The organism is Streptomyces sp. NPDC044704 (assembly GCF_056433525.1).
In genome coordinates, this window is record NZ_JBWKGY010000012.1 from 1 (window position 1) to 225,602 (window position 225,602).

Sequence of the window (225,602 nt, forward strand, 5' to 3'; positions counted from 1 at the left end):
GACCAGGTACGACAAGACCGCCCAGTCCTACCAAGCAGCCGTCACCCTCGCGTCGCTCCTGATGTGGGCGTGACACTTTGACGACAACTCCTAGGCCCGAGGCCGCGTCCAGGCCCGAGGCCGGAGCCGGGCCGGGCCCCGGCGGGGGGGCGGGTTCCGCGCAGGGCTCCTCGCCCCCCGGCCCGCCCCAGGGCCGGAGCGGGGACGCGCCCGAGGCCGAGGCCCGAAGCCGAGGCCGGGCCCGAGGCCCGAGGGCACAGCCCCCGCAGTGGGTCGGGCTCTGGCGGAATATCGCCCGCCCCGGCGGAGGTGGGGTGTCGGTTACGCCTCGTTCTCCTCCGGGTGTTCGTCCTCGTAGGGGCGCTTGCGGAGCAGGAGGACGACCAGGCCGCCCAGGACCACCAGGCCCACGGCCAGGGAGGCGATGACCGGCGTCGCGGCCGAGCTGCCGCTGGAGGCCAGCCGTTCCTCCTCCGGGGATTCGGAGGTCGCCGGGTCCGGCTCCCCGGCGACGGCGAGCTCGGTGGCTCCGGCCAGCGTGCCCACCGTGCCCGTCGGGGCCTGTGCCGGCTCGGGCCACACCGCGGTGGCCCCGGCCGAGGCCGCGGACTCGCTGGAGCCGGCCACGATCTGTGCCTCGGCCGGGATCCCGCTGGTGAAGACCCGCCCGACGGGCACCTTCGTGGAGCCCTGCACGATGACGGAGGCCGTGCCGTCGGGGGTGCCCGCAGGCACCTCGAAGTACAGCCGGCTGCCGTCGGCCGCGGTGTCGAGGGGTTTCCCCTCGGCGTCCACGACCCTTACGCCCATGGCGGCCGCGGCCGCGTCGGGGGTGACGGTCACGCTCTGGGCGCGGGTCCGGACCGTGACCGGGCCGATGCGGCTGCCGACCGGCCCGGCGACGGGTCCGGTCACCCGGCCGGGGTCGAGCCCCAGCGAGGCCGGCGGCTCCGGCAGCCGGCCCGCCTCCCGCTGGAGGTAGTCGGCGAGCTGTTCCGCCGCCGGGTCCGCGGCCTCCACCTGCGCCCCGTCGGCGAGCCTCCAGATCGCCACCTGGGTGCCGGCGGCGGCGCTCTCCGCGGTCAGCGCACCGGCTCCGGCGGCCTTCGCGAGCCCGGCCAGGTCGTTGAGCTGCGGGTAGGAGTGCTCCAGCACCCAGCGGATGCGTCCGGCCTCGGCGTTCCCGGCGAGGGGGCTGCCGCCCCAGCCGGTCTCGGTGAAGCGGGCCTGGGGCTGCGCGTATCCCGCGACGCCCACTCCGTACGTCTGGAGCATGCCGCCGCCGTCGACCCGCATCTCATGGAGCCCGGCCGGGATCTCCCGGACCGAGCCGTCCCCGGAGCGCAGGACGGCCTGCCCGTACGTCTTGAGCCCGTCGAGGACGGCGCTGGCTCCCTCGGACGCCCGGCCTGCGGCCGGACCGGAATCCGCCGAGGCCCGGGCCCCCGGCGCGGCGGAGAGGGCGGCTGCCGCCAGGAGGGCCACCGCGAGGGGTCTGCGTACGGAGCCGCGCCCCCCGGACCCCGGAGCCACCGGAGCCACAACCGGAGCCGGAGTCGGAGCCAGGACCGGCTCAGCGGGGGCGCCGGCCGCGGGAACAGCGGCCGGGCCGGGAACAGCGGCCGGGCTGGGAAGCGGAACCGCGGCGGCGGCTCCGGAGGACGGTCCGGCGGCGGCCGGAGCCACCCGCGCGGACGCGGTTGAGGACGCGGGTTCGGGCGAGGGCGCGGACGCCGGTCTGCCCGTGGAGGCGGAGGAAACGCGGTACGTGAAGGATTCGGAGGATGCGGAGGACGCGGGAACAGCAATCGACACAGTCTTCCCCTTCGGGCCAAAAGCCCAGGTGCCCGTGAGTACCGGGGAATCCTAGCCGTCTCGAACACTCAGACCACCGCCGCCTTCTGAGGGCCCATCAGTGGGGTGTCCGTCTTGACGACCCTGCGGAAGGCCGCGGTCCCGCGGTTGAGGTCGTGTCCGATGGCGATCGCGTCGATGTCGGCGGAGAACCAGCGGACGCCCTCGCCGTCGGGCGGGTCCTCCCGGACCCGGAGCCTCCCGTGCACCACGAGCGGTTCCCCGACGGACACGGAACTGGCCAGGTTCAGTGCCAGGACCCGCCGCGCCCACACGGTGTAGAAGCTGGTGGCCGAGTCCGTCCAGGTGTCCGTACGCCGGTCGAAGTACCTCGGCGTCACGGCGAAGCGGAACCTCGCCGACTGGCCGGTCGGCGTCTCCTTGAAGTCGATCTGCGTCGCCACGTACCCGACCAGCGTCACCAGGGTGTCGTTCATCCCGGTCGCCCTCCCCACGGTGCCGTACCCGCGCGGACCGTCCGCGCGGAGTGCCCCTGCGGACCAGCCGCACGAGGTACGACCATGCTGGGCCCGGCCCCCCGGATCCCGCTCCGCCCTGTGGACTACTGGCGGGTTGTGGACAACTTGCTCCCCCCTGCGGCGACGGTCGCGTACTGCTCCCGCACCTCCCGGTAGCGCAGCAGCTCGGCCGCCACCGGTTCGAGCACGCGGGCCCGCCCGCAGCCCGCGGCGGCCTGCCGCAGCCGGCGTTCCGCGTCCTGCCCGTAGCGCCGGGCCGGGCCGCGAGCCGCGATGGAGCAGGCCCACTCCACGAGCGGTCCGCCGATGATGCCGGCCACCATGAACAGCACCGGGGTCAGGAGCCGCGGCTCCAGGACGCCCACGATCTGTCCCACGAGCCAGAGCCCGCCGAAGATCTGAACCAGCGTCATGGCCGCCTGCGCCAGGACGGCGGCGGGCCACCAGGTGGGCCGCGGCGGTTTGGCGCCGGGCACGGCGACCGCCGCGCCCAGGGTGACGGCCAGCTCGTCCAGCGCCTCGGGCAGCTGTTCGCCGCCGCGCACGGCGGTTTCCCGTACGGCCTGTGCCCAGGGGTCGGGCAGCCCGATGACCGCCTCGTCCGCGACCGTCCGTACGGCCTGCTCCACCCGCTGCCGGGCGGTCACCTCCTCCTCGGCAGGTGCCTGCGCGGTGGGCGCGGTGGAGCGCCCGATCGCCGCCAGGGCGGCCAGCCCGGCCAGGGAACGCGGGGCGCGCCGGTTCTCGTACCACCGCCACAGCCGCAGCCAGGGCGTCCCGCAGGCCTTGCCGGCGTTGCGCCGCCAGGCCCGTTCGGCGGCGAGGCCGGCGGCGTACGCGCCGACCGCTTCCGCGAGCCGGTCCTCGAACTCGGCGCGCGCCGCCTCCCCGATCTCGGGCCCGGCGTGCCCGTCGGCGACGTACAGCGGGCGCAGGCGCGTCGCGGCCCGGTCGACATCGGCGGAGATCCGGCGGGTCGCGGCGCCCTTCTCCTGGGTGAACGTGCCGAGGAGTTCGCGCAGTTCCCCGACGCCTTCGCCCGTGAGGGCGGACAGTCCGAGGACGGTGGCTCCGGGTTCGCCGTGCTCGCCGAGCGCGATCCCGTCGTCGTCGAGGAGCCTGCGCAGGTCGTCGAGGACGAGGTCGGCGGATTCGCCGGGGAGCCGGTCCACCTGGTTGAGGACGACGAAGGTCACCTCGGCGTGCCCGGCCAGCGGTCTCAGGTACCGCTCGTGCAGGACGGCGTCGGCGTACTTCTCCGGGTCCACCACCCACACGACCGCGTCGACCAGCGCCAGCACCCGGTCCACGTGGTCGCGGTGCACGCCGAGCGCCGAGTCCAGGTCGGGCAGGTCGACGAGGACCATCCCGCGCAGCGCCTCGGCCTCCGAGGTCTCGCGGGGACGGCGGCGCAGCCGTCCGGGGATCTCCAGCCGGTCGAGGAGCCCGGCGGCTCCGTCCGACCAGCTGCACGCGATGGGCGCGGCCGTGGTCGGGCGGCGCAGTCCGGTCTCGGAGATCTGCACTCCGGCGAGTGAATTGAAGAGCGTGGACTTGCCGCTTCCGGTGGCTCCCGCGATGGCTACGACGGTGTGCTGCGGGGACAGTCCGCGGCGCGCCGCGGCTTCGTCGAGGACCCGGCCGGCTTCGGCGAGGGTCTTGCCGTCGAGCCGGGTCCGGGACAGTCCGACGAGCTGGCGCAGGGCGTCGAGGCGCGTCCGCAGGGCCTGGGCCTCGGGGCTGAGCGGCGGGGCGGTGACCTTGCCGCCGTCGCTGCCGGCCCCGGACACGGCCCGTACGAGGGCTTCGTCGCCCGCTTCCCGTTCCTCGTCGAGCTCCTCGTCGTGCTCGCCGTCGCACAGGCCCTCGTCGCAGAGGCCTTCGCCGCACAGGTCGCCGTCGCCCAGGGCGCCGAGGCCCCTGCGGCCGGCGGGCCGGGGGCGCGAGCGTGCGATGAGTCCGTCGTCCCAGCGGTCGTCGGTGCGGTCGCGGTCGGTCAGGGCGGTCACCGCGTCACCTCTCCTTCTGCAGTACGGACAGCGCGGCGATCAGCTCGGCCTGGGGTTCCGGGGTCACTTCGAGCGCTTCGATGGGGGCGAGGCGGCGGTCGCGTTCGGCGCGCAGCACCTCGTCGAGGTGGTCGCCGACCAGTTCGCCGCCGCGGTCGCGCAGCCGGACGGCGGCCTGTACGCCGATCCGTTCGGCGAGCTTCTCCCCCGCCGGGCGGGCCCGCTTGCCGCCGAGGAGGGCGGCGACGAGGAGGGCCGCGACGCCGTCGGGGTCGGGCGAGGGCTGCCGGTCGAGCCGGGCGACCTCTTCCTCGGCGAGTTCCTCCAGCACGCGGCGCCAGCGCCGTACGGCCATGCCGATACGTTCCGCCGCCTCCCGGTCGGGGGCGGGCAGGGACACCGCGCCGGCGGCCGGTTCGCGCCGCCAGGCTTCGGCGATCCGCTCGTCGGCGGCGGCGACGGCGCACTGGAGCAGTGCGGCGAGGGATTCGGCGAGGGAGTCCAGCAGTTCGTCGGCGCTGGTGTCGAGGGGGTAGCCGCGCCACCGGGTGAGGGCGTCCCCGGCGAGGACGGCGCCCCGGTCGAGGCGGGTGCGGACCCGCTTGCCCTCCCGCTTGTACGCGTCTTCGACGGCCGATGTCAGCCGTACGGCGGCGGCGTGCTGGGCGGCGACGGCCGAGGCGAGCTCCGGCATCCGCCGCCCGAGGGAGTCGAGCGCGCCCAGCGCGGTGCGTCCGACGGCGTACTGGCGGGCGGCCGGGTCCTGGGCGTGGTGGCTGAGCCACGCGAGGAGCGGCGCTACGGCGCTGGCCGGCAGCAGCCCGCCCCCGCCGGCCGACTCGGGCAGTTCGGGCACCGTGAACCGCGGTACGTCGCCCAGCCCGGCCCGGGTGAGCAGTGCCCCGTACTGGCGCGAGACCTCGGCGAGGACCTGGTGCGGGACCCGGTCGAGGACGGTGACGAGGGTGGCCTTGTACTGCTTGGCGGTGCGCAGGAGGTGCCAGGGCACGGCGTCGGCGTACCGCGAGGCGGTGGTGACCATGACCCAGACGTCGGCGGCGCAGATGAGCTCGGCGGCGAGGGTCCGGTTCTCGACGACGAGGGAGTCGATGTCGGGGGCGTCGAGGATGGCGAGTCCGCGCGGGAGGGTGGTGACGGTCTCGATCCGCAGCTCGCGGGCGGAGACGCGGCGGTTCGGGGCGCGGAGGGCGTTGCGCTTCGGGGGCGGGGCGAGGTCGTCGTCCTCCTCCGGCGCCCACACGCGCATGAGGTCGGGGAGGATCCGCATCCCGGCGAACCAGTGATGATCATCCGGATGGCAGACGAGCACGGGTGTGCGCGTCGTGGGGCGCAGTACGCCGGCTTCGCTGACCTGCCGGCCGACGAGGGAGTTGACGAGGGTGGACTTGCCGGCCCCGGTCGACCCGCCGATGACGGCGAGCATGGGCGCCTCGGGCGCCTTCAGCCGGGGGACGAGGTAGTCGTCGAGCTGCGCGAGCAGCTCGGCTCTGGTCTGGCGGGCGCGCGGGGCGCCGGGCAGGGGCAGCGGCAGACGCACGGACGCGACCCGGTCGCGCAGGGCGGACAGGGCATCGAGCAGCTGAGGCCGTACATCCAAGGTCACCACATGCGAAGAATGCCCAATTTAGGACCATTTTTGAAGCTTATACGCCCTCTGCGCGCCGACCGCGACTCCAGCGGGACATCATGGACACCGCGGACGAGTGGGACGCAGGCATAACGAGTGCACAACACCCAGGCCGACGCGGCGCAAAAGCGATGCGAGAATCGCGCCTGCCTGCGAGTATCGGGACCGCTTCACCGAACCTCCACATCGTGGCACGCGAGTGAAGCAACCGGGACAAGGCAACCGGAGCCCTATCCTTGACCCGGCACGGCCCGCAGTCCCACCCCCACCACGGGGCTCCAGGCCACCACGGCCACCTACCGGCCCCCGTAGCTCAGTGGATAGAGCAGGTGCCTTCTAAGCACTTGGCCGCAGGTTCGAGTCCTGCCGGGGGCACTCACCTGAAGACCCTCCTGCGGGAGGGTCTTTCTGCTGGTCAGGGATGTTTTCCGGCGGCGGGGCGATCTCAGGATTCACCCTCTCGGCGGACCGAGAGGGTCCGGCGGTGTCCGGCTGACACCGAGTTCCTGCGGGGCGCTGCGGAGAATACGCGGTGAAAAATCAAGCCCCTGGCACAGCCGGACCCGGCAGCTCCCCCGCGCTTTCGATCCGCTGCTTGAGCTCGTCCATCTGCCCGTTGCTGCCTCGTGCGTACGTGGCCAGGAGCACGGGAACGCTGTTGCCCGCCCACTCGGCCACGTCCGCACCAGGCAGCCGTACGTCCGCGACCTTGAGCGCCGCGACCTTGAGCGCCGCGATCTCCTCCGGCCGAGCTCCGGCGGAGTACATCGTGGCGAAGAAGGCGTGCAGCCGCCGGCGCCGCCCGCGACCGCGCGTAAGTCCAGGCGAGCAGCCTTCATGTGGGGCCGGTCTCCGCACGCCGAGTTGGTGCAGGCTCGGCGGTTCCCGAAGGGGAACTTGCCCTCGCGTAGGGGCAGGACGGGCAGCCCGATTCCGGCGAGCCAGAGTGCGGTCTGAAGGTTCGGCGGTGAAGCCGCGCGGCGGGAGCCTCGCGGGTAGTCAGTGGTGTGGGTCATGATTGGGGTCTCCAGTCCGCTTTCTCCGGGCTGGATGTGGGCGGTCCCGGCTTGTCCCCGGGGCCGCCCTTTTGTTGGCGGGTGGGGTCAGAGGCCGTTGTGGGCGGCGGGGCCGGGGCACTCGGGATTCCGGATCCGACCGCATCCGCTGATGCGCGTCGCAGCCCGCCGATGAAGACGATCATCAGGTTGGGGTGGGCGTCGCCCCCCCAGGGCCCGGTACGGCGCCTCGGGGCGGGGCGGATGATCTGCGCCACCGGCCCTTCGGGGCAGGGGCGTTGCTTCCGTGCGGTCGCCGGGGGCCGGGCGGCCCGGGGGCGTTTTCCCGGACGGCCGGGCGGAGTTCGACGGCCTCGGGTGTCAGACCGGCGTGGCCGTGTCAGCGGATACGGTACCGATCGTGACCATCCGCATACTTCTCGCCGACGACCAGGAATCCGTTCGCGCGGGATTCCGCCTGATCCTGGATTCCCAGCCGGACATGGAGGTCGTCGGCGAAGCCCCGGACGGTGTGAAGGCCCTCGAACTCGCCGCGAGGCTGAGGCCGGACGTCGTGCTCGCCGACATCCGCATGCCGCGCCTGGACGGTCTGGAAGTCACCCGCAGACTCGCCGGGCCCGAGGTCGCCGATCCGCTGCGGGTGGTCGTGGTGACCACCTTCGACCTCGACGAGTACGTGCACACCGCGCTCCGCAACGGGGCCTGCGGCTTCCTGCTGAAGCGTTCGGGCCCGGCCCTGCTCGTCGAGGCGGTACGCGCCGCCGTTGCGGGTGAGGCCATGATCAGCCCCTCGGTCACCGTCCGGCTGCTGAAGCACCTGCGCGGTCCGGCGGGGCCCGACCCGGCTTCCGTGACGGTGCCGTTGACGGACCGCGAGACGGAGATCGCGCGCCTGGTGGCGAAGGGCCTGACGAACGCGGAGATCGGCACCGAACTCTTCATCTCCGCCGGCACCGCCAAGACCCACATCGCCAACATCCAGCGCAAGCTGGACGTGCGCAACCGGGTCGGGATCGCGGCCTGGGTGTGGGACAACGGCCTGGCGGCCTGAAGACGCGGCGGGATGCGGCCGGCGCCTGCGGGACTCGGGGTCCGCTACCTCGCCTCGGGGACCCCGAAGGCCCTGACCGCCTGGTAGTAGGTCCAGGCCGTGCCTTCGCAGGAGGCCTTCCGCGCGGACGCGTAGGGGGCGCAGACCCGCTTCATGTCCGCGTGGAAGGCGTCGTCGAGCCGGCGCTTCACCGTGGGGAAGCTGCCCGCCGCCTTGTGGTTGCGATAGCCGAAGTCGTGGCGGGCGCACGCCGTCGCGAAGGGGAAGCCGAACGGGTTGTCGGGGGAGCTCGTGCACTGGTCCGTCGACCAGTCGAAGCCGTACGCCTCCCAGGCCGACCGGTGGGCGCGCGCGGTGACCCAGGCGTCCTGGCTCGCCGCGCTGGTCCGCGTCCAGTTGTCCAGGACCAGCGGTTTGTCCGCCGGGACGGTGGCGGCCCGGGCGGGGGCTCCCGCGGCCAGCAGGCAAGCGGCCAGCGCGCACGCGAGACGGGCGGTGGGGCGATGACGACGCACGGCGGTCCTCCGGACGGGCAGCGGGGTACGGCCCTGTAACGCGGAACGACGGGCCGGGGTCGCGGGGAACCGGGGAACCGGGGAACCGGGGAGGGGCACGGCTGATCTGCGGGGACCGGCGGGCCGTTCGACCAGCGGGGCCGGCGGGCCGGGTGGGACTCGGGTACTGGTGGGGCTCGGCGCGCCCCTCTTGGGTATGACCGCGTGTACGACTTGCGGCAGAGCCGGAGTTCGTACCGTGGAGGGACGCGCGAAACGCCTCCGACCCGAACACTGGTGGGTATGAACCGCCGCCCGCTCGTGATCGCCGTCGCTGCCGTGGGAGTCCTGGCCACGGCCGCCTTCGCCCTGCCGAACCTGCCGCCCAACCCGCTCACCAACGCCCTCGACGACCAGGTCTTCCACGAGAAGGGCCGACGCTTCGCCACCGCCGCCGACGCGCCCGCGGGCGGCGACCGCGCGTTCGCCCTGCCCGCCTGGATACCGGCGGACGCCAAGGACATACGCATACGGGCCCGTACGACCGGGGAGGCCCGCCTGATCCGGTTCACCCTCGGCCGGACCCCGCTCGACGGACCCCAGTGCACCGCCGGCGGCGCGAAGCCGGCGGGTGGGCCCCGGCTGGACGCCCGGTGGTGGCCGGGTGACACCAGGGCGGAGGAGCGGCCCGAATGCCGGGGCCGTCACCAGTACCAGGTGGCCGTGCGCGGCAAGCGGGTCTACGCCTGGACCGACGGCACCCCGTCCCCGGGCATACGGACCGAGGGCGCCGCCGGCGGCGTCAACGCCACGCCCGCCGTGCGGCGGTAGCCGGGAAGCCTCAGGCGGTGTCGCCCCGCAGGACGGCGGCCGTGGCGTGGGCGAAGCCGTCGGGGTTGTCCAGCATGATGTTGTGCCCGCAGTCCGGTACGGCCGTGACCGTGACTCCCGCGGCCTCCAGGGCCTCCGTCCCGGCGGGGGAGCCGTCCGCCTCCGGGTGGAGGAAACCGCGCGGGACCTTCAGCTCCAGCAGCAGCTCACGCATGGTGGGGGTCGTGCCGGTCACGAGGTGTACGGCGCTGCGGTGCAGGGCGGTCCGGCCCGCCAGCCGCATGGTCGACCACCAGTGGGCACCGGCCCGGTCGCGCACCTCGGCCCAGCCTCCGGACAGGAACTCCTCCTCCGTGTAGGAGGCGATGCCGCTGCTTCCCGCGGCGCCCGGCACCCGGGGCAGCGGGTCCAGGTTGGCGTCGACCAGGACGAGGCGGGAGACCAGGTGGGGATGACGGGCGGCCAGCACGATGGCCACCGATCCGCCCATGCTGTGCGCGATCACCTCGGCCTTGCCGGCGCGGGCTTCGGTGAGTGCCTCCGCCAGCGCGTCGGCGTGGGCCTCCAGCGAGTAGGAGAACGTCTCGGGCCGGTCGCTGTGCCCGTGCCCCAGGAGGTCGACCAGCAGCGACCGCCGGCCCGCGAGCAGCGGATGGGCGGCGGTGGCGGCGAAGTAGGCGGGCGAGGTGGCGCCCAGTCCGTGCACGAAGACGCGGACCGGCTCCTCCCCGGGCAGTTCGGCCCAACGGATCCGGTCGCCTTCCGGCGTCACGACGGCACTGCGCACGGTGTGTCCCCCTGGAGTCGGTCACGGTGAAACCGGGACGAGGGTAACCGGGCCGCCGATCGGCGATCTCCTCGTCTACCCTGCTCAGATGACCGAGTACGTGAACCAGCTCGGCGACGGCATACCGCGGACCGGCACGCTGCCCGCGGGGCCGGACGCCGTCGTGTGGTCCCTGGACACCACGCGTGCGGTGATCGGCGGCCACCGGACCGACGAGGCCGCCGCGCTGCTGGACGCGGCCGAACGGGACCGGCTGGCCCGGCTGCTGCGGCCGCACGACCGGCGCAGCTACCTCGCCTCCCACATCGGGCTGCGGGTGCTGCTCGGCGGCTACCTGGGCCTGGCGCCCGAGAAGGTCACGCTGGTCCGTGAGGACTGCCCGTGCTGCGGGGGGCCGCACGGCCGGCCCGCCGTGGCGGGGGGCGCGGTGCACTTCTCGCTGTCGCACAGCGCGGACATGGCCTACCTCGCCTTCGCCGGCGTGCCGGTCGGCGTCGATGTGGAGGGTCTGCCGAGCGCCGGCGCGGTCGGTGACGTGATGGGCACCGTGCATCCGGCGGAGACGGCCGAACTGACGGCGCTCCCGGCGGCGGACCGGCAGGTGGCGCTGGCCCGGCTGTGGTCCCGCAAGGAGGCCTACCTCAAGGCCACCGGTACGGGCCTCGCCCTCGGACTGGCCGAACCGTACGTGGGCACCGCGCTCACCCCCGCCCCCGTCCCGGGCTGGTCCCTCCGCGACCTCCCGGCCCCGCCCGCGTACGCGGCAGCCCTGGCCGTCCGCACTCCCTGACGCACCCGCCGGGCCGCCCCGAACTCCCCGCCCGTGTCCGTCATGTCCGCAGGGTCACACGGGTCCCCGCCCGTATCGTGACCGGCATGGACATCCGCCCCGCCACCACCGCCGCCGAACTGCGAGCCGCCGAGGGGCTCTTCGACGGGCCCGCCCGCGAGGAGTGGTCCGAGGACTTCCTGCGCTCCCCCGGGCACCTGATGCTGATCGCGTACGTGGACGGGGTGCCCGCCGGCATGGTGTCCGGCGTCGAGATGACCCACCCGGACAAGGGCACCGAGATGTGCCTGTACGAGCTCTCCGTCGACGAGGGCTACCGGCGGCGCGGCATCGGCCGCGCCCTCACCGAGGCCCTCGCGGCGGAAGCCAGGAGGCGCGGCTGCTACGGCATGTGGGTGGGGGTCGACACGGACAACGAGCCCGCGCTGGCCACCTACGCCGCGGCCGGCTCCGAGGACGAGGGCACCTTCACCATGCGCGGCTGGCCCCTCGCCCAGCAGGGCTGACACCCCGCCCGACCCGGCCCATACCGCCCCGACCGACCCTTCCTGACCCAACCGGACCCCTCCCGCCCCGAGCCGACCCGCCCCGCCCCGACCCGCCCCGCCCCGGGCCCGCGAGGGCCGGCCGCGGGCCCGGCGAGGGCGACCCCCGGACCCTTGCGGCGGCGTGTCGTGCGGCCACTCGGCGCACCCTCCGCGCGCCGCGCCCCCACCGGCGGGAGCGTCGGAGGCATGACCGCACTGACCGCGCTCCTCCCGGCCGCCGCCCTCCTCGCGGCGGCCGCCGCGCTCCCGCCGCCCGCCGCCTCCGATGCCGAAGCCCCCACCGCCTCCTACGTGGTGCTCCTCAAGGACGCCACCCGCCGCGCCCCGACCCGCGCCCTGGCCGCCGAGGCGGCCGAGGCCGGCGACCGGGTGGGGTCCGTCTACGACACCGCCCTCAACGGCTTCGCCGTCCGTACGACGGCCGCCCGCGCGGCCGCCCTCGCCGCCGACCCCCGGGTGGCCTCCGTGGAACCGGACGCGGACTTCCGCATCACCGACACCCCCACCGACACCCCCGCCGACACGCCAGCCGACACCCCGGCCGACACGCCAGGCGGCGCCCCGGCCGGGCCCCCCGCCGGCCTCCCGGCGACCGGCGCCGCGACCGCCGTCACCGCCCAGGCCTCCGCCCCCTGGCCCCTCGACCGGATCGACCAGCGCGAGCTCCCGCTCGACGGTTCGTACGCGTACGCCGGCAAGGCGGAGGGCGTCACGGTGTACGTCGTCGACACCGGGATCAACACCGCCCACCAGGAGTTCGGGGGCCGTGCCCGGGCCGGTTACAACGCGGTGTTCTTCGGCGGCGCCGGCGACTGCAACGGACACGGCACGCACGTCGCGGCGACCGTGGGCGGGGCGACGTACGGGGTCGCGAAGGGGGTCTCCCTCGTGGGCGTGAAGGTCGCCGACTGCCAGGGCGACGGCAAGCTGTCGGGGATCCTGCGCGGTCTCGACTGGCTGCTCAAGGACGCCGCCCGGAACGCCGCCAAGGGCCCCTCCGTCGCCAACATGAGCATGGGCGGCAGCCGCAGCCGCGCCATGGACGCGGCGGTCGTCCGGGCCGTGGCCTCCGGGATCACCTTCACCGTGGCGGCCGGCAACTCCGGCAAGGACGCCTGCTCCGGCTCGCCCGCCGGCGTGGCCCAGGCCCTCACCGTCGGTGCCACGGACTCCGCCGACCGGCGGCCCGCGTTCTCCAACCACGGCCGCTGCGTGGACCTCTCGGCGCCCGGCGTGTCCGTCACCTCGGCGTGGAAGGGCTCCCCGACGGCCCTCGCGCGGGCCTCCGGCACCTCCATGGCCGCCCCGCACGTGGCGGGCGCGGCCGCGCTGCTCCTGGCGGGCGGCACGGCCCGCACCCCCGAGCAGGTGGGACGGGCCCTGCTGGCCGACGCCGTCCCGGACCGGATCACGGGTCTCCCCGCCGGGACCGCGAACCTGCTCCTGCACACCCCGACGAGCCGCTGACGCCGCTCGGACCCGCCACCGACCAGTCGGTATCCGATGTCCCATCAGACCGGGTCTGATGGGACATCAATGTGTGGGTGCTTCGGGCGAAAGCAATGCATTGACTTCTCATCACCGCGACGCGTCAATGACGGCCTCCGCACCGGCTCAACCTCCCCCACACAGCGGGTGGGGGGAGGGGTTCGTCTGACGAAGGAGTCGCGACCCAGTGAGTACAACGTTCCGACGAAGAGTTCTGGCCGGGGCGGGCGCCCTTTCCCTCGCCCTGACGGGCGGCGTCGTGGCCCTGACGGGGACGGCGCAGGCCGCGACCAAGACCACTCCCGTTCCCGTGAAGTGCGTCGCCCCCGCCCCCCAGCCGGGCGCCAACGGCACCCAGGACTTCACGGTCACGGTGCCCGACACCGCCAAGGCCGGTCAGTCCGTGCCGATCACGATCGATCCGGGCGAGACCCCCGTCGTCCCGATGTTCACCATCGACACGGTCAACACCATCAAGATGAAGCTGCTCGTCGGCGGGGTCCCCCAGACGGTGACCAGCCCGGCCGTCCCGAGCCACCAGGAAGCCGGCAAGAAGGCGGACCCGCCGGCGTTCAGCGGGAACATCACCGTCCCCGAGGGCACCGAGGGCTCGACGCTCCAGATCACCATCGACCAGGTGATCACGGACGCCGATCTGGGCGGCACGATCTACACGACGACGTGTACGCCGGACCCGCGCCCCAGCGCTTCGGTCGGTTCGGTCGCCGTCGAGGCCCTGCCCAAGGACCCGGTCACGACGAAGGTGACACCCAACAGCGGACCGGCGGGCACCGCCGTGACCGTCACCGGCGCCAACTTCCCGGCCGGAGCGGTCGCCTGTTCCGCGCTGCTGGGCGGCGCGGTGACCGGTGACACCGGTTCCGGGACGGCGGACGCGTCCGGTGCCGCCACCTGCAACCTCACGGTCACCAAGAAGGCCGACGCGATCAGGATCGACGGTGCGGTGACCCCGTACAAGCCGTTCGTGTTCGTCGAGGAGCAGGCGGGCGTGAAGAACCCGGTGGACGTCGAGGTACTGCCCGGGCCGCTGGCCCTCGGCCCGAAGGACGGCCAGCCGGCCGTCAGCTTCGGCGCGGTGACCATCAACGGAAAGTCCCAGTCGGTGTTCGGCGCGTTCAACGCCGCGACCGTCCAGGACTTCCGCGGCGGCAGCCTCGGCTGGGACGTGACGGCGACCCGTACGCCGTTCCTGAACCAGACGACCGGCCACTCGATGGCGAAGGCGCAGCTCGGCATCCAGCCGTCCTGCACCGTCACCAACCCGGACAGCCCGAGCACCTGCACCGCGGGCGCCCCGGGCGCGATCACCGACACCCCGATGAAGGTCGCCTCGCAGGCGGCCGGCGGTGACGAGCTGACCGGCGGCGAGTTCGCCGTGGGCGGCGCGGCGATGCTCCAGCTGCCGCCGTTCATGTTCGCCGACACCTACCAGTCGGTCGTGACGTTCTCGATCGCCTGACCGGGCCCCGGCCCCGGGGTGGTGCGGTGCTCCGGCGCCGCACCACCCCTTTCCCGCTCTCCGCTCTCCGCCGTGACTGGAGAAATCCGCCCATGCGCATCCGCACCCCCCGCAGCCCCTGGCTGCCCCTCCTGCTCACCGGCCTGTGCGCGCTGCTGCTCCCCGGGGCGACCGCGACGGCCGCGGACAACGGCACCTGGGGCGTCTTCCCCACGCCCGCGGCCGGTGCGGCGATGACCGACCGCGCCTACTTCTTCCACCAGGGCGCCGCGGGGACCACCGTCAGCGACAGTGCGACGATCCTGAACTCCTCCGACAAGGAGCTGACCTTCCAGGTCTTCGCCACCGACGCGATGAACACCCCGTCGGGCGGCGCCTTCGCGCTGCTGCCCGTCGACGCGAAGCCGAAGGACGTGGGCGCGTGGACCGTACTGGCTCCCGAGGCGGCGACGACCGTCACCGTCCCGCCGAAGGGCCGCAAGGACGTCCCGTTCACCGTGAAGGTGCCGGCGGACGCGACGCCGGGCGACCACGTCGGCGGGATCGTCGCCCTGAACACGGCCGTCGAGGGCGTGCAGCGGGAGGGCAAGGTCCAGGTCGGGGTGAAGCGGTCGGTGGGCGCGCGCCTGTACTTCCGGGTGCCGGGGCCGGTGGCCGCGGGCCTGAGCGTGGAGGACGTACGGGTCAGCCGCAGCGCCCCGGTGCTGCCCTGGTTCGACGACGCCCGCGCCACCGTGACGTACACGCTGGTCAACCGGGGCAACGTGGTGGTCGAGCCGCGGGTGACGGTGTCGGCGCGGGGCCTGTTCGGGCGGGAGGTGCTGGACCGGCCGGCGCGGGACACCCGGCTGGTCCTGCTGCCCGGCCGGCGGGTGGAGCTGACCGAGGTGTGGAAGGACGCACCGCAGCTGGACTGGGTGGACGTGAAGGTCTCGGCGGACGCGGCCGCGCATCCGGACCTGCGGTCCGAGGCCGGTACGGACTTCCTGGCCGTCCCCTGGTCGGCGGCGGGCGGGGTCCTGGTGCTGGCGGGGGCGGGCGCCGCCTTCTGGCTGCTGCGCCGTCGGCGCCGCGACGAGGAGGACCCGGGACAGCCGAGCCCCGCCCCCGACCTGGCGACGGCCGGCTGACCGGTACGCGGACGGGTCCGGGCGGGCCCGGGACAGCAGGACCCCCCGGCCGGTGAGGGTTGGCCGGGGGGCTGCGGTACGGGTGGGGCTGCGGTACGGGGTGGAACTGCGGTACGGGCCGGCCAGGGGTACGGGCCGGCCAGGGCTCAGTGGTTGCGGGGGAAGCCGAGGTCGACGCCGGCCGGGGCGTCGGCCGGGTCGGGCCAGCGGGTCGTGACGACCTTGCCGCGGGTGTAGAAGTGGATGCCGTCGTTGCCGTAGATGTGGTGGTCCCCGAAGAGGGAGTCCTTCCAGCCGCCGAAGGAGTGGTAGCCCACCGGCACCGGGATCGGCACGTTCACGCCGACCATGCCCGCCTGGATCTCCAGCTGGAAGCGGCGGGCGGCGCCGCCGTCGCGGGTGAAGATCGCGGTGCCGTTGCCGAACGGCGAGGCGTTGATGAGGGCGACGCCCTCCTCGTAGGTCTCGGTGCGCAGGACGCACAGCACCGGGCCGAAGATCTCGTCGCGGTAGGCGTCGGAGTCGGTCTTGACGTTGTCGAGGAGGGAGAGGCCGATCCAGTGGCCGTTCTCGTTGCCCTCGACGGTGTAGCCGGTGCCGTCCAGGACCACGTCCGCGCCCTGGGCGGCGGCGCCCTTCACGTACGAGGCGACCTTGTCGCGGTGGGCGGCGGTGATCAGCGGACCCATCTCGGAGGTCGGGTCGTTGCCGGGGCCGACCTTGATCTTCTCGGCGCGCTCGCGGATCTTCTCGACGAGCTCGTCGGCGATGGCCCCGACGGCGACGACGGCGGAGATCGCCATGCAGCGCTCGCCGGCCGAGCCGTACGCGGCGGAGACGGCCGCGTCGGCGGCGGCGTCCAGGTCGGCGTCGGGGAGCACCAGCATGTGGTTCTTGGCGCCGCCCAGGGCCTGGACGCGCTTGCCGTTGGCGGAGGCGGTGGTGTGGATGTGGCGGGCGATCGGGGTCGAGCCGACGAAGGAGACCGCCGCGACGTCGGGGTGCGCGAGCAGCGCGTCGACGGCGGTCTTGTCGCCGTGGACGACGTTCAGGACGCCCGCGGGCAGACCGGCCTCGGTCATCAGCTCGGCGAGCTTGTTGGAGGCCGAGGGGTCCTTCTCGCTCGGCTTGAGGATGAAGGTGTTTCCGCAGGCCACGGCCAGCGGGAACATCCACATCGGCACCATCGCCGGGAAGTTGAAGGGGGTGATGCCCGCGACGACGCCGACGGGCTGGCGGATCGAGGAGACGTCCACCCGGTTGGAGACGGAGGTGGAGAGCTCGCCCTTGAGCTGCGTGGTGATCCCGCAGGCCAGTTCGACGATCTCCAGGCCGCGGGCGACCTCGCCCAGCGCGTCCGAGTGGACCTTGCCGTGCTCGGCGGTGATCAGTTCGGCGATGGCGTCGCGGTTGGCGTCCAGCAGGGCGCGGTACGCGAACAGCACCTTGGTGCGGGCGGCCAGCGAGGACTGGCCCCAGCTGAGGAAGGCCTCCTTGGCGACCTGTACGGCCGCGTCGACCTCGTCGGCCGAGGCGAGGGCGACCTGCGTGGTGACCTCGCCCGTCGCCGGGTCGGTGACCGGGCCGTAGTTGCCCGACGCGCCCTCGACGGTCTTGCCACCGATCCAGTGGTTGACGGTCTTCATGCCTTGCTCCTTCACAGATGGCGACGTCGCTGCGCGGCTTGCCGGTCGTACTCTTCACGGGCCAGGGCCGCCGGCGTACGGGTCGCGGTCTCGGCCACAGGAACATCCCACCACGCCTGTGCCGGGGGTGGGCCCGACACAGTGTCGGGTGTTCGGGTCTGTGCGTAGACACATGTGGGACGGTCCGCTTCCCGTGCCTCGGCCAGGGCTTTTCGCAGGTCACCGATGGTGTGGGTGCGGATGACGGCCATCCCGAGGGAGGCGGCGTTCGCCGCGAGGTCCACCGGGAGGGGGGCGCCGTCGTACGCGCCGTCGGGCCCGCGGAAGCGGTACGCGGTACCGAAGCCCTCGCCGCCCACGGCCCCGGACAGGCCGCCGATGGAGGCGTAGCCGTGGTTGTCGAGGATCACCAGCCGCAGCGGGATCCGTTCCTGGACGGCGGTGACGATCTCGGTGGGGTTCATCAGGTACGTCCCGTCCCCGACGAGCGCCCACACCGGGCGGCCGGGCGCGGCCAGCGCCACGCCGATCGCGGCGGGGATCTCGTAGCCCATGCAGGAGTAGCCGTACTCGACGTGGTACTGGTCCCCGGAGCGGGTCCGCCACAGCTTGTGGAGGTCTCCGGGGAGCGATCCGGCGGCGTTGACGAGGATGTCGGTGCCGTCCACGAGGGCGTCGAGGAGGCCGAGTACCTGGGTCTGGGTGGGCGGCCGGTCCTCGTCGGCGGCGGGCACGGCGTAGGCGGCGTCGACGCGGGCCTCCCAGTCCGCCTTCGCGGCGGTGTACGCCGCCTCGTACGCGGGGTCCACGCGGTGGCCGTGGAGGCCCTCGGCGAGCGCCCGCAGTCCGGCCCGGGCGTCGGCGAGCAACGGCGAGCCGGCCATCTTGTGCGCGTCGAACCCGGCGACGTTCAGGTTCAGGAACCGGACCTCGGGGTTCTGGAACAGGGTGGCCGAGGCGGTGGTGAAGTCGGTGTACCGGGTGCCGACGCCGAGGACGAGGTCGGCGGTGCGGGCGAGGCCGTTGGCGGTGGCGGTGCCGGTGTGTCCGACGCCGCCGACGTCCGCCGGGTGGTCGAAGGGCAGGGAGCCCTTGCCCGCCTGGGTGGAGGCGACGGGGATGCCCGTCGCCCCGGCGAGGGCCCGCAGGGCGTCCCGGGCTCCGCTGTGGCGCACGCCGCCCCCGGCGATGATCAGCGGCCGCCGGGCCGCGCGCACGGCGGCCCGGGCCTCGTCCAGTTCCGCGGGGTCCGGGTGGGGCGCCCCGATCCGCCACACCCGCTCGGCGAAGAACTCCTCGGGCCAGTCGTGGGCCTCCGCCTGTACGTCCTGCGGCAGCGCGAGGGTGACGGCGCCGGTCTGCGCGGGGTCGGTGAGCACCCGCATCGCCTGGAGGGCGGCGGGGACCAGCGCCTCGGGGCGGGTGATCCGGTCGAAGTAGCGGGAGACGGGCCGCAGGGTGTCGTTCACGGAGACGTCGCCCGCGTAGGGGACTTCGAGCTGCTGGAGCACCGGATCGGCGGGCCGGGTCGCGAAGGCGTCCCCGGGGAGCAGGAGGACCGGGAGGTGGTTGACCGTGGCGAGGGCGGCGCCGGTGACGAGGTTGGTGGCGCCGGGCCCGATGGAGGTGGTCACGGCGTGCGCGGACAGCCGCCCGCTCTGGCGGGCGTACCCGACGGCGGCGTGCACCATGGCCTGCTCGTTGCGGCCCTGGAGGAACGGCATGGCCCGCGGACCGCTCTCCAGCAGGGCCTGGCCGATCCCGGCGACGTTGCCGTGCCCGAAGATCCCCCAGGTGGCGGCGATCAACCGTCGGCGCCGGCCGTCGCGTTCGGTGTACTGGCGGCCCAGGAAGCGTACGAGTGCCTGGGCGACGGTGAGCCTCATGCGTCCTCCGCGCGGTAGAAGGGCAGCCGGGGGTCGGTCTCCTGCCCGGCCCAGGTGTCCCGGATCCAGCCGTGGTCGGGGTGGTCCCGGATCAGCCACGCGCGGGGTCCGGGCGGGCCCGCCATGACGTTCAGGTAGTACATGTCGTGCCCGGGCGCGGCGATGGAGGGACCGTGCCAGCCGTCCGGGATGAGGACGGTGTCGCCCGTCCGCACCTCCGTGAGGATGTCGGTCTTCCCCGCCGGGGAGGGGCTGACACGCTGGTAGCCGAGCCCGGGGACGCCCTCGTGGGGGGCGATCTCGAACCAGTAGATCTCCTCCAGCCGGGATTCCTCGCCGGGGTGGTGCTCGTCGTGCTTGTGGGGCGGGTACGAGGACCAGTTCCCGCCGGGGGTGAGCACCTCGACGGCGATGAGCCGGTCGCAGGGGAAGACGTCGGCGGCGGCGAAGTTGTTGACCTGCCGGGAGCACGTCCCGGCGCCGCGCAGCTCGACGGGAACCCCGGCGGCCGGCCCGTAGCGCGCGGGGAGGCGTCGTTCGCACCGCGCCCCGGCGAGCGCGAAGCGTCCGCCGGCGGCCGACCGTACTTCCGCGTGCGCGTCGCGGGGCAGGTACGCGAAGTCGGTGGCCGCGGCGAACACCCCCGGCCGCCCGCGCAGTTCGAAGACCTCCGGCTCCGCTTCGGGGCCGCCGCCCCGGCCCTGGGGTTCGCCCGCCGGCCGGGGCGCGGATCCCGGCAGGGACCGGCAGCGGACCTCGCACGCGCCCGCGAGCGGCAGCACGATCCACTCGGACTCCCCGCAGTCGTGCGCGTACACCTCCCCCGGCGCCAGGTCGAGGACGGTCAGCCTCGTCCAGGACATCTCCCGCTCAGACACCACCGGCACGTCCCAGCACCTCCTCCACCTCGTGCGGGAACGGCATCGCCGTCGAACACGCCAGCCGCGAGGCGACGATCGCCCCGGCCGCGTTGGCGTAGCGCAGGATCCGTTCCAGGTCCCAGCCCGCCAGCAGCCCGTGGACCAGGGCGCCTCCGAAGGCGTCCCCGGCGCCCAGCCCGTTCACCACCTCCACCGGGACGGGCGGCACTTCCACCACCGCGCCGCTCCGGTCGGCGGCCAGCACGCCGAGCGGCCCCCGCTTGACGACCGCGAGCTCGACCCCGGCGGCGAGCAGGGCGCGGGCTGCCGCGTACGGGTCGCTCTCCCCGGTGGCGATCTCGCACTCCTCCGCGTTGCCGACGGCCACGGTCGCCAGCGCGAGCGCCCGCCCGTACCAGGGCTGCGGCGGCCCCTCCCAGAGCATCGGCCGCCAGTCCAGGTCGAAGACCGTGATCCGGCCGGGGGCGCGCTCCGAGCGGGCCTCCAGCGCGGCGAGGGTGGCGCTGCGGCTCGGCTCCGCGCTGAGGCCCGTACCCGTCATCCAGAAGACCCGCGCGGCCCGCACCGCGTCCCGGTCCACCTCGTCGGGCCCGATCTCCAGGTCGGGGGCCTTCGGGAGCCGGTAGAAGTACAGCGGGAAGTGGTCCGGCGGGAAGATCTCGCAGAAGGTGACGGGCGTCGGGTACCGGTCCACCTCTCCCGCCCACCGGTCGTCGACGCCGAAGCCGCGCAGCTCGGACCGCAGGTAGGCCCCGAAGGGGTCCGCCCCGGTCCGGGTGATCAGTGCCGTGCGCCTGCCCAGCCGGGAGGCGGCGACGGTGACGTTCGCCGGGGAGCCGCCGAGGAACTTGCCGAAGGTGTCCGCCTCGGCGAGCGGTACACCGGTCTTCAGCGGGTAGAGATCCACCCCGATCCGCCCCATCGCGATCAGGTCGTACGCCCCGTCGTCCGCCCCGCGGGTCCCGTCGTCCGCGCCGTCGTCCGCGCGGCCTCGCGCCGTGGTCACAGCAGGCCCTCCTCCCACTCGTCTTCCCCGTCCCCTCGAGCCTCGCACCCTAAGGTGGCCGTCATGACGTCCTCCCCGCCCGCGTTGACCCGTATCCGCATCGGTTCGGCTCCGGACTCCTGGGGTGTCTGGTTCCCGGACGACCCCCTCCAGACCCCCTGGGACCGCTTCCTCGACGAGGTCGCGGACGCCGGGTACGAGTGGATCGAGCTCGGCCCCTACGGCTATCTGCCCACCGATCCGGCCCGGCTCCGCGACGAGACGGCCCGGCGGGGCCTGCGGGTGTCCGCCGGCACCGTCTTCACCGGACTCCATCACGGGCCCGCGGTGTGGGAGGAGACCTGGGAGCACGTGTCGCGGATCGCGGAGCTCACCGCGGCCACGGGTGCCGACCGGCTCGTCGTCATCCCCTCCTTCTGGCGTGACGACAAGACCGGGAAGGTGCTGGAGGACCGGGTGCTGACCGCGGGTCAATGGCGTGATCTGGCGGGGCAGACGGAGCGCCTGGGCCGGGAGGTCCTGGACCGGTACGGGCTGCGGATCGTCGTCCACCCGCACGCCGACACCCACGTCGACACCCCGGAGAACGTGGCCCGTTTCCTGGACGCCACGGATCCCGCGCTGGTCTCCCTGTGCCTGGACACCGGGCACTACGCGTACTGCGGCGGGGACAGCGTCGAGGCGGTGGAGACCTTCGGGGAGCGGATCGGCTACCTCCACCTCAAGCAGGTCGACCCGCGGATCCTCGCCGAAGTGGTGGCGGAGCAGCTCCCGTTCGGGCCGGCCGTGGCGCGCGGGGTGATGTGCGAGCCGCCGTCGGGGGTGCCCGCGCTGGAGCCCGTACTGGCGGCGGCGCAGCGGCTCGGGGTGGACCTGTTCGCGATCGTGGAGCAGGACATGTACCCGTGTCCGCCGGACCGGCCGCTCCCGATCGCCCGGCGCACCCGCGCCTACCTGCGCTCCTGCGGCGCCCGCTGACCGGCCGACTTCGAAGGGACATCCGTACATGAGCACGCTCGGCATCGCCGTCATCGGCACGGGCAAGATGGGCGCCGATCACGTCCGGCGGATCGGCGGCACGGTCGGCGGGGCGCGGGTCGTGTCGCTGGCCGATCCGGACGGGGACCGGGTCAAGGAGGTCGCGGCCGGCCTGGACGGCGCGGCCGCGTTCACGGACCCGGCGGCCGCGATGGCCGCGCCGGGGGTGGACGCCGTACTGATCGCCTCGCCCGGGCCCGCCCATGAGGAAGCGATTCTGCTGGCCCTGGAGCGGGAGTTGCCGGTGCTCTGCGAGAAGCCGCTGACCCCGGATCCGGAGGGCGCCCTGCGGGTGATGGAGGCGGAGGCCCGCCTCGGCCGGCGGCTGGTGCAGGTGGGGTTCATGCGGCGGTACGACGCCGAGTACGAGCGCCTCAAGGAGCTGCTCGACGCGGGCGGGATCGGGCGGCCGCTCTTCCTGCACTGCCGCCACCGCAACGCCTCCTCGCCGTCCTTCTTCACCAGCGACATGCTGATCACCGATTCCGTGGTGCACGAGGTGGACGCGGCCCGCTGGCTGCTGGACCAGGAGGTCACGGCCGTGACGGTGCTGTCCCCGACGCCGTCCTCGGCCGCTCCCGAGGGGCTGCGCGATCCGCGCCTGGTGCTGCTGGAGACCTCGGGCGGGGTGATCGTGGACGTCGAGATCTTCGTCAACTGCGGTTTCGGCTACCAGGTCCGGTGCGAGGCGGTCGGGGAGTCGGGCAGCGCCCGGATCGGCGACGGCCACGCGATGGTCGTCCAGTCGGGCGGCCGCTGGGGCGGGGAGATCACCCAGGACTTCACCACCCGGTTCGCCGACGCCTACGACCGCCAGGTGCGGCGGTGGGTGGCCGCGGCCGCCCGGGGCCGGGTGGAGGGGCCGGACGCCTGGGACGGCTACGCGGCCGCCGCGGTCTCCGAGGCGGGGCTCGCGGCGTCGCGCAGCGGCATACGGACGGAGGTCCGGCTGGCGGAGCGGCCGGAGCTGTACCGGCGCTGACGGGCGGTGACGGGGGCCGGCCCGGGGCGAGGGGCTGGCGGGCGGTCATACGAGCATTCCGCACGGCTCTTCCGGCGGGCATTTCACACGAGGATTCCTGTGCCGCATCCGTCACAGGAGTCGCCTCCATGTCACACATATCCGCATTACGCGGGTCTTACGTCACAGGCGGTCGACAGCCGCTCCCCTGCCTTCACCCAGCGTCGTTCTCCGGGCACAACCTGAGTGATCGTCTGTGTCCACACCCCGGCTCCCCCGACGGCCTCCCGGCCGGCCCCGCGGCGTGGACAAGGAGGTGTCGTGCATGAGCGACCGACAGCTGTGGTCGTACAAGGAGATCGCCGCCCACATCCGGGTGCAGCCGGACACGGTCCGCTCCTACCGCAAGCACGGGCTGCTTCCCCAGCCCGACCACGTGGAGGGCGGCAAGCCCTACTGGTACGCCGACACCATCCGGACCTGGGTGGCCCGCCGCCCGGGCAACCGGGGCCGCCGCGAGGACTGACTCCCGCCGCCCGCCCGTCCGGCGCGGGGCCCTGGGGCCCCGCGCTTCCCGTCCGACCCGCCGAACAGTCGCCGTAATACCCCCTAGGGGTATAATCTACGAGAAAGACCCCCCGAAAGAGGAGAACGAGATGACCTCCGAGACGGACACCCCGCAGTCGAGCGGATCCTGCTGCTCCCCCGCCGGCTCCTGCCACGACGGCACCGTCGAGGTCCAGAGCGGCGCCGTCACCGCCGTGTACAAGGTCACCGGCATGACCTGCGGGCACTGCGAGGGCGCCGTGACCGCCGAGCTCACCGCCCTGCCGGGCGTGACCTCCGTCAAGGCCGTCGCCGCGACGGGCGAGGTCACCGTGATCTCCGCCGCCCCGCTCACCGAGGAGGACGTGCGCGCCGCCGTGGACGAGGCCGGGTACGAGCTCGCCGGCCGGGCCTGAGGCCCGAAGCGATCCCGACGCGGTACTCCGCCGGGTCGTACCGGCCGGCTCATACTGGTTCCGTACGACCCGGCCCTCCCCCCTGGAGCCGGACATGAGCAGCAGCACCGTGCACGACGGGCCCATAGCGGTGACCGACGCGGCCGAGGTCGAGCTGACGATCGGCGGGATGACCTGCGCCTCCTGCGCGGCCCGCATCGAGAAGAAGCTGAACCGGATGGACGGGGTCACCGCCACGGTGAACTACGCCACCGAGAAGGCCCGGGTCTCGTACGCGGGTGACGTACGGGTCGCCGACCTGATCGCCACCGTCGTGAAGACCGGGTACACCGCCGAGGAGCCCCCGCCGCCGGCGCCCGAGCCCGAAGCACCGGTGCCCGGCGCCGCGCCCGCCGTACGCGACCCCGAACTGGCCGCGCTGCGCGAGCGGCTGCTGGTGTCCGCCGTCCTGGCCCTGCCCGTCGTCCTGCTCTCCATGGTCCCGGCCCTCCAGTTCGACAACTGGCAGTGGCTCTCGCTCACCCTCGCCTCCCCCGTGGTCGTCTGGGGCGGCCTCCCCTTCCACCGGGCCGCCTGGACCAACGCCCGGCACGGCGCCGCCACCATGGACACCCTGGTCTCGGTCGGCACCCTCGCCGCCTACGCCTGGTCGCTGTGGGCCCTGTTCTTCGGACACGCGGGCATGCCCGGCATGCGGCACGGATTCGACTTCACCGTCAGCCGCTCCGACGGCTCCTCCGCCCTCTACCTGGAGGTCGCGGCGGGCGTCGTCACCTTCATCCTGCTCGGCCGCTACCTGGAGGCCCGCTCCAAGCGCAAGGCGGGCGCGGCCCTGAAGGCGCTGCTGGAGCTGGGCGCCAAGGAGGTCAGCGTGCTGCGCGGGGGCCGGGAGGTCCTGGTCCCGGTGGGCTCGCTCGCCGCCGGCGACCGGTTCGTGGTCCGCCCCGGCGAGAAGATCGCCACCGACGGCACGGTCGTCGAGGGCGGCTCCGCCGTGGACGCCTCGATGCTGACCGGCGAGTCCGTGCCCGTCGAGGTCTCCGTCGGCGACCCCGTCACCGGCGCCACCGTCAACGCCTCCGGCCGCATCGTCGTGGAGGCCACCCGGGTCGGCGCCGACACCCAGCTCGCCCGGATGGCCAAGATGGTCGAGGACGCGCAGAACGGCAAGGCCGAGGTACAGCGCCTCGCCGACCGGATCTCCGCCGTCTTCGTGCCCGTCGTCCTGGTCCTCGCGCTGGGCACGTGGGTGGCCTGGCTGCTCGTCACCGACGACGCCACGGCCGCCTTCACCGCCGCCGTCGCCGTACTGATCATCGCCTGCCCCTGCGCCCTGGGCCTGGCCACGCCGACCGCCCTGATGGTCGGCACCGGCCGGGGCGCGCAGCTCGGCATCCTGATCAAGGGCCCGGAGGTGCTGGAATCCACCCGCCGGGTCGACACGGTCGTCCTGGACAAGACCGGAACCGTCACCACCGGCCGGATGACCCTCACCGGCGTCCACCCCGCCGAGGGCGTCGACGTGCGCGAACTGCTGCGCCTGGCGGGCTCCCTGGAGCACGCCTCCGAGCACCCGGTCGCCCGGGCCGTCGCGGCGGGCGCCGCGGAACGCGCCGGGGGCCTGACGGACCCGGAGGGCTTCCGCAACCACGGCGGCCTCGGCGTGGAGGGCACCGTCGAGGGGCACGCCGTCCTCGTGGGGCGCGAACGGCTGCTGGCCGACCGGTCGGTCACCCTGCCCGGCGCGCTCGCCGACGCGCGGGCGGCCGCCGAGGCCGCGGGCGGCACGGCCGTGCTGGTGGCCTGGGACGGGCGGGCCCGCGGGGTGCTGACCGTGACCGACGCGGTCAAGGACGGCAGCGCCGAGGCCGTGACCCGGCTGCGGGCCCTCGGCCTCAACCCGGTACTGCTGACGGGCGACAACCGGGCCGTCGCGGAGTCCGTCGCGGCGGAGGTAGGCATCGACGAGGTGATCGCCGAGGTGCTCCCGCAGGACAAGGTGGACGTCGTGCGCCGCCTCCAGGAGGAGGGCCGTACGGTCGCCATGGTCGGCGACGGGGTCAACGACGCGGCCGCGCTGGCCCGGGCGGACCTGGGCCTGGCCATGGGCACGGGCACCGACGCGGCCATCGAGGCCGCGGACCTGACCCTCGTACGGGGTGACCTGCGGGTGGCCGCGGACGCGATCCGGCTCTCCCGCCGGACCCTGGCCACCATCAAGGGCAACCTGTTCTGGGCCTTCGGCTACAACGTGGCGGCACTGCCGCTGGCGGCAGCGGGCCTGCTCAACCCCATGATCGCGGGGGCGGCCATGGCCTTCTCCTCGGTCTTCGTGGTGACCAACAGCCTGCGGCTGCGGTCCTTCCGCTAGTGGATCTCCTACCCCGGTCCTCCACATCTCCTTCACTGGAGACGCAGATCACAGTGATGACAACGTAACCATCCGGGGTCGGCGCGGGTCTAATGGGGCGATGCCGAAACGTCTTGGGGGACGTTTGACGGAGGTCTTGGGGGACGTCCGGGCATCAGCCGGCCGGGGCCACGTGCCCGCGGGAGCCTTGAGCGGCCCTCCCGACCCGAACGGGTCCCGGCACACCGACGCCCCGGCGCGGGTCCCGTGGGGGGAGTCCGCAGCCGGGGAAAGGGAAGCGCCCCGACCGTCGACCCGTGGGGGGATCGACGGCGGGGCGCTTTTCGCAGAGCGCGCGGCCGGAGGACCGCTGTCAGCGGGCCTCGACCGGGACGAAGTCGCGCAGGACCTCGCCGGTGTAGATCTGGCGCGGGCGGCCGATGCGGGAACCCGGCTCCTTGATCATCTCGTGCCACTGGGCGATCCAGCCGGGGAGCCGGCCGAGCGCGAAGAGCACGGTGAACATCTCGGTCGGGAAGCCCATGGCCCGGTAGATGAGACCGGTGTAGAAGTCCACGTTCGGGTAGAGGTTGCGCTCGACGAAGTACTCGTCGGCCAGCGCGTGCTCTTCCAGCTTGAGCGCGATGTCCAGCAGCTCGTCGCTCTTGCCGAGCGCCGACAGGACGTCGTGGGCCGCCGCCTTGATGATCTTCGCCCGGGGGTCGAAGCTCTTGTAGACGCGGTGTCCGAAGCCCATGAGGCGGACGCCGTCTTCCTTGTTCTTCACCTTGCGGATGAAGGCGTCGACGTCGCCGCCGTCGTTCTTGATGCCTTCCAGCATCTCGAGGACGGACTGGTTGGCGCCGCCGTGCAGCGGGCCCCACAGGGCGGAGATGCCGGCGGAGATCGAGGCGAACATGTTCGCCTGCGAGGAGCCGACCAGACGCACGGTGGAGGTCGAGCAGTTCTGCTCGTGGTCCGCGTGCAGGATCAGCAGCTTGTCGAGCGCCGAGACCACGACCGGGTCCAGGTCGTACTCCTGGGCCGGTACGGAGAAGGTCATGCGCAGGAAGTTCTCGACGTAGCCGAGGTCGTTGCGCGGGTAGACCACCGGGTGGCCGACCGACTTCTTGTACGCGTAGGCCGCGATCGTCGGGAGCTTGGCCAGCAGCCGGATCGTCGAGAGGTGGCGCTGCTTCTCGTCGAAGGGGTTGTGGCTGTCCTGGTAGAACGTGGACAGCGCGCTGACCACGGAGGACAGCATCGCCATCGGGTGCGCGTCCCGCGGGAAGCCGTCGTAGAAGCGCTTCACGTCCTCGTGCAGCAGCGTGTGCTGGGTGATCTCGTTGCGGAACGACGCGAGCTGGTCGACGGTCGGCAGCTCCCCGTTGATCAGCAGGTAGGCGACCTCGATGAAGGTCGACCGCTCGGCCAGCTGCTCGATCGGGTAGCCGCGGTAACGCAGGATCCCCTGCTCACCGTCGAGGTAGGTAATCGCGGACTTGTACGCCGCGGTGTTGCCGTAGCCGCTGTCCAGAGTGACGAGCCCGGTCTGGGCCCTCAGCTTCGAGATGTCGAAGCCCTGGTCACCGACGGTGCTCTCGACCACCGGGTAGGTGTATTCACCGTCCGCGTACCGGAGTACTACAGAGTTGTCGCTCACGTCATCCCTCACCGACGTAGTGCCTCTTCTTCGAGGTGCCCTGACTGCCTCTACCTTCCCCCATTTGGCGCAGGAGAGTGCACTCGGGGTCGGCCTTTGGTGCTTTTGACGGCACTGAGTGCCGCCAAGCTGCTCATCCTGCCCCCTCCACACCGGTCGGGGAACCCCAAATGATCGATCATTTAGGTGATGTTTCCCACCGGTATCCGGCCGGACAGTCTGGATGCCACCGCCGTGTACCTCCTGCCTGCGGAAACGGTACGCACCGCCTGGGCGAGGGCCTTGCGGGACCCGACCAGGACGACCAGTTTCTTCGCCCTGGTCACCGCCGTGTAGAGCAGGTTGCGCTGGAGCATCATCCAGGCCCCGGTGGTGACGGGGATCACGACGGCCGGATATTCACTCCCCTGGGAACGGTGGATGGTGACGGCGTAGGCGTGGGCGAGCTCGTCGAGTTCGGCGAACTCGTATACGACCTCCTCGTCCTCTTCCGTGCGCACCGTCAGGCGCTGTTCGTCCAGGTCGAGCCCGGTGACCACGCCGACGGTGCCGTTGAAGACGCCGTTGGCGCCCTTCTCGTAGTTGTTCCGGATCTGGGTCACCTTGTCGCCCACCCGGAAGACCCGGCCGCCGAACCGCTTCTCGGGCAGGTTCGGCCGGGCCGGGGTGATGGCCTGCTGGAGCAGGCCGTTGAGGTTCCCGGCTCCGGCGGGGCCGCGGTGCATGGGGGCGAGGACCTGGATGTCCCGGCGCGGGTCCAGCCCGAATCTGGCCGGAATTCGACGGGCGGCCACGTCCACCGTGAGGATTCCGGCCGCCTCGGTGTCCTCCTCCGGGAAGAGGAAGAAGTCCGGGAGGCCGTCCGTGAGGGGCGGCACCCCCGTGTTGATGCGGTGCGCGTTGGTGACCACCCCGGACTGCTGGGCCTGCCGGAAGATCCGGGTCAGCCGGACGGCCGGCACCGGTCCGCCCTCGGCCAGCAGGTCCCGCAGCACCTCGCCGGCGCCGACCGAGGGGAGCTGGTCCACGTCGCCGACCAGCAGCAGGTGCGCACCCGGGGCCACGGCCTTGACCAGTTTGTTGGCCAGCAGGAGATCGAGCATCGAGGCTTCGTCGACCACGACGAGATCGGCTTCCAAGGGCCGGTCCCGGTCGTAGGCGGCGTCACCCCCGGGCTTCAGCTCCAGCAGCCGGTGCACGGTGGAGGCCTCGGCCCCGGTGAGCTCGGACAGCCGCTTCGCCGCCCGGCCGGTGGGGGCGGCGAGCACCACCTTGGCCTTCTTGGCCCGGGCCAGCTCGACGATGGAGCGCACCGTGAAGGACTTGCCGCAGCCGGGCCCGCCGGTGAGGACGGCGACCCGGCGGGTGAGGGCGAGGCGGACCGCGTCCCGTTGTTCGGGGGCGAGGGCCGCCCCCGTGCGGCCGGCCAGCCAGCCGAGGGCCTTCTCCCAGTCCACGTCCTGGAAGGCCGGCATCCGGTCGTCCTCGGCGTTCAGGAGCCGGCGGAGCTGGCCGACCAGGGAGAGTTCGGCCCGGTGGAAGGGGACCAGGTACACCGCGGTCAGCGGCGGCCCGCCCTGCGGGTCGGGCACGGCCTCCCGTACGACCCCTTCGGGATCGGCGGCCAGTTCGGCGAGGCACTCGATGACCAGGCCGGTGTCGACCTGGAGGAGCTTGACGCCGTCGGCGATGAGGCGTTCCTCGGGCAGGAAGCAGTGGCCCTGGTCGGTGGACTGGGACAGGGCGTACTGGAGTCCGGCCTTGACCCGTTCGGGGCTGTCGTGCGGGATGCCGACGGCCTGGGCGATGCGGTCGGCGGTGAGGAAGCCGATGCCCCACACGTCGGCGGCGAGCCGGTAGGGCTGGTTCCTCACGACGGAGATGGAGGCGTCGCCGTACTTCTTGTAGATGCGGACGGCGATGGAGGTGGAGACCCCGACTCCCTGGAGGAAGACCATGACCTCCTTGATGGCCTTCTGCTCCTCCCAGGCGGCGCCGATCAGCTTCGTCCGCTTCGGGCCGAGGCCGGGTACCTCGATCAGGCGCTTGGGCTCCTCCTCGATGACGTCGAGGGTGTCGGTGCCGAAGTGCTCCACGATCCGGTCGGCGATCTTCGGGCCGATGCCCTTGATGAGGCCGGACCCGAGGTAGCGGCGGATGCCCTGGATGGTGGCGGGCAGGACCGTCGTGTAGTTCTCGACGGTGAACTGCTTGCCGTACTGGGGGTGCGAGCCCCAGCGGCCCTCCATGCGCAGGGATTCGCCGGGCTGCGCCCCGAGGAGGGAGCCGACGACGGTCAGCAGGTCTCCGGAGCCGCGGCCGGTGTCCACCCGGGCGACCGTGTACCCGCTCTCCTCGTTGGCGTAGGTGATGCGCTCCAACACCCCCTCCAGCACCGCCAACTGCACCGCCGCATTGGTTGTCATGGCACGAAGCTACCGTCCGGCGCCGACAGCCCGCCGGGGGGTGTGGACGAGCCGGCGCGGGGGGAAACGGAAGGGGGTCCGGCCTCGCGGCCGGACCCCCTCACGGTTACCCCTCCCTCGTCGGACTTCCCGATCCCCCCAGATCCCCTCCCGGAAGTGCCGACGTACCGTACGACCCGCCATCCGCGCGGAGGGTTGCACCCGGAAGCGGAGCTTTACCTTTCTGTTACTTCCCGCCCTCCCCCGACTGCTCCGAGGTGCCACCAAATCGGCACGCAAGTAGCGTTTCCGGCATGAGCGAATCTTCATTCCAGGACGACGTGCTGGTCGAGCTCGGCGACGACAAGCTGACGGAGATCGCCGGGCTGCTCGGCACCGACGTCGGCGGCGCGCGCGAGACCGTCGCCGAGACCGTCGGCGCCATGACGGGCGACCTCCGGCAGAAGGCAGCGGCGGACGACGACGACGGGGTGGAGGTGCGCCAGGCCTTCGCGGAGGTGGCCGAACCTCCGCTCCAGGGCGTGTCCACGCTCGGCGGCGGGCTGGGCGGGCTGCTGAGCGGCGGCATGATGGCCGGGGTGCTCGCCAAGGTGAGCAAGCCCGTGGCCAACGCCGTGTCGAAGAAGACCGGCATCCCCGCGCCCACCATCAGCCGGGTCATCGAAATGCTGATCCCGGTCCTGCTGGCCGTCCTCGCCAAGCGCGCGACCGCCGGCAAGGGAGCGGGCCCGGCGACGGCCGGCGGTGCTCCGGCCGGCGGCGCCCCGGCCCCTGGTGCGGCGCCCGCGGGAGCCCCCGCCGAGGGCGGCGGCCTCGGCGACCTGCTGGGCCAGATCCTGGGCGGCGGCAAGAAGTAACCCGTGCGGAGCAGTGGTGCCCGGCCTCGCGGGGCCGGGCGCCGCCGCGTCGCGGGCCGTCCGCCCGCCCGGCCCCCGCGCTATCCTCGGGCGCCATGGAGACCTCCGGCGCACAAGTACGGCTCAGGGATCCGGAGCCCGGGGAACTGGGCTGGATCGTGCAGCGGCACGGCGCGCTCTACGCGGCCGAGTACGGCTGGAACCAGGAGTTCGAGGGCCTGGTGGCCCGGATCGTCGCGGACTTCGCCGAGGACCACGACCCCTACGTGGAGCGGGTCTGGATCGCGGAGCACGAGGGCCGGCCGGTCGGCTCGGTGATGTGCGTGCGCGAGGAGGGCTCGCCCGGCACCGCCCGGCTGCGGCTGCTCCTGGTGGAGCCCGCCGGGCGCGGGCTCGGCATCGGCGGGCTGCTGGTGGACACCGTCGTCGCCTTCGCCCGTTCGGTCGGCTACCGCGAGCTGGTGCTGTGGACCAACGACGTCCTGCGCGAGGCCCGCACCCTGTACGAGCGGGCGGGCTTCAGCCTCGTCTCCGAGCACCCGCACCGCTCGTACGGCGTCACCCTCACCGGGCAGGACTGGCGGCTGCCGTTGCGGGAGGGCTGACCTCGCTGACGCCCGAACCGACCCCCGTACGGTCCGGGCGCCGCGCGGGGGCCAGCGAGGTGAGGCCCACGCCGCCGACGAGCAGCACCGCGGCGGCCCAGCGGGTCCCCGAGATGCCCTCGCCGAGGACCAGGGCCGCCGAGGACATCCCGAACACCGGGACCAGCAGCGAGAACGGCGCCACGGACGAGGCCGGGTAGCGGCGCAGCAGGTATCCCCAGGCGCCGAAGCCGAACACCGTGGACACCCAGGCGACGTAGACGATGACGCCGGCCCCCGACCAGTCGAGGGCGCGCAGGGCGGCGAGGTCCCGTTCGGGCCCCTCCAGCAGCAGCGAGAGGGCGATCAGCGGCAGGACGGGGACGGTGCACACCCACACCATGAAGTTCAGGGCGTCGGTCGGGGCGGCCTTGCGGGTGAGCACGTTGGACACGCCCCAGCAGGCGGCGGCCGCGACGACCAGCACGAAACCGAGGACGGGCCCGGACAGGCCCCGGTCCACGGCGGCGACGGCGATCCCGGCCAGCGCCACGGCCATGCCCAGCAGCCGTACCCGGCCGGGCCGTTCGCGCAGGAGGAGGGCGGCGAGGGCGGCGGTGAAGACGGCCTGGACCTGGAGCACGAGGGAGGACAGTCCGGCGGGCATCCCGGCGTCCATGCCCGTGAACAGCAGGCCGAACTTGGCGATCCCGAGGGTGGCGCCGACGCCGATGATCCACTTCCAGGCGACCTTGGGCCGGCCGACGAAGAACACGGCGGGCAGCGCCGCCACCAGGAAGCGCAGGGCGGACAGGAGCAGGGGCGGGAAGTGGCCGAGGCCGATCTCGATGACGACGAAGTTGAACCCCCAGACGGCGGCGACGATCACGGCGAGTGCGGTGTGTACGGGACGCATGCTCCGAGCATCGGCGACCCGACCGTGTAGCACCAGCGCGGATCTCTTCCGGGATGGATGAAGCAATGCTTACGATTGGGGCATGCTCGACCTGTCCCGGCTGCGCGCCCTGCACGCCGTCTCCGTCCACGGTTCGGTCGCGGGCGCGGCGGCCGCACTCGGCTACACCCCGTCCGCGGTCTCGCAGCAGATCGCCAAACTGGAGCGGGAGACCCGGACGACGCTGCTGGAGCGGCGCGGGCGCGGGATCGCGCTCACCGAGGAGGCCCGGCACCTCGCGGACACGGCGCGGGAGTTGCTGTCGATCGTGGAGCGGGCCGAGACCACGCTGGAGGAGCGGCGCGGGCAGCCGAGCGGGCTGCTGACGGTGGCCGCCTTCGCCTCGGCGGCGCGCGGGCTGATGCCGGGGGTACTGGCCGATCTGGCCCGCCGGCATCCGGCGCTGGACGTCCGCCTGACGGAGGTCGACCCCCACCTGTCGGTGGACCTGGTGGCGCGGGGCGTCACCGATCTGGCGGTGGCGCACGACTGGGACATCGCCCCGCTGCCCGCGCCCGAGGGCGTGGAGCACGCGGTGATCGGGGACGACCACTGCGACCTGGTGGTCCCGGCCGGGCATCCCTTCACCACCCGGGACGTGGTGCGGCGCACGGACCTCGGCGGGCTGCGCTGGGTGTGCCAGCCGCCGGGGCGGGTGTGCCACGACTGGCTGGTACGGACCCTGCGCACCGCCGGGCTGGAGCCGGAGATCGCCCACGTGGCGGAGGAGAACCACACCATCGTCGCCCTGGTCGCGGCGGGCCTCGGGGTGGCGGTGGTGCCCCGGCTCGGTACGGGCGCGCTGCCCCCGGGCGCGGTGGCCGTCCCGCTGCGGCCGGGCCCCGTACGCAGGCTGTACGCCCTGTGGCGGACGGGGGCGGCCCGCCGGCCCGCGATCACCGAGGCGGTCCGCACCCTCCGGGAGCACTGGCCGGCCGTGGGCGAGTCCTAGGGCCTGTCGTCAAACTCCCGTCTGCCCCGCGACGCCTGGCACGCGCTCTCGCCGCACCGGGCGAAAGCCAAGTACGTCCAGTACGCGGGCTTCCGCCCGGCGCACCGAGAGCACGCACCAGACGCCGCAGGGCCGCCCTCCGGGCGACGACGGGAGTTTGACGACAGGCCCTAGGCCGGCCGGGGTCGGGCGGCTCCCGGGACGTGCCGGGCGCCGCACGGGCGGCCCCACTTCCGGGGGACCCCCCGAGTGTCCCCCGGGCCGGGGGCGCGGCCCGGCAGTAGGGTCCGGCGCGTGCCCTACCACGCCTCCCGCCGGGCCCTGCTCGCCGCCGCCCTGGCCGCCGTCACCACCGGCGGGGCCGTCTCCGCCTCCGCCGGGGGGTCCCACGCCGTCCCCGACGACTCCCGCTCCCCCGAGGGGCCGCCCGGCCGCCACCCCGACCGGGCGCGGCTGCGGACCCTGGTGGCCGGGATGAGCCTGGCCGAGCAGGTCGGGCAGCTGTTCGTGTCCCGGGTGTACGGGCACTCGGCGACCGATCCCGATCCGGCGGACGCCGAGAAGAACCTGGCGCAGTTCGGGGTGCGCAGCGCCGCGGAACTGGTGGCGCGGTACCACCTGGGCGGGGTGATCTACTTCGCGTGGGCCGCGAACACCCGTTCCCCGCAGCAGATCTCCGAGCTGTCCGCCGGCCTCCAGCGGGCGGCGGCCGGCTCGGGTGCCGGGATCCCGCTGCTGCTCTCCGTGGACCAGGAGCACGGGGCGGTGGCCCGGATCGGCAAGCCGGCGACGCTGTTCCCGGGGGCGATGGCGCTGGGCGCGGGAGGCTCCGCGGCGGACGCCCGCCGGGCCGCGCGGATCGCGGGCGCCGAGCTGGCCGCGCTGGGGATCCGGCAGGACTACGCGCCGGTGGCCGACGTGAACGTGAACCCGGCCAATCCGGTGATCGGCGTACGGTCCTTCGGTTCCGATCCGCTCGTGGTGGCGGAGCTGGCCGCGGCCCAGGTCCGGGGCTACCAGAGCGCGGGGGTGGCGGCCACGGCGAAGCACTTCCCGGGCCACGGCGACACCGAGACCGACAGTCACGTCGGGCTGCCGGTGATGCGGCACTCCCGCGCCGAGTGGGAGGAGCTGGACGAGCCGCCGTTCCGGGCGGTGGTGGAGGCGGGCGTGGACGCGGTGATGACGGCGCACATCGTCTTCCCCGCGCTGGATCCCTCGGGGGACCCGGCGACCCTCTCGCGGCCCATCGTGACCGGCATCCTGCGCGAACGCCTGGGCTTCCGGGGGGTGGTGGTCACCGACGCGCTCGACATGGCCGGGGTCCGGCAGAAGTACGGGGAGGACCGGGTCCCGGTGCTGGCCCTCAAGGCGGGCTGCGACCAGCTGCTGAACGCACCGGACCTCGGGCTCGCCCAGCGGAGCGTGCTGGCGGCGGTGGAGTCGGGGGAGCTGTCGCGGGAGCGGATCGCGGAGTCGGTGCTGCGGATCCTGGAACTGAAGGCCCGCCGGGGCCTGTTCCCGGATCCGGCGGATCCGGCGCCGCCGCCGCTGGACGAGGTGGTGGGCACGGCCGCGAACCTGGCGGCGGCCGACGAGATCGCGGCCGCGACCACGACCCTGCTGGCGAACCCGCGGGGGCTGCTGCCGCTGGCCGCGGCCGCCGGGCCCCGGCTGCTGGTGACCGGGACCGACCCGGTCTCCCCCAGCGGTACCACGGGACCCCCCACGACGGTCCTGGCACGGGAGCTCGCCGCCCTGGGGTGCCGGGCGACGGCGGTGCCCCCGGCCCGCGCGGTGGCGGCGGCCAAGGGGCACGCGGCGGTGCTGGTGTGCACGTACAACGTCCCGGAGGGGGAGAGTCCGCAGCGGACGCTGGTGACGGACCTGATCGCCACGGGGGTTCCGGTGGTGCTGGTGGCGATCCGCAACCCCTACGACGCGGCGCGGCTGCCGGCCTGCGCGGCGGAGTTGGCGACGTACTCCTGGACGGACGTGGAGCTGCGGGCGGCGGCCCGGGTGATCACCGGGGAACGGCGGCCGGCCGGCCGCCTCCCGGTCCCGGTGCCGGGCCGCTACCCGCTGGGCCACGGACTGTCCTACCCGCCCGTGGCCCCCTGAGCCCGCGTTACGGCCGCAGCTGCGGCTCGCGCTCCAGGTCGCGCCGGTCGAGCTCCGCGTCCGGTGCGGCCAGCGGGGCCGCCTTCGCGGAGTCGGTGAGCGCGGCGGCGGGTGCCACCCCGGCCCACTGGAGGATCTTCGCCGTGGCGAGGGCCTTCTCGCCCTCCTGGAGCTGGGCCACGTTGGCCCCGTGGTTGGCGCCCGGCGCGGTCATGACGTGGCTGTCGCGCGCCTTGTAACCGAGGTGGAAGGGCTCGGCTCCCCACGGGTCGTTCTGCCCGTACACGAACAGCATCTGGTGGGCGTTGTCGCGCACCCAGCCGTCCACGTCGGCCATGGCGCCCGGCTGGAACGTCATGGGGATGTCACGCGGGACGAAGTTGCGCGGCGGCTGGTAGCCGTAGCGGCTCAGTCCCTTGAGGTGGGGCTGCTTGATGTCGGGCGAGCCGAGCTGCGTGCCCGCCTGGTAGTAGTACGGCGTGTACGTCTCCAGTCCCTGGTCGGCGTAGGCCGAGAAGCCGGAGATCGCGTCGATGGTGTCCCAGATCTCCTGGTCGCTGGCGGTGGCCGCGGTGGGGATGGCGGAGCAGTCGGCGAGCAGGCTGTACTGCCAGAACGCCCACACGTAGTCGAGGACGACGGCCTCGTAGGCCTTGTCGAGGTTGCCGACGGTGTGGAAGGTCCAGCCGTTCTCGGCGGCGGCGGTGGCGTACTTGGCCTCCAGCGGGACGCGGCGGACGAGGGCCTCGCGCTGGACGGCGTTCAGCCGGTCGCGGCACTCCTTGGTGCCGACCTTGGCGAAGAACCGGTCGTAGGCCGAGTCCTCCTTGTTGACCACGTCGTTGGGGGCCACGTAGGCGACGACGCCGTCCATGTCACGCGGGTAGAAGCGCTCGTAGTACGTCGCCGTCATGCCGCCCTTGCTGCCGCCGGTGGACAGCCAGTTCTTGCCGTAGATCTTCTTCAGGGCGGTGAAGACGCGGTGCTGGTCGCTGGCGGCCTGCCAGATGTCCAGCTTCGCCCAGTTGGCCGGGTCGGGCCGGGACGGCGTGAAGAATCGATACTCCAGGGAGACCTGGTTGCCGTCGACGATCGTCGTCGGCTCGCTCCGGCGCGGGTTGGTGTTGACGTTGTAGCCCGAGGTGAAGAACACCGTCGGGCGGGAGACGTCCTTGTGCAGAAGGGTCAGGCGCTGCTTGAAGGTGCCCTTCCACGGCTGCCGGTGGTCGACCGGCTGCTCGTAGTTCAGTACGAAGAAGCGGTACCCGGGGTACGGCTTCTCCTCGATCAGGCTCATCCCCGGAATCCCGAGGATCCGGTCCTTGATGTCCGTGGCGGCAGCAGGCCCCGCGGCGGTGGCCGCTTGAGCCGTGGCCCCGGCCGCACCCATGGTGCCGATGAGCACCACGAGCGACAGCAGCCATCCGAGCGTCTTGCGCATTCACCCTCCCCTTGAGTTCACACTGGTCGCCGTGAACCTAGCGGGGTCAACACGCCCGTGAACAGTACCGGTTGGGCCTGAGCCTCAGCACAGGATCCAGCCGGAGGAAACGGATCCGGCCGCCACGCCGCCCTTCACATAGACACACCGCTTGACCGCTCCGACGACGACGGGGCCCGCGAACCGGGTGAATTGCCCCGCATCGCGGACGGGGACGCCGCCACGTGGCTGAACGTCCACGACCATCCGGCGGCGCTCGCCGGGCTTCGCGGCGACCGTCATCGCACAGGCCTGGGTCCGGCTCTTGTACACGCGCACCTCCCCCGTGGAGAACGGCAGCGTCTTGACCAGCCGGCCGGGACAGCCGCCGGTCGCGGCCTGCGCGGGAGGCGCCGCGAACAGGCCCCCGGCGCCGAGCCAGAGCGCCGCCCCGAACACCCCGGCCGACACGACCCGCCGCCCGCCCCGCCCCTTCCACCGCTGCAACACCCTGGCCCCCCGATCGGTCGTACGTAACACGTACGCACGTACGACGCCTGGGCCCCGGAGATGGTTGCACGGCACAAGTGAGTCCCGGCCGGGCCGCCGGAGCCCCTCGGGACCCGCCGGGTCCTGCGCTACCTCGTAAGAGTGCATCCACAACTTCCCAGGGGGAGAGCGGGAGTTCACGATCAGCGAGGACACTACGCTAGGCGACCGAGCGACCGCCCACCGTAGCCGTGAAAGGCATCCGACATGACGAACGACCTGCTCGACCGCAAGCTGGAGCGCGCCTTCGCGCACTTCGACGACAACGGCAACGGTGTGATCGACGCGGAGGACGTGATCGCGCTCGGGACCCGGCTGATGGCCGCTATGGAAGAGCCCGCCGACTCCCCGAAGGCCGCGGAGGTGTTCCGCGGGCTCACCGACTTCTGGGTGGACCTGTTCGCGGAGCTCGACCTCGACCGGGACGGAAAGCTCACCCCCCAGGAGTACGCGGAGGGCATGACCCGCCTCTACAAGAACGGCGGGCCCGCCTACGACAAGTCCTTCCGCCCGCTGGCCCGGGCGATCCTCGCGGTCGTCGACACCAACGGCGACGGGCACATCAGCCCCGAGGAGTTCCACAAGGCGCAGCTGGCCTTCGACACGAAGCTGGAGATCGCCGACGCCGACGCGCTCTTCGCGAAGATCGACAAGAACCACGACGGGTACCTGTCCGTGGACGAGCTCCTCGACGCCGTACGCGAGTACTACACCGGTGACGACGAGGACGCCCCGGGGAACCTGCTCTTCGGCGAGCTCTGATCCCCGGGGCGCCCTGAAGGGCCAGGACGGCTACGCGGCCGCCGCCGGCTCGTCCTCTCCGACGAAGGTCCGCCACAGCTCGGCGTACCGGCCGCCGCGGGCCAGCAGTTCGCCGTGGCTGCCGTCCTCGACGACCCTGCCGCGGTCCATGACCACGACCCGGTCGGCGCGGGCGGCGGTCGTCAGCCGGTGGGCGACGACCAGGGTGGTGCGCTTGCCCGCGAGCCGGTCGGTGGCCTGGTTGACCTGGGCCTCGGTGGCCAGGTCGAGGGCCGCGGTGGCCTCGTCGAGCAGCAGCACGTCCGGGTCGACGAGTTCCGCCCGGGCCAGGGCGATCAGCTGGCGCTGGCCCGCCGACAGGTTGCGGCCGCGTTCGGAGACGGTGTGCAGGTAGCCGCCGTCGAGGGTGGCGATCATCTCGTGGGCGCCGACCGCGCGGGCCGCCGCCTCCACCTCGGCGTCGGAGGCCTCGGGCCGCCCGTAGGCGATGGCGTCACGGACCGTCCCCGGGAAGAGGTAGGACTCCTGGGGGACGACCCCGAGCCGGTGGCGGTACTCCGTCAGGTCCAGCTCCTTCAGGTCCGCGCCGTCGGCGGTGACCCGGCCGGAGGTCGGGTCGTAGAACCGGGCCACCATCTTGACCAGGGTGGACTTCCCGGCGCCGGTCTCGCCGACGAAGGCGACGGTCTGCCCCGCGGGTATCCGCAGGGTGATGCCGGCCAGCGCCTCGCCCTTCTCCCCGCGCTCCTCGGCGGTGCCGTACTGGAAGCGCACGTCCTCGAAGGCGATGTCCCCGCGCAGCCGGCGCACCTCGCGCGGGTCCGCGGGGCGGGGGGTGGTGGTGGGCTCGCGCAGCAGGTCCTGGATCCGGCCGAGGGAGACGGTGGCCTGCTGGTAGCCGTCGAAGACCTGGGAGAGCTGCTGGACCGGGGCGAAGAACAGGTCGATGTAGAGCAGGTAGGCGACGAGCGCGCCGGTGGTGAGCGTGGCCGCCTCGACCCGGCCCGCGCCGACGATCAGGACGGCCGCCGCCGCGCCCGAGGACAGCAGCTGCACGAACGGGAAGTACACGGAGATCAGCCACTGGCCGCGCACCCGCGCCTCGCGGTACGCGTTGCTGCGCTCGGCGAAGCGGGCGGCGCCGGCCCCCTCCCGGCGGAACGCCTGGAGCAGGCGCAGCCCGGCGACGGACTCCTGGAGGTCGGCGTTGACCGTGCTGACCCGGTCCCGGGCGAGCTCGTAGGCGGCGACCGACTTCCGGCGGAACACGATCGTGCCGATGACCAGCAGGGGCAGCGTCGCGAAGACGATCAGCGCGAGCCCGACGTCGAGGACGAGCAGGGCGACGAGGATCCCGAAGAAGGTCAGGACGGAGACCACCGCGGTGACGAGGCCGGTCTGCAGGAAGGTCGACAGGGCGTCCACGTCGGTGGTCATCCGCGTCATGATCTTGCCGGTCAGCTCGCGCTCGTAGTAGTCGAGGCCGAGCCGCTGGAGCTGCGCGAAGATCTTGACGCGCAGCGCGTACAGCACGCGCTCGCCGGTGCGCCCGGTCATCCGGGTCTCGGCGAACTGGGCCGCCCACTGGCCGATGACCAGGGCGAGGGCGAGCCCGGAGGCCACCCAGACGGCCCCGAGGGCGGCCTGTTCGACGCCCTGGTCGATGCCGTGCCGGATCAGGATGGGCAGCAGCAGCCCGGAGCCGGCGTCGAGGGCGACGAGGCCGAGGCTGATGGCGAGCGGCGCCCAGAAGCCGCGCAGCAGACGGCGCAGGCCGTAGCCGTCCTCGGCGGCCGAGGCACGGGCCTCGTCCACGTCGGGCCGGTCGTCGACGGGCGGCAGCGCGGCCACCTGCGCGAGGAGCTCGGGGGTGGCGGGCATGCCGGCGACGGCGCCGGCCAGGGAGTGCCCGGCGCCGGGGGCGGCGCCGGCGGGGGCCGCCGTACCGGGGGCGGCGGTGGACCGGTCCTCGTCCTGGCGCCGCCACAGTTCGGGGGTGACGCCGTCGCTGACCCGGCGCTTGGCGCTGACCGGTTCGGAGTCGATCTCGGCTTCGAGTTCGAGGTCCCGCTCCAGGTCCCGTCCGGCGGGCCGCCCGTACGCGGCCGCCTGCGGTGCGCCGGGGGTGCGCGGCGAGCCGGCCCCGAGGGCGTCGGGGTCGGTCAGGAGCCTGCGGTACAGGGCCGAGCGCAGTTCCAGTTCCTCGTGGGTGCCGATGTCGGCGAGCCGGCCTCGGTCCAGGACCGCGATCCGGTCGGCGAGGGCGAGGGTGGAGCGGCGGTGGGCGATCAGCAGGGTGGTCCGGCCGGCCATGACGGACCGCAGCGCCTCGTGGATCTCGTGCTCGACGCGGGCGTCGACGGCGGAGGTGGCGTCGTCGAGGAGCAGCAGCCGGGGGTCGGTGAGGATGGCGCGGGCGAGGGCGATGCGCTGGCGCTGGCCGCCGGAGAGGGTGAGGCCCTGTTCTCCGACCTTGGTGTCGTAGCCGGCGGGGAGGGCCTCGACGAAGCCTTCGGCCTGGGCGGCGCGGGCGGCGGCGCGGACGTCCTCCTCGCTCGCGTCGGGGCGGCCGTAGGCGATGTTCGCGCGGATGGTGTCGGAGAAGAGGAAGGAGTCCTCGGGGACGAGGCCGATGGCGGCGCGCAGGGAGTCGTACGTCAGCTCGCGGACGTCGTGGCCGCCGACGCGGACGGTGCCCCGGTCGGCGTCGTAGAAGCGCGGCAGGAGCAGGGAGACGGTGGACTTGCCGCTGCCGGAGGCGCCGACGACGGCGACGGTCTCGCCCTCCGCGATCGTGAGGGAGAAGCCGTCGAGGACGGGCCGCTCGGGGTCGTACCCGAAGCGGACGTCGTCGAACTCGACGGTGGCGGGGGCGTCGGCGGGCAGCTCGCGCTCGCCCTCGGGGATGACGGGCTCGGTGTCGATGAGCTCGAAGACGCGCTCGGCGCCGGCGCGGGCCTGCTGGGCGACGGTGAGGACCATCGCGAGCATGCGGACGGGGCCGACGAGCTGGGCGAGGTAGGTCGAGAAGGCGACGAAGGTGCCGAGGGTGACCTGGCCGCGGGTGGCCATCCAGCCGCCGAGGGCCAGGATGGCGACCTGTCCGAGTGCGGGTACGGCCTGGAGGGCGGGGGTGTAGCGGGAGTTGAGGCGGATGGCGCGCATCCGGCCGCCGAAGAGGCGGCGTCCGGCGGTGCGCAGCTTCCCGGTCTCCTGCTCCTCCTGCCCGAAGCCCTTGACGACGCGGACGCCGGTCACGGCCCCGTCGACCACGGTGGCGACGGCGGCGGCCTGGCCCTGGGCGTACCAGGTGGCGGGGAAGAGCTTCTTGCGGCTGCGCTTGGCGATGAACCAGAGGGCGGGGGCCATGAGCAGCGCGACGAGGGTCAGCAGCGGCGAGAGCCACAGCATGATCCCGAGGGATATCCCGAAGAGGAGGAAGTTCCCGATGGTCATCGGGAGCATGAAGAGCAGGCCCTGGATCAGCTGGAGGTCGCTGGTGGCGCGGCCGACGACCTGGCCGGTGGACAGTTCGTCCTGGCGGCGCCCGTCGAGGCGGGCGATGGTGTCGTACATGTCGGTGCGCAGGTCGTGCTGCACGTCGAGGGCGAGGCGGCCGCCGTAGTACCTGCGTATGTAGGTGAGTACGTACACGAGGACGGCGGCGGCTATGAACATGCCGGCCCAGGGGGCCATCTCGCGGCTCTTGTCGCCGACGACGTCGTCGATGATGACCTTGGTGACCAGTGGTACGAGCGCCATGACGGCCATGCCGGCCAGCGAGGACCCGAGGGCGAGCAGCACGTTGGTCTTGTACCGCCACGTGTAGGCGGCCAGCCGCCTTCCCCAGCCCTGTTTCTCCCCTGCCTCCGTCTGTCCCGCCGTCACGTGGTTCCTCCCCGTCGCTGCTGTCCTGCCGCCTCCCCCAACGCCCCGACCGGCGGATTTCATCCCGCCGCAACAATCGCACTGGGGTCCGGGCGGTGCGAGCGGGGCGGGGCCGGGAGGATGAGGGCGGCGGCGGGACCGGCAGGCCGTCTCAGAGGTGGGTCGGGGCGAACATCTTCAAGGTGGTGGGGAGGACCAGGACGGAGGGGCCCGGGGTGGCGAGGGCCCCGGCGAGGTCCGCGCGCAGGGATTCCGGGGTGGTGGTCGCGGCCGGGACGTCGAAGGAGGCGGCGAGGGCGACGAAGTCGGGGCGGGTGAGTTCCGTCGCGACGGGGCGTCCGAAGGAGTCCGTCATGTACTCGCGGAGGATGCCGTAGCCCCCGTCGTCCACGATCAGCCAGGTGACGTCGAGGTCGTGCTGGCGGGCGGTGGCGAGTTCGGCGATCGAGTACATCGCGCCGCCGTCGCCGGAGACGGCCAGCACGGGGGTGTCCGGCTCGGCCACGGCCGCGCCGAGGGCCGCCGGGAAGGCGTAGCCGAGGCCGCCGGCGCCCTGGGCGGAGTGCATGGTGTTCGGGTGCTTCGGGTCGAAGGCCGACCAGGCCCAGTAGGACAGGATCGTCATGTCCCAGAAGGAGGGCGAGCGCGCCGGGAGGGCCGCCCGGACGGAGCGCAGCAGGTCCTGTTCCAGGGTGACGTCCTGGGTGGCGAGGCGGGCCCCGACCGCGGCGAGGAGCGCCCGTACGCGCTCCGGGGCGCCCGGGTCCTCGCGTTCGGAGACCGTCTCCAGCAGGGCCTGGAGGGCGAGCCGGGCGTCGGCGTGGATGCCCAGGGCCGGGTGGTTGGACTCCAGCTTGCCGAGGTCGGCCTCGATCTGGACGATCCGGCCCGTCGGGAAGAAGGTGTGGTAGTTCGAGGAGAGTTCGCCGAGGCCGGAGCCGACGACCAGCAGGACGTCCGCGTCCTCCAGGAAGTCCGTCGTGTGGCGGTCCTCCAGCCAGGACCGCAGGGACAGCGGGTGGTTCCAGGGGAAGGCGCCCTTGCCGCCGAAGGTGGTGACCACGGGGGCGTTCAGGCGCTCGGCGAGCTGCTTGAGCTTGCCGGCCGCGTCGGAGCGGATCACCCCGCCGCCCGCGATGATCACCGGGCGGGAGGCGTTCGAGAGCCAGTGCGCGGCGAGCGCGGTCAGCTCGGGGCGCGGGGCCAGTTCGTGCGGGGTCGCGTCCATGCCGGTGACCTGCGGGAGGACCGTTTCCGCGCGCAGTACGTCCTCGGGGATCTCCACCCAGACCGGGCCGTGCGGGGTCGTCAGCGCCGATTCCCAGGCCTCGGCGATCACGGAGGGGATCTGTGAGGGACTGCGGGCGACGTGGACGGACTTCACCACGTCCCGGAAGGACGCGGCCTGGTCGCGCAGCTCGTGGAGGTGGCCGCGGCGGCCGCCGCCCAGGCCCGCCACGGGCACCTGGGAGGAGATCGCGAGGACCGGCGCCGAGGCGGCCGCCGCCTCGGCGAGGGCGGGCAGGGCCGTCAGCGCGCCCGGGCCCGTGGAGAGCAGCAGCGGGGCCGCCTCGCCGGTGAGGCGGCCGTACGCGTCGGCCGCGAAGCCCGCGTTGTTCTCCACCCGCAGGGTGACCAGGCGCAGGTCGGAGCGGCCGACGGCGTCGAACAGGCCGAGCGCGTGCTGGCCGGGCAGGCCGAACACGGTGGTCGCGCCGAGCCCGCGCAGGGTCTCCACGACCAGGTCCCCGCCCGTGCGGCCCGGTGGCGGCGCCAGGGCGGCCGCCGTCTGGGCCTCGGTGGGACGGAGTACCAGGTCGTGGTCGTGCGTCACGGTGTGGGGCTGCCCTTCGCCTTCGCTGCGCCGTCGCCGCGCCGCGTCCTGCGGTGCTGTGCTGTGCTGGTCAGCCCTGCCGGGAAGCGGCGATCTGACGGCTCATGATCGTGGTGAGCTCGTACGCGGTGTGCGAGGCCGCGACCGAGGTGATCTCGGCGTGATCGTACGCCGGGGCGACCTCGACGACGTCGGCGGAAACGAGGTTGCAGGAGGACAGGCCGCGGATGATCTCCAGCAGCTCGCGGGAGGTCATGCCGCCCGCCTCGGGGGTGCCGGTGCCGGGCGCGTGCGCCGGGTCGAGCACGTCGATGTCGATGGAGATGTACAGCGGGCGGTCACCGATGCGCTGGCGCAGCTGGTCGGCGACCTCGTCGGCGCCGCGGCGGTAGACGTCGGCCGAGGTGACGATGCCGAAGCCCATCTTGGCGTCGTCGTCGAGGTCCTGCTTGCCGTACAGCGGGCCGCGGGTGCCGACGTGGGACAGCGCCTCGGTGTCGAGGATGCCCTCCTCGACGGCGCGGCGGAACGGGGTGCCGTGGGTGTACTCGGCGCCGAAGTAGGTGTCCCAGGTGTCGAGGTGCGCGTCGAAGTGGAGGAGCGCGACCGGGCCGTGCTTCTTCGCGACGGAGCGCAGCAGCGGCAGGGCGATGGTGTGGTCGCCGCCGAGGGTCATCAGGCGGGAGCCGTTGCCGATGAGCTCGTCCGCGGCGGCCTCGACCGTCTCGACGGCCTCGTTGATGTTGAACGGGTTGCAGGCGATGTCACCGGCGTCCGCGACCTGCGCGAGGGCGAACGGGGAGGCGTCCTGGGCCGGGTTGTACGGGCGCAGCAGGCGGGAGGCCTCGCGGATGGCGTTGCCGCCGAAGCGGGCGCCGGGGCGGTAGGAGACGCCGGAGTCGAAGGGCACGCCGACGACGGCCACGTCGGCCTTGCCGCCGACCTCGTCGAGGCGGGGCAGCCGGGCGAAGGTCGCGGGGCCCGCGTAGCGCGGGATGCGGGAGGAGTCGACGGGGCCGCGCGGCTGCGTGCTCATGGGGGGTGCCCTTCTGTGGTCCTACGGGTTCCGCGGGTGCGCTGCGGGGTGGCGCAGGGGGGTTCTGCGGGTGCGGTCCTTCGAGCGTAAGCGGACACCCCGGGCGGGCGAAGTGTACGTTTCATCCACTGCTGCCCTTTCACATGTACGGAGTAGCCATGGAGGCTCCCCCCACCCCGCCGGTCCCGCTGGCCGCGCTGACCGCCGACCGGGAGCTCGGGCTGCGGCTCCTCGCGGGGCCCGGCGAGGCGCGGGTGTACGGGGTGCACGCTTCGGAGATGGCCGACCCGTCGCCGTACCTGCTGGGCGGGGAGCTGCTGCTCACCGCCGGGGCCGGGCCCGGCGGGGACCCGGACGGGTACGCGGCCCGGCTGGTCGCGGCCGGGGCCGCCGCCCTCGGCTTCGGTGTGGCCCCGGTCCACGAGGAGGTGCCGCCGGCGCTGGCCGAGGCCTGCGCCCGGCACGGGCTGCCGCTGCTGGAGGTCCCCCCGCACACCCCGTTCACGGCCGTCGCGCGCGCGGTGTGGCGGCTGATGGCGGAGGCCCGGACGCGTGAGCTGCGCCGGGTCGCGGAGGCGCAGCAGACCCTGGCCGCGGCGGCGGCCCGCCCGTCCCCGGTCCCGGCGGTCCTGTCCCGCCTGGCGGCCGCTCTGAACGGCTGGGCGGCGCTGCTGCCGCCGGGCGGGGGTCCGGCCGGGACCGGGGCCCCGAGCGCCGGGGCCCCGCCCGCGGTGGCGGTGCGCGAGGCGCTGGAGGCGCTGGCCGCGCGGGTGGCGCCCGGGGCCGCCGCGACCGCCACCGACACCCTCGGCGGGACGCACCTGGCGGCCTACGCGGTCGGCGGGGGCCGGGTGCTGGGCCTGGCGACCCCGGCCCGGGCCCCCGGGGACCACACCATCGCCTCCGTCGCGGCGGTGCTGCTGACCCTGCTCACGGCGGACCGCCCGGCGGGGGACGAGGCGGCCGCCCTGACCCGCCTCCTGCTGGACGGGGATCCGGCGGCGGCCCTGACCCCCGGCCCCTGGTACGCCGTGCACGCCCGGGGCGGCGCGGGCCCGCAGGCCCTCGCGGCGGCGCTGGGCACCGTACTGGCGGACCCGCGCCCGGACGGCGTACGCCTGCTCACCGACCGGGAGCCCGGCCCGCAGCCCGGCTGGCGGCTCGGGGTGAGCGCTCCGGCGGCGGCCGGGGAGCTGCGCACCGCCGACGCGCAGGCCCGGCGGGCCCTGGAGCGCGCCGAGGCGGCCCGGGCCCCGCTCGCCCGGCACACCGACCCCGGTTTCGCGGGCCTGGTCGGGGAGGCGGAGGCCCGTGCGCACGCCGCCGCCCTGCTCGCGCCGCTCTCCCCCGCGCTGCGGGACACCCTGCGCGGCTGGCTGGCGCACCACGGCGGCTGGGACCGTACGGCCGCCGCCCTGGGGGTGCACCGCAACACCGTCCGCCAGCGCGTGGCCCGCTGCGCGGACCTGCTGGAGCGGGACCTGGACGATCCGGACACCCGGATGGAACTGTGGTTCGCGCTGCGCTGGGACCGCCCCCGGCCGTCCGGGGAGGACCGCCAACCGACGGCCGGGCCCTGAGGGAGCCGCCCCTCGTCCGGGTGGCCGGTGGTGGGGTGGCGGGCCGATCGGGCGGGGGTACGCGCCTACGATGTGCCGCATGTCCGGGATGTCCGTGGTGACGGGGAAGCGTGCGTTCGCCGAGCGAACGGCCCCGGCCGCGCGGCTCGTGGTGTGCGCGGCCGTCCCCTGGTACCTGTGCCTGTGGTGGTTCGGTACGAGCTCGGCGCCCGTGGCGGCCGCGCTGCCGGCCGTGCTGATCCTGCGCGAGGACGTGTTCTCGGCGCCCGGGCCGGCCCTCCAGCGGCTGGTGGGCGTGATCGCGGGCGTGGTGCTGAGCGTGACCGTCCTGCACTGGCTGCCGTCGGGCCCGGCTTCGTTCCTGGTCATGCTGGTGTGCAGCTGCGCCGGGATGTACCTGCTGAGCCACAAGGGCTCCCCCAACCAGCAGGTGCTGATCACCGCCCTGATGATCTACGCCACCCCGACGCCCGGGTACCCGCTGGCCCGGCTGGTCGAGAGCGCGGTCGGCATCGCCGTCGTGCTGCTCCTCGGCCCGCTGCTGTGGCCCCCCGACCCGTACCGGGAGGCGGCGTCCGGACTGGAGGCGTACCGCACCGGCCTGCGCGCCCGGCTGGAGCGGATCGCGGCCGACGCCGCCTCGGGGCGGGCGGGCCCCGCCCCCGACGACCCGTTCGCGCTGTGGCACCGCCCGCACGAACTGCTCGTCGCCCTGGACCGCAGGACGGGCCGCACGGTGCTCCTGCCGCCCCGGCGGCCCCCGGGCGGGCCGGCCGGCACCCTCCGCCCCCGGTTGCGGCTGGCCGCGCGCACGGCTCCGGCCCTGCTGCTGCTCGCGCGCGAACTGGAGACCCGGCAGGGCGGGGCGCCCGCCCCGGAGCGGGCCGACGCGGCGGTGCGCGCCATGGCCCCGCTGATCGCGGCGACGGGCGACGCCTTGGACACGGCCCTGCGCGGCGAGGACTGCGCGGCCGGCCTGTCCCGGGCCCGGGAACTGGAGCGGGCGCACCGGGCCGCCCATCCCGGGCGCCGGAACACCGTCCTGCGGGCCGGACCGGTCCTCACCAACGAGGCGCTGGCCGACCACCTCGCGCACGGTCCGGGACCCGGATCCCCGGCGGCCTGAACCCGCTCCCCCTTGTCCGCCGTCCGGCGTAACCCGGGGGGTGCGGGGACGTCGGTGCGCGGCCCGGAGCACGGGCGGGGGCGAGAGTGATCTCCCCGAGGCGAGGTGAGGAAGCGAATGGACCTGGCTCTGGCCTTCGACACGATGGCCCGGTGGCAGTTCGGCATCACCACCGTGTACCACTTCCTGTTCGTCCCGCTCACGATCTCCCTGTCGGCCCTGGTCGCCGTCCTCCAGACCGCGTGGGTGCGCACGGGCCGGGAGAAGTACCTGGAGGCCACGAAGTTCTGGGGCCGGCTGTTCCTGATCAACATCGCGATGGGTGTCGTCACCGGCATCGTGCAGGAGTTCCAGTTCGGCATGAACTGGTCCGACTACTCGCGCTTCGTCGGCGACGTCTTCGGAGCCCCCCTCGCCTTCGAGGCCCTGATCGCCTTCTTCTTCGAATCGACCTTCATCGGCCTGTGGATCTTCGGCTGGGACAAGCTGCCCAAGAAGATCCACCTCGCCTGCATCTGGATGGTCTCGATCGGCACCGTCCTGTCCGCCTACTTCATCCTCGCCGCCAACTCCTGGATGCAGCACCCCGTCGGCTACCGCATCAACGAGGAACGCGGCCGGGCCGAGCTCACCGACTTCTGGCTGGTCCTGACCCAGGACACCACCCTCGTCGTCGTCTACCACACCCTCACCGCCGCCTTCCTGACCGGCGGCGCCTTCATGGCCGGCATCGCGGCCGTGCACCTGCGGCGCGGCCGGCACGTGCCGGTGATGCGCGCCTCGATGCGCCTCGGCCTGGTGACGATGCTGCTCGCCGGGGTCCTGGTGGCGTTCAGCGGGGACACCCTCGGGAAGGTGATGTTCCGGCAGCAGCCGATGAAGATGGCCGCCGCCGAGGCCCTGTGGGACGGCGAAGCCCCGGCCCCCTTCTCCGTCTTCGCGATCGGCGACGTCGCGCAGGGGCACAACACCGTGGAGTGGTCGGTCCCCGGCCTGCTCTCCTTCCTCGCGGAGGGCAATTTCACCGCGTACGTGCCGGGCATCAACGACACGGACGCGGCCGAGCGGCAGAAGTACGGTCCGGGCGACTACCGGCCCGACATCCCCGTCGCGTTCTGGAGCTTCCGCTGGATGATCGGCTTCGGCATGACCTCGCTCGCCGTCGGCGCGGTGGGACTGTGGCTGACCCGCCGGCGGTTCCTGCTCGACCCCGGCCTGCGGACCGGCGAGGACGAGGTGCCGCACCTGGCCGTGACCCGCGGCCGGACGCTGGGGTCCTGGCTGACGGTCTGGTACTGGCGCCTGGCCGTGTGGACGCTGGCCTTCCCCCTGATCGCCAACTCCTGGGGCTGGATCTTCACCGAGATGGGCCGCCAGCCGTGGGTCGTCTACGGAGTGCTGCGCACCCGGGACGCGGTCTCCCCGACCGTCACCCTGCCCGAGGTCATCACCTCCCTCGCCGTCTACACCCTGCTGTACGCGGCGCTCGCGTTGATCGAGATCCGGCTCATGGTCAAGTACGTCATGGCCGGGCCGCCCGTGCTCACCCCCGCCGACCTGGAAACGCCCCGCCGGATCGGCGGTGACGACGACGGGGACCCCGACCGGCCGATGGCCTTCTCGTACTGACGCGTCCCGCGGTCCGCGACCGGCTCTGGACAGGGCGGACAACTCGCCGGTAACTTAATCTGAGCAAGCGCTTAGGCATGAGCGGCGGACCGCCGCGACCGAAGGGAGCCGGCCCAGTGCGCCGTACCGTTTTCAACGAGGACCACGAGGCGTTCCGCGAGACCATCCGCGCCTTCATCGAGGCCGAGGTCGTTCCCGTCTACGACGAGTGGTTCCAGGCGGGCCAGGCTCCTCGCGACTTCTACTACAAGCTCGGCGAGCTGGGCGTCTTCGGCATCAACGTGCCCGAGGAGTTCGGCGGCGCGGGCCTGGACACCCACAAGTTCGAGGCCGTCCTCTACGAGGAGACCTCGCGCGCGGGCGTGAACTTCGGCGGCTCCGGCGTGCACGTGCTGCTCGCGCTGCCCTACATCAAGATGCTCGCCACCGACGAGCAGAAGAAGCGTTACCTCCCGAAGTTCGTCTCCGGTGAGGAGATGTGGGCCCTCGCGATGACCGAGCCGGGCACCGGTTCCGACGTCGCGGGCATGAAGACCACCGCCAAGCTCTCCGAGGACGGCACCCACTACGTCCTCAACGGCTCCAAGACCTTCATCACCGGCGGCGTGCACGCCGACCGCGTGATCGTCTGCGCCCGCACCTCCGCCCCGCGCGAGGACGACCGCCGCTTCGGCATCTCCCTCTTCGCCGTGGACACCAAGTCCGAGGGCTACTCCATCGGCCGCAAGCTGGACAAGCTCGGCCTGCGCACCTCCGACACCGCCGAGCTGGCGTTCGTCGACGTGAAGGTCCCGGTCGAGGACCTGATGGGCGAGGAGAACAAGGGCTTCTACTACCTCGGCGCCAACCTGCCCTCCGAGCGCTGGGGCATCGCCTTCGGCGCGTACGCGCAGGCCAAGGCCGCCGTCCGGTTCGCCCAGCAGTACGTCCAGGACCGCACCGTCTTCGGCAAGCCCGTCGCGCACTTCCAGAACACCAAGTTCGAACTGGCCTCCTGCCAGGCCGAGGTGGACGCCGCCGAGGCGGTCGCCGACCGCGCCCTGGAGGCCCTGGACGCCGGTGAGCTGACCGCCGCCGAGGCCGCCTCCGCGAAGCTGTTCTGCACCGAGGTCGCGCACCGCGTCATCGACAAGTGCCTCCAGCTGCACGGCGGCTACGGCTACATGAACGAGTACCCGATCGCCCGCCTGTACGCCGACAACCGCGTGAACCGCATCTACGGCGGCACCAGCGAGGTCATGAAGTCCATCATCGCCAAGTCGATGGGTCTGTAAGTCCCCTTGGCCGAGCTCGACGACAACGAGGCGCTCGCCGATCTCCTCGATCTGCTCGACCTGGAGCAGATCGAGGAGAACATCTTCCGCGGCACGAGCCGGCAGTCCCTCGTGCCGCGCGTCTTCGGCGGACAGGTCGCGGCCCAGGCGCTGGTCGCGGCCGGCCGGACCGTGCCCGCGGACCGGTCGGCGCACTCGCTGCACTCGTACTTCCTGCGGGCCGGCGACCCGGGCGCGCCCATCGTGTACTCCGTCGACCGGATCCGCGACGGGCGCTCCTTCACCACCCGCCGGGTGGTCGCCGTCCAGCACGGACAGCCGATCTTCCACCTGTCGGCGTCGTTCCAGACGTACGAGGAGGGGCTCGACCACCAGGCCCCGATGCCGCAGGCGCCGGACCCCGAGTCCCTGCCGACCGCCGCCGAGTCCCTCCCGCTGTACCGGGACGTCTTCCGCGACCCGGGGACCGTCGAACGGCTCCTCGCGGCCCGTTCCGCGGTGGACCTGCGGTACGCGACGACCCCGCCGTGGGGCAGCGTCGGGGAGCCGGTCGAGCCGCGCTCCCAGGTGTGGTTCCGCACCCGGGGCAAGCTCGCGGACGACCCGCTGCTGCACACCTGCCTGGCCACGTACGTCTCCGACATGACCCTGCTGGACTCGGTGCTGCTCGCGCACGGCCGGGGCGGCTGGGCGGTGGGCGACGTCGTCGGCGCCTCGCTGGACCACGCCATGTGGTTCCACCGGCCGTTCCGCGCCGACGAATGGCTCCTGTACGACCAGGAGTCCCCCTCGGCGGCGGCCGGCCGCGGCCTCGGCCAGGCCCGCATCTGGACCCAGGACGGCCGCCTCGCGGTCACCGTCATCCAGGAAGGCGTCGTGCGCGTACCCCGCGCCTGAACCGGCCGGCGGGTGTCGCTGAGCGGTCCGCCCGAGGGGCGGACATACCGTCGCGTCATGACCGAACAGCCCGAAAGCGTCGCCACGGTCGTCGTCGCCACCGTCACCAATCTCGGGATCGCCGCCGCGAAGGCGGCCGCCGGGATCCTCAGCGGGTCGAGCGCGATGCTGGCCGAGGCGGCGCACTCGGTCGCCGACACGGTGACCGAGGTGCTGCTGCTGACCGCCCTCAAGCGCAGCGACCGGCCGGCCGACGAGGCCCACCCGCTGGGGTACGGGCCCGAGCGCTACATCTGGGCACTGCTCGCCTCGGTCGCCACCTTCGTCGGCGGCGCGGTCTTCGCCGTGTACGACGGCGTCCACACCCTGGTCCACGGCGAGGACCCGGGCAGCCCGACGCTCTCGTACGTCGTCCTCGCGGTCGCCGCCGTACTGGAGGGCTACTCGCTGCTGGTGGCGTGGCGCCAGGTCCGCGGCGAGGCGGCGCGGATGCGGGCGCCGCTGGGCCTGTACGTGAAGCACACCCCGGACACGGCCGTGAAGGCGGTACTGCTGGAGAACGCCGCCGCGCTGGTCGGGCTCGCGCTGGCGGCGGGCGGGCTGCTGGGGGCGCAGCTGACCGGTTCGGGCGCGTACGACGGGGTGGCGTCGCTGCTGATCGGGCTGCTGCTGGTGTGGGTGGCGTGGGAGCTGGGCCGCTCGAACGCGCAGTACCTGATCGGGCGGCCGCTGCCGGCCCGGATGCGCGAGGAGGTCCGGGAGGAGCTGCTGTCGGTCCTGCACATCGAGGGCGTCCTGGAGCTGACGACCCTGGTGCAGGGCCCGGACGAGGTCCTGATCGCGGCGAAGATCGACTTTCACGACCTGGCGTCGGCCCGGCAGGTGGAGGCCGCCTGCGAGGTGGCCGAGGCGCAGCTCCGCGAACGCTTCCCGGCCGTCCGCCGGGTCTACCTGGACCCGACCCCCTCCTGACGCGCGCCGCCGCGGCCCCCGCGGCCCCGGCGGCTCCCGGCCGGCCCCGCCCGTCAGACGTCGCCGAGGCCGGCCGTGGACAGGAGGTAGGCCGTCATCGGGTCGTAGAAGCGGGGGTCGCGGACGTGGTCGTCCAGGGGGACGGCGATCTGGAGGGTGCCCTCGGCCTCGGCGAGGAAGAGCGCCGGGTCGTTGCAGTCGGCGTAGCCCGCGGCGTCGAGGCCGCGCTGCGCGGCGCAGCCCGCCCAGCCGTGGTCGGCGACGACGAGGTCCGGCTGGGGGCGGCCCTGCGCCGCGAGGCCGTCGAGGATCGCGGCCATCGGCGCCGGGGAGTGGGTGTGCCACAGCGTCGCCCCGCGTTCCTGCACCGCGACGCCCGCGAACTGCCAGACGGAGCCCTCGTCGGCGGTCAGGCCCTGCGGGATCACCACGATCTCGCAGCCGGCTGCCCGCAGCGCGTCCGCGGTGGCGCGGTGCACGTCGAGGAGGCCGCCCGGGTGACCGGTGGCGAAGAGCACGCTCTGCCGGTCCAGCGCGGCCTTGTGCAGCCGGGCCGCGAGCCGGTCCAGGGCGGCGACGGTCAGCTCGGGGTCGATGGTGTCCTGGCCCTGGCGGTGCGTCGGGTCGTCCACGACCCCGCAGCGCTCGGCCATGACCGCGAGCACGTCCTGCTCGTCGCTCCAGCGGTCCCCGAGCTCCAGGCCGAGCCAGTAGTGGCGGTCTCCGTTGGCGAGCTTGCGGTAGTGGCTGAGGTTGTTCTCGCGCGGGGTCGCCACCTCCCCCGCGATCCGCGTGCGGAGCAGGTGTTCGACGAGTTCGGCACGGCTGGGTACGGGCGTCTCTATCGGCATGGCGCCCATTCTGCCGCCGTCCGGCCGGAGCCGTCTGCTCCGTCCCGGCCGTCGGACACCCCACCTCATGTCCGGCTCACCCCGACAGGGCCCCGAAGGCGCCGTTCGCCAGGCGCCTCAGCAGGGCCTCCGTGGCGTCGCGGCCGAGCGCCGCCAGGTGGGGGGTCGAGTTCAGCAGGCCGAAGACCGCGTGCACGGAGACGCGTACCTCCGCCTCCCCCACCTCGGGGTGCAGCTCGCGCACGACGGTCACCCACAGCTCCACGTACTGGCGCTGGAGCTGGCGCACGAGCTTGCGGTCGGCCTCCCGCAGCCGGTCCAGTTCCCGGTCGTGGAGGGTGATCAGCGCCCGGTCGTCGAGCGCGAAGTCGATGTGGCCCTCGACGAGGGAGGCGAGCACCTCCCGCGGGTCACCGGCCGCCTCCTCGACGCGGCGGCGGCCGCCCGTCAGCAGCCGCTCGCTGATGCCGACGAGCAGTTCGGCGAGCATCGCGTCCTTGCCCGCGAAGTGCCGGTACAGGCCGGGGCCGCTGATGCCGACCGCGGCCCCTATCTCGTCCACGCCGACGCCGTGGAAGCCGCGCTCCGCGAAGAGACGAGCGGCCTCACTGAGGATCTGCTCGCGTCGGGTCGGGGCGGCCGCTCTGGTGCTCATGGGAATCCATTCTAGACAGGGCCGTTAGCGCTCGTTAACCTGATACCCAGAGTGTTAACGCTCACTAACAAGCATGCACCGAGCAAGGGAGCTCGACCGATGCAGCAGGCACCAGTGCTGACGAGCGCCGCGGACCCGGCGTCCGAGGCCTGGCGGACCAATGAGGCCGCCCACCGCGAGCTGACCGAGGGCCTGCGCGCCCGGCTCGACGCGGCCCGGCTCGGCGGCGGCGAGCGGGCCCGCGCCCGCCACACCGCGCGCGGCAAGCTCCTGCCCCGCGACCGCGTGGACGCCCTCCTGGACCCGGGTTCCCCCTTCCTGGAGCTGGCCCCGCTGGCCGCCGAGGGCATGTACGGGGGCGCGGCCCCCGCCGCGGGTGTGATCGCCGGCATCGGGCGGGTCAGCGGCCGCGAGTGCGTCATCGTCGCGAACGACGCCACCGTCAAGGGCGGCACGTACTACCCGATGACCGTCAAGAAGCACCTGCGCGCCCAGGAGGTGGCCCTGGAGAACCGTCTCCCCTGCCTCTACCTGGTCGACTCCGGCGGCGCCTTCCTCCCCATGCAGGACGAGGTCTTCCCCGACCGGGAGCACTTCGGCCGCATCTTCTACAACCAGGCCCGCATGTCAGGGGCGGGGATCCCGCAGATCGCGGCCGTCCTCGGCTCCTGCACGGCCGGCGGGGCGTACGTCCCGGCGATGAGCGACGAGGCCGTCATCGTGCGCGGCCAGGGCACGATCTTCCTCGGCGGCCCGCCGCTGGTGAAGGCCGCGACCGGTGAGGTCGTCACGGCCGAGGAGCTCGGCGGCGGTGAGGTCCACTCGCGGACCTCCGGCGTCACCGACCACCTCGCGGAGGACGACGCCCACGCGCTGCGGATCGTACGGAACATCGTGGCGACCCTGCCCGCGCGCGGGGCCCTGCCCTGGTCGGTGGAGGCTCCCGAGGAGCCCAAGGTGGACCCGTACGGCCTCTACGGCGCGGTCCCGGTCGACTCCCGCACCCCCTACGACGCCCGCGAGATCATCGCGCGGATCGTGGACGGCTCCCGCTTCCAGGAGTTCAAGGCCGAGTTCGGGCAGACGCTGGTGACCGGCTTCGCCCGGATCCACGGGCACCCGGTCGGGATCGTCGCCAACAACGGCATCCTGTTCTCCGAATCCGCCCAGAAGGGCGCCCACTTCATCGAGCTGTGCGACCAGCGCGGCATCCCGCTGCTTTTCCTCCAGAACATCTCCGGGTTCATGGTCGGCCGCGACTACGAGGCGGGCGGCATCGCCAAGCACGGCGCCAAGATGGTGACGGCCGTGGCCTGCACCCGGGTCCCGAAGCTGACCGTGGTCGTCGGCGGCTCGTACGGCGCGGGCAACTACTCGATGTGCGGCCGGGCGTACTCGCCCCGCTTCCTGTGGATGTGGCCCAACGCCAAGATCTCGGTGATGGGCGGGGAGCAGGCCGCCTCGGTCCTCGCCACCGTCAAGCGCGACCAGATCGAGGGCGCGGGCCAGGACTGGCCGGCCGAGGACGAGGAGGCCTTCAAGGCCCCGGTCCGGGCGCAGTACGAGGAGCAGGGCAACGCCTACTACGCCACCGCGCGGCTGTGGGACGACGGGGTCATCGACCCGATGGAGACCCGGCAGGTGCTGGGACTGGCCCTGACCGCGTGCGCGAACGCCCCGCTGGGCGAGTCGCCGTTCGGCATCTTCCGTATGTGACGTGAGGACCTCACTGATGTTCAGCACTGTTCTGGTCGCGAACCGGGGCGAGATCGCGGTACGCGTCATCCGCACGCTGCGGGAGCTCGGCATCCGCTCCGTGGCCGTCTTCAGCGACACGGACGCGGACGCCCGGCACGTGCGGGAGGCCGACACGGCCGTCCGGATCGGCCCGGAAGCGGCCGCCGAGAGCTACCTGTCGGTGGAGCGGCTCCTCGACGCGGCCCGCCGCACGGGCGCCGAGGCCGTCCACCCCGGCTACGGGTTCCTCGCCGAGAACGCGGTCTTCGCCCAGGCCTGCGCCGACGCCGGGCTGGCCTTCATCGGCCCCCCGGCGAGCGCGATCTCCCTGATGGGCGACAAGATCCGCGCGAAGGAGACGGTGAAGGCGGCCGGGGTCCCGGTGGTGCCGGGCTCCTCCGGCAGCGGCCTCACCGACGCCGAACTGGCCGCCGCCGCGGCGGAGATCGGCATGCCGGTGCTGCTCAAGCCCTCGGCGGGCGGCGGCGGCAAGGGCATGCGGCTGGTCCGCGACGAGGCCGTGCTGGCCGAGGAGATCGCGGCGGCCCGGCGCGAGGCGAAGTCCTCGTTCGGCGACGACACCCTGCTCGTGGAGCGGTGGATCGACCGGCCCCGGCACATCGAGATCCAGGTCCTCGCGGACTCCCACGGGAACGTGGTGCACCTGGGCGAGCGCGAGTGCTCCCTCCAGCGGCGCCACCAGAAGGTGATCGAGGAGGCGCCGTCGGTCCTCCTCGACGAGGAGACGCGGGCGGCCATGGGCGCCGCGGCCGTGGAGGCGGCCCGCTCGTGCGGGTACGTCGGCGCGGGCACCGTGGAGTTCATCGTGCCGGGCGGCGACCCGTCCTCCTACTACTTCATGGAGATGAACACCCGCCTCCAGGTCGAGCACCCGGTGACGGAGCTCGTCACCGGCCTGGACCTGGTGGAACAGCAGCTGCGGGTGGCGGCGGGCGCGCCGCTCGGCTTCGCCCAGTCCGGGGTCCGGCTGACCGGCCACGCCATCGAGGCCCGCGTCTGCGCGGAGGACCCGTCGCGGGGGTTCCTGCCCTCCGGCGGTACCGTCCTCGCGCTGTCGGAGCCGTCCGGCGGGGCGGTCCGTACGGACTCCGGGCTGACGGCGGGCGTGCCCGTGGGCTCGGCGTACGACCCGATGCTGTCCAAGGTCATCGCGTACGGCCCGGACCGGGCCGCGGCCCTGCGGGTGCTGCGGGCCGCCCTCGCGGACACCGTGATCCTGGGCGTCCAGACGAACGCCGGTTTCCTGCGGCGGCTCCTGGCCCACCCGGACGTGGTGTCGGGCGACCTGGACACCGGCCTGGTCGAGCGCGACCTCCCGTCCCTGCTCCCGGAAGGCGTTCCGGAGGAGGTGTACGCGGCGGCGGCGCTGCTGGCTCCGGCCGCGGCGGCGGGCACCGGGTGGGTCGACCCCTTCGGGATCCCGAACGGCTGGCGCCTGGGCGGGACTCCGGCCTGGACGGTCCGGCACTTCCGCCTCCCGGGCCAGGACCCGGTCGAGGTCCGCACCCGCCCGGCCGGGTCCGCCACCGAGCTCCTCGTCGGGGCCGCCCACGACCCGGCCCCGCCGGTGCTCGCCGGCCGGGTCGTGGCCCGCACCCCCGAGCGCGTCACCGTGGAACTCGACGGCGTGACGCACACGTTCAGCCACGCCGCCTCCCCGGACGGGGTCTGGCTCGGCCGCGACGGCGACAGCTGGCACGTCCAGTCCCACGACCCGGTGGCGGCCTCCCTCGGCGGCAGCGCCCACGCGGGGGCCGACACCCTGGCCGCCCCCATGCCCGGCACGGTCACGGTCGTGAAGGTGGCCGTGGGCGAGCAGGTCGTGGCCGGTCAGAGCCTGCTGGTCGTGGAGGCGATGAAGATGGAGCACGTCATCTCCGCCCCGCACGCCGGGACCGTCACCGAACTCGACGTCACGCCCGGTTCCACCGTCGCCATGGACCAGGTCCTGGCCGTGGTCACCCCGGACGAGGAGGAGGGCGCGTGAACGCACTGCCCATGACCGTCCCGGCCGCCGGACTGCCGGCGCGCGTACGGATCCACGAGGTCGGCGCCCGCGACGGACTCCAGAACGAGAAGACGGCCGTCCCCACCGAGGTGAAGGCGGAGTTCGTCCACCGGCTCGCGGCGGCCGGCCTCACCACCATCGAGGCGACCAGCTTCGTCCACCCGAAGTGGGTGCCCCAGCTCGCGGACGCCGAACAGCTCTTCCCGCTCCTCGCCGACGTGGACGCGGCGCTGCCCGTCCTGGTCCCGAACGAGCGCGGCCTCGACCGGGCGCTCGCCCTCGGGGCCACCCGCATCGCGGTGTTCGGGTCGGCGACCGAGACCTTCGCCTCCCGGAACCTGAACCGCACCGTCGCCGAGTCCCTGGCCATGTTCGAGCCCGTCGTGGCCCGCGCGAAGCAGGAGGGGGCGCACGTCCGCGGCTACCTGTCAATGTGCTTCGGCGACCCCTGGGAGGGCCCGGTCCCGGTCGAGCAGGTGGTCCGCGTCGCCAGGGCCCTGCTCGACCTCGGCTGCGACGAGCTGAGCCTCGGCGACACCATCGGCGTCGCCACCCCGGGCCACGTCCGGTCGCTGCTGAACGGGCTGAACGGGGACGGCGTGCCGACCGACCGGATCGGCGTGCACTTCCACGACACCTACGGACAGGCCCTGTCCAACACCCTCGCCGCGCTCCAGCACGGCGTGACGACCGTCGACGCCTCCGCGGGCGGCCTCGGCGGATGCCCGTACGCCAAGAGCGCCACCGGCAACCTCGCCACCGAGGACCTGGTGTGGATGCTCGACGGCCTCGGCATCGAGACCGGCGTCGACCTGGCCGCCCTCACCGCCACGAGCGTGTGGATGGCCGAACAGCTGGGACGCCCCAGCCCCTCCCGTACCGTCCGCGCCCTCTCCCACAAGGAGTAAGAGAACCATGCCCCTCGACCACCGGCTCACCCCCGAGCACGAGGAACTCCGCCGTACCGTCGAGGCGTTCGCGCACGACGTGATCGCGCCGAAGATCGGCGACCTGTACGAGCGGCACGAGTTCCCGTACGAGATCGTCGCCGAGATGGGCCGCATGGGCCTGTTCGGCCTGCCCTTCCCCGAGGAGTACGGCGGCATGGGCGGCGACTACCTCGCCCTCGGCATCGCCCTGGAGGAGCTGGCCCGCGTCGACTCCTCGGTCGCGATCACCCTGGAGGCGGGCGTCTCGCTCGGCGCCATGCCCCTGTACCTGTTCGGTACGGAGGAGCAGAAGCGGCAGTGGCTGCCGAAGATGTGCTCGGGCGAGATCCTGGGCGCCTTCGGCCTGACCGAGCCGGGCGCGGGCAGCGACGCGGGCGGCACCCGCACCACCGCCGTCCGCGACGGCGACGAGTGGGTCGTCAACGGGTCGAAGTGCTTCATCACCAACTCCGGTACGGACATCACCGGGCTGGTCACCGTCACCGCCGTGACGGGCCGCAAGGCGGACGGCCGCCCGGAGATCTCCTCGATCATCGTCCCCTCCGGCACCCCGGGGTTCACGGTGGCCGCGCCGTACTCGAAGGTCGGCTGGAACGCCTCCGACACGCGCGAGCTGTCCTTCAGCGACGTGCGCGTCCCGCTGGCCAACCTCGTCGGCGAAGAGGGCCGCGGCTACGCCCAGTTCCTGCGGATCCTCGACGAGGGCCGCATCGCGATCTCCGCGCTCGCGACCGGCCTCGCGCAGGGCTGCGTGGACGAGTCGGTGAAGTACGCGAAGGAGCGGCACGCCTTCGGCAAGGCCATCGGCGACAACCAGGCCATCCAGTTCAAGCTGGCGGACATGGAGACGCGCGCCCACATGGCGCGGATCGGCTGGCGGGACGCGGCCTCCCGGCTGGTGTCGGGCGAGCCCTTCAAGAAGCAGGCGGCGATCGCGAAGCTGTACTCCTCGACGGTGGCCGTGGACAACGCCCGTGACGCCACGCAGATCCACGGCGGCTACGGCTTCATGAACGAGTACCCGGTGGCCCGCATGTGGCGCGACTCCAAGATCCTGGAGATCGGCGAGGGCACCAGCGAGGTGCAGCGCATGCTCATCGCCCGCGAACTGGGCTTCGCCGGCTAGGCCGTGGCGCCGGGGCCCGGGTGCGGGAGGTGCGCCCGGGTCCCGTCCGGATCGGGCCCTCTTACCACTTTCGTGCAAGGTTAGGCTAACCTTCCCTGCGGTCGGCCCCATGGCCGCCTCACACGCACGCACGAAAGCGGACTTCGACATGCCCAAGCCCCGGACCTCCTCCCTCTCCCGTCGCGGCCTCATCGCCGCCGGCGGCGCCCTCGGCCTCGTCGCGGTCCTCTCCGCGTGCGGGAACACCGACGCGGCGAAGGACGGCGCGGGCAGCAAGGACAAGGCCGCCAGCGCCGCCCCCGCGGGCCCCTGGAGCTTCAAGGACGACCTCGACAAGGACGTCACCGCCAAGGCCGTGCCGAAGAACATCGTCGCCTTCACCGGCACGGCCGCCGCGCTCAACGACTACGGCGTCGAGGTGAAGGGCGTCTTCGGTCCCACGAAGACCGCCGACGGCAAGCCCGACGTCCAGGCTGGCTCGCTGGACATATCGAAGGTCGAGATCCTCGGCAACGTCTACGACGAGTTCAACGTCGAGAAGTACGCCGCCCTCCAGCCCGACCTGCTCGTCACCAACACCTGGGACGGCTCGTACTGGTACGTCCCCGAGGCCTCCAAGGACAAGATCCTGAAGCTGGCCCCGGCCGCCGCGATCTCCGTGGGCGGCAACGCCACGCTGGACAAGGCCCTGGAGCGCACCGCGGACCTCGCCAAGTCGCTGGGCGCCGACATGAACACCAAGACCACCATCGACGCCAAGGCCCGCTTCGACGCCGCCGCCTCCAAGGTCCGCGAGGCCACCAAGGCCAACCCGGGCATCAAGGTGCTCGTCGGCTCCGGCGACGCCAACCTGTTCTACGTCTCCACCCCGAAGACCTCCGCCGACCTCAAGTACTTCGAGCAGCTCGGCGTCGAGTTCGTCACCCCGGACAAGGTCGAGGGCGGCTTCTTCGAGAGCCTCAGCTGGGAGAACGCCGGCAAGTACAAGGCCGACCTCGTCCTGCTCGACAACCGCACCGGCACCCTCCAGCCGGAGCAGCTGAAGGCGAAGCCGACCTGGGCCGAGCTCCCCGCCGTCAAGGCCGGCCAGATCACCCCGCGCGTGACCGAGCCGATCTACTCGTACGACCGCTGCGCCCAGATCCTGGAGGACCTCGCCAAGGCGATCCAGAACGCCAAGAAGGTCAGCTGACCCCGCACGTCACCGGCCACCGCCCCGGGACCGGCCCCTTCGGCCGGTTCCCGGGGCACACCCGCATCCGCACCCCTGGGGGACCCTCCGCATGACCGCGTCCGCATCCGGGGCCCCGGCTTCCGCGCACTTCCGTTTCTTCGTCCTCGAAGTCCTGCGCACGCGACGCCTCGGCCACTCCTTCCTGCGGGTCACCTTCGGCGGGGAGTCCCTCGCGGACTTCCGTTCGGGGGGCTTCGACCAGAGCCTGTCCCTCTTCCTGCCGCCGGCCCACCGGGAGCACACGGAACTGCCCTCCACCGACGAGGACTCCTGGTTCGGCGCCTGGCGGGCGATGCCGGACGAGGAGCGTCCGGTGATGCGCTCGTACACGGTGCGCGAGCAGCGGCGCACGGAGGCGGGCGCGGTCGAGGTCGACATCGACTTCGTCCTCCACGGCGCCGCCGGGACGGCAGACCCTTCCGGGCCCGAGGGACCGGCCGCGCAGTGGGCCGGACGGGCCGTCACCGGCCGCCGGATCATGGCCATCGGCCCGGCCGTCGCGGAGAACAAGTCCGTGCGCTTCCAGCCGCCGGCCGACGCCGACGCGATCCTGATGTACGCGGACGAGACGGCGCTGCCCGCCGCCGCCGCGATCCTGGACCGGCTCGCCGCCGGTACCCGGGTACGGGCCTGGTTCGAGGTGCCGCACCCGGGCGACCGCCTCGACCTCACGACCCTCGCCGAGGCGGACATCACCTGGATCGTCCGCGAGGACGCCCCGGGCGCTCAGCGGACCGGGCGCGTGCTGGACGCGCTGCGCTCGGCGCGGCTGCCCGCGGCCGGGGCGCCGTACGCCTGGATCGCGGGCGAGGCGGGCACGGTCCGCGCGGTGCGCCGCCACCTCGTGGGCGAGCGCGGCGTCGACCGGCGCGCGGTCCGCTTCACCGGTTACTGGCGCCTGGGCGCGAGCGAGGAACAGCTCCTCGCCGAGGCGTACGCGGGCCGGGCGCCGAGCGAGGACCCCGCTTCCGAGCTGTAGCGGGAAGCCGGGGCACCCACCCCCTTGTCGCGTAATTTAGGTTAGGCTAACCTAAGCATCACGCCGGTGAGGGACCTGCCTCCGCCGGTGCGGCCGGCCCGGGCGGGCGATCGATACGGTCCCTCGATCGCCCGCCCGCTGTCGTACCCGGGCAGAGCGGCGTACTCGGGCAGAGCGTCGTACCCGTCAGGACCAGGGGACGTCCGGCGCCCGGTGGTAGTTGACGTCCTGGGCGTCCAGCCGGGGCCCCTGCGCCGCCAGGCGCTCGCGGTACGAGCTCCAGCCGAGCGCGCCCGCCGGGGACCAGCCCAGCTCCGCCACCCCCAGCACGCGCGGGAACGCCATCAGCTCCCAGTCACCCCGCCCGGCGATCGTCTCCGTCCACAGCGGGGCCTCCACGCCCAGGACGGCGGACTCCGCGACCCCGGCCAGGTACGTCCCCGGATTCCAGGAGTACGCCCGCTCCACCGGGACGTAGCCGGCCCAGGCCAGCCCCGGCTTCGTCTTCGCGTCGTACTTCATGTCCAGGTACGCCCGGTCCGCCGGGGACAGGATCAGCGGGTGCCCCGCCTTCGCCGCCGCCACCACGGCCGCCTTCTCGGCGGCCGGAGTGCGGTCGTGGCCCCAGTACTGGATCACCGAGCCCGGCGCCGGACGCCCCTGCGCGAGCTGGTGCCAGCCCACCACGGTCTTCCCGTGCCGGGCCACGACCGCCTGGGCCCGGTCCATGAAGGCCGCGTAGTCCGCCGGCGGCGTCGCGTGCGCCTCGTCGCCGCCGATGTGCAGGTACTTGCCCGGCGTCAGTTCCGCCAGCTCGCCCAGCACGTCCTCGACGAACTCGTAGGTGCGCTCCGCGCCCACGCACAGCGAGCTGAAGCCGACCTTGGTCCCCGTGTAGCGCTCCCGCGCCTTCCCGTCGCAGTTGAGCTCCGCGTAGGAGGCCTGCGCCGCGTTCACGTGGCCCGGCATGTCGATCTCCGGGACCACGTCCACGTACCGCCGGGCCGCGTACTCCACCAGGTCCCGGTACTCCTCCTTCGTCCAGTGGCCCCCGGGGCCGCCCCCGACCTCGCTGCCGCCGCCGTACTCGGCGAGCCGCGGCCACGAGTCGATCGCGAGCCGCCAGCCCTGGTCGTCCGTCAGGTGCACGTGCAGGGTGTTGATCTTGTACTGGGCGAGCTGGTCGACGTACCTCTTCACCTGCTCCACCGGGAAGAAGTGACGGGCGACGTCGACCATCGCCCCCCGGTACGCGAACCTCGGCGCGTCCGTGACCGTCCCGCCCGGCACGCTCCCCGCCCCCCGCACCGGCAGCAGCTGCCGCAGCGTCTGGCCCCCGCGGAAGAGCCCCGCCGGGGTCCGGGCGGTCAGCGTGATCCCGGAAGCGGTGGTCCGCAGCCGGTAGCCCTCGGCGCCGAGGTCCCCGGCGCCCCGGTCGAGCAGCAGCCGGATCCCGTCCCCCTCCTGCCCGTCGACCACCGGCAGGGGCAGCCCGCTCGGCCCCCGCAGCTGTTCCGCGAGGAGCTCGCCGACCTGGCGCACCTCCTCGGGCGAGTGCCGGCCCGTACGGATGACCGTGCCGGCGCCGAAGGCGTACCCGGGACCTTCCGCGCGCGCGGAGGCGGGCGCCGGCAGGAGCCGTTCGTAGGGGGCGAGGGCGGCGGGGCGCGGGGCCCCGGGTTTGGCGTCGTCGCCGTGGGCCGCGGTGCAGGAGACGGCCGCACCGAGGACGAGGAGGGTGCCGAGCGTGCGTCGCAGAGCTCTCATGCGCACAGATATAGGCCAAACGGAGCGCCGGCGGCGATGGGAGAATCGCCGGATGGCGGAAATCATCCAGAAGGACGGCACTTGGACCTTCGACGGGGACGCGGTGCGCATCGTGCCGGGTCGCGACAAGGGGGTGTCACTGCTGCGCCAGCACCTCGGCGAGGTGGCCGTTCCCCTGCACGCGATCGCGGGGATCAGTCACGAACCGGGACGCAAGGCGGGCCGGCTGCGGCTGCGGCTGCGTGACGGCGCGGACCCGCTCCTCCAGGTCACCGGCGGGCGGCTGCCGGAGGGCTCGGACCCCTACCGGCTGACGGTGGAGCCGGACCGCACGGGGGTCGCGGAGTACTTCGTCGACGAGGTGCGGAACGCCCTGCTGCTGGACCAGGTGGACCCGGGGCCGTCGGACGCCTACCTGCTGCCCGGGCCGGCCGTGCCGATATCGGTGAGCGCGGGCGACGGGACGGTGTCCTTCGACGGGGACACGGTCACGCTGAAGTGGAGCTGGACCGCGGAGGAGGCCAAGGCCTCCGGCGGGCCGCGCACCTTCCGCGCGGCGGACCTGAAGGCCGTCGAGTGGTTCCCGGCGCGGGGCCTGGAGAACGGCTGGCTGCGGTTCTCCCTGGCGGGCCTGCCCACGGCCGGGCCGGCCAAGTACGACCCGTACGCGGTGGAGATCTTCGGGCTCAGGAAGGACCCGCTGATGGCACTGGCCGCGGCGGCCGTGGCGGTACGGATGCCGCACCCGGCGGCGGCCTGCGCACCCGCCCCGGCCGCCGCCCCCGAACTGCCGGCCGCCGCCGCGCCCCCGGCCGCTGCGGGCGACGACCACGACGCCCTGCTGCGCCGGCTGCGCGAGCTGGGCGAACTGCACCGGACGGGGATCCTGACCGCCGAGGAGTTCACGACGGCGAAAGCGGCGATTTTGGGTCGCTTCTGACCGACCCGGGGCGGAAGCTCCCATTCCTCTGGTCCAGACCAGCGAGATCCTGCCCGATTCCGGGCAGGATCTTTGCGTTCCACCCTTTTGCCGGTCAGTATCTACGAGTGCTCGACCGCCGCCCGTCGCATGACGACCTCGTCGACCACCTGGTGCGCAGCACCGCGCTCCAGCGCGGCGAAGCGGCCCGGGTGGTACTCGACGTGCTCGCCTACTTCGACGAGACGACCGAGGAATTCGTCCGGCGCCGCCACCGCGAGCTGCAGTCCGGCGGCGCGGTCAACGCCGAGATCTTCGAGCGGATCGCGGCCGAACTGCCGCACCGCGCCGTGGCGCCCCCGGAGCTCTCCCTCCGGCAGCTGCGCCGCATCGTCTACGGCTGAAACGGCCGGGCGCCCACGGGGCGTCCGCCGGGCACGGACACCGAACTTCAGGAGGGGCAACACCGTATGTGCGGAATCGTGGGTTACATCGGCAAGCGCGACGTGGCACCGCTGCTGCTGGAAGGACTCCAGCGGCTGGAATACCGCGGCTACGACTCGGCGGGCATCGTCGTCAACAGCCCGAAGTCGGCGGCCCTGAAGGTCGTCAAGGCCAAGGGGCGGGTCCGTGACCTGGAGTCCCGCGTCCCCAAGCGCTTCGCCGGCACCACGGGCATCGCGCACACCCGCTGGGCCACCCACGGCGCGCCGAGCGACATCAACTCGCACCCGCACCTCGACGCCGAGAACAAGGTGGCGGTCGTCCACAACGGCATCGTCGACAACGCCTCCGAGCTGCGCGCCAAGCTGGAGGCCGAGGGCGTCGTCTTCATCTCGGAGACCGACACCGAGGTGCTCGTCCACCTGATCGCCCGCTCCCAGGCCGAGACGCTGGAGGAGAAGGTCCGCGAGGCCCTCAAGGTCGTCGACGGCACCTACGGCATCGCCGTCATGCACGCCGACTTCGCCGACCGCATCGTCGTCGCCCGCAACGGCTCCCCGGTCGTCCTCGGCATCGGCGAGAAGGAGATGTTCGTCGCCTCGGACGTCGCCGCCCTGGTCGCCCACACCCGCCAGGTCGTCACCCTCGGCGACGGCGAGATGGCCACCCTCAAGGCCGACGACTTCCGCACCTACACCACGAGCGGTACGACGACCACCGCCACGCCCGAGACCGTGGAGTGGGAGGCCGCCTCCTACGACATGGGCGGCCACGACACCTACATGCACAAGGAGATCTCCGAGCAGCCCGACGCGGTCGACCGCGTGCTGCGCGGCCGGATCGACGACCGCTTCAACACGGTGCACCTCGGCGGCCTGAACCTGGACCCGCGCGAGGCGCGCGGCATCCGCCGGGTCAAGATCCTCGGCTGCGGCACCTCGTACCACGCGGGCCTCATCGGCGCCGGCCTCATCGAGAGCATGGCCCGGATCCCCGCCGACGCCGAGCCGGCCTCCGAGTTCCGCTACCGCAACCCGGTCGTGGACCCCGACACCCTGTACATCGCCGTCTCCCAGTCCGGTGAGACGTACGACGTGCTCGCGGCCGTCCAGGAGCTCAAGCGCAAGGGCGCCCGCGTCCTCGGCGTGGTCAACGTGGTCGGTTCGGCCATCGCCCGCGAGGCCGACGGCGGCGTGTACGTGCACGCCGGCCCCGAGGTCTGCGTCGTGTCCACCAAGTGCTTCACCAACACGGTCGTCGCCTTCGCGCTGCTCGCCGTGCACCTCGGCCGGATCCGGGACCTGTCCGTCACCGACGGCAAGCGGATCATCGAGGGCCTGCGCAAGCTGCCCGCGCAGATCCAGGAGATCCTGGAGGGCGAGGAGGACATCAAGAAGCTGGCGGCCGAGTACGCCGAGGCCAAGTCGATGATGTTCATCGGCCGCGTCCGCGGTTACCCGGTGGCGCTGGAGGCCTCCCTCAAGCTGAAGGAGATCTCCTACATCCACGCCGAGGCCTACCCGGCCTCCGAGCTCAAGCACGGTCCGCTCGCCCTCATCGAGCCGGCCATGCCGACGGTCGCGATCGTCCCGGACGACGACCTGCTGGAGAAGAACCGCGCGGCGCTGGAGGAGATCAAGGCCCGCAGCGGCCGCATCCTCGCCGTCGCCCACCGCGCGCAGGAGAAGGCCGACCACACCATCCTCGTGCCCAAGAACGAGGACGAGCTGGACCCGATCCTGATGGGCATCCCGCTCCAGCTGCTGGCGTACCACACGGCTCTGGCCCTGGGCCGGGACATCGACAAGCCCCGCAACCTGGCGAAGTCCGTCACCGTCGAGTAGCCGGACCCGCCCCGGCCGCCGCACGGCGGCCCGGAACGTGACGGAGCGGCCCCCGGGGGAAAATTCCTCCGGGGGCCGCTCCGCGTGCGTTCTCCTCAGCCGGCCGCGACCGCGCCGCGGCGGGAGGACCTGCCGAGCGCCGTCGGCCAGTGGGCCAGCGCCGCGGTCGCCCCGTACCAGGCGAGCAGTCCGGCGACCGCCGCCACCCAGCCCGCCGCCTTGGCCAGAGCGCCGCTGTCGGCGAAGGCGCCTATCGCGAGGAGCACCAGGGAGAGGGTGAACAGGGCGTAGACGCCCTGGCCGAAGAGCCCGCCGGCGGCCCCCACCGTGAGGGTCAGCCCGAGGAGGGCGAACAGGACGAGGAACGATCCGGCGGCGTCCGCCGAAACCTTTCCGTCGGCTCCGGCCGCCCAGGTGAACCAGAAGGCGCCGAGGCCCGCGAACGCCGTGCCGTTGAAGCCGTTGCCGCCGCGGAATTCGAGGATCCCGAGGACGAACAGGGCGAGACCGCCGACGTAGGTGGCGAGTGACACGGAGTTGGCCGCGGTCACGCCGTCGATGATCCCGGTGTGGCCGATACCGAACGCGAGAAGGGTGAGACCCAGGGCGATGTGCCCCAGGGTCGAGGTCGAGGCCGTGCTTCCCGCAGAGACACCATTGTCCACGGCGGGCTCCCTTCGATCTGCAGTTGTTTGCTGCGTCCCAGCAGCATTTATCTACCCTTTACATGGGGGTTCACAACCGCACAACCGACGTACAGTGGGTTACGGAATGACAACAACGGGTCGCTGCGCCCGCTTCGCCAGCCGCCCGGCCACCGAGCCGAAGATCCGGCCCACGATCCCGTGCGTCGAGCCGACCACGATGGCGTCCGCCGAGTACTCCCGGCCGACCTCCTCCAGCTCGTGGCAGATGTCCCCGCCCCGCTCCACCAGGATCCACGGGACCTCGGCCAGGTAGTCCGCGCAGGCCAGCTCCAGCCCCAGCACCTCGGTGCGGTGGTCCGGGACGTCCACGAAGACGGGCGGCTCGCAGCCGGCCCACACCGTGGTCGGCAGCCGGTTGGCCACGTGCACGATGATCAGACCGGAACCGGAGCGCCGGGCCATCCCGATGGCGTACGCGAGGGCTCGCTCACTGGACGTGGAGCCGTCGAAGCCCACCACCACCCCGTGCCGGAAGGCAGGGTCGCAGGGGTGGCGTGTCTGTTCCACCGCGCGCAGGTCGGCCGAAACGGAGTCGGCGGCGGGTTTGCGCTTGCGGTCCGCGGGTTCGGAGAATTCGTGACCGGCCATGGATGTCTCGGCGAAGGATCCTCGAGGGAAGCGACAGGGACGTTTGGGGCGAAGCGGATTCTTGACGACGCCGACTTTGGCGACACAGGGTGACGGGGCTCTGTCCGGGAACCATCTTCCCAAGCCCTTACCCACCAGGGTACGGCGACACTCCTGTCCTGCACAGGGCATGCCGCCCTTGGAGAGCGTCCCAGGGAGCATGCCGGAGCCTCGCCGCCTTGGCAATGGCCGCTGTCCCCTACAGGCAGTGACGAAGGACCCTTCTGCCACCCGTGCGCGCAGTGACCGCACGGCGCCGCGGGCCGTTGGACAGGCGTCCGACCGTCCAGGAAGAGCCCGCAGGGAGTACGCCGTGCCCGGCCATCCGGTTCACCCCGTCCAGCCCGCTCCGCCGACGCAGTCCGTCCTGTCCGCCCCTTCTCCCTACACCTCCGCCCCTCCCTCACTTCACCCGTCCGTGCCACCCGGCAGGACGTCACATGACGACCCGGCGGGTGACGTGGTCCGCTGGGCCGCCTTCAGCTGCCTGCTCGTCCCCGTGGTCCTGGTCGTCTACGGGACCTCGTACGGCGGGGCCGCCGTGGCGACCCTGGGGCTGGCCGCCGTCACCGCCGCCTGCCGGGTGCTGCTGCGCCACTCCGAGAAGACGGAACGGGCCGCCGCCCGGGTGCTCGCGGAGGAGCCGCTTCCGTCCGGCCACCGCGGCCGCCACTCGCGCACCGGGGCCGGCTCGCACCGCGGTTGTCACGGTTCCGGAGGCGTCCCCCCTCAGGACTGACCGGTTCGCACGTACACACCCGATGGTTTTCAGCCAACTTCCCGACCGGGTGCCCTCCTTGCCGGAATGTCCCCCCAACCCCCCTACCACCAGCGACTACAGAGCCCGAGGGACGTCGTGACCCTACGGGTACTGGCCATGGCCGGACAGGACGCTTCCCACCCGGGTAGCGGAGTGGAACGCTTCCTGATCGAATGCTTTTCGCCAAGTTGCCAAGTCGACATAGCGCTGCGTGCTGAACTTGTCACGCCGACACCACGGGACGCAGTAGATTCGATCATGTATTTACGGCGGGGGATCCACGTGCAAGGCCGAGGGGAAACGTGCAGGTGCGACCAGACCAAGGAGTCGCGACACCCAAGGGGGGCTTAGCGCCATGAGCCAGGATTCCACCGCCGTCGTCGCGGACGCGGGCCGGAAACTCGCGGGGCGTCGCCGCAGGGAGATCGTCGCGGTGCTGCTGTTCAGCGGCGGACCGATCTTCGAGAGTTCCATTCCGCTGTCCGTGTTCGGCATCGACCGGCAGGACGCGGGCGTTCCACGCTACCGACTGCTCGTGTGCGCCGGGGAGGACGGTCCGCTGCGGACCACCGGCGGACTCGAACTGACCGCGCCGTACGGGCTGGAGGCGATCGCCCGGGCAGGCACGGTCGTCGTTCCGGCCTGGCGGTCCATCACTTCACCGCCACCGCCCGAAGCGCTCGACGCACTGCGTCTGGCGCACGAGGAGGGGGCCCGGATCGTCGGTCTGTGCACGGGAGCCTTCGTGCTCGCCGCCGCCGGACTGCTGGACGGCCGGCCCGCGACGACGCACTGGATGTACGCGCCGACGCTCGCCAAGCGGTACCCGTCCGTCCACGTCGACCCGCGCGAGCTGTTCGTCGACGACGGCGACGTGCTGACGTCCGCGGGCACCGCGGCCGGAATCGACCTGTGCCTGCACATCGTGCGCACCGACCACGGCAGCGAGGCGGCCGGGGCCCTGGCCCGCAGGCTCGTCGTCCCGCCGCGGCGCACGGGTGGCCAGGAACGCTACCTCGACCGGTCGCTGCCCGAGGAGATCGGCGCCGACCCGCTCGCCGAGGTCGTCGCCTGGGCACTGGAACACCTCCACGAGCAGTTCGACGTGGAGACGCTGGCCGCCCGCGCCTACATGAGCAGGCGCACCTTCGACCGGCGGTTCCGCTCGCTCACCGGCAGCGCGCCGCTCCAGTGGCTGATCACCCAGCGGGTGCTCCAGGCACAGCGGCTGCTGGAGACCTCCGACTACTCGGTCGACGAGGTCGCCGGACGCTGCGGGTTCCGTTCGCCCGTCGCGCTGCGCGGTCACTTCCGGCGGCAGCTGGGGTCCTCCCCGGCCGCCTACCGCTCGGCCTACCGGGCACGCCGCCCGCAGACCGACGTCAGCCCGGTGACCCAGATCTCGGACGTCCCGGTGCCGCACCAGCGCACTCCGCAGCCCCAGCGGGCAGCGGCGGCCCTGGCCGCCTCCGGTCCGAGCGTGACGGAGCTGTACGCCCCGGGCAGGGTGCTGCGCGAGCACGCGTAACGCCCTCCGGGCCCCGCCCGAACAAGGTCCCCCGCACCGGTCGAGCACCGGTGCGGGGGACCTTCGGCATAAGGTGGGGCGCATGAACGATCGCATGGTGTGGATCGACTGCGAGATGACCGGGCTCTCGTTGACGGACGACGCACTTATCGAGGTGGCCGCACTGGTCACCGACTCGGAGCTCAACGTGCTCGGCGAAGGCGTGGACATCGTGATCCGCCCGCCGGACGCGGCCCTGGAGACCATGCCGGACGTGGTGCGCGAGATGCACACCGCTTCCGGGCTGCTCGACGAGCTGGCCGCCGGCACCACCCTCGCCGACGCCGAGGCGCAGGTCCTGGCGTACGTACGGAAGCACGTGAAGGAGCCCCGCAAGGCGCCCCTGTGCGGGAACTCGGTCGGCACCGACCGCGGGTTCCTGCTGCGTGACATGGGCGCGCTGGAGAGCTACCTGCACTACCGGATCGTGGACGTGTCCTCGGTCAAGGAGCTGGCGCGCCGCTGGTACCCGCGGGCCTACTTCAACAGCCCGCCGAAGAACGGCAACCACCGGGCGCTCGCGGACATCAAGGAGTCCATCGCCGAGCTGCGCTACTACCGCGAGGCGGTCTTCGTCCCGCAGCCCGGGCCCGACTCGGACACGGCCCGCTCCATCGCCGCCAAGCACGTCGTGCCCGGCGAGTAACACCTCCCGGAGGGGGGCGCGGGGAAAGGGGGGAGCGAGCACCCTCCCGGACCCTGTACCCTTTTCTTCGGCCGGTCGTTCTGCGACCGGACATGGTGGGTGTAGCTCAGTTGGTAGAGCACCTGGTTGTGGTCCAGGTGGCCGCGGGTTCAAGTCCCGTCACTCACCCTGCGGGAAGGCCCCGGTACGCGGAAGCGGACCGGGGCCTTCTGCATGTCCGGCCGACCTGCCGGCGCGTTACGAGGACTCCCGGACGACGAGCTCCGTCGGCAGGACCACCGCCCGCTCCCCCGGCCCCTCACCCGCGCCGTCCCGCGGACCCGCTATGCGCTCCAGCAGCACCCGCGCCATGGTCCGGCCCATCTCCTCGATCGGCTGGCGGACGCTGGTCAGCGGCGGATCCATGTGGCGGGCCACCACCGAGTCGTCGAAGCCGACGAGGGCCACGTCCAGCGGAACCCGGCGGCCGGCCGCGCGCAGCTCCCGCAGGGCGCCCGCCGCCATCACGTCCGAGGCGGCGAAGACGGCGTCCAGGGCGGGGCGGCGCGCCAGCAGTTCGCGCATGGCCCGGCGGCCGCCGTCCTCGGTGAAGTCCCCGACCGACACCAGCAGCTCGTCGACGGGGTGCCCGGCGGCGGCCAGGGCCTGCCGGTAGCCGTCGAGGCGGCACTGGGCCCCGTACACGTCGAGGGGCCCGGTGATGGTGGCGATGGCGCGGCGGCCCCGCCCGAGGAGGTGGCGCACGGCCCCGGCCGCACCCGCCAGGTTGTCGGAGTCCACGCTGGGGAGGGTCTCGGCGGCCGACCGGCGGCCGCTGATCACCGCCGGGATGCCCAGTTCGGCCAGCAGCTCCGGCAGCGGGTCCCCGGCGTGCACGGAGGCCAGCAGGACGCCGTCGACCCGGTGTCCGGACAGGTACTGCGCCAGCCGGCGGCGCTCGCGGTCACTGCCCGCGAGGGTGAGCACCAGCTGTACGTCGGTCTCCGCGAGGGTGGCTCCGACGCCGCGCACCACGTCGGAGAAGTAGGGCTCCGAGAAGAAGCGGGCCTCCGGCTCGGGGATGACGAGCGCGATGGCGTCGGTGCGGTTGGCGGCCAGCGCGCGGGCGGCCCGGTTCGGTACGTACCCCAGCTCGGCGACGGCGGCCTCGACGGCCTCCCGCGTACGGTCGCTGACCTTGGTCGATCCGTTGATCACCCGGGAGACGGTGCCCCGCCCGACCCCGGCCCGGACCGCGACCTCTTCCAAGGTCGGCCGTCCTCCACTGCGCCCGTGCCCGTTCATGGCTTCCTCCCGGCTGTGAATCTACCCCTTGACGACTGTGGGAGCGCTCCCACACTGTGGCACACGACACTCGGCACGTTCCGTCCTTCAGGGAGGACCCAGATGCGAGCCCGAAGAAGACTCCTCACCACGGCCGGCGTGATCGGCGCGACCGCCCTCCTGCTCGCGGGCTGCGCCCAGGACCCGGAACCGGACGCCGAAGGCGGATCCGCCCCGGGCGGCGGCTCGGGGCGGACGACCCTGACGGTGGGCGTCTTCGGCGCCTTCGGGCTGCAGGAGGCGGGGCTGTACGACGAGTACATGGCGCAGAACCCGGGCATCCGGATCGAGCAGACGTCCATCGAGCGGAACGAGAACTACTACCCGCAGCTCCTGACCCACCTGGGCACCGGCAGCGGACTCGCGGACGTCCAGGCCGTCGAGGTCAACAACATCGCGGAGATCACCGCGACCCAGGCGGACAAGCTGGTCGACCTCGGCAAGGCGGCCGGGGTGGACAAGGCCGCGTACCTGCCGTGGAAGTGGGCGCAGGGCACGGCGCCCGCGGCGAAGGGCGGGGCGACGGTCGGCCTCGGCACCGACATAGGCCCGCAGGGCATCTGCTACCGCAAGGACCTCTTCGCGGCGGCCGGGCTGCCCACCGACCGGGCGGCGGTCGGCGCGCTGTGGGCCGGTGACTGGAACAAGTACCTGGAGGCGGGCCGCGCCTACCGGGCGAAGGCAGGCGACGGCAAGGCCTTCGTGGACTCGGCGTCGGGCGTGATGGCGGCCGTCACCGGGAGCAGTGCCCAGCGGTACTACGACGAGCGCGGCGAGGTCGTCTACAAGACCAACCCGGCGGTGCGCGGGGCCTTCGACCTCGCGGCCTCCTTCGCCTCCGGGGGGCTGAGCGCGAAGCTCCAGCAGTTCACGCCCACCTGGGACCAGGGCTTCGCCAACGGCTCCTTCGCGACGGTCTCCTGCCCGGCCTGGATGCTCGGGTACATCCAGGACAAGGCGGGCCCGGCGGGCAAGGACAAGTGGGACGTGGCCCAGGCGCCGAAGCCCAGCAACTGGGGCGGGTCGTTCCTGGTGGTGCCGAAGGCGGGCAAGCACACCGAGGAGGCCGCGAAGCTGGCCGCGTGGCTGACGGCCCCCGCGCAGCAGGCGAAGCTGTTCGAGAAGCGCGGGAGCTTCCCGAGCGCGAGCGCCGCGTACGCGCTGCCCGCGGTGGCGGGCGCGCAGCACGCCTACTTCGGCGGCGCCCCCATCGGGGAGATCTTCGCGCGGGCGGCCGAGGGGGTACCGGTCACGGTCATCGGCCCGAAGGACCTGGTGATCGCGCAGAACCTGGCGGACATCGGGATGCTCCAGGTCGACCAGAAGGGCCGCAGCCCGCAGGAGGGCTGGGACGCCGCGGTGAAGGCCATCGACAACGCGCTGGACCGGTGAGGTCCCGGTGACGGAAGAGACCGCCGTACTGGCCCCGTCCGTCCCCTCCCGCCGTGTGCGGAAGGGGACGGCCGGGGCCGGGGGCCCGGGGTCCGACCGGAGGCAGGTCTGGCGCTCGCGGCGCTACCGGTGGGACCTGCGCTGGAGCCCGTACGCCTTCGTGGCGCCCTTCTTCCTCTTCTTCGCCGCCTTCGGGCTGTTCCCGCTGCTGTACACGGGCTGGGCGGCGCTGCACCAGGTGGAGCTGACCGATCCGGACACGATGACGTGGGTGGGGCTGCGGAACTTCACCCGGCTGTGGGACGACGCCTTCTTCTGGAACGCCCTGCGCAACACGGTCACCATCGGGCTGCTGTCGACGGTGCCGCAGCTGGCGATCGCGCTGGGGCTGGCCCACCTGCTGAACTACAGGATGCGCGGCTCGGCCTTCTTCCGGGTGGTGGTCCTCACCCCGTACGCGACCTCGGTCGCCGCGGCGACGCTCGTGTTCGTGCTGCTCTTCGGCCGGGACTACGGGATGGTCAACTGGGCGCTGTCGGCCGTCGGTTTCGGTGCCGTCGACTGGCAGAACGGGCCGCTGGCCTCCCAGCTGGCGGTGTCCGCGATCGTGGTGTGGCGGTGGACGGGCTACAACGCGCTGATCTACCTGGCGGCCATGCAGGCCGTGCCCGGAGAGCTGTACGAGTCGGCGGCCCTGGACGGGGCCTCGCGGTGGCAGCAGTTCGTCCACGTGACGGTGCCCTCGCTCCGTCCGACGATCTTCTTCACGTGTGTCGTCTCGACGATCGGGGCCACGCAGCTGTTCGGCGAGCCGCTGCTGTTCAACGCGGGGGCGGGCGCCACGGGCGGCTCGGACCACCAGTTCCAGACGCTGGGGCTGTACCTGTACGAGCAGGGCTGGGTGAACCTCCATCTCGGACGGGCCTCGGCGATCGCCTGGGCTATGTTCCTGATGCTGCTGCTGATCGCGGGGGCCGCACGGCTCCTGCGGGGACGGGGGGCCGGCCGGTGAACTCACTGCGCGCGGGGAGGCTGACGTACGTCGTCCTCGCCCTGTTCACGGCCGGGTCGCTGTTCCCGCTGGTGTGGACGGCGATCGCGGCGTCCCGGAGCAGCACGCGGCTGGCGCAGACCCCGCCGCCGTTCTGGTTCGGCGGGAACCTGGGCCGCAACCTGCGGATCGCCTGGACCGACGCCAACATGGGCACCGCCCTGCTGAACACGGTCCTCGTCGCCGGTACCGTCGCGGCCGCGACCGTGGTGCTGTCCACGCTGGCGGGCTTCGCCTTCGCCCGGCTGCGGTTCCGGGGGCACCGGGTGCTGCTGTCGCTGGTGGTCGGGACGATGCTGATCCCGCCGCAGCTGAGCGTCGTCCCGCTGTACATGCTGGTCGCCGAGCTGTCCTGGACCGACCGGCTCCAGGCGGTGATCCTGCCCGCGCTGGTGTGCGCCTTCGGGGTGTTCTTCATGCGTCAGTACCTGGCCCAGGCGCTGCCGATGGAGCTGGTGGAGGCGGCCCGCACCGACGGGGCCGGTTCGCTGCGGGTGGTGTGGCACGTGGTGTTCCCGGTGGCCCGCCCGGCGATGGCGGTCCTCGGGATGCTGACCTTCGTGATGGCGTGGAACGACTTCTTCTGGCCGATCGTCGCGCTGACCCAGAACGGCAGCCCGACCGTACAGGTGGCCCTGACGGGGCTGGGCCGGGGCTACGTCCCCGACCAGTCCGTGATCATGGCGGGCGCGCTGCTGGGCACGCTCCCGCTGCTGCTGGTGTTCGTCGTGTTCGGCCGCCAGATCGTGGGCGGCATCATGCAAGGAGCGGTGAAGGGATGAACGGCGTGGGGGACATGCGATTCCCGGAGGGCTTCCTCTGGGGGGCGGCCACGGCCGCGTTCCAGATCGAGGGCGCGGCCGGACTGCGCGGGCCGTCGATCTGGGACACGTTCTGCCGTACTCCGGGCAAGGTGCACCGCGGTGACACGGGTGACGTGGCCACGGACCACCACCGGCTGTGGCGCGAGGACGTCGCGCTGATGGCGGAACTCGGTCTGGGCGCGTACCGGTTCTCGGTGTCCTGGCCGCGCGTGCTGTCGGGCGGGATCGGTTTCTACGACGCTCTCGTGGACGAGCTGCTGGCCCACGGGATCACGCCCTGCGTGACCCTGTACCACTGGGACCTGCCACAGCACCTGGAGGAAGCCGGCGGCTGGCCCGCCCGGGAGACGGCCCACGCCTTCGCCCGGTACGCGGAGACGGTCGCGGACGCCCTGGCCGACCGGGTCGGGCTCTGGACCACGCTCAACGAGCCCTGGTGCAGCGCCTTCCTCGGCTACGCCTCCGGGGTCCACGCCCCCGGCCGCACCAGCCCGGCCGATGCCCTGCGCGCCGCCCACCACCTGAACCTGGCCCACGGGCTGGCGGCGGCGGCCCTGCCCTCCGGGGTCCGGACGGGCATCGCGCTCAACCCGAGCGCGGTACGGCCGCTGACCGGCTCGGCGGGTGACCTGGACGCGCGGCGCCGCATCGACGCCCTCGCGAACCGCGTCTTCACCGGCCCGCTGCTGCACGGCGCCTACCCCGACGACCTCCTCGCGGACACGGCGGCGCTGACGGACTGGTCCTTCGTCCGGCCGGGCGACGAGGCCCTCATCCATCAGCCGCTGGGCTTCCTGGGCGTGAACTACTACACCCCGACGGTGGTTTCGGCCTCCTCCCCCGGCGGCCCCCGCGCCGACGGACACGGGGCCAGTGGGCACTCCCCCTGGCCGGCGGCGGACGGCATCGCCTTCCACCAGCCCCCGGGCGAACGGACCGACATGAACTGGTCGGTGGACCCGACCGGCCTCTACGACCTGCTGATGCGCTTCACCGCCGAGGCCCCGGGCCTGCCCCTGCTGGTCACCGAGAACGGGGCCGCGTACGCCCCGGACCTGCACGACCCGCAGCGCATCGGCTACCTGCGCGAGCACCTGTCGGCGATCCACCGTGCGATCGGGGACGGCGCCCCGGTCGGCGGGTACTTCCTGTGGTCGCTGATGGACAACTTCGAGTGGTCCTACGGGTACAGCAAGCGCTTCGGCATCGTCCACGTCGACTACGAGACCCAGACCCGCACCCCCCGCTCCAGCGCCCGCTGGTACGCCCGCCTGGCCCGGACGGGCACGCTCTGACCTCCGCCGCCTCCCGGCGGGCTAGTTGAACGCGGCGGCATTGTCCTCGGCCCAGGTTTCGAAGGACCGGGCCGGATGGCCGGTGAGCTGCTCGACGGTGTCGGTGGTGGCGGCGGGCAGGCCGTCGGAGGCCTCCCAGTACCCGAGGAGGGCGTCGGCGTAGGGGCCGGGCAGGTGGCCGTCCACATCGGCCTTCCACTGCTCGGGGGTGACGCTCTCGTAGGGCAGGGTCCGGCCGAGGACGGAGCCGAGTATCGCGAGCTGGGTCACGAACGTCAGGGAATGCGGCCCGGTCAGGGTGTGGGCGCCTCCCCCGCGGGCGGGGTCGGTCAGGACGGTGAGGGCGGCCTCGGCGATGTCGCTCTCGTGGATCGGGGCCGAATGGGCACCGGGGTAGGGCAGCCGGACGGGCCGGCCGGAGTTGAGGGACCAGGACCAGCCCCGGGCGTTCGCCGAGAAGGCGCCCGGCCGCAGCAGGGTGGTGCGCAACGGGGAGGCCAGCAGGGCCTCTTCGACGGCGAGGTGGGCGGCAGCCAGGGGGTTCACGGCGGCGTCTTCCTTCAGTACCGAGGAGGAGGACAGGAGGACGACGTGCTCCACCCCGGCGGCGCCCGCCTCCCGGACGAACGCGTCGATGCCTGCGGCCTCGGCGTAGAGGAAGACGGAGCGGACCCCGGCCAGGGCGGCCGGGAAGGTATCGGGATCCGCCAGGTCGCAGCGCACCCCGTCTGGGGTGTCCGGCTCGCGCGAGGCGAGGCGGTACGGGACACCGCGCTCGGCGAGAAGTGCGGTGAGGCGACGGGCGACGGCGCCGCGGCCGCCGGTGACGAGGATCGACATGCTGAGCTCCTGCTGGTGAGGGGGCCGATGACACGGACCCCGGTAAGCTGGGTACGTGACACAGACTCTGCGCGATACATTCTCTGCGTCACGCAATTAAATCTGAGGCATGGAGAAACCGATGTCAACCGATTCCCCCCGTACGGGTGAGTGGAGCCGCGCCGAGCTGCTCGCGCGCATCGTCACCGAGAGCCAGCGGCACTACGCCGACTACTCGCTCTTCAGCCAGGCGATGGCCGACCACGTCGGCCTGCACCCCACCGACCTCCAGTGCGTCGGCCTCCTCGGCCTGGAGCCGGGTCCCGTGTCCACCGGTGACATCGCCCGCCTGACCGGCCTGACCTCGGGCTCCGCCACCCGTCTCGTCGACCGGCTCGTCAAGGCGGGCATCGTCGAGCGGCAGGCCGACCCGCACGACCGGCGCCGCTCCCTCGTCGCCCTCGCCCCCGCCGCGCGCGACCGGATCAACGCCGCCTGGGACACGCCCGGCCGGGCCTTCGGCGCCGTGCTGGACCGCTACTCCGACGCCGAGCTGGCGGTCATCGGCGACTACCTCCACCGCGCCGCCGAGGTCGGCCGGGCCCAGGCCCACCGGCTGAACTCCGCGGATCCCGCCTGATCACGCCGGATCGCGCCCCGCACGGGGGCTACCGGGGCTCCCGTTCCCGCACTACCGTGCCGCCCAACGGGCAACGACGCGCGCCGGAGACACGGGAGGGTCGGCGTGCGGCTGGAGGTTGCCCGCCCATGCCCGACCACACGCCCTCACGCACCCCCGACCCCCCGCGCACCCCCGACCCCTCACGCCTCCCCGACCCCCCGCGGACACCCGCACAGACCCCCGGCCCCGGCCCCGCCCCCACCCCCGCCCCGAGCGGTTTCCGCGGGGTGTTCGCGCTCGGCGGCCCCGCCCTGCCCGTCTTCGCGTTCCTCGCGCGGCTGCCCGCCGCGCTCTGCCCCATCGGAACCCTGCTGCTCGTCAACCAGCGCGACGGCATCGGCGACGCCGGCACCGTCGCGGCCGCGCTCTGGCTGGGCCAGGCCCTGGGCGGCCCGGTCATCGGGCGGCTCGCCGACCGGCGCGGCCACCGTCCGGTGCTGCTCACGGCCTGCGCCGCGAACGCGGCCGTCCTGACCGCCCTGGTCGCCGCCGTCCTCGGCGGGCTGCCCCTGGCGGCCCGGACGGGACTGGCCGTGGCGGCCGGGCTGACCGTCCCCCAGGTCGGTCCGCTGGCGCGGGTCCGCTGGGCCCGCCTGGTCGGGGGGAACAAGGCCCTGCTCGGCTCCGCGCTGTCCTTCGACACCACCCTGGACGAGGTCGGCTTCATGGTCGGGCCCGCACTGGCCGGGATCCTCGCGATGACGGTGCACCCGGCCTCGGCGCTGGTCCTGGCGGCCGTCCTGATCCTGGTGTTCGGAACCCTGTTCGCCGTACACCCGACCGCGCCGGGGCCGGTCGCGGCAGCGGCCGGGCGGTCCCGCGTACGGCTGTGGTCGCCGGGCCTGGTCCTGCTGTTCGCCATGGCTTCGCTCCAGGGCGCGGCGTGGAGCGGCGCCAACACGGGCGTCAACGCGCTCGCCGCCGCGCTGGGCCGGCCGGGCACGGCGGGGCTGGTGTGGGCCGCGATGGCGGTGACCAGCTCCCTCGCCGGGCTCGCGACCGTGGCCCGGCCGGGCGCGGCCGACCTGACCGTGCGGCTGCGCCGCTCGATCGGGATCCAGGCGGTGCTGACGCTGCCGCTCCTCGCGGTGTCCGGGCCGGCCGGGGCCGCCCTCGCGGTCGCCGGTATCGGGCTGGCCGTCGCCCCGCACCTCATCGCCCTGTTCGGGCTGGTGGAGCGGGTCGGCCCGGCGGAGCGGATGGGCGAGGCCATGACGGTGGTGGGCAGTGGCCTCATCGTGGGGCAGGCCCTGGCCGCCGCGGTGGCGGGGCCGCTGGCGGCGGCGTACGGCTACCGGGCCGCGTTCGCCGTCTCGTGCGCGGCGGTGACCGTCTCGGCGGCGCTGGCCCTCGCGACGGCCGGCCGGGACCGGTTCAACCCCGCCTGAAAGCCCCTCACCGACCGCCGCCGACCGAACCAGCCGCTGCCCCTCACCGGCCGCCGCTCATCGCGGCGAGCCCCTTCGCCAGGTCCTCGGCGTTCATGACGGGGGCGACCTCGACCTCGGCGTTGAACTGGAGGAAGAGGTCCTCCACCAGGGACGGCATCAGCGAGCTGTCCTTGAGGTCGAAGACCATCCAGCAGGACCGCACGCCCTCGTGCAGTCCGAAATAGGCGGCCTCCGGCTTGACCGTGTCCATCAGCTTCTTGATGGTCTGCGGCAGGGATCCGGTCTTGATGCCCTCGTTGGTGGCAGCGGTGTCCATGTGGGCGCGGAGCATGACTCTCATGCGCGGCTCCTTCCGTCACGCCCACACTCCGTGCGGGACGGGGACGCGGCAACATCTGCGCCCCCGTCCGGGCCCGCGCGGCACCTCCTAGCCGAGGACGCCGATGTCGTGGAAGAACTGGTAGCGGGTCGGGTCGTCCGGCAGGAACCAGTGGAAGCCCTCCTCCAGGAAGACGGCCACCAGGTTGGCGATGATCACCAGCCCGAGGAAGCCGAGGGCGGCCGTCCCCACGATCCGGTACCGGCCGGGGATGTTCGCCGGGACGGCGCGGTCGGCCGTCACGTGGGCGAAGGCGAGGACGACGCCGATCGCGAGGACCGAGGCGGTGAAGAGGAGCCACGCCCACACGTACAGGTGCAGCCCGAACAGTTCGCTGCCGTAGCCCTTGTCGCCCGGCAGGACGTGCAGCATCGTCTGCCGCCACGCCGCGAAGGACCCTCCGGTCGAGGCGATCAGTGCCAGGCCCCACCCCGTCATGTAGTGCCGGGAGGTCACCGTTCCGGTCCACAGCGCGGTGCGGATGATGTACGCCGCCCCGAGCGCGGCCAGCAGCATGAACATCCGCTGCACGATGCAGAGCGGGCAGGGGAACTCGTGCAGGCCGAACTGGTAGAAGAGCCCGCCGCAGACGACGGCCGTCCAGCCGACGGCGAAGGTGCACGCGAACCAGTACTGGGCCCGCCCCAGCAGTCCGCTGTCGCGCTGGGTCTCGGGGGCGAGGGTGCTCATCGTGACCACGGTCAGTAGCTCAGGGTGAGGGCGAGGCCGCCGGTGACGTGGTGCGCCGTCAGCAGGACCACGGCGAGCAGCACGACCCACCAGGCAGCGAGCACCACCGCCCGGGACGTCTCCCGGTACATGGCGATCAGGGTGGCGAGGAGGCCGCCGAAGATGAGGGTGTCCATGGGGCGGACCGTACCGACCTGCGGACTTGCCTCCCACGAGGCGCGCCCCCGGGGTACGTCAGTTGCCCCGCCGTTTGCGCCGGCCACGCCGTCCCGAGGCGCCGCGGTCCCCGCCGCGGGCCCGGTCGTCCAGGGCGATCCACACCCGTACCTCGGTCCCGCCGAGCACCGAGCGGCCCAGCCGGACGTCACCGCCCGTGGATTCCGCGACGCGGCGCACGATGTCCAGGCCGAGTCCGGTCGAGCCGTCGCGGCCGCCGTCGTTGCCGCGCCGCAGGGCGGCGTCCGGATCGGCTATGCCGGGTCCCGCGTCGGAGACGAGGACGATGACGGCGTCCCCCGCGTCGTGGACGTCGACGGCGAAGGGGGTGGCCTCGGGGGTGTGCCGGAAGACGTTGCCGAGCATGGCGTCGAGGGCGGCGGCGAGCTCGGGCCGGGCGACGGGGACCCGTACGACGCGGTCCACGCCGGCGAGCCGGACCTCGCGGCCCTCGTCCTCGGCGAGCGCCGACCAGAAGCCCATCCGGTCGCGGATCACCTCGGAGGCGTCGCACCCGGCGCCCGCGCCGGCGGCCGCGCCGGCCAGCCCCTGGGAGGCGGGCCGCTGTTCGCGGGCGGTACGGATGATCGTGTCGACCTCCCGCTCCAGCTGTTCCACGGCGGCCCGGGTGTGTTCGGCGGCGGGACCGTCGCCGAGCGAGGCCGCGTTGAGCCGCAGCACGGTCAGGGGCGTGCGGAGCCGGTGGGAGAGGTCGGCGGCGAGTTCCCGTTCGTTGGCGAGGAGTTCCACGACCTGGTCGGCCATCGAGTTGAAGGCGACGGCCGCCGAGCGGAGTTCCTTGGGGCCGTCCTCGGGCACCCGTGCCCCGAGCCGCCCCTCCCCCAGCTGGTGCGCGGCGTCCGCGAGCCGTTCGGCGGGCCGCACCAGGCGGGCGCCGAGCCGGTCGGCGACGGCGACGGAGCCGACGATCAGGGCGAGGCCGACGCCGGCGAGGACGAGCCAGGCGGTGGTGACCCCGTTGCTGACCTCGTTCTCGGGGACCAGGATCTCGATCACCGCGATGTCCCCGGAGCCGAGGGCGGTGGGCTGGAGCACGGCGTAGTCCCCGCCGGTGACGTGGGCGGTCGTCGCCCGGCCGAGGCCGCGGACCTCGGCCACGACGGCCGCGCCCGCCCAGCCGTCGCCGATGTCGACGGGGGCGGCGGCGCCGATGGCGGGCACGTGGACGGCCATCCGTCCGGAGGCGCCCATCTGCGTGGATTCGACGGCCTTGCGCAGCTGCACCGGGTCGGTGGTGATGGACAGGGTGGGCCCCATGGTGGCGGCCTGCCGTTCGGCGTTGGAGATGGCCCGGTCGCTGGCCATCTCCTGGACGACCATGCCCAGCGGGACGGCGAAGGCGACGACCACCATCACGGTGACCGCGAGGCACACCTTGACCAGGGCCCATCTCACGCCGGCGGCTCCAGCTTGACGCCCACGCCGCGCAGCGTGTGGAGGTAGCGGGGGCTGGCGGCGGTCTCGCCGAGCTTGCGGCGCAGCCAGGACAGGTGCACGTCGATGGTCTGGTCGTCGCCGTACGACTGCTGCCACACCTCGGCGAGCAGTTCGCGGCGGGCGACGACCACCCCGGGCCGTCCGGCGAGGAAGGCCAGCAGGTCGAACTCGCGCCTGGTGAGGTCGAGGACGGCCCCGTCGAGTTCGGCCTGGCGGCGCAGCGGGTCGATGGCGAGTCCGCCGACGCGCAGCACGCGCGAGGGGGGTTCGGCGCCGGCGGCGCGGGCACGGCGCAGGACGGCGGCCATCCGGGCGGAGAGGTGCTCGACGGAGAAGGGTTTGGTCAGGTAGTCGTCGGCGCCGTCGTTGAGGAGCCGGACGATCTCGGCCTCGTCGTCGCGCGCGGTGGCGATGATGACGGGCACGTCGGTGATGCCGCGGAGCATCTTCAGCGCCTCGGCTCCGTCGAGGTCGGGCAGGCCGAGGTCGAGTATCACCACGTCGAAGCGGTGGTGGGCGACCTCGCGCAGCGCCTCCAGGGCCGTGCCGACGCTCCGCACGGTGTGGGAGGCCTCGGTCAGGTGCCGGATCAGGGCGGAACGTACGAACTGGTCGTCCTCGACCACGAGCACACTAGCCATGGCCGCACGGTAGTCCATTCGGGGGACCCCGGGAGGTGGCGGGCCACCTGTTGGGCGGGTGGTGCAGGATGTCCCCTGATGCGACGAGGACTTGTACACGCCATGGCCTGGATCCTGGCGACCGCCGCGGCCGTGACCCTGTCGTGGTGGGGCGTGCGCACCGTCATGTCCGGGACGGCCTACGATCCTCCGCTCGCCGTTCCCCTGACGACGCTGCCGCTGTCGTCCTCGACGCAGGGCGCGGAACCGCCGGGTTCCCCGTCTCCGTCGGCTTCGCCGTCGTCCTCGCCTTCGCCGTCCGCGACGCCCTCCGCGTCGGCTTCTCCGTCGGACTCCGCCCCTTCGGACTCCGCCCCTTCGGACTCCGCCCCGGCGGCGAAGCCGAAGTCCCCGCCGCCGGCCGGCTCCGGGCCGTCGCGGGGGCCGGACACGAGCGGCCGGGTCAAGGGGTACTCGGTCACGGGCGGCCGGGTCGTCTTCGACCTCGGGACCGCCTCGGCGGAGCTGGTGTCGGCGACGCCGGAGGCCGGCTGGCGGATGCAGGTGTGGAAGCAGGACGTGTGGATCCGGGTCACCTTCACCCGGGACGGGCGGGAGTCGTCGGTGTTCTGCACCTGGCACGACACCGCCCCGCGCGTCGAGTTCGACGAGCGCTGAACCGGCCCGCCCGAAGGCTCCCTACCGGAAAGCTCCCTACCGGAACACCGAGGGCGGCGGCTGCGGCGAGGCGACCGCCGAGGCGTCCCCGACGGGGGCGGCGCCACCCGTGAAGTCGGCGAGGGCCCGGCCGTGTTCCACCCGCCCGGGGTGCGGGTCGCTCGCCACGCGCCGGGTGAACTCGGCGACCGGCAGTTCCCGGTCGGCGGCGACGAGCACCGCGTTGCCGAAGCGTTTCCCCCGCCACACCACCGGGTCGGCCGCCAGCGCCAGCTCCGCGAACCGGGAGGCGGCCGTGGCGATCTGGCTCCGCAGGTGGGTCAGCGGCGGACCGTCCGCGAGGTTGGCCACGTACCAGCCGGTGGGCGCGAGGGCCCGGCGTACGTCGTCCAGGAACTCGGTGCTGGTCAGGTGGGCCGGGGTGCGGGCGCCGCTGAAGACGTCGGCGATGACGAGGTCGGCCCAGCCGTCGGGGACCTTGGCCAGGCCCGCCCGGGCGTCCACGGCCCGGACCCGGATCCGCGCCTGGGGGTCCAGCGGCAGGTGTTCGCGTACGAAGGCCACCAGGGCGCCGTCGATCTCGACGACCTGCTGGGTGGAGCGGGGGCGTGCGGCGGCGGTGTAGCGGGCCAGGGTGAAGGCGCCGCCGCCCAGGTGCACCACGTTCAGGGGCTGCCGGGCGGGCGCGACGAGGTCGATCAGGTGCCCGATCCGGCGCTGGTACGAGAAGTCCAGGTACCCGGGGTCGTCCAGGTCCACGTGGGACTGGGGGGCTCCGTCGATCAGCAGGGTCCAGGCGCGGGAGCGCTCGCGGTCGGGCGCCAGCTCCGCCAGACCGCCGCCCACCTGCCCGGTGACGGGCTCCGCGCCCCCGCGCGGGCCGCCGCCGCCCCTACTGCCCTTGCCTTTGCCCTTGCCTGCCACGCCACCATTATGGCTGGTCAACGCCTCAGCGACAGTTGTCGGCCGCTTCGATGAGCCGGGCGGCCTCGCCGAGCGCGGCGCGCAGCACCGCCGGGTCGGTGACCGGCCCGACGGCATCGGGCGGGAGCAGCCAGCCGGTGACGCCCGCGGTGGGCGAGGCGGCGTCGCCGAAGCACAGGCCCGGGGCGGGCGAGGCGGCGTCGCCGAAGCGCATGCCGCGTCCGTTGGTCTGGGTACAGGCGCTGCCGGGCAGGTCCCACGCGTCGGCGGTGCCGGGCGGGACGAGGAAGCCGAGGGTTCCGCCGGAGCCGTCGTGCAGGACGGGGCCGACGCCGGGGGCGGCGAGACCGGCGCCGCGCCGGATGATGTCGACGGCCTCCAGTCCCTGCCGGGCGGGCACGGTCACCAGGTCGGGGGCCTCGACCGCGGTCGCGCCGGGCTCGGGCGCGGTGTTCGTTCCAGTGTTGTCCATGCCGGCCTCCGCCAAGGGAACCCCTCCTCGATCCGTATCCGCATGGGTTCAACGCACGGGCGCGTCAACAGGTGCGGCGGCAAGACGCCGCAAAGGATGGCAGTTCATGGCGGATCGCGGGTGAGATATCCGTTTTGTAGCCAAACATCGCGTGAACGGGCCCTCGCTGGCGGTACGTTCATGCGCGCCGGAGCCCTTCACCGGGCGAGTACAACCGGGATCCACTGAGATTGCCGAGCTTGTCCAGAGAGGCCACGTCCATGGCGGCGTCCCCCCACTCACCCAACTCCTCCTTCCGGCGCCTGCGCGGAGCTCACTCCCCGGCCGAGTTCGCGGCCATGGTGCGCCGGGCCGCGCGGGAGATCGGCGAAACGGTTTCCTGCGACGCCCGTTACATCGGCCGGGTCGAGTCGGGCGAGATCCGCTGCCCCAACTACGCCTACGAGCGGGTCTTCCTGCACATGTTCCCCGGCCGCACCCTGGCCGACCTCGGCTTCTCCCCCCGCGAGACGGTACGCGGAAGGTCCGCGCAGCGCGCCGTCCCCGAACCGCCCGCCCTCACCCACCTCATCCACCGTTCCAAGGAGAGCGACGTGCTGCGTCGCGCGTTCATGGCGGGCGGCTCCGCGACCGTGGCGGCCGCGACGCTCAGCCTCACCCTGCTCGGCGACACCCGCCGGCTCCCTTCCCGCGCCGGCGAGGCCGAGGCGGCCGCCGTCGAGGACGCGGTGCGCCAGATCCGGCTCCTGGACGACCGGCACGGCGCGGACGCCCTCTACCGGCGTGCGGCCGGACCCCTGCGGACCGCGTACGCCCTGCTCGACGCGGGGGCCTCCCGGCAGTCCACCGAGGACCGGCTGCACGCGGGCGCCGGGGAACTGGCCGTCTCGGTGGGCTGGCTGGCCCATGACTCGGGCCGCTTCGAGGACGCCCGCTCGCACTACGCGGAGGCGCTGGCCACCGCCCGGGTCGCGGGCGACCCCGGGCTGGAGGCGCACGCGTTCAGCAACATGGCCTTCCTGGCCCGGGACTGCGGCCGGCCGCGCGAGTCGGTACGGGCCGCGCAGGCGGGCCGGCGCGCGGCCCGCTCGCTCGGCTCCCCCCGGCTGCTGTCGCTGCTGGCGCTGCGGGAGGCGGGCGGCTGGTCGGGACTCGGTGACCGCAGGGCCTGTGAGGACGCCCTGTCCCGGGCGCACGTCGAGTTCTCGCGGGGCCCGTCGGCGGCCGATCCGGAGTGGATGTCCTTCTTCGGCGAGGCCGAACTGGAATCGCTGGAGTCCCGGTGCTGGGCGTCGCTCGGCGAGTACGCGCGGGCGGCCCGGCACGCCCGCCGCGCCGCCGACCTCCAGGACCCGCACTTCGCGCGGAACGTGGCCCTCTACACGGCCGAGCTGGCCGACGACCTGGCCCGCGCGGGGGCGCCCGACGAGGCCGCCTGGGCGGGCGGCCGCGTCCTGGACCTGCTCACCGAGGTCCAGTCGACCCGGATCCGGTCCATGGTCGCGGGCACGGCCCGGATCCTGGTCCCGCACCAGCGCTCGCCGCGCGTGGGCGCCTTCCTGACCCGGCACGCGTCGACCTGACCCCGGTCACGCCCCTAGGGCCTGTCGTCAAACTCCCGTCTGCCCCGCGACGCCTGGCACGCGCTCTCGCCGCACCGGGCGAAAGCCAAGTACGTCCAGTACGCGGGCTTCCGCCCGGCGCACCGAGAGCACGCACCAGACGCCGCAGGGCCGCCCTCCGGGCGACGACGGGAGTTTGACGACAGGCCCTAGCCGTCCAGGTGGCCGGTGTCGTTCCAGCGCTCCAGCGCGGGGGCCCCGTACGCCCAGCCCAGGACGGACAGGGAGGTCGGGTCCAGCCGGATGCGGGCGCCGAAGGAGGCCTCGAAGCCGAGCCAGCGGGCGGCGAGGGTGCGCAGGATGTGGCCGTGGGCGAAGACCAGGACGTCGCGCTCCGCCGAGCGGGCCCAGGTGACGACCTCGTCCGCGCGGGCCGCGATGTCGGCCACGGACTCGCCTCCGGGGACCCCGTCGCGCCAGATCAGCCAGCCCGGCCGGACCGCCTGGATCTCGGCGGGGGTCATGCCCTCGTAGTCGCCGTAGTCCCACTCCATCAGGGTGTCCCAGGGCTCCGCCTGGAGCCCGAAGCCGGCCAGGTCGCAGCTCTCGCTCGCACGGACCAGCGGGCTGGTGCGGACCTCCACGCCGCGCAGTCCCGCCCAGGGCTCCCGGGCGAGGCGCTCGCCGAGCTGCTTCGCGCCCTGCCTGCCCTCCTCCAGCAGCGGCACGTCGGTGTGCCCGGTGTGCTTGCCGAGTCGCGACCAAGCCGTCTGGCCGTGGCGGGCCAGCAGGATGCGGGGGGCCATGTGAGTTTCTCCCGGTCCATGGGGGTTCGCTCCGGTTCGGGCGAATCCTTCGTCCGTACATCATCCATCACATGAACAGCGGGCAACTCCTCCCGTCCCAGCAGCGTCATACACCGTATGACCAATCGACGGCGGCCCACGCGATGGTGGGCGGAACTGCTGCTCCTGGCTCTCGTCTACGGCGCCTACTCGGGCGGCAGGCTCCTGGCCCGGGGCGACGTCGGTCTCGCCGTCGATCACGGACTCGCGATCCTTCGCGCCGAGGAACTGCTGGGGATCGACTTCGAAAGACCCCTCAACCACCTCTTCTCCCGGTCCGGGATCCTCGGCATACCCGCCGACTTCGTGTACGCCTCCCTGCACTACCTGGTCACCCCGGCCGTGCTGGTCTGGCTCTACCACCGCCGGCCCGGCCACTACGCCGCCGCCCGGACCTGGCTGGTGGCGTCCACCCTGCTCGGGCTCGTCGGCTTCGCCCTGATGCCCACCTGCCCGCCCCGGCTGCTCGACGCCTCGTACGGGTTCACGGACACGATGGCCCAGTTCAGCGCGTACGGCTGGTGGGGCGGGGAGGCCAGCGCCCCGCGCGGGCTCGGCTCCTTCACCAACCAGTACGCGGCGATGCCGAGCCTGCACGTCGGGTGGGCGCTGTGGTGCGGGGTCCTGCTGTGGCGGCACGCGCGCACCCCGCTGGTGCGGGTGCTGGGCGCCGCCTACCCGCTGCTCACGACGCTCGTCGTGATGGGCACCGCCAACCACTACTTCCTGGACGCCGCGGCCGGGGCGGCCGTGATGGGCGCCGGAGCGCTCGTCGCCCGGTGGCTGCTCGCGCGCCGGGCGGCGCCGCAGGCCGTCGTCCGGCCCGCCGCCGAGACCGCCACCGAGACCGCCACTGGGCCCGCCGACGAGCCGGTCACCGAGCCGGTCATCGCGGGACGAGCGGCCGGATTCCGCGGTAAGTCCCCGATTGTCGGTGGCGGATGGGACACTTCCGCCCGTGAGCTCCTACCCGCCCAGCGGCCGCCCGCCGACGACACCGCAGAAGACGACACTGCGGCAGCGGCTCGCTGACCTGCGCGGCCCCGCCGTGCCGCCCCGCCCGCTCGACGCCCGGGCGCTCGCCGCCCTCGCCGCCAACCCCGGCTGCGGCAGACGGGCCCTGCTCGACGGCGCGGGCGTGGACAAGACGGCCCTCGCGGCGGCCCTCGGCTCACCCGCCTCCTTCGGCCAGTCGCAGTTCGCCATCGTCCGCGGGAACTCCTTCGAGGCCAAGGTCAAGGGCGACGGCGGGGCCGAACTGCTGCGGCTGGTCCACGACCGCCTCGGCGGGAGCGCCGAACCGCCCGGCCCGGACGCCCTCGTCCCCGACCTCACCGCCGCCGGACCCGAGGGCCGCGCCGCCCGTACCGCGCTCGCGCTGCGCGAGGCCACCGCCGCGGGGGCGTGGACGCTGCTCGACCATCCGATGCTGGCCCTGGAGGTGGCGGGCACCCCCGCCTACCTGGAGCCGGACGCCGTCGTGGTGCACCCCGACGGCCGCTGGACCGTGGTGGAGATCAAGTCGTTCCCGATGATCGACGGGTCGGCCGACGCCGCGAAGGTGGGGGCGGCCGCCCGGCAGGCCGCCGTGTACGTCCTGGCCCTGGAGCAGACCGCCGCCAAGCTGGCCGGGGCCGAGGTCGGACACCGGATCGTGCTCGTCTGCCCGAAGGACTTCTCCAACCAGCCCACCGCCGCCCTGGTCGACGTCCGCCGGGAACACTCCGTGACCCGGCGCCAGCTGGAGCGGCTGACCCGCGTCGAGGACCTCGCCGCGGACCTGCCCGAGGGGCTCTGCTTCGATCCGGCCCGGACCTCCGAGGAGCTCGACCGGGCCGTCTCCGCCGTCACCGCCGCCTACGCCCCCGAGTGCCTGGCCGCCTGCGAGCTGGCCTTCCACTGCCGCGAGCGGTCCCGCGCGGCGGGCGACCCGGGCGCGCTGGGCCGTTCCGTACGGGGCGAACTGGGCGGGCTGACCACCGTCGGGGCGGCCCTCGCTGCGGCCTCCGGGGCGGGCCCCGCCGACGATCCCGCCGCGGCCGCGCTGCACCACGCGTCCCGGCTGCGCGCCGAGGCGCTGGAGCAGGCCGCCGCCCGTCCCCCGCACCACGCCCCGGAGACACCCGAATGCCCCTGCTGAGCACCCTGGCCCGGCTGGAGGCGGTCCGCGCGGGCCGCGCCCAGCCCCTCGCGACCGTCCGGCACCGCCACCTCGGCGAGCGCCCGATGGTCTTCGTGCCGCTGACCACCGCGGGTGAGGCCGGCGCCCCGCTCGGCGCGATGCTGGGCACCGACCGGCACGACCCGCGGATCTTCGTGATACCCCAGCCGCGCGACCGGGACCTGCGCTGGGCGTTCCTGGCCGACCTGGCCGTCCACGTGCTGGCCCACATCGACGCGTACGCGGACACCGTCGAACCCGCCGAGCGCACCGAGACCGACCCGGAGAGCGGCAAGCGGGTCAAGGTCGAGACCGAGCTGTGCGTGGACGCGCCCCAGCTGATCGTGCCCAGCCGGGCGGGCATCGAGTACGTGCGCCTGCTCGGCCGCTCCATGCGGTTCCGCCGCACCGCCGAGGAGGACCCGGAGAACCCGTACCCGGCGCCCTCGCAGGTACCGATGCTCGGCCGCTGGTTCACGCACCTCGCCGAACGCTCCCGGGTGCCCGGCTCCTCGATGCTGCTGTCGGCGACGGACCTGCTGTCCCGGCACTGGGCCACCGGCCAGAGCAACCTGGAGGACCAGCACCTCGGCGCCCTGCTCGGCTGGATCGACCCGCCGGCCGGCGAGACGGGCGCGGAGTGGGCCCTGCGCGCGGAACTCGCCCGGGACGGCGACGGCCGGCTGCTCGTCCCCCCGGCGGGCCCCGCCACCGACCCGGCGTTCGACAACACGCTGCTGGCCCCCGCGATCTCGCGCTACGACGCGGCCCGCGGCGGGGACGGGCCGCGCGACGCGGCGGCCGTGCGCAGGGCCGAGGAGGCCGTCCGCGCCCTGGTCGTCTCCCAGATGGAGAACGCCTGGCGGCAGACGTGGGACGCCCTCGACCTCGTCCGGGCCCTGCCGCCGGGCGAGCGGACCGGGGAACGCTGGACCCGCGACCGCTGGTCCTACACCGGGCACCGGGACCGCGTCCGCGCGGGCGAACCCCCGCAGCCGCGCCGCGACGACGCGGTGACGGCCGCCCAGAAGCTCGCCACGCGGGAGACCGAACAGGTCCGCCTCGACGCCCAGGAGGCGCTGGACGACCCGCTCGTCATGGCGGGCCGGCGGCTGTCCGGCGAGGCCTTCGCCGGTGAGGTCACCGAGGTGGTGATGGAGTGGACTGACTCGAAGCGGCCCAGTCCGCGCCCGCTGGTGACGGTGGCGACGGAGGACCTGCCCCAGCTCGCGGACGAGGGCGGCGGGAAGGTGTACCGCTCGCTGGACGGGCGCCCGCAGACGGCCCTGTTCGTCCGCCGGGACGAGGACGGGCGGATCGTGCTGCGCCTGCTGGACAAGATGGGCCGCGGCCGGGACCCGGAGCCGGGTTCGGTGCCGGAGAAGGGCGACCGGCTGTGCTGGACGCTGTTCGAGCACGACGCGCGCGGCGGCCCGAAGCTGCCCGACCCCGAGAACACGCCGTGGACGCACGGGGGCCCGCCCGGGTCCGCGCCCGCCGCCCCCGCCGGAATGTTGCCCGACGCCGTGACCGACGAGGACCTCCTTTGACCGCCTTCGACCCGGGCGCGGCCGCCGCCCAGGCGACCGCCGCCATCCTGCACGACACCCTGCACGGCACCGAGCGGGGCGTGGTGGTGGATTCCCCGCCCGGGGCCGGCAAGTCCACGCTGGTGGTGCGCGCCGCGCGGGAGCTGGCCGCCGCCGGGCGCCGGCTGATGGTGGTCGCGCAGACCAACGCCCAGGTCGACGACCTGGTGCTGCGGCTGCACGACAAGGACCCGGAGCTGAAGGTGGGCCGGCTGCACAGCAGCGACGGCGACGCCTACGACCCGGCGCTGCGCGAGCTGCCGTCGGTCACCCTGTCCTCGAAGCCGGGCGACCTGGCGGAGCTGCCCATCACCTTGTCCACGGCGGCGAAGTGGGCGTACGTCAAGGACACCGAGCCGTGGGAACACGCGATCGTGGACGAGGCGTACCAGATGCGCTCGGACGCGCTGCTGGCCGTGGCGGGGCTGTTCGACCGGGCGCTGTTCGTGGGCGACCCGGGCCAGCTGGACCCGTTCAGCGTGGTCGGCGCCGAGCAGTGGGCGGGCCTGTCGTACGACCCTTCGGCGTCGGCGGTGTCCACGCTGCTGGCGCACAACCCGGGGCTGCCGCAGCACCGGCTGCCGGTGTCCTGGCGGCTCCCGGCGACGGCCGCGCCGCTGGTCTCGCGCGCCTTCTACCCGTACAGCCGGTTCCGCAGCGGTACGGACCACGGCGACCGGCGGCTCTCGTACGGGGTCGCGGGCGACGGCTCGGGCCCGGACCGCGTGCTGGACGAGGCCGCCGAGTCGGGCTGGGGGCTGCTGGAGCTGCCCGCGCGGCACACCCCGCGCACCGACCCGGAGGCGGTCCGGGCGGTGGCGCTGGTGGTCCGCCGGGCCCTGGACCGGGGCGCGGTCACCACCGACGAGCAGTCCCCGGACCCGTCCCCGCTCACCGCGGACCGGATCGCGGTGGGCACCGCGCACCGCGACCAGGCGGCGGCCGTCCGTACGGCCCTGGCCGCGCTGGGCGTGTCCGGCGTGACGGTGGACACCGCGAACCGGCTCCAGGGCCGCGAGTACGACCTCACGGTGGTGCTGCACCCCCTGTCGGGCCGCCCCGACGCGACGGCGTTCCACCTGGAGACGGGCCGCCTGTGCGTCCTGGCCTCACGGCACCGGCACGCCTGCGTGGTCGTGGCCCGGGCGGGCATAGCGGACCTCCTGGACGCGCACCCGTCGACGGAACCCGTCCAGCTCGGAGTGACGGTCAAGTTCCCGGACGGCTGGGAGGCGAACCACTCGGTCTTGGCCCACCTCGCGGAACACCGCATCCCCTGGCGCCCCTGACACCGGACGGAGCCCGGCACACCGCCGAAGGCGGCGGCCAACACAGCCCCGGACGGCTGGGAGGCGAACCACTCGGTCCTGGCCCACCTCGCCGAACACCGCATCCCCTGGCGCCCCTGACACCGGACGGAGTCCGGCCCACCTCGCCGAACACCGCGTCCCCTGGCGCCCCTGAGGGCCGCCAGGGGCCCCTCATTGACATATCGCGCGCCCCGCGCTTTCCCCGTGTGGCGGTCGGCCCGCAGACTGGCGGCCGATCGACACGCCGCGGCCGCCCTCGGCCGCACCACGGCACCACCGCACCACCCACGGGGAGTTCGCCCACCATGACCCGCCTGCACGTCATCTCCGCCGCCACCCGCCCCACCTCCAGCGGCCGCCCGCTCGCCGCCTGGGTCGCCGACCGGGCCCGCGAGCACGGCGGCTTCGAGGTCACCCCGGTGGACCTCGGCGAGATCGCGCTGCCGTTCCTGGACGAGCCGGAGTACGCCTCCAGCGGCATCTACACCCACCAGCACACCCGCGACTGGAGCGCCCTCGTCTCCTCCGCGGACGCGTTCCTCTTCGTCCTGCCGATGTACAACGGCGGGTTCACCGCCCCGTTCAAGAACGCCGTCGACTTCCTCTACAGCGAGTGGCAGGGCAAGCCGGTCGGCCTGGTCAGCTACAGCGCGGGCCCCACGGGCGGCGCCCCGGCGGCCGAGATGCTGCTGCCCGTCCTCACCCGCCTCGGCATGCTGCCGGCCGGCCGCTCGGCGGCGGTCCCGGGCATCAACGCCCTGGTCGGGGACGAGGGCTTCGAGGCCCCGGCCGGTCTCGCGGCCGAGCTGACCGGCGTACTGGACGACGTCGCCGCGCTCGCCAAGGAGCCCGTCACCGTGTGACCCCGGGCACTCTTGCGCGACGCTGGACAATGGAGGGTGGCCCGGAAGCATTTCGCACGCGCAGCAGGAGGACACGCATGGCAGAGCCCGAGCGGACCGAGCGGAGGCTGCGGCCCGCGCCGCTGCTCTTCGAGCCCTCGGAGGCCGCCACGGACCCGGAGCACTTCTTCGACCTGGAATCCATCGAGGACCCCCGTGAGCTCCTGACCCGCGCCACCGAGCTGACGCTGGCCTTCCGGGCGGCGCACGACCGGGCGGTGGAGTTCCAGGCCCTGGCCGCGGCCCAGCTGGCGGACCCCCGGCGCTTCGACCGGATCCCGCCCGAGGCGATCGCCGAGGTCGCGGAGTGGACCGAGGACTACGCGCGCAAGATGATCGAGTTCGGCGAGGACCTCCAGCGGGGCTCCTCCCCGGACGCGCCCTGAGGAATCCCCGGCCCGCCGGGCGGAGCGGATCCGTACCCGCCCGGCGGAGCCGTCTGGCATATGCGCGGCGCAACATACCCCAGCACGGGCCGCGCCGTCCCGACTTTCGGTAACTCCGGGGAATGGTCACACTACGCCCGGTAGACCTTTGCCATGACGACGCTGACGAAGGCCACCGGCTGCCCCTCCCTCGACGGCACGGACGGACGCACCGCGTCCGCGACCCACGTCACACCCCAGGGCGCCGCCTGGCTGGCTTCCGCGTCCGCACACCCGGAGCACACCCTCTCCGCCTGGCAGGCCCGGCCCGCCACGGCCGCCGTGCTGCCCTGCGGGACCGCGTTCGACGTCGTCAACGTGCCCGTCGTGCTGGGCCGCCGCATGCTCGACCTGCTGTGGGAGCGCGGCCCCGGCTCCGGCCCGGCCGCCGTGCACCGGGGCCGGATGCTGCTCTTCGCCACGCCCGGGACGGCCCAGCGGCTGCCGGCCCTGCTCGCCTGGGAGGAGTGGAGCCCGGCCGCCCCCGCGCCGCTCTGCCACGGCCACGGCGACGCCGTGACGGTGCCCCCGCTCGCCGCCGCGCCCGGCCCCTCCCGGTGGCTCGTGGCCCCCGACACGCGGCTGCCCTGGCTGCCCGGGCCGGACGCTCTGCTGTGGGCGTTCCTGCACGCCACCCGTGGTGCGGGAGCGATTTTTCCTTCGGCCGATCCGGATGCTAATGTCTACGACGTCAGCAGGCGCCGCTAGCTCAGTTGGTTAGAGCAGCTGACTCTTAATCAGCGGGTCCGGGGTTCGAGTCCCTGGCGGCGCACAGACGGAAGAAGGCCCCCCACGCGAGTGGGGGGCCTTCTTCGTGTTCCCGTTCCCGCTCCGGCCTACGTGGTGATCTTCACGGTGTAGGCGCCCGACTGGGTCCGGTCCGCGACCTCGATCGTGACCCCCTCCCCGGGCACGGTGAAGGCCTCGCCGACCTCCAGCGGCGCGTCCGCCAGCGGCGGGTACACCGAGCGGTCCCAGCAGGCCTCGGTGCGGGGGTGCGCGTCGAGGACCTCGATGGGGCCGCCGCCCGAGGCCGCCTCGTTGCGGACCCGGTAGACCAGTACCCCCTCGGTGCAGGTCTCCCCGTCGTTGCCGACGGAGCCCCGCGCCTCGACGGCGATCGCGCTGCCGGGTCCGGTACGGACGACGGCGAGCCGGGTCCCGCCCGTGCCGCCGGGCGGCGGGGCCTGGGCGAGCGGCTGGAGGGTGTGCATCGAGGAGCCGGACGTCACGCAGTCCACCTGCGAGCCGTCCAGCCAGCCCAGCTTCCACTTGTGCCAGGCGAACAGGTCGGGGGCCATGCCGAACTGGCTGCCCATGACGTCCCAGTCACCGACGTACGTGTCCCAGTCGCCCTTGCCGTCCGACGGCCGGTGGTAGAGGTCGGGCAGGTCGAAGACGTGCCCGGTCTCGTGGGCGAGGACGTTGCGGTCGGGCGGGTGCCGCTCGAAGACGGTGACGATCCGCCGCAGTTCCGTACCGTCGGCGGTCAGCGGCCGGTCGAAGTTGACGACCTTGGTGGCGTCCGAGTCCACCCCGGGCGCCTCCGGGTCGGCGACGAAGTACACGACGTCGTACGCGCTGAAGTCCACCTCCGGGTCGGCGACGGCGACCGCGTCCCGCAGGTAGGCCGCCCGGTCCTCGGGGGCCCAGTCACGCCGTATCCCGTACTCGGTGGACGGCTTGGGCATGCTGATCCACTGCCGCTGGGGGTGGGGGACCAGCCGGAAGCGCCCGTAGGAGGCCCGCTCGAAGAAGTCGCTGGTCGCCGGGAAGTAGTCGGCGGTCAGGGCCTCCGGGGTGAGGCCGGCGCGGTGGTCGGGGAAGGAGAGGAAGACCATGACCGCGTTGAGCGTGCGCTCGGGCTTGGGGTAGGCGCGGTTCCAGGTGTCCAGGCCGAGCGAGTGGTGCGCCGCCGTTCGCGTCAGGGCGCAGGGGCCCGCCCCGGAATCCGCCTTGGCGGGACCCGCGACGAGCGACATGGCGGCGAGCGCCGCCATGGAGGTGAAGACCGCAGCCGTACTTCGGGCGCGGGAGCGGTCCACTCCCCCGGGTGTCTGCTGTCGCGGCACATCGACCTCCGGTGGTGGATTCGTACCCTCTCGTCCACCTTGAGGCGATTGTCTTACTAATGCCTTGTTCCGGTGCCCCACACGAGTGAGCGCTACGGCAAGCCGGTGACCCCCGGAGTTCACGCACTCGAATACGGAACGTCACGACCGATCACCTGGGATCAGGTGCGGTCCTCGGTGCTCACAGGCGTGCAGAAACGATCGACCGGCGGGAGGCGGGAGGACGGCCGACGAAGCGTCAGCACGGCGTCATCACGACGAAGGACCGCGCCCCACACGGCGACGCCGCTGGATAGGGCCTCCCGGCAGCCTCTATGATCGGCACACTTTCCTGCACGGACACTCACGAGCACTGCGGGAGCGAACGGTGAGCGGAACCTCAGAGGGGACCGGTTCGGCGGCCGACAGCATCCGATCGGCCGTTACGGAGCGTCACGCAGCAGTTCCGGCGGTGCCGGGCATGTCGGCCGCGCCGCCCAGGTTCGCGGCAGAACCACTCGACTACCGGGCCGCCTTCGACGCGGCCCACCTCGCGATGGCCGTCGTCGGCCGCGACGGCGACGTCATCGCGGCCAACCAGGCCTTCGCCGGACTGCTCGGCGCCGAGCCGCGCGCACTCGCCGGACAGTCCGCCGCCGACCTGGTGGACCTGGCGGCCGAGGCCCGCACCTGGCAGGCCTACCAGGAGGTGCTGCGCGGCCGGCAGGCCCGGCTGCGCTGCACGCGCCGCCTCAAGCACCCCGACGGGCACTCGCTCTGGACCGAGGTGACCCTGGGGCCCGTACCCGGCACCAAGGACGTCCTGCTGTCGGTCGCCGACATCAGCGACCGCCGCGACCTCCAGGCCCGCCTGCGCCACCTCCAGATGCACGACCCGGTGACGCGCCTGCCCAACCGGGCCCTGTTCTTCGAGCGGCTCTCCGCCGCCCTGGAGGCCTCCGCGTACGGGCAAGGGGGAACGGGCCGCATCGGCCTCTGCTACCTCGACCTCGACGGCTTCAAGGCCGTCAACGACACCCTCGGCCACCGGGTCGGGGACCGGCTGCTGACCGCCGTCGCGGCCCGGCTGACCCAGTGCGCCGACCAGTGCGGCTACGGGCGCACCGGCGGGCACCTGGTGGCCCGGCTCGGCGGCGACGAGTTCGCGCTGCTCGTCGAGGACTCCACCGGCACGGAGCAGCTCGCGGACCTGGCGCGGAGCGTACTGGCCGCCGTACAGGAGCCCTTCGACCTGGCCGGGCAGCGCCTCTCGGTGTCGGCGTCGATCGGCGTCGTCGAACGCGACACCACCGGAACGACGGCGACCGGACTGATGCAGGCCGCCGACACGACGCTGTACTGGGCGAAGGCGGACGGCAAGGCCCGCTGGACCCTCTTCGACCCCGAACGCAACGCGCACCGCATGACCCGGCAGGCCCTCTCCTCGACGCTCCGGCCGGCCGTGGAGCGGGGCGAGTTCGAGCTGGAGTACCAGCCGCTGGTCGATCTGGAGAGCGGCACCGTGCGCGGGGTGGAGGCCCTGGTCCGCTGGAACCACCCGCAGTTCGGCACGTTGACGCCGAATCGGTTCATCGGGATCGCCGAGGAGGACGGCTCCATCGTCCAGCTGGGCAGCTGGGTCCTGCGCACCGCCTGCCGGCAGGCACGGCGCTGGCAGATCGAACAGCCCAGCGACGCCCCGGTGTTCGTGTCGGTGAACGTGGCCGTGCGGCAGGTGTGGGACTCCGACCTGGTCGGGGACGTCGCCGAGATCCTCGCCGAGACGGGCCTGGCCCCGCAGCTGCTCCAGCTGGAGCTGACGGAGTCGGCGGTCATGGGCTCGGCGGGCCGCCCCCTCCAGGCCCTCCAGGCGCTGAGCGACATGGGCGTCCGGATCGCCATCGACGACTTCGGCACCGGCTACTCGAACCTGGCCTACCTCAGCCGGCTGCCCGTGTCGGTGCTGAAACTGGACGGCTCCTTCGTGAAGGGCTTCCGCTACGAGGAGGGCGCACACCCCAACCCGGCCGACGAGACCATCGTGGAGGCCCTGGTCCAACTCGCCCACCGGCTGGGCCTGACGGTCACCGCGGAGTGCGTGGAGACGGCGGGCCAGGCGGCCCGGCTGCGCCGCGTGGGCTGCGACACCGGCCAGGGCTGGCTGTACTCGCGGGCGGTGGCTCCGGACGTGATCGCCCGCATGATCGGCCGCCAGGCCGCCGCCGCCCCGCACCCCGCGGTCTGAGGGGGTACGGGGCGGCGGGGCCGTACGGTCAGAGGCTCCGCACGAACGCGCCGAACGCCTCCGGCGCCACCGTGAACGCGGGGCCGCCGGGCCGCTTGGAGTCCCGGACGGCGACGAGGCAGGGGCGGGTGGCGACCTCTACGCATTCGCCGCCGGTGGATCCGCTGTACGAGGATTTCTGCCAGGCGGCTCCGCCGAGGGGGGCACACTCGACGCACTCGCCGCCGGTAGTTCCGCTGTAGGACGACTTACGCCATTGCACGCTCGTCACGTCCAGGCCGTTCTCCATAACGTTCCTCCAATACGCGAGCGATCAGCGTGGCCGAGTGCTCGGGAGAGAGCGCTGCGGCTTGCAGTCGAGCGTAGCCGACCGAACGTTCCTTGATCACTGGCGGGTTGGCCGTCATGTGCCCCTGGGCGTAACCCTCCTCGTAGATCACATCCGGGTCGCCATCAAAGCGAAGGAGGGTGAAAGAGCCGAGCATTCCCGTGTGCTGTCCTGCCGAGAAGGGCAACAACTGGACCTGAACCCACGGATGCTCAAGGAAGCTCAGGAGGTGGGTGAGCTGGTTCCGCATGACCTCGCGACCGCCGACCTCCTGATGCAATACGGCCTCGCCGAGCACCACCCACAAGGCCGGCTGGTGCTCGCGCTTCAGGATGTGCTGCCGGTCCATGCGGGCCGCCAGCAGGCCGTCGACCTGGTCAGGGCGGTCGACGCCGAGCAGAGCGCGCGCGTAGCCCTCCGTCTGGAGGAGCCCGTGCACCAACTGGCACTGGAACGTGGAGATGAACGCCGCCCGGGCCTCCATCTCCGCGTACGCCTGGAACCACGTCGGCAAGACGCTCCGCAGGACCAGTCCCACCAGCCGGGAGAAGTGCCCGTCGGTGCCCAGTGCCGCGTCCAGCCGTTCCGAGAAGTCCCGGGTCGGGACCCGTTTCGTGGTTTCCACCTGGCCGATCAGGGAGCCGGTGCAGTAGATGATGTCGCCCAGCTGCGCCTGCGCCAGCCCCGCCGCTTCTCTCAGGCGGCGGAGTTCGTAGCCGTAGTAGTCCAGCGGCGAGGCGCTGGGATCGAGGTCGCGGACCTGGACCAAGGGACGGTCACCCCCGTGGAGATGCGGGTCGGATGCATGCCGTGGCCGAGCGTAACGATCCCGACACGCTCCGGTGTCCCGAATCCCGTAACCATGTGACACACCTCCGCCCCGCACCCGGAGTCCGGGTGCGGGGCGGAGGGTCGCTCGGCGCGGGGTGGGGGGAGATCAGCAGGCGCCGAGGTCCTTCCAGACACCCCATTCACCGGTGGTGCCGGGCGCCTCGTTCTGCGTCCACCACTGGGCCTTGTACTTGCGGCCGTTGTGGGAGACCTCCGTGCCGCCGGTGTAGACGGTGCCGGCGACGTAGGCCGGGACGGAACCGCAGCCGGTGGGCGGCGTCGTCGGGGGCGTGGTCGGCGGGGTCGTCGGCGGGGTGGTGGGAGGCGTGGTCGGCGGGGTGGTCGGCGGCTGGGTGGTGCCGCCGAGGGCGTCCGAGATCTGGTTCAGCAGCGTGGTGTTGTTGTCCAGACCGAGGAGGGAGTACATCATCGCGCCGGCCAGGCCGCGCTGCTTGCCGTAGTCGACCCGGGCCTGGATGGACTTCTGGTTCAGGCCGGTGAAGAACTCGCCGTCCTTGTAGAAGTACGAGGCCTTGGCCTGGTCGTCCCAGAAGGTGGTCGCCGGGTTGTCGACGAGGCCGCCGAGCTCCTTGTAGTTGGCGATGCCGGCCTGCTGGCTGGTGGGACGGGCACCGGAGGCGCCGGTCGCGCTCTGGGCGAGGCCGTTGTTCGCCCCGGCGGGGACGCCCTTCCAGCCGCGGTAGTAGAACTCGTAGCCCAGGGTCAGCTTGTTGGCGGGGAAGCCGCCGGTGATGCCGTAGGCCGGGTTGCCGTCGATCCAGGAGTCGATGGCGTTGTCGATGCTGTACTTCTGGGTGCCCGGGGCGATCGGGTCGGTCGGGTCACCGGCCGGGGAGTACAGCGGGGACTGGTGGTACGTCGGGCCGTCGCTGTCCCAGGCGCCGTGCATGTCGTACGTCATGATGTTCGCGTAGTCGAGGTACGCGCCGATCTTGTCCGTCTCGATGTGCTTGATCTTGTCCTGGCCGGCCGGGAGGGCCGAGGTCAGCAGGTACTTCTTGCCGCCGTTGGCCTGGCCGTAGGCGTCGAGCTGCTCGCGGAACTCCTTGAGCAGGAGCGTGAAGTTCTGCTTGTCCTCGGGGGCGTAGTGGTTGCCGAGGTGGCCGCCGGACGAGCCCGGGTACTCCCAGTCGATGTCGATTCCGTCGAAGATGCCGGCCGCGACGCCCTGGCCGCCGTAGCCGCCCTCGACGGGCAGGTTGCCCTTGATGTACTGGTCGATGCAGGAGGAGACCAGCTTCTTGCGGGAGGCGTCGGTCTTCGCCGCGTCGCTGAAGTACTTCGAGTACGTCCAGCCGCCCAGCGAGATGTTGATCTTCAGGTGGGGGTACTTGGCCTTCAGCTGCTTGAACTGGTTGAAGACGCCCACGATCGGCTGGTCCCACTTGTCGGCGACGCCGCTGACGCTGTCGGCCGCGCTGAAGGACTTCTGGTAGTCGGCGTACGAGTCGCCCGCGCCGTCACCGGCGTTGGGGTTGTTGTCGTCCCCCGCCGCCTTGTTCGCCTCGAAACAGGTGAGGTTGGTGGGGTGGATGTTGCCGAACGAGTAATTGATGACGTCCAGCTTCCCCGCTATGCCCCGGGTGTCGAGGTGCTTGGGGTAGAAGGCGTTCCCGTACACGCTCCACTGGTCGTAGTAGGCGATCCGGACGCCGCCGCTGCTCACGCTGGTGGAGGTGTCCGCGGCCTGCGCGGTGCCGAGTCCCGCGAAGGAGGCCAGCGCTCCGGCTGCCAGCGCGGCCGTAGCGGCGGCCGCGATGAGGGGTTTACGGATGTGCATGAACTGCCTCCGGGGGGTGGGAGGGGAGGACATCAGCTTCAGGTGAGAGAAGTGATAGCGATCACCGCACGCCCCAGTCAATGGTTTGGACCAAAGAAGGACTAGACCACTGAGCGGCCAAATGTGCTCGTCAGAGACCTGAGCGGACATCAGAAACCGCCCGCCACCCCGGGTGACGAGCGGTTTAAGACTCCCTTAGGCCATGCTCCGGCAAGGTTTCGGCAACAAACCAGCCGAACCCCGTTCGCGGGGGCTCAAGCCGGAATCGAGACCTCCGTCGGCAGGCCGTACGCATCTGCGACGAGCCCGTAGGACTTCAGCCGGGCCGCCCCGCCATGGGCGTTGGCCGTCAGCATCAGCTCGTCCGCTCCCGTCCGCTTCACCAGGGCGTCGAGCCCCGAGCGGACCTCGTCGGGGGTGCCGTGCACGATGTTCGCGAGCCAGCCGTCGACGAACTCCCGCTCCATCGGGGAGTAGGGGTACGCGGCCGCCTCCTCCGGCGTCGGGACCAGCCCGGGCCGGCCGCCGCGCAGCCGGAGCATCGACAGCGCGCCGGTCAGGACCTGGGCGCGGGCCTCCGCCTCGGAGTCGGCCGCGAGCGCCGAGACGCCGATGAGGGCGTACGGGGCGTCCAGTACGGCCGAGGGGCGGAAGCTCTGGCGGTAGAGGTCGAGGGCGGGCAGGGTCCCGGCGGCCGAAAAGTGATGGGCGTACGCGAAGGGCAGCCCCAGCTCCCCCGCCAGGCGGGCGCTGAACCCGGAGGAACCGAGCAGCCAGACCGGCGGCCGCCCGGCGGGCCCCTGCACCGGCCCGGGCACGGCGTGCACGCGGGCGTACGGGTGCCCGTCGGGGAAGTCGTCGTCCAGGAAGCGGACCAGCTCCGCGAGCCGCCGCGGGAACTCGTCCGCGGCCTCGTCGAGCCGCCCGGGCCCGCGCAGCGCGGCGGCGGTCCGCGGGTCGGTACCGGGCGCGCGGCCGAGTCCGAGGTCCACCCGGCCCGGAGCCAGGGCCTCCAGGGTGCCGAACTGCTCGGCCACGGCCAGCGGGGCGTGGTTGGGCAGCATGACCCCGCCCGAGCCGAGCCGGATGCGGGAGGTGTGGGCGGCGAGGTGGGCCAGGATCACGGCCGGGGAGGAGCTGGCGACCCCGGGCATGGAGTGGTGCTCGGCGACCCAGTGGCGGTGGTAGCCGCGGGACTCGGCGAGCCGGGCGATCTCCACGCTGGTCCGCAGCGACTCCCGCGCGGTGCTGCCGCTGCCGACCGTGACCAGGTCCAGGACCGACAGCGGCACCGGCGCCCCGCCCCGGACGGTCCCGCGGACCGGATCCCCGCCCTCCGGCCCCTGGCCCGTGTGGCGGCCCGCGTCCCCGGTGTCGCTCATCGTCGCTCCCGTCCCGTCCGGCTCGTGTGCCTCGTTCGATGTCCGTACGAAGGAACCGAACCGTCGGGGCGGCCCGGGCATTCCCGGCAGACCGGGACGCGACCGTGCCATTGGCATATGCCAGGAGAGTAGCGGCTGGCAGAGGGACTTGATTAAGCCATCAATCTCATCAACAGACGCTCCACGTGGGCCTCTTGATGGCTATCGTGGTAGAGCAAGCGGTAACAACCTGGTAGGGGGAAACCGTGGCGCTGAAGCCCGAGCCGACCGCGCCGTTCCACTCGGTGCAGTACGCCCTTCGCGTACTCGAAACGATCGCCCGCCATACAGGCGGTGTGACCGACGTACAGATCGCGCGCGAGACCGGCCTGCCCGCGGCCCATCTCGCCCCGATGCTGCTCATGCTGCGCCGGGAGGGGTACGTCCTGCAGGTGTCGGACGGCGCCTACGCCATAGGGGACTCCCTCGTGCTGCTCGGCTCCGGCGTCGACCGGCAGCAGGCGCTCCAGGAGAAGCTCCAGGACACCCTGGACCGGCTGCGGGACTCCGTCGGCGCGGCCGTGTACATCAGCCGGTACGTCGACGGTGAGGTCCGCATCACACAGTTCGCGGACAGCCCGCGGACGCCGAAGGTCCACGAGTGGGTCGACTTCCGTTCGGCGGCGCACGCCAGCGCGGTCGGCAAGTGCCTGCTCACCCAGCTCGACCTGAACGGGCGGCGCGACCACCTGTCGCGGCACAAGATCGCCCGGCTCACCTCGAAGACGATCGTGAACGAGCGGATCCTGTTCTCCAAGCTGGACAGCCAGCCGGCCACCGTGCCCGTGCTGGACCTCCAGGAATACGCGGTGGGCACCGTCTGCGCGGCCGTCCCGATCACCGCCGACGCCGCCGTGGGCTGCCTGGCCCTCTCGCTGCCCGTCGAGCACGCCCACCGGCTGCGGGCCGCCGCCGACACGCTGAACCGGAAGGCCGCGCCGCTGCTGCTGTCGCTCACGCTCTGAGGCGTGGGGGCCGCGGCGGCCGCGGGCACCACAGCGGGGCCGCGGGCCCCGGAAAACACTTCGGGCGGTTCCCGGTGAACCGGAAACCGCCCGAAGTACAGGTGCGCCGCCAGGGACTCGAACCCCGGACCCGCTGATTAAGAGTCAGCTGCTCTAACCAACTGAGCTAGCGGCGCCTGACAGAGAAAATACTACCTGCTCTCCGGGGGTGCTCAAAACCATTACCCGCGCAGGTGGGCGGGGACGCCGCGACCCGCCCACCTGGGGCGGGTCAGCGGTCCAGGAGGGGGCGGCGGCCGTGGGCGTCGTACGCCGCCAGGAGCCCGTGGAGGTCCGGGGCGGTGAGGGGGCGGTAGGCGGCGCCGGTGGGCGGGCGCCACCAGACGGGGTCCGGGCAGCGGAAGCCGCTGCGGCGCAGGGCCACCCGGTGGACCTTGTTCGTCGCGGTGACGGGCATGGCGTCGAGGATCCGCACGTAGCGGGGGGCCATCTTGGTGCCGAGGTCCGGCTGCGCGGCGAGGAAGCGGGCGAAGGAGTCCGGGTCGAAGGCCGCGCCCTCGCGCAGGGCCAGGGCGGCCATGACCTGGTCCCCGGCGGCCTCGTCGGGGACGGCGTACACGGCGACGGCGGCCGCCGCGTCCCAGCGGGCCAGGACGTTCTCGATCATCGCGGCGGCCAGGTTCTCGCTGTCGACGCGCAGCCGGTCGTCCGTCCGGCCCGCGAAGTAGAGGAAGCCCTCCGGGTCGCGGAAGAAGAGGTCCCCCGTCCAGTACCAGCCGCCGCGGGTGCGGGCGGCCTCCGCGTCGGGGTTGCGCCAGTACCCCTCGAAGAGGCTGCGGCCGCGGTTGACGAGCTCGCCTATGGCCGCGTCCCCGTTGACGAGGAGGCCCTCGGCGTCGAGGAGGGCAGCAGGGCATTCGAGGCCGGTCTCCGGGTCGATCACGGCCAGGTCGTCCCCGGCGCCGGCCCGGCCCAGCGCGCCCGCCGGGGTGTCGGGGGTGCGCTGGACGGAGGCGCCGCCCTCGGTGGCGCCGTAGCCCTCGACGAGCCGGACCCCGAACCGCTCGGCGAAGCGGGCCGCGTCGACCGCCCCGGCCTCGGTGCCGAAGCCGAGGCGCAGGGCGTGCTCGCGGTCGTCGGGGCGGGGCGGGGTCGCGAGGAGGTACTGGACGGCCCGGCCGACGTAGGTGAAGTAGGTCGCGCCGAAGGCCCGGACGTCGTCCAGGAACGCGGAGGCGGAGAAGCGGCGGCGCAGCGCGACCGGGGCTCCGGCGACGAGGGCGGGCAGCCAGTCCGCGATGACCGCGTTGCCGTGGAAGAGGGGCATGCAGACGTAGTGGACGTCGTCCGGGGTGACGGAGAACTGGCGGGCCAGGGAGTGGCCGGCGGCCGCGAGTCGGCCCTGGGTGCAGATGGCGGCCTTGGGGGCGCCGGTGGAGCCGGAGGTGAAGTAGAGGAGCAGCCGGTCGGCGGGGCCGGGCGGGCGGCGCGTGGCGGCGGCTCCGGGATGGACGGCGGCGTCGCCGGGTTTCGCGCCGGCGTACGGGGCGAGCAGGGCCTCGTACTCCTCGGTGCCGGTGACCAGGATCCGTACGCCGGGCAGGTCGAGGCCGCGCAGCAGCGGCAGGTGGGCGGCCTCGGTGACCAGGATCCGGCAGTCGGTGTGCAGGACGTCGCGGGCCAGCTCGGGGCCGCGCCGGGTGGGGTTGATCCCGGCGACGGCGGCCCCGGCCAGGGCCGCCGCGCCGAGCCAGAAGGGGAACTCGGGGGTGTTGTCGAGCAGCACCCCCACGTGCGGTTCGGACCCCGGCGGCAGCAGGTCGACGAGCAGGGCCGCGCGGGCGGCGGCCTCCTGCACGACCCGGTGGTGGCTGAGCACGGTGGGGCGTCCGCCGTCGCCCCGGTACTTCAGCCCCGGCCGGTGGTCGCCCCACCGGCGCGCCACGAGCTCCGCGACGGTTCCGGGCGCGTCGGTTGCAGTGGTCGTCGTCCGCATGCCGCCGGAGATTAGCTGACGTTGCGTCAGAATTGAACGTCGGAGCAGGAGTAGAAGGCCATCGGAGTGTCGTGGACGGTCCACACGGCCAGGATCATGTGCCGGCCGGTCTTGCCGCTGGGCATGGCGCCCTGGTGGACGGTGGTCATGGCGGGACGGGCGCCGTTGTAGGCCACCGTCAGGAAGGGCTGGAGGTCGAGCGCGGCCCGGGTGAGGGGCTTGGTCGGGTCCCAGCCGTTCTTGGTGACGTAGTACTTGATGTCGGTGGTGGCGTGGTTGGCGGTGAACTGCCAGCGGAAGCCGTAGCTCTGGCCGGCGGTCACGCCGGTGGCGGGCCAGGCGCCGCCGCGCGGGTCGTCGAGCTGCGCGAACTCGGAGTGCCCGGCGGAACATATCGTGCCGTCGGACGGGCCGAGCGCCGGGAAGCCCTTGGGGCCCTCCGCGCTCTGCGGCTCCCACTGGATGGGGCCGCAGTCGGAGACGGTCTTGTTGGCGCAGAGCTTCTGGCGGCTGATCGGGGTGTCGGTGTAGCCGTGACCGCTCGCGGTGGGCGCGGTGATCAGGGCCGCGCCGGCGAGGAGTCCGAGACCGAGCACGGCGGCGCCGGTTCGGCCGGGCCGTGTGGGCCGTGTGGGCATGCGGAAGGGACGCATGATGCTCCTTGGACGTGGGGGGAGTCTGATGAGAGCGTGCGCACGCGTGGGGATGGTTTCAGGTCTAGACCAAGTTCCACATTATTGACGGGAGTTGGCCATGTCTATACCAATGCGAAAACGGGTGGTCCGGTCATGACCGGCCACCCGTCCGCTGTGGTCTGGTGCGTTGGTTCCTGTTGCCGCTGTTACTGCTCGGCACGTCCGGTGTAGAACGCGACGGTGAGGTCCTTCACGAGGGCCTTGCGCTCGTAGTCGTCCAGCTCGACGATCCCGCGCGACGTCAGCCGGTGGACGGTGTCGTCCACCGCGTCGACGACCGAGGTCAGGACCGTGTCCCGGTGCTTGGCGTCGATCGCGGCCACCCGGCGGCGGCGCATGGCCTCGGCCACCTCCGGGGCGTACTCGATCCGGGTCGGCTGGGCCGAGAACACCTCGACCCCGACCGCCTCGGTTTCGGCCGCGAGCATCCGCGTCAGCGCGTCACCGACGGCCTCGGCGTCGCGCAGGGTCGGGGCGTCCGCGTGGAAGGCGTCCGCGGGGAGCTGGGACAGCACCCGCGCCATGGCCGACTCCACCTGCTCGGCGAGGTACTCGGTGTGGTCCTCGACGGCGAGGGTGGCCCGGGCGGTGTCCTTGACCTGCCAGACGACCTGGACGACCACCTGGAGGGCCAGTCCGCCCGAGTCCACGGCGGGCATGGGCTCGCTGCGCCAGTGCCGCAGGCGCACGTCGACGCGGCGGCGCAGCAGGAGGGGACTGACCCAGGTCAGGCCGGTACGCCGGACCGTGCCCCGGTAGCGGCCGAACAGGGTGAGCACCCAGGCGTGGCCGGCCTTGGCGCGGCCGAGACCGCCCAGGGCGAGGAGGGCCACGACACCGAGGAGGGCGAGCGGGGGCCAGTGCGTGGCGCGGAGCCCGCGGTAGGGGCGGGGGGTCAGCCCGAACGCCTCCGCGAAGACGGCCGGGACGGCGCCCGTCCGCCAGAGGACGGCCGCGCAGCCCGTCAGGGCGAGCCCGCCGACGGCCACCGCGAACCAGCCGGGCAGCACGGGGCCGCGGTGCTCCCGGAGCCGGTCGTCACCCCGGGGGACGCGACGGCCCGCGGGCGGGCGGTCGCCGCGCACGGGCCTCGCGGGGGCGGGCGCGGGGGCGGGGGCGGGGGCCGTGACGGGCGGGGCCGGGTGGGCGCGGAACGGGAGGTGCACCGGGACCTCCGTCACCGCCGCCCCGCGCGGGGGCCGCACGTGCGGCAGGTCCTGCGTGTCGTCCTCCTCCCGCTGCGCGTCCATCCCCCGGGCGACGGCCCGCGCGACGATCTCGGCCACACCGGGTCCCTCCGGGGACGGGGCCTGAACACCGTCGTCCGGGCCCGTGGCGGGGGCCGGAATGCCGCTTCCCTCCGGGGGTTGCGGGTGAGCACCGTCGGCCGGGGCCGTGCCGGGGGCGGGGGCGGGGTGCGGAGCTTGGGCACCGTCGGCCGGGGTTGTGCCGGGGGCGGGGTGCGGGGCGCTTCCCTGCGGGGGTTGCGCGTGAGCACCGTCGGCCGGGGCCGTGCCGGGGGCGGGGTGCGGCCAGAGGGCGCGGGCGCGGTCCACCGCGTCGGCCTCGGGGGCCGGGTGCGGCCAGGGGGCGCGCTCGCGGGCCGGGATCCCGCGCCCCTCCGGGGAACCGGCGGGGGTGTCCGTCGGGCCCGCCTCGGGGGTGGAGTGCGGCCAGGGGGCGCGGGCACGGGGCGCCGCCGCTTCTCCCTCCGGGGGTTGCGCATGAGCACCGCCGGCCGGAGCCGTGCCGTGGGCGGGGTGCTGCCAGGGGGCGCGCTCGCGGGCGGGGATCCCGCGCACCTCTGGGGAGTCGCCGGGGACACCCGTCGGGCCCGCCTCGGGGGCGGGGTGCTCGTGGGGCGCCGCCGCCTGGGGGGCCGGGTGCGGCCAGGGGCCGTGGGACGGGGACTCCGCCGCCGCGGGGGCCGGGAGTCCGGCGGGGGTGTCGGGCCGCGCCGGGTCCGGCCGGAGCCCGTGGTCCTGATCCCGGGTGACCGCCGCCTGCTCGGGAGCGGGGGTGACGCTTCCCTCCGGGGCATCGGCGGGGGCCGTCGCCTCGGGGGCGGGGTGCGGAATGTCCAACGCCTGCGCGGGCGAACCCTGTCCGGCCTGGCCGCGCGTCACCGACCCGGACGAAGCAGCCTCGGCCCCAACCCGGGCGTGAGCCGCCGACCCGGACCAAACGGGCTCCGCCCCGACCCGGGCGGGAGCCGCCGACCCCGACGAAACGGGCTCGGCCTCCGCACGGGCGTGCACCGCCGGGGTGAACCCAGCGGGCACCGCCCCCACCAGGGCGTGAGCCGCCGACCCCGACGAAACGGGCTCTGCCTCCGCACGGGCGTGCACCGCCGGGGTGAACCCAGCGGGCTCCGCCCCCACTCGGGCGTGCACCGCCGACGCGGACCAAACGGGCTCGGCCCCTGCCCGGGCGGGCGCCGCCGCGCGCGACGAAGCGGGCTCGGCCTCCGTACGGGCGTGAGGCGCCGGGGTGAACCCAGCAGGCTCCGCCCCCACCTGGGCGTGAGCCGCCGACGCGGACCAAGCGGGCTCGGCCCCTGCCCTGATGTGTGCCGGCGCACCCGACGCAGCGGGCTCGGCCCCGGGCCGGGCGGGCGCCGCCGCGCGCGACGGAACGGGGTCGGCTTCCGTGCGGGCGTGAGGCGTTGGGGTGGGTCCGGCGGGCTCCGCTTCGGCGTGGGTGCCGGCCGCCGGTCCGGACCGAGTCGGCTCGGGCCCGGGCCGGGCGGGTGCCGTCGGCCCCGGCCAAGCGAGGTCGGCTTCCGCCCGGGCGTGGAGCGCCGGTGCGGACGGGGCGGGCGCCGTCGGGGTGGGTGGGGGTGGGGCGGGTGCTGTCTGGGCTCGGGCCGGGGGTACGTCGCCCCGCGGGTCCGAGTCGTGGGGCTGGGCGGGGCCGGACCCGCTCCCGCGTACGGTCGCCTGCCCCGTCGGGACCTCGATCCACCGGCCGCGCCGCGGAGCGGGGGCCTCCGGCTGCGCCGGGTCCGGCCGCGCGGCCGGGATGTCGGCCGCCGCCGGAGCGGGGTCGTGGGGATGGGCCAGCGCCACCGGCCCGCCGGACGGGCCCGAACGCTCCTCGGCCCGGGCTTCCCGTACGGGGTCCGCCGCGCGCGCCGGTACATGCGCGTACTCGCGCGCCTGCCCCGCCCCCGGGAACGCGTCCCAGGACGGGAACTCCACCCCGGCCGGAGCCGCCGCTCGCGTCCCGGATCCGGGGCGGTGCTCCGCGCCGGGAGCCGCCCCGAGGTCCGTCAGGGCCGAAGGGGCGCCGGCCCGGGAATCCGGCCCGGTGCCGGAGGCGTCCGCGCGCGGGGCGGCGTACGCGTGCGGCCGGGCTCCCGCCACCGGTTCGGGTGCCCCGGCCGGGAAGTCCTGGGACCGGGTCTCCCCGGCGGGAACCGGCGCCGGGTGCTGCCCCGCGCCGGCCGGCGCGGCGGCCGGGAACCCCGTCTCGCGGGAGCGGCCGGCGGCGGGAGCCGCTGTCCGGGCCGCAGCCGCCTGGTGCGGGGCGGGCGACGGCGCGGCCGTGCGGGGCCCGGCCTCCGTCGCGGGTGCGGCCACCGCCCCGGGCGGGGGTGGCGGGACGTGGAAGGTGCCCGTCGTGGTCGTGGTGCGCGTGGGGTACATCGTTGCCTCCGTCATGCGAACAGCCGCCGCCAGGTTTCCGGGCCCGGGTAACCGTCCGCCGAGGCGCCGCGCCAGCCCTGGGCGCGCTGGAAGGCCTCGACGTTGCGACGGTCGGCCTCGCTCCAGCGAGGGCCCGGACCGGACGTGTAGTGCTTGCCGAAGCCCTTCTTCACCAACTGGCGGCCGAGGGCGCTGACGGCCGGATGGGACGAGCCCGGGCGGAAGGCCCACAGCCCCGGGTAGGCGGGCACTCCGGACGGTCCCGCCTGGCCCGTCGGAGCCGTCGGGCTCGTGGGGCTCGTGGGAGCCGAAGGCGACGTCGGCGTCGTCGATCCGCCCGCCGCCACCGGCGGGATGTCCTTGCCCGTGCGTTCCACCAGGAGCCGCCAGGTGTGCGTGCCGGGGAGGCCGTCGGCGTCGGTGCCCGTCCAGCCCTGCGCCTTCTGGAAGGCCTGCGTGGCCTGCCGGTCCGCGTCGGCCCAGCGCGTGTGGGCGCCCTTCGGGTAGAAGCGGGTCCCGCCCCGGCCGATCAGCATGTTGCCCAGCTCGGCGACGTACGCGTTGTCCGCGCCGGGGCCGAACTTCGACGCCCCGGGGAAGGTCGTCGAGACCACCGGGACCGGCGCGGGCGCGGGCTGCGGCGCGTCCGGCACGATCCCGCCCGTCACCCCGTTGAAGCGGTACGGCAGGTACTTCGCCGAGTTGGTCCAGTACCCGTACGGCGTGGCCTGCTTCCGCGTCGTCGGGCGCGTCTGCTCGTAGGCGACGTAGTGCGTGCGGGTCTCGTCGGCCCAGCCGCCGAAGAGGACCACGTGCGAGCCCTTGTTGGGGTCGGCCGGGTTGTGGAAGAGCAGCATGTCCCCCGGCAGCAGCTCGTCCTTGGTGATCGGGGTGGCGAACTTGTCGAGGCTGCCGGTCCACTCGTTCGTACCGAGGTTCCAGGCCATGGAGACGTAGCCCGAGCAGTCCTGCCGGTAGCCGTCCGTCCAGTACTCGGACATGCTGTAGGGGACCTTGGCGTCCAGCCACACCTTCGCCCGGTTGATGATCGTCGCCCGGTCGATGCGCCGGACGGCGGACGGTGCGCCGGGCAGGCCGGCCGGCGGGCGCGTCCCGGTCGCCGGGCGTCCGTGCAGCGGGGCCCGGCCGCCCTGCGGGGTGCCGGGGTCGTCCAGGGCGACCGGTCCCGGACCGGGGACCGGCTTGTTCACGGCGAGCGCGGTTCCGCCGCCGCTCAGGACCACGCCGGCCGCGGTGGCGAGCACCAGCGCCCTACGGGCGCCCCGCACGGCCGGGTGTCCGCCGTCCCGGAGCGGTATGGCCCGCCCGCGCGCGAGGACGCGACGCCTCTGGGCACAGCCCAGGCACAAGCAGTCGCCCGCGGGCTCGTAGTCCTCGAAGACCGGCATCGGCATCGGTGCGGGCAGCTGCACATGCACCGGAGGCTGCGTCGTCATGCGGTTCCGTCCACTCCCCTGCTCGTCCACTGGTCGGCCGGGCACGCATCTGGCGGGGCATCAGATTCGGCTCGACCAGACATATCGTGCACGATAAACACCCCAAACATGGGTTAATCGGACAACGCGGGCGCGGCTGGTCATGAGCAGCGCTGGAGGTGGGGTAGAGTTTTCCCTGTCAGCAAGCGCCGCTAGCTCAGTTGGTTAGAGCAGCTGACTCTTAATCAGCGGGTCCGGGGTTCGAGTCCCTGGCGGCGCACAGACGAGGAGAAGCCCCTCGCAGCGAAAGCTGCGAGGGGCTTCTTCGTCGTGTTCCCGCGTGCCTCACACCGCGGTGCCCGTGGCCGGGCGGGTGCCCGCGCCCGTCAGGTAGGCGGAGACCACCACGTTCGCCGAATACCGTTTGGCCGTCTTGTCGTAGGTGCCGCCGCAGGTCACCAGCCGCAGCTCGGCCCGGCCGGCGACGCGCGGCCCGTACGCCTTGTGCGGGTCGAAGCCGGTCCGCTCGTAGGTCCGTACGTCCTCGACGGTGAACTCGGCGACCGAGCCGTCCGCCCGCGCCACCCGGATCTTGTCGCCCTGTTTCACCGTCGCGAGGCCGAAGAACACCGCCGGCTTCGACTTGGTGTCCACGTGCCCCACCATCAGCGCGGCCCCCGCCGCGCCGGGCGCGGCCCCCGCGCCCCACCAGCCCACCGTGCCCGGGAGCTCGTACGGCGGCGGGTCGATCGCCCCCTCGGAGTCCAGGCCCCGGGAGATCACCGGGGCCTGGACGCCTATGGACGGTACGTCGATCCGGGCGGGCATCGCCCCGGACAGCGGGGCGTGCGCGGCCGGCATGCCCGCCCCCACCGGGCCGCCGCCCTGCCCGGCGAGCGGGCCGGCCGGGACGCCGGTGATCTCCTTGCCCCACAGCCACAGGCCGAGGACCAGCACCGACCAGGCGGTGAAGGTCAGCAGCCTGCCGCCGGAGGTGCTCCGGGCCTCGTTCATCCGCCGTTGCGCCGGCGGCGCAGGGTGAGGGCCCGGCCGGCGACGGCGAGGGTGGCCGCGGCCGCGAGGACCGCTCCGATCAGGGTGTGCGGCAGGCCGGGGCCGTCGCCGTCGTGGCTCTTCTTCGTCGCGGCCGCCAGGCGCGTCGTCTCGGCGAGCTCCGCCGACATGCCGCCGCCGCCCGCGTGGATGGGCCAGACCGGCGAGCGGTGTGGGTCGGGGCGGTGGTGCTCGCGCTCGCGGACCTCGATCGAGCCCCGGAGGCCGCCGTCGTAGCCGCCCCTGTCGCCCTTGTCGCCCTTACCGCCCTTGCCGTCGCACTTCACACGGATCTCGTGCCAGCCGGGCCGGGCGTGCGGGCTGATCATCGCCTCGCCGTACAGCGTCTCGCGTTCGCCGCGGCCGCCGGAGAGGCGGACCTCCGACACGAAGACGGAGGAGTGGGCCGACCCCCAGTCCCCGTCACAGCCGCGGACGCGCAGCTTGACCAGCGCCCCCGGTTCGGCCGGGTTGGGGTCTGCCGAGACGCCGCCGCGGTCCCACTCGTTGGCGAGGGCCGCGGGGGCGGTCACGGCGGAGCATGCCGTCAGGGCGACGGCCACCCCCGCGACACGGAGAGCGAGCAGTGAACTGCGCATGGTGAACCTCCTCAACAAGGAGATTCACGCGCGACGCGCCGCTCCGCATCCGGAGCGGCGCTCTCTTGGCCCGTCTGTGTCAGCCGTACGCGCTAATGCCGCGCGAGCGGCCCGGGCCGGGACGACCTAGACCAGGTCGACCAGGTCGGCGATGGAGTTGACCGTCTTGGTCGGCCGGTAGGGGAACTTCTCGGTGTCCTTCTCCGAGGTCAGTCCGGTCAGGACGAGGAAGGTCTGCATGCCCGCCTCCAGACCGGCCAGGACGTCGGTGTCCATGCGGTCGCCGATCATCGCGCTGCTCTCGGAGTGCGCGCCGATGGCGTTCAGGCCGGTGCGCATCATCAGCGGGTTGGGCTTGCCGGCGAAGTACGGCTGCTTGCCGGTCGCCTTGGTGATCAGCGCGGCGACGGCGCCCGTGGCCGGGAGCGGGCCCTCGGTGGAGGGGCCGGTCTCGTCGGGGTTGGTGCAGATGAAGCGGGCACCGGCGTTGATCAGGCGGACGGCCTTGGTCATGGCCTCGAAGCTGTAGGTGCGGGTCTCGCCGAGGACCACGTAGTCGGGCTCGTGGTCGGTGAGGATGTAGCCGATGTCGTGGAGGGCGGTGGTCAGGCCCGCCTCGCCGATGACGTAGGCGGTGCCGCCGGGGCGCTGGTCGTCGAGGAACTTCGCGGTGGCGAGGGCCGAGGTCCAGATGTTCTCGACGGGGACGTGCAGGCCCATCCGGCTGAGGCGGGCCTGGAGGTCGCGCGGGGTGTAGATCGAGTTGTTGGTCAGGACCAGGAAGGGCTTGCCGGACTCGCGCAGCCGCTTGATGAAGGCATCGGCTCCGGGGATCGGGGTGCCCTCGTGGATGAGGACTCCGTCCATGTCGGTGAGCCAGGATTCGATCGGCTTGCGCTCTGCCACGGGACTGTTCTCCGCTCTGCGGGGCCTCTGACCTCGGGGGCCTCTGGTCTGTACCACCCTAGCCGTGCCGGGCCGTGGGCGCGGAGGGCGTCCACGGCCCGGACAGGGCACCCGTACGGCGGGTCAGCCCAGGGTGACGTCGTCGACGGTCCAGAACCAGTTGTTGTTTCCGCTGTAGCGGAAGCGGACCTGGACGTCGGTGGCGCCGGCCGGGACCTGGAGGGCGATCTTCTCGGCCTTGGCGAGGGCGTCGGCGGTGTACGTCTTCACGACGGCGGGGGTGGCGCCGTTGTAGGACACGAGGACCTGGGCGGTCTGTCCGGCCTCGTGGCGGTAGTGGGACTGGAAGGCGAGGGTGCGGGTGGTGCCGCCCGTGACCTTCCACTTGGGGGTGATCAGGGTGGAGTCGAAGGTGCCGGTGTGGCTCTTGTCGTCCCACTCGTCGGAGTCGGCGACGGCGAACACGTCGCGGGAGCGGACGTTCAGCTCGCGCCACTGGTCGCGCTGGGACTGGCTCCAGAACTCGTCCGTGGCGAAGGACCAGCCGGCCCACTCGGTGACGCCGCCGGTGCCCATCCTGGAGTTGTCGACGGACCAGCCGGCGGGCGGGGTGCGGGTGAAGCCCTTGGTGGCGGCGGGGATGCCGGTCTCGTCGACGCGGGCCTGGAGGTTGGGGCGCAGGGTGTCGAAGGGGTCGCCGTCGGGGGCGTCGAGGGGGACGCCGTCGAGGGCGGTGGCCGGGACGCCGACGTGGGCGAGGGCGGTCGCGGCGACGTCGACGAAGCGCACGTCGTCGCGTACGGAGCCGGCGGGGATGCCGGGGCCCTTGGCGATGACGAAGGTGCCGCGTTCCTCGATGGTGGAGCCGCCGTGGCCGCCGCCGTTGGTGTGGCCGTGGTCGGTGGTGACCAGGATCTTCCAGTTCTCCTGGGCGTACGTGGGGCGCTGCTGGACGGCGGTGAGGAGCTGGCCGACGAGGACGTCCACGCGGGCGACGGTGTCGAGGTAGGTCTGGCTGCCGGCGCCGGAGGAGTGGCCGGCCGCGTCGATCTCGCCGAGGTAGACGAAGGCGGCGTCCGGGTTCTGGGTGCGCAGTTCGGTGGCGGCCGCGGCGGCGATCTTCGGGTCCTCGTTGCGGTAGCCGTCGCGGTCGCCCTTGAGGGAGAGCCGCTTGTCGACCTTCGGGGAGAAGATCGGGCCGTTCTGGTCGGTGGAGGTGATCGGCTCCCAGTCGGCGGCCGCGTAGGTGTTCAGGGCCGGCTTGGCGTTCTCGACGCGGGTGAGGAAGTCGGGGTGGGCGGTGTAGTTCTTGCCGGTGAAGGAGTTGTCCTTCACTCCGTGCTTGTCGGGCCACACGCCGGTGGCGATGCTCGACCAGCCGGGGCCGGACGAGGTGGCGCCCATCGGGTTCGCGTACAGGGTGCTGCGGGCGGTCAGGCCCTGGGCCATGAGGCCTTTGAGGTGGGGGGCGTCGGCGGCCTTGACGCGGTCGAGGACCGCTCCGTCGAGACCGATGACGAGGACCTTGTCGGTGTTCGGCGCGGCTTGCGCGGCGGTCGCCGTGTGCGCGCCGAGGGCGGTGGCGAGCAGGGCGGTGGCGGTGGCCGCGACGGCGAGGGTGCGTCCGGACAGGGCAGGGGACACGTACTCCTCCAGGAGCATGTGGGCATGGTGTGCAGGCGGGTACTGCGGACATGCGGGTACCGCGGACGTGCGGCGGGCCCGGACCGGAGGAGCGGTCCCCGGTCCAGACCCGTTATGCGAGCGTCACTCTTCCGGCCGCGGATGGCCAGGAAGTAACCGGTCAGCTTCCGGTTGCCGACTTCCACGCGTCGACGTAGCCGGTGAGGTTCGCGTCGATGTCGGCCCAGTCGGGTTCGAAGACCTCGACTCCCGTCATCAGCTTGGTGAGTTCGACGGCGTTGGCGTCGGTCGGCTTGACGTCCGTGCGGGCGGGGAAGCCGCCGCCGACCTCGCTGACGAGCTTCTGGGACTCCTCGCCGAGCAGGAAGTCGAGGAGCTTCTTGCCGTTCTCGGTGTGCGGGGCCTTCGACACGAGGCCGGCCGCGTAGGGGAGCGCGAAGGTGGTGGGCTTGCCGCCGTCCTTCGCCGGGAACCAGATCCCCAGGTTCGGCATGGACTTGGACTGCGCGAAGTTCATCTGGACGTCGCCGTTGGCGACGAGCAGCTCGCCCTTGTCGGTCTTCGGGGCGAGCTTGCTGGTGGAGGAGGAGGGGCCGACGTTGTTGGCCTGGAGCTTCTTGAGGTACTCCAGGGCCGGTTCCTTGCCGCCGAAGTCGTGCATCGACTTGATGAGGACGGCGGTTCCGTCACCGGCGACGCCGGGTGTGGAGTACTGGAGCTTGCCCTTGTACTTGGCGTCCAGGAGCTCCTCCCAGGTCCTGGGGGCCTGGCCGAGTTCCTTCTTGTTGTAGACGAAGCCGAAGTAGTTGTTGACGACGGAGGTCCACTTGCCGTCGGCGGCCTTGTCCGCGCCGCCGACCTTGTCCGAGCCCTGCGGCCGGTAGGCCTGGAGCAGGCCCTTGCCGTCGGCCTGCTGGATGAAGGGCGGCAGGGTGATCAGTACGTCGGCCTGGGTGTTGGTCTTCTCGCGGACGGCGCGCTGCACCATCTCGCCGGAGCCGCCCTCCACGTACTTGACCTCGATGCCGGTCTTCTTCGTGAACTCGGCGAAGACCTTGTCGTACCAGCCGTCGCCCTTCTCGCCCTTGAGGCCGTCGGCGCTGTAGACGGTGACGACCTTCTCGTCTCCGCCGGATCCGGCGGAGGTGGAGCCGCAGGCGGTGAGGGCGCAGGTGAGGACGAGGCCGCCGGTGACGGCCGGGACGGCGCGCAGGAGGGAGCGGTTGCTGGGCATGGAACTTCCTTACGGGGAAAGGGAGCCGGGGATCAGCGGTACGAGGCTCTGGTGCGGATGCGGGAGACGGCCAGCAGCACCAGCAGGGTCGTGGCCATGAGGACCACGGCGACGGCGGAGCCGCTGAACAGCGAGCCTCGGTCGGTGGCGGTGAAGATCCGGACCGGGAGGGGCATCCAGTCCGGCGGGTAGAGCATCATCGTGGCGCTCAGTTCGCCCATGGACAGGGCGAAGCAGAGCCCGGCCGCCGAGGTGAGGGACGGCAGCAGCAGGGGCAGTTTGACCCGCCACAGCACGTACGCGGGCCGGGCCCCGAGGGAGGCGGCGGCCTGCTCGTAGGCGGGGTCGAGCCGGACGATCGCCGCCGACACGGACTGGTAGGCGAAGGCCGTGACGAGGACGGTGTGGGCCAGGACGACGATGGAGCTCGTGCCGTTGAGCAGCAGCGGGGGCCTGCTGAAGGCGACGAGTACGGCGAGGCCGACGACCACGGACGGCACGGCGACGGGCAGCACGAACAGGGCGTCCAGGGCGCGCTTCCCGCGCTTCTTCAGGCCCGCGGCGGCCAGCGCCGCCCAGCTGCCGACGGTGAGCGCGGACAGGCTGGCGATGAGGGCGGTGACCAGCGAGGTGGTCAGTGCCGCGAGGGATTCGCCGCGTACGGCGGAGGCGTAGTTCTCGGTGGTCGGTCCGGAGGGGAAGGCTCCGGACCAGTGGGTGGAGAAGGACGCGGCCACCACGACGAACAGCGGCAGGGCGAAGAGGGGCAGGAAGAGGAGACCGAACAGGCCCCAGGCGGCCCAGCGGCCGGTCTTGCTATGCGCCAGCACGCTTGCTCACCACCCGGTAGAGGCCGAACAGGCCGACGGAGATCGCGATGTTGACGACGGCGACCACGCAGGCGGCCGGGTAGTCGGATTCGAGGATCGCCTTGCCGTAGATGAGCATCGGGAGCGTCGTGACGTCCTTGGCACCGGTGAACAGGACGATCCCGAACTCGTTCAGGCACATGACGAGGACGAGGCTCCCGCCGGCGACGAGGGCCGGCAGCGCCTCGGGGAGGATGACGCGCCGGACGATCCGGGCGGGCTTCGCGCCGAGGGAGGAGGCCACCTCCAGCTGGGCGGTGTCCAGTTGGGAGAAGGCGGCGAGCAACGGGCGCATCACGAAGGGCGTGAAGTAGGTGATCTCCGCGAGGAGGACGCCCCAGGGGGTGGTGAGAAAGCGGAACGGGCCTTCGGCGGCGCCGGTCAGATCGGTCCAGGCCCCGTTGGCCATGCCCACGGTCCCGTAGACGAAGAGGAGGGCGAGGGTGACGAGGAAGGAGGGGAAGGAGAGGAAGACGTCGATGAACTTCGCGACGGCCTTGGCCCCGGGGAAGGGGACGAACGCGATGACCAGCGCGAGCGCGAAGCCGAGGACGAGGCAGCCGACGGTGGCTCCGACGGCCAGCCAGACCGTGGTCCCGAGGGCCTCGCGGAAGCCGCGGGAGGCGAACACGGAGGCGTAGGCGTCGAAGGCCCCGCCGCCGTTCTCGGGGGTGAGGGACTGCTGGACGACCAGCGCGAGGGGGTACAGGAAGACCAGCGCGAGCACGGCCACGGGCGGTACGGTCCACAGCCAGCCCGGGACGCGGCGCGGCGGGCGGACCTCCCCGGGCGCGGACGGCGCCTCGGGGGCGGTCCCGGCACGCGGCCCGGGCACCGGGTGCGCGGACGCGGCGGGCGGCACGGGACCGGGGCCCGGGCCGGGCGGGGCCACGGTCGTCGGGGCCGGGACGGGCGGGGTTTCAGGCATCGGACACCCCTGCGGCCAGCAGCACCGCGTCGCGGGGCTCGAAGTGCAGGGTCACCTCGTCGCCCAGCGCCGGGGTCTCGCGCAGCTCGGGCAGGTCCGCCTTGACGCGGTGCCCGTCGACGTCCACGTACAGCCGGTGCGTGGAGCCCCGCCACTGGACCTCGGTGATCGTGCCGCGCAGGGCGTTGGGCCCCGCGCCGAGGCCGATCAGGTGCGGCCGCACGCACAGCGTGGCGCGGGCGCCGGGCCGGGCGCCCGCCGGGTCCAGCTCCAGGCCGCGCCCCTCGAACACCGCGCCGCCGTCGGCCACGGTCACCGGGAGCAGGTTGGCGTTGCCGACGAAGGAGGCCGTGAACTCGGTGCGCGGGGCCCGGTACAGCTCCTGCGGGGTCCCGCAGTCCTGGAGGCGGGCCCGGTCCATGACGGCGATCCGGTCGGCCAGGGTGAGGGCCTCCACCTGGTCGTGCGTGACGTACAGGATCGACACGTCGGGCAGTTCGCGGTGCAGCCGGGCCAGCTCGGCGAGCATCCCCGAGCGCAGCTGGGCGTCGAGCGCGGACAGCGGCTCGTCGAGCAGGAGCACGCCGGGCCGGATGGCGAGCGCGCGGGCGATGGCCACCCGCTGCTGCTGGCCGCCGGACAGCTCGCGCGGGTAGCGCCGGGCGTAGGCCGCCATCCCGGTCATCTCCAGGGCCTCGGCGACCCGGCCCGGAATCCCGGCCTTGGGGGCCTTCTGCGCCTTGAGGCCGAAGGCGACGTTCTCCTCGACCCGCAGGTGCGGGAACAGCGCGTACTGCTGTACGACCATCCCGATGCCGCGCTTGTGCGGCGGGAGCCCGGTGACGTCCCGGCCGCCGATCAGCACCCGGCCCGCGGCCGGCCGGACGAATCCGGCGACCGCGCGCAGCGCCGTGGTCTTGCCCGAGCCGGAGGGCCCGAGCAGGGCCATGACCTCGCCCGGCTCGACGGTCAGGTCGAGGGAGTCCAGGACGGTGGTGCCGGCGTAGGCGACGCTGACGCCGTCGAAGCGGATGCCGCTCACTTCGGCTCCGCGAGGAGGGCGGGGAGTTCGGCGACGGATCCGAGGACGTGCGTCGCCCCGTTGCCGGTCAGCGCCGTACGGTCGTGGGCGCCGGTGAGGACCCCGGCGACGATGCCGGCGCCGGCCCGGCGGCCGCTGAGCATGTCGTACGCCGTGTCCCCGGCGACGACCGTCTCCCGTACGTCGGCGGCGGCGCCGGTGCGCAGGAACGCGGCCAGCACCATGTCCGGGTAGGGCCGGCCGCGGCCGCCCGCGTCGGCGGGGCACAGGGTGAGGTCGGCCAGGTCCCGCCAGCCGAGGGCGTCGAGGATGGCGTCCTGGGTGACCCGGGCGAAACCGGTGGTCAGGACGACGGTGCGGCCGTCGGCGCGGAGCTCCTCGACGGCCTCGCGGGCGCCGGGGACCGGGGCGATGAGGCCGCCGTCGACGAGCTCGCCGTAGGCCTGCTCGAAAGCCGTGTTGGCGCGCCGGGCCAGTTCCTCCGTACCGAAGAGGTGGCTGAAGACCGAGATCTTCGATTCGCCCATGGTGTCGCGGACGTACCGGAGCTTGGCGGCGTGGTCGGGGCTGCCGGGCTCGACGCCGAGATGCGCGGCGGCGCGTTCGAAGGCGCGCTCGACGAGGCCGCCGTCGGCGACGGTGGTGCCGGCCATGTCGAGGACGATCAGCTGGTGGCGGGCGGTCGGGGTGGTCGGGGCGGTCGGGGTGCTCTGGTCGGTCATGTCGGTTACCAGCCCAGTTCGTTCGCGGTGGTCTCGGCTATGGCGGGCGAGCAGGTCATCCCGCGCCCGCCGGGCCCGGTCACCAGCCAGACGCCGTCCCCCACCTGCTGGCGGTGGACGACCCGGCGGGTGTCGGTGCACTGCGCGTACACGCCCGCCCAGCGGTGCCGGACCTTCGGCAGCGGGCGGCCCAGGAAGGACTCGACGACCTCGGTGAGGTGCTCGTAGGGGTCTTCGAGGGTGTCGAAGGCGAAGGGGTGCTCGTACTCGTGGGTGTCGCCGATGGTCAGTCCGCCGTCCTGGCGCTGGACCATCAGGAGCTGCATCTTGTGCGCGGCGGCCACCGGCGCCTGCGCCTGCCCGGCGTTGAGCTCGTCGAGCGCGGGGGACGCGTAGGCGGGGTAGTAGCGGAAGCTGTCGGCGTCCGCGACCGACGTGGTCAGCGGCTCGCCGAGCGGGGCGGTCTGCATCATCTGGAGCCGGACCCGGCGCACGGGCAGGTCGGGGACCAGCTCCCGGACCAGGCCGGACAGCCAGGCACCCGTGGCCAGGACGACGGCGTCACCGCGGTGCACGTCACCGTGGTCGTCGCGGACGGCGCCCGGACCCGCCAGTGCGCGGACCTCCCGGCCGGGGAGGAAGGTGTAGCGGCCCGTGGCCCGGAGGGCCTCGCGGAGGTGGAGCTGCGCGGTGCGCGGCTCGACGGCCGCGTCCCGCTCGCACCACAGGGCCGCCTCGAAGGCGCCGCGCAGGGCCGGGTTGGCCTTCCGGGCCTCGGCGGCGGTGACCAGCTCGTAGCCGCGGGCCGCGGCGTCCGGGCGGGCCACGGCCGCCTCGGCCACCGCGTACTCGCGGGCATTGCGGACGGGGGTGAGGGAGCCGATCGCGCGGAAGCCCAGGCCGGGCACCTCCGCGCCGATGCGCTCCCAGAGCTCGCGGGCCCGCAGGGCGGTGTCGAGCTCTTCGCCCCCGGCCCGTCCGCTGACCCAGATCTGGCCGAAATTGCGCAGTGACGCGCCCCGGGCCTCGGCTTCCCGCTCGATCTGGACGACCTCGTGGCCGCGTTCGACTGCTTGCCAGGCGTGCATGGTGCCGACCACGCCGCCTCCGACGACTATGACTCTCACGCCGTCCAAGGTGGTGGCGATCGGTGACCCCGGAGGATCCGGTCGGCGACGAGCCGGTGAACAGCCCGCCAAGCTTGGACCAGACCCGTTATCGTTTCGTGATGTTCAGTTGTCCCTTTGGGGGCGTATGCCGGGTGTGCGGGGTGACCGCTGCGCGCTATTCGGGGCGCAGGCGCGTCGTGAAGCTGAACCGGTCACCACGGTAGAGCGAACGCACCCGCTCCAGCGGACTGCCCTCCCGGTCCCGCGAGAACCGGTGGATGAGCAGCATCGGAAGGGCCGGCGGGGTGCCGATCAGCAGGGCCTCACGGGGGGTGGCGAGGACCGTCTCCAGCTTCTCGTCGGCCTCGCCGAAGGGGATGCCGAGGCTGTCGTGGAGGTAGCCGTAGAAGGAGGAGTCCGGCTGGAAATCGATGTCGAGGCGGGGCGCACGGGCGACCCGGATGTAGGTGCTCTCCAGGCCGACCCGCTCGTCATCGGCGAGCAGCACCCGCTCCAGGTGCCAGACGGGCTCACCGGTCTGCGCGCCGATGCCCGGGGCGAGCGCGGCCGGGCAGGGGAAGCGCTCCAGGCCGATGAGGTTGCGGCCGGGGCGGCGGCCCTGACGGCGCACGCCCTCGGTGTAACTGGCGAGGGAGAGCGGCTGCTCCAGCTTGGGGCCGGCGACGACCGTGCCGCGCCCCGACCGGCGGAGCCGGCCCTCCAGCAGCAGCTCGCGCAGGGCCTGCCGGACGGTCTCGCGGGACACCTCGTACCGCTCGGCCAGATCGCGCTCGGTCGGCAGCGCTCCCCCTTCGCCGAGCTCGTCGAGGAGGTCCGCGATCCGGGCCTTGACGGCGTAGTACTTGGGGATGCGGCCGTGCTCGGGAATACCGGAACGCACGGGCCGGCCGGGGTGGTGCTGCGGGGTCTGTTCTTCCACGTGGGGACTGTACGCGGGGCAGGTGTACGGAGATCTTCGCGCGGGGCGGGGGTGCCGGGGCCGGGGTCAGCGGGGGCGGGGGCGCCGGGGCCGGGGTCAGCGGGGCCGGGGTCAGCGGGGGCGGGGGCCGCGCAGGCGGCGGGCGCCCAGGAGCAGGCCGCCCCCGGCGGTGAGGGCCGCGACGGCTCCGGCCCCGTAGGCCCAGTCGTGGTCGCGGGGACCGGTGTGCGCGAGCGATCCCGCCTCGGCCGGATCCTGCGGCCCCTCCACCGAGAAGCGGTACCCCCCGGCCTCCCCGACCCAGTCGCCGTCGTCACCGTGATCACCCCTGCGCTGGACGAGGGCCGCGTCGGCGACGACCTCACCGTGGGGGGTGTCGGGGGCGAAGGCGAGCCGCACGGTCACGGTGACCGTGCCGCCCGCGCCGACGGAGAACCCGGAGAAGGCGTCCCCGCCGTCGAACACCGCGATGATCTCGTCGCGGTCGGTGCGCTCCAGACTGACCGGGTGGGGGCCGCCCGGAGCCGCGAACTCCATCCGGAGGTGGGCGGGGCGCAGGGCCCGCGCCTTGTCCGTGAACACGACGACGGGATGGATCGCGGTGCACTCGCCGTTCGTGGTGTTCGTCAGGTCCAGCAGCCAGGTCTGCGCCCCGCCACCGGCCCGGTAGACGGGCGGGCCGCCACGGATCCGGGCCCCGATGGGGAAGGCGGTGCTCTTCCCGTCCCCGCAGGTGGCCTCGACCCGCGAGGGCAGCGCGGGCGCGGGACGCGCACCGCCCCCGGCACCCACGTCCGCGACCCCGGCGGGGGCGGCGGTCGCGGGGGCGGGGGCGGCGGGGACGGCGGCGGGGGCCGCGGCGGTCGCGGGCGCGGCGGCTGCGGCGGCGAGGAGCACGACGGTCGGGAGCACGGCGGTGAGGGCAAGGGCTTTGCGCATTCGCATGGAAGACCTTCGCTGCTCGCCGGACGGGACGATGATAGGACGAGGCGACAATCACCCCGGCCTGCCCGCACCCTGCCAGGCACCCCCGCGGCCCTCCGGGCCGCCGCGCGTGCCCCACCCCGGTTTACGCCTGAATGGCGCACGGGGTCAACCGCGACGGGGGGTGCGGGGGTGCGGGGGTGCGGCAAACCCTCCCTGACGCGGACCGGCTACGACCCCGCCGCCTCCCGATCCCGACCCCGGCCCGTCAGCGGCGCGGCCGGGTGGCCGAAGAACGGCCCCAGCGCCAGTTCCGCCGCGCCTTCCGCGATCCCGGGCCCGGACCCGGAACCGGCCCCGCCCGCCGTCACCGTGGGTGGGGGTGCGTCCGTCAGGGGGCGGGCCCTGAGGGCCGCGCGGACGCCGGTCACGAAGACGCGGGGATCCGCGTCCACGACCCGGCCTCCCAGCAGGACCCGGTCCACGTCGAGCAGCGCGACCAGGTTCGCCGCGCCCTCCCCCAGGATCCGTGCCGCTTCCGGCAGGTCGCCCCGGGCCACCGCGTCCAGGCAGAGCGCCTCCAGGCAGCCCCGCCCTCCGCACCGGCACGGCGGGCCGTCCAGCCGGAGCACCTGGTGGCCGAACTCGCCCGCCGCCGACCGGGCGCCCCGGTAGACCTCGCCGTCCAGCCGCAGCCCCGCACCGAGACCGGTGCCGACGTGCAGGTACACCGACGTGCCCGTGCCCGGGCCGCCCGGGCCCCCTGCCGCGACAGCGGCGTTCGTGTCCTTGTCCAGCACCACCGGCAGCCCCAGCCGGCCCGCCAGTACCTCGCGCAACGGGAATCCCGCCCAGTCCGGGAAGCCGGTGACGCGGCCCATGACCCCGGTCCGCCAGTCGAGCGGGCCGGGCGCGGCGACCCCCACGCCGAGCAGCGGCCGGGGCCCCGCCCGCTCGGAGACCCGTACGACCGCTTCCAGGACCGCGTCCACGACCGGCCCGGGGCCCGCCCCGAAGTCCAGCGGTGCGCTCCGTCCCGCGACGACGGTGCCCGCGAGGTCGACCAGTACGGTCCTCAGTTCGTCCCGGTCCAGGTGCACGCCCACCGCGTGCCGGGCCCCGGGGACCAGGCGCAGGAGGGTGCGCGGCTTGCCGCCGGTGGAGGGTCCGCGGCCGGCGTCGGCCACCAGGCCGTCCGCGGCGAGCCGGGCCGTGATCTTGCTGACGGCCTGCGGGGTGAGGCCCGTGCGGGCGGCGAGTTCGGTGCGGCCGAGGCCCGGCGCGCCGGCGGCGCGCAGCAGGTCCAGCAGTACCGCCTCGTTGTGCCCGCGCAGCGCCGGCAGGTTCGCCCCGCCCCGGCCCGTTCCGTCACCCCTGTTCACCCGCCCATTGTCCACCCTCCTTGCACTTACACAACACTGTTGCCAAAGTGGTCGCATGAACGCCTCCCCCGCTCCCTCCCCCGCCTCCTCCGCCGGCGCCTCCCCGCTGCGCGTCGGGCTCGTCGGCTACGGACTCGCCGGCTCCGTGTTCCACGCCCCGCTCGTGACCGCCACCGAGGGCCTCGTCCTCGACACGGTCGTCACCTCCGACCCCGGCCGGCAGGCCCAGGCCCGCGAGGCCTACGACGGCGTCCGGATCGCCGCCTCCGCCGACGAGCTGTGGGAGCGCGCGGACGGCGAGGACGCCCTGGACCTCGTCGTCATCGCCTCCCCCAACAAGACCCACGTCCCGCTCGCGACCGCCGCGCTGACGGCCGGGATCCCGGTGGTCGTCGACAAGCCGCTCGCCGCCACCGCGGCCGAGGCCCGCGAGCTCGCCGCCCTCTCAGACCGGACCGGCACCTACCTCTCCGTGTTCCAGAACCGCCGCTGGGACAACGACTTCCTCACCCTGCGCCGACTGCTCGCGGGCGGCGACCTGGGCGAGGTCCTGCGCTTCGAGTCCCGCTTCGAGCGCTGGCGCCCGCAGCTCAAGGGCGGCTGGCGCGAGTCCGGCGCTCCGGAGGAGATCGGCGGCCTGCTGTACGACCTCGGCAGCCACGTCGTGGACCAGGCGCTGGTCCTGTTCGGCCCGGCCGTACGCGTCTACGCGGAAGCGGACGTGCGGCGTCCGGGTGCGGAGGCGGACGACGACACCTTCATCGCGCTCACGCACGCGAACGGTGTCCGCTCCCACCTCTACGTCAGCGCGACCACCGCCCAGCTGGGCCCGCGCTTCCGGGTCCTCGGCTCCCGGGCCGGCTACGTCAAGTACGGTCTGGACCCCCAGGAGGCCGCCCTGCGCGAGGGCCTGCGTCCGGGCGACGAGGGCCGGGCGTGGGGCGAGGAGCCCGAGCACCTGTGGGGGCGGCTGGGTTCCGGCGAGTCCCCGCTGACCGGCGGCGGCATCCCGGTGCGCACCGCGGCGGGCGACTACCCCGCCTACTACGCGGCGGTCGAGGCCGGGCTGCGCTCGGGCGGCCCGGCACCGGTGACCGCGCACGAGGCGGCCCACTGCCTGGACGTGCTGGAGGCAGCGCGCCGGTCTTCGCTGGAGGGGGTCGCCGTAGACCTCTGACCGGCCACGGGGCAGGCGCATTTGGCGTGAAATCGACGCTTCGGAAGAAGTGGGCGACATATTCTTCACGAGCTGTCGATCATCACACGTGTGAAGGATGGAACCCCACCAGTGAAGCTGCCCCGGATCGCAACCGTCGTGGCCACCGCCGCGATAGCCCCGGCCGTCCTGCTCTCCTCGCCCGCGTTCGCCGCCGACTCCGCGCCGGCGGCGACCACGCCGTCCTCGTCGACCGTCCCCGACCAGGGCCAGCAGCCCGCGGGCCAGGGGAACACCGCCGACAAGGGCGTCAAGGCGGACACGCCCGCCACGGACCCGTCGGAGGCCGCGGACCGGGCCGCCATCGAGCTGCTCCTCAAGAACCCGGCGATCGGGCCCGGCGTCCGCGCGGCGGCGGAGAAAGCCCTCAAGGGGAACGCCGCGGACCTGCGGACCTTCTTCACCGTCGAGCTGCCGAAGCAGCAGCTGGCGGACGACCGCGTACGGGTCGCCGGAATCGGTGAGGCGGGCGGGCGGCACGTACGGGCGGCCGCAGACGAGACCCTCCGGGTGAACACCCGCGAGGCGATCACCGAGTTCCTGGACAAGGGCCAGCACAAGGCCCGGTACAAGGACGACCTCGTCGAGATCACCCGCATGCTCGACGGGGCCGGCAAGGGCATCACGAAGGCCGTCAACGAACTCCTCGGCAAGGGCACGCCCGAGCAGGTCCGCGCGTTCGTCGCGACCGGCCAGCACACGATCCGCGCGGAGGACGACCGGGTCGCGGCGCTGGGGATGCTGAGGGACGCCGGCCCGGGTCTGCGGGAGGGCATCGTCAAGCTCCTCGAAGGCAACCCGAAGCCCGAGCAGCTGCGCGAGTTCATGAAGACCACGCAGCACGTGCTGCGCGACGACGACAACAAGGTCCTGATCTCGGCGATGGTGGCGAAGGCCGGCCCGGAGCTGAAGAAGGCCGCCCTCGCCGCCCTCAAGGGCACCCCGGCGGACCGGGCCGCGTTCCTCAAGACCGGGCAGCACGAGGCGCGCGCCAAGGACAAGGGAACGGGCACGGGCGGGCAGACCGGCACGCCGGGCACGGGCGGCACCCAGACGGGCGGAACGGGCGGCACGACGGGCACCGGCGGCACCACCGGGACGACGGGCACCACCGGCACCACCGGGAACGGCAACGTGACCCCGGCCGGCAGCACCGGTTCCGGCCGGCTCGCGAACACCGGCGCCGGTTCCGAGAACGTCTGGATCGCGGGCACCGGCGCCGCCGCGCTCGCCGCCGGAGCCGGCCTGGTGGTCGCCAACCGCCGTCGCCGCACGTCCGCCGAGGGCTGATCGGCACCGGGTACGGGGACACGGAAGGGGCGGGCCGCCATGGGCGGCCCGCCCCTTCGCCGTGCGCGTCAGCTACGGCACCTGCGCTCAGGCGCTCTTGAACTCCTGGCGCTGGCGCCCGAGGCCCTCGATCTCCACCTCGACGACGTCACCGGCCCGCAGGAACGGCTTCGGCTCCGGCTGCCCGGCCGCCACGCCCGCCGGCGTTCCGGTGACGATGACGTCGCCCGGGTACAGGGTCATGAAGTGGCTCAGGTACCGCACGACCTCGCCGACCGCGAAGATCTGGTCCGAGGTGTGGCCGTCCTGCTTCAGCTCGCCGTTCACCCACAGCCGGACGTCCAGGGCCTGCGGGTCCGGCACCTCGTCCGCGGTGACCAGCCAGGGGCCGAGCGGGGTGAACGTCTCGCAGTTCTTGCCCTTGTCCCAGGTGCCGCCGCGCTCCGTCTGGAAGGCGCGCTCCGTGACGTCGTTGGCCAGCAGGTAGCCGCCGACGTGCGCGAGACCCTCCTCGGCGGATGACAGGTAGCGGGCGGTGGCGCCGATGACGACGCCGAGCTCCGCCTCCCAGTCGGTCTTCACGCTGCCGCGCGGGATCAGCACGGTGTCGTCCGGGCCGACCACGGTGTCCGGGGCCTTGAGGAAGACGATCGGCTCCGGCGGCGCCTCGGCGCCGACCTCGGCCGCGTGCCCGTGGTAGTTCAGCCCGATGCCCACGATCTTGCCGATCCGGCCGACCGGGGCGCCGATGCGCAGCCCCTCCGCGTCGAGGGCCGCGAGTCCGCCGGCCGCCGCGGCGTCCCGTACCCGGGACAGTACGGAGTCGTCGGCGAGCAGGTCGCCGTCCACATCCGTGATCAGGCCGGACAGGTCACGCAGGGTGCCGTCCTGGTCGAGCAGCGCGGGGCGCTCCGAGCCGGCGGGTCCGACACGCAGCAGCTTCATGGGCATTCTCCCGTGGTCGTGGGTGGTCGGCCCGGGGCGTGCCGGGGCCGGCCGATGGGTTGCGGCCATCGGAGGATTGGTCGATCCTCCAAGATGTCCAACCAATCCGCAAGACCCTGTTCACAGACTGGAACGTGAAGCGGAACTCACTGCTCCGTCGGTGGCGCCCTCGGCGGCAGCCGCCGCACGGTCCTTGCGGTGCTGGAGCCAGACCCGCTCGGCGACCGACCAGGCGGTGGTGGTCAGCAGGTACAGCCCCGCGGCGAGCGGCACCACGGCGGCCGTGATCAGCGTCCCGAACGACAGCAGGGGCAGTACGCCGCCCAGCTTGCGCATCGCCGCCTGTTGCTCGGCGGTCAGTTCCACCGGCGGCGCGGCGGGCGCCCCGGCCCGGGCGCCGGCCTTGGCCCCGGTTCCGGCCTTGGCCTTGGTCCCGGTCGCGGCCTTGGCCGTGCGGGGTGCGACGGCCGGCACCGGCAGGGCGGGGGCCGCCGCCGCGGCGCGCCGGCCCCGTACCGCGCTCCACGCGGCCACCACCGCGATCGCGGCGAACAGGCCGAGGAACACCAGGCCCTGCGGCCCGAAGAGGCCGCCCTCCTCCAGCGCCCCGGTCCAGCGGGAGCCGAGCGGGGCGGCGAACAGCCGGTGGCCCAGCAGCTCGTTGGCCTCGCCGCCCACCTTCGAGGAGGAGAACGCCTGGTACATCACGAAGAACACCGGCAGCTGGAGCAGTACGGGCAGGCAGCCGGCCGCCGGGGTCGCGCCGCGGAAGGCGGCACGGCTCAGCGGATGCAGGGCGAGCCGTACGAGGACGGTGAACAGCACGATCGCGGCAGCGGTCGCGGACTCGGCCAGTACCGGCTCCAGGAGCCGGCCCAGCTCGGCGACAAGATGAGTGAAAACGGACACGCGGGCCCTCCGAGGGGTCTCGTCGAACGTCGAAGAAGGTGCATTTCGGCGTGACGACCCGCGAGGGGCGACGACAGTGATCGGCCCGACCTCGAACGGTCGGCGGAAGCAGAAGCGGAAGGTGCTGCGCGCCCCTACGCGGCCGTCGGAAGGAGACGGCCGGGTGCCCTGGGCCTGGACCGGCCCGAGGCGTCGGGATCGCGCTGCGGCAAGAACGCCGTGCGCTGCTCGCGATCACGGATCGCGGTACGTATGCGGTGCGGCGGCACGGGCCGCACGAGGCACGCGGCCAGTGCGGCGGCGCCCACGGCGACCACGGCCGCCAGCGCGACCACGGCGGCGGCCAGGCCGTTCTCCCCCGCCATCAGGCCGAGGAGCCCGCCGACGAGGAGGAGGACACCGAGCAGCCGGGACATGCGCGAGGAGGCGGAGGACGAGAAGAAGGCCGGGAAGAGGGACGAGCGGGGGGACGGGGCGGCGAAGGACAGCGGGGAACGGACGACGGCTCGCTCCGCCATGCCGGCCACCCCCTTCCGCTCGCGTCAGCACCACCCCTACGAACTCTCGTACGGGATCGGACCTCGGATCGATACTAACCGGGCGCACTGACAAGGGGAGGGGGGTCAGGACGCAACCTTCCCGGCCCCGCCCGCGTCCGCCCCCGGCCCCGACGGCCGGGCTGCCTACCGGGGATCGGAGGCGAGCACCTCCGCGTCGGGCCGGCCGTCCGCCTCCGCGTCCCCCCGCGGCCCGGCCGCCCAGGACACCCCGAGCGCCACCGCCAGGTTCAGCATCAGCGCGACCATCCCCGCGTTCACCCCCCACACCGGGTCGTGCCCGGTGAACACCAGCCCGCAGACCACCGCCACGCCGACGGCCAGCCCGCCGACCGCGCCCGCCGCCGTCAGCCGGCGCCACACCAGCCCCAGCAGCAGCATCGGCAACAGTTGCGCCATGCCCTCGTAGGAGACGAGCGACAGCCGGACCAGGGTGCTGGGAGCGACGTACGTCATCACCAGGGCCACCGACCCGGCGGTCACGACCACGATCCGCGAGGCGAGCACCTGCCGTTCCCCCGCACTCCACCGGGGCACGAGCGAGAGCACGCTCCGCCCCCACATCGTCCCGATGACCAGCATGAACACCGCCATCGGCACGATCGACGACAGCGCGGCGGCCACCCCGATCACCCCGACCGCCCACGCCGGCAGCGAGTCCACGACCAGCTTGAACAGCGCGAGGTTCGACTCGGCCCCCGTCAGCCCCGGCACCACGAACAGCGCGGCCATGCCCAGCAGCATCGGTACGAACAGCAGGACGTTGTACGCGGGCAGCAGCACGGCGTTGCGCCGCAGCGCGTCGGCGCTGCGCGCGCCGAGGTAGCCGGCCACGGTGGTCGGGAAGATGACGACGGTCAGCGCGTTGAGCACGGAGGTGCTCACGAACCAGCCGACCCCCAACTCGCTCCTCCCGTCCTCGCCGGCGCCGTGCCCGGGCAGCGTCAGCCATGCCGGCTTCTCGGCCGCGAGCCGGTCGAAGAGCTCCCCGTAGCCGCCGAAGTAGTGCAGCGGGACGTACACGGCGAGGAAGCCCAGCGTCCCGATCACCAGCACGTCCTTGAGCACCGACACCCAGGCGCTGCCGCGCAGCCCGCTGACGACGACGAAGCCGGTGGTCACGGCGAAGGCCAGGAAGTAGGCCCAGTTCAGGGAGACGGCGCCGTAGGTCACGGTCGAGACGACCACGCCCATGCCGGTGATCTGGAGCTGGATGTAGGGGAGCAGGAACACCGTGGCCAGCACGGCCACGGCCGCACCGAGCCAGGGGCGCCCGTAGCGGTGGGCCACCATGTCGCTGATACCGACGAGCCCGTGGCGGCGGGCGTAGTCCCACAGCATCGGACCGACCACGTAGCCGACGGCGTAGCCGCAGGACATGTAGGCGATGACGTACGTCACCGGGGCTCCGTAGTCGTACCCCCAGCCCGCGGCCCCGAGGTAGCTGAAGCTGGTGTAGCCCTCGCCCGCCATCAGGACCCAGATGAAGACGGTCCCCAGCGAGCGGCCGCCCACCGACCACTCCGCGAGCCCGCCGCCGCCCCCGCCCCGGCCGCGGACGGCGAGCAGGCCGAGCACGACGGTCGCCACCATGAACGCGCCGAAGACGGAGGTGGCGACGGCGGCCTGGCTCACGACGGGTCGCCCCTTCGGTCGCCCCTTCGGTCGCGCGTTCGGTCTTCGCGCCGGGACCCGCGCCGGTCTGCGCGCCGGGTGAGCCAGACGGCGAGCGGCGTCAGGAGGGTCGCCCCGAGCAGCCACGCGAACAGGAACGGCACCCCGCCCACCCGCGGCTCGACCCGGTTCACCCACGGCAGCACCCCGAGGAACACCACGAAGGGCACCCCCAGCCACACCAGCTGCGGACGCTTCAGCCATTTCGGACGCATCCACCCCACTTTAGGGGGACTTGAGGGTCCCCCACACCACCAGCCGGTACTTGGAGCTGTACTCGGGCGTGCAGGTGGTGAGGGTGATGTACGCATCGGGACGCCCGTACCCGTACTCGGGCCTGACCACGCTCCGCGGCACCGGTGCGATCACCCCGGTGTCCCGCTCGGTGGTCTCGTTCAGCACCTGCCCCACCACGTACGTGTAGCGCCGCCCGCGCACGTCGACCAGCAACTCGTCACCGGGGCGCAGCCTGTTGACGTACCGGAACGGTTCCCCGTGCGTGTTGCGGTGCCCGGCCAGCGCGAAGTTGCCCCGCGCGCCGGGCGGCGCCGTACCCGGGTACTGGCCGGCGTACCCCTTGTCCAGTACGGCCCGCTTGTCGACCCCCTGCGCGACGGGAACGGCGAGGCCTAGGCGCGGGATGCGCAGGACGGCGTACGCCTCGTCCCGCGCGGGCTCCGGCTTCGGCTTCGCCGGCGGCTGCGGCTTCGTACGGGGCGGCGCGGCGGGCGCGGACCCCTCCGGGGACGCGGCCCCCGGCTCCGGGTCGGGTCCGGGCCCCGGCACGGCCCCGGACTCCTCCGGCTCGGAGGCGGGCGGCGGCGCGGGCCCGTCGGGGGACGGGGCCTCCGCCTCCCCCGCACCGCGGTCCCCCCAAGCCCTCTCAAGGCTCCGGACCTGTTCCTGCGCGGCGGCGACGGCCTGCCGGTTCGTCCACCACACCTGGTGCACCACCAGCAACGCCACCACCACACCCACCGTGGTGACGAACTCGGCGCCCACCCACAGCAGCCGCGCGAGACCCGCCCCGCGCCCCCGCCGGCCGCCCCCCTGCACCACCACACGCACGTGATCCCGCACGGCCCGCACCCTAAGTCCTCCCCCCTCAACTGACCAGCGGCAGTACGGTGTGAACCATGCGCCCCGACACGCCTGCAGAGCACATCGCCGAAGCCGAGCGCCTCATCCGCACGGCGACCCGCTACCCCGAGGACCAGGAGCCCCTGCTCCTCCAGGCCGCGGCCCACCTCGAACTGGGAGACGAACGGGACCGGGCGAGCACCCTGTACGACCAGCTCCTCTCCGGTTCACCGGCCGACCCGCACCTGATCAAGGCCCTGCAGGCCGCGAACCTGTGGGAGTACGGCCACGAGGCCGAGGCCCGCGCCCTGATCTCCGGCATCCGGGCCGCCGCCCCCGCGGACCCGGCCCCCTGGGAGGTCATCGCGGAAGCCCTCGAAGCCCACGACGAGCTGGAGGCCTCGCACGACTGCTTCACCGAGGCCGCGACCCTGCTGACCTCGGAGGACACCCCCCTCACCCCGGCCACCACCGCGCTCCTCACGGGCCGCCACCGGGTCCGCCGCCTCCTCGGACTCCCGCACGACGACTGGGACATGGTCGCCGACACCCGTCACGTCGGCCCGATCCCCCTCGACGAGCTCCACGACCCGAAGCGCATCTGGGCGCTCGGCTCCGACGACCCGGCCGAACTCCGCGCCGAGATCGCCCGCCTGCGCGCCGAACTCGGTGACCGCCGCGCCGCCCTCTCGCGGCCCTTCCCGGTGGCGATCCTGCACTGGCCCCAGCGCGAACTCTCCGAGCTCCTCACCTCGTACCCGACCCTCGCGGCGGAGTACCCCTCGCACGAGACCCACCTGACCCGCGTCGAGGCCTCGCTCCGCGCCCTCGCCGCCTCGGGCACCACGAACCTCGGCATCGTCACCGGCAGCGTCCCCTCGTACGAGGCCTTCGCCGCCTCGGAGAAGACCTCCCCGGCCTCCCCGTCCCTCCTGGCCGAGTACGCCACCACCCTCGCGGCCCGCGGCAAAGCCACCCCCTGGCCCCCGCCCCCCACCACCCCCTGCTGGTGCACCTCAGGCAAGCCCTACGCGGAGTGCCACGAGACGCCCGGAGCGGTCCACGGATGAGCAGGGGGCGTCTGATCCTGCAGGAACCGGGGGACATCTGCTCGAACGCCGAGGGAGGCGAGCACGTTCTGCAGGCCCCCGGCGAAGACACCGAGCTCCAGGCCGTCCTCGCTGAACTGCGCTCTTATGACGACATCGCGGGTCTCTACACCCGCGCCATCGCGAATTCGGTCGACTACGTACTCGACGGGGCCAGGACGGGCCGTTACAACCTGCTGTCCCCCGATGTGCATCCGGGCGAGAAGGCCTCCGTGGGAGCCAAACTGGAGTACGAGGTACTCCGCGCCTTCTGCCTGCCCAAGGTGCCGCCGCTGGACACCGTGCTGGCTGGCATACCCGTGGACATCAAGGCGACCGTCGGCGCGAACTGGACGATCCCTGCTGAGGCACAGTGCCAGCTCTGCATCTGCACACAGATAGGACTCGGCCGTGGCCGACACCGGTCATGGCTCGTGCGTGCGCACCGTTCCTGGCTCTACCGGGGCACCGGAAACCGGGACGGCAAGCGGGGACTCGCCGCACACGCCCGCGAGCACTGGAGCGTGCCGCTCTACGACTGGACCCCGCTGCCGGTCAACCCGCTGACGCTGCTCACCCCGGAACAGGCTGGCAAGGTCCTCGCCAAACGGCCGGGACAGGAACAGCGCTTCACGATGATGTTCAATTATCTGGAAGGGCTCGTCGTTCCGCGGAGCGTGATCACAACGGTCGGGGCGGGCAACCACGACCCCCTGAGGCGGGCACGCAACATCCGGGCTCGTCTCGCCCGTGACGGCCTCACTCTGCTCTGCGGGAAGTTTCCCGACCAGCGGGACCTCGCGGCCACCCACAAGATCACGTTGGGGCCGGAGGACTGGGTCGCCCTGCGGATGGAAGGAGGCCCGGAGCATGCCTGACGACAGCGCCTGGCAGCCGCCCGAGGGTTCCTGGGCCTCCTCAGCGGCGCGGCGGCGCAACATGCAGGCGATCCGCAGCCGTGACACCAAGCCCGAGCTGGTGATCCGCCGCCTCGTGCACGCGAAGGGGCTGCGCTACCGGATCGCCGCCCGGCCGCTGCCCGGCCTGCGGCGCACGGCAGACCTGGTGTTCCGGCCGGTGAAGGTGGCCGTGTTCGTCGACGGCTGCTACTGGCACGGCTGCCCTGAACACTACGTCTCGCCGAAGACCAACCCGGGCTACTGGTCTGAGAAGGTGGCCCGCAACATGGCCCGGGACCGCGATACGGACCGGCAGCTGGAAGAGGCCGGGTGGCTCGTGCTCCGGTTCTGGGAGCACGAGCGGTCAGACGTCTGCGCCGCGACGATCGCCGCCACCGTCCAGGAGCGGCGGAGCCTGTCCGCCGCCTCCGGCGTCTAACGTCCCGCCTTCCGCCCTTCCGGCCCCTCAGGGGCAACAGCCAGCAGAACCTCGGCGATGGCCTTTCCGACCGCCTTCGCCACCGGGGGCGGGAAGGCGTTCCCTACCTGGCGGTACTGCGCGGTCTTGCCGGGCAGCTTCCCTTCGGACGCGTCCCCTTCGAAGTCCCACTCCCGCGGGAACCCCTGGATGATCGCCGCCTGAGTAACGGTCAGCATCGGACCGTCAGGGCGGAAGAGGTCGCGTTCCCAGCTCTTCTTCTTCTCCACGTCCTTCGGCGCATTGGCTACACCCAGGGCGTCCACTCCGAGGTTCCTCCAGGCGGCCTTGGCCCGGCTCGGCCCGAGGTCGGCTCCGCCGTGCTTCTTGGAGCCTCCCACCAGGGTGGGTGCGATTCCGCCACTGGCGTCGCGCCAGTCGTCAAGTGCCTTCTGAGCCTGGGTGCCGGCGACCCCGCCCTGCTGGATGAACGGTTCGTACCGTTCAGCCATCGTCTCCTCAAGGGCGTCACGCACGCTCAGGAATTCCACGCCGGGGGTGGGCCACTGAAACTGCCGCCGTGCCAGGTACTTCTTCTGAATGGCGACAAGAATCGCGCGGGGGCGCAGCTGCGGCACGCCGAAATCGCTGGCCTCCAGGATTTCCCACTCGCAGACCTCATAGCTGAGATCCTCAGCATGGCCGGCGCCGTCGTATTCCTTGCGTTCACCAGTGATCGGGTCAGTCGCCTTGCCGCCCTGCAGGCGGGCGATGACCCATTCGCGATATTCTGAGAACTTCTCGTCCTTAATGCCGCGAACATTCTCGATCATGACGGCTTTAGGCAGCAGGTCATCCACGAGGTCGAGCATCCTGGGGAAAAGATCACGCTCGTCTTCCTTGCCGAGCTGCTTTCCGGCATGCGAAAACGGAGGACACGGAACACCCCCCGCGAGCAAATCGAGCTCACCCTGCTGCAACTGCCGGCCAAGATGCTTGAGCGGCTTCACGAGCTCGGCCCGCGGCTCGAAGAGGTTCACATCCTTGTTGATGATGTCGCAGTAGTCGCGTTCGAATTGCCAGCCGTCCCGATGGGCGATGTTGCGCCGCAGGGTCGCCACGGCATGCTGGTCGATCTCGACGAGGGCGAGGTGACGGAAGCCGGCCTGGTGGAGACCGATGGCTTGTCCCCCCGCTCCGGCGCAAATCTCAATCGAGGTCAGCGTGCGATCGCTGGCACCCATCGAGTCCTCCTGGTGTGGCAGATGCAGACAGGCCAGTGTCGCATCTGCCACCGACATCACATGCCGCCCGAGGCACCTCGGCCGTCCACGTGCCCCGGGACTCGTGCGCCGCCCCGTCCCTACCGGACGACAGCCACGCCCACGTGGTCCAGCACGGCCCGGATGTCAGCCTCGTCCATACCGCCCACCACCGGCCGTTCCTCCTGCAGGTCACCCAGTGCGCGCACGGAGGGATCATCGAGGATGGCGCCCATGAACTCGAGCTTCTCCGCGAGTCTCATGGCCACGATCTCGTCGATCGTCTCCGTCGCCGCGAGCACCGTGACCCGGGTCTCAGTCCCTGGCGCCAGCCCGAGCCGGTGGATGCGGTCGAGGCTCTGCAGGAAGCGTCCCGCCATGAAGTCACGGTCGACGTAGACCGCGTCGTGACACTCGTGGTGAAGGCTGATCCCCTCTCCCAGGGTCGCCGGATTGGAGATCAGGACGTGGCAGTCCGGATCCTCCCGGAACCGGCGCAGCTGCTCCTCCCGGTCAGGGGTGCCGCCGTGAACGGCGGCAGGACCGAATTCGCCCAGCAGCCCGTGCAGAGTGGTGATGCTGCGGACGAAGGTCGACCACACGAGGGTCTTCCGCCCAACGGCCGCATTCCTGGAAACGATGTCCCTCACCGCCCGGTATTTCGGCGGCAGCTCGTGCTGGGAAAGATTCTGGAGCAGGGTGTAGAGGGATTCGCCATCCGGAATGTCCAGAGGAGGCACCTGAAAACTGACCGGCTCGTGCCGGGTACTGCCCTCCACCAGCAGGGCCGGGCTGGTAGCGGCCATCAGCAGCCGCAGCATCGCCTTCCCCAGCGAGTCGAAGTCATCGCGCGCCAGCTCGGCGCGCGCCGTGTAGCGGCCTACCAGCGCATCGTAGATCTCCCGGTGCAAGCCCTCCAGGGGCACCGGAAGGATCACGGGCTGGAATGGCGGAAGCCCCAGCTCCTTCTTGGTCGTACGCGTGAAGAGCGGGCGCAGTACAGAGCTCGCGTAGGCGAGGTCACCGCCCGCGACTGCGTTCGTGACGACCCTGCGGCCGTGTCCCGGCCATACGAACGACAGGAGGTTCTCCAGGTCGCGGGCCCCGTTCGGCGCGGGCGTCCCGGTGAGGATCAGACGGCGCCGGCTCAGTGGCCCCAGCGCCATGCACGCGCTGCCGTAGGTTCCCTCCGCGCCGAGCTTCATCCTGTGCGCCTCGTCCAGGATCACCATGGAGGGGGCCGCGCGCAGCCATGCGGCGAGCCCGGACAGCGCCCGGTCGAGCCGTTCATAGTTGACGATCAGGATCTCGGTATGGGGGTCGGGCACCTTGCCCATCACCCGGGTCACCGGGACGGCGTCGAAGCACACACGGCTCTCGAAATCCCATGATTCGTACGCCGATTTGGGACTCACGACGAGGAGGCGCCGCACGTCGCCCCGCTCCTTCATCGCCGCGTAGACGGCGAGAGCGACCCGGGTCTTCCCCGCACCGGGCACGCTGAAGTTGGCTCCGTGCCTCATGGAAAGCAGCCGGGCGACGTCCCTGCGCTGGAAGTCGGTCAGGTCAGCACGCCAGCCCGGCCCCAGGGCGGTCATCACATCGGCTTCGGCCACGGGTCCAGGGGCCTGCGGACCCTCGTCGAGGTGGCCAGCCGCCGTTTCCGCGTCGTCGAGGACGTCTCCGACCAACGCGGCGAGTTCCTCGTCCCACTCGACGGACTCGGGATGTGCCCACTCCGAAAGAACGTTCAGCCGGGAGAGGAAATCGTCGAGCGGCACTTCGAGCGTGAGGGGGCCCCGCTGACCGCCCAGCGGGAAGCTGGACGCCAGCTGGGCCAGGTCTGCCCGGTAGGGCTCACCTGCCTGGAGGGTGGCCTTCGTACGGGACACGTCGAACGCCAGCCTCAGCGACGGACCCGAGTGGTCGCTCACGCCTCCTCCTGGAGCATCGCCTCGAGCAGCCACGCCACGCCGTCGCCCGGTTCTCCGATGCTCCGGCCAGCTTCCCGGGCGAGCTTCGACAGGCTCGCCTTCAGCGCCAGCACCGCCTCGTCCAGGATCTCCTCGTCCAGGTTGCGCGATGCCCGGGCCAGCGACATGTCGGTCACACACTGCTCGATGTCCTGGACCGCGTCATAGAGACGGTCCGGAGCCGCCTGCTTGCGCTTGCGCACCCGGGCGTCCTTGCCCGCCGGCACCAGGGCTTCCTCCACCGCTTCCCTGGCCTGCTGCCATACTTCGGCAGCTTCCTGGAGCTTCGCGTCAGGCACGGTCCCGGTCGCACGGCCCACAGCCTTCGCCTGGAGCAGCACGTCGGTCAGCGCCTTCGCCGCAGCTACTTGCGGGCTGTCGCCCCACGCGGGGCGGCCCAGCCCCGGAATCACACCCGCGGCCTTCACGGGCGCCTCCTTGAGGCCGTCCGGCAGGAAGCGCTGGAGGTAGCGGGTCCGGAAGTCGACGTCGGCAAGACGCACGTCCGTCTTGGAGAATTCCAGCACGATCAGCGCCAGCTTGTTCTCCTTGAGCAGGTCGGCCTGGCCGGGGTTCTGCTTGACAGCCTTGGCGAAGGCCCGGTGAAGCTCACGCAGCTTCTCCTGAGCGTCCTCGAAGTCCATCAGCTTGAGCTGGGCGACCCCCGTCTCCGAGCGGGACACCAGGTCCCGCAGGCAGGAAAGCACCCACAGATCCTGCTCGGCGGTTGCCGGCCGGATACGGAAGTCCCTCGCGACATCGCCGATCGGCCGGCCGCTGGTCACCTGCTCGTCGATGGTCAGCAGCCGGTTGATGTACGAGTACGGGCGCCGGGTGTCGTGACGGAGCTGCAGCGACAGCTCTACGGCATTGATGTCGGCCCACGTGCAGGTCTCGGGGAGGACACCCACCCGGACGCTTCTCGCACCGAGTTCGCGGAGCGCCGCGACTCTCGTGTTCCCGTTGACGAGGATTCCGTCGCGGGTGATGAGGCCCGGTTCGTTCTGCCGGTATTCCTTGAGGCTCTCCTTGAGTTCGTCGAAGTCGCCGTCCCGCTTGGCGGGGTTCGACGGCAGGGCCTGGAGGAGGTGGCGGAGGTAGTCCTGGCTCTCTGGGCTCCAGGCGTCCTCCGAAAGGAGGCGGTCACGCGCCGGCTCGTAGCTGCGCTGGGCGCGGATCCGGTGCGTCGACGGGTTGAAGTAGACCTGATCGATCGGCATGTCGATGACCTGGACGACGATCGGGTTGGCCCGCCACTCGACGATCAGCGTTTCCTGCAGCCCGTCCCCCGAACCGGCTTCCTTGAGCCGCTGCTCGACCAGTTCCCGGTTCTCGGTGGCGCGCGGCGGCCGGCCGAAGTCCATGCTCACAGTTGGTTCTCCTCCAAAGGGCAACATCGGGGGTGCTGAGCGGGGGCCGCCCTGTCACGGCCCCCGCCATTCGTATTGTCGGACCTACGCCTGGCCCAAGGCCTGCCTGACCTTCTCGCGGGACTCGGCCGGCAGCGTCTGGATGTCGGCCCAGAGCCGCTCGACCAGGGCGAAGTCCCGTTCGCCCAGGTCCATCCAGCCTCCCAGCATCTTCAGCTCCATCGCCCCGAGCTTCGTCACGCCGGCGAGGACGCCGTTCAGGTCCGCCGTCAGCTTCTTGCCTCCGACCCGGCACCGGTTGCACTCGACCACGGGCTCCACCTTGCTCGTCCCGTCCGGCTGGCTCACGGGGCGGCGGGCGATGTCGAGCTGCGCGGATTCGTAGGTGCCGGCGTACACGGCGCCGGGGACGATGCCGCACGAGCGGCAGTAGTGCCCGTCCTTCGCCAGCAGTTCGCGGCGCTGGGTGTCCGTGTATCCCGTCGACGGCAGGGTCCCCTTGCCCTGCTCCCAGACCGGCTCACCCGCCGACACGAAGCGCTGTTCATGCTGGCCCAGACTGGTGTCCTCACGGTTCGTGTCGATACGCCAGCCGTGGCTCCTGAGTTCACGAACCCGGCGGTCGATCTGGCTCAGCCCCGGGAACGCCGTACGCACGTCCTCCTTCGTGAAGACGCCGCCCTCTCCGACCTCGGTCAGCAGCCACAGCGCCGCACGCCGCTTGGCTCCCAGCTTCTCATCAGTCCACGACGGCAAAGTCATGCGCGCAGTTCCCCTCTATCGAATCAGCCGGAAAACGGCTGGCCGAAACCCGTGGATACCCCCCGCCGGGAACTTCGGCCAACGCCCCAACCTTTGCTCATCGTCCGCGCGCTTTCCAGCCTGTGTCCGAATTCCCAGCCAGGTGAAAACCCTCCGGGCGTTCCGCTCGTACCGAACTCAGGTGAAACTTCGGAGGGTTGGATCTTCACTGAGAACGGAGCTGCCTTGCCCCAGGAATTGACGATGCCCGACCGCCGGTCCCCGGACCAGCGCGCCCTGGCGGCGGCTCTTACAGCCGTACAGGAGGCGACGGAGCGCTCCCAGCGAGGCATCGCGGAGGATGCGGGAATCTCCCCGGGCACCCTGTCAACCCACCTGAACGGTGCACGGGTTCCCACAGAGCCCCTGATGAAGAGCTTCTACGAGGCCGCACGGGCAGCGGCAGCCTCGATCGACGCCACCCTCCCGTTCACCCTTGCTGAGCTGACGGAGCTGCGGCACCGTGCCTCCGCCCGGCACTGCCTGTGCTGTACAGCGGCCAGTTCGGAGCGGGTACCGGGAACCCTGGACTCCCCTCCGGTGGAGCGGAAGACGCCGGCCTATCGCACCGCTTACCGGATCAAGCACGAACGACGCGCGCAGCGGAAGCAGAAGCTGGCGTCCCGATCCGCACGGGCGGCGCCCGCGGCTGGGGTGCCGGTCCCCCAGCACGAGGGGGACCGGCACCCCGCGCAATACACGGACGGGGCCGCTTGGACTGAACTGGAGACCGTTGCGCGCTATCTGTCGGAGGACAGACACCGCGACGCGGCCATCCTGCTGTGGCGGGCCGGTACGACCTTGACGCCCCTTCAGCTCTTGGAGGCCGTATCGTCCTGCCGGAGCACGGGGCTCCACGAAGCCGCCGACGCCGTTCTCACCGGCGCCTCCCAGCGAGCCGACAAACAGGCGGTACTGAACATCACCGCCGCCTTCCACCACGCTGGCCGGCACGAGGACGTCGGATACCTATTGGCGGCATCCGCTCAGTAGCCGAGCGGGAGCGGGAGCTGTTGGTGGCCGCGGGCTTGGGCTGTGGGTGGGGTGGGGCGGGGGGTCATGAGGGTGAGGAGGGTGCGGAGGGCGGCGAGGACTTCGGCCGGGGTGTCGCGGAGCATTGAGGGGGTCGCGCTGACCACCAGGATGCCGTGGGACTCCAGGCGCAGGCGCCGGCGGAGGGTGGCCTGCCAGGCGTCGCGGGTGTAGTGGTACTCGGCAGAGTCGACCTCCAGGGCCACGCCCTCGTCGGGCCAGTAGGCGTCCGGGCTGGCCAGGAAGGCGCCGTCCGGGGTGTAGAGGCGGGCGTTCCAGAGCGGGGTCGGCAGGTCGGTGGCCTCGAGGGTGTCGCGGGCCCGGGCCTCGGCGATCGAGCGGACCCCGGCCAGGAGTTCGGCGGCGGCCGCGCGGACAGCGGGGCGGGTGAGGAGGCGGGAGGTGCGGAGTTCGGCGTGGAGGTCGTGCGGGTGGCACCAGCCCGCCTGGACCACCTGGGCCAGCACGGAGCGGATCCGGTCAGGGGGTGCTCCGGGTTCCGTGCGGGCCGCCAAGTCGGCGGCGGCGCGTACGGGGTGGGCCGCGGGGACGCCGGACACGGTCATGGTGCGGGGCCAGCGGTTCGTGGTGCGGGGGCGGACCCCGGGGGCGGGGGCGAGCCGGCGCGTGGCTCGGATCAGGACCTCGGCCGGGGTGTGCGGGGTGTCGCGGATGCCGAGGAGGGCGAGGGCGGCGCCGCCGGTGAGGACGGCCGTCTCGCCGGAGAGCGGGTCGGCGGTGGGTTCGGCGGCGTACAGGACGGCGGCGAGCGCGCGCTGGCGGGGGTCAGGGGGGCCGGTCTGCAGGAGGTAGACCCGGGGCAGCAGGCGCTGCCAGGGGCCGCCGGGGCGGGTGCGGGAGGTGATCGTGCCGGCGGGGATCCCGGCGGTCGCGGTGAGCTGGTGCCGGGTGGCGAGGCCGAGCTGCCGTCGGGCCGGCTTCACGAGGGAGGACTTGGGCTTCGGCTGCGGTGTGGTGATCATGGCCCGGATATGCCCGGCGCCGTGGGCGGGCTACCCCGCGTACGGAGGTTCGTGACACGGGGAGGGCGGACCCCCTCCGGCGGGCGAACGGGACCGCAGCGGGGGGCCGGCCCGGGCGGGGCGGGCCGGGCGGGAGCGCGGGCGGGGCGCACGGCGTCGTCGCGGGGCGGGCACTCCGGGCGGGTGGGTTGAGCTGGGGGCCGGGGAGGTGGGGGTGTCAGGGGGTTGGGTGGGTGGGGGACAGGAAGACGACTACGCCCGTTTCGGTGCCGGGGAGGGCGGGGACCTCGCGCCAGCCCAGGCGGCGGTAGGTGGCCACCGTGTCCGTCGCCAGGCGTGAGGTCAGCAGCCACGCCCGGCCCTCGGGGGCGTCGGCGGTGATCTCGGTGAGCAGGGCCCGGCCGGTGCCGTGGCCGCGCGCGTAGCCTCGTACGGCCAGCTCGTCGATCTCCAGGGCCCCGACGAGCAGTTCCCGTACGCGGGCCGCGCCGAGCTGGGCGGCGACCTGCGGGTAGGCGCGGTTCTTCGGGAAGGGGGCCGGGGTCAGCCAGCCGGTGGCGAAGCCGTCGATGCCGGTCGCGGACTGGACGAAGGCCGTGCGGAATCCCGTGCGCCGGACGTCCGTCTGGAGCCGGGCCGAAAACTGGCGAATGGTTTCTTCGCCTTCGTTCCACGGCGGTCCGGAGAACACGTCCGCGTAGGCGTCGACCAGCTCGTCCGCGAGGTCGAGGACGGCTCGTCCGTAAGAGATCAAGGCGTCGACTCCTGGTGGTGGGTTGAGCGGGTTTCCCCCTGGAAGACCGAATCTACGCCTTCGGGGTTCCCTGCCCGGGCCGTCCGCAGAAACGGAGAGTGTGCGACAAATCGCCTCCGCGCCGTCCGTGTCGCACGCCCGGCCACGGCGTTGAGCAGCCCGTGGACAGACTGCTGCGCATCGCGCGCCGGTACGCACTCGCCTTCCTGCTCGTCCTCGGGGTCGTCGCGGTGTTGCCGCGTGCCGTACAGGACGCGGTGCCGCACGGCGTCATCGGCGGGGCCGTGCTCGTGCTCGGCGCGGTGGGCGCCCGCCGGGTGGCCAGGCGGCCGCGTTAGCCTCGGGGACGGGGCGTGTGCGTCGGACTGTCGGCACGTCATCAGCATCAACGTCAGCCAAGAAGACCGAGGGAGTTCTACATGGCGCGGGTACCGAGTTCCGTGGTGGCGGCCGCAGGCCTGGTAGGCGGCTACGCCGTCGCCCGCTGGACCAAGAAGCGGCCCCTGGGCGGGGTCGTCCTCGGCGCCGCCGGGGTCGTGGCCGGGCGGGAGTGGCACCGGCGCGCCGGCACCCCGGTCGCCGCCGGGCTCGGGGCGCTGTACGTCGCCGGCTTCGCGGGAGCGCACCCGCTGGCCAAGAAGGTCGGGGCCTGGCCGGCCGTCATCGGAGCCGCCGGCGTCGTGGCGGCGACGACCTGGGCGGTGGCGGACCGCGCCTGACCCTGCCCATGCCCTGGCCGGGCGGTTACGAGGAGGGATCCCGCCCCGGCGCGTACCCGGCCCCTGGATGCGGGGCCGCCCCGCCCCCGGCGCGCTACCTGCGCCGTGGATTCTGCGGGGCCCGCCGCCCCGCAGCCGCCCCGCACCCGTGCCGACCGCCCGCTGGGGCCCAGGGTCCGACCGCCCGCCGGCCCGGCCCGGGCCAGGCCGGGGAGGCCTGACGGCCCCGGCCAGGGTCCGACCGCCCGCCCGGCACCGGCCCCCACCCGCGTCGGCCCGCCGCCGCGCACCACAGGACCGGTACCGCCGAGCCGCCCACCGCGAGGGCCTCCCCGCCCCGAGCGCGAGCGCCGGGCCCGACCGCCCGCCTCCCCCGGGCCGGGCCGGGGAGGGGAGGCCTGACGGCCCCCGCCAGGGTCCGACCGCGTCCGCCCGGCACCGGCCCGCACACGCGTCGGCCCAGCACCGATCACCGCCGCGCCCCGCAGACCGGTACCGGCCCCCGCCGGGCCGTACAGCGCGAGCGCCAGACCGGGCCGAGCCCGCCCCGCCCCCTACGCCCCGAACGCCCGGGAGACCGAGTAGATCAGCAGGCCCGCCAGTGCGCCGACCACCGTGCCGTTGATGCGGATGAACTGGAGGTCGCGCCCGATGTGGGCCTCGATCTTGCGCGAGGTGTGCTCCGCGTCCCAGCTCGCCACCGTGTCCGTGATCAGGGAGGTGATCTCGGTGCGGTAGGTGGTGACGACGTACACCACCGCGCCCTCGATCCAGCCCTCCACCTTCGCCTGGAGCCGGCCGTCCGTCGCCAGCCGCGCGCCCAGCGCGATCAGCGAGGCCCGTACCCGCAGCCGCAGTTCGCTCTGCTCGTCCTCCGCCGCCGAGATGATCATCGAGCGGATCGCGGTCCACGCGGAGGCGATCACGTCCTGTACCTCGCCCCGCGCCAGGATCTCCGACTTCAGCCGCTCGACCCGCGCCCGCGTCTCGGTGTCCGACTGGAGGTCGGCCGCGAAGTCCCTCAGGAAGCGGTCCACCGCCCCCCGCGCCGGATGCTCCGGCATGTCCCGCATCTCCGTCACGAAGCGGAGCAGCTCCTTGTACACGCGGTCGCCGATCTTGCGGTCGACGAAGCGCGGGGTCCAGCCCGGTGCCCCGCCCTGGACGGCGTCCATCACCGAGTCCCCGTGCGTCACGAGCCAGTCGTGCGCCTTCGTGCAGACGAGGTCGACGGCCCGCCGGTGCCCGCCGTCCGCGACGACCCGCTCCAGGGTCTTGCCGATGCCCGGCGCGATCTCGGCGCTCTCGGCCCGCCGCGTGATCGCCTCGCCCACGACGGCCTGCACGTCCGAGTCCCGCAGGACGGTCAGCGCCCCGCGCAGCGCCGTCGCCAGCTCGGCCGTGACCCGGTCGGCGTGCGCGGGCTCCGCCAGCCAGGCGCCCAGGCGGCCGCCGATGCCGAGGGCGTGCAGCCGGGCGCGTACGACGTCGGAGGAGAGGAAGTTCTCGCCGACGAACTCCCCCAGGGAGACGCCCAGCTGGTCCTTCTTCGTCGGGATGATCGCGGTGTGCGGGATCGGCAGCCCGAGCGGCCGCCGGAACAGCGCCGTGACCGCGAACCAGTCCGCGAGCGCGCCGACCATGCCTGCCTCGGCCGCCGCCGCCACGTACCCGGCCCAGCCGCCCGCGCCCCAGGCGTGCTGGGCGTACTTGGCCAGTACGTAGACCAGCGCGACCAGGATCAGCAGGCCCGTCGCGGTGGTCTTCATCCGGCGGACGCCGCGCCGCCGTTCCTCGTCCGCCGCGTTGAACACGAACGCGCCCCGGGGCGGCGGGGGTGGCGCGGTCCGCGCCCTCGTGCGGCTGTCCACGTCTTCCACGGGCTCCTGCCTTCCCCCGGTGGCCGGTTTTGTCTGCATAGCATCCGACTCCCGGGCGGCCCGGGGAGTTCCCGGCGCGCCGTGCGGGGCGTCCGGCACCTGTCCGGCACCCCGTGGGGCGACCCCTACAGCTGCTTGCGGGGCGTCCCGCCGTCCAGCCGGTCCGGGCCGCCCTTCGGCGGCTTCCGGCCCTTGGGCTCCTTGACCTTGATCTCCACCCCGCCCCAGAAGGCGAGGCCGTTCACCACGACGCGCGGAGCCCCCGGGTCCGCCGGGGCCTGGGCGGCCCGCTGGTCGAAGGCGCCCATGATCCCGATGCCCCGTACGTCGACCTCCACACCCGGCGGCACCGTGATCTGGATGCCGCCCATCACGGCCACGCAGGTGATCACCACCTCGCGCTGCGCGAAGTTCGCCTCGCGCAGGTCGATCTCGCCGCCGCCCCAGATCGCCACCGCGTTGAAGCGGGCGGGCACCGTCCAGTGGCCCTTGCGCTGGAACCCCGACATGACGGCGACGGCCGTCGCGGAGGTGCCCGCGCCGCCGATGCGGGACTGCCAGGACTGCCGTGCCGCCCCGCCCTGAGCCGGCAGCGACGCGGGCGGTACCCCCACGGGGGCCTCCCCGGGCACGTCCGGCAGGTCGCGGGTCAGCGGGGCCAGCTCGGCGTACGTCCGGGACGCGTAGACCGCCTCCAGCCGCTCCTCGAACTCCTCCATGTCGAGCCGGCCCTCGGCGACGGCGTCCCGCAGGCGCTCCACCACCCGGTCCCGGTCGGCATCGGACGCCCTCAGCTCCGGCAGCGGCGCCTTCTCCGGCAACGGCTTCTCGGGCCGCTCGTCACTCATGCGGACCACCCTATGCAGAGATACGGGCGAGTTGAATGGCCCGTCCCCCAGCCGCTCCCCGGGATCGACCCTGATCTATCCCCGACGCCGCCGCACCCCGCGCCCCGCCTCCGGCCCCACGAGCCCACCTGACGCCACGGGTCCGCCGACGCCGCGCGGCCCCGCCTCACCCCCGCCTCACCCCCGCCCCGCGTACATCCGCGCGATCACGTCCTCGATGTCCGGCTCCCGCACCGACAGGTCCAGCAGCGGGTACCGCGCCGCCACCTCCGCCACCAGCGGCGCCGCCGACGCCCGTGCCGGGAACGCCAGCCACTGCCGGGGCCCCTCCACCTTCACCACCCGCGCCCCCGCCACCTCGATCGGCGCGAACTCCGCCTCCAGGTCCACCACCAGCGTCCGCTCGCCCGCCCCCTCCGGGCCCACCTCGTGCAGCCCGCCCAGCGGTCCGTCGTACATCAGCCGCCCGTGGTCGATCACCATCACCCGCTCGCACAGCTGCTCGATGTCCTGGAGGTCGTGGGTCGTCAGCAGCACCGTGGTCCCCAGCTCCTCGTTCAGCTGCCGCAGGAAGCCCCGTACCTTCGCCTTGCTCACCACGTCGAGCCCGATCGTCGGCTCGTCCAGGTAGAGCACCTCCGGATCGTGCAGCAGCGCCGCCGCGATGTCCCCGCGCATCCGCTGCCCCAGCGACAGCTGCCGCACCGGCACGTCGAGCAGCTCGGCCAGGTCCAGGCGCTCCACGCACCGCTCCAGGTTCTCCGCGTAGCGCGCCGAAGGGATCCGGTACATGCGCCGCATCAGCCCGTACGAGTCCTTCAGCGGAAGGTCCCACCACAGCGTCGTGCGCTGCCCGAACACCACCCCGATCCGGTGCGCGAGACGCATCCGCTCCCGCGCCGGGTCGATGCCGGCGACCCGCAGCCGGCCCCCGCTCGGGGTGAGGATCCCGGTCAGCATCTTGATCGTGGTCGACTTCCCGGCGCCGTTCGGCCCGATGTAGCCGACCATCTCGCCCCGCGCGACCTCGAAGCCGATCCCGTCCACGGCCCGGACCTGCCGCTTCTCCCTGCGGATCCAGTTCACCCGGCGGCGTACGTCGAAGACCTTCTCGACGCCCTCCAACGAGATCAGAGCCTCTGCCATCAACCCTCAACTCCCCGTACTGCGATACGAACGGACACCCGCGCGCCACGCCAGCGACGCGGGCAGGAACACCACGAGAGCCACCAGCGGGCTCACGAACGCCGCCCACTGCGGCAGCCCGAGCGGATCGGGCCGCCCCAGCACGTACAGCGCGGGCAGCCAGTTGACGAAGGCCAGCGGCACGATGAAGGTCACCCCGCGCAGCAGGTCCTTCGCGAACACCGTCGGCGGGTACTGGAGCATCGTGCAGCCCCCGTACGTGAAGGAGTTCTGCACCTCCGCCGCGTCCCCGGCGACGAACTGGAAGGCCGCCCCGGCCACCATCACGGCCCCGAAGATCCCCGCCCCGGCCAGGATCATCACGGGCACCAGCAGCACCTTCCCGACCGTCCACTCCACCTCCAGCGCCGAAACCGCCCAGACCAGCACCGCCAGGCCCTGCGCGACCCGGCCGAGGCGGCGCAGCGCGAACCGGTCCGCCGCGACCTGCGCGAGCACCGGGACCGGCCGCACCAGCATCGTGTCGAGGGAGCCGTCGCGGATCCGGGCCCCGATCCGGTCGGTGTTGCCGAGGAACAGGTCAGCCAGCCCCAGCGAGGCCGAACAGGACCCGTAGAGCAGCGCGATCTCGGGGAGCGTGAACCCGCCCAGCACCTCCACGTGCGTGAACATCAAGTAGATCGTCACGAAGTCCAGCAGGGTGATCGCCGCGTTCCCGAAGGTCGAGAGGAAGAACGACGTCCGGTACGTCATCGTCGACCGGATCCACATCGCCACGATCAGCCCGTAGCCGCGCAGCCCCTCCCACGCCCGCCCGCGCGCCACCGGTACGCCCGGCCGCCCCGGCGGCTCGTACGCCTCCGCCACACCGGTACCGACAGCGGCACCCGTCACCTCAGCCACCCTGGACCACCACCTTCCGCGTCGCCGCCGACTGCGCCAGCCGCCCCGCCCCCAGCAGCACCAGCGCCCATCCCGCCTGGAACCCCAGCGCCCGCACCGCTCCCCCGGCCCCCTCGTGCGTGCCGAGCAGGACGTCCAGCGGCACCTGGAGCATCGCCGCCCACGGCAGCACCCGCACCACCTCGCCGAAACCGCCCGGGAACACCGTCAGCGGCAGCACCATCCCCGAGAAGAAGATCGTCACGACCGTGGCCATCAGGTTGATCCCCGCCCCGTCCATCAGCCAGAACGCGGCCAGCCCCAGCAGGTACCGCACCGCGAAGCTCACGGTCAGCCCGAGCGCGACCGACACCAGGAACAACAGCCACCGCGCCGGATCACCGGGCAGCGCCAGCGGGAACGCCAGCGCCCCCGCGAGCAGCGGCACCACCCCGCGCCCCAGCAGATGGAAGGCCGCCCTCCCCATGTCCGAGGCGAGCCACCACAACTGGAGGTCCGCCGGCCGGTACAGGTCGACGGCGATGTCCCCCGTCCGCACCCGCTCCTGGAACTCCTCCTGGAAACCGCCCCCGATCATCGCCCCGGCCGCGAGCAGCGACTGGCTCACCCACACGAAGGTGAGGGCCTGCGCCTGGTCGTAGCCGCCGAGACCCGGCCGCTCGTCCCACAGCGCGATGTACGTGTACGCGACGATGAAACCGAACACGGTGTTGGTGAACACCCCCGCGGCCGTCGCCGTCCCGTAGGCCGCGTAGCGCCGGAAGCCGCCCGCCCAGACGGCTCCGTAGAGCAGCGCTCTCTGACGCACCGTATCCCCTCCGTTTTCCACGTCGTTCCTACGTCGGCCAAAGCGCGCGAGCTTAGTGCGGAGGGGCGAGCCACGCGACCGATTTATGCCCGTCCGGAGCGGAACCACCGGCCATCGGGTAGACACCATGAGGTACAGATGTGGATATTTCGCACGGCCACGAGGAGTCCGGGAAATGAGCGACCAGTCACCACCACCGGGCTGGACGCCTCGCGACCCGGACACCCCCGGCACACCCGCGGAGCCCGTACTCGAACGCGGCCCCCGCAAGGGTGAAAAGAACCGCCCGCCGGCACCCGCCAAAGGCAGGCGACGGCGCACCGGTTGGCGCCGCGCCCTCCCCGGCTGGCGCATGCTGCTCGGCGGACTCCTGCTGCTCGCCCTGCTGCTGGGCGGCGCCCTCGTCGCCGGATACCTGCTGGTCGACATCCCGCCGGCCAACGCGGCCGCCACCGCCCAGTCCAACGTCTACCTCTACTCCGACGGCTCCCAGCTCGCCCGCGACGGCGAGGTCAACCGCGTCAACGTGCCGCTCTCCCAGGTCCCGCCCACCGTCCAGGAAGCCGTACTGGCCGCGGAGGACCGGGACTTCCACTCCGAACGCGCCGTCGACCCCAAGGCCATGGTCCGCGCCGCCTGGAACACCGTCACCGGCAAGGGCAAGCAGTCCGGCTCGACCATCACCCAGCAGTACGTCAAGAACTACTACCTGGGCCAGGAACAGACGGTGAACCGCAAGGTCAAGGAATTCTTCATCGCGATCAAACTCGGCCGCGAGAAGTCGAAGGACTACATCCTCGAGGGCTACCTCAACACCAGCTACTTCGGCCGCAACGCCTACGGCATCCAGGCAGCCTCGCAGGCCTACTACGGCAAGGACGTCGGCAAACTCACCACCGCCGAAGGCGCCTACCTGGCCACCCTCCTCAACTCCCCCAGCGCCTTCGACGTCATCGCCCACCCGCGCAGCCGCGACCGCGCCGTGGCCCGCTGGAACTACGTACTCGACGGCATGGTCAAGAAGAAGTGGATGACCCCGGCCGAACGCACGGCCGCGACTTTCCCCGAACCGGGCAGGATCCGCCCCGCGTCCGGACTCTCGGGCCAGCGCGGCTACCTCGTCGAGGCCGTCAAGGACTACATCACCGAACACAAGGTCCTCGACGACAAGACCCTCGCCGAGGGCGGCTACCGCATCACCACCACCATCGACAAACGCCGCCAGAACGCCTTCGCCGACGCCGTCCGGACCGAGATGACCGACCACCTCGACCCGGCAGCGCGCCCCGCGGACCGTCTCGTGCGGGCGGGCGGGGCCTCCATCGACCCGGCCACCGGCAACGTCGTCGCCCTGTACGGCGGCATCGACTACACCAAGCAGTACGTGAACAACGCGACCCGGCACGACTACCAGGTGGCCTCCACCTTCAAGCCGTTCGTCTTCGCCGCCGCGGTCGAGAACGGCTCCCGCACCCAGGACGGCCGCCGCATCACCCCCAACACCGTCTACAACGGCGACAACAAGCGCCCCGTCGTCGGCGGCCGGATCCGCTTCGACCCCGAGAACGAGGGCCAGATCTCCTACGGGAACATCACCGTCAACACCGCCACCGACCTCTCCGTCAACACCGTCTACGCGCAGATGGCCGTCGACGTCGGCGGGGCCGCGGTGAAGGAGACGGCCATCGCCCTCGGCATCCCCGAGAACACCCCGAACTTCGACCCCGGCCCGGCCATCGCGCTCGGCACCATGCAGGCCAGCGTCCTGGACATGACCCAGGCCTACGCGACCCTCGCCGACCACGGCCGGCGCGTTCCGTACACCCTCGTGGAGAAGATCACCAAGGACGGGGACGACATCCACCTCCCCGACCGCACCCCGCACCAGGCCATCAGCCGCGAAGCCGCCGACACGACCACCTCCATGCTGATCAGCGTCGTCGACAACGGCACCGGAACGGCCGCCCTCGCCGCCGGCCACCCGGCCGCCGGCAAGACCGGCACCGCCGAACTGGACCGCTCGGCCTGGTTCGCCGCGTACACCCCGGACCTGGTCACGGTCGTCTCGATGATGGGCCAGGACCCCGACACCGGCACCCTCCAGTCCCTGTACGGAGCCCTCGGCGAGCGGCGCATCGGAGGCGGCGGCTACCCGGCCCGGATCTGGGCCGCCTACACGAAGACGGCCCTGGAGGCCTCCGACCCCGTGGACTTCGACCTCGACCTCCAGCGGGGCGCCGCCCCGCCCCAGCAGCCCGACACCCCCCAGCCGCCCCCCGGCAGCTTCTCCCCGGACACGCCCGCCCCGCCGACGGACGGCCCGCCGGACGGCGGCCGCACCGACGGCGGCCAGACGGACGGAGGCCGCACCCCGGACGGCCGGACGGACGGAGGCCAGACCACCGACGGCCAGACCCAAGGCGGCCAGACCAACGGGGGCCAGGACCAGGGCGGCCAGACCCAGGGCGGCCAGACCAACGGAGGCCAGACCACCGGCGGCCGGACGGACGGCGGCCAGACCCAGGGCGGACAGACACAGGGCGGCCAGGACCAGGGCGGCCAGACGGACGGAGGCCAGAGCACCGGCGGCCGGAGCGACGGGGGCCAGACCCAGGGCGGCACCGGCCTCCGCCGCCGGCCCCCGGCCGACTACCTGGAGTAGGCCCGCACCCGCTCAGTGACCGGAGGTCGCCTTCAGCCCCACGACCGCGACCAGCAGCAGACAGATGAAGAAGATCCGGGCGGCGGTGACGGGCTCCCCCAGCACCGCCATCCCCAGCACCGCGGCCCCGGCCGCACCGATGCCCACCCACACCCCGTACGCCGTACCGATGGGCAGCGTCTTGGCGGCGTACGACAACAGCACCATGCTCGCGACGATCCCGGCACCCGTGAACACGGACGGCCACAGCCGGGTGAAGCCCTCGGTGAATTTCATGCCGATCGACCAGCCCACTTCGAGCAGACCGGCGACGAGAAGAAGAACCCAGGCCATGACAGGCACCTCCGGGACGAGACGGAACGGGGGTGCGTCGTCTTTGCGTCCTGCAACCCGGTACGGCGCGTCTCGTCGGGGGTTCCCCTCCACCGTAGCAAAGGGCAGCACGAAGGGCTGGTGACCTCGGCCACCAGCCCTCAGGGGTCCACATCCCGCTCAGATCGAATCGGTCCGAGCCTGATCAGATCAGAGCCGGATCAGATCACAGGTACAGCCCGGTGGAGTCCTTCGACCCCTCCAGCCGCTCCGCGGCCACCGCGTGCAGGTCCCGCTCGCGCATCAGGACGTACGTCGCCCCGCGCACCTCCACCTCGGCCCGGTCCTCCGGGTCGTACAGCACCCGGTCCCCCGGCTCCACGCTCCGTACGTTCTGCCCGACCGCGACCACCTCGGCCCAGGCCAGCCGCTTGCCCACGGCGGCCGTCGCCGGGATCAGGATCCCGCCGCCCGAGCGCCGCTCGCCCTCGGGCAGGTCGGACTTCACGAGCACGCGGTCGTGCAGCATGCGGATGGGCAGCTTGTCGTGGGTGGTGTTCTCGCTCACGACCCGAACCTACCTGCCCCGGTCCGCCCCGTACGCCGGTGGGTCCTCACCGCTTGCGGCGCGCCGACACCACGACCAGCCCGACCACGCCGGCGGCCAGCAGCGCCACGGGCACGATCCGCTCGAAGCGCGGCGCCCCGTCCTCGTGGCGCAGCCCGTCCTTCACGTCGGTGACCAGCCGGTTGACCGCGACGAAGGCCCGCCCGGCGGTCTGGTCGACGGTCGACGCGACCCTCGCCTTCGCGTCCCCGATGATCGTCTTCGGGTGCATGCGCACGCCGATCTCGTCGAGCGTCTCGGCGAGCTGCTCGCGGCGGCGGACGATGTCCGCCTCGATCTGAGCGGGGGTCCTGGCTTCCGGCACCGCGCTGCCTCCGTCGTTGTGTCGTCTGTGGGCGTGATCCGTCATGGACAGTCTGTCAGCTCCGTCAGCTTAGGCTCATGAGGTACCGATCCCCTCCCGAGGAGACTGTTGAGATGAGCGAGCGACTCCAGCCGGGCGACACCGCCCCCGCTTTCACCCTGCCCGACGCGGACGGCAACGAGGTCTCGCTGGCCGACCACAAGGGCCGCAAGGTGATCGTGTACTTCTACCCGGCGGCCCTGACGCCGGGCTGCACCAAGCAGGCCTGCGACTTCACGGACAACCTGGACGTCCTGGCCACCGCCGGGTACGACGTCATCGGCGTCTCCCCCGACAAGCCGGAGAAGCTCGCCAAGTTCCGCGAGCAGGAGCACCTGAAGGTCACCCTCGTCGGGGACCCCGACAAGGAGACCCTGACGGCGTACGGCGCCTTCGGCGAGAAGAAGCTCTACGGCAAGACGGTCACCGGGGTCATCCGCTCCACGGTCGTCGTCGACGAGCAGGGCAAGGTCGAGCACGCCTTCTACAACGTGAAGGCCACCGGCCACGTAGCGAAGATCATCAAGGACCTGGGCATCTGACCCACCCGTTCGCCGGAACAGCCCGCACCCAACCGGTGCGGGCTTCTGCGTTCACCGGGGGCGCTTCGCCACGACGGCCCCAACTGCCATCCGCCGACGGCCACCTGGCCGGAACGCTCCGCCCAACCCTGTCGCCCCACGGACCACCACCCCTTTAGACTGACCACGACCCGGACGGGGAGCATGTCCGAATTGGTCACAATGTCGCGGTTGTGGTGGAATTGGCAGTCACGCTGGGTTTAGGTCCCAGTGGGGTAAAACCCGTGGGGGTTCGAGTCCCCCCAACCGCACGTGCACATCGAAGGCCCGGCTCTCGTGAGTCGGGCCTTCGGTGTTGTGGTGGGGGTCAGCCCAGGAGTTCCCTGATGGCCGGGACCAGGGCGCGGAAGGCCTGGCCGCGGTGGGAGATGGCGTTCTTCTCCGCCGGGGCGAGTTCGGCGCAGGTGCGGGTGTCGCCCAGGGGCTGGAGGATCGGGTCGTAGCCGAAGCCGCCGCCGCCTTCGGGGGCGTGGCGGAGGGTGCCGAGGAGGCGGCCCTCGACGACGCGTTCGGTGCCGTCCGGCAGGGCGAGGGCGGCGGCGCAGAAGAAGTGGGCGCCGCGGTGCTCGTCGGCGATGTCGCCGAGCTGGGCCAGGAGCAGCGCGAGGTTGGCGGCGTCGTCGCCGTGGGCGCCGGCCCAGCGGGCGGAGAAGATGCCGGGGGCGCCGTTGAGGACGTCGACGCAGAGGCCGGAGTCGTCGGCGACGGCGGGCAGGCCGGTGGCCCGGGCGAGGGCGTGGGCCTTGAGGAGGGCGTTCTCGGCGAAGGTGACGCCGGTTTCCTTGACGTCGGGGATCTCCGGGTACGCGTCCGCGCCGACCAGGTCGTGTGGCAGGCCGGCGTCGGACAGGATGGCGCGCAGTTCGGTGACTTTGCCCGGGTTGCGGGTGGCGAGGATCAGGCGGGGCGGCGTGGAGGTCATGGCTCCATTATTTCCGGCCCGCGGGGTGGTTCAGCCGGGGGTGCAGACCTTGGAGATCTCGGCGGCGGCGTCGGCGACGGGCTTGATGTCGGGGGCGGTGTTGCCGCTCTCGATGGAGGTGCGGACGTTCTTGACGGCCGTGTTCATGGAGTCGACGGCCTTGCCGAGGTCGGCGTTGTCGGTCTGGTCGCCGATCTTCTTGAGGCTCGCCTCGATCTCGTTGAGGGCCTTCTGGGCGTCGTCGAGGCTGTTGCCGGCCTGGGAGACGGCCTGCTGGAGGTCGTTGGCGCTGTCGGCTATCGCGACTCCGGTGCTGGCGCAGTCCATGGCGGTGGAGATGGCGTCGCAGGAGGTGAGGGCCGGGACGGTGAGCGCTGCGGCCAGGGCGACGGCGGCGATGCGGAGCTTGGGCTTCATGGTGTGGGGTCCCCCCGCTGTTGGGATACGTGGACGGGCGCACGGTGGTGAGACCGTGCGCCCGTGTGTGCGTAGACGCGTGTGCGCGTCCCGCGGTTGCTACGGGGCCTGGAGTTCGAGGGCGCCGAGCTGGAGGGCTTCGAGGTCGGCGCAGCCGCCTGCGGCGAGGTCGAGGAGGGCGTTGAGTTCCTTGCGGTCGAAGGGTTCGCCTTCGGCGGTGCCCTGGACCTCGACGAAGCGGCCGTCGCCGGTGCAGACGACGTTCATGTCGGTTTCGGCGCGGACGTCTTCCTCGTAGCAGAGGTCGAGGAGGGGTTCGCCGTCGACGATGCCGACGCTGACGGCGGCGACGGTGCCGGTGAGGGGCTTGCGGCCGGCCTTGACGAGCTTCTTCTTCTGGCCCCAGGCGACGGCGTCGGCGAGGGCGACGTAGGCGCCGGTGATGGCGGCGGTGCGGGTGCCGCCGTCGGCCTGGAGGACGTCGCAGTCCAGGACGATGGTGTTCTCGCCGAGGGCCTTGTAGTCGATGACGGCGCGCAGCGAGCGGCCGATGAGGCGGGAGATCTCGTGGGTGCGGCCGCCGATCTTGCCGCGGACGGATTCGCGGTCGCCGCGGGTGTTGGTGGAGCGGGGCAGCATCGAGTATTCGGAGGTGACCCAGCCTTCGCCGCTGCCCTTGCGCCAGCGCGGGACGCCTTCGGTGAAGGAGGCGGTGCAGAAGACCTTGGTGTCACCGAAGGAGATGAGGACGGAGCCCTCGGCGTGCTTGCTCCATCCGCGTTCGATGGTGACCGGGCGGAGCTGTTCGGGCGTGCGGCCGTCGATGCGAGACATGGCTGTGAGCCTAGTCGGTGCGGGGGTACGAGAGGACCCCGTCCGGGTCGGTCCGGGACGGGGTCTCGTCGTGTGCGGGGTGGTGCGGGCCGGGTGGGTTCAGCTCACATCATGTCTTCGATGTCGGCGGCGATGGGGTCGGCGTCGGTGCCGATGACGACCTGGATCGCGGTGCCCATCTTGACGACGCCGTGGGCGCCGGCGGCCTTCAGGGCTGCTTCGTCGACGAGGCCCGGGTCCTTGACTTCGGTGCGGAGGCGGGTGATGCAGCCTTCGACCTCTTCGATGTTGTCGATACCGCCGAGCCCGGCGACGATCTTCTCAGCCTTGGTGGCCATGTGTGTCTCCCTGAGTGTTTCGAAGAACGAGTCTCGGCGGCCGTAACCAGCGTCGTCCGCTTTGTCACGGTAACTCACGGTTGGCCTATCTACGCGGGCGCGTGCCCGGTAGCTGCCGAATGATGACCATCAGCAGCAGCCTGCCCCAGCTACTGGTCTACACCAGTGTGCCGCAAGTGTTGCGACTGCCAAAAACGGGCCGGGTGAGGGAGGACGCGATGAGCGCGAGCAGTACCGCAACGGCGCCGGAGCCGAAGTGGTGGAACGGTTTGTTCCAGGGCTTGCAGAAAATGGGGCGGAGCCTCCAGCTGCCGATCGCCGTCCTCCCGGCGGCGGGCATCCTGAACCGCCTCGGCCAGCCCGACCTGTTCGGCGCGCAGGGCCTGGGCTGGACGAACGTCGCGAAGGTGATGGCGAGCGCGGGCGGCGCCCTGCTCAACAGCGACCTCGGGCTGCCGCTCCTGTTCTGCGTGGGCGTCGCGATCGGCATGGCGAAGAAGGCGGACGGCTCGACGGCGCTGGCGGCGGTGGTCGGCTTCCTCGTCTACCGCAGCGTCCTGCGCGCCTTCCCCCAGCCCTGCCCCACGGGGACGAAGGACGTGGGGGGCGGCTGCCTGGGTCCGGACGACACCCTGGCCGAGTACACCTTCCAGAATCCGGGGGTGTTCGGCGGCATCGTGATGGGCCTGCTCGCCGCCTGGTTCTGGCGGCGCTACCACCGGGTGAAGCTGGTGGACTGGCTGGGCTTCTTCAACGGGCGCCGGCTGGTCCCGATCGTCATGACCTTCGTCGCGATCGCGTTCGCCGTGCTCTGCCTGTGGATCTGGCCGCCGATCGGCGACGCCCTGGAGAGCTTCTCGGACTGGCTGGTCGGTCTGGGGTCGTGGGGCGCGGGCATCTTCGGCGTCGCGAACCGCGCGCTGCTGGTGATCGGTCTGCACCAGTTCCTGAACGTGCCGGTGTGGTTCCAGTTCGGCAGCTTCACCGGGGCGGACGGCAAGGTGGTGCACGGCGACATCCCGATGTTCCTGGCGGGCGACCCGAACGCGGGGCAGTTCCTGTCCGGGTTCTTCCCCATCATGATGTTCGCCCTGCCGGCGGCGGCCCTGGCCATCACTCACTGCGCGAAGCCGCTGCGGCGCAAGGAGGTCGGCGGCCTGATGATGTCGGTCGGCCTGACCTCGTTCGTCACGGGCATCACGGAGCCGTTGGAGTACTCCTTCCTCTTCGTGGCGCCCGCGCTGTACGCGGTCCACGCGGTGCTGACGGGCGTGTCGATGGCGGTGACGTGGGCGCTGGGCGTGCACGACGGCTTCAGCTTCTCGGCCGGTCTGATCGACTACGTCATCAACTGGGGGCTGGCCACGAAGCCGTGGATGATCATTCCGATCGGTCTGTGCTTCGCGGTCGTGTACTACGCCGTCTTCCGCTTCGCGATCACGAAGTTCGACATTCCGACGCCGGGGCGGGAGTCGGACGAGGAGATCGCGGTCATGGAGGCGGAGAACACCAAGGCGTAGCCAAGCCGTTATGAAGGCGCGGGGGACCGCGCCGGGCCCTTCGGCCCCGCCCCCGAGGCCCTCGGATCCCAGGATCCGGGGGCCTTCGCCATGTCCGGAAGGCCGCCGTTCCGGATAGCGGACCGAGTTGGGGCGCGTGTGGCGTAGACCACGAGAAATTGAAGGTTCCTTATCTAACCCTCACCGTGTTACAACTGGTCTACACCACCCATTGGTGTAGACCACGCGTGGCTCGTTCCGGCCCCCGCGGTCCCCCTTTCCGAGACGCCGCCACCCCCGTTCCGTACCCCCTGGCAGTGCCTTGTCCACTGGAGGAAGTCCATGTCCACAGCCACCGCTGCTGCGGAAAAGAAGAAGGGCGCTGGCGTGATGGCCGTCATGCAGCGCATCGGCCGGAGCCTCATGCTCCCCGTTGCCGTGCTGCCTGCCGGCGCGCTCCTGCTCCGCCTCGGCGCGGACGACATGCTCGGTGACAAGGACGTCTTCCCGACGTTCATCCTCAAGATCGCCGGGTACATGGCCGCCGGTGGTGGCGCGATCCTCGACAACATGGCGCTCCTGTTCGCCGTCGGCATCGCGATCGGCTTCGCCAAGAAGTCGGACGGCTCGACCGCCCTGGCCGCGGTCACGGGTTACCTGGTCTTCCAGAAGGTCCTCGCCACCTTCACCGACAGCAACCTGCCGAAGGTCGCCAAGGTCGACGGCGACAAGATCATCCACGTGGACGCCGCGGTCAACGCCGGTGTCCTCGGCGGTGTCGTGATGGGCATCATCACCGCCCTGCTGTACCAGAAGTTCTACCGGACCAAGCTGCCGGACTGGGCGGGCTTCTTCGGCGGCCGCCGTCTGGTCCCGATCCTCTCGGCCCTCGCGGGTCTGGTCACCGGCATCGTCTTCGGTCTCATCTGGCCGGTCCTCGGCACCGGTCTGCACAACTTCGGTGAGTGGCTCGTCGGTTCCGGTTCGGTCGGCGCCGGCATCTTCGGTGTCGCCAACCGTGCGCTCATCCCGATCGGCATGCACCACCTGCTGAACTCCTTCCCCTGGTTCCAGGCCGGTTCCTTCGACGGTGCCAACGGCGCCGTCCACGGCGACATCGCCCGCTTCCTCGCCGGTGACCCGACCGCCGGACAGTTCATGACCGGCTTCTTCCCGATCATGATGTTCGCCCTCCCGGCGGCCTGCCTCGCGATCGTCCACTGCGCCCGCCCCGAGCGCCGCAAGGTCGTCGGCGGCATGATGTTCTCCCTCGCGGCCACCGCGTTCGTCACCGGCGTGACCGAGCCGATCGAGTTCACCTTCATGTTCATCGCCCCGGTGCTCTACGCGATCCACGCGGTCCTCACCGGTGTTTCGCTGGCGCTGACCTGGGCCCTGGGCATGCGCGACGGCTTCGGCTTCTCCGCCGGCGCGGTCGACTTCCTCCTGAACCTGGGCATCGCGAACAACCCGTGGGGCCTGGCCGGCGTCGGCCTCTGCTTCGCGGTCGTCTACTACTTCGTCTTCCGCTTCGCGATCACCAAGTGGAACCTCCCCACGCCGGGCCGCGAGTCCGACGAGGAGCTCGCCGAGCTGCAGAAGGCCGAGGCCAAGTAAGCAGCGGGCAGTACGCGACGAAGCCCCCGCTCTCCCGGAAGGGAGGGCGGGGGCTTCGCCGTGTGCGCGGCCGCGGGCCGGGTCCCGCCGCGGTTCAGACCTCGTAGACGGCGCCCGCGTAAGCGAGGTCGACCCGGCCGTCGTAAACGGCGCGGGCGTCGGCGAGGTTCTGGTCCGCGTCCGTCCACGGCGGGATGTGGGTGAGCACGAGCCGGCCGACCTTGCCGCCCCGGGCGTACTCCCCGGCCTCGCGGCCGTTGAGGTGGAGGTCGGGGATGTCTTCCTTGCCGTGCGTGAAGGAGGCCTCGCACAGGAACAGGTCGGCGCCCTCGGCGAGCGTGCCGAGCTCGGGGCAGACCCCGGTGTCCCCGGAGTACACGAGCGAACGTCCCCCGTGCTCGACGCGGATCGCGTACGACTCGACCGGGTGGCAGACCTTCTCGGTGCGCACCTTGAACGGGCCGATCTCGAAGGACGCGGACTTCAGGGCCCGGAAGTCGAAGACCTCGCTCATCGAACTCGGGTCGGGGACGTCCTCGTAGGCCGTGGTCAGGCGCTGCTCGGTGCCCTCGGGTCCGTAGACGGGGATGGTGCCGCAGCGGCCGCCCTCGTGGCGGTAGAAACGGGCGACGAAGTACGCGCACATGTCGATGCAGTGATCGGCGTGCAGGTGGCTCAGGAAGATCGCGTCGAGGTCGTAGAGACCGCAGTGGCGCTGGAGCGCGCCGAGCGAGCCGTTGCCCATGTCGAGGAGCAGGTGGAAGCCGTCGGCCTCGACGAGGTAGCTCGAACATGCCGATTCCGCGGACGGGAACGACCCCGAGCAGCCGACGACGGTGAGCTTCATGGAGCGTGAACCTCCGTGGACGGTCCGTGGACGGAATGCGGGCCGTGCGTGGGTCGAGCGTAAGGCGCGAAACGTCCGGTCGCTCCTCCGCGGCAGGCCGTTGTGGGGGGAATCACCTGTGCTGTCACCCGGGGGAGCGACGGGGGGTACGGGCGTTGCCGCGCCGGGGGCTCCGTGCGCGGCTACGGTCGGTACATGGACACGTCCTGGTGGCCCGCGCTGGTCGCGGTGGTCGCCGTGGCGGTGGTGGTGCTGCTGCCGCGGCGGGTCCTGGGGGGCCGCGGCGGGGCGGCCGCGGCGCCGCCGCACGGGGCGGGGCCGCCTCCGGACGTGCGGGCGGGCGAGCTGTGGAGCCTGGTGGACGGCAGGTCGTGCCTGGTCATGGCGGTACGGGCGCACCGGGAGCGGGCTCGGGTCGCGTGGATCGCGGGGAAGTACGACGACCGTCGGCCCGGGGTGATCCCGCTGCCGCCGGGGATCGCGGGCCGGCAGGGGCGGGGCAGTTTCCTGGAGGCGGACCGGCCGGCGGAGGTGTCGCTGTGGGAGTTCCGCAAGCGGCTGGGGACGCTGGATCCGGCGGTGTGGGACGAGGTCAAGGGGCTCGGAGGCGGTGCGGGGTGATCCGGGTGCGGCGCGTCTACGATCCGCCCGAGCCGGGGGCGGACGGCGTACGGGTGCTCGTGGACCGGCTGTGGCCGCGCGGGCTGTCCAAGGCGGCGGCCGCGGTGGACGAGTGGCCGCGGGCGCTGACCCCCTCGGCGGAGCTGCGGAAGTGGTTCCACGCCGGGGGCACCCCCGAGGAGTTCCGGCGGCGCTACGAGGCGGAGCTGGGCGGGGCCGGGGCGGCGGCGGAGCTGGCCCGGCTGCGGGCGCTGGCCGGGGCGGGCCCGCTCACCTTGGTGACGGCGGTCCGGGATCCGGGGGCGAGCCACGCCGCCGTGCTGGCCGAGCTGCTGGCCGCCCCCTGACCCCGTAGCCGTAGCCGTCGCCGCCGACACCGCCGACGGCGCACGGCCTACGCCCAGAGCTGGCCCTGGAGGACCTCGATGGCTTCCTCGGTGGTGGCCGCCGTGTAGACGCCGGTGGAGAGGTACTTCCAGCCGCCGTCGGCGACGACGAACACGATGTCGGCGCTCTCCCCGGCGGCGAGGGCCTTGCGGCCGACGCCGATGGCCGCGTGGAGGGCGGCGCCGGTGGAGACGCCCGCGAAGATGCCCTCCTCGCGGAGCAGGTCCCGGGTGCGGGTGACGGCGTCCGCGGAGCCCACCGAGTAGCGGGTGGTGAGCACGGAGGCGTCGTAGAGCTCGGGGACGAAGCCCTCGTCGAGGTTGCGCAGGCCGTAGACGAGGTCGTCGTACCGGGGCTCGGCGGCGACGATCTTGATGCCTTCTACGTGTTCGCGCAGGTAGCGGCCGACGCCCATCAGGGTGCCGGTGGTGCCCAGGCCGGCCACGAAGTGCGTGATGGACGGGAGGTCGGTGAGGATCTCCGGGCCGGTGGTGGCGTAGTGGGCGCCGGCGTTGTCCGGGTTGCCGTACTGGTAGAGCATGACCCAGTCCGGGTGTTCGGCGGCCAGTTCCTTGGCCACCCGGACGGCGGTGTTCGAGCCGCCGGCCGCCGGCGAAGAGACGATCTCGGCTCCCCACATCGCCAGAAGGTCGCGCCGCTCCTGCGAGGTGTTCTCCGGCATGACGCACACGATCCGGTAGCCCTTGAGCTTCGCGGCCATCGCGAGCGAGATGCCCGTGTTGCCGGAGGTGGGTTCCAGGATGGTGCAGCCGGGGAAGAGTCGGCCGTCCTTCTCCGCCTGCTCGACCATGTGGAGCGCGGGGCGGTCCTTGATCGATCCGGTCGGGTTGCGGTCCTCCAGCTTCGCCCAGATCCGCACGTCGGCGGAGGGCGAGAGCCGGGGCAGCCGGACCAGCGGCGTGTTGCCGACGGCGGCGAGCGGGGAGTCGTAGCGCATTACTTCGAGCCGCCGGCCACGGCCGGAAGGATGGTGACGCTGTCGCCGTCCTTGAGGGCGGTGGAGATGCCGTCGAGGAAGCGGACGTCCTCGTCGTTGAGGTAGACGTTCACGAACCGGCGCAGCTCGCCGCCCTTCGCCTCGTCGACGATGCGCTCGCGGATGCCCGCGTGGCGGGTCTCCAGGTCCGTGAAGAGGTCGTCCAGGGTGGCGCCCTCGCCGTTCACGGCCTTCTCGCCGGCGGTGTAGGTGCGGAGGATGGTCGGGATGCGGACCTCGATGGCCATGGCAGGCTCCTGTGTCGTGAAGGGCGTGAAACGTTGAGAACGTGCGGGCGCGCGGTTCTTGCGCCCCCGCGCGGGGGGCTGTGTGCTCGGGCGTGTGGTGCTCAGGCGGCAGGACAGATGGCGCTGGCGAGGCGGCACAGGTCGACGTGCAGCCGCGCCACGAGCAGCAGCCTGCCGGGCGTCTCGATGCTCACGTCGTGGGGAACCATGCGGTCATGTTAACGATTCCCGGTCCCCCGTTTGGAGTGTGATCCCGCATCCTGGACTCCACCCGCTCACATACTGGTCAGTAGCTGGCTACGACCTGCACTTCTTCCTCCGTGATCGCTCCGTCGACGATCCGGTACGAGCGGAACTGGAACTCGCCGAGGCCGTCCTGGTCGGCCGTCGAGACGAGGACGTAGTGGGCGCCGGGCTCGTTCGCGTAGGTGACGTCGGTGCGCGAGGGGTAGGCCTCGGTGGCGGTGTGCGAGTGGTAGACGATGACGGGCTCCTCGTCCCGGTCGTCCAGCTCCCGGTAGAGCTTCAGCAGGTCCTTCGAGTCGAACTCGTAGAACGTGGGCGAGCGGGCCGCGTTGAGCATCGGGACGAACCGCTCGGGGCGGTCGGTGCCGGCCGGTCCGGCCACGATCCCGCACGCCTCGTCGGGGTGGTCCTCGCGGGCGTGCCCGACGATCCGGTCGTACAGGTCCTGGGTGAGGGTCAGCATGAGCGACAGGATAGACAGACGGGCCCTCCCGTACCGAGGCGTGGTACGGAAGGGCCCGAATGCCGGACAGGCTGCTGCGGGGACACGGTTCCCGGCCGTGGCAGGCGGCCGGGACCCGGGGCCCCGCAGGGCCGGGGAACCCGGGTCAGGAGACCTTGTTGAAGGCGGCTCCGCGCGGGTTGCGGGACTTCAGCACGAGGTAGGAGACGCCGAGGATCAGACCCCACAGCGGGGCGCAGTACAGCGAGACGCGGGAGTCCTTGTCGATGCCCATCATCACGATGACCATGCCGATGAACAGCAGGGCGAACCAGCTGGTCCAGGGGGCGCCGGGGGCGCGGAAGGAGGACTGGGGCAGTTCGCCCCGGTCGGCCTTGGCGCGGTAGCGGATCTGGCAGACCAGGATCATGATCCAGGCCCACATGCCGGAGATGGTGGCGAAGGAGACGACGTAGTCGAAGGCCTTGCCCGGGGCGACGTAGTTGATCCAGACGCCCACCAGCATCAGCGCGGCGGAGAAGGTGGTGCCCAGCAGCGGGGTGCCGTTCTTCGTGAGCTTGGTGAAGAACTTCGGGCCCTGGCCGTTGAGCGCGAGGTCGCGCAGCATGCGGCCGGTGGAGTACATGCCCGAGTTGCAGGAGGACAGGGCCGCGGTCAGGACGACGAAGTTGACGATCGCGGCGCCGATGCCGAGGCCCATGCGCTCGAAGGCGGCGACGAACGGGGAGACGCCCGGCTGGAAGTGCGTCCACGGGACGACCGACAGGATCATGATGAGCGCGCCGACGTAGAAGACGGCGATGCGCCACGGCACGGTGTTGATGGCCTTGGGCAGGGTCTTCTCGGGGTCCTTGGACTCGCCGGCGGTGACGCCGACCAGTTCGACCGCGAGGAAGGCGAACATCACGATCTGCAGGGTCATCAGCGTGCCGCCGATGCCCTTGGGGAAGAAGCCGCCGTCGTTCCACAGGTTGGAGACGGAGGCGGTCGCGGCGGCGTCGGAGAAGCCGATCGTGAGGATGCCGGCGCAGATCAGGATCATGCCGACGATGGCGGTGACCTTGACCATGGAGAACCAGAACTCCAGCTCGCCGAAGAGCTTCACGGAGATCAGGTTGGCGCCGTAGAGGATGACCGTGAAGATCAGCGCGAACGCCCATTGCGGGAAGCTGTCGTCGGTCCAGTACGCCATGTACTTCGCGGCGGCGGTGACCTCGGTGATGCCGGTGACGACCCAGAAGAGCCAGTACGTCCAGCCGGTCGCGTACCCCCAGAACGGGCCCAGGAACTCGCGGGCGTAGTCCGAGAAGGAACCGGAGACGGGGCGGTACATGAGCAGCTCGCCCAGGGCCCGCATGATGAAGAAGATGACCAGGCCCGCGATGGCGTAGGCCAGGATCAGGCTCGGTCCGGCCTTCGAGATCGCCTTGCCCGCCCCGAGGAACAGGCCGGTGCCGATGGCTCCGCCGATCGCGATCATCTGGATCTGGCGGGCCCCGAGCGCGCGGTGGTATCCCTCGCCGTCGCCCTGTCCGCCCTCGCCGGGCGTCCTGTCGTGCTGTTCGACCTGCACAGAGGTCATGTCTGGTGCGCCTTTCTCCACGCCGACCCGCGCCTTCACTGGCTGCGGATCGGGTCCTCGATCCCCCCGGATACGGATGGAGTTGCACGCCGGCGGTCAGCCGGTTCAAGCAGGCCGGGGGACATGGGTGGCGTCCCGTCGGCGATCGTGAAGATTTATCACGTGCTTACGGGTTCCAGAGGGGTGGAAATGTGGCGCGGGGCACAAAAAAACCGGGACACAGGTCCCGAAAGTGATCAGATCACCGCATCGCGGTGATCTGATCGTTATCCGGATTTGAGCGTCCGCTGAGCGAACGCTCCGTCTCCTTGAACCTCTCTTGGGGGTCTTCAGAGGGTCTCGATGAGCGTCTCCTGGAGGCCGCCGAGCCAGAGGTACGCCATCACCATCGGCTTGCGCGGGTCGTCGTCCGGGAGCCGGAACAGCATCGCGCTCTCGTCGTCCTCGGTGATGTCGAGCCGGGCGGCGATCGTCAGCCGCAGGTCGTTGAGGGCGCCGAGCCAGCGCAGCGGCAGCTCCCCGGTCAGTTCCAGGACGGCCGCCCCGTCGCCGGCCGGGGTGAGCGCGTCGAGGCTGCGCACGACCGCCAGCGCGTCCTCCCGCTTGCGGGTGCGCAGGTCGTTCTCGGTGAAGCGGCGGAACTCCGCCGAGCGGGTGCGCAGTTCCTCCGGGTCCTCCCGGGGGCCCGCGCCGGGGCCGCCGTAGGCATCGGGGAAGAGCCGGGCCAGCGCCGGGTCGGACGGGGGTTCGGTGGGCCCGTCCGAGGCGAACAGGACGGCCAGCGGGTCGGCGTCCGCGGCGGGCTCGGGCTCGCCGGGGCCGATGAGCTCCAGCAGCTGGACGGCGAGGGAGCGCAGGATGGAGATCTCGATCTCGTCCAGCGCGACGACGGCGCCGGGGCCGCCCTTCAGGGGTTCGAACACGCCGCCCATCAGTTGCGGTCCTGCGAGAGGGTGGCCCAGAGCCCGTAGCCGTGCATCGCCTGCACGTCGCGCTCCATCTCCTCGCGGGTGCCGCTGGAGACGACCGCCCTGCCCTTGTGGTGGACGTCCATCATCAGCTTGGTCGCCTTGTCCTTCGGATAGCCGAAGTACGCCTGGAACACGTACGTCACGTAGCTCATGAGGTTGACCGGGTCGTTGTGCACCAGGGTCACCCAGGGGACGTCGGGTTCCGGGACCGCGAAGGTCTCTTCGGCCGATTCGGTGCGTTCGATCTCAAGGGGAGCAACACTCACTTGTCCCATGCTGCCACTGCGGGGGGCCCGTCGCACAAACGGGCCCCTACATCTCGTCACTTTGACGAGATGTGCGCTAGCATCCGTGACATGAACCCTGCGGATCTGGGCCTGCCGGTGGACGTGCCGTCGACAGCGCTCTTCACGGACCATTACGAGCTCACGATGCTGCAGGCCGCCCTGGCCAACGGCACGGCCGACCGCCGTTCGGTCTTCGAGGTCTTCACCCGGCGGCTGCCCGAGGGGCGCCGCTACGGAGTGGTGGCCGGCACCGGGCGCGTGCTCGACGCCGTGGAGAACTTCCGCTTCGACAGCGCGGTGCTGGAGTTCCTGCGGGAGCGGGCCGTGGTCGACATGCGCACCCTCGACTGGCTGGCGTCGTACCGCTTCTCGGGCGACATCTGGGGCTACCCGGAGGGCGAGGTCTACTTCCCCGGTTCGCCGCTCCTGCGCGTCGAGGGCAGCTTCGCCGAGTGCGTGCTGCTGGAGACCGTGATCCTGTCGATCCTCAACCACGACTCGGCGATCGCGGCCGCCGCCTCCCGGATGTCCTCGGCGGCCGGCGGACGCCCGCTGATCGAGATGGGCGCCCGGCGCACCCACGAACTCGCCGCCGTCGCCGCCGCGCGCGCCGCCTACGTGGGCGGCTTCACCTCGACCTCGGACCTGGCGGCCGGATTCCGGTACGGCATCCCGACGGTCGGCACCAGCGCGCACGCCTTCACCCTCGTCCACGACAGCGAGCGGGACGCCTTCACCGCGCAGGTGGCCTCGCTGGGCAGCGGGACGACCCTGCTGGTGGACACGTACGACGTCGCGGAAGCCGTGCGGACGGCCGTGGAGGTCGCGGGGAAGGACCTCGGCGCCGTCCGGATCGACTCCGGGGACCTGCTGCTGGTCGCCCACCGGGTGCGCCAGCAGCTCGACGAGCTGGGGGCGGCCTCGACGCGGATCGTGGTCACCTCCGACCTCGACGAGTACGCGATCGCCTCGCTCGCCGCCGCGCCCGTCGACGCGTACGGGGTCGGCACCCAGCTGGTCACGGGCAGCGGGCACCCGACCTGCTCGATGGTCTACAAGCTGGTGGCGCGGGCCGCCTCCGACGACCCGAAGGCGCCGCTGGTGCCCGTCGCGAAGAAGTCCTCGGGCGGCAAGACCTCCATCGGCGGGCGCAAGTGGGCGGCCCGCCGGGTCGACGCGGAGGGCGTCGCCGAGGCGGAGGTCATCGGGACCGGTCCGGTGCCCGCGGCGCTCGCCGACCACCAGCTGCTGAACCAGCTGGTCAAGGCCGGCGAGGTGATCGCCCGGGAACCGCTGGAGACGGTGCGCGAACGCCACCGGACGGCGCGGGCGGGCCTCCCGCTGTCGGCGACGCAGCTCTCGCGGGGCGAGGCCGTGATCCCGACCGAGTACGTGTAGCCACCACGGCCCCGGGTCCGGCGCGGGCCCCAGGTTCGGGCAGGGGCGGGGCGGGGGAAGAGCCCCCGCAGGGCCCCGCCGTACCGCACCGCACCACCCACACCGATCCGAAGGACACGCGACATGCACCGCGCACTGATCGTCGTCGACGTACAGAACGACTTCTGCGAGGGCGGCAGCCTCGCGGTCTCCGGCGGGGCCGACGTCGCCGCCGCCATCACCGAGCTGATCGGGCAGACCACGCCCGGCTACCGGCACGTCGTCGCCACCCGCGACCACCACGTCGACCCCGGCGCGCACTTCGCGCGGCCCCCGGCCGTCCCGGACTACGAGACCTCCTGGCCGGTGCACTGCGTCGCCGGGACCGAGGGCGTCGGGTTCCACCCGAACTTCGCCCCGGCCGTCGCCTCGGGCGCCGTCGCCGCCGTCTTCGACAAGGGCGCGTACGAGGCCGCCTACAGCGGCTTCGAGGGCGCCGACGAGAACGGGGCCACGCTCGCCCAGTGGCTGCGGGACCGGCAGGTCACCGAGGTCGACGTCGTCGGCATCGCCACCGACCACTGCGTCAGGGCCACCGCCCTCGACGCCGCCCGCGCCGGCTTCACCACCCGCGTCCTGCTCGACCTCACCGCCGCCGTGGCCCCGCACACCACCACGAAGGCCCTGGAGGACCTCCGCGCCGCGGGCGTCACCCTCGTCGGATCCCCGGCCGTCCTCGACGGCGAGCAGGCCTGACGCCCTGGGGCGGCGGGCCCGCCGGAGGGGTCGGGAGGGGGGCTAGGCGCCTCTCAGGAGGGCGCGGATCGGGTGCCAGAGTTCCTGGTCCCGGTCGGGGGCGCAGCGCCACAGGAGGCCGTCGGGGTGGTGCAGGACGGCCGTGACCTCGTCCGGGGTCGGCGGCTGGGCGTTGCCCCGCAGGTACACCGCCCGCATCCCGAGGTTCCGCAGCCTGGTCAGGGCGCGGGCACGGTTCGCGGCGTGCACGAGGACCCGGACATTTCCTCCTTCTCCGGACGGCCTGGGCAGCGTCAGGGCCACCACCACACTGCCGCCGGGCAATCTGACGAAACCTCCACCGGGCATGCTTTTCATCTCCCCCGTCAATAAGAAACTCGCACCACGCATCTAAACGCGATCGGCCGCCGCCCGCTAGTGGGCGACGGCCGATCACGCTTTGACCTGCGGTTTTACCGGGTCACTTGCGGGAGGGTCCGACCTCGATCGTCATTTCGGTGCCCTCGTAGGACTCCTTGAGGATCTTGATCTTGGTGTTGGTGTCAGTGACCTTCACCGAGCCGGTCGGGTTCTCGTCGTACCAGTACTTGCCCTTGGCGTCGTCGAAGACCAGGTTGGCCGCCTTCGGCTTCAGGAAGAGCGACTCACCGTTCTTGTGCAGGGTGAAGGCGTCCGTCGAGTACGCGCTGAAGGTGGCGTCGTACGGCTGGATCTTGTTCCGCAGCAGGGTGCCGTCCGACCACTTCATCGGCTTGGCGTTGGCGTCGATCGGAAGGATCAGACCGGAGCCCGGGTGCTGGCTGGTGTTGTTGTCCTTCTGGGAGGTGTCCCAGAGCCAGATCAGCAGGCCGTCCTGGTACGGGTAGTGCTCGACCCAGTCGGGACGCGTGTTGGCGTGACCGAAGTTGTACGGGCCGACCTTCAGGGTCTGGTCGAAGGAGACGTAGCGACGGTTCTCCGCCAGGTAGTACTGCGCGTACTCCTTGGTGAAGCCGGCGCCGATGCGCGAGAAGCCCTTGCCGGTCCAGCCGTTGTCGCCGTTCTCGGCGCCGTCGGTGAACAGCGGCGCACCGTCCGCGGTGAGGGTGACGGCGTCGGCCGTGAAGCCCTTGCCGCCCGCGCCGCCGTCCGTCTGGTAGCGGAAGCGGAGGTCGACCTTCTTGCCCGCGTAGGCGTCGAGCGGGAAGTTCAGCGACTTCCAGGCACCCGAGACACCGGTCAGCGAGGGGCTGCCGGCCGCGTCGACCGGGAGGGCCGCGCCGTCGGCGGTGCCGGCGAGGGCGGTCCAGTTGGCGCCGCCGTCCGTGGACACCTCGGTGTAGAGGTAGTCGTAGTCGGCCTCGATGTCCCACCAGCCCTTGAGGGACAGGGCGGCGGAGGTCTTGCCGGTGAGGTCGACCGAGCGCGTCAGGGTGTTCTTGAGGTCGTCACCCATGTTGCTCCACCACTGCGAGGAACCCTCGGCGGGAGCGACGATGTCGGTGCGGACCTGCTTCTTCGGCAGCTCGACGACCAGCGCCTGCTTGTCCTTGGTGTTGTACGCGGAGACGCCCAGCTTGTGGGTGGACTTCGTCGCGGCCTTCGCCTCGGCGTAGTTCAGCCAGCCCAGCTGGAGCTTGTCCCAGGCCGTCATGTCGCCCGGGAGGTCGCCTATGGACTCCTTGCCGGTGCCGAGCCAGGAGCCCGCCGACATCAGGGACCAGAAGCCGACGCCGTTCTCGCCGCCACCGGAGGTGTCGTAGAGGTCCGGCAGACCCAGGTCGTGGCCGTACTCGTGCGCGAAGACGCCGAGGCCGCCGTTCTCGGGCTGCATCGTGTAGTCGCCGACCCAGATGCCGCTGTCGCCGATCTGCGTGCCGCCGGCCTTGTTGCCCTCGGGGCCGGTCTTGCCCGCGCTGGTGCCGTACGCGTACCAGCGGTGCGCCCACAGGGCGTTGGTGCCCTGCACGCCGCCGCCGGCCGACTCGTCCTCACCGGCGTGGACGACCTGGAAGTGGTCGATGTAGCCGTCCGGCTCGTTGAAGTTGCCGTCGCCGTCGAAGTCGTAGCGGTCCCACTGGTCGTACTGGGCCAGCTGCGCCTTGATCTGCGCGTCGGTCTTGCCGGCCTTCTTCTGGGCCTCGGTCCACGCGAGGACGCCGTCCTTGACGGTGTCCCACACGTTGGAGCAGTTGGTCTGACCGCAGTAGTTCGAGCCGTAACGGGCCTCGTTGTACGGGATCTTGACCCAGTCGGCGACCTCGCCCTCGACCGAGTAACGGCCCGAGGAGGTCTTCTCGTAGTAGGTCTTCAGCGAGTTCTTGCCCTGGCCGGTACCGAAGTACAGGTCCTGGAAGTAGTCGCGGCTGAAGTCCTTGCGCCAGGCGGTGCTGTTGTCCTGCTTGCGGTCCGGCTGGGCGATCTGGTTGTGCAGCGGACCGGGGGTGCCGCCGTACTTGGGGGCCGGGGGCTTCGGGCCCTCCGGACCGTCCGGGTCGAACATGGTCGTGTTGTCGACCTGGTCGCCGAACTCGACGAGGATCGTGAAGATCTTGTCGGTCTTCTCGCGGCCGAGCTCGACGTACTTCTTGTCGTCGAGCTTCACGACCTTGGACGCGCCGCGCTGCTCGACGTCCTTCTTGCCGGACAGCACCTGGTCAAGGGCCGCCTCGCGCTGCTGCGCCTGCTGCTTGCTGAACGGGCCTTCGAGGTCGTGCTTGACCTTCTCCTTGGACGGAGCGGTCGGGTCCTGGTGGTCGGCCGCGGGTGCGCCGCCCCAGCTGGAGTCGGCCTGGGCCGTGGTGAAGAAAGCGCCGGAGGCTGCGGTCGCGGCCATCGTCACGCCGACGGCGGCGGCACGCAGAGCGCGCTTCCTTGCGGAGTTGCTGGTCACTTGATGTCGTTCCCCTCCCGCGGCCGCAACGTAGGTCGGAACGTCTCCATAGGAGCGGGGGGTTCCGCGCGGCGCGCGTCTCAAGTGACGACATTTGACCGGAGAGTCGAGAGAAAAGACAGACCTTGACTTGTTCCTTACAACTGCACTATGCGGTCAGTCAGTTCCGCTATTCGGACGTTCCGCCGCCATACGGTCACATCCGGGGCGAACGGCCCGCCGCGCGCCCTGGAGAACCCCTCGGAACCGCCCGGAGGATGACCCGCGTGCGCCCCCCGTGCTCCGACACCGTGGGTTGGCCCACGCATACCGCTCGTCCGGCTCGGGAATCCCGTCAGGGAGTCACTTGACACGCGCACCTGTCGAGCGGCCTCCCCTCCCCGCCTTGAGGACGGAAAACGCCATGCCGCGTCCGACTGCCGCACAGCTCGCCTACGGGTCCGCCACCGTCGTCGTGTCGACGATCGCCATGCTGCTGCTCTCGCAGACGAGCACGGGCCTCGGTGTCGCCGTCATCTCCGCCGCCGCGCTCGGCCTCGGTCTGCTGGTCGCGCTGACCGTGCCGGTGCCCCGCCGGCGCGGCCGGCACGCCGCCCGGACCGGGCGTCAGGCCGCCCCGGAGGCAGCCGCCCCGGAGGCAGCCGCTCCGGCGGCCGGGCCCGCGAAGGCGGGCGCCGAGCACCCCGTACACCACTGAGAGCCGGTGCCTCCGGACCCGACCGCCACCGGGCCCGGGCGCACGGAAGCGGGCGGCCGCCCCCCTCTTCGGGGACGGCCGCCCGCTCCGGCGCGCGTACGGCGGCTCAGGCCGACCTGACCACCACGGTCTTGGCCACCTTGTCGTGCAGGGCCTGCTTGTACGGCTTGTCGATGAGCATCGACACGATCAGCGCGAGCGGCCACAGGCACAGGCAGCAGATCAGGGTCGGGATCCACAGCAGCGCGGCCCGGCCGAGCGCGGCGTTGGAGGGCGGCACGCTGCCGTCGTTGAGCATCGCGGTGCGCAGGCCCATCGCCTTCTTGCCGATGGTCTGGCCGTTCTTCTTGGTGAACCACCAGTCGTAGCCGACGAACGCGAGGATCGAGATCAGCGTCCACAGCAGACCGGTGCCGCTGTACGACCGCGTGATGACCTCCGTGGCGTCCTCGCCGCGGTCCGTGTCGACCATGTACCGGCGGGTGTTGAAGGGCAGCTGGATCAGGTACAGCGGAACCCCGACGATGAGCACGTCGATGACGCGCGCCGCGAGCCGCTTGCCGAAGTCGGCGAGCGGGGGCATCCCCGCGAGCGGATCGGGCATGCCGTAGCCGCCACCGCCGCCGTAGGGATCGCCGCCGCCGTACGGGGGCGGCGGCGGGGGCGGGTATCCCCCGCCGCCCGCACCGCCGGGGGGCGGCGGGGGCGGATACCCGCCGCCACCGGGGGGCGGCGAGCCGTACGGCGAACCGCCCGACGGAGGCGTCGGTTCCTGGGGCTTCTTGAGGAACGGGTCGTCCTCGGGCGGCTGGCCCGGCGGCGGCTGGTCGGTGCTCATGGCCCGAGTCGAACCCGGCCCCGCCCGGCCCGCAACGGGACCGCGTCCGTCCGGGGGAGGGACTGCGCCACCCTGACGACGGGGCCCTTCCTACCGGGCCACGTACGTGCCCGCCGCCTTGTCGTGCCAGGCCTGACGGCGGGTCCGGTCGAAGGGGCAGCGCAGGCTGCCCGGCAGGCCGAGGAGGGCGCCGACGAGCCAGCGGCGCAGGGCCGCGCCGAAGGTGGGCGGGCGGAGGGTGGCGACGGCCAGGACGCGGACGCCGAACAGCTTCTTGCCCGGGGTGCGGCCCCAACGGGCCGTCGGGAGCACCTCGTAGAGCAGCCCGAAGAGCAGGACGGCGGCCAGGAGGAGGCACGCGTAGCCGGTGGTGGTGGCGTCGAGGAGCCAGACGGTGGTGGTGCGCCCGCTCCCCCGGGCGGCGTCGACCTTGGTCTGGAGGTGGCCGGTCACCCGGGGGACGAGGGGTACGGCGGCGCCCGCCGCGGCGGCGGCGAGGACGAGGGTGTCCAGGGCGCGGGCCATGCCCCGGCGGACCAGGCCGGCGGGGCGTACGGCGCGCTCGGCCATGCGCTCGAAGACGGCCCGGGTCGCGGCGGGCCCGGGCACGGCCGCCGCCGGCGCCGGGTTCTCCGGGAGGGTGGGGCGGCGCCGGGGCGCGGGGGCCTCCTGCCCCGGGGCCGGCTCGCGGCGGGCCTCGTCGTCCCAGGGGACGGCCGGGCGGGGCCGCTCCTCACGGGGCGCCGCGGGGGCCGGGGAGCATGGCGCGGGCTCCGCCGGGCGGGTCCCGGGCGCGGCCGGGCGGTCGGGGCGGACCTCCTCGTCCCGGGGCGCGGCCGGGAAGGCGGCCGCCGGGGCCGGGGCGGCGGACCGGTGCGCGGCGGGGCGGGCGTGCTCCGGCGGGGCGCTGCGCGGGGTGGCGGACCGGGCGGGGGCCGCCTCGGGCCAGGACGAGGTCAGTCCGGACGCCGCTCCCCCGCCGGGGGCGTCGGGCCAGGCGGGCGGGCGGGCCGAGAGGATGCCCACGCTCTCGGCGGCGGCCTGTCCCGGCAGCCGCCGGGCGGGAGCCGGGGCGGCGGCGAGCGGAGCGGCCGCGGCGGCCGGAGCGGGGGCGGGAGCGGGGGCCGGGGCGGGCGCGGGGGCCGGGGGGCCGGTGGCCGGAGCCGGGGCGAAGGCGGCCGGGGCGGGGGCGGGGGCGGGGGCGGGGGCCGGGGCGAAGGCGGCCGGGGCCTGGGCGGCGGCCTGTTCCCTGCTCCGGGCCAGGGAGATGCCGGCCGGCCGGCGCTCGGGCTCCGGGTCGGCCGGCCCGCCCCAGGACACGCGGACGTCGCGGGGTCCGCCGAAGCCGGCCTGGTGCGCGGGGTCGGCCTGCCAGCCCGGCGGCGCGTGCCGGGGCACGGGTTCGGGGTCCGGTTCGGGCAGCGCCTCGGTCACGGAGGTCTGGTCGAGGAACACCGGCCCGGTCTCGTCCGCGGGGGCGGCGGGGCGGCTCGTACCCGGAACCCAGGCGGCGCCGTTCCAGTACCGGACGTACCCGGGGATGGACGGGTCGGGGTAGTAGCCCTCGCGGGCAGCGTGCTCGCCGTCACCAGGGGAGGCCGTCAATGTCCCCAACTCCGATCGTGGCTTGAGGCTTGTGCAGGGGAGGACCCAAGGGGAGGACCATAGCCAAGAACCCCCTCCCGACAGGTCCGGTAACGGGAGATTCCAAGCCTTCGGGCGAACCTCGCGCTCTTATTCGCCCCGCCCCGCACCCATCCCGGCCCCGGCCGTCGCTTTTCGGTCACCCGACAGATTTAGGCCATTCCGCGGATTCCCGTCCGAAGTCGCGTCATGACCGGGCCCCCGCGCGCTCTCTGCGGGTGTGGGGCCCGGTCAGGCCCCGCGCCAGGATTCGAACGCACCGAAGTGAGGCCGTCATGCACCACCCCGTCATCGAGCGCGAGCTGGAACTCAAGCTGGTCCTGTCCCCCGAGCGCAGCGTCCCCGTCCCCGCCCGCCTGCTCTACCTCACCGACGATCCGTTCGCGGTGCACATCACCTTCCACACCGGCTCCAGCACCCCCGTCAACTGGACGTTCGCCCGCGAGCTGCTCGTCGAGGGGGTGTTCCGTCCCTGCGGCCACGGGGACGTCCGGATCTGGCCCACGAAGATCGACAACAAGGCCGTCCTGTGCATGGCCCTCAGCTCCCCCGACGGCGACGCCCTGCTGGAGGCCCCGGCCGGTTCCGTGTCGGCCTGGCTGGAGCGGACCCTGCGCGTGGTCCCGCCGGGGACCGAGGCCGACCGGCTCGGCCTGGACGCGGCGCTGGCGGAGCTGCTCACCCCGACCCCGGCCGACGACCTGTGGCTGCGGGACCCGTGGCCCTCGGACGAGTCGGCCGACGGGGACCTGTGACGCGGGGCCGCGGGCCGGCCGCGGCGCGAGGGACCGCCGGGGCCGGGCCGTCAGAAGAGCTTGCCGGGGTTCAGCAGGCCGAGCGGATCGAAGGCCCGCTTGACGCCGCGCTGCACCTCCAGTCCGACCGGGCCCAGTTCACGGGCCAGCCACTCCTTCTTCAGGACGCCGACGCCGTGTTCACCGGTGATGGTGCCGCCCAGTTCCAGGCCGAGGGCCATGATCGCGTCGAAGGACTCGCGGGCCCGCCGCGCCTCGTCCTCGTCGGCGGGGTCGAAGCAGACGACGGGGTGGGTGTTGCCGTCGCCCGCGTGCGCGCAGACGCCGATGAGCAGGTCGTACGCGCGGGCGATGGCGGCCGTCCCGTCGAGCATCTCGGCGAGCCGGGAACGCGGTACGCACACGTCGTCGATCATCGTCGCGGGGCGCAGCGCCTCCAGCGCGGTCAGGGACATCCGCCGGGCCTGGAGCAGCAGTTCGGACTCCGCCTCGTCCTCGGCGGGCACGACGGCGGTGGCCCCGGCGGCCGTGCACAGCCCGCCGACGGCCGCGAGCCCGGCGGCGGCGTCCGGGGTGTCGAAGGCGGCCAGCAGCAGGGCCTCGGTGCTCTCGGGCAGGCCCATCTTCCCGAGGGCGTTGACGGCGCGGACGGTCGTACGGTCCATCAGCTCCAGCAGCGAGGGCGCGAGGCCCGCCTCCATGACGGCGCACACGGCCGCGCAGGCGGCGGCGACGGAGGGGAACTCCGCGGCCAGCGCCAGCTGGCGGGGCGGCGCGGGCCGCAGGGCGAGGACGGCCCGGACCACGACGCCGAGGCTCCCCTCGGAGCCCACGAAGAGCCGGGTCAGGTCGTATCCGGCGACCCCCTTGGCGGTGCGCCGGCCGGTGCGCAGGAGCCGCCCGTCGGCGAGGACGACGTCGAGGCCGAGCACGTACTCGGCGGTGACCCCGTACTTGACGCAGCACAGGCCGCCGGAGGCGGTGCCGATGTTCCCGCCGATGGTGCACTGTTCCCAGCTGGAGGGGTCGGGCGGGTAGTACAGGCCCTGGGCGGCGACGGCCCGCGAGAGCACGGCGTTGACCACGCCGGGCTCGACGACGGCGATCCGGTCGACGGCGGAGATCTCCAGGATGCGGTCCATCTTGACCAGCGACAGCACGATGCAGCCGTCGCTGGCGTTGGCGGCTCCCGACAGGCCCGTACGGGCGCCCTGGGGGACGACGGGGACCCGTAGGGCGGTGGCGGTGCGCAGGACGTGCTGCACCTGTTCGGTGGTCCGGGGCAGGACGACGGCGGCCGGGGTGCCGGCGGCGCAGAAGCTGGCCATGTCGGTGGCGTAGGAGGCGGTCACCTGGGGGTCGGTGAGCAGGGCCTCGGAAGGGAGTCCTTCGGCGAGGCGCGCGACGAGCCGTGCGGAGAGGTCATCATCCATGGGGCCAGCGTGGCAGCCGGGGCCATCGGTGTGAACACGGCCGCGACCGGCTTCGGACACCTCGGCGGGCTCTTCATATTGACGCACAGTGACCTCATGGACCGTATCGACGAGGAAACGCACCAGCCCGCGCCGCCCGTGACCTTCACCGGCCGCAAGACGGTCGTGGCGGCCGCGGTCGCCGTGGTCCTGATCGCCGGTGCCCTGCTGATCCGCCCGGCCCGTACGGCCGACGACGCGCGCCCGCCGGGGCCCAGCGAGCGGGCCGCCTCGGCGGTCGGCATGGGCGCCCCGCCGGCGGCGGTGGACCTGACGGCGCTGGTGGCGGACCGGGAGCAGTGGGTCGCGGGTCATCCGGACGACGAGGCTTCGTGGGCGGTGCTCGGGTCGGCGTACCTGGAGCAGTCGCGGCGCACGGCCGATCCGGCCTGGTTCCCGAAGGCGGAGAAGGCCCTCAAGCGGTCGCTGGAGGTCCGGCCCGCGGAGAAGGGCAACTTCGACGCGATGACGGGCATGGGGGCGCTGGCCAACGCCCGGCGGGACTTCGGGACGGGCAAGAAGTGGGGCGAGCTGGTGCGGGCGCAGGCGCCGCGGCGCTGGACGGCGTACCCGGTCCTGGTGGACGCGTACACGGGCCTCGGCGACTACAAGGCCGCCGAGAAGGCCATGGAGCGGCTGTCGGAGCTCCGGCCGGGCCTGGCCGCGCACCTGAGGGCCGCGCAGGTGTACCGGGACCGGGGCTGGCGCGAGGACGCGGTGATGCAGCTGGAGCACGCGGCGGGCGCGGCGAAGGCGCCCGCGGAGAAGGCGTACGTGCTGTACCGGCTCGGGGAGATGTCCTGGGAGCGCGGCGAGACGGCGGAGGCGATGCGGCAGTTCGAGGCCGCGCTGCGCACGGACCCGGCGCAGGCGGACGCGCTGGGCGGACGGGCCCGGACCCTGGCCGCGCTGGGCCGCTCCGGGGAGGCGGTACGGGACTACCGGCTGGCGCTCGGGCGGACCCCGGCGCCGCGGCTGGCGCTGGAACTGGGCGAACTGCTGCAGTCGCTGGGCCGGGAGGACGAGGCGCGCGCCCCGTACGAGTCGCTGGCCGTGCTGGCGGCGCGGGGCGGTTCCCACGGGGTGAACGAGGAGCTGGTGCTCGGCCTGTACGAGGCGGACCACGGCGATCCGTCGGCGGCGGTGCGCCGGCTGACGGCGGAGTGGGCCCGGCACAAGGGCGTGCAGGTCGCGGACGCGCTGGGGTGGGCCCTGCACCGGGTGGGCGATGACCAGGCGGCGCTGGAGTACGCGAAGAAGGCCACCGAACTGGGGCTGCGGAACGCCGATTTCTCCTACCACCGGGCGATGATCGAGCGGGGCCTGGGCGACGAGGCGGCGGCCCGCCGGTACCTCCAGGAGGCGCTGCGGACGAACCCGGCCTTCTCCCCGGTACGGGGTCCGCTGGCGAAGCAGGCCCTGGAGACGATCGGGCAGCCGGCGCCGGGCGGCCCGGAGAACATGCAGCCGCGCACGCCGTGGGTGGCCCCGGAGATGCCGAAGCTGCGCCCGAAGCCGGAGGCGGCGAAGCCCGAGGCGGCGAAGCCGGACGCGGACAAGGCCGAGGCGGCGAAGCCGGGGACGGAGAAGCCCGGGGCGGGGAAGCCGGGCCCGGAGAAGCCCGGGGCGGGGAAGCCGGGCCCGGAGAAGCCCGGGGCGGGGAAGCCGGCGCCGAAGCCCGCCCCCTCGGCCGGCTGACCGCTGACGCCCCGACGCCCCGACGTCCTGGACGCGGGGGCGCCCCCGCCCCCGCCGGAGGGCGGGGCCGGGGGCGGGACCCTCGGACGCTGCCGGCGCGCCGGGCGCGCCGTACGCGGTCGCCTACAGGTTGCCGCGCTTCTCCTGCTCGCGCTCGATCGCCTCGAACAGGGCCTTGAAGTTGCCCTTGCCGAAGCCCATCGAGCCGTGGCGCTCGATGATCTCGAAGAAGACCGTCGGGCGGTCCTGCACCGGCTTGGTGAAGATCTGCAGCAGGTAGCCGTCCTCGTCGCGGTCGGCCAGGATCTTCAGCTCGCGCAGCTCGTCGATCGGCACGCGGGTGTCGCCGACCCACTCGCCGAGGGTGTCGTAGTAGCTGTCCGGGACGGACAGGAACTGGACGCCCGCCGCGCGCATGGTGCGCACGGTCGCGACGATGTCGTTCGAGGCGAGGGCGATGTGCTGGACGCCGGGGCCGCCGTAGAACTCCAGGTACTCGTCGATCTGCGACTTCTTCTTCGCGATCGCCGGCTCGTTGATCGGGAACTTGACCTTCTTGGTGCCGTCCGCGACGACCTTGGACATCAGCGCCGAGTACTCGGTCGCGATGTCGTCGCCCACGAACTCCTTCATGTTCGTGAAGCCCATGACCTTGTTGTAGAACGCGACCCACTCGTTCATGCGGCCGAGTTCCACGTTGCCGACGCAGTGGTCGATGGCCTGGAAGGTCCGCTTGGCGGGCGCGGCGACCATCGGCTCGACGGCGACGTAGCCCGGCAGGTAGGGGCCGGTGTAGTCGCCGCGCTCGACGAGCGTGTGGCGGGTCTGGCCGTACGTCGCGATCGCGGCGAGGACGACCGTGCCGTGCTCGTCCTTGACCTCGTACGGCTCGTCCAGGCCGCGGGCGCCCTGCGCGACGGCGTACTCGTACGCGGCGCGGACGTCCGGGACCTCGATGGCGAGGTCGACGACCCCGTCGCCGTGCTCGGCGACGTGCTCGGCCAGGAAGCGGCCGTGATCCGTGCTCGGCTTGATGACCGAGGTCAGGACGAAGCGCGCCGAACCGTTGGTGAGGACGTAGCTGGCGGTCTCGCGGCTGCCGTTCTCCGGTCCGGAGTAGGCCACGAGCTTCATGCCGAATGCGGTCGAGTAGTAGTGCGCGGCCTGCTTGGCGTTGCCGACGGCGAAGACGACCGCGTCCATGCCCTTCACCGGGAAGGGGTCTGCCTCACGCGCGGTGTGCGGGGTGATTTCGAGGTTCGCCAGAGACTCAGTCATGAGCGCAGAGTCCCGCCCTTCCACAAGCTGCGCAATAGTTTCCATTTCCGCTGTACAACATGCCCAGCGCAGCCCCAGGATGACTGAAAGATCTGTGCAGTATGACCAGCTCCGGAGCGCCGGGAGGAACCCCATGGGAATCGACGAGCTCGACGGCCGGCTCATCGTCCTGCTCGCCCGCGAGCCGCGGATCGGCGTACTGGAGGCCTCGCGCCGGCTCGGGGTGGCGCGCGGCACGGCGCAGGCGCGCCTGGACCGGCTCCAGTCGAACGGCGTCATCCGCGGCTTCGGCCCGCAGGTCGATCCGGCGGCCCTCGGCTATCCGGTGACGGCCTTCGCCACGCTGGAGATCAAGCAGGGGCAGGGCTCGGACGTACGGGCCCACCTGGACGGGGTGCCGGAGGTGCTGGAGCTGCACACGACCACGGGGCACGGGGACATGCTGTGCCGGCTCGTGGCCCGCTCCAACGCCGACCTCCAGCGGGTGATCGACCGGGTCGTCGGCTTCGAGGGGATCGTGCGGGCCTCGACGGCGATCGTGATGGAGAACCCGGTACCGCTGCGGATCATCCCGCTGGTGGAGCAGGCGGCGGCAGACGACTGAGGGCCGCCCGATCCGGAACCCGGAGTTCCAAAGAACCCTTTGCAAAGAACTCCTTGCAGAGATGCCTTTGCAACTCTATGGTTGAGCCATGCCCGAAAAGAACGCGGAAGACCCGCAGCAGCCGCCGCAGCCCACCGTCCGCACCCTGGACGCCCGCTCCCTGCGCGGCCTCGCCCACCCCCTGCGGATGCGCATGCTCGCGGCGCTGCGGCTGAACGGGCCGGCCACCGCCTCCCAACTGGCGGAGCGCCTCGGGGAGTCCAGCGGGGCCACCAGCTACCACCTGCGGCAGCTCGCCGCGCACGGGTTCGTCGAGGACGCGCCCGAACACGGCAAGGGCCGCGAGCGCTGGTGGAAGGCCTCCCACGACGGCACCCGCTTCGACGAGACGCTGATGTACGACGACAACCCCGAGACGCGGGGCGCCGCCGACGCCTTCCTGCACGAGATCGCCACGATCCACGCCCAGGAGGCGAACACCTGGATCGGCGACGCCCACAACTGGACCAAGGAATGGCGCACCGCCTCGGACCTCAGCGACTTCACGCTGCGCCTGACGCCCGAGCAGACCCTCGACCTGATCCACAAGGTGCACGAGGTGATCAACAGCTACCGGGACCTGCCGCCCGCCGAGGGCGCGGAGACGGTCCGGATCCACTCGCACACGCTCCCGCGCCGCGACCCCTCGTAACCCGCCCCCGCCCTCGCCCCGCCCCGGTCCCGCCCCTCCCCCGGTCCCGCCCTCCCCAGAAGGAGTTCCTGCCGTGCACGCCTTCGACCACGCCCTGACCCACGCCGCCCGCGCCGCCGAACTGACCGCCGAGGCCGACGCCTGGCGCCTCGCCCACGACGCGGCCCCCGCCGCCGCCCCCGCAGTGCCCGCCCTGCGCAACCGGCTCGGCGAGGCCCTGGTGGCCGCCGGGATCCGGCTGATGCAGCCGGCCCACGTCCACACCCGCGTCCGGCAGCACACCGCGTGAACCGACGGCCCTTCGCGGCCGTCCTGGCCGCCAACACGATCTCCACCGCCGGAAGTTCGCTCACCCTGATCGGCGTCCCGTGGTTCGTGCTCCAGACCACGGGAAGCGCCGGCCGGGCCGGGATCGTCGCCTTCTGCGCCACCCTGCCCGTCGTGGTCGCCGCGCTCGTCGGCGGCCCCGTCATCGACCGGATCGGCCGCCGCCGGGTCTCCGCCGCCTCCGACCTCGTCTGCGCCCTGTCCGTCGGCGCGGTCCCGCTGCTGCACCACGCGGACCTGCTGGAGTTCTGGATGCTGTGCGCGCTGATGGCCGTCAGCGGCCTCGTGCACACCCCGGGCCTGACCGCCCGCCACGTCCTGCTCCCCAGCCTCGCCGAACACGCCGGTACCAGCGTCCCCCGCGCGGCGAGCCTCTACGACGCCGTCTCGCGCGGGGCCCGGATGGCCGGCGCCGCCGTGGCCGGCCTGCTGATCGCCGCCTTCGGCGCCGAGACCGTCCTGCTGGTGGACGCGGCCACCTTCGCCGCCTCCGCGCTGCTGGTCACCGCCTTCCTGCGCGGAGTCCCGGCCGCCGAGCCCCAACGCACCGCCGAGAAGGTCTCGTTCGCCTCGTACCGGGCCGAACTGGCCGAAGGCTGGGGCTTCCTGGCCCGCTCGCGACTGCTGGCGGGCATCACCCTCATGGTGATGGTGACCAACGGGCTGGACCAGGGCTGGTCCTCGGTGCTGCTCCCGGTCCACGGCGACGAGGCCCTCGGCGGCCCCACCGCCCTCGGCCTCATGGTGTCCCTCTTCGGCGGCTCCGCGCTGCTGGGGGCCCTGCTCTACGGGGCGTGGGGCGAGCGCTTCCCCCGCCGGACGGTGTTCGCGGCGGCCTTCCTGGTCTCCGGCGGCACCCGGTACGTGGTCGCCGCCTTCACCGACACCCCGCTGCCGCTCGCGGTGACCATGGCCCTGGCCGGCCTGGGCGCGGGCGTGCTCAACCCGATCCTGACCACGGTCCTCTACGAGAAGGTGCCCGACGAACTGCGCAGCCGGGTCGCCGGCGTGAGCACGGCCGGCTCCGAACTGGCCATGCCGATGGGCGGGCTCGCCGCGGGCCTGCTCGTCGACGGTTTCGGCGTGACGACGGCCCTGCTCCTCTTCGGCGGCACCTACGTGCTGACCACCCTGTCGCCCCTGCTCTTCCCGTCCTGGCGCGGCCTCGACCGCGATCCGGCGGGGATCAGCAGGACGGAACCTTCTCGTTCCGGTTCAGTCCCCGCAGCGCGTTCACGGCGTCCGTCAGCGAAGTGACGGGGATCAGCCGCAGCCCCTCGGGCAGGTCCGCCTGGGCGTCGGAACACTCCGCCGCCGGTACGAGGAACACGCTCGCCCCGTCGCGCTTGGCGGCCTGGGTCTTCAGGCCCACCCCGCCGACCGCCCCGACCTTCCCGGCCGCGTCGATGGTGCCCGTACCGGCGATGCTGCGGCCGCCGGTGAGGTCCGCGCCGCTGCCGTCGCCGTCGAGCTTGTCGACGATGCCGAGGGAGAAGAGGAGTCCGGCGCTCGGGCCGCCGACGTCGGCGAGGTTGAGCTCGACCTTCACGTCCTTCGGGTCCTTGTGGAGGAAGCCGAGTGCGGCCTGGGCGGCGGCCGACTGGGACTTGGTCATCTCCTCCAGGTTGTGCTCCTCGATCTCCTTGTCGCTTCCGCCCGAGGGGTACACCGCCTCCCGGGGCATCACCGCCTGGTCGGTCCTGAACCAGTACTCGACGAGCTCGTGCAGCCTCATCGTCGAGGACGGGCCGGTGGCCCGGATGGTGGTCATGCGCAGCTGACCTTTGGTTTCGCGGACCGGGGCGCCGCTGACCGAGATGACGGGCTTGCCCTGGTCGGAGCCCAGCACGTCGGCCGTGGGCCCGGGTACGGCGACCACGAAGGGCAGCGGCGCGAGGGCCGCGACGGCGAACAGCCCGAGGACGGGCGCGGCGCAGACGGCGAGGGCGGCGGGGCGCGGCAGACGTGTGAGGCGTGAGAGCACCCGGCCAATCTACCGACCCGGCCCGCCCGCACCCCGCGCCCGGGCCCGGCACGGCGGAGCCGGGGCCGGACTCACGGGTCCCGGCACGGCCGAGCCGGGCCCCCGCGTACGGGGGCCCGGCTCCGGCTGACCGGGTGTCGCGGCCGGTGTGGCGTACGGCTCAGCGGAGGGCGTCGGCGACCTCGCGGGCGGCGTCGACCACGCGCGGGCCCACGCGCTCCGGCACGGCGTCGGCCAGCATGACGACGCCGACGCTGCCCTCCAGGCCGGTGATGCCGACGAGCGGGGCGGCCGCGCCGCTGGCGCCCGCTTCGAGCTCGCCGTGCGTGAGGGTGTATCCGGGCTCGATGAGCGCGCCCTGACGGGCGGCCAGGATGGCCCGCCCGGCCGCACCGCGGTCCAGCGGGTGGCGGAAGCCGGCCCGGTAGGCGACGTGGTAGTCGGTCCAGGTCGGCTCGACGACGGCCACGGCCAGCGCCTCGGTGCCGTCGACGAGGGTCAGGTGCGCGGTGGCGCCTATGTCCTCGGCGAGCGACCTGAGGGCGGGCAGGGCCGCCTCGCGTACGAGGGGGTGGACCTGACGTCCCAGGCGCAGCACGCCGAGCCCGACGCGGGCGCGGCCACCGAGGTCGCGGCGGACCAGGGCGTGCTGTTCGAGGGTGGCGAGCAGGCGGTAGACGACGGTTCGGTTCACACCGAGCCGGTTGGAGAGCTCGGTGACAGTCAGACCGTGGTCGGTGTCGGCGAGCAGCTTGAGGACCCTGAGCCCTCGGTCGAGAGTCTGGGAGGTTTCCGCGGTCACGACGCCTCTCCCTCTTTCGGTGGGCGGCGGTGACTCTCACGGGGTGGAGCGCTGCCGGTCCCTCGGCGACGCACGGAGAGGCCGCCGGTAGCGGCCATGGCACCGGCTGCGCTCCCGCGGCGGCGCTGCCACGGGGCGTTCGATGCGGGGACAGTAGCGAGCGGGTCCGCTCAGCGGAAGGCCTCGTCCAGAATCCGGGCGCCTACCGCCGATTTGCGTCGTTTACTCCGCACGCATGTATCAATTCGTAATGATCATCCGCCGAAAACCGCTTTACACGGCCATTACTCTGATCACGTTCAAAAAGATGTTGGGGGTGGGCGGGCCACAGGCCTTGAGCTCACTTAGGGGAGAGAAGCAACAGTGAACCTGAAGCGCATGGCCGTCGTGGCCGCCGCCGCCGTGGTGGGTCCGACCGTCCTCATGGCGACGCCGGCGATGGCCGACGAGGCCCAGCCGACCGCCGTCACCACGCCGGACGCGGCCCCGGCCCCGGAGGCCCCGGCCGCCGAGGCCCCCGCCGCGGCGAAGCCCGCCGCCGAGGCTCCGGCCGAGAAGGCCGTCGAGGCCCCGGCCGAGACCCCGGCCGTCGTGCCGGTCGCGCCCGTCGTGCCGGTCGCGCCGCCCGTCGTCCCGCCGGTCGTCCCGGCCACGCCGGACGCCAAGCCGGCTCCGGCCACCCCGGACGCCAAGCCCGTCGCCGACGAGGCCGAGCTGGACCTGGAGGACGAGGACCTGGCCGCGACCGGCCCCGTCCTGGAGCTCAAGGACGTCCCGGCCACCTTCAAGGCCGGCACCTGGACGAAGTTCTCCGTCGCGGTCGACAACTCGAAGAACAAGCCGCAGGAGAGCTACGTGCTCGTCCTCGCCGTCGCCGACCAGGCCGGCAAGCTCAAGGGCAAGGACGTCCAGGTCCAGGTCTTCTGGAACGGCACCTGGCACTCGGTCGAGATCATCGACGACGGTGGCACCCCGGTCGCGCTGCTGACCGACGACCTGCAGATCCCGGCGGGCAAGATCAAGCTCGACGTCCGCGTGAAGTTCGGCACCGGCGCCCCCAAGGGCGACATCGCCATCGCGGCGGCCGGCGGCAGCAACGTGGACGAGGACGTCTGGTCCGAGACCGTCTGGGCCGAGTCGAAGATCGTCTCCGCCGGCAACGGCGGCGGCAACACCGGCACCAAGCCGAACGGCGGTACCTCCACCACGCCGATCGTCGACAACAGCAACAACGGCGGCACCACCAACAACGGTGGCACCGTCAACGCGGGCGGCGAGCTCGCCGAGACCGGTACCGACGCGGCCACCAGCTGGGCCCTCGGTGGCGCCGGCGTCGCGCTCGCCATGGGTGCGGCCCTGGTCGCCGGCACCGGCCGTCGTCGCCGTACCACCGCGTAAGCGGTAGGCACCACGAGAACGGGGTCCGTGCGCACCGCGCACGGACCCCGCTCCACGTTCTCCCACCGCAACGGTGACGGCGGCGGCTACCGCATCCGCGTGGCCCACTCCTGGACCTTCTTGATCCGCTCCCGCAGCTGCCCCGCCGTCGCCTCCGCGCTCGGCGGACCGCCGCACACCCGGCGCAGCTCGGTGTGGATCACCCCGTGCGGCTTGCCGCTCTGGTGGACGTACGCGCCGACCATCGTGTTCAGCGACTTGCGCAGTTCCAGCAGCTCCTTGTGGGAGACCACCGGCCGCCGGTCGGCCGGCAGCTCCAGCAGGTCCGCCTCCGCGTCCGGCTTGCGCCGGCTGTGCGCGATCTGCCGCGACTGCCGCTTCTGGAGCAGCATCTGCACCTGGTCCGGCTCCAGCAGCCCGGGGATGCCGAGGTAGTCCTGCTCCTCCTCGCTGCCGGGGTGGGCCTGCATGCCGAACTCGGCGCCGTCGTAGAGGACCCGGTCGAAGACCGCGTCGGACTCCAGCGCCTCGAACGACATCTGCTCGTCCTCGGCGAGGTCCTCGTCCTCCAGCTTGTTCGCCTCGTCCATCTCCTTCTCGGACTCGGCGTACGGGTCCTCCTCGCCCTGCTTCTTCGGCTTGTCGAGGACGTGGTCGCGCTCGACCTCCATCTCGTTGGCGAAGCCGAGGAGGTAGGGGATCGTCGGAAGGAACACGGACGCGGTCTCGCCGCGCCTGCGCGATCGCACGAAGCGCCCGACGGCCTGCGCGAAGAACAGCGGCGTCGAGATCGTCGTCGCGTACACGCCGACCGCGAGGCGCGGGACGTCGACGCCCTCGGACACCATGCGGACCGCGACCATCCAGCGGTCGTCGTTCCCGCTGAAGGTGTCGATGTTCTTGGAGGCGCCGGTGTCGTCGGAGAGCACCAGGGTCGCCTTCGTCCCCGTGATCTCGCGGATCAGCTTGGCGTACGCGCGCGCCGAGTCCTGGTCGGAGGCGATCACCAGGCCGCCCGCGTCGGGGATGCCCTTCCTGACCTCCGTCAGGCGCTGGTCGGCGGCGCGCAGCACGTTCGGCATCCAGTCGCCGCGGGCGTCGAGCGCCGTGCGCCAGGCCTGGGAGATGGCGTCCTTGGTCATGGGCTCGCCGAGCCGGGCGGCGATCTCGTCGCCCGCCTTCGTCCGCCAGCGCATGTTCCCGCTGTAGGACAGGAAGATCACGGGCCGGACGACGCCGTCGCCGAGGGCGTTGCCGTAGCCGTAGGTGTAGTCGGCCGAGGACCGGCGGATCCCGTCGTTGCCCTCCTCGTACGTGACGAAGGGGATCGGGTTCGTGTCGGACCGGAACGGCGTACCGGTCAGGGCCAGGCGGCGGGTCGCCGGGTCGAAGGCCTCCAGGCAGGCCTCGCCCCAGGACTTGGAGTCGCCCGCGTGGTGGATCTCGTCGAGGATCACCAGGGTCTTGCGCTGCTCGCAGCGGTTGCGGTGCAGCATCGGGCGCACGCCGACGCCCGCGTAGGTCACGGCGATGCCGTGGTAGTCCTTGCTCAGCGGCCCGGCCGAGTACTCCGGGTCCAGGCGGATGCCTATCCGGGCGGCGGCTTCGGCCCACTGCTTCTTCAGGTGCTCGGTCGGCGCGACCACGGTCACCTGCTGCACCACGTGGTGGTGCAGCAGCCAGGAGGCCAGGGTCAGCGCGAAGGTCGTCTTGCCGGCGCCGGGGGTCGCGACCGCGAGGAAGTCACGCGGCTGCTTCTCCAGGTACCGGTTCAGGGCACCCTCCTGCCAGGCACGCAGCTTGCTGGCGGTGCCCCACGGCGCGCGGCCGGGGAAGGCGGGTGAGAGGTGGTGGGAGGCGGTAGTAGTCACGGTCTCCGGTTCGTCTCGGTCGCGGGTCGCGGTCGTAACGCGGTCATCCGCGGTCGTACGTAGGACAACCGGGCCACCCTACCGGCCCGGGCCCGCCCCTCGCGGAGGGACAGGCCCGTGACCTCGGCGGGTGCGGCGAGCGTCACACGGGACGCCTTCCGGCCCGCCGTGTACGCGTCACAAATCGCGCAACCGCCGGGCGATCGCGGCGACATCGGAGACGTGACCGGCCGCGACGTCGATGACCAGCCCGTACGCGGCCTCCTGATCGGCGCCCGCGAGGTCCACCCCGTTCACGGCGAGGAAGGTCGCGGCGGCGAGCCACGCGGTCCGCTTGTTCCCGTCGACCAGGGGGTGGTTCGTCGCGATGCCGTGGAGCAGCGCGGCCGCCTGCTCGTACGCGTCCTCGTAGGCCGGGGTCCCGAACATCCGGGCCCGCGGCCGGTGCACCGCCGACTCCAGCAGGCCGGGCGCACGCAGCTCGACGGACTGGTCCTGGGCCAGGCAGGCGTGCCGGGCCAGGTCGAGGACCTCGGTGAGGGTGAGGTGGCGGACGGCGCTCACTGCCCCAGCCTCCGCAGCAGCGGCGCGTGCGCGCCCGCCAGCCGGGCGGCCTCGGCCCCGACCCGCTCCCGCTCACCGGCCAGGTGGGCCCGTACCGCGTCCAGCGCGAGCTCCTCGGGCGTCCGCCCGCAGGCGTCGGCGAGATCGGCGAGCCCGTCCCGCTCGGTGTCGGACAGCGTGATGATCAGCTGGTTCATGCGGCGAACCTACTCCGCGCCCCGGACCGGCACCTTCACTTTTCGGCGGGCCCGGACGCGGGCGCGGAGTCGGTGGCCGGGGCCGGGGCCGGTTCGAGGCGGGTCGCCACCCAGACGCCGACGAGGGCGACGGCCGCCATCGGCAGGAAGACCACCACGAAGGCGGCCGGATGCGAGGCGCCCCCCGCGACGGCGTGACCGGCGCCGACCGCTCCCCCGCCGAGCGCGGCGAAGGCGGCGCCGCCCGCGGCGAGCAGGACCACGTTCGCCAGGGCGTCCGAGATCTGGAGCGCGGCGGAGTTCGTGCCCGCCTCGTGCGGCGGCGACAGCTTCAGCAGCAGCACGCTCGTCGACCCGATGACGAGGCCCATCCCGAGGCAGCCCACGCCCCACGCGAGGGCGAGCGTCCACACGGGCACGGACTCCACGAGCACCGCCGGCGCCCCCGCGATCGCCACGGCCACCAGCACCATGCCGATCACCATCAGCCGCTCGCGGTAGGGCGCCGTCCTGCCCTTGGACTGCACCCACGAGCCGGCCGCCCAGGTCACCCCGCCCAGCGCGAGCGAGAACCCGGCCAGGGTCGGGCTCAGGCCCCGCTGGGTGACCAGCATCAGCGGCACGAAGCTCTCCGCGGCGATGAACGACCCCGCCGCGACCCCGCGCAACAGCACGACGGCCGGCAGCCCGCGCCGCGCCAGGTACGTCCCGCGCGGCAGCAGCCCGAGCACGGCCGGCACCAGCAGGGCCGCACCCGCGAGGCCGGGCAGCAGCGACAGCCACCGCAGGTCCTGGGCGGCGTACTGGAGCAGCCCCGCACCCGCCGAGATGCCGAGGGCGAGCCGGATCCGCCGCCCGTCGAAGGCGGCCGGCGCCTTGCCCGTGTCGACGGGACCGGACGCGGTACGGCGTATCGCGGGCAGCGCGATGACGAGGGGGGCGATGACGAGCGCGGGTATCCCGAGGAACACCCACCGCCAGCCGAGGTGCTCGGTGACCGTACCGGCGGCCAGGGGGCCGACGATCGACGGCACCACCCAGCTCGCGGCGAACGCGGCCATGATCGCGGGCCGCAGCCGCTCCTCGTACGCCCGGCTGACCACCACGTAGAGGGCGACGATGACCAGCCCGCCGCCGAAGCCCTGCACGGCCCGCCCGAGCACGAACAGCCACATGACCCCGGCGGTCCCCGAGCACACCAGGCCCGCGGCGAAGGCCCCGATCCCGACGGCGAGCGGCCGCAGCGGGCCCTGCCGGTCGGACCACTGCCCGGACAGGACCATGCCGAACAGGCTGGTGGTGAAGTACGCGGAGAACGCGAAGGCGTAGAGCGCCACCCCGTCCAGCTCCCGCGCGGCGACGGGCATGGCCGTCGCCACGGCGGTGGCCTCGAACGCGATCAGGAAGATCACCGAGATCATCCCGATGCTGAGCGCCCGGTACGCCGGCTCCAGGATCCCGCCCGGCGGCGACTGCGGCGGCGACGGCTCGTGCACGGGCACGGTGGTCTCGGGCCCGCTCGGCACGCGGGGTTCAAGGGCGCTCATCGCCCCAGAGTAAGGTGCGTAGCCCGCGAGTGACCCTGTCAATTAGGCGGATCCCGCCTCGGCCCGGCGACCTAGGTCTGTGAACGCGGCATGGCAGTCGTATTGCGTCCCCCGCGCCGGCCTTCCCCCGCCCGCGGCAGCCCCCGTACGGTCGTCACCAGCACCGAGAAACACCACGCACCACCCCACAGCCGTGTGCCCGAGTGGTTGAGGGACTCGCCTGCAAAGCGAGTTACGCCGGTTCGATTCCGGTCACGGCTTCTACTGAAGGCCGTCCAGAGGCGGGAGGTCCCCTGGACGGCCTTCAGCATGTCCGGACGCCGCTGGCCGGGGCGACTACCGGCCCGGGCGGCTACCGGCCCGGGTCCTCCAGGGCGGCCAGCCGGTCCGGCAGCCGGTCCGGAAGTCCCGCGTCACCCTGGCAGCCGAGCTCCCTGACGAACGCCACCGCGGCCGCGTGGGCGAGGTACAGGTGCGCGTCCCGGTACGCGGCGACGTCCCCGGACGGAAAGGTCCGGTTCCACGCACTGACCGCGAGAACGGCGGGGCGCTCGCCGCGCAGGCGGGGGGTGAGGCAGTCGACGTAGACGACGCCCTTGTTCTCGTTCGCCCAAGCGGTACGTCCCAGCCGGTACGTCGTCGCTCCCTCACTGCGGTGGAGCGCGTCCGCGATCGCCGGCGTCGCCCGTTCCGCGCCCACGGTCAGTTCGGCGATCCTGGTCTCTTCGTGCACGTATACGGTGCAGATCCGGCGCTCCCGAGCCCCAGACGAGACCGGAGGCTCCCGGCTCAGCAGGTCAGCGGCCGCAGGCACGCTGTCCAGGTCCGTGGAATGCGAGAAGTCCTCCGCCCGCAGGGCCGTCCGGAGCGCGTGCTCCGCCCGGCCTCTGAACAGCCCGTGGCAGATATCGGCCGCCACGACCCGCTCGGGTGCCTCGTCCTCCGGTGACCCATCGCCCACCCAGCCACAGGCGGTGACCCACGTCACCGCGAACACGGCCCCGAACCACGCCGACCGCCTGCGAGCGCTACTCGGGGTCGTGCCCATGCTGGACCTCTCTGTCGGAGCCCACCCCGTAGCCGATCAGAGCGGCCTGCACCATGGACTCGGCGAGGTCGTCGTCACCGTCCTTGAGGTGGTGGTGCTCGATGAACTGCTGGGAAGGCCCGAGCATCATGTCCTGGCCCGACCTGAAGATCGCGTTGACCTGCTGCCGAAGCCGCTTTTCCTCGTCGTCCTCGTGCTGCTTCTGCGCCGCCTCGGACCAGTCTCCGACCACCTGCCCGGCCATCTTCTCCAGGGCCCCGCCGCCGGTCTCCACGGCGAGGGGGACCAGGATGGCGGCCGCGCCCACGGCGGCCGTCGCCGGCAGGAAGGCGACTCCGGCGGCGACCGTCGCTCCCGCGCCGAACTCGATCCACGCGCCGCGCTCCTTCAGCGCCTTGTCGTAGGCCTCGTCCCTCTTCACCTGGTGTTCCGTGACCTGGTTGGCCCGCGACTGGTCGAGCATGCCCTGGACCTCCGCGCCCACCCGGGCCGCCTCCCGTGCGGCTCCCCGGTCCACGCGGCCGTCCGGGCCGACCTGGGCCTCCAGTACCGACGTCGTGTAGACCCGCTCGGCCGTGGAGACGGTGGCGTAGGCGTCGGGGTGCTGGCCGAGCGCGCTGAGCAGCTTCCGGGCTTCGCCGCGTTCGAGCTCCATGTGCCCGTCCTCGCCGTTCTTCGGGGCGAAGGGGGAACGGGGGTCGTTGCCGGCGAGCGCCTGGTTGATGTCGTCGACGTAGCCGGCGGTCATGGTGCCGAGGCTGTCCGCGAGCGCTTCGTGGGAGTTGAGCAGGCCCGCGTCGCCGCCGTACTTGAGGGCGACTTCCTTCATGATGCGCGCCGAGGTGTCGTCGCGTTCCAGCTTCGGTGACGGATCGTCCCAGGCGTGGCCGAGCGTCGCCGCTTCCAGGGCGTGGCCCAGGGCGTCCGGCATGTACTGCCTGATCTTGTCGAGTTCGGCGGGGTCCCTGCCCTCCATGTCGATGGTGAAGTCGTACTTCTCGTGGGCGAAGAAGTCGAGGTAGCTCTTGACCGGCTGTTTGTCGGCGCCCTTTCCGAGGTCCGCCGGCCCCGGCTTCGCCGTGCCGTCCTGGTGGTATGCCTGCGGCGGGCGCTCCGGGTCGAAGAACACCTTCGCCGCGTCCGGGCTGTGTCCCAGTGCCTCCAGGAAGCTGACCACCGGGTCGTATCCGGCTCCGTTGGTCCCGGACGGATTGAGCAGGTTCTTCCCGAGCGTGTTCAGCTGCCGGGTCCCGTTGAAGAAGTCGGGGTCCTTCGCATGGATTTGAGTGGCGTGCTCGGCGATGGGGACCAGGAACTTGGGGTCGTAGTTCCCGTACCGCATGATGCCGCCGAGCAGCTGGTAGCCGTACGGCGGGTTCTGGTCGTACTTCGCCAGCGGAACGTGCTGGGTCCCGAGCCTGCGGAGTTCCTGGGCGTAGCTGTCGGGCAGGTGCGGTTCGGTCGTGGAACTGGTGGCTGTGGCGAGGTTGAAGCCCAGGTTCTTCTGGAGTTCCTGGACGTCCTTGAGCCGCTGTTCGTCGAGCCGGCCCCAGGCGTGGGTGTCGGTCGCCATGTGCCCGAAGAATTCGAGGGCGCCCTTGGGGCCGAGTCCCGCGTAGAACCGGGTGGCGAATTCGGGGACTTTGGCGTTGTCCGCCAACAGCTCGTTGAGTTCGACCAGTTCGGTGTGTGAGAGGCGGCGGCCCCTGCTCGCGAGAGCGACCGCGTGGCCGGCCTGCTCGGCGGAGAGTCCGGCGTACTTCGGCGCGGTGAAGTCGTGGTCCGCGCTGACGTTGGCGTCGAGCAGGCGGGCGAGGGACCGGTCGGTGTCGTCACAGGCGTCGACCGCCGCGTCGATCATCGCCTGCCAGCGCGGCAGGTTGACGCGGAGGGCTTCCTGGTAGTCGGGGTCGTGCCGGGCCGCGTTGCGCTCCGCGTCCGTGGTGAGCGGCGCGGCGTGCACCTTGCCCTTCCCGTCGACACGGAATCCGGCGGCGGGCACGTCCACCTCGGAGAGCCGCTTGAGCCGGTCGCGCGAGGCCTTGAAGGCGGCGTGCGCCTGGGTGAGCGCCTGGTGGACGCCCTTGGCCGCCTTCGCGGCGTCCTCGAACTCCTTGGCCGTCTTGTTCACGAACGGCCGTGCCACGCCGGCCGTGACCCCGCTCCACTCGGCCTTGTCGGACTTGGCCTTCATGCCGTTGCGGGCGGCCTCGGCCAGCTCCCCCAGCTTGCCCGCCATCGCCTGCCAGTCGCCGGCCGCCGTCTGGAGCCTGTCCAGTGGGGCGTTCAGCACGTTCTCGTACGTCACCACGGGCGCCGCCTACCTGAGGTACTCGTCGATCTTGGATGTCGTGAACGCGGCGTAGAGCTGCTGCTCGTCCCTGCTGTGTGACGCGAGCGAGTAGTTCAGGCCGTTGGAGATCTGGGCGCAGGCGGCGACGAGGGTCTTCACCTGGCTCTCCCAGCGCGTGCCGGCCCTCGCCAGGGCGGCACCGCTCGCGAAACCCTCCCTCGTCAGCGCGCCGGCCGCCTCCGCGGTGGCGGTGGCGGCGTGCTTGCCGTCGGTCTGGAGCCGCGAGTGGAGCTTGTGCGCTTCGGAGCCGACGGCGCCGATATGGTCCTGGTTGAGCTCCAGGTCCGGGCGGCCCGCGCTGCCGGCTCCGGCGGGGGCCTGGTTGAGCCGCATGGAGGCGGTGGCCCGGGCGGCGGACCATTCCTCGTCGAACGACATGATGTGAACTCCCGTGTCGGGTCCGGTCAGCGGTGGGTACGGCGTACGGCGACGGCGGTGACGGCCCCGCCGATGAGGAGGCAGGCTCCGAGGCCCAGCGCGATCCAGGGCGGGGCACTGGCGTCGGCCGCCCGCGGCGCGGGCTCCGGGGGCGGGGCTCCGGCCGAGGGGGCCCGCGTGCGCCCCGGCCCGGCCGCCGCCGCGAGGTCCGGCAACGGGTACACGTCCGGCGGCCCGGGATCCCCGGGCGCGGGCACGGCCACCCGCGGCCGCACGACCCCGTACCCGACGTAGTCGTTCCGCACAGCCCCGTCGACGGGCTTCCCGGCGGTGTTCAGGAGCACCCGGAGCACCTGGTTGTTCGTCCAGTGGGGGTAAGCGGACCAAAGCAACGCGGCGGACGCGGACGCGAGCGCGGAGGCGTCACTGGTCCCGTGGCTCGTGCAGAGTCCCGTCTCTTTGGCACAGCCCGTGACGATCTCAGTGCCCGGCGCCGACAAGTCAACCTGCGGCCCGTGCTGTGACTCCTTGGTCGCAGCACCGTCCGCGTCTACCGCTGCGACGCCCACCACGCCGGGGGTCGCGGCGGGGTAGAGCACCTGGTTCGTCGTATCGCCGTCGTTCCCCACACCAGCAAAGATCAGCTTTCCTTTGGAAAGGGCGTACTTCACGGCCTCTGCCCGTTCAGGGTCGTCCTTGGCGGTGGCCAGGGAAATGTTGATGATCTTGGCTTCGGAGTCGGCCGCGTACCGAATCGCAGCTGTCCACAACGGGCTCGTGTCGTTCAACTCGTGAGGCACTCGGATCGGAAGGATTTTTGCATTCGGCGCGAGCCCGAACGCGCCGTCGCCGCTCGGGTGTCTTCCGGAACCGGAGATCACTGCGGCCATGGTGGTGCCGTGCTGTTCATAGTCCTCGCGTTCATCACCCTTGTAGCCCTTCTGCCCTGTGGCGAAGTCCTTGCCGGGAAGCACCTGCCCATCGAGCTCGGGAATTCGCCCGACTCCGCTGTCGATGACCGCGACGGTGACGCCTTGACCCGTGCTGATCTTCCAGATGTCATCCGCCTTCATGGCGTCCAGATGCCACTGCTGCTCCCGAATGGTTTGCGCACGGGCGGGAGCCGCGGCTGCCCCGGCCAGCAGCAGACCCATCAAGGCCGCAGTCGTCATTCGCATGCGCGTCAGATGCAAGGTCCGTCCGCTCAGTCGATCACGGGCGGGACAACGCGACGGTTGGCCTGCCAGGTCTGTTCGTCTTCCGTTAGGTGGTCGGGGCGACTACCCCCCTGGTCTCCACGCCGCCCTCCCGGAGCTTGGGCAGCCGCACCGGCATGCCCCATCGCTCCGGCTCCAGGGCCCATCCCGCTGCGTACGAGGCCGGACCCTCCCTGAGTAAATGGCTGGCTTGCCACAGCCTGCTGCCGCCCGCCGACGACACCACCCGGATCCATGGCCAGTCGGCGGCCCGACCCCCCTCCCGAGGTGGCGGGCGGTCCGCTGACGCCTCCGCCGAACATTCCTCCCACGCCACGGCCAACCGGATGCGTGCCGGCTTCCGCGCCGATCACCGTGCCACGCGGAATTGCCCCGCTCGGCGTGCTCGGAGAAACCGGCCTTCCGCCAACAATGCCGGTGTCACGCGGCGGGAACGACAAGCTGCCGCCGACCGGGACACCTCCGCTCGGAGCTCTGCCGTTGGGCAACCTTTCGCCACCAGCTCCGGACATGCCCGCACCCGGCGAGAGCACGACGGGCGGGACGTGCACCGTGGAATCCCCGCCACCCAAGCCGACGCCCCCTACTCCGACCGGGGCATGGGGAGTCTGGGGCGTGGTTCGCTCTGGCAGCGTCACGAGGTGGTCCAGAACCAGATCCACCTCACGCGCCTGCACAGAGGGTGAAGGCACAAGTCCGGCGGCCGGAAGGCGAACGGTCGCACCTGCTGGTCGCGGCTCGGGAACCCAACCGGGCTCGCTCGCCGGAGCGACATCCTCTGCACCGACCAGCGTGGACGACAAGCCGTTCGAACCGAACCCACCCGCTGAACCCCCGGTGGAACGACTTCGTGAGAGCTCGTCAGAGACACTCCTCGGCTCGAACACCCCCGGCGGTGGAGGGAACGTGGGGATTTCCGCTCGGGTCAGTTGGGTTGCCGATAGCTCGTAAGACTGGGCCAGCTTCGTGAGTTGCTGGATCGCCCGTTCGTGGTCGTCGGTGAGCTTCGTGTGGGCGCGCAGGCCGGTCTCGTGGGCGTCGGGGTCGTTGGGGAACGCGCGGGCCGAGGCCAGGTTGGCGGCGGCGGTCGTGTCGTAGGCAGGGGTGTTGGCCCTGACCTCGACCATGGTCTGGGCGGCTTCGGTCAGCCATCTGGCGCCCTCCGCGCCGTACTCGGACAGGCGGAGCGTGGCGTTGCCCGCGCGGCTCGCCCAGTCCCGGAAGGCCTGCGCGGCCTCGCCCTCCCAGCCCTCGACCCGGTGCTTCTTCAGGCTTTCGCCGATTTCCCCGATCGTCGCCGCTGCGTGCGTCAGCTGGGTGGCCCGGGCCTTGACCGTCTCCGGGTCGAGGGTGGCGATCATGGCCAGCAGCTGCCCGTGCGTGCGGCCCTCGAAGTCCGTCCCCATCAGAGGCTGCCCTTCGACCTACCGCCGCCCGGGCCGGCGCCCGCGCCCGCCCGCCGCTCCTCGCGTGCCAGCGGATCGCGCTCCGGCACGTAGTCCCGCTTCGCCTGCCTGACGATGTCCCGCATCCGCTGCTGCGTGTCCTCGTCGACGCCGCCGTAGCCCTTGCCCGCCGTCAGGATCGCGATGCCGAGGGCCTCGATCTGGCCCGCCAGGCCCCGGGAGAGCCCCTGGAGCGCGCGGTGGACGGCCGCGTACGCGCCGAAGAGGGCGTCGGCCTCGGCGAAGCCCCTGCCCAACGTGCCCGTCGGGAGGGTGCCGTGGGCGAGTTTCGCGTCGCCGGCCTCGGAGCCGTCGAGCGTGCTCAGCAGGTCGTCGACGAGCTTCTTGTAGCCGGTCATCGACGCGTACTCGACTTCCAGGGCCCGCGCCTGCCGCGTCAGCGCGTCCGCCACACCCGCCGCCACACCCGCCCCGGGTAATCCTGCCTCCGCCGCCACGTCCGGCCCCTCCGTCACGCCCCGCGCCCGCCCGCACACTCGCGGTGATCACTCTAGCGTCGGGCGGCACCCGCAACGTGCCGCGCGGAATCAGGAGTTGGGCGCCGCGACGGCCGCCGACGGCCGGATCGGGATCCTGTTCACCGGGCGGCCCGTGGCCGCGCGGACCGCCGAGGCCACCGCCGCCGGGGTCGTCACCACCGGGACCGCGCTCGCCGCCTTCGCACCGAACGGCGCCACCACGTCGCGCTCCTCGACCAGTTTGACGATGCGCACCGCGGGGGCGTCCAGCGCTGTCGGCAGGGCGTAGCCCGTCAGGTCGGGGTGGCGTACGAGGCCCGCGACCGAGCGGAGGTTCTCCGTGAGGGCCGCGCCCACGCCCTGGGTGACGCCCGCTTCGATACGGGCCTCCAGCTGACGCGGGTTGAGGACGCGGCCGACGTCCTGCGCGACCGCCAGTTCCACGACCCGGACCGAGCCGAGTTCGATGTCCACGTCGACGACCGCGCGGATCGCGCAGAACGCGAGGCCGACGAACGCGTCGCCCTGCCCGTCCCCGTCCAGCGGTTCCGTCGGGTGGGGGCGGCACTGGGCGGTCGCCCAGAGCTCCTTGCCTTCTATGGCCTCCGTCACCGACATCGAGAACGCGCCGTCGTACGACGTGATCCGGCCGTCCGAGATCTGGAGGAGCTCGGTCGACATGCCGAGCTTGTGCGCCATGGGCGTCAGGAGCTGGGTGCGGACCATCTTCGCGGCGCGTTCCACGGCGCCGCCCGACACCCACGTGTGACGGCCGTGCGCCGACGGCCCGGCCGGCGGCTGGTCGGTGTCGACGGGGGCCATCGCCACCTCGTCGACGCCGAGCACCTCCTGGACGATCTGGCGGGCGAGGGTGGCGAAGCCCTGGCCGGTGTCGACGGCGGCGCAGATGACGGTCGCGGTGCCGCCGACCACCTTCACCGTCGCGGTGGAGACCTCGTCCGCGCCCTCGGCGCCGAGCATGTGGACCATTCCGACGCCGTACCCGACGCCGCGCCGCACCGCACCCGGCTCGCCCGCGCCCTCCGGGCCGCCGGGCAGCAGCCAGTCCTCCTCCGGGGAGTCCTTGGGGAGGGAGGGCAGCGGGTAGTCGCGTACGGAACGCAGCAGTTCCGCCACCGGGGCCGGGCAGGTCACGGTCTGGCCGGTGGGCAGGAGGTCGCCGGTGGCCATGACGTTGCGCAGGCGCAGTTCGGCGCCGTCGATGCCGAGGGCTGCGGCGAGCTTGTCCATCTGGCCCTCGTAGGCGGCGCAGACCTGCATCGCGCCCTCGCCCCGTACGTGGCCGGAGGGCGGGTTGTTCGTACGGACCGCCCAGCCTTCGACGAAGGCGTGCGGGACGACGTACGGGCCGCAGGCGAACGCCACGGCCGCCGCCAGGGACTCGGAGGAGGCGTCGGCGTAGGCGCCGGCGTCCATCAGGATCTGCGCCTCGACCTTGACCAGCCGGCCCTCGGCGTCCGCGTGGTGGCGGTAGCGCAGCAGGGTCGGGTGGCGGTGGGCGTGGCCGAGGAAGGACTCCTCGCGGGTGGCGGCCAGTTTCACCGGGCAGCCCGTCCGCAGGGCGAGGAGGCCCAGCGGCAACTGGAAGGCGGGGTCCTCGCGGTCGGAGGTCGCGCCGGGGACGCCCGTGACGACGACCCGCACCCGGTCGGGCTCCAGGCCGAAGCAGGCGGCGGCGAGGTCGCGGTCGGTGTGCGGGTCGGTGGAGGCGGTGTAGATCTCCACGCCCCCGTCGGGCCGCGGCACGGCCAGCCCGGCCTCCGCCCCGATGGGCGCGGGGTCCTGACGGCCGATCCGGTACAGGCCCTCGACGACGACCTCGCCGGTCGCCTCGGGGTCGCCGTAGCGGAGCGGGATGTGCCGGATCAGGTTGCCGTCCGGGTGGAGCGGGGCGGCGCCGAAGGACTGCTCGGGGTCCGTGACGGCGTCCAGGAGCTCGTACTCGACCGCGATGGCGGCGGCCGCGAGGCGTGCCGTGTCGGGGTGGTCGGCGGCGACGGCGGCGATGGGCTCGCCGTGGTGGCGCACGATGTCGTGGGCGAAGACGGGCCGGTCGGCGATGCGGCGCCCGTGCGTGCCGGAGCCGGGGACGTCGGCGTGGGTGATGACGGCACGGACGCCGGGCATCTCGGCGGCGGCCGAGGTGTCGACGGACAGGATCCGGGCGTGGGCGTGCGGCGAACGCAGCACGGCGGCCCACAGGAGGCCCTCGGCCCACAGGTCGGCGGCGTACGGGAAGGTGCCCTCGGTCTTGGGGCGGGCGTCCGCGGAGGGGACGGAGGCCCCGATGCCGCGTACGGGCAGCTGCTGGTCCCCTTCCGCGGTGGTGGTCACCGTGGTGACGGTGGTCGTCGCCGTGGCCGCGTCGTGCCCGCTCACGCCATGCCTCCGTTGTGCTGGATCCCGAGGTTGCCGGGGTTGCCGGGGTTTCCGGTGTTGCCCAGGTTGCCCAGGTTGCCGGGGTCACCGAGGCCGCCGCCCGTGGCGCCGGAGTTCCCGAGGGTGGCGAGGTTCCCGAAGTCGCCCGGCCCGCCGGGGTTCCCGAGCTCGCCCGGAGTGCCCTGGCCGCCGTGGATGCCGCCCTCGCCGGGCTGGGCCTGGTGCGGGATGCGCGGCTCACCGGCTGCCGCGGCCGCGTCGTCCGCGGCGGTCGCCCCGCGTTCCGCGACGACCTCGCGGACCGCCTCGATGACGCCCTTGTAGCCGGAGCAGCGGCACAGGTTGCCGCACAGCGCCTGCCGGGTCTCCAGGTCGCTGGGGGCGTGGTTGCCCTCCAGCAGGTCGTGGATGGTCATGGCCATGCCGGGTACGCAGAACCCGCACTGCACCGCACCCGACTTGCACAACGCCTGCTGCACGTCCGAGAGTTCCCCGTCCGTCGCCAGCCCCTCCACGGTGCGGACCTCGCTCCCGGCGGCGGTCGCGGCCGGGACCAGGCAGGAGGCGACCAGCCGGCCGTCGACCTGCACCGCGCAGGCCCCGCACTCGCCCTGCGAGCAGCCGTCCTTGGCGCCGGCCAGGCCGAGCCGCTCGCGCAGCACGTACAGCAGGGACTCGCCGATCCAGGCGCCGGTGACGGGCCGGTCGGCGCCGTTGACGCGCAGGACGTAGGAGGCCGCCGGGTGCTCGTGATGGGCGACGGCGGGGCTTTCCTCTTCCTCGTACGTCGCCCCGCGCGGCGGGAAACCGGCGGAGTCGCCCTCGTCCGGGGGTGTCGAGTCGCTGTCGGCAGCGCCCTCACCCGGCACGGGCGCGGCCCCCGCTGCGCCCTGGGCCGAAACCGAAACGGGTGCCGAAGCCGAGCCCGGCTCCGCCCCCGCGGCCGTGTCCTCAGGCGTAACCCCGTCCGCACCGGACCCCGGAGCCGCATCCGGCCCCGCGTCCGGTCCCGTGTCCGAGTCCGCCCGCAGCGCCTCGAAGCCGTGCCCGTGCGTGTCGCCGGGCCCCGCCGCCTCGGCCTCCACCGGACGCGGACGCTGCTCCTCGACCGGCGTCCGGGCCGGGCCGTGGGCGGCGTCGATGTCCGGGGCGGCGTGCAGCAGCGGTTCCGGCTGCGGCCCGGCCTCGGGCAGCGGCTCCGGCAGCGGGGTGCCGACACCGGGCCCGCCGAGCACCCTGGGTCCGCGTCGCGGCGTGCCCGCCCCGGGCCCGCCGGCCCGCCGCGCGGCGTCCTCGCCGCCCGCGCCCGATGCGCCCGCGCCCGTTGCGCCGACGCCCGGCAGCACTCCGCCGGTCAGCGTCCCCTCGGCGGCCGCCCAGGGGGCCGCGGCGCCGCCCGGCAGGGTCGCCGGGGCCTGGCTCCAGTCGGATTCGGCGGCGCGGCCACGACCGTCACGCGCCTGGTCGTCACGGCCCTGAAATCCTCTGTCCTGAAGGCCTCGGTCCTGAAGTCCCCGGTCCTGCGCGTCGCCGCGCGGGTCACCTCCGAACGCGCCGGGAAACTCCCCCGAGTAGTCGGCGGGGGATTCCCCGGGGAAGCCGCCCGGGCCGTCCTCCCGGTACGCGCCGCCGTACTCGCCCGGGTATCCGCCCTCGCCCGCGTACGCGCCCCGGTAGTCCCCCGGGTAGCCGTCCTGCGGGCCGTTCCCGAAGTCCGCGGTCCCGGCGGACGGTTCCGGCTCTCCGGCGCCACCCGTCGGCAGCGTCCACTGCCCGGTGGTGATCGACTCCCCGGGCTGGTGCACCGCCTCGGGGAACTGCCACTCGGCCGTCGCGGACGGATCCGGGTCCTGCCCGGCCTCCGGTCCGCCGGCCTCGCCGTAGGCGGCCGCCACCGACGGCGGCAGCGGGATCGACGCCGGGATGGGCCCGCGGCCCGGCCCCGCGTCGGCGTCCGCTCCGGCGCCGGCTCCACCGCCGGCTTCCGGCCACTGCACCGGCATGGTCCAGGTGCCCGTGGCCGTCGGGTCCGCGCTGGCCGACCCGAGGGGCACGATCATCGGCGGCGGCACGTAGCCGTGCCCGGGCGCGGCGAGGGGCTCCCCGCTGTCGAGCGCGTCCAGCATGTGCTGGGGCAGTTTCACGAAGGCCGTGGCCTCGGAGTCGAATTCGCCGCCGTGCGGCACCGGCTCCCAGCCCCAGTCGGCGCCCGTGCTGCCCGTGTTGCCCGTGTTGCCGGTGTTGCCCGTGTTGCCGGTCGTTCCGCTCACGTTCTCGTTCTCGCTCATGAGGTCAGCGCCCTCCCGAGGGCCCTGCGCGCCAGTACGGCCACCGTCCGCCGCAGATGCAGTACTCCGGAGGACACCGGTTCCCCCTGGTCGGGCACGCAGGCGGCCGCGACGTACTCGCCGAAGGCCTCCAGTGCCTCGGGGGCCAGGGTCCGTTCCCCGTCCCAGTCGATCAGCGAGGCCACCCACTGCTCGGCCTCCAGCGGCCGCAGCGGCATCGGGGCGACCGCGCCGATCGCACAGCGCACCCCCCGGCGCGCGGGATCGAGTACGAGCCCCACGGACGCCACCGCGCGCCCCGGACCCGTACGTCCCGTGGCCTTCAGGAAGACCTGCGGGGCGTGCAGCAGCGGCACCCGTACGAAGCCGATGAGTTCGCCGGGCCGGAGCATGTCGCGGCCGGCCAGGAGGTGGGAGACGGGGATCTCGCGCCGGGTTCCGCCGGGGCCGACGATGATCAGCATCGCCTCCAGCGCCGCCAGCACGGGGAGGGCGTCACCGGTCGGGGCGGCCGTGGCGATGTTCCCGCCGAGGGTGCCCGCGTTGCGGATCTGCGGGGGGCCGGCGGCCCGGGCGGCCGCCGCGAGCGCCGGGATCAGGGCGGCGAAGTCCGGCCGTCCCATCCGGGCGTGCGTCAGGCCGGCGCCGAGGAGGGCGTGCCCGTCCTGGTACTGCCAGCCGCGGATCTCGTTGATCCGGCCCAGGCCGACCAGCGCGGCGGGCCGCAGCAGCCCGGCGTTGACGGCGGCCATGAGGTCGGTGCCGCCGGCCACGGGCACGGCCGCGGGCATGGCGGTGAGTGCCGCCACGGCCTCGTCGAGCGAGGCCGGCAGCGTCACGGACTGCGCCGCCTGGGCCGCATGCGGAGGTTGCGGCCCCTGAGCCGCATGCGATGCGTGCGGTGCGTGCGTGGTCAACCCAGCTGCCCCTTCCCGATGTCCCGGTCCCGGCGCTCACGCCTGTCCGCCGTACGGTACGTGCTCACCGCCGGGAGGTGGCAACTCTGGCACATCTTCCGGAGCACCCGGCGCGAGGGTCTCCCGGGTGCCATCCGGTCCGGCGGGCGGCCGCGCGCCGGGAGGCGCACCGGGGCGGGTCGCGAAGGCGCCCGGGCGGCGGCCGCGGGCCCACGTCCCGGGCGCCCGATTTTCCCTGTATCCACCTCATTCGGGAGAGAGTTCCAAGGGTTTCCGAAGAGTTCCGCTTCCGGTCACCGGGAGCCGCGGCGGCCGCGCCGCCCGCAGGTCACACGATCGGAGGCGCACCCTCGATCGGACGGCCCAGCACCCCCGGACGACGCTGCCACGGCAGCGGGCCGCCCGGCGGCCGGTACTCCACTCCCAGCGCGTCCAGGCGCGCGTAGTGCCCCGCCATCCGCGCCTCGAAACCGGCGTAGTCACGGGATTCCGGTTCGGGCAGCCGGGACCACACCACTTCCGCGAAGGCCACCAGCCGCGGGAACACCTGGTAGTCGACCCGGCCCTGGTTCTCCATCACCTCGGTCCACACGTTGGCCTGCGCGCCCAGCACGTGCGCGGCGGCCTCCGGCGACAGCTTCGGCGGCACCGGCTCGAAGCGGTACACGTCCTCCAGCGAACGCACGTACCCGATGGGCATCGGCTCGTCGGCGCCGCCCGCCTGACGGTGGTCCAGGTACACCTGCTGCTCGGGGCACATCACCACGTCGTGCCCGGCCTCGGCGGCGGCGATGCCGCCCGCGTAGCCGCGCCAGGAGGACACGGCCGCGCCGGGGGCCAGCCCGCCCTCCAGGATCTCGTCCCAGCCGATCAGGCGGCGGCCACGCTCGGCCAGCCAGCGGTCGAAGTGCCCGATGAACCAGGACTGGAGGCCGTCCGCCCCGTCCACGCCCAGCTCCGCGATCCGCGCCCGCGCGGCCGGGGAGGCCTTCCACTGCGCCTTGGGGCACTCGTCGCCGCCCACGTGCACGAACGGGGACACCTCCGCCGGGAACAGCTCCAACAGCTCCTCGAAGACCCCTTCGTAGAACCGCAGTACGCCCTCGGTGGGCGCGAGGACGTTCTCGGAGATCCCCCAGTCGTCCCACACCTCCAGGGCGGCGGTGTCCACCACGTCGGTGTTCCCCAGCTCGGGGTAGGCGGCGATCGCGGCCTGGGAGTGCCCGGGCACGTCGATCTCGGGCACCACCCGCACGTGCCGCTCGGCGGCGTAGGCGACGATCTCGCGGATGTCGTCCTGGGTGTGGAAGCCGCCGTGGGGGGTCTCGTTCCACAGCGGGGAGGCCCGGTGCCCCCACCGGCTGCGCGCCCGCCAGGCGCCGGTCTCCGTGAGCTTCGGGTAGCGCTTGATCTCGACCCGCCAGCCCTGGTCGTCCGTCAGGTGCAGGTGCAACACGTTGAGCTTGTGCGCGGCGAGCAGGTCGATGTAGCGCAGCACCCCGTCCTTGGGGACGAAGTGCCGGGCGACGTCGAGCATCATCCCGCGCCAGCCGAAGCGCGGCCCGTCCGCGATCGCGACGTGGGGCAGGCTCCAGGTCCGACCGGGCAGCGGCGCCTTGCGGTAGGCGTCCGGCCCGAGGAGCTGACGCAGCGTCTGCGCGCCCCAGAACAGCCCGGCGGCGGAGGCCCCGGTCAGCTCCACGCCGTCCTCGCCGACGTCGAGCCGGTACGACTCCGGTCCAAGCCCGCCCGCGGCCTGCGGGTCCACGCCCAGCCGTACGTCGCCCCGGGCGCCCGGCCCGGCCGCCGGCAGCCCCCACCCGGTGGCCGCCCCGAGTTCGCGGCGCAGCCACCGCGCGACCCCTTCGGCGCCCGGACCGGCGGCGAGCACCGGCTCGGGCCCGAAGGCGTAGCTCCGGCCGTCCCCGTCGGGAACGGCGACCTGAGGTACGGGGATCAGGTCCATGCGTCAGCCCTTCGCCACAACCAGCCAGTTGCGCCCTGCGCAACGGTCGTTCCGCAGGGCGCTCGTCGCGCCGACCCTAACCCGCGCCCGGGGCACGCAAAAGGCCCCCGGCGCGCATCGGCGCACACGGAGGCCCTTCGGCGGGAACAGTCAGGACCTTCTTCCCCGGCCCGACCGCCCCGCTCGTTCCACTCGTCCCGCTTGTCCTACTTGTCCTTGCCGCCCTTGTCCTTGTCGCCGCCGGCGCCCATGGACTCGTAGATCTCCTTGCACATGGGGCAGACCGGGTACTTCTTCGGGTCGCGGCCCGGCACCCAGACCTTGCCGCAGAGCGCGACGACGGGGGTGCCCCCGAGCGCGCTCTCCATGATCTTGTCCTTCTGGACGTAGTGGGCGAAGCGCTCGTGGTCGCCGTCGCCGTGGGACACCTGCGGCGTCGGCTCTACGAGGGTCCCCGTACCAGTCCCGCGCTCGGGCTCAAGAGTGCTCATAAAGCCAGGGTACTGAACGCCGCCGGGGTCAGTTCAGCGACGGGTCGTCCAGATAGGTGGCGACCATCGCGAGGTCGCTGCGCTGGCGGCGCAGGACCGCCCGCCAGAGCCGTTCGGGGTCGGGGAAGGACACGTCGCCCGGTTCGGAGTCCACGACGTACCAGGCGCCTTCGCCGAGCTCGGCCTCCAGCTGGCCGGGGCCCCATCCGGAGTAGCCGGCGAAGATGCGCAGGCCCCCCAGCGCCGCTGCCAGCAGTTCGGGCGGGGCCTCCAGGTCGACCAGGCCGATCGCGCCGTGCACCCGGCGCCACCCGAGCGGCCCCTCCTCGCCCGGGATCACGGCCACGCCCAGCGCCGAGTCCAGCGCCACCGGACCACCCTGGAACACCACTCCGGGGTCACCGGCCAGCGGCGCCCACGGCAGCAGGATGTCCCGCACGTCCACCGGGGTGGGCCGGTTGAGGACCACGCCGAGGGAGCCCTGCTCGTCGTGGTCGAGCAGCAGGACGACCGCGCGGTCGAAATTCGGGTCCGCGAGGGCGGGGGTGGCCACGAGCAGCCGCCCTGTGAGGGAGGACACCTCGGTCATGCGGACATGATCTCGCACAATCGTCCTCCAGGGGGAGCTGACGAGGACATCGGATCGTGCGCAGCTCAGGGCGCACGGCGGCAGGAAGGAGCGCGCGCGGCGAAAACCCCCGGAAGGCAACACTCCGCTACTTGCCGCGCACACAGGGTGCTGTGCCGAATTCATGACAGTCCTACGGCCACGTCAGCCATACAAACAAGGGGGTACTGCCCCTTACCCTTTTCACTGATCCCCTGCCCATCCCTCTCCGGAACGCGAGATCCATGACCGGCAACGATGTCCTGCTTGTCCACGGCGGAACCCCGCTCGAGGGCGAGATCCGTGTCCGCGGCGCGAAGAACCTCGTGCCGAAGGCCATGGTCGCCGCACTTCTCGGCAGCGAGCCCAGCCGTCTGCGCAACGTGCCCGACATCCGTGACGTCCGGGTCGTGCGCGGGCTCCTGCAGCTGCACGGCGTGACCGTGCGCCCCGGCGAGGAGCCGGGCGAGCTGGTGCTCGACCCGACCCACGTCGAGAGCGCGAACGTCGCCGACATCGACGCGCACGCGGGTTCCTCCCGGATCCCGATCCTCTTCTGCGGTCCGCTGCTGCACCGCCTCGGCCACGCCTTCATCCCGGGCCTGGGCGGCTGCGACATCGGCGGCCGGCCGATCGACTTCCACTTCGACGTGCTCCGCCAGTTCGGCGCGACCATCGAGAAGCGCGAGGGCGGTCAGTACCTGGAGGCCCCGCAGCGCCTTCGCGGATGCAAGATCCGCCTGCCCTACCCGTCGGTCGGCTCGACCGAGCAGGTGCTGCTGACGGCCGTTCTGGCCGAGGGCGTCACCGAGCTCAGCAACGCCGCCGTCGAGCCGGAGATCGAGGACCTCATCTGCGTACTGCAGAAGATGGGCGCCATCATCTCCGTCGACACCGACCGCACCATCCGCATCACCGGCGTCGACCGCCTCAGCGGCTACAACCACAAGGCGCTCCCGGACCGCCTGGAGGCCGCCTCGTGGGCTTCCGCGGCCCTGGCGACCGGCGGCAACATCTACGTCCGCGGCGCGCAGCAGCGGTCGATGATGACCTTCCTGAACACCTTCCGCCGGGTGGGCGGTGCCTTCGAGATCGACGACGAGGGCATCCGCTTCTGGCACCCGGGCGGCCCGCTGAAGGCCATTCACCTGGAGACGGACGTCCACCCGGGCTTCCAGACCGACTGGCAGCAGCCGCTGGTCGTCGCCCTGACCCAGGCGTCCGGCCTGTCGATCGTCCACGAGACGGTCTACGAGTCCCGCCTCGGCTTCACCTCGGCGCTGAACCAGATGGGTGCTCACATCCAGCTGTACCGCGAGTGCCTGGGCGGCAGCGCGTGCCGCTTCGGCCAGCGCAACTTCCTCCACTCGGCGGTCGTGTCCGGCCCCACCAAGCTCCAGGGCGCCGACCTGGTCATCCCCGACCTGCGCGGCGGGTTCTCGTACCTGATCGCGGCGCTGGCGGCCGAGGGCACCTCGCGCGTCCACGGCATCGACCTCATCAACCGCGGCTACGAGAACTTCATGGAGAAGCTCGTCGAGCTGGGCGCGAAGGTCGAACTGCCGAACGGCGACCTCGTCTGATCCCCTCCCGGGGCCCCACGGGGCCCCGGGAACGCCGAAGGGCGGCCACCCCCACGGGGGTGGCCGCCCTTTGGCGTTCTACGTACCACTGCCGTCCCGGGGGCCTCTGCGGCCCCCGGCACAAGGGCGGTACTACTTGCCCTTGGCGGCTTCCTTGAGCTTGGAGCCCGCGGAGACCTTCACGCTGTAGCCGGCCGGGATCTGGATGGGGTCGCCGGTCTGCGGGTTGCGCGCGGTGCGAGCGGCACGGTGGGTGCGCTCGAAGGTCAGGAAGCCGGGGATGGTGACCTTCTCGTCGCCCTTGGCGACAATCTCGCCGACGGTCTCGGCGAGCGCGGCCAGAACGGCGTCGGCGTCCTTGCGGGTCACCTCGGCGCGCTCGGACAGAGCGGCCACCAGCTCACTGCGGTTCATGTTGTACTCCCGTGTTCAACTTGCCTTAGAGGCGTGAGATCGAAGCCGATGCTGCCAGGGCCCTCGGACAGTCCCCGGACCCGGGTCTGAACGTCAGACCCTCTCGCCCGGTTACGCATCCTGCCCCCACCAGCGGCGGGAAAGCCAATCCGGCACCCGCCAGGGTCACACGAAAAGCGCCACAGTCACGCCGCGGTGACGCTCCGTCCGCACCAGAGGCTCCGGCTGGATGCGGACCGCGGGCCACGCGGGCATCCCCGCAACCCTAGAGGCGCCCCGCCGGGCCCGCATCTCGCGACGCGCCGGGAACGGACCGTGGGCCCCGTCACAGCGGCCGCCGCGGCGGCCGTCGAACGGGCCTTCGGGTCACCCTCGGAGCCGCTCCTCGAACCGCCCTTCGAACCATCCGCCGGGCCGGGCCCGGTGCGGGCCCGGTGCGGGCCCGGTGCGGGCCCGCCCGAACGGACCTAGCCGGCGGTGGCGGCCTTGCGGACGGCGCCCGCGACCGCGCCCGCGACCTTGTCGTTGAAGACCGACGGGATGATGTAGTTCGCGTTCAGCTCGTCCTCGCCGACGACGTCCGCCAGCGCGCTCGCGGCGGCCAGCATCATGTCGGTGTTCACCGTCCGGGACTGCGCGTCCAGGAGACCGCGGAAGACGCCGGGGAAGACCAGCACGTTGTTGATCTGGTTCGGGAAGTCCGAGCGGCCGGTGGCCACGACGGCGGCCGTCTGGCGGGCGACGGCCGGGTCCACCTCGGGGTCCGGGTTCGCGAGCGCGAACACGATGGCGCCTTCGGCCATGGCGGCGACGTCCTCGCCGGAGAGCACGTTGGGGGCCGAGACGCCGATGAAGACGTCGGCGCCGACCACGGCCTCCTTGAGGGTGCCGGTGTAGCCCTCGGGGTTGGTGTTGTCGGCGATCCAGCGCAGCGGGGAGTCGGCGGCCGCGTCGACGAGGTCGGGGCGGTCCGCGTGCACGACGCCGTGGATGTCGGCGCTGACGGCGTTCTTGACGCCCGCCGCGAGGAGCAGCTTGAGGATGGCCGTACCGGCCGCGCCGGCGCCGGACATGACGACCTTGACGTCTCCAACTGCCTTGCCCACGACGCGCAGTGCGTTGGTGAGGGCGGCGAGGACGACGATCGCGGTGCCGTGCTGGTCGTCGTGGAAGACGGGGATGTCGAGGGCCTCGCGCAGCCGGGCCTCGATCTCGAAGCAGCGCGGCGCGGAGATGTCCTCCAGGTTGATGCCGGCGAAGCCCGGGGCGATGGCCTTGACGATGGCGACGATCTCGTCGGTGTCCTGGGTGTCGAGGCAGATCGGCCACGCGTCGATGCCGGCGAAGCGCTTGAAGAGGGCGGCCTTGCCCTCCATGACGGGCAGCGCGGCCATCGGTCCGATGTTGCCGAGGCCCAGCACGGCGGAGCCGTCGGTCACGACTGCGACGGAGTTGCGCTTGATGGTGAGGCGGCGCGCGTCCTCCGGGTTCTCGGCGATCGCCATGCACACGCGGGCGACGCCCGGGGTGTAGATCATCGAGAGGTCGTCACGGTTGCGGATGGGGTGCTTGGACGCCATCTCGATCTTGCCGCCGAGGTGCATCAGGAAGGTTCGGTCGGAGACCTTGCCCAGGCTGACGCCCTCGATGCCGCGCAGCTTCTCGACGATCTCGTCGGCGTGCGCGGTGGACGTCGCGGCGATGGTGACGTCGATACGGAGCTTCTCGTGACCCGATGCGGTCACGTCGAGGCCGGTGACCGAACCCCCCGAAGACTCCACGGCGGTGGTGAGCTGGGAGACCGCGGTTCCGCTCGCGGGCACTTCCAGGCGGACCGTCATCGAATACGAGACGCTGGGCGCCGTTGCCATGGCCGTGTTCCTCTTCTGTCCCTGATTTCGCTGTACACAGGGCCCGCACACGGCAGGTGTGACGGGTCCCGTTGTCCGATCGTCCCACCTACCAGCCGGTACGAGGTAACCAGCTACAAATTTCGGAAGAACTCTTCCACCATACGAGAGACCAGGGGCGCGCGGAATGGTGGATTAATACAAAACAGGTCCGCGCCCCCCACTCGGTGGAGGGCGCGGACCTGTGCTGTCTACGACACCGGCCCGCCATGCTCGCCTCGCGGCAAGTGGTCGCTCTAAGCGACGAAGGTTGGGCCCGGGGGCTTGGATCGAGCCGGTGTCGTAACCAGGCTAACAAAGGATCGCCGGAAGTGATCCCCCTCCAACGGGTCGGTTCCACGGCATCACGCGCCTGGCCGCGGGCCATCCGGCCCCGTACGGGGACCGCGGCCGAACCGGAGCCCGGACCCGAGGGCGGAGCGTCCCCCGCGCGGGCCCCGCTCCCCCGTCAGGGACGCAGCAGCTCCGGGACCCCGTCGGCGCCCGGGCGGTCGGCGCCCGCCGAGACCACCGTCAGCTGCTGCGTCGCGCGCGTCAGCGCCACGTACAGCACGCGCAGGCCCGCCGGGGACTCGTCCGCGATCTCCGCCGGGGAGACGACCACCGTGGCGTCGTACTCCAGACCCTTGGCCTCCAGGCTGCCCAGCGCCACGGCCCGCTCGCCGAGGTCCGCCAGCCACCGGGCCGCCTCCGCCCGGCGGTCCATGGCCACGACCACGCCCACCGTGCCGTCCACCTGCTCCAGCAGCCGCCGCGTCTCCTCCCGCACCGACTCGCCCAGGTCGGCCCCGGCCGCCGTGAAACGCGGTTCCAGACCCGTCGAACGCACCGCGGTCGGCGGCTCCATGCCCGGCATCGCCAGCTTCAGCACCCGGGAGGCCACCTCGGCGACCTCGGCCGGGTTGCGGTAGTTCACGGTGAGCGTGAACCGCCGGCGCGGCCGGCTCCCCAGCGCCTCGTCCCGGGCGGCGGCCGCCTCGTCCGGATCGGTCCAGGAGGACTGCGCCGGGTCCCCGACCACCGTCCAGGTGCCCATCCGGCCCCGCCGGCCCACCATCCGCCACTGCATCGGCGTCAGGTCCTGCGCCTCGTCGACGATGACGTGCGCGTACTCGGTGCGCTCCGCCGCGATCCGCTCCGCCCGCTCCCACTGGGTCTCCTCGCGGGTGGGCATCAGCTCCTCCAGCCCGCTGAGCTGGTCGAGCGGATCCATGTCCCGCTTCCGCTTGGGCCGCGCGGGCGCGCCGAGGAGCTGCTGGAGCTCGTCCAGCAACGCCACGTCGTGGACCGAGAGGGGGCCCTTGCCGTCCGGACCGATCCGGCGCAGCGAACGCGCCAGCTGCCGGGTCTCGCGCGGGTTCAGGTCCCGGCGCGACCAGCGGCCGAGCCGCCGCTCGTCGGCCATCGCCGCGAGGACCTTGCGCGGCGTCAGCTCGGGCCACCAGGCGTTCAGGAACGAGATGAAGTCGTCCTCGGTGGAGATGTCCTCGTCGAACGCGGAGCGCAGCTCGGCCGCGAGCTCCGGATCGCTGTGCCGGCCCGCCCCGCCGGACTTCGAGTAGAGGGCGTCCAGCAGCAGCTTCCGGGCGCGCGGGCGCAGCAGGTTGACCGGGGCGGTACCGCTGAGCACGTTCTGCCGGATCCGGTTCAGCTCGGCCGACTCCAGCTCCTGGCGCCGCCCGAGGGCCACGACGCGCAGCCGCTCGGGCGCCTCGCCCAGCTCCAGGGCGCCCCGTACGGCCTTGCGGAGCACCTTCAGCATCCGGGAGGAACCCTTGACCCGGGCCACGGACGGATCGTCGTACGTGGTCGCCTCGGCCCCGTCGACGAGCGAGCCGAGCGCCCGGATGGCGACCTGCCCCTCCTCCCCGAGGGAGGGCAGCACGCCCTCGGTGTACGCCACCAGCAGCGGGGTCGGCGAGACGATCAGGATGCCGCCGGAGTAGCGGCGGCGGTCCTGGTAGAGCAGGTAGGCGGCGCGGTGCAGGGCCACGGCCGTCTTGCCGGTGCCCGGCCCGCCCGCGACCTCGGCGACGGAGGCGGCGGGGGCCCGGATGACCAGGTCCTGTTCGGCCTGGATCGAGGAGACGATGTCCCGCATCGAGTGCGTACGGGCCCGGCCGAGCGCGGCCATCAGAGCGCCGTCGCCGATGGCGGGCAGCTCCCGCCCGTCGAGCGAGGCCGTCACCTCGGGGCGCATCAGGTCGTCCTCGACCCCGAGGACCTTGCGGCCCTTGGAGCGGATCACCCGGCGGCGCACGACCCGGCCGGGGTCCTTCGGGGTGGACCGGTAGAACGGCGCGGCCGCCGGGGCGCGCCAGTCGATGACGAGCGGCGCGTAGTCGGTGTCGAGTACGCCGATGCGCCCGATGTGCAGGGTTTCGGCGATGTCGGCGGTGAGGTCCGGGCGGATCGCGTCGTCCGCCGGCTCGACGGAGGTGTACGCGCCGTCGGCGCCGCGCTCCCCGTCCTTGCCGAGGACCAGGTCGATCCGGCCGAAGAGGAAGTCCTCGAACTCGTTGTTCAGCCGGTTGAGGTGGATCCCGGCGCGGAAGACCTGCGCGTCGCGCTCGGCGAGCGCGCCGGGCGTACCCACCTGCCCCCGCTTGGCGGCGTCGTTCATCAGGAACTCGGCCTCGTGGATCTTCTCCTCAAGGCGTCGGTACACCTGGTCGAGATGCGTCTGCTCGACCGCGATCTCCCGATCGCGGACGGAATCCGCCGTGCTGTCGACAGCGGCATTCTGCGCGGCCACCAAGGCCCCCTTCTGACGTGCATGGGCGACCGTCAACCGTACGCGAATTCCGCCCCGGTCCGCACGCCCGTTCCGCGCGCCGTACGAAACGGGGGGATTTGGGTGGGGGGCGGGGGCCCGCCCCTACAGCTCTCCCGCCGCTACCGTTCTGGTGCGGCGGCGGTGGCGGGCCACGCGTTCGCGGTTGCCGCAGAGTTCGCTGGAGCACCAGCGGCGGCGGTGGCCGCGGGAGGTGTCCAGGTAGACGCGGGTGCAGTGGTCGCCCTCGCAGGAGCGCAGCAGGGCCATGTCGCCGGGGTCGGTGAGGAGCTCGACGGCGTCCCGGGCGACCGCCGCGAGGAGGCCGGCGCACTCGACGCCGCCGCAGAGCTCCCGCACCAGGTGGCCCTCGCGGTCCCGGACGGCGCACAGGCCGGGGGGCGGGCCGGCGGCGGCGGCGTTGACGCGGGCGAGGGCGTCCTCGGCGGGGCGCTGCCCGGCGAGTTCCGCCCGTACGAGGCGGTCGACGTCCGCGCGCAGGCCGCGGAACGCGGCCACCCAGTCGGGGCCCAGGCCGCCGAGGGGGGTCCGGTCGGGTACCAGGCCGGCTCCGACGAGCCACAGCCTCAGCTCGTCGCCGTCCCGGATGCCTTCGGTGTCCCCGTGGGGGGTGAAGGTGGCCAGCAGGTCGAGACAGACCCGCCCGGAGTCGAACCACATGCCCGTCACCGCCTAGGTCGCCGTGGGCGCCTCCCCAGAGTGCCGTCGGCGGGGGCGTTGCGGAACCCCCCGCGAGGGGGGCCGGCCGTCCGGCGGGTTGTCGTGGAGGAGGCGCTGGAAGAGGCGGTGGTCCCGCCAGGCGCCGTTGATGTGGAGGTAGCGGGGGGCGAGCCCGTACTCGGTGAAGCCGGCTTTGGCCAGGACCCGCTGGGAGGCGAGGTTGTCGACGAGGGTCCCGGCTTCGACGCGGTGCAGCCCGGCTTCGTCGCGGGCGATGCGGCAGACCTCCTCGACGGCCGCGGTGGCCAGCCCCTTCCCGGCCCAGGCCTGGTCGACCCAGTAGCCGACGCCGCCGCTGCACAGGGGGCCGTGTACGAGGCTGCCGAGGTTGATCGTCCCGACGGGGACGCCGCCCGCGGTCAGGACGTACGGCAGGACCCGCCCGGCGTCGCGGTCCGCGAGCAGGGTCCGCAGCCGGTCCAGCTGTCCGGCCTCGGTGTAGAACTCCTCGGCCCGGTCGGGCTCGTAGGGCGCCATGTACGTCCGGTTGCGGGCCAGTACGTCGGCCAGCGCAGCGGCGTCGTCCAGCGTGACGCCCCTCATCTCCACCCCGTCAGCGATCATCCGGGCACGCTACCGAAGCCCGGCCGCCCTGCCCAGCCGTCCGCCTCCCCCGGCCCGCTCACCTCCCGAAGCGGTCCTCGCCCCCCGCGTCCACCGACAGCCGGTACCCCCGCTTGACGACGGTCTGGATCAGCATCGGCACCCCCAGGGCCGCCCGCAGCCGGGCCATCGCCGTCTCGACGGCGTGCTCGTCGCGGCCCGCTCCCGGCAGCGCCCGCAGCAGGTCGGCCCGGGACACGACCCAGCCGGGCCGCCGGGCCAGGGCGTGCAGCAGGGCCATCCCGGCCGGGGGCACGGGCCGCAGGGCGGCGTCGACGAGTACGGCGTGCCCCCGGATCTCCAGGCGGTGTCCGGCGACGGGCAGGACCCGGGCCCGGCCGGGCAGTTCGCGGCAGAGCAGCTGGACGAGCGGACCGAGGCGGAAGCGTTCGGGCTGGACGGTGGTGACGCCCTCGGCCTGGAGGGGCAGGGCGGTGACGGGGCCGACGCAGGCGGCCAGGGCGGGCCCGCGCAGGGCCTCCAGTACGGCCTCCCGCAGTCCGCGTTCCCCGGCCCGGGACAGCAGGGAGGCGGCGGCGGGCGCGGAGGTGAAGCTGACGGCGTCGACCGCGCCCACGGCGACCGCGTCGAGGAGCCGGTCCAGGGGCGCGAGGTCCTCCGGCGGCATCCACCGGTACACCGGTACGGGCACGACGTCGGCGCCGCCGTCGCGCAGCGCCTCGACGAAGCCGGGCAGGGGTTCGCCGTGCAGCTGGAGGGCGATGCGCCGCCCCGCCACCCCGCCGTCGAGCAGCCGGTCCAGTACCTCGGCGAGGGATTCGGACTGCGGGGACCAGGACTCGACGAGCCCGGCGGCCCGTACGGCGCCCTTGACCTTGGGGCCGCGGGCCAGCAGTTCGGTCGCGCGGAGCCGGGCGAGGAGGTCCTCGCCGATCCCCCAGCCGTCGGCGGCTTCGATCCAGCCCCGGAAGCCGATCGCGGTGGTGGCGACCACGGCGTCCGGGGGGCTGTCGACGAGTTCCTTGGTGGCGGCCAGCAGTTCGCCGTCGTCGGCCAGGGGCACGATCCGCAGGGCGGGGGCGTGCACGACGGCCGCGCCGCGCCGCTTCAGCAGGGCGATGAGTTCGTCCGCCCGGCGGGCGGCGGTGACTCCGATGGTGAACCCGGCGAGCGGGCCGGTGTGCGGTGCGTCGTCCATCGTGGTGACCTGCCTCGGCTGTGCTTGCCCGGTGGGGTGGGTGTCTCGTCGCGGGGACCGAGCCTGTCAAGCCGTCGTGTCGGGCTCGGTTCCACCGCATTTCGGTGCCGTAACGCCGCCCGGCACGAGAGCGCCGTCACACGCTGGTGAGCTGCGGTTCCGCCTCCGTTCCCGCCGCGGGGGCCGGCGTCCGGGCGGGCCGGCGAAGGTATACCGCCCAGGTGACGGCGCAGCACACGGCGTAGAAGCCGAGGAAGGTGACGAAGGCGGCGCTGCCGGATCCGGAGGAGGCGAACGCCTCCCGGAAGACCAGGTTGATGCCGAGTCCGCCGAGCGCGCCGACGGCGCCGATCAGGCCCATGGCGGCGCCGGAGAGGCGTCGCCCGTACGCGGCCGCTTCCTCGCCGCTCGTGCCGCGGGCCAGGGCCTTGGCCTGGAAGATGCCGGGGATCATCTTGTAGGTGGAGCCGTTGCCGACGCCGCTGAGCGCGAAGAGGGCCACGAATCCGACGAGGAAGACGGGCAGCGATTCCCGTACGGAGGCGAGGACGACCACGCCGGTCGCCGCCGCCATCGCGACGAACACCGCCAGGGTGATCCGCGCGCCGCCGATCCGGTCGGCGAGCGCGCCGCCGACGGGCCGTACGAGGGAGCCGAGGAGCGGGCCGAGGAAGGTGAGCGAGGCGGCCTGGAGGGGGGTGCGGCCGAACTGGGTCTGGAGGACCAGCCCGAAGGCGAAGCTGTAGCCGATGAAGGACCCGAAGGTGCCGACGTACAGGAACGCCATGATCCAGGTGTGCGCGTCGCGGGCGGCTTCGCGCAGGGCCCCCGCGTCGTTGCGCACGGGCGCCAGGTTGTCCATGCGGGTGAGGGCCAGTACGGCCGCGGCGACGATCAGCGGGAGGTAGGCGGCGAGCAGGAGGCGGGGGTGGCCGGCGCCTGCGGTCGCGATGACCAGGAGGGCGGCGAGCTGGACGACGGGGACGCCGATGTTGCCGCCGCCCGCGTTGAGGCCGAGGGCCCAGCCCTTCTTGCGGAGCGGGAAGAAGGCGTTGATGTTCGTCATCGAGGAGGCGAAGTTGCCGCCGCCCACGCCGGTCAGCGCCGCCACGGCCACGAAGGTCGCGTACGGGGTGCCGGGCTCCATGACGACGAGCGCGGCCACGGTCGGCGCGAGGAGCAGCAGGGCGCTGACGACGGTCCAGTTGCGGCCGCCGAAGCGGGCGACGGCGAAGGTGTAGGGCACCCGTACGAGGGCTCCGACGAAGGTGGCGGTGGCGATGAGGAAGAACTTCCCGGCCGGGTCGATGCCGTACTGGGGGCCCATGAAGAGGACCATCACCGACCACATCGACCAGATGGAGAAGCCGATGTGTTCGGAGAGCACGGAGTAGAGGAGGTTGCGGCGGGCGGTCTTCTCGCCGGTCTCCTTCCAGAACGTCTCGTCCTCGGGGTCCCACCGCTCGATCCAGCGGCCTCCCCTGCGCGGTGCGGTCGTACCGGTCATCACACGCCTCCACAGCTGTCGCGTCCGTGGGAAGACCGTAGGAAGGGCGCGTTTCGGCCCCGGTCCCCGCCGGATGACCGGCGGGAAACCTTGCACTCACCCGCTGTCGGCGCCCGGTGTGAGTGCGGCGGGCAGCCAGCTGCCCGGCGGTACTTCCAGCCAGCCGGCCGGGCCCTGGAGTTCCTCGGCGGCGCGGAGCAGGGCGTCGAGGCCGGGGTGGCGCAGGCCCCGGCGCCAGACCATGGCCAGCGGGGACAGCGGTACGGGGTCGACGAGGGGCCGTTTCACGGATCCGGGCATGTCGGGGAAGCCGACGGTGACCAGGACCGGGTTGCGGGTCTTGGCCATGACCCGCCCGAACTCCTCCTTGCCCACCGCGACGGGGGCGGGGGGCGCCGACGCGATGCCCCGCCCGGCGAACAGTTCGCCGGCCAGCCGCGTCCACTCCCGGGTGCGCGGGTTCCCGGCGCCCGTGTACACGCTCTCCCCGGCCAGCGCGGCCAGCGGTACGTCGTCCCGCGCGGCCAGCGCGTGCCCGTCGGGCAGCAGTACGGCGAGCGGTTCGTACCGTACGGGCCGGTGCGCGAGCCGCGCGCGCAGCGCCGGGTCCAGGCCGTCCGCGTACCCGAAGGAGACGTCGAGCCGGCCGGCGACGATCTCCCCGGCGGCGTGGGTGAGGCCGCTCTCGAAGCGGGCCATCAGCTCGCAGCCGGGGGCGAGCTCGCGGGCCCGTTCCAGGACGCGGCGGCCGGTGCCGGGCCCGTCGGTGTTCACGTCGACGAGGAGGGCGCGGGGCGGGCCGGTGAAGGCGGCGGCGAGTTCCTCGTGCGCGCGCAGCACCTCGCGGGCGTACGGGAGCAGCCGCTCGCCCTCGGGGGTGAGTTCCACGGCCCGGGTCGTACGGACGAACAGGCCCGCCCCGAGGCTCTGTTCGAGCCGGCGGACGTCGCGGCTCAGCGCCTGCTGGGCGACGTAGAGGCGGGCGGCGGCGCGGGAGAAGTGGAGTTCCTCGGCGACGGCGACGAAGCCGCGCAGCAGCCGGGGGTCCACATCGCGGGAGGGCATCCCCGGAGATTAACAACCGGGGATTGACAACAGGAAGCGGTGAATGGCCTGCGAACAGGTGTTGGACCGCCGCCGGGGGCGGGCCGCAGGCTCGGGGCATGCCGCAGAAGAACCCGCTCATGGCCGTGACCGGCAGCACCCTGGTCCTGACCACCCGCTCCCCCGCCGCCGCCCCTTCCCGTGCCCGCACCCGCGCCCCGGGCCCGTACCGGCGGCTGTTCGCCCTCCCCGGCACCCGCGGTTTCACCGCCGGGAACCTCATCGCCCGCCTCCCCATGGGCATGTTCGGGATCAGCGCCGTCCTGATGATCGCGGGCCAGCGCGGCTCGTACGCCCTCGCCGGCGCGGTCACCGCGACCGGCCTGGCGGCGACCGCCCTCGTCGCGCCGTGGACCGCCCGGCTGGTCGACCGGTACGGACAGGCCCGGGTCGCCCTGCCCGCCACCGCGATCGCGGTCCTCGGCTCGCTGTCCCTGGTCCTGTGCGTGCGTACGCAGGCTCCCGCCTGGACCCTGTTCGCCTCGTACGCGGCGACCGCCACCACCCCCAACATCGGCGGCATGTCCCGGGCCCGCTGGACGCACCTGCTGCCCCCGTCCTCGCACCACACGGCGATGTCCTTCGAACAGGCCGCCGACGAACTCTGCTACCTGCTCGGCCCGGTGGCGGCGGCCTTCCTGTGCACGGCCGTGTTCCCGGAGGCGGGCACCCTCGTCGGCGCGGTCCTGCTCCTGACCGGCATGACGGTGTTCACCGCGCACCGCGCCACCCAGCCGCCGCCCGCCGCCGCGCGGCCCGCCGCCGGCCCTTCCCTGCTGCGCCGGCTGCTGCCGCTGCTCGCCCTGTTCGTCGCCACCGGGGCCGTCTTCGGCTCGATGGAGGTCACCTCGATCGCGCACCTCGGAGCGCAGGGGCTCGGCGCCGCCACCGGACCCGTCCTCGCCCTCCAGGCGGCGGGCTCCTGCGCGGCCGGGCTGCTCTACGGCACCCGGCGCCCCCGGAGCCTGCGGACGTGCCTGCTCGCCCTGGCCGCGGCGATGGCGCTGCCCTGGGCCGCCGCCGGCGCCGGTTCCCTCGTCCTGCTGGGCTGCGCGCTGCTGCTGGCGGGCGCGGCGACGGCCCCGGCGATGGTCACCGCGATGGCCCTGGTCCAGCGGGCCACCCCGCGCGGGCGGCAGAACGAGGGCATGACCCTCGCCGTCACCGCCGTCCTCGGGGGCATCGCCGCCGGCTCGGCCACGGCCGGCCTGACCGTCGACCACTTCGGCACGACGGCGGCGTACGCGCTGCCCGCCGCGGCCGCCCTGCTGGCGCTCCTGGCCCTGCCGGCCGCCGTGGCGGGACGTTTTGATCCGGCGGCCGAGTGATCGTTCCCGCGTGGTACTCACCGCCGCCGCGCGGGATCGGCCATAACTGAGGGGTCTTCCCCCAGCGCCCTTCCCTTTGCGGAGGAACACCCCTTGCCTGCTTCCCGTTCCGTGCCCGCGGCCCTGTTCGTCGCGGCCGTCACCGCCAGCTGCCTGATGCCCGCCGCGCCGGCCCTGGCCGCCGACTCCTCGGACCTGCGCTTCTCCCAGCCGTACGTCCCCTCGATCGCCCCCGGCAAGACGGGCCGCGTCGTCATCGCGGCTTCGGGCGGGGCGGACGCCGTGCGCAGCAGCGTCTTCCGCATCACCGCTCCGGAGCGCACGACGTTCCCCGAGGCCCGCTTCTACTGGAACGGCCAGCGCGCGGGCGGTGCGTGCGAGCGCTCCTCTGACGCCCGACTGCTGACCTGCGACGCCGGAACCCGTGCGGGGTTCACCTTTCCGGCGAACACCCGGACCCGGCTCGCGGTGGCGCTGCGCGTGGACACGGACGCCCCGGAGGGCACCACGCTGGACGGGGGTGAGTGGGCGGCCGGTACCGAGGAGTCCGCGCTGTTCGCGGTGGCGACCCCGGTGACCGGCCCCAAGGGCGACGACGGCAAGCCCGGGCACGACGGCCGGCCGGGCCACGACGGCCCCCACGGCAAGCCGGGCCGCCCCGGCCCCCAGGGCGAGAAGGGCGAGCCGGGCGAGAAGGGGGACAAGGGCGACCGCGGCGAGGCCGGTACCCCCGGCCCGGCCGGCCCCCAGGGCCGCAAGGGCCCGAAGGGCGACCAGGGTCCCCAGGGCGCCCCGGGCGAACAGGGGCCCCAGGGACCCCGAGGTGACCAGGGCCCCCGGGGCGACCAGGGCCCCAAGGGTGACCAGGGCCCGTCCGGCGGCCTCCCGGGACCGAGGGGGGAGAAGGGCGAACGCGGCGAGAAGGGCGAGCCGGGCACCCGCGGCCCCGCCGGCCCCCAGGGCCGCAAGGGCGCCAAGGGCGACCAAGGCCCCGCCGGCCCCAAGGGCTCCAAGGGCCACCCCGGCCCGAAGGGCCCCCAGGGCGAACCCGGCCCGGCCGGCCCCCAGGGCCCGCAGGGCCCGAAGGGCGACACCGGCGGGCCCGGCAAGCCCGGCAAGCCCGGCACCTGCAAGAAGTGCGACGGCGGTCACGGTGACCACGGCGATCACGGTGGCCACGACGCCCCGAAGGCCCGCATCGTCTCCCCCGGCAAGGGCCTCGGCATCCGCTCCGGCCCCGGCACCCGGCACGCCCTGAAGGGCAAGGTCCCGACCGGCAAGGTCGTCGCCCTCCAGTGCAAGGTCAACGGCCAGAGCGTCGACGGCAATTCGATCTGGTACAAGCTCGCCGACGGCTCCGGCTGGATCGCCGCCCGCTACGCCCAGAACCTCAACAAGGTCCCGTTCTGCTGATCCCCGGCCCCGCCCGGACATGACGAAGGCCCCGCAGCAGGAGCTGCGGGGCCTTCGTCTACATGGGAAGAGTGGAGATGGCGGGAATCGAACCCGCGTCCAACGGTGCAGAAGCAGGGCTTCTCCGAGCGCATTCCGCTGCGCTTTTCTCAGCCCCGGAGATCACGCGGACAAGTCTCCGACGGGCTCAGTCACTGTTTGGTTTCCCTCCAACCCCCGTGACCGGGGCTAGAGGTTTAGATCCCTAATTGACGCCAGGATCCGGACCGGGACCACTTCCGGGCTGACGCTCCTCACAGAGGCTTCAGCTCACTGTTATTAGGCAGCGAGGGTGAAGCGGGAGTTATCGCTCTTGGAGTTGGCGATTATTGTTTGCGACATGTGGTTAGCGAGATCATTGCCGCTTCCTCGGCTCGCTTCCCCTGCATCGACATCCGCTGTCGAAACCGATCATCCCCATGTATACACACTGTTCAGTTGTGTCCTGCTCACCGTACCCACCCGCCGGAGCGGGAGGCACTGACGTCATGGTACGCGAAGCGGACCACTGCGTGCCAGGAGATTAAACCGTACCGCGCTGCTTGCGCCGGACCGCCGAGATCGCGCGGTTCGTCTCGCGGGTGTCCTGCTTCTCGCGCAGGGTCTGCCGCTTGTCGTACTCCTTCTTGCCCTTGGCGAGCGCGATCTCGACCTTCGCGCGACCGTCCTTGAAGTACAGGACGAGCGGCACGATCGTGTGACCCGACTCCTGCGACTTGCGGTCCAGCTTGTCGATCTCCTCCCGGTGCATGAGGAGCTTCCGCTTGCGCCGGGCGCTGTGGTTGGTCCAGGTCCCCTGGCTGTACTCGGGGACGTGCACGTTGTACAGCCACGCCTCGTTGCCCTCGACGGACACGAAGCCGTCCACCAGCGAGGCCCTGCCCTGGCGCAGGGACTTGACCTCGGTGCCCGTGAGCACGAGACCGCACTCGTAGGTGTCGAGGATCGTGTAGTCGTGCCGCGCCTTCTTGTTCTGGGCGATCAGCTTGCGCCCTGTTTCCTTAGCCATAGTGCGGTCATTTTCGCACTACGGACCCACCCCGCGGCCACCCAATACCGTGCGCGCCCGTTCCTCGGCCCCCTCGCGGGCCGGCAGGTCCGGGGTGATCCCGCCGCCGTCGAGGCTGCGGCCCGCCGGCGTGCGGTACGTGCCGACCGTCAGCTCCGCCACGGAGCCGTCCGGGAGCTCGGTGGGCATCTGCACCGAGCCCTTGCCGAAGGTGCGGGTGCCCACCGTCACCGCGCGGCCGCGGTCCTGGAGGGCGCCGGTGACCAGCTCGGCCGCGCTCATCGTGCCGGCGTCGACGAGGGTCACCACGGGCCGGCCGGTGTCCCCGCCCGGAGCGGCGTACAGGGCGCGCTCGGAGCCCCGTACGTCGTACGTCGCCACCAGCCCGCCGTCCAGGAAGGCGGAGGCCGCGGTCACCGCCTCGGTGACGAGCCCGCCCGGGTTGCCCCGCAGGTCCAGCATCACCCCGGCCCCGGCGGGGGCCTCGCGGACGGCGGCCTTGACCCGCTCGCCGGAGCCCCGGGTGAAGGAGGCGACCTTGATGACGGTGATCCCGTCCGGGAGGCGGCGTACGGTCACCGGGTCGGCGCGCAGCCGCTCCCGGCGGACGGTCTCCGTGAGGTCCACGCCGTCGCGGCTGAGGTGCAGCACCACCGGGGTGCCCGCCTCCCCGCGCAGCAGGGCCACGACGTCGGCGACGGCGAGGCCCGTGACGCCCTGGCCGTCGACGCTCAGCAGCCGGTCGCCGGCGCGCAGGCGGGCCCGGTCGGCGGGGCTGCCGGGCTGGACGCGGTCGATCCGGATGCGGCCGTCCCGGTCGCGGTCGGCCCACAGGCCGACTCCGGTCCAGCGGCCGTCGAGGTCCTCGGCGAAGGCCGCGTACTCGCCCCGGTCGTAGACGGTGCCCCAGCGGTCCCCGCTGCGGCTGACGACCTCCTGGGCGGCCTTCTTGCCCGACTTGCCCTCGGCGACGGCCTCGGCGGCGGCGCGGGCGACGGCTTCCCGGTCGGCGGTGCCGGGCTCCCGGGGCTGCTCGGGGGAGGCGGCGGGCGCGGGAACGTGCGTACGGGCGAGGGTTCCGGCGTCCGCGACGTCCCAGCATCCGGTGCTCGCGGCGGCGGCGACGGACGTCAGGAACACCAACGTCAAGACGGCCCCGCGACGCTGGTCGCGGGGCCGGAGACAGTGAGCGGGCAGACCCGGCATGGCGCCGAGTCTAGGACAAGCCCCGCTGCGGTACGGAGGGTTGGCCGTACCGCACACGGGGCGCTTGTCACACCTTCAGGTACTTGCGCAACGCGATGAAGGCGGCCAGAGAGGGCATGAGCAGGCCGATGACCAGCACCAGCGGCAGCTTGGTGACGACGGCGTCCCAGCCGATGAAGTTGATCAGTTCGAGCTTGTCGCGGAGCGCGGCCCCGTGGTCGATCACGAAGTACTGGCCGGCTCCGAGCATCACGCAGGCGAGGGCGGCGCCGATGAGGCCCGCGACGGCCGCTTCCATGATGAACGGCACCTGGATGTAGAAGCTGGAGGCGCCGACGAGACGCATGATGCCCGTCTCCCGCCTACGGCTGAAGGCCGAGACGCGCACCGTGTTGACGATCAGCAGCAGTGCCACGATCAGCATGATCAGCATGATGCCGAGGGCGGCCCAGTTGAGGTAGCCGAGCAGCTTGAAGAGGTTGTCGAGCTGCGAGCTCTGGTCGGCGACGGACTGGACCCCGTCGCGGCCGGTGAAGGCGGAGGTGATGACCTCGTACTTCTCCGGGTTCTTCAGCTTGACGCGGAAGGAGTCGGGCATCTGGTCGGGGGTGACGACCGAGGCGAGCGCCGTGTGCCCGAAGCGTTCCTTGTAGTGCTTGTAGGCCTCGTCGGAGGACTCGTAGATGACGTTCTGGACGAGGTCCATCTTCTTGAGCTCGGTCTCGATGCCCTGCCGCTGCTCGGGGGTCACGGCCCCCTTGGAGCAGGCGCGGGGCGAGCCGACCGCGTCCGAGGCGCCGCCCGCGGCGGGGGCGCCGGCCGTGACGTTCCCGGCCGCTTCCAGGGCGTCGTTCTTGGTGCAGAGGTAGACGGTGACGTTGACCTTGTCGTACCAGTACCCCTTCATCGCGCTGACCTGGTCGCGCATGAGCAGGGAGCCACCGAACAGGGCCAGCGACAGGGCCACGGAGATGATGACCGCGAAGGTCATGGTGAGATTGCGACGGAGACCGACGCCGATCTCCGACATGACGAACTGGGCGCGCATGGCGTCCTTTCAGTGCTGGTAGCCGTAGACGCCGCGCGACTGGTCGCGTACGAGCCGGCCCTGTTCGAGTTCGATGACGCGCTTGCGCATCTGGTCCACGATCTGCTGGTCGTGCGTCGCCATGATCACGGTGGTGCCGGTCCGGTTGATCCGGTCCAGCAGTTTCATGATCCCGACGGAGGTCTGCGGGTCGAGGTTGCCCGTGGGCTCGTCCGCGATCAGCAGGGCGGGGCGGTTGACGAAGGCGCGGGCGATGGCCACGCGCTGCTGCTCGCCGCCGGACAGCTCGCCGGGCATCCGGCCCTCCTTGCCGCCCAGGCCGACGAGCTCCAGTACCTGCGGGACGGCCTTGCGGATCTCGCCGCGCGGTTTGCCGATGACCTCCTGCGCGAAGGCGACGTTCTCGGCGACCGTCTTGTTGGGCAGGAGACGGAAGTCCTGGAAGACGGTCCCCAGCTGGCGCCGCATGTGCGGGACCTTCCAGTTGGAGAGCTTGGCGAGGTCCTTGCCCAAGACGTGCACCTGGCCGTGACTGGCCCGTTCCTCGCGCAGGACCAGCCGCAGGAAGGTGGACTTGCCGGAGCCGGAGGAGCCGACCAGGAAGACGAACTCGCCCTTGGCGATGTCCAGGGAGACATCTCTGAGTGCGGGGCGGTTCTGCTTCGGGTAGGACTTGGAGACGTTGTCGAATCGGATCACGGGTGCACCACGGGGTCGCCGGGAGTAGGTGTGCGTGACCATACGCGAACGGACGGTGGGTGTGGACCCGCCAACCGCAGTTGCCCGAATTATCCCGGGTGCCCGCGCAGCCGGACCGGGATTGCCCGACGGGCCGCGCCGAATGCCGTCGGAGCTGGCACAGTGGTAGGGGGAACGGACTCGGTCCCCATGCCGTTGTACGAGGGGACGAGAGGAGGAGCGCATGACATATGACCGGCTCGTGTGCGCGAACTGCGCCGCGCCCGTCAGCCAGGGCCGCTGCCCGGTGTGCCGGGCGAACCGGGCTCGCCTCCAGCAGCAGGAGGGCCCCTTCGCCGGCCTGAATCCGGTGGCACTCATCGCGCTTCTGGTGGTGCTGGTGGCAGCGCTGGCGCTGGCGGCGCAGACCGCGTAGCCGCGGCACGTCCCGATCACACGGAATGGGGAAGGGCCCGGACACCTTGGGGTGTCCGGGCCCTTCCTTCGATCAGTTCGTGATCACGCGGTCAGTTCGTGATCACGCGCCTTACGCGGTCTGCTCCTGCTGCTTGCGCCAGCGGATGCCCGCCTCCAGGAAGCCGTCGATCTCGCCGTCGAGGACCGCCTGCGGGTTGCCGACCTCGAACTCCGTCCGCAGGTCCTTGACCATCTGGTACGGGTGCAGGACGTAGGACCGCATCTGGTTGCCCCAGGAGCTTCCGCCGTCCTTGAGGGCGTCCATCTTGGCCTGCTCCTCCTGGCGGCGCCGCTCCAGCAGCTTGGCCTGGAGCACGTTCATCGCGCTGGCCTTGTTCTGGATCTGCGAGCGCTCGTTCTGGCAGGAGACGACGATGCCGGTCGGCAGGTGCGTGATGCGCACCGCCGAGTCGGTCGTGTTGACGCCCTGGCCGCCGGGGCCGGAGGCGCGGTACACGTCGATGCGCAGCTCGCCCTCGTCGATCTCGACGTGGTCGCTGGACTCGACGACCGGGAGCACCTCGACGCCCGCGAAGGAGGTCTGGCGGCGGCCCTGGTTGTCGAAGGGCGAGATCCGGACGAGCCGGTGGGTGCCCTGTTCGACGGAGAGGGTGCCGTAGGCGTAGGGGGCCTTGACGACGAAGGTGGTCGACTTGATGCCGGCCTCTTCCGCGTACGAGGTCTCGTACACCTCGGTCGCGTAGCCGTGGCGCTCGGCCCAGCGCAGGTACATGCGCTGGAGGCGTTCGGCGAAGTCGGAGGCGTCGACGCCGCCGGCCTCGGCACGGATGTTGACCAGGGCCTCGCGCTCGGC

Annotated in this window: 204 protein-coding genes, 7 tRNA genes, 1 other RNA gene, 1 pseudogene and 1 riboswitch (1 of these 214 running past the window's edge); of the genes and pseudogenes, 86 read left to right on the forward strand and 127 right to left on the reverse strand. The window is 72.9% G+C overall.

The features are described 5' to 3' along the window. Window positions 1–321: 321 nt before the first annotated feature. The 4 genes from AC07B0_RS26240 to AC07B0_RS26255 form a co-directional block, all read right to left on the reverse strand. Complete coding sequence (locus AC07B0_RS26240; protein WP_469381644.1) at window positions 322–1,485, reverse strand: thioester domain-containing protein; 1,164 nt, start codon at window positions 1,483–1,485, stop codon at window positions 322–324. Between the two features lie 398 nt (window positions 1,486–1,883). Beyond that, window positions 1,884–2,291 carry a single-stranded DNA-binding protein gene (locus tag AC07B0_RS26245; protein ID WP_356878194.1) on the reverse strand — a complete coding sequence of 136 codons (408 nt, stop codon included), beginning with the start codon at window positions 2,289–2,291 and terminating at the stop codon, window positions 1,884–1,886. Window positions 2,292–2,416: 125 nt separating this feature from the next. Continuing rightward, window positions 2,417–4,342: a GTPase gene (locus tag AC07B0_RS26250; RefSeq protein ID WP_469381641.1), complete on the reverse strand. Its 1,926-nt coding sequence runs from the start codon at window positions 4,340–4,342 to the stop codon at window positions 2,417–2,419. 4 nt (window positions 4,343–4,346) lie between these two features. Further along, complete coding sequence (locus AC07B0_RS26255) at window positions 4,347–5,960, reverse strand: dynamin family protein (RefSeq protein WP_356878192.1); 1,614 nt, start codon at window positions 5,958–5,960, stop codon at window positions 4,347–4,349. A 332-nt stretch (window positions 5,961–6,292) separates the two neighbouring features. On the opposite strand from AC07B0_RS26255, the gene AC07B0_RS26260 reads away from it, so the two are divergent. Continuing rightward, window positions 6,293–6,365, forward strand: a tRNA-Arg gene (locus AC07B0_RS26260). Window positions 6,366–6,530: 165 nt separating this feature from the next. Here the strand turns inward: AC07B0_RS26260 and AC07B0_RS26265 are convergent. Continuing rightward, the gene (locus tag AC07B0_RS26265; protein WP_478899044.1) at window positions 6,531–6,758 is read right to left on the reverse strand and encodes a hypothetical protein; all 228 of its coding nucleotides are present in this window, start codon (window positions 6,756–6,758) and stop codon (window positions 6,531–6,533) included. A gap of 648 nt (window positions 6,759–7,406) precedes the next feature. On the opposite strand from AC07B0_RS26265, the gene AC07B0_RS26270 reads away from it, so the two are divergent. Then, window positions 7,407–8,057 carry a response regulator gene (locus AC07B0_RS26270; RefSeq protein WP_478899045.1) on the forward strand — a complete coding sequence of 217 codons (651 nt, stop codon included), beginning with the start codon at window positions 7,407–7,409 and terminating at the stop codon, window positions 8,055–8,057. Between the two features lie 44 nt (window positions 8,058–8,101). On the opposite strand, the gene AC07B0_RS26275 is transcribed toward AC07B0_RS26270, so the two are convergent. After that, on the reverse strand, window positions 8,102–8,572 hold the full coding sequence (locus tag AC07B0_RS26275) for a phospholipase (protein ID WP_478899046.1): 471 nt from the start codon (window positions 8,570–8,572) through the stop codon (window positions 8,102–8,104). 282 nt (window positions 8,573–8,854) lie between these two features. Between AC07B0_RS26275 and AC07B0_RS26280 the strand changes: the two genes are divergently transcribed. Beyond that, window positions 8,855–9,382: a hypothetical protein gene (locus tag AC07B0_RS26280; RefSeq protein WP_467294288.1), complete on the forward strand. Its 528-nt coding sequence runs from the start codon at window positions 8,855–8,857 to the stop codon at window positions 9,380–9,382. Window positions 9,383–9,392: 10 nt separating this feature from the next. Here AC07B0_RS26280 and AC07B0_RS26285 read toward each other — a convergent pair whose 3' ends face one another. Then, window positions 9,393–10,169: an alpha/beta fold hydrolase gene (locus tag AC07B0_RS26285; RefSeq protein WP_478899047.1), complete on the reverse strand. Its 777-nt coding sequence runs from the start codon at window positions 10,167–10,169 to the stop codon at window positions 9,393–9,395. Between the two features lie 88 nt (window positions 10,170–10,257). On the opposite strand from AC07B0_RS26285, the gene AC07B0_RS26290 reads away from it, so the two are divergent. The 5 genes from AC07B0_RS26290 to AC07B0_RS26310 all read left to right on the forward strand — a co-directional run bounded on the left by AC07B0_RS26290 (window position 10,258) and on the right by AC07B0_RS26310 (window position 15,605). Continuing rightward, window positions 10,258–10,959, forward strand: a complete 702-nt coding sequence (locus AC07B0_RS26290; RefSeq protein ID WP_478899048.1) for a 4'-phosphopantetheinyl transferase family protein — start codon at window positions 10,258–10,260, stop codon at window positions 10,957–10,959. A gap of 86 nt (window positions 10,960–11,045) precedes the next feature. Next, on the forward strand, window positions 11,046–11,465 hold the full coding sequence (locus AC07B0_RS26295; protein WP_467294284.1) for a GNAT family N-acetyltransferase: 420 nt from the start codon (window positions 11,046–11,048) through the stop codon (window positions 11,463–11,465). A gap of 228 nt (window positions 11,466–11,693) precedes the next feature. Continuing rightward, window positions 11,694–12,974 (forward strand): S8 family peptidase, encoded by a 1,281-nt coding sequence (locus tag AC07B0_RS26300; protein WP_478899049.1) that lies wholly within the window; start codon window positions 11,694–11,696, stop codon window positions 12,972–12,974. 208 nt (window positions 12,975–13,182) lie between these two features. Next, window positions 13,183–14,475, forward strand: coding sequence for a hypothetical protein (locus AC07B0_RS26305; RefSeq protein ID WP_356878185.1), 1,293 nt, complete (start codon window positions 13,183–13,185; stop codon window positions 14,473–14,475). 92 nt (window positions 14,476–14,567) lie between these two features. Further along, complete coding sequence (locus AC07B0_RS26310) at window positions 14,568–15,605, forward strand: WxL protein peptidoglycan domain-containing protein (protein ID WP_356878184.1); 1,038 nt, start codon at window positions 14,568–14,570, stop codon at window positions 15,603–15,605. A 146-nt stretch (window positions 15,606–15,751) separates the two neighbouring features. Here the strand turns inward: AC07B0_RS26310 and AC07B0_RS26315 are convergent, their stop codons facing one another. From AC07B0_RS26315 to iolC, 4 genes are read right to left on the reverse strand one after another with little or no spacing between them, the layout of a single operon-like run. Continuing rightward, window positions 15,752–17,251, reverse strand: coding sequence for a CoA-acylating methylmalonate-semialdehyde dehydrogenase (locus tag AC07B0_RS26315; RefSeq protein WP_356878183.1), 1,500 nt, complete (start codon window positions 17,249–17,251; stop codon window positions 15,752–15,754). 11 nt (window positions 17,252–17,262) lie between these two features. Beyond that, window positions 17,263–19,137, reverse strand: a complete 1,875-nt coding sequence (iolD, locus tag AC07B0_RS26320) for a 3D-(3,5/4)-trihydroxycyclohexane-1,2-dione acylhydrolase (decyclizing) (RefSeq protein WP_469381620.1) — start codon at window positions 19,135–19,137, stop codon at window positions 17,263–17,265. Continuing rightward, the gene (gene iolB, locus AC07B0_RS26325) at window positions 19,134–20,000 is read right to left on the reverse strand and encodes a 5-deoxy-glucuronate isomerase (protein WP_478899112.1); all 867 of its coding nucleotides are present in this window, start codon (window positions 19,998–20,000) and stop codon (window positions 19,134–19,136) included. The genes iolD and iolB overlap by 4 nt, the downstream gene beginning before the upstream one ends. 7 nt (window positions 20,001–20,007) lie before the next feature. Then, window positions 20,008–20,949 (reverse strand): 5-dehydro-2-deoxygluconokinase, encoded by a 942-nt coding sequence (iolC, locus tag AC07B0_RS26330; protein WP_467294384.1) that lies wholly within the window; start codon window positions 20,947–20,949, stop codon window positions 20,008–20,010. Between the two features lie 138 nt (window positions 20,950–21,087). On the opposite strand from iolC, the gene AC07B0_RS26335 reads away from it, so the two are divergent. From AC07B0_RS26335 to AC07B0_RS26355, 5 genes are all read left to right on the forward strand, one after another. After that, window positions 21,088–22,002 (forward strand): sugar phosphate isomerase/epimerase family protein, encoded by a 915-nt coding sequence (locus AC07B0_RS26335; RefSeq protein ID WP_356878181.1) that lies wholly within the window; start codon window positions 21,088–21,090, stop codon window positions 22,000–22,002. 28 nt (window positions 22,003–22,030) lie between these two features. Next, complete coding sequence (locus tag AC07B0_RS26340) at window positions 22,031–23,044, forward strand: Gfo/Idh/MocA family protein (RefSeq protein WP_478864478.1); 1,014 nt, start codon at window positions 22,031–22,033, stop codon at window positions 23,042–23,044. Window positions 23,045–23,348: 304 nt separating this feature from the next. Continuing rightward, window positions 23,349–23,549 (forward strand): helix-turn-helix transcriptional regulator, encoded by a 201-nt coding sequence (locus AC07B0_RS26345; protein WP_356878179.1) that lies wholly within the window; start codon window positions 23,349–23,351, stop codon window positions 23,547–23,549. A 130-nt stretch (window positions 23,550–23,679) separates the two neighbouring features. Then, window positions 23,680–23,985, forward strand: coding sequence for a heavy-metal-associated domain-containing protein (locus tag AC07B0_RS26350; protein WP_356878178.1), 306 nt, complete (start codon window positions 23,680–23,682; stop codon window positions 23,983–23,985). 94 nt (window positions 23,986–24,079) lie between these two features. Continuing rightward, the gene (locus tag AC07B0_RS26355; protein WP_478899050.1) at window positions 24,080–26,356 is read left to right on the forward strand and encodes a heavy metal translocating P-type ATPase; all 2,277 of its coding nucleotides are present in this window, start codon (window positions 24,080–24,082) and stop codon (window positions 26,354–26,356) included. Between the two features lie 352 nt (window positions 26,357–26,708). Here the strand turns inward: AC07B0_RS26355 and AC07B0_RS26360 are convergent, their stop codons facing one another. Together AC07B0_RS26360 and recD2 are read right to left on the reverse strand one after the other, a co-directional pair. After that, on the reverse strand, window positions 26,709–27,998 hold the full coding sequence (locus AC07B0_RS26360; protein WP_048479416.1) for a citrate synthase: 1,290 nt from the start codon (window positions 27,996–27,998) through the stop codon (window positions 26,709–26,711). A 182-nt stretch (window positions 27,999–28,180) separates the two neighbouring features. Then, window positions 28,181–30,424 carry an SF1B family DNA helicase RecD2 gene (gene recD2, locus AC07B0_RS26365; protein WP_478899051.1) on the reverse strand — a complete coding sequence of 748 codons (2,244 nt, stop codon included), beginning with the start codon at window positions 30,422–30,424 and terminating at the stop codon, window positions 28,181–28,183. A gap of 293 nt (window positions 30,425–30,717) precedes the next feature. Here recD2 and AC07B0_RS26370 point away from each other — a divergent pair, with 293 nt between their 5' ends. Together AC07B0_RS26370 and AC07B0_RS26375 are read left to right on the forward strand one after the other, a co-directional pair. Continuing rightward, window positions 30,718–31,281, forward strand: a complete 564-nt coding sequence (locus AC07B0_RS26370) for a DUF937 domain-containing protein (protein WP_356878175.1) — start codon at window positions 30,718–30,720, stop codon at window positions 31,279–31,281. A gap of 116 nt (window positions 31,282–31,397) precedes the next feature. Then, window positions 31,398–31,886: pseudogene (locus tag AC07B0_RS26375) on the forward strand (GNAT family N-acetyltransferase); the annotation flags it as partial. On the opposite strand, the gene AC07B0_RS26380 reads toward AC07B0_RS26375, so the two are convergent. Continuing rightward, a complete protein-coding gene (locus AC07B0_RS26380; RefSeq protein WP_356878174.1) occupies window positions 31,846–32,781 on the reverse strand; it encodes an EamA family transporter in 936 nt (311 codons plus the stop codon). The pseudogene AC07B0_RS26375 and the gene AC07B0_RS26380 sit on opposite strands and share 41 nt — an antisense overlap. A gap of 82 nt (window positions 32,782–32,863) precedes the next feature. Here AC07B0_RS26380 and AC07B0_RS26385 point away from each other — a divergent pair, with 82 nt between their 5' ends. Both AC07B0_RS26385 and AC07B0_RS26390 read left to right on the forward strand, forming a co-directional pair. Beyond that, a complete protein-coding gene (locus AC07B0_RS26385; RefSeq protein WP_356878173.1) occupies window positions 32,864–33,772 on the forward strand; it encodes a LysR family transcriptional regulator in 909 nt (302 codons plus the stop codon). A 294-nt stretch (window positions 33,773–34,066) separates the two neighbouring features. After that, window positions 34,067–35,893 (forward strand): glycoside hydrolase family 3 protein, encoded by a 1,827-nt coding sequence (locus tag AC07B0_RS26390; RefSeq protein WP_478899052.1) that lies wholly within the window; start codon window positions 34,067–34,069, stop codon window positions 35,891–35,893. A gap of 7 nt (window positions 35,894–35,900) precedes the next feature. Here AC07B0_RS26390 and AC07B0_RS26395 read toward each other — a convergent pair whose 3' ends face one another. Together AC07B0_RS26395 and AC07B0_RS26400 are read right to left on the reverse strand one after the other, a co-directional pair. Then, window positions 35,901–37,334: an aminopeptidase gene (locus AC07B0_RS26395; RefSeq protein ID WP_478899053.1), complete on the reverse strand. Its 1,434-nt coding sequence runs from the start codon at window positions 37,332–37,334 to the stop codon at window positions 35,901–35,903. An 84-nt stretch (window positions 37,335–37,418) separates the two neighbouring features. Beyond that, window positions 37,419–37,823: a hypothetical protein gene (locus tag AC07B0_RS26400; RefSeq protein ID WP_469381605.1), complete on the reverse strand. Its 405-nt coding sequence runs from the start codon at window positions 37,821–37,823 to the stop codon at window positions 37,419–37,421. A gap of 246 nt (window positions 37,824–38,069) precedes the next feature. Between AC07B0_RS26400 and AC07B0_RS26405 the strand changes: the two genes are divergently transcribed. Further along, window positions 38,070–38,624, forward strand: a complete 555-nt coding sequence (locus tag AC07B0_RS26405; RefSeq protein WP_356881358.1) for an EF-hand domain-containing protein — start codon at window positions 38,070–38,072, stop codon at window positions 38,622–38,624. A gap of 30 nt (window positions 38,625–38,654) precedes the next feature. On the opposite strand, the gene AC07B0_RS26410 is transcribed toward AC07B0_RS26405, so the two are convergent. The 3 genes from AC07B0_RS26410 to speB all read right to left on the reverse strand — a co-directional run bounded on the left by AC07B0_RS26410 (window position 38,655) and on the right by speB (window position 45,382). Further along, on the reverse strand, window positions 38,655–42,575 hold the full coding sequence (locus AC07B0_RS26410; RefSeq protein ID WP_469381601.1) for an ABC transporter ATP-binding protein: 3,921 nt from the start codon (window positions 42,573–42,575) through the stop codon (window positions 38,655–38,657). A gap of 88 nt (window positions 42,576–42,663) precedes the next feature. Continuing rightward, complete coding sequence (locus tag AC07B0_RS26415) at window positions 42,664–44,346, reverse strand: thiamine pyrophosphate-binding protein (protein WP_469381598.1); 1,683 nt, start codon at window positions 44,344–44,346, stop codon at window positions 42,664–42,666. Window positions 44,347–44,416: 70 nt separating this feature from the next. After that, window positions 44,417–45,382, reverse strand: coding sequence for an agmatinase (gene speB / locus AC07B0_RS26420; RefSeq protein WP_356881352.1), 966 nt, complete (start codon window positions 45,380–45,382; stop codon window positions 44,417–44,419). Between the two features lie 158 nt (window positions 45,383–45,540). Between speB and AC07B0_RS26425 the strand changes: the two genes are divergently transcribed. The 6 genes from AC07B0_RS26425 (at window position 45,541) to AC07B0_RS26450 (ending at window position 52,860) form a co-directional block, all read left to right on the forward strand. Further along, window positions 45,541–46,962: a helix-turn-helix domain-containing protein gene (locus AC07B0_RS26425; RefSeq protein WP_356881350.1), complete on the forward strand. Its 1,422-nt coding sequence runs from the start codon at window positions 45,541–45,543 to the stop codon at window positions 46,960–46,962. Between the two features lie 79 nt (window positions 46,963–47,041). Continuing rightward, entirely contained in the window at window positions 47,042–48,088 is a 1,047-nt protein-coding gene (locus tag AC07B0_RS26430) for an FUSC family protein (protein WP_478899054.1), read from the forward strand. A 117-nt stretch (window positions 48,089–48,205) separates the two neighbouring features. Continuing rightward, window positions 48,206–49,717, forward strand: coding sequence for a cytochrome ubiquinol oxidase subunit I (locus tag AC07B0_RS26435; protein WP_478899055.1), 1,512 nt, complete (start codon window positions 48,206–48,208; stop codon window positions 49,715–49,717). Window positions 49,718–49,833: 116 nt separating this feature from the next. Continuing rightward, window positions 49,834–50,991 (forward strand): acyl-CoA dehydrogenase family protein, encoded by a 1,158-nt coding sequence (locus tag AC07B0_RS26440; protein ID WP_356881344.1) that lies wholly within the window; start codon window positions 49,834–49,836, stop codon window positions 50,989–50,991. Between the two features lie 6 nt (window positions 50,992–50,997). Next, complete coding sequence (tesB, locus tag AC07B0_RS26445; protein ID WP_356881342.1) at window positions 50,998–51,888, forward strand: acyl-CoA thioesterase II; 891 nt, start codon at window positions 50,998–51,000, stop codon at window positions 51,886–51,888. Between the two features lie 57 nt (window positions 51,889–51,945). After that, a complete protein-coding gene (locus AC07B0_RS26450; RefSeq protein ID WP_356881340.1) occupies window positions 51,946–52,860 on the forward strand; it encodes a cation diffusion facilitator family transporter in 915 nt (304 codons plus the stop codon). 53 nt (window positions 52,861–52,913) lie between these two features. Here AC07B0_RS26450 and AC07B0_RS26455 read toward each other — a convergent pair whose 3' ends face one another. Next, entirely contained in the window at window positions 52,914–53,720 is an 807-nt protein-coding gene (locus AC07B0_RS26455) for a phosphatase (RefSeq protein WP_478899056.1), read from the reverse strand. Between the two features lie 67 nt (window positions 53,721–53,787). Next, complete coding sequence (locus AC07B0_RS26460; protein WP_356881336.1) at window positions 53,788–54,366, reverse strand: SACE_7040 family transcriptional regulator; 579 nt, start codon at window positions 54,364–54,366, stop codon at window positions 53,788–53,790. 99 nt (window positions 54,367–54,465) lie between these two features. On the opposite strand from AC07B0_RS26460, the gene AC07B0_RS26465 reads away from it, so the two are divergent. From AC07B0_RS26465 to AC07B0_RS26490, 6 genes are all read left to right on the forward strand, one after another. After that, the gene (locus AC07B0_RS26465; RefSeq protein ID WP_469381594.1) at window positions 54,466–56,082 is read left to right on the forward strand and encodes a carboxyl transferase domain-containing protein; all 1,617 of its coding nucleotides are present in this window, start codon (window positions 54,466–54,468) and stop codon (window positions 56,080–56,082) included. Between the two features lie 16 nt (window positions 56,083–56,098). Then, on the forward strand, window positions 56,099–58,111 hold the full coding sequence (locus tag AC07B0_RS26470; RefSeq protein ID WP_478899057.1) for an acetyl/propionyl/methylcrotonyl-CoA carboxylase subunit alpha: 2,013 nt from the start codon (window positions 56,099–56,101) through the stop codon (window positions 58,109–58,111). A gap of 11 nt (window positions 58,112–58,122) precedes the next feature. After that, the gene (locus tag AC07B0_RS26475; protein WP_356881368.1) at window positions 58,123–59,040 is read left to right on the forward strand and encodes a hydroxymethylglutaryl-CoA lyase; all 918 of its coding nucleotides are present in this window, start codon (window positions 58,123–58,125) and stop codon (window positions 59,038–59,040) included. A gap of 7 nt (window positions 59,041–59,047) precedes the next feature. Continuing rightward, window positions 59,048–60,208 carry an acyl-CoA dehydrogenase family protein gene (locus AC07B0_RS26480; protein WP_478899058.1) on the forward strand — a complete coding sequence of 387 codons (1,161 nt, stop codon included), beginning with the start codon at window positions 59,048–59,050 and terminating at the stop codon, window positions 60,206–60,208. Window positions 60,209–60,356: 148 nt separating this feature from the next. Further along, window positions 60,357–61,400, forward strand: coding sequence for an ABC transporter substrate-binding protein (locus AC07B0_RS26485; RefSeq protein WP_478899113.1), 1,044 nt, complete (start codon window positions 60,357–60,359; stop codon window positions 61,398–61,400). A 91-nt stretch (window positions 61,401–61,491) separates the two neighbouring features. Continuing rightward, window positions 61,492–62,421, forward strand: coding sequence for a siderophore-interacting protein (locus tag AC07B0_RS26490; RefSeq protein WP_478899059.1), 930 nt, complete (start codon window positions 61,492–61,494; stop codon window positions 62,419–62,421). A gap of 186 nt (window positions 62,422–62,607) precedes the next feature. On the opposite strand, the gene AC07B0_RS26495 is transcribed toward AC07B0_RS26490, so the two are convergent. Then, window positions 62,608–64,188 (reverse strand): beta-N-acetylhexosaminidase, encoded by a 1,581-nt coding sequence (locus AC07B0_RS26495; RefSeq protein ID WP_478899060.1) that lies wholly within the window; start codon window positions 64,186–64,188, stop codon window positions 62,608–62,610. A gap of 52 nt (window positions 64,189–64,240) precedes the next feature. Between AC07B0_RS26495 and AC07B0_RS26500 the strand changes: the two genes are divergently transcribed. From AC07B0_RS26500 to glmS, 3 genes are all read left to right on the forward strand, one after another. Beyond that, entirely contained in the window at window positions 64,241–65,128 is an 888-nt protein-coding gene (locus AC07B0_RS26500; protein WP_478899061.1) for a DUF4429 domain-containing protein, read from the forward strand. A gap of 107 nt (window positions 65,129–65,235) precedes the next feature. Beyond that, complete coding sequence (locus tag AC07B0_RS26505) at window positions 65,236–65,511, forward strand: hypothetical protein (protein WP_030008735.1); 276 nt, start codon at window positions 65,236–65,238, stop codon at window positions 65,509–65,511. Between the two features lie 66 nt (window positions 65,512–65,577). After that, window positions 65,578–67,395 carry a glutamine--fructose-6-phosphate transaminase (isomerizing) gene (gene glmS / locus AC07B0_RS26510; RefSeq protein ID WP_356881320.1) on the forward strand — a complete coding sequence of 606 codons (1,818 nt, stop codon included), beginning with the start codon at window positions 65,578–65,580 and terminating at the stop codon, window positions 67,393–67,395. A 95-nt stretch (window positions 67,396–67,490) separates the two neighbouring features. On the opposite strand, the gene AC07B0_RS26515 is transcribed toward glmS, so the two are convergent. Further along, on the reverse strand, window positions 67,491–68,060 hold the full coding sequence (locus AC07B0_RS26515; RefSeq protein ID WP_356881318.1) for an acetate uptake transporter: 570 nt from the start codon (window positions 68,058–68,060) through the stop codon (window positions 67,491–67,493). A gap of 99 nt (window positions 68,061–68,159) precedes the next feature. Then, window positions 68,160–68,690 (reverse strand): universal stress protein, encoded by a 531-nt coding sequence (locus AC07B0_RS26520; protein WP_356881316.1) that lies wholly within the window; start codon window positions 68,688–68,690, stop codon window positions 68,160–68,162. A 457-nt stretch (window positions 68,691–69,147) separates the two neighbouring features. Between AC07B0_RS26520 and AC07B0_RS26525 the strand changes: the two genes are divergently transcribed. From AC07B0_RS26525 to AC07B0_RS26540, 4 genes are all read left to right on the forward strand, one after another. Further along, complete coding sequence (locus AC07B0_RS26525) at window positions 69,148–69,468, forward strand: hypothetical protein (RefSeq protein WP_467294224.1); 321 nt, start codon at window positions 69,148–69,150, stop codon at window positions 69,466–69,468. 376 nt (window positions 69,469–69,844) lie between these two features. Next, on the forward strand, window positions 69,845–71,017 hold the full coding sequence (locus tag AC07B0_RS26530) for a helix-turn-helix domain-containing protein (RefSeq protein ID WP_356881311.1): 1,173 nt from the start codon (window positions 69,845–69,847) through the stop codon (window positions 71,015–71,017). Window positions 71,018–71,099: 82 nt separating this feature from the next. After that, window positions 71,100–71,702: an oligoribonuclease gene (gene orn / locus AC07B0_RS26535; protein ID WP_356881309.1), complete on the forward strand. Its 603-nt coding sequence runs from the start codon at window positions 71,100–71,102 to the stop codon at window positions 71,700–71,702. 95 nt (window positions 71,703–71,797) lie between these two features. After that, window positions 71,798–71,870: transfer RNA gene (locus tag AC07B0_RS26540), tRNA-His, on the forward strand. Between the two features lie 69 nt (window positions 71,871–71,939). Here the strand turns inward: AC07B0_RS26540 and AC07B0_RS26545 are convergent. Beyond that, window positions 71,940–72,986 carry a LacI family DNA-binding transcriptional regulator gene (locus AC07B0_RS26545; RefSeq protein WP_478864463.1) on the reverse strand — a complete coding sequence of 349 codons (1,047 nt, stop codon included), beginning with the start codon at window positions 72,984–72,986 and terminating at the stop codon, window positions 71,940–71,942. Between the two features lie 102 nt (window positions 72,987–73,088). Here AC07B0_RS26545 and AC07B0_RS26550 point away from each other — a divergent pair, with 102 nt between their 5' ends. Genes AC07B0_RS26550 through AC07B0_RS26565 form a run of 4 tightly spaced genes read left to right on the forward strand, consistent with a single transcriptional unit; the run spans window position 73,089 to window position 77,587 of the window. Next, window positions 73,089–74,417, forward strand: coding sequence for an ABC transporter substrate-binding protein (locus AC07B0_RS26550; RefSeq protein ID WP_478864462.1), 1,329 nt, complete (start codon window positions 73,089–73,091; stop codon window positions 74,415–74,417). A gap of 7 nt (window positions 74,418–74,424) precedes the next feature. Further along, a complete protein-coding gene (locus AC07B0_RS26555; protein ID WP_478899062.1) occupies window positions 74,425–75,429 on the forward strand; it encodes a carbohydrate ABC transporter permease in 1,005 nt (334 codons plus the stop codon). Continuing rightward, window positions 75,426–76,250, forward strand: a complete 825-nt coding sequence (locus AC07B0_RS26560) for a carbohydrate ABC transporter permease (RefSeq protein WP_467294217.1) — start codon at window positions 75,426–75,428, stop codon at window positions 76,248–76,250. Before AC07B0_RS26555 ends, AC07B0_RS26560 begins: the two co-directional genes overlap by 4 nt. Then, the gene (locus AC07B0_RS26565) at window positions 76,247–77,587 is read left to right on the forward strand and encodes a GH1 family beta-glucosidase (RefSeq protein WP_478899063.1); all 1,341 of its coding nucleotides are present in this window, start codon (window positions 76,247–76,249) and stop codon (window positions 77,585–77,587) included. The genes AC07B0_RS26560 and AC07B0_RS26565 overlap by 4 nt, the downstream gene beginning before the upstream one ends. Window positions 77,588–77,608: 21 nt before the next feature. Here the strand turns inward: AC07B0_RS26565 and AC07B0_RS26570 are convergent, their stop codons facing one another. Continuing rightward, window positions 77,609–78,427 (reverse strand): NAD(P)H-binding protein, encoded by an 819-nt coding sequence (locus AC07B0_RS26570; RefSeq protein WP_469381584.1) that lies wholly within the window; start codon window positions 78,425–78,427, stop codon window positions 77,609–77,611. Between the two features lie 121 nt (window positions 78,428–78,548). On the opposite strand from AC07B0_RS26570, the gene AC07B0_RS26575 reads away from it, so the two are divergent. Next, window positions 78,549–79,046, forward strand: coding sequence for a MarR family winged helix-turn-helix transcriptional regulator (locus AC07B0_RS26575; protein ID WP_356881296.1), 498 nt, complete (start codon window positions 78,549–78,551; stop codon window positions 79,044–79,046). A gap of 128 nt (window positions 79,047–79,174) precedes the next feature. Next, complete coding sequence (locus tag AC07B0_RS26580) at window positions 79,175–80,476, forward strand: MFS transporter (protein ID WP_469381583.1); 1,302 nt, start codon at window positions 79,175–79,177, stop codon at window positions 80,474–80,476. Window positions 80,477–80,519: 43 nt separating this feature from the next. On the opposite strand, the gene AC07B0_RS26585 is transcribed toward AC07B0_RS26580, so the two are convergent. The 5 genes from AC07B0_RS26585 to AC07B0_RS26605 all read right to left on the reverse strand — a co-directional run bounded on the left by AC07B0_RS26585 (window position 80,520) and on the right by AC07B0_RS26605 (window position 83,863). After that, complete coding sequence (locus tag AC07B0_RS26585) at window positions 80,520–80,819, reverse strand: hypothetical protein (RefSeq protein ID WP_356881292.1); 300 nt, start codon at window positions 80,817–80,819, stop codon at window positions 80,520–80,522. An 87-nt stretch (window positions 80,820–80,906) separates the two neighbouring features. Beyond that, entirely contained in the window at window positions 80,907–81,548 is a 642-nt protein-coding gene (locus AC07B0_RS26590; protein ID WP_356881290.1) for a disulfide bond formation protein B, read from the reverse strand. An 11-nt stretch (window positions 81,549–81,559) separates the two neighbouring features. Then, window positions 81,560–81,724: a DUF5993 family protein gene (locus AC07B0_RS26595; protein ID WP_356881288.1), complete on the reverse strand. Its 165-nt coding sequence runs from the start codon at window positions 81,722–81,724 to the stop codon at window positions 81,560–81,562. 58 nt (window positions 81,725–81,782) lie between these two features. Then, the gene (locus tag AC07B0_RS26600; protein WP_356881286.1) at window positions 81,783–83,180 is read right to left on the reverse strand and encodes a sensor histidine kinase; all 1,398 of its coding nucleotides are present in this window, start codon (window positions 83,178–83,180) and stop codon (window positions 81,783–81,785) included. Then, window positions 83,177–83,863, reverse strand: a complete 687-nt coding sequence (locus tag AC07B0_RS26605; protein WP_281206476.1) for a response regulator transcription factor — start codon at window positions 83,861–83,863, stop codon at window positions 83,177–83,179. The genes AC07B0_RS26600 and AC07B0_RS26605 overlap by 4 nt, the downstream gene beginning before the upstream one ends. A gap of 78 nt (window positions 83,864–83,941) precedes the next feature. Between AC07B0_RS26605 and AC07B0_RS26610 the strand changes: the two genes are divergently transcribed. Next, window positions 83,942–84,520, forward strand: coding sequence for a hypothetical protein (locus tag AC07B0_RS26610; RefSeq protein ID WP_478899064.1), 579 nt, complete (start codon window positions 83,942–83,944; stop codon window positions 84,518–84,520). A 36-nt stretch (window positions 84,521–84,556) separates the two neighbouring features. Here AC07B0_RS26610 and AC07B0_RS26615 read toward each other — a convergent pair whose 3' ends face one another. Further along, window positions 84,557–85,444, reverse strand: coding sequence for a spermidine synthase (locus AC07B0_RS26615; RefSeq protein ID WP_356881282.1), 888 nt, complete (start codon window positions 85,442–85,444; stop codon window positions 84,557–84,559). Window positions 85,445–85,469: 25 nt separating this feature from the next. Further along, complete coding sequence (locus AC07B0_RS26620; protein ID WP_469381581.1) at window positions 85,470–85,916, reverse strand: hypothetical protein; 447 nt, start codon at window positions 85,914–85,916, stop codon at window positions 85,470–85,472. Window positions 85,917–86,176: 260 nt separating this feature from the next. Between AC07B0_RS26620 and AC07B0_RS26625 the strand changes: the two genes are divergently transcribed. After that, on the forward strand, window positions 86,177–87,499 hold the full coding sequence (locus AC07B0_RS26625) for an NsdA family TPR-like regulatory protein (RefSeq protein ID WP_469381580.1): 1,323 nt from the start codon (window positions 86,177–86,179) through the stop codon (window positions 87,497–87,499). A 188-nt stretch (window positions 87,500–87,687) separates the two neighbouring features. Here the strand turns inward: AC07B0_RS26625 and AC07B0_RS26630 are convergent, their stop codons facing one another. After that, window positions 87,688–88,284, reverse strand: a complete 597-nt coding sequence (locus AC07B0_RS26630) for a histidine phosphatase family protein (RefSeq protein ID WP_469381169.1) — start codon at window positions 88,282–88,284, stop codon at window positions 87,688–87,690. A 117-nt stretch (window positions 88,285–88,401) separates the two neighbouring features. Here AC07B0_RS26630 and AC07B0_RS26635 point away from each other — a divergent pair, with 117 nt between their 5' ends. The 8 genes from AC07B0_RS26635 (at window position 88,402) to AC07B0_RS26670 (ending at window position 95,482) form a co-directional block, all read left to right on the forward strand. After that, window positions 88,402–89,355, forward strand: a complete 954-nt coding sequence (locus tag AC07B0_RS26635) for a phosphatase PAP2 family protein (RefSeq protein ID WP_469381171.1) — start codon at window positions 88,402–88,404, stop codon at window positions 89,353–89,355. Then, complete coding sequence (locus AC07B0_RS26640; RefSeq protein ID WP_469381173.1) at window positions 89,282–90,463, forward strand: hypothetical protein; 1,182 nt, start codon at window positions 89,282–89,284, stop codon at window positions 90,461–90,463. Before AC07B0_RS26635 ends, AC07B0_RS26640 begins: the two co-directional genes overlap by 74 nt. Beyond that, window positions 90,451–92,034, forward strand: coding sequence for a hypothetical protein (locus AC07B0_RS26645; protein WP_469381175.1), 1,584 nt, complete (start codon window positions 90,451–90,453; stop codon window positions 92,032–92,034). Before AC07B0_RS26640 ends, AC07B0_RS26645 begins: the two co-directional genes overlap by 13 nt. After that, window positions 92,031–93,362 carry an AAA domain-containing protein gene (locus AC07B0_RS26650; RefSeq protein ID WP_356875439.1) on the forward strand — a complete coding sequence of 444 codons (1,332 nt, stop codon included), beginning with the start codon at window positions 92,031–92,033 and terminating at the stop codon, window positions 93,360–93,362. Before AC07B0_RS26645 ends, AC07B0_RS26650 begins: the two co-directional genes overlap by 4 nt. A 326-nt stretch (window positions 93,363–93,688) precedes the next feature. Next, window positions 93,689–94,246: an NADPH-dependent FMN reductase gene (locus tag AC07B0_RS26655; RefSeq protein WP_356875436.1), complete on the forward strand. Its 558-nt coding sequence runs from the start codon at window positions 93,689–93,691 to the stop codon at window positions 94,244–94,246. 77 nt (window positions 94,247–94,323) lie between these two features. Next, window positions 94,324–94,671, forward strand: coding sequence for a hypothetical protein (locus AC07B0_RS26660; RefSeq protein ID WP_356875434.1), 348 nt, complete (start codon window positions 94,324–94,326; stop codon window positions 94,669–94,671). 153 nt (window positions 94,672–94,824) lie between these two features. Then, window positions 94,825–95,418 (forward strand): bifunctional DNA primase/polymerase, encoded by a 594-nt coding sequence (locus tag AC07B0_RS26665; protein ID WP_469381178.1) that lies wholly within the window; start codon window positions 94,825–94,827, stop codon window positions 95,416–95,418. Further along, a tRNA-Lys gene (locus AC07B0_RS26670) sits at window positions 95,409–95,482 on the forward strand. Before AC07B0_RS26665 ends, AC07B0_RS26670 begins: the two co-directional genes overlap by 10 nt. 64 nt (window positions 95,483–95,546) lie before the next feature. Here AC07B0_RS26670 and AC07B0_RS26675 read toward each other — a convergent pair. Next, a complete protein-coding gene (locus AC07B0_RS26675) occupies window positions 95,547–96,782 on the reverse strand; it encodes a M6 family metalloprotease domain-containing protein (RefSeq protein ID WP_356875430.1) in 1,236 nt (411 codons plus the stop codon). 367 nt (window positions 96,783–97,149) lie between these two features. On the opposite strand from AC07B0_RS26675, the gene AC07B0_RS26680 reads away from it, so the two are divergent. Beyond that, window positions 97,150–99,006 (forward strand): putative bifunctional diguanylate cyclase/phosphodiesterase, encoded by a 1,857-nt coding sequence (locus AC07B0_RS26680; RefSeq protein WP_469381181.1) that lies wholly within the window; start codon window positions 97,150–97,152, stop codon window positions 99,004–99,006. Between the two features lie 28 nt (window positions 99,007–99,034). Here the strand turns inward: AC07B0_RS26680 and AC07B0_RS26685 are convergent, their stop codons facing one another. The 4 genes from AC07B0_RS26685 to AC07B0_RS26700 form a co-directional block, all read right to left on the reverse strand. Then, window positions 99,035–99,295 (reverse strand): DUF397 domain-containing protein, encoded by a 261-nt coding sequence (locus AC07B0_RS26685; protein ID WP_469381183.1) that lies wholly within the window; start codon window positions 99,293–99,295, stop codon window positions 99,035–99,037. Next, window positions 99,255–100,103, reverse strand: coding sequence for a helix-turn-helix domain-containing protein (locus AC07B0_RS26690; protein WP_469381185.1), 849 nt, complete (start codon window positions 100,101–100,103; stop codon window positions 99,255–99,257). Before AC07B0_RS26690 ends, AC07B0_RS26685 begins: the two co-directional genes overlap by 41 nt. Before the next feature lie 168 nt (window positions 100,104–100,271). Continuing rightward, the gene (locus AC07B0_RS26695) at window positions 100,272–101,966 is read right to left on the reverse strand and encodes a glycosyl hydrolase family 18 protein (RefSeq protein ID WP_469381187.1); all 1,695 of its coding nucleotides are present in this window, start codon (window positions 101,964–101,966) and stop codon (window positions 100,272–100,274) included. A 254-nt stretch (window positions 101,967–102,220) separates the two neighbouring features. Beyond that, window positions 102,221–103,348, reverse strand: coding sequence for an LLM class flavin-dependent oxidoreductase (locus AC07B0_RS26700; protein ID WP_356875420.1), 1,128 nt, complete (start codon window positions 103,346–103,348; stop codon window positions 102,221–102,223). A 245-nt stretch (window positions 103,349–103,593) separates the two neighbouring features. Here AC07B0_RS26700 and AC07B0_RS26705 point away from each other — a divergent pair, with 245 nt between their 5' ends. Beyond that, a complete protein-coding gene (locus tag AC07B0_RS26705; RefSeq protein WP_478899065.1) occupies window positions 103,594–104,352 on the forward strand; it encodes an IclR family transcriptional regulator in 759 nt (252 codons plus the stop codon). Window positions 104,353–104,454: 102 nt separating this feature from the next. On the opposite strand, the gene AC07B0_RS26710 is transcribed toward AC07B0_RS26705, so the two are convergent. The 5 genes from AC07B0_RS26710 to AC07B0_RS26730 form a co-directional block, all read right to left on the reverse strand. After that, a tRNA-Lys gene (locus AC07B0_RS26710) sits at window positions 104,455–104,528 on the reverse strand. A gap of 95 nt (window positions 104,529–104,623) precedes the next feature. After that, window positions 104,624–106,348, reverse strand: a complete 1,725-nt coding sequence (locus AC07B0_RS26715) for an AMP-binding protein (RefSeq protein ID WP_478899066.1) — start codon at window positions 106,346–106,348, stop codon at window positions 104,624–104,626. A 26-nt stretch (window positions 106,349–106,374) separates the two neighbouring features. Further along, window positions 106,375–107,001 carry a lytic polysaccharide monooxygenase auxiliary activity family 9 protein gene (locus AC07B0_RS26720; RefSeq protein WP_478899067.1) on the reverse strand — a complete coding sequence of 209 codons (627 nt, stop codon included), beginning with the start codon at window positions 106,999–107,001 and terminating at the stop codon, window positions 106,375–106,377. 188 nt (window positions 107,002–107,189) lie between these two features. Continuing rightward, on the reverse strand, window positions 107,190–109,169 hold the full coding sequence (locus tag AC07B0_RS26725; protein ID WP_478899068.1) for an SPFH domain-containing protein: 1,980 nt from the start codon (window positions 109,167–109,169) through the stop codon (window positions 107,190–107,192). 1,532 nt (window positions 109,170–110,701) lie between these two features. After that, window positions 110,702–112,105: a peptidoglycan-binding protein gene (locus tag AC07B0_RS26730; protein WP_356875464.1), complete on the reverse strand. Its 1,404-nt coding sequence runs from the start codon at window positions 112,103–112,105 to the stop codon at window positions 110,702–110,704. A 227-nt stretch (window positions 112,106–112,332) separates the two neighbouring features. On the opposite strand from AC07B0_RS26730, the gene AC07B0_RS26735 reads away from it, so the two are divergent. Next, a tRNA-Lys gene (locus AC07B0_RS26735) sits at window positions 112,333–112,406 on the forward strand. Between the two features lie 65 nt (window positions 112,407–112,471). Here the strand turns inward: AC07B0_RS26735 and AC07B0_RS26740 are convergent. The 13 genes from AC07B0_RS26740 to AC07B0_RS26800 form a co-directional block, all read right to left on the reverse strand. Next, on the reverse strand, window positions 112,472–113,140 hold the full coding sequence (locus tag AC07B0_RS26740) for a class F sortase (protein WP_467294169.1): 669 nt from the start codon (window positions 113,138–113,140) through the stop codon (window positions 112,472–112,474). Next, window positions 113,137–113,778, reverse strand: coding sequence for a hypothetical protein (locus tag AC07B0_RS26745; RefSeq protein ID WP_356875408.1), 642 nt, complete (start codon window positions 113,776–113,778; stop codon window positions 113,137–113,139). The genes AC07B0_RS26740 and AC07B0_RS26745 overlap by 4 nt, the downstream gene beginning before the upstream one ends. A gap of 126 nt (window positions 113,779–113,904) precedes the next feature. Then, window positions 113,905–114,684: an HAD-IIA family hydrolase gene (locus AC07B0_RS26750; protein WP_356875406.1), complete on the reverse strand. Its 780-nt coding sequence runs from the start codon at window positions 114,682–114,684 to the stop codon at window positions 113,905–113,907. A 123-nt stretch (window positions 114,685–114,807) separates the two neighbouring features. Then, the gene (locus AC07B0_RS26755) at window positions 114,808–116,346 is read right to left on the reverse strand and encodes an alkaline phosphatase family protein (RefSeq protein ID WP_478899069.1); all 1,539 of its coding nucleotides are present in this window, start codon (window positions 116,344–116,346) and stop codon (window positions 114,808–114,810) included. A 142-nt stretch (window positions 116,347–116,488) separates the two neighbouring features. Continuing rightward, entirely contained in the window at window positions 116,489–117,562 is a 1,074-nt protein-coding gene (locus AC07B0_RS26760; protein WP_478899070.1) for a 2-aminoethylphosphonate ABC transporter substrate-binding protein, read from the reverse strand. A gap of 32 nt (window positions 117,563–117,594) precedes the next feature. Then, window positions 117,595–118,392 carry an ABC transporter permease gene (locus AC07B0_RS26765; RefSeq protein WP_478899071.1) on the reverse strand — a complete coding sequence of 266 codons (798 nt, stop codon included), beginning with the start codon at window positions 118,390–118,392 and terminating at the stop codon, window positions 117,595–117,597. Further along, window positions 118,379–119,359 carry a 2-aminoethylphosphonate ABC transporter permease subunit gene (locus tag AC07B0_RS26770; protein WP_469381205.1) on the reverse strand — a complete coding sequence of 327 codons (981 nt, stop codon included), beginning with the start codon at window positions 119,357–119,359 and terminating at the stop codon, window positions 118,379–118,381. The genes AC07B0_RS26765 and AC07B0_RS26770 overlap by 14 nt, the downstream gene beginning before the upstream one ends. After that, window positions 119,352–120,401 carry an ABC transporter ATP-binding protein gene (locus AC07B0_RS26775; RefSeq protein ID WP_356875396.1) on the reverse strand — a complete coding sequence of 350 codons (1,050 nt, stop codon included), beginning with the start codon at window positions 120,399–120,401 and terminating at the stop codon, window positions 119,352–119,354. Before AC07B0_RS26775 ends, AC07B0_RS26770 begins: the two co-directional genes overlap by 8 nt. Beyond that, window positions 120,398–121,123 (reverse strand): phosphonatase-like hydrolase, encoded by a 726-nt coding sequence (locus tag AC07B0_RS26780; protein WP_478899072.1) that lies wholly within the window; start codon window positions 121,121–121,123, stop codon window positions 120,398–120,400. Before AC07B0_RS26780 ends, AC07B0_RS26775 begins: the two co-directional genes overlap by 4 nt. 5 nt (window positions 121,124–121,128) lie before the next feature. Then, complete coding sequence (locus tag AC07B0_RS26785; RefSeq protein WP_469381208.1) at window positions 121,129–122,250, reverse strand: TIGR03364 family FAD-dependent oxidoreductase; 1,122 nt, start codon at window positions 122,248–122,250, stop codon at window positions 121,129–121,131. Between the two features lie 157 nt (window positions 122,251–122,407). Then, a complete protein-coding gene (locus AC07B0_RS26790; protein ID WP_356875390.1) occupies window positions 122,408–123,172 on the reverse strand; it encodes a GntR family transcriptional regulator in 765 nt (254 codons plus the stop codon). Between the two features lie 111 nt (window positions 123,173–123,283). Further along, window positions 123,284–124,111 (reverse strand): hypothetical protein, encoded by an 828-nt coding sequence (locus tag AC07B0_RS26795; protein WP_478864447.1) that lies wholly within the window; start codon window positions 124,109–124,111, stop codon window positions 123,284–123,286. A 215-nt stretch (window positions 124,112–124,326) separates the two neighbouring features. Then, a complete protein-coding gene (locus AC07B0_RS26800) occupies window positions 124,327–125,478 on the reverse strand; it encodes an ROK family transcriptional regulator (RefSeq protein WP_478899073.1) in 1,152 nt (383 codons plus the stop codon). 55 nt (window positions 125,479–125,533) lie between these two features. Between AC07B0_RS26800 and AC07B0_RS26805 the strand changes: the two genes are divergently transcribed. Beyond that, window positions 125,534–126,655 (forward strand): Gfo/Idh/MocA family oxidoreductase, encoded by a 1,122-nt coding sequence (locus tag AC07B0_RS26805; RefSeq protein WP_478899074.1) that lies wholly within the window; start codon window positions 125,534–125,536, stop codon window positions 126,653–126,655. 111 nt (window positions 126,656–126,766) lie between these two features. Further along, on the forward strand, window positions 126,767–127,984 hold the full coding sequence (locus tag AC07B0_RS26810; protein WP_478899075.1) for an ALF repeat-containing protein: 1,218 nt from the start codon (window positions 126,767–126,769) through the stop codon (window positions 127,982–127,984). An 87-nt stretch (window positions 127,985–128,071) separates the two neighbouring features. Here AC07B0_RS26810 and AC07B0_RS26815 read toward each other — a convergent pair whose 3' ends face one another. The 6 genes from AC07B0_RS26815 to AC07B0_RS26840 all read right to left on the reverse strand — a co-directional run bounded on the left by AC07B0_RS26815 (window position 128,072) and on the right by AC07B0_RS26840 (window position 133,149). Then, complete coding sequence (locus tag AC07B0_RS26815) at window positions 128,072–128,929, reverse strand: fumarylacetoacetate hydrolase family protein (RefSeq protein WP_356875380.1); 858 nt, start codon at window positions 128,927–128,929, stop codon at window positions 128,072–128,074. 120 nt (window positions 128,930–129,049) lie between these two features. Then, window positions 129,050–129,838, reverse strand: a complete 789-nt coding sequence (locus AC07B0_RS26820; protein ID WP_478899076.1) for a YidC/Oxa1 family membrane protein insertase — start codon at window positions 129,836–129,838, stop codon at window positions 129,050–129,052. A gap of 134 nt (window positions 129,839–129,972) precedes the next feature. Continuing rightward, entirely contained in the window at window positions 129,973–130,254 is a 282-nt protein-coding gene (locus AC07B0_RS26825) for a DUF6412 domain-containing protein (RefSeq protein WP_356875462.1), read from the reverse strand. A gap of 267 nt (window positions 130,255–130,521) precedes the next feature. After that, entirely contained in the window at window positions 130,522–131,988 is a 1,467-nt protein-coding gene (locus AC07B0_RS26830) for a sodium:solute symporter family protein (RefSeq protein ID WP_478899114.1), read from the reverse strand. Window positions 131,989–132,026: 38 nt separating this feature from the next. Next, the gene (locus AC07B0_RS26835; protein ID WP_478899077.1) at window positions 132,027–132,284 is read right to left on the reverse strand and encodes a DUF3311 domain-containing protein; all 258 of its coding nucleotides are present in this window, start codon (window positions 132,282–132,284) and stop codon (window positions 132,027–132,029) included. A gap of 10 nt (window positions 132,285–132,294) precedes the next feature. After that, complete coding sequence (locus tag AC07B0_RS26840; RefSeq protein ID WP_478899078.1) at window positions 132,295–133,149, reverse strand: class E sortase; 855 nt, start codon at window positions 133,147–133,149, stop codon at window positions 132,295–132,297. Between the two features lie 56 nt (window positions 133,150–133,205). Here AC07B0_RS26840 and AC07B0_RS26845 point away from each other — a divergent pair, with 56 nt between their 5' ends. From AC07B0_RS26845 to AC07B0_RS26855, 3 genes are read left to right on the forward strand one after another with little or no spacing between them, the layout of a single operon-like run. After that, window positions 133,206–134,219 carry an SEC-C metal-binding domain-containing protein gene (locus AC07B0_RS26845; protein WP_356875372.1) on the forward strand — a complete coding sequence of 338 codons (1,014 nt, stop codon included), beginning with the start codon at window positions 133,206–133,208 and terminating at the stop codon, window positions 134,217–134,219. Continuing rightward, window positions 134,216–135,115 (forward strand): NaeI family type II restriction endonuclease, encoded by a 900-nt coding sequence (locus tag AC07B0_RS26850; RefSeq protein ID WP_478899079.1) that lies wholly within the window; start codon window positions 134,216–134,218, stop codon window positions 135,113–135,115. Before AC07B0_RS26845 ends, AC07B0_RS26850 begins: the two co-directional genes overlap by 4 nt. Further along, window positions 135,108–135,575 carry a very short patch repair endonuclease gene (locus AC07B0_RS26855; RefSeq protein WP_356875368.1) on the forward strand — a complete coding sequence of 156 codons (468 nt, stop codon included), beginning with the start codon at window positions 135,108–135,110 and terminating at the stop codon, window positions 135,573–135,575. The genes AC07B0_RS26850 and AC07B0_RS26855 overlap by 8 nt, the downstream gene beginning before the upstream one ends. Here the strand turns inward: AC07B0_RS26855 and AC07B0_RS26860 are convergent. The 4 genes from AC07B0_RS26860 to AC07B0_RS26875 all read right to left on the reverse strand — a co-directional run bounded on the left by AC07B0_RS26860 (window position 135,572) and on the right by AC07B0_RS26875 (window position 140,921). Beyond that, window positions 135,572–136,798 (reverse strand): DNA cytosine methyltransferase, encoded by a 1,227-nt coding sequence (locus tag AC07B0_RS26860; protein ID WP_356875366.1) that lies wholly within the window; start codon window positions 136,796–136,798, stop codon window positions 135,572–135,574. The two genes, AC07B0_RS26855 and AC07B0_RS26860, sit on opposite strands and share 4 nt — an antisense overlap. A 119-nt stretch (window positions 136,799–136,917) precedes the next feature. After that, entirely contained in the window at window positions 136,918–138,750 is a 1,833-nt protein-coding gene (locus AC07B0_RS26865) for a DEAD/DEAH box helicase (RefSeq protein ID WP_478899080.1), read from the reverse strand. Next, entirely contained in the window at window positions 138,747–140,153 is a 1,407-nt protein-coding gene (locus AC07B0_RS26870) for a ParB N-terminal domain-containing protein (RefSeq protein ID WP_469381338.1), read from the reverse strand. The genes AC07B0_RS26865 and AC07B0_RS26870 overlap by 4 nt, the downstream gene beginning before the upstream one ends. A 90-nt stretch (window positions 140,154–140,243) precedes the next feature. Next, the gene (locus AC07B0_RS26875; protein WP_356875360.1) at window positions 140,244–140,921 is read right to left on the reverse strand and encodes a hypothetical protein; all 678 of its coding nucleotides are present in this window, start codon (window positions 140,919–140,921) and stop codon (window positions 140,244–140,246) included. Window positions 140,922–141,329: 408 nt separating this feature from the next. Here AC07B0_RS26875 and AC07B0_RS26880 point away from each other — a divergent pair, with 408 nt between their 5' ends. Then, window positions 141,330–141,953 (forward strand): hypothetical protein, encoded by a 624-nt coding sequence (locus AC07B0_RS26880; protein WP_356875358.1) that lies wholly within the window; start codon window positions 141,330–141,332, stop codon window positions 141,951–141,953. Here the strand turns inward: AC07B0_RS26880 and AC07B0_RS26885 are convergent. Further along, the gene (locus tag AC07B0_RS26885; RefSeq protein WP_469381232.1) at window positions 141,947–142,975 is read right to left on the reverse strand and encodes a hypothetical protein; all 1,029 of its coding nucleotides are present in this window, start codon (window positions 142,973–142,975) and stop codon (window positions 141,947–141,949) included. The two genes, AC07B0_RS26880 and AC07B0_RS26885, sit on opposite strands and share 7 nt — an antisense overlap. 217 nt (window positions 142,976–143,192) lie before the next feature. Beyond that, window positions 143,193–143,729: an N-acetyltransferase gene (locus tag AC07B0_RS26890; protein ID WP_356875354.1), complete on the reverse strand. Its 537-nt coding sequence runs from the start codon at window positions 143,727–143,729 to the stop codon at window positions 143,193–143,195. A gap of 161 nt (window positions 143,730–143,890) precedes the next feature. On the opposite strand from AC07B0_RS26890, the gene AC07B0_RS26895 reads away from it, so the two are divergent. Continuing rightward, window positions 143,891–144,067 (forward strand): hypothetical protein, encoded by a 177-nt coding sequence (locus tag AC07B0_RS26895; RefSeq protein ID WP_356875352.1) that lies wholly within the window; start codon window positions 143,891–143,893, stop codon window positions 144,065–144,067. Between the two features lie 81 nt (window positions 144,068–144,148). Continuing rightward, window positions 144,149–144,448: a hypothetical protein gene (locus AC07B0_RS26900; protein WP_467294119.1), complete on the forward strand. Its 300-nt coding sequence runs from the start codon at window positions 144,149–144,151 to the stop codon at window positions 144,446–144,448. A 554-nt stretch (window positions 144,449–145,002) separates the two neighbouring features. On the opposite strand, the gene AC07B0_RS26905 is transcribed toward AC07B0_RS26900, so the two are convergent. The 5 genes from AC07B0_RS26905 to AC07B0_RS26925 all read right to left on the reverse strand — a co-directional run bounded on the left by AC07B0_RS26905 (window position 145,003) and on the right by AC07B0_RS26925 (window position 150,033). Next, window positions 145,003–146,367, reverse strand: coding sequence for a DUF445 domain-containing protein (locus AC07B0_RS26905; protein WP_469381235.1), 1,365 nt, complete (start codon window positions 146,365–146,367; stop codon window positions 145,003–145,005). An 86-nt stretch (window positions 146,368–146,453) separates the two neighbouring features. Continuing rightward, window positions 146,454–147,176: a DUF1707 SHOCT-like domain-containing protein gene (locus AC07B0_RS26910; protein ID WP_478899081.1), complete on the reverse strand. Its 723-nt coding sequence runs from the start codon at window positions 147,174–147,176 to the stop codon at window positions 146,454–146,456. 177 nt (window positions 147,177–147,353) lie between these two features. Beyond that, a complete protein-coding gene (locus tag AC07B0_RS26915) occupies window positions 147,354–148,322 on the reverse strand; it encodes an ABC transporter ATP-binding protein (protein ID WP_356875344.1) in 969 nt (322 codons plus the stop codon). 6 nt (window positions 148,323–148,328) lie between these two features. Next, a complete protein-coding gene (locus tag AC07B0_RS26920) occupies window positions 148,329–149,225 on the reverse strand; it encodes an ABC transporter permease (RefSeq protein ID WP_478899082.1) in 897 nt (298 codons plus the stop codon). After that, window positions 149,218–150,033 (reverse strand): ABC transporter permease, encoded by an 816-nt coding sequence (locus AC07B0_RS26925; RefSeq protein ID WP_356875342.1) that lies wholly within the window; start codon window positions 150,031–150,033, stop codon window positions 149,218–149,220. The genes AC07B0_RS26920 and AC07B0_RS26925 overlap by 8 nt, the downstream gene beginning before the upstream one ends. A 175-nt stretch (window positions 150,034–150,208) precedes the next feature. Between AC07B0_RS26925 and AC07B0_RS26930 the strand changes: the two genes are divergently transcribed. Continuing rightward, window positions 150,209–152,695, forward strand: a complete 2,487-nt coding sequence (locus AC07B0_RS26930; RefSeq protein ID WP_478899083.1) for a transglycosylase domain-containing protein — start codon at window positions 150,209–150,211, stop codon at window positions 152,693–152,695. 12 nt (window positions 152,696–152,707) lie between these two features. Here AC07B0_RS26930 and AC07B0_RS26935 read toward each other — a convergent pair whose 3' ends face one another. The 3 genes from AC07B0_RS26935 to AC07B0_RS26945 form a co-directional block, all read right to left on the reverse strand. After that, a complete protein-coding gene (locus tag AC07B0_RS26935; protein ID WP_030158619.1) occupies window positions 152,708–153,028 on the reverse strand; it encodes a DMT family transporter in 321 nt (106 codons plus the stop codon). Between the two features lie 31 nt (window positions 153,029–153,059). Continuing rightward, window positions 153,060–153,138, reverse strand: a riboswitch (guanidine-III (ykkC-III) riboswitch). A gap of 95 nt (window positions 153,139–153,233) precedes the next feature. Next, window positions 153,234–153,575, reverse strand: a complete 342-nt coding sequence (locus AC07B0_RS26940) for a GroES family chaperonin (protein WP_030239046.1) — start codon at window positions 153,573–153,575, stop codon at window positions 153,234–153,236. Window positions 153,576–153,621: 46 nt separating this feature from the next. Further along, complete coding sequence (locus AC07B0_RS26945) at window positions 153,622–153,939, reverse strand: DUF3618 domain-containing protein (protein WP_356875454.1); 318 nt, start codon at window positions 153,937–153,939, stop codon at window positions 153,622–153,624. A gap of 113 nt (window positions 153,940–154,052) precedes the next feature. On the opposite strand from AC07B0_RS26945, the gene bcp reads away from it, so the two are divergent. Further along, entirely contained in the window at window positions 154,053–154,520 is a 468-nt protein-coding gene (gene bcp, locus AC07B0_RS26950; protein WP_469381246.1) for a thioredoxin-dependent thiol peroxidase, read from the forward strand. Between the two features lie 206 nt (window positions 154,521–154,726). Beyond that, window positions 154,727–154,810: transfer RNA gene (locus AC07B0_RS26955), tRNA-Leu, on the forward strand. Window positions 154,811–154,866: 56 nt separating this feature from the next. On the opposite strand, the gene rdgB is transcribed toward AC07B0_RS26955, so the two are convergent. The 4 genes from rdgB to AC07B0_RS26975 all read right to left on the reverse strand — a co-directional run bounded on the left by rdgB (window position 154,867) and on the right by AC07B0_RS26975 (window position 157,148). Continuing rightward, window positions 154,867–155,481, reverse strand: coding sequence for an RdgB/HAM1 family non-canonical purine NTP pyrophosphatase (gene rdgB, locus AC07B0_RS26960; protein ID WP_356875338.1), 615 nt, complete (start codon window positions 155,479–155,481; stop codon window positions 154,867–154,869). A 30-nt stretch (window positions 155,482–155,511) separates the two neighbouring features. Next, complete coding sequence (locus AC07B0_RS26965; protein WP_356875336.1) at window positions 155,512–155,898, reverse strand: hypothetical protein; 387 nt, start codon at window positions 155,896–155,898, stop codon at window positions 155,512–155,514. A gap of 99 nt (window positions 155,899–155,997) precedes the next feature. Further along, on the reverse strand, window positions 155,998–156,732 hold the full coding sequence (gene rph / locus AC07B0_RS26970; RefSeq protein WP_356875334.1) for a ribonuclease PH: 735 nt from the start codon (window positions 156,730–156,732) through the stop codon (window positions 155,998–156,000). Window positions 156,733–156,836: 104 nt separating this feature from the next. Continuing rightward, window positions 156,837–157,148: a PTS sugar transporter subunit IIB gene (locus tag AC07B0_RS26975; protein ID WP_356875332.1), complete on the reverse strand. Its 312-nt coding sequence runs from the start codon at window positions 157,146–157,148 to the stop codon at window positions 156,837–156,839. A gap of 140 nt (window positions 157,149–157,288) precedes the next feature. On the opposite strand from AC07B0_RS26975, the gene AC07B0_RS26980 reads away from it, so the two are divergent. After that, window positions 157,289–158,590, forward strand: coding sequence for a PTS transporter subunit EIIC (locus tag AC07B0_RS26980; protein ID WP_356875330.1), 1,302 nt, complete (start codon window positions 157,289–157,291; stop codon window positions 158,588–158,590). A gap of 321 nt (window positions 158,591–158,911) precedes the next feature. Beyond that, complete coding sequence (locus tag AC07B0_RS26985) at window positions 158,912–160,186, forward strand: PTS transporter subunit EIIC (RefSeq protein WP_356875328.1); 1,275 nt, start codon at window positions 158,912–158,914, stop codon at window positions 160,184–160,186. Between the two features lie 94 nt (window positions 160,187–160,280). Here the strand turns inward: AC07B0_RS26985 and AC07B0_RS26990 are convergent, their stop codons facing one another. Then, entirely contained in the window at window positions 160,281–161,033 is a 753-nt protein-coding gene (locus tag AC07B0_RS26990) for an MBL fold metallo-hydrolase (RefSeq protein WP_356875326.1), read from the reverse strand. A 195-nt stretch (window positions 161,034–161,228) separates the two neighbouring features. On the opposite strand from AC07B0_RS26990, the gene AC07B0_RS26995 reads away from it, so the two are divergent. Together AC07B0_RS26995 and AC07B0_RS27000 are read left to right on the forward strand one after the other, a co-directional pair. Further along, window positions 161,229–161,654: a hypothetical protein gene (locus AC07B0_RS26995; RefSeq protein WP_478899084.1), complete on the forward strand. Its 426-nt coding sequence runs from the start codon at window positions 161,229–161,231 to the stop codon at window positions 161,652–161,654. Next, on the forward strand, window positions 161,651–162,001 hold the full coding sequence (locus tag AC07B0_RS27000; RefSeq protein WP_478899085.1) for a DUF488 domain-containing protein: 351 nt from the start codon (window positions 161,651–161,653) through the stop codon (window positions 161,999–162,001). The genes AC07B0_RS26995 and AC07B0_RS27000 overlap by 4 nt, the downstream gene beginning before the upstream one ends. A 47-nt stretch (window positions 162,002–162,048) precedes the next feature. On the opposite strand, the gene AC07B0_RS27005 is transcribed toward AC07B0_RS27000, so the two are convergent. The 7 genes from AC07B0_RS27005 to clpS all read right to left on the reverse strand — a co-directional run bounded on the left by AC07B0_RS27005 (window position 162,049) and on the right by clpS (window position 166,823). Next, window positions 162,049–162,999: a PLP-dependent cysteine synthase family protein gene (locus AC07B0_RS27005; protein ID WP_356875320.1), complete on the reverse strand. Its 951-nt coding sequence runs from the start codon at window positions 162,997–162,999 to the stop codon at window positions 162,049–162,051. Then, entirely contained in the window at window positions 162,999–163,286 is a 288-nt protein-coding gene (locus tag AC07B0_RS27010; RefSeq protein WP_356875318.1) for a MoaD/ThiS family protein, read from the reverse strand. Before AC07B0_RS27010 ends, AC07B0_RS27005 begins: the two co-directional genes overlap by 1 nt. Before the next feature lie 101 nt (window positions 163,287–163,387). Next, entirely contained in the window at window positions 163,388–163,495 is a 108-nt protein-coding gene (locus tag AC07B0_RS27015) for a putative leader peptide (RefSeq protein ID WP_310941867.1), read from the reverse strand. A 77-nt stretch (window positions 163,496–163,572) separates the two neighbouring features. Then, window positions 163,573–163,995 (reverse strand): M67 family metallopeptidase, encoded by a 423-nt coding sequence (locus tag AC07B0_RS27020; RefSeq protein WP_356875316.1) that lies wholly within the window; start codon window positions 163,993–163,995, stop codon window positions 163,573–163,575. A 145-nt stretch (window positions 163,996–164,140) separates the two neighbouring features. Further along, entirely contained in the window at window positions 164,141–165,577 is a 1,437-nt protein-coding gene (locus AC07B0_RS27025) for an amino acid permease (protein WP_356875314.1), read from the reverse strand. Between the two features lie 329 nt (window positions 165,578–165,906). Beyond that, complete coding sequence (locus AC07B0_RS27030) at window positions 165,907–166,509, reverse strand: DUF2017 domain-containing protein (RefSeq protein ID WP_356875312.1); 603 nt, start codon at window positions 166,507–166,509, stop codon at window positions 165,907–165,909. Continuing rightward, complete coding sequence (gene clpS, locus AC07B0_RS27035; protein ID WP_356875310.1) at window positions 166,509–166,823, reverse strand: ATP-dependent Clp protease adapter ClpS; 315 nt, start codon at window positions 166,821–166,823, stop codon at window positions 166,509–166,511. The genes AC07B0_RS27030 and clpS overlap by 1 nt, the downstream gene beginning before the upstream one ends. An 81-nt stretch (window positions 166,824–166,904) precedes the next feature. Here clpS and AC07B0_RS27040 point away from each other — a divergent pair, with 81 nt between their 5' ends. After that, window positions 166,905–168,233 carry a nicotinate phosphoribosyltransferase gene (locus AC07B0_RS27040; RefSeq protein WP_356875308.1) on the forward strand — a complete coding sequence of 443 codons (1,329 nt, stop codon included), beginning with the start codon at window positions 166,905–166,907 and terminating at the stop codon, window positions 168,231–168,233. 123 nt (window positions 168,234–168,356) lie between these two features. Continuing rightward, window positions 168,357–168,968 carry an isochorismatase family protein gene (locus tag AC07B0_RS27045; protein ID WP_356875306.1) on the forward strand — a complete coding sequence of 204 codons (612 nt, stop codon included), beginning with the start codon at window positions 168,357–168,359 and terminating at the stop codon, window positions 168,966–168,968. 42 nt (window positions 168,969–169,010) lie between these two features. Here AC07B0_RS27045 and AC07B0_RS27050 read toward each other — a convergent pair whose 3' ends face one another. Together AC07B0_RS27050 and AC07B0_RS27055 are read right to left on the reverse strand one after the other, a co-directional pair. Beyond that, entirely contained in the window at window positions 169,011–169,316 is a 306-nt protein-coding gene (locus tag AC07B0_RS27050; protein WP_356875304.1) for a hypothetical protein, read from the reverse strand. Between the two features lie 112 nt (window positions 169,317–169,428). Next, on the reverse strand, window positions 169,429–171,783 hold the full coding sequence (locus AC07B0_RS27055) for an immune inhibitor A domain-containing protein (RefSeq protein WP_469381340.1): 2,355 nt from the start codon (window positions 171,781–171,783) through the stop codon (window positions 169,429–169,431). Window positions 171,784–172,243: 460 nt separating this feature from the next. Here AC07B0_RS27055 and AC07B0_RS27060 point away from each other — a divergent pair, with 460 nt between their 5' ends. After that, on the forward strand, window positions 172,244–172,537 hold the full coding sequence (locus tag AC07B0_RS27060) for a hypothetical protein (protein ID WP_469381263.1): 294 nt from the start codon (window positions 172,244–172,246) through the stop codon (window positions 172,535–172,537). 106 nt (window positions 172,538–172,643) lie between these two features. Here AC07B0_RS27060 and AC07B0_RS27065 read toward each other — a convergent pair whose 3' ends face one another. Both AC07B0_RS27065 and AC07B0_RS27070 read right to left on the reverse strand, forming a co-directional pair. Then, window positions 172,644–173,375: an RDD family protein gene (locus AC07B0_RS27065; protein WP_469381265.1), complete on the reverse strand. Its 732-nt coding sequence runs from the start codon at window positions 173,373–173,375 to the stop codon at window positions 172,644–172,646. 90 nt (window positions 173,376–173,465) lie between these two features. Continuing rightward, window positions 173,466–174,980, reverse strand: coding sequence for an RDD family protein (locus tag AC07B0_RS27070; RefSeq protein WP_478899086.1), 1,515 nt, complete (start codon window positions 174,978–174,980; stop codon window positions 173,466–173,468). Window positions 174,981–175,294: 314 nt separating this feature from the next. Between AC07B0_RS27070 and AC07B0_RS27075 the strand changes: the two genes are divergently transcribed. Beyond that, the gene (locus AC07B0_RS27075; RefSeq protein ID WP_356875296.1) at window positions 175,295–175,774 is read left to right on the forward strand and encodes an SsgA family sporulation/cell division regulator; all 480 of its coding nucleotides are present in this window, start codon (window positions 175,295–175,297) and stop codon (window positions 175,772–175,774) included. Between the two features lie 50 nt (window positions 175,775–175,824). Here AC07B0_RS27075 and AC07B0_RS27080 read toward each other — a convergent pair whose 3' ends face one another. Beyond that, complete coding sequence (locus AC07B0_RS27080; protein ID WP_356875295.1) at window positions 175,825–177,207, reverse strand: FAD-binding oxidoreductase; 1,383 nt, start codon at window positions 177,205–177,207, stop codon at window positions 175,825–175,827. Window positions 177,208–177,303: 96 nt separating this feature from the next. Here AC07B0_RS27080 and AC07B0_RS27085 point away from each other — a divergent pair, with 96 nt between their 5' ends. After that, on the forward strand, window positions 177,304–178,944 hold the full coding sequence (locus tag AC07B0_RS27085) for a tetratricopeptide repeat protein (RefSeq protein ID WP_478899087.1): 1,641 nt from the start codon (window positions 177,304–177,306) through the stop codon (window positions 178,942–178,944). 123 nt (window positions 178,945–179,067) lie between these two features. On the opposite strand, the gene hppD is transcribed toward AC07B0_RS27085, so the two are convergent. Beyond that, entirely contained in the window at window positions 179,068–180,222 is a 1,155-nt protein-coding gene (hppD, locus tag AC07B0_RS27090) for a 4-hydroxyphenylpyruvate dioxygenase (protein WP_356875291.1), read from the reverse strand. A 133-nt stretch (window positions 180,223–180,355) separates the two neighbouring features. Here hppD and AC07B0_RS27095 point away from each other — a divergent pair, with 133 nt between their 5' ends. The 4 genes from AC07B0_RS27095 to AC07B0_RS27110 all read left to right on the forward strand — a co-directional run bounded on the left by AC07B0_RS27095 (window position 180,356) and on the right by AC07B0_RS27110 (window position 183,101). Next, window positions 180,356–180,826 carry an Lrp/AsnC family transcriptional regulator gene (locus AC07B0_RS27095; protein WP_356875289.1) on the forward strand — a complete coding sequence of 157 codons (471 nt, stop codon included), beginning with the start codon at window positions 180,356–180,358 and terminating at the stop codon, window positions 180,824–180,826. Window positions 180,827–180,914: 88 nt separating this feature from the next. Further along, window positions 180,915–181,517 (forward strand): ArsR/SmtB family transcription factor, encoded by a 603-nt coding sequence (locus AC07B0_RS27100; protein WP_478899088.1) that lies wholly within the window; start codon window positions 180,915–180,917, stop codon window positions 181,515–181,517. 73 nt (window positions 181,518–181,590) lie between these two features. Next, entirely contained in the window at window positions 181,591–181,806 is a 216-nt protein-coding gene (locus tag AC07B0_RS27105; protein WP_469381278.1) for a hypothetical protein, read from the forward strand. Further along, entirely contained in the window at window positions 181,803–183,101 is a 1,299-nt protein-coding gene (locus AC07B0_RS27110) for an MFS transporter (protein WP_478899089.1), read from the forward strand. Before AC07B0_RS27105 ends, AC07B0_RS27110 begins: the two co-directional genes overlap by 4 nt. Here the strand turns inward: AC07B0_RS27110 and AC07B0_RS27115 are convergent. Then, window positions 183,031–183,828: a S16 family serine protease gene (locus AC07B0_RS27115; protein WP_356875281.1), complete on the reverse strand. Its 798-nt coding sequence runs from the start codon at window positions 183,826–183,828 to the stop codon at window positions 183,031–183,033. The two genes, AC07B0_RS27110 and AC07B0_RS27115, sit on opposite strands and share 71 nt — an antisense overlap. Before the next feature lie 160 nt (window positions 183,829–183,988). Further along, entirely contained in the window at window positions 183,989–184,630 is a 642-nt protein-coding gene (locus AC07B0_RS27120; protein WP_069920456.1) for an IclR family transcriptional regulator, read from the reverse strand. 363 nt (window positions 184,631–184,993) lie between these two features. Between AC07B0_RS27120 and AC07B0_RS27125 the strand changes: the two genes are divergently transcribed. Continuing rightward, window positions 184,994–186,028 carry a hypothetical protein gene (locus tag AC07B0_RS27125; RefSeq protein WP_478899090.1) on the forward strand — a complete coding sequence of 345 codons (1,035 nt, stop codon included), beginning with the start codon at window positions 184,994–184,996 and terminating at the stop codon, window positions 186,026–186,028. A gap of 86 nt (window positions 186,029–186,114) precedes the next feature. Here AC07B0_RS27125 and AC07B0_RS27130 read toward each other — a convergent pair whose 3' ends face one another. The 4 genes from AC07B0_RS27130 to AC07B0_RS27145 form a co-directional block, all read right to left on the reverse strand. Then, window positions 186,115–187,899, reverse strand: coding sequence for a DEAD/DEAH box helicase (locus AC07B0_RS27130; RefSeq protein ID WP_281209574.1), 1,785 nt, complete (start codon window positions 187,897–187,899; stop codon window positions 186,115–186,117). A 177-nt stretch (window positions 187,900–188,076) separates the two neighbouring features. Continuing rightward, on the reverse strand, window positions 188,077–188,463 hold the full coding sequence (locus AC07B0_RS27135) for a type II toxin-antitoxin system death-on-curing family toxin (RefSeq protein ID WP_469381282.1): 387 nt from the start codon (window positions 188,461–188,463) through the stop codon (window positions 188,077–188,079). After that, a complete protein-coding gene (locus AC07B0_RS27140) occupies window positions 188,460–188,660 on the reverse strand; it encodes a hypothetical protein (protein WP_467294060.1) in 201 nt (66 codons plus the stop codon). Before AC07B0_RS27140 ends, AC07B0_RS27135 begins: the two co-directional genes overlap by 4 nt. 35 nt (window positions 188,661–188,695) lie before the next feature. Next, window positions 188,696–190,207 carry an MFS transporter gene (locus AC07B0_RS27145; RefSeq protein ID WP_478899091.1) on the reverse strand — a complete coding sequence of 504 codons (1,512 nt, stop codon included), beginning with the start codon at window positions 190,205–190,207 and terminating at the stop codon, window positions 188,696–188,698. 189 nt (window positions 190,208–190,396) lie between these two features. Between AC07B0_RS27145 and AC07B0_RS27150 the strand changes: the two genes are divergently transcribed. Further along, window positions 190,397–190,468: transfer RNA gene (locus tag AC07B0_RS27150), tRNA-Cys, on the forward strand. A 91-nt stretch (window positions 190,469–190,559) separates the two neighbouring features. Here AC07B0_RS27150 and AC07B0_RS27155 read toward each other — a convergent pair. The 12 genes from AC07B0_RS27155 to AC07B0_RS27210 all read right to left on the reverse strand — a co-directional run bounded on the left by AC07B0_RS27155 (window position 190,560) and on the right by AC07B0_RS27210 (window position 205,778). After that, window positions 190,560–190,940, reverse strand: coding sequence for a hypothetical protein (locus AC07B0_RS27155; RefSeq protein ID WP_469381286.1), 381 nt, complete (start codon window positions 190,938–190,940; stop codon window positions 190,560–190,562). Window positions 190,941–191,235: 295 nt separating this feature from the next. Beyond that, window positions 191,236–193,566, reverse strand: a complete 2,331-nt coding sequence (locus AC07B0_RS27160; RefSeq protein WP_469381288.1) for a hypothetical protein — start codon at window positions 193,564–193,566, stop codon at window positions 191,236–191,238. A 9-nt stretch (window positions 193,567–193,575) separates the two neighbouring features. Then, a complete protein-coding gene (locus AC07B0_RS27165) occupies window positions 193,576–193,986 on the reverse strand; it encodes a hypothetical protein (protein ID WP_469381290.1) in 411 nt (136 codons plus the stop codon). A 26-nt stretch (window positions 193,987–194,012) separates the two neighbouring features. Beyond that, on the reverse strand, window positions 194,013–195,140 hold the full coding sequence (gene mycP / locus AC07B0_RS27170; protein WP_478899092.1) for a type VII secretion-associated serine protease mycosin: 1,128 nt from the start codon (window positions 195,138–195,140) through the stop codon (window positions 194,013–194,015). 50 nt (window positions 195,141–195,190) lie between these two features. Further along, on the reverse strand, window positions 195,191–196,609 hold the full coding sequence (locus AC07B0_RS27175; protein ID WP_478899093.1) for a WXG100 family type VII secretion target: 1,419 nt from the start codon (window positions 196,607–196,609) through the stop codon (window positions 195,191–195,193). Further along, window positions 196,609–197,106, reverse strand: a complete 498-nt coding sequence (locus AC07B0_RS27180) for a hypothetical protein (protein ID WP_478899094.1) — start codon at window positions 197,104–197,106, stop codon at window positions 196,609–196,611. The genes AC07B0_RS27175 and AC07B0_RS27180 overlap by 1 nt, the downstream gene beginning before the upstream one ends. A gap of 90 nt (window positions 197,107–197,196) precedes the next feature. Continuing rightward, window positions 197,197–199,527 (reverse strand): xanthine dehydrogenase family protein molybdopterin-binding subunit, encoded by a 2,331-nt coding sequence (locus tag AC07B0_RS27185; protein WP_478899095.1) that lies wholly within the window; start codon window positions 199,525–199,527, stop codon window positions 197,197–197,199. Continuing rightward, window positions 199,524–201,815 carry a (2Fe-2S)-binding protein gene (locus AC07B0_RS27190; RefSeq protein WP_478899096.1) on the reverse strand — a complete coding sequence of 764 codons (2,292 nt, stop codon included), beginning with the start codon at window positions 201,813–201,815 and terminating at the stop codon, window positions 199,524–199,526. Before AC07B0_RS27190 ends, AC07B0_RS27185 begins: the two co-directional genes overlap by 4 nt. After that, window positions 201,812–202,732: an FAD binding domain-containing protein gene (locus tag AC07B0_RS27195; RefSeq protein WP_356875256.1), complete on the reverse strand. Its 921-nt coding sequence runs from the start codon at window positions 202,730–202,732 to the stop codon at window positions 201,812–201,814. The genes AC07B0_RS27190 and AC07B0_RS27195 overlap by 4 nt, the downstream gene beginning before the upstream one ends. Before the next feature lie 328 nt (window positions 202,733–203,060). Continuing rightward, window positions 203,061–204,698 carry a beta-N-acetylhexosaminidase gene (locus AC07B0_RS27200; RefSeq protein ID WP_478899097.1) on the reverse strand — a complete coding sequence of 546 codons (1,638 nt, stop codon included), beginning with the start codon at window positions 204,696–204,698 and terminating at the stop codon, window positions 203,061–203,063. Between the two features lie 206 nt (window positions 204,699–204,904). After that, on the reverse strand, window positions 204,905–205,189 hold the full coding sequence (locus AC07B0_RS27205; RefSeq protein ID WP_053679372.1) for a DUF3039 domain-containing protein: 285 nt from the start codon (window positions 205,187–205,189) through the stop codon (window positions 204,905–204,907). 28 nt (window positions 205,190–205,217) lie between these two features. After that, window positions 205,218–205,778: a YqgE/AlgH family protein gene (locus tag AC07B0_RS27210; protein ID WP_356875252.1), complete on the reverse strand. Its 561-nt coding sequence runs from the start codon at window positions 205,776–205,778 to the stop codon at window positions 205,218–205,220. A 263-nt stretch (window positions 205,779–206,041) separates the two neighbouring features. On the opposite strand from AC07B0_RS27210, the gene murA reads away from it, so the two are divergent. Next, window positions 206,042–207,379: a UDP-N-acetylglucosamine 1-carboxyvinyltransferase gene (murA, locus tag AC07B0_RS27215; protein ID WP_356875250.1), complete on the forward strand. Its 1,338-nt coding sequence runs from the start codon at window positions 206,042–206,044 to the stop codon at window positions 207,377–207,379. Between the two features lie 132 nt (window positions 207,380–207,511). Here murA and AC07B0_RS27220 read toward each other — a convergent pair whose 3' ends face one another. From AC07B0_RS27220 to AC07B0_RS27255, 8 genes are all read right to left on the reverse strand, one after another. Then, window positions 207,512–207,793: an HU family DNA-binding protein gene (locus AC07B0_RS27220; RefSeq protein ID WP_007264399.1), complete on the reverse strand. Its 282-nt coding sequence runs from the start codon at window positions 207,791–207,793 to the stop codon at window positions 207,512–207,514. 467 nt (window positions 207,794–208,260) lie between these two features. After that, complete coding sequence (locus AC07B0_RS27225) at window positions 208,261–209,664, reverse strand: NAD-dependent malic enzyme (protein WP_356875248.1); 1,404 nt, start codon at window positions 209,662–209,664, stop codon at window positions 208,261–208,263. 487 nt (window positions 209,665–210,151) lie between these two features. Next, window positions 210,152–212,458 carry a HelD family protein gene (locus AC07B0_RS27230; protein WP_478899098.1) on the reverse strand — a complete coding sequence of 769 codons (2,307 nt, stop codon included), beginning with the start codon at window positions 212,456–212,458 and terminating at the stop codon, window positions 210,152–210,154. Window positions 212,459–212,581: 123 nt separating this feature from the next. Then, on the reverse strand, window positions 212,582–213,157 hold the full coding sequence (locus AC07B0_RS27235; protein WP_356875244.1) for a CGNR zinc finger domain-containing protein: 576 nt from the start codon (window positions 213,155–213,157) through the stop codon (window positions 212,582–212,584). A gap of 12 nt (window positions 213,158–213,169) precedes the next feature. Continuing rightward, window positions 213,170–213,781 carry a GNAT family N-acetyltransferase gene (locus AC07B0_RS27240; RefSeq protein WP_478864402.1) on the reverse strand — a complete coding sequence of 204 codons (612 nt, stop codon included), beginning with the start codon at window positions 213,779–213,781 and terminating at the stop codon, window positions 213,170–213,172. Window positions 213,782–213,839: 58 nt separating this feature from the next. Continuing rightward, complete coding sequence (locus tag AC07B0_RS27245; protein ID WP_356875240.1) at window positions 213,840–214,979, reverse strand: uroporphyrinogen-III synthase; 1,140 nt, start codon at window positions 214,977–214,979, stop codon at window positions 213,840–213,842. Between the two features lie 136 nt (window positions 214,980–215,115). Next, window positions 215,116–216,486 (reverse strand): nitrate/nitrite transporter, encoded by a 1,371-nt coding sequence (locus AC07B0_RS27250; protein ID WP_356875238.1) that lies wholly within the window; start codon window positions 216,484–216,486, stop codon window positions 215,116–215,118. 96 nt (window positions 216,487–216,582) lie between these two features. Beyond that, complete coding sequence (locus AC07B0_RS27255) at window positions 216,583–217,551, reverse strand: LysR family transcriptional regulator (RefSeq protein ID WP_356875235.1); 969 nt, start codon at window positions 217,549–217,551, stop codon at window positions 216,583–216,585. 98 nt (window positions 217,552–217,649) lie between these two features. On the opposite strand from AC07B0_RS27255, the gene AC07B0_RS27260 reads away from it, so the two are divergent. Beyond that, window positions 217,650–218,918: an MFS transporter gene (locus AC07B0_RS27260; protein WP_478899099.1), complete on the forward strand. Its 1,269-nt coding sequence runs from the start codon at window positions 217,650–217,652 to the stop codon at window positions 218,916–218,918. Window positions 218,919–219,011: 93 nt separating this feature from the next. Next, window positions 219,012–220,331: an SH3 domain-containing protein gene (locus AC07B0_RS27265; RefSeq protein WP_478899100.1), complete on the forward strand. Its 1,320-nt coding sequence runs from the start codon at window positions 219,012–219,014 to the stop codon at window positions 220,329–220,331. A gap of 69 nt (window positions 220,332–220,400) precedes the next feature. Here the strand turns inward: AC07B0_RS27265 and ssrA are convergent. The 5 genes from ssrA to ftsE form a co-directional block, all read right to left on the reverse strand. Continuing rightward, window positions 220,401–220,789, reverse strand: a transfer-messenger RNA (tmRNA) gene (ssrA, locus tag AC07B0_RS27270). Window positions 220,790–220,893: 104 nt separating this feature from the next. Continuing rightward, entirely contained in the window at window positions 220,894–221,379 is a 486-nt protein-coding gene (gene smpB / locus AC07B0_RS27275; protein ID WP_356875229.1) for an SsrA-binding protein SmpB, read from the reverse strand. An 18-nt stretch (window positions 221,380–221,397) separates the two neighbouring features. After that, window positions 221,398–222,585 (reverse strand): S41 family peptidase, encoded by a 1,188-nt coding sequence (locus AC07B0_RS27280; RefSeq protein WP_478899101.1) that lies wholly within the window; start codon window positions 222,583–222,585, stop codon window positions 221,398–221,400. Window positions 222,586–222,652: 67 nt separating this feature from the next. Beyond that, window positions 222,653–223,633 (reverse strand): permease-like cell division protein FtsX, encoded by a 981-nt coding sequence (gene ftsX, locus AC07B0_RS27285; RefSeq protein ID WP_356875225.1) that lies wholly within the window; start codon window positions 223,631–223,633, stop codon window positions 222,653–222,655. A 9-nt stretch (window positions 223,634–223,642) separates the two neighbouring features. Further along, on the reverse strand, window positions 223,643–224,332 hold the full coding sequence (gene ftsE, locus AC07B0_RS27290) for a cell division ATP-binding protein FtsE (RefSeq protein WP_030240478.1): 690 nt from the start codon (window positions 224,330–224,332) through the stop codon (window positions 223,643–223,645). 223 nt (window positions 224,333–224,555) lie between these two features. On the opposite strand from ftsE, the gene AC07B0_RS27295 reads away from it, so the two are divergent. Beyond that, entirely contained in the window at window positions 224,556–224,747 is a 192-nt protein-coding gene (locus tag AC07B0_RS27295) for a hypothetical protein (RefSeq protein ID WP_469381317.1), read from the forward strand. A 111-nt stretch (window positions 224,748–224,858) separates the two neighbouring features. Here the strand turns inward: AC07B0_RS27295 and prfB are convergent, their stop codons facing one another. Then, window positions 224,859–225,602, reverse strand: the 3' portion of a protein-coding gene (prfB, locus tag AC07B0_RS27300; RefSeq protein ID WP_356875220.1) for a peptide chain release factor 2. Its footprint extends 366 nt past the window's final position; the window shows 744 of its 1,110 coding nt (coding positions 367–1,110); the start codon falls outside the window, past its right edge — the gene reads right to left on this strand; it ends in the stop codon at window positions 224,859–224,861.

Coding starts and splice junctions, on each gene's coding strand:
- AC07B0_RS26245 (WP_356878194.1), bottom strand. CDS start 2,291: ATGAACGACACCCTGGTGACGCTGGTCGGGTACGTGGCGACGCAGATC.
- AC07B0_RS26265 (WP_478899044.1), bottom strand. CDS start 6,758: ATGTACTCCGCCGGAGCTCGGCCGGAGGAGATCGCGGCGCTCAAGGTC.
- AC07B0_RS26280 (WP_467294288.1), top strand. CDS start 8,855: ATGAACCGCCGCCCGCTCGTGATCGCCGTCGCTGCCGTGGGAGTCCTG.
- AC07B0_RS26290 (WP_478899048.1), top strand. CDS start 10,258: ATGACCGAGTACGTGAACCAGCTCGGCGACGGCATACCGCGGACCGGC.
- AC07B0_RS26295 (WP_467294284.1), top strand. CDS start 11,046: ATGGACATCCGCCCCGCCACCACCGCCGCCGAACTGCGAGCCGCCGAG.
- AC07B0_RS26300 (WP_478899049.1), top strand. CDS start 11,694: ATGACCGCACTGACCGCGCTCCTCCCGGCCGCCGCCCTCCTCGCGGCG.
- AC07B0_RS26310 (WP_356878184.1), top strand. CDS start 14,568: ATGCGCATCCGCACCCCCCGCAGCCCCTGGCTGCCCCTCCTGCTCACC.
- AC07B0_RS26315 (WP_356878183.1), bottom strand. CDS start 17,251: ATGAAGACCGTCAACCACTGGATCGGTGGCAAGACCGTCGAGGGCGCG.
- iolD (WP_469381620.1), bottom strand. CDS start 19,137: ATGAGGCTCACCGTCGCCCAGGCACTCGTACGCTTCCTGGGCCGCCAG.
- iolB (WP_478899112.1), bottom strand. CDS start 20,000: ATGTCCTGGACGAGGCTGACCGTCCTCGACCTGGCGCCGGGGGAGGTG.
- AC07B0_RS26335 (WP_356878181.1), top strand. CDS start 21,088: ATGACGTCCTCCCCGCCCGCGTTGACCCGTATCCGCATCGGTTCGGCT.
- AC07B0_RS26340 (WP_478864478.1), top strand. CDS start 22,031: ATGAGCACGCTCGGCATCGCCGTCATCGGCACGGGCAAGATGGGCGCC.
- AC07B0_RS26345 (WP_356878179.1), top strand. CDS start 23,349: ATGAGCGACCGACAGCTGTGGTCGTACAAGGAGATCGCCGCCCACATC.
- AC07B0_RS26350 (WP_356878178.1), top strand. CDS start 23,680: ATGACCTCCGAGACGGACACCCCGCAGTCGAGCGGATCCTGCTGCTCC.
- AC07B0_RS26355 (WP_478899050.1), top strand. CDS start 24,080: ATGAGCAGCAGCACCGTGCACGACGGGCCCATAGCGGTGACCGACGCG.
- recD2 (WP_478899051.1), bottom strand. CDS start 30,424: ATGACAACCAATGCGGCGGTGCAGTTGGCGGTGCTGGAGGGGGTGTTG.
- AC07B0_RS26370 (WP_356878175.1), top strand. CDS start 30,718: ATGAGCGAATCTTCATTCCAGGACGACGTGCTGGTCGAGCTCGGCGAC.
- AC07B0_RS26380 (WP_356878174.1), bottom strand. CDS start 32,781: ATGCGTCCCGTACACACCGCACTCGCCGTGATCGTCGCCGCCGTCTGG.
- AC07B0_RS26385 (WP_356878173.1), top strand. CDS start 32,864: ATGCTCGACCTGTCCCGGCTGCGCGCCCTGCACGCCGTCTCCGTCCAC.
- AC07B0_RS26395 (WP_478899053.1), bottom strand. CDS start 37,334: ATGCGCAAGACGCTCGGATGGCTGCTGTCGCTCGTGGTGCTCATCGGC.
- AC07B0_RS26405 (WP_356881358.1), top strand. CDS start 38,070: ATGACGAACGACCTGCTCGACCGCAAGCTGGAGCGCGCCTTCGCGCAC.
- AC07B0_RS26410 (WP_469381601.1), bottom strand. CDS start 42,575: ATGAAATCCGCCGGTCGGGGCGTTGGGGGAGGCGGCAGGACAGCAGCG.
- speB (WP_356881352.1), bottom strand. CDS start 45,382: ATGAGCACGCAGCCGCGCGGCCCCGTCGACTCCTCCCGCATCCCGCGC.
- AC07B0_RS26425 (WP_356881350.1), top strand. CDS start 45,541: ATGGAGGCTCCCCCCACCCCGCCGGTCCCGCTGGCCGCGCTGACCGCC.
- AC07B0_RS26430 (WP_478899054.1), top strand. CDS start 47,042: ATGTCCGGGATGTCCGTGGTGACGGGGAAGCGTGCGTTCGCCGAGCGA.
- AC07B0_RS26435 (WP_478899055.1), top strand. CDS start 48,206: ATGGACCTGGCTCTGGCCTTCGACACGATGGCCCGGTGGCAGTTCGGC.
- AC07B0_RS26450 (WP_356881340.1), top strand. CDS start 51,946: ATGACCGAACAGCCCGAAAGCGTCGCCACGGTCGTCGTCGCCACCGTC.
- AC07B0_RS26455 (WP_478899056.1), bottom strand. CDS start 53,720: ATGGGCGCCATGCCGATAGAGACGCCCGTACCCAGCCGTGCCGAACTC.
- AC07B0_RS26460 (WP_356881336.1), bottom strand. CDS start 54,366: ATGAGCACCAGAGCGGCCGCCCCGACCCGACGCGAGCAGATCCTCAGT.
- AC07B0_RS26465 (WP_469381594.1), top strand. CDS start 54,466: ATGCAGCAGGCACCAGTGCTGACGAGCGCCGCGGACCCGGCGTCCGAG.
- AC07B0_RS26470 (WP_478899057.1), top strand. CDS start 56,099: ATGTTCAGCACTGTTCTGGTCGCGAACCGGGGCGAGATCGCGGTACGC.
- AC07B0_RS26475 (WP_356881368.1), top strand. CDS start 58,123: ATGACCGTCCCGGCCGCCGGACTGCCGGCGCGCGTACGGATCCACGAG.
- AC07B0_RS26480 (WP_478899058.1), top strand. CDS start 59,048: ATGCCCCTCGACCACCGGCTCACCCCCGAGCACGAGGAACTCCGCCGT.
- AC07B0_RS26485 (WP_478899113.1), top strand. CDS start 60,357: ATGCCCAAGCCCCGGACCTCCTCCCTCTCCCGTCGCGGCCTCATCGCC.
- AC07B0_RS26490 (WP_478899059.1), top strand. CDS start 61,492: ATGACCGCGTCCGCATCCGGGGCCCCGGCTTCCGCGCACTTCCGTTTC.
- AC07B0_RS26495 (WP_478899060.1), bottom strand. CDS start 64,188: ATGAGAGCTCTGCGACGCACGCTCGGCACCCTCCTCGTCCTCGGTGCG.
- AC07B0_RS26500 (WP_478899061.1), top strand. CDS start 64,241: ATGGCGGAAATCATCCAGAAGGACGGCACTTGGACCTTCGACGGGGAC.
- glmS (WP_356881320.1), top strand. CDS start 65,578: ATGTGCGGAATCGTGGGTTACATCGGCAAGCGCGACGTGGCACCGCTG.
- AC07B0_RS26520 (WP_356881316.1), bottom strand. CDS start 68,690: ATGGCCGGTCACGAATTCTCCGAACCCGCGGACCGCAAGCGCAAACCC.
- AC07B0_RS26530 (WP_356881311.1), top strand. CDS start 69,845: ATGAGCCAGGATTCCACCGCCGTCGTCGCGGACGCGGGCCGGAAACTC.
- orn (WP_356881309.1), top strand. CDS start 71,100: ATGAACGATCGCATGGTGTGGATCGACTGCGAGATGACCGGGCTCTCG.
- AC07B0_RS26545 (WP_478864463.1), bottom strand. CDS start 72,986: ATGAACGGGCACGGGCGCAGTGGAGGACGGCCGACCTTGGAAGAGGTC.
- AC07B0_RS26550 (WP_478864462.1), top strand. CDS start 73,089: ATGCGAGCCCGAAGAAGACTCCTCACCACGGCCGGCGTGATCGGCGCG.
- AC07B0_RS26565 (WP_478899063.1), top strand. CDS start 76,247: ATGAACGGCGTGGGGGACATGCGATTCCCGGAGGGCTTCCTCTGGGGG.
- AC07B0_RS26570 (WP_469381584.1), bottom strand. CDS start 78,427: ATGTCGATCCTCGTCACCGGCGGCCGCGGCGCCGTCGCCCGTCGCCTC.
- AC07B0_RS26575 (WP_356881296.1), top strand. CDS start 78,549: ATGTCAACCGATTCCCCCCGTACGGGTGAGTGGAGCCGCGCCGAGCTG.
- AC07B0_RS26580 (WP_469381583.1), top strand. CDS start 79,175: ATGCCCGACCACACGCCCTCACGCACCCCCGACCCCCCGCGCACCCCC.
- AC07B0_RS26585 (WP_356881292.1), bottom strand. CDS start 80,819: ATGAGAGTCATGCTCCGCGCCCACATGGACACCGCTGCCACCAACGAG.
- AC07B0_RS26590 (WP_356881290.1), bottom strand. CDS start 81,548: ATGAGCACCCTCGCCCCCGAGACCCAGCGCGACAGCGGACTGCTGGGG.
- AC07B0_RS26595 (WP_356881288.1), bottom strand. CDS start 81,724: ATGGACACCCTCATCTTCGGCGGCCTCCTCGCCACCCTGATCGCCATG.
- AC07B0_RS26605 (WP_281206476.1), bottom strand. CDS start 83,863: ATGGCTAGTGTGCTCGTGGTCGAGGACGACCAGTTCGTACGTTCCGCC.
- AC07B0_RS26610 (WP_478899064.1), top strand. CDS start 83,942: ATGCGACGAGGACTTGTACACGCCATGGCCTGGATCCTGGCGACCGCC.
- AC07B0_RS26620 (WP_469381581.1), bottom strand. CDS start 85,916: ATGGACAACACTGGAACGAACACCGCGCCCGAGCCCGGCGCGACCGCG.
- AC07B0_RS26625 (WP_469381580.1), top strand. CDS start 86,177: ATGGCGGCGTCCCCCCACTCACCCAACTCCTCCTTCCGGCGCCTGCGC.
- AC07B0_RS26630 (WP_469381169.1), bottom strand. CDS start 88,284: ATGGCCCCCCGCATCCTGCTGGCCCGCCACGGCCAGACGGCTTGGTCG.
- AC07B0_RS26635 (WP_469381171.1), top strand. CDS start 88,402: ATGACCAATCGACGGCGGCCCACGCGATGGTGGGCGGAACTGCTGCTC.
- AC07B0_RS26645 (WP_469381175.1), top strand. CDS start 90,451: ATGCCCCTGCTGAGCACCCTGGCCCGGCTGGAGGCGGTCCGCGCGGGC.
- AC07B0_RS26655 (WP_356875436.1), top strand. CDS start 93,689: ATGACCCGCCTGCACGTCATCTCCGCCGCCACCCGCCCCACCTCCAGC.
- AC07B0_RS26660 (WP_356875434.1), top strand. CDS start 94,324: ATGGCAGAGCCCGAGCGGACCGAGCGGAGGCTGCGGCCCGCGCCGCTG.
- AC07B0_RS26665 (WP_469381178.1), top strand. CDS start 94,825: ATGACGACGCTGACGAAGGCCACCGGCTGCCCCTCCCTCGACGGCACG.
- AC07B0_RS26685 (WP_469381183.1), bottom strand. CDS start 99,295: ATGGAGAACGGCCTGGACGTGACGAGCGTGCAATGGCGTAAGTCGTCC.
- AC07B0_RS26695 (WP_469381187.1), bottom strand. CDS start 101,966: ATGCACATCCGTAAACCCCTCATCGCGGCCGCCGCTACGGCCGCGCTG.
- AC07B0_RS26700 (WP_356875420.1), bottom strand. CDS start 103,348: ATGAGCGACACCGGGGACGCGGGCCGCCACACGGGCCAGGGGCCGGAG.
- AC07B0_RS26715 (WP_478899066.1), bottom strand. CDS start 106,348: ATGCGGACGACGACCACTGCAACCGACGCGCCCGGAACCGTCGCGGAG.
- AC07B0_RS26720 (WP_478899067.1), bottom strand. CDS start 107,001: ATGCGTCCCTTCCGCATGCCCACACGGCCCACACGGCCCGGCCGAACC.
- AC07B0_RS26730 (WP_356875464.1), bottom strand. CDS start 112,105: ATGCCGATGCCGGTCTTCGAGGACTACGAGCCCGCGGGCGACTGCTTG.
- AC07B0_RS26740 (WP_467294169.1), bottom strand. CDS start 113,140: ATGAACGAGGCCCGGAGCACCTCCGGCGGCAGGCTGCTGACCTTCACC.
- AC07B0_RS26745 (WP_356875408.1), bottom strand. CDS start 113,778: ATGCGCAGTTCACTGCTCGCTCTCCGTGTCGCGGGGGTGGCCGTCGCC.
- AC07B0_RS26755 (WP_478899069.1), bottom strand. CDS start 116,346: ATGCTCCTGGAGGAGTACGTGTCCCCTGCCCTGTCCGGACGCACCCTC.
- AC07B0_RS26760 (WP_478899070.1), bottom strand. CDS start 117,562: ATGCCCAGCAACCGCTCCCTCCTGCGCGCCGTCCCGGCCGTCACCGGC.
- AC07B0_RS26770 (WP_469381205.1), bottom strand. CDS start 119,359: ATGCCTGAAACCCCGCCCGTCCCGGCCCCGACGACCGTGGCCCCGCCC.
- AC07B0_RS26780 (WP_478899072.1), bottom strand. CDS start 121,123: ATGACCGACCAGAGCACCCCGACCGCCCCGACCACCCCGACCGCCCGC.
- AC07B0_RS26795 (WP_478864447.1), bottom strand. CDS start 124,111: ATGCGCAAAGCCCTTGCCCTCACCGCCGTGCTCCCGACCGTCGTGCTC.
- AC07B0_RS26805 (WP_478899074.1), top strand. CDS start 125,534: ATGAACGCCTCCCCCGCTCCCTCCCCCGCCTCCTCCGCCGGCGCCTCC.
- AC07B0_RS26815 (WP_356875380.1), bottom strand. CDS start 128,929: ATGAAGCTGCTGCGTGTCGGACCCGCCGGCTCGGAGCGCCCCGCGCTG.
- AC07B0_RS26825 (WP_356875462.1), bottom strand. CDS start 130,254: ATGTCCCGGCTGCTCGGTGTCCTCCTCCTCGTCGGCGGGCTCCTCGGC.
- AC07B0_RS26830 (WP_478899114.1), bottom strand. CDS start 131,988: ATGGTGGCGACCGTCGTGCTCGGCCTGCTCGCCGTCCGCGGCCGGGGC.
- AC07B0_RS26835 (WP_478899077.1), bottom strand. CDS start 132,284: ATGCGTCCGAAATGGCTGAAGCGTCCGCAGCTGGTGTGGCTGGGGGTG.
- AC07B0_RS26845 (WP_356875372.1), top strand. CDS start 133,206: ATGCGCCCCGACACGCCTGCAGAGCACATCGCCGAAGCCGAGCGCCTC.
- AC07B0_RS26850 (WP_478899079.1), top strand. CDS start 134,216: ATGAGCAGGGGGCGTCTGATCCTGCAGGAACCGGGGGACATCTGCTCG.
- AC07B0_RS26855 (WP_356875368.1), top strand. CDS start 135,108: ATGCCTGACGACAGCGCCTGGCAGCCGCCCGAGGGTTCCTGGGCCTCC.
- AC07B0_RS26860 (WP_356875366.1), bottom strand. CDS start 136,798: ATGGGTGCCAGCGATCGCACGCTGACCTCGATTGAGATTTGCGCCGGA.
- AC07B0_RS26870 (WP_469381338.1), bottom strand. CDS start 140,153: ATGGACTTCGGCCGGCCGCCGCGCGCCACCGAGAACCGGGAACTGGTC.
- AC07B0_RS26875 (WP_356875360.1), bottom strand. CDS start 140,921: ATGACTTTGCCGTCGTGGACTGATGAGAAGCTGGGAGCCAAGCGGCGT.
- AC07B0_RS26880 (WP_356875358.1), top strand. CDS start 141,330: ATGAAGAGCTTCTACGAGGCCGCACGGGCAGCGGCAGCCTCGATCGAC.
- AC07B0_RS26885 (WP_469381232.1), bottom strand. CDS start 142,975: ATGATCACCACACCGCAGCCGAAGCCCAAGTCCTCCCTCGTGAAGCCG.
- AC07B0_RS26900 (WP_467294119.1), top strand. CDS start 144,149: ATGGCGCGGGTACCGAGTTCCGTGGTGGCGGCCGCAGGCCTGGTAGGC.
- AC07B0_RS26905 (WP_469381235.1), bottom strand. CDS start 146,367: ATGCAGACAAAACCGGCCACCGGGGGAAGGCAGGAGCCCGTGGAAGAC.
- AC07B0_RS26910 (WP_478899081.1), bottom strand. CDS start 147,176: ATGAGTGACGAGCGGCCCGAGAAGCCGTTGCCGGAGAAGGCGCCGCTG.
- AC07B0_RS26915 (WP_356875344.1), bottom strand. CDS start 148,322: ATGGCAGAGGCTCTGATCTCGTTGGAGGGCGTCGAGAAGGTCTTCGAC.
- AC07B0_RS26930 (WP_478899083.1), top strand. CDS start 150,209: ATGAGCGACCAGTCACCACCACCGGGCTGGACGCCTCGCGACCCGGAC.
- AC07B0_RS26935 (WP_030158619.1), bottom strand. CDS start 153,028: ATGGCCTGGGTTCTTCTTCTCGTCGCCGGTCTGCTCGAAGTGGGCTGG.
- bcp (WP_469381246.1), top strand. CDS start 154,053: ATGAGCGAGCGACTCCAGCCGGGCGACACCGCCCCCGCTTTCACCCTG.
- rdgB (WP_356875338.1), bottom strand. CDS start 155,481: ATGACCTCCACGCCGCCCCGCCTGATCCTCGCCACCCGCAACCCGGGC.
- AC07B0_RS26965 (WP_356875336.1), bottom strand. CDS start 155,898: ATGAAGCCCAAGCTCCGCATCGCCGCCGTCGCCCTGGCCGCAGCGCTC.
- rph (WP_356875334.1), bottom strand. CDS start 156,732: ATGTCTCGCATCGACGGCCGCACGCCCGAACAGCTCCGCCCGGTCACC.
- AC07B0_RS26980 (WP_356875330.1), top strand. CDS start 157,289: ATGAGCGCGAGCAGTACCGCAACGGCGCCGGAGCCGAAGTGGTGGAAC.
- AC07B0_RS26985 (WP_356875328.1), top strand. CDS start 158,912: ATGTCCACAGCCACCGCTGCTGCGGAAAAGAAGAAGGGCGCTGGCGTG.
- AC07B0_RS26990 (WP_356875326.1), bottom strand. CDS start 161,033: ATGAAGCTCACCGTCGTCGGCTGCTCGGGGTCGTTCCCGTCCGCGGAA.
- AC07B0_RS26995 (WP_478899084.1), top strand. CDS start 161,229: ATGGACACGTCCTGGTGGCCCGCGCTGGTCGCGGTGGTCGCCGTGGCG.
- AC07B0_RS27005 (WP_356875320.1), bottom strand. CDS start 162,999: ATGCGCTACGACTCCCCGCTCGCCGCCGTCGGCAACACGCCGCTGGTC.
- AC07B0_RS27010 (WP_356875318.1), bottom strand. CDS start 163,286: ATGGCCATCGAGGTCCGCATCCCGACCATCCTCCGCACCTACACCGCC.
- AC07B0_RS27015 (WP_310941867.1), bottom strand. CDS start 163,495: ATGGTTCCCCACGACGTGAGCATCGAGACGCCCGGCAGGCTGCTGCTC.
- AC07B0_RS27020 (WP_356875316.1), bottom strand. CDS start 163,995: ATGCTGACCCTCACCCAGGACCTGTACGACCGGATCGTCGGGCACGCC.
- AC07B0_RS27025 (WP_356875314.1), bottom strand. CDS start 165,577: ATGACCTCTGTGCAGGTCGAACAGCACGACAGGACGCCCGGCGAGGGC.
- AC07B0_RS27030 (WP_356875312.1), bottom strand. CDS start 166,509: ATGGGCGGCGTGTTCGAACCCCTGAAGGGCGGCCCCGGCGCCGTCGTC.
- clpS (WP_356875310.1), bottom strand. CDS start 166,823: ATGGGACAAGTGAGTGTTGCTCCCCTTGAGATCGAACGCACCGAATCG.
- AC07B0_RS27040 (WP_356875308.1), top strand. CDS start 166,905: ATGAACCCTGCGGATCTGGGCCTGCCGGTGGACGTGCCGTCGACAGCG.
- AC07B0_RS27045 (WP_356875306.1), top strand. CDS start 168,357: ATGCACCGCGCACTGATCGTCGTCGACGTACAGAACGACTTCTGCGAG.
- AC07B0_RS27050 (WP_356875304.1), bottom strand. CDS start 169,316: ATGCCCGGTGGAGGTTTCGTCAGATTGCCCGGCGGCAGTGTGGTGGTG.
- AC07B0_RS27055 (WP_469381340.1), bottom strand. CDS start 171,783: ATGGCCGCGACCGCAGCCTCCGGCGCTTTCTTCACCACGGCCCAGGCC.
- AC07B0_RS27060 (WP_469381263.1), top strand. CDS start 172,244: ATGCCGCGTCCGACTGCCGCACAGCTCGCCTACGGGTCCGCCACCGTC.
- AC07B0_RS27065 (WP_469381265.1), bottom strand. CDS start 173,375: ATGAGCACCGACCAGCCGCCGCCGGGCCAGCCGCCCGAGGACGACCCG.
- AC07B0_RS27075 (WP_356875296.1), top strand. CDS start 175,295: ATGCACCACCCCGTCATCGAGCGCGAGCTGGAACTCAAGCTGGTCCTG.
- AC07B0_RS27080 (WP_356875295.1), bottom strand. CDS start 177,207: ATGGATGATGACCTCTCCGCACGGCTCGTCGCGCGCCTCGCCGAAGGA.
- AC07B0_RS27085 (WP_478899087.1), top strand. CDS start 177,304: ATGGACCGTATCGACGAGGAAACGCACCAGCCCGCGCCGCCCGTGACC.
- hppD (WP_356875291.1), bottom strand. CDS start 180,222: ATGACTGAGTCTCTGGCGAACCTCGAAATCACCCCGCACACCGCGCGT.
- AC07B0_RS27095 (WP_356875289.1), top strand. CDS start 180,356: ATGGGAATCGACGAGCTCGACGGCCGGCTCATCGTCCTGCTCGCCCGC.
- AC07B0_RS27100 (WP_478899088.1), top strand. CDS start 180,915: ATGCCCGAAAAGAACGCGGAAGACCCGCAGCAGCCGCCGCAGCCCACC.
- AC07B0_RS27140 (WP_467294060.1), bottom strand. CDS start 188,660: ATGAACCAGCTGATCATCACGCTGTCCGACACCGAGCGGGACGGGCTC.
- AC07B0_RS27145 (WP_478899091.1), bottom strand. CDS start 190,207: ATGAGCGCCCTTGAACCCCGCGTGCCGAGCGGGCCCGAGACCACCGTG.
- AC07B0_RS27165 (WP_469381290.1), bottom strand. CDS start 193,986: ATGTCGTTCGACGAGGAATGGTCCGCCGCCCGGGCCACCGCCTCCATG.
- mycP (WP_478899092.1), bottom strand. CDS start 195,140: ATGGGTCTGCTGCTGGCCGGGGCAGCCGCGGCTCCCGCCCGTGCGCAA.
- AC07B0_RS27175 (WP_478899093.1), bottom strand. CDS start 196,609: ATGGGGACGGACTTCGAGGGCCGCACGCACGGGCAGCTGCTGGCCATG.
- AC07B0_RS27190 (WP_478899096.1), bottom strand. CDS start 201,815: ATGAGCGAGAACGAGAACGTGAGCGGAACGACCGGCAACACGGGCAAC.
- AC07B0_RS27200 (WP_478899097.1), bottom strand. CDS start 204,698: ATGGACCTGATCCCCGTACCTCAGGTCGCCGTTCCCGACGGGGACGGC.
- AC07B0_RS27205 (WP_053679372.1), bottom strand. CDS start 205,189: ATGAGCACTCTTGAGCCCGAGCGCGGGACTGGTACGGGGACCCTCGTA.
- AC07B0_RS27210 (WP_356875252.1), bottom strand. CDS start 205,778: ATGACCGAGGTGTCCTCCCTCACAGGGCGGCTGCTCGTGGCCACCCCC.
- murA (WP_356875250.1), top strand. CDS start 206,042: ATGACCGGCAACGATGTCCTGCTTGTCCACGGCGGAACCCCGCTCGAG.
- AC07B0_RS27220 (WP_007264399.1), bottom strand. CDS start 207,793: ATGAACCGCAGTGAGCTGGTGGCCGCTCTGTCCGAGCGCGCCGAGGTG.
- AC07B0_RS27225 (WP_356875248.1), bottom strand. CDS start 209,664: ATGGCAACGGCGCCCAGCGTCTCGTATTCGATGACGGTCCGCCTGGAA.
- AC07B0_RS27235 (WP_356875244.1), bottom strand. CDS start 213,157: ATGTGGTTCGACTCCGGGCGGGTCTGTCTCGACCTGCTGGCCACCTTC.
- AC07B0_RS27240 (WP_478864402.1), bottom strand. CDS start 213,781: ATGATCGCTGACGGGGTGGAGATGAGGGGCGTCACGCTGGACGACGCC.
- AC07B0_RS27245 (WP_356875240.1), bottom strand. CDS start 214,979: ATGGACGACGCACCGCACACCGGCCCGCTCGCCGGGTTCACCATCGGA.
- AC07B0_RS27250 (WP_356875238.1), bottom strand. CDS start 216,486: ATGACCGGTACGACCGCACCGCGCAGGGGAGGCCGCTGGATCGAGCGG.
- AC07B0_RS27255 (WP_356875235.1), bottom strand. CDS start 217,551: ATGCCCTCCCGCGATGTGGACCCCCGGCTGCTGCGCGGCTTCGTCGCC.
- AC07B0_RS27260 (WP_478899099.1), top strand. CDS start 217,650: ATGCCGCAGAAGAACCCGCTCATGGCCGTGACCGGCAGCACCCTGGTC.
- smpB (WP_356875229.1), bottom strand. CDS start 221,379: ATGGCTAAGGAAACAGGGCGCAAGCTGATCGCCCAGAACAAGAAGGCG.
- AC07B0_RS27280 (WP_478899101.1), bottom strand. CDS start 222,585: ATGCCGGGTCTGCCCGCTCACTGTCTCCGGCCCCGCGACCAGCGTCGC.
- ftsX (WP_356875225.1), bottom strand. CDS start 223,633: ATGCGCGCCCAGTTCGTCATGTCGGAGATCGGCGTCGGTCTCCGTCGC.
- AC07B0_RS27295 (WP_469381317.1), top strand. CDS start 224,556: ATGACATATGACCGGCTCGTGTGCGCGAACTGCGCCGCGCCCGTCAGC.